The organism is Actinoallomurus purpureus (genome assembly GCF_024055795.1).
Classification (GTDB): Bacteria; Actinomycetota; Actinomycetes; order Streptosporangiales; family Streptosporangiaceae; genus Actinoallomurus; species Actinoallomurus purpureus.
Genome location: NZ_JAMXMY010000002.1, coordinates 112,292 through 337,474 on the forward strand (window position 1 = coordinate 112,292; position 225,183 = coordinate 337,474).

The following is a 225,183-nucleotide window of genomic DNA, read 5'->3' on the forward strand; positions in this document are numbered from 1 at the left end:
GCGCTGCGCCCGTCCGCGCGGCGGCTCACCCCGGACGCGTCCCGTACGGACCACGTGTACGGGATCTCCGACCTGCACGCTCTCACGACCCCGCACGACCCCGCGCTGCTGAACGAGCGAGCGCTGGAGCTCGCCGGGCTGGCCGTCGCCGCCGGGATCGACCCGGCCCGGTGCGTGTTCTTCCGGCAGAGCGCGGTCCCCGCCCACACGGAGCTGTCGTACCTCTTGGAGAGCACCGCCTACTACGGCGAGATGCACAGGATGATCCAGTTCAAGGAGAAGTCCGCGAGCCAGGAGGCCGTACGCCTGTCGCTGCTCACCTATCCGGCGCTGATGGCCGCCGACATCCTGCTCTACCAGGCGACCGAGGTGCCGGTCGGCGCGGATCAGTCCCAGCACGTCGAGCTGACCCGTGACCTGGCCGAGCGCTTCAACCGGCAGTACGGCCCGGTGTTCACGCTGCCGCGTGCGGTGCACCCGGCGACGGCGGCCCGCGTCATGGACCTGGCCGAGCCGTCGCGCAAGATGAGCAAGTCGGTCGACTCCCCAGGGACGATCTACCTGCTCGACCCCGTCGACGTCGTCCGGCGCAAGGTCATGCGGGCGGTCACCGACTCCGGCTCGGAGGTGGCGTACGACCAGGTGCGCAAGCCGGGCGTGTCGAACCTTCTGGACATCCTGTCCGCGTGCACGGACGTGCCGGTCGAGGCACTGTCGTACACCTCGTACGGCGCACTGAAGAGGGACACCACCGAGGCCGTGATCGCGCTGCTCGAGCCGATGCAGAAGCGGTACGGCGCCATCGCCGCCGACCGCGCCGGACTGGAGACGGTCCTGCGCGCCGGGGCGGAGCAGGCCCGCGCCCTGGCCGAGCCGACGCTCGCGGCGGCCAGGAGTGCGATCGGGCTGACCGCCGCTTGAAGGACGTCCGCCGTCCGGCCGCCGTCCGCGCGGCGGCCGGACGGCGCGTCAGGCGGCCTCCGGGACCGACCCGTGGTCGACCGCGCGGCGGATGAAGCGGGCGGCCTCCCGCATCGCCTCGTCGGCCTCGGGGATCAGCCGGTTGAACATCTGGAAGACGTGCATCTGCCCGGGCCAGACCTGGAGCCGGTAGTCGGCTCCCACCTCGGCCAGCACGTCGGCGAACCTCTCCGCCTCGTCCCGCAGCACCTCGATGCCGCCGACCTGGATGAGGAACGGGGGCAGGTCGGCGCTCGCGCAGGTGAGCAGCGACAGTCTTGGATCGGTCCAATCTCCGGCCCCCACGTACAGCCGGCCGAACCGCGTCGCGACGGCCGGGACGATGAAGGGATCGCGGCGCAGCATCGGCGAGGTCGTCGCCAGTTCGCCGGTCAGGTCGATCCAGGGGGAGAAGAGCACGACCCCGCCGGGCGCCGGCAGGTCCGTGCGGCACGCCTCGCCGGCCAGGGCGGCGGCCAGGTGCCCGCCCGAGGAGTCCCCGACCACGGTGATCCGCTCGGGCGGCAGGCCGCGGGCGAGCAGCAGGCGGTACGCGTCCAGGGCGTCCTCGAACGCCGCCGGGAACGGATGCTCGGGAGCCTGCCGGTAGCGCGGCGCGAGCACCGGCATGCCCGTGTCCATGGCAAGGCGGGTGGTGATCACCCGGTGGGTCCGCGGAGAGCAGATCGCGTACGCCCCGCCGTGCAGATAGAGCACCACACCGTGGCTCGTGTCGCCGCCGGGCGGGCGGAGCCACTCGCCCCGGACCGGGCGCCGTATCTCGGGGATCTCCAGGCACGGATCGTTGAGCGGTTCGACGATGACGCGCGGATCGGCGCGCAGGCAGTGCGAGCCCGCGCCCAGGAGGGTGCGCCACAGGCGGATCCCGTTCGGCCCGCCTTTGACGCGGCCGGAGAAGGGCCGGATCCCCAGCCGGACGGCCGTGGCGAGCGCGCGGCTCTGGGAGCTGGGGATCCGTTGGTATGGGGGAAGTTCGGCCTCTTCGACATTGGTCATCGCAACCGCCTCCTGGGCCAGGAGTCACCTACTTAGTTAGATGCCCCACACGTCCGCTTCGTCACGTCACAAACGTGTAGAGTCGGGGCGGTAGATGTCTGACATCTGGCAGGTAAGAAGGAGTGGGCGTGTCCCTGCAGCCGGTCCCGCGAGGATCCGCCGTCGATGCCGTGCTCGAGCAGATGCACGAGCAGGTCGCCTCCGGCGCGTGGGCGGTCGGCGACCGGATTCCCGGCGAGCATGAGCTCAGCGCCGTGCTGCGCGTCAGCCGACCCGCCATACGAGAGGCGATCCGGGCGCTCAGCCACGTCGGCGTGCTGGAGGTCCGGCGCGGCGACGGGACGTACGTGCGCAGCGCCGCCGACCCCCGGCCGCTGCTGCGGCGGATGGAGCGGGCGTCATTGCGGGACGTGTTCGAGGTGCAGCTCGCCTACGACGTCCAGGCGGCCAAACTCGCGGCGACGCGCCGAACCCCCGACGACCTGCGGCGTCTCGAAGCCCTCCTGCGCGACCGCGACGCCGCCGAGGATCCCGCGGCCTTCGGCGAGGCGGACTCCCGGTTCCACCTGGGCGTCGCGGAGACGGCCCGCAACCCGCTGCTGACCGAGGCGTTCCGGTTCTTCCGGCACCGGCTGCGCGAGTCGCTGAGCGCGCTTCGCGAGGACCGCGACCTGCCCGAGGGCGGTCCCGCCCCGCACCACGCCGTGCTGGAGGCGATCGCCGAGCGCGACGCCGACGCGGCCGGCAGCGCGGCGGCCCGCGTCGTCGAACCGACACTTCGTGCGCTGGAGGAGGTCCTGTGAGGCGGTACGCCGGAATCGCGCTGATCGTCCTTGTCGCGCTCAACCTCCGGCCCGCCATCGTCGCGGTCGGCCCGCTGCTCAGCCAGATCCAGGATGACCTGCACCTGTCGGGCGCGGCGGCCGGCGCGCTGACCACGCTCCCGCTGGTGTTCTTCGGCTCGTTCGGGCTCGTGCTCCCCCTGCTGAAACGTGCCCCGCGCGGGGAGCCCCTGCTGGTCGCCAGCATGCTCCTGCTCGTCGTCGGGATGCTGGTGCGCGTGCTGCCCTCGCAGGTCGCCCTGTTCGGCGGGGCGCTCCTGGCCGGAATCGCGATCAGCGTCGGCAACATCGCCGTCCCGTCGATCATCAAGCGGGACCACCCGCAGGCGATCATGGCGGTCACGTCGGTCTACACGATCGCGGTGACCGTCGGCGCGGCCGTCTCCTCGAGTGTCGCGGTACCGATCGAGCACGCCACCGGGTCCTCCTGGCGGCTTCCCCTCGCACTCCTCGCGATCCCGGCCGCCCTGGCCGCGATCGCCTGGCTGCCCCGCGCCCGGACGGCCGTCGCGGCGGTGCCGCCGGCCGCCGGTTCGCCCCAGGTGTGGCGTTCCGGGCTGGCCTGGCAGATCACCGCGTTCATGGGCATCCAGTCGCTCACGGCGTACGTCGTCTCCGGCTGGCTGCCGACCCTCTGCCAGGACCGGGGGCTGAGCGAGACGGCGGCCGGGTACGCCCTCGGCGTCACCAGCCTCCTGCAGGCCGTCGGCGCCCTGGCCGTCCCGGTGATCGAACGCCGGCTGCGCGACCAGCGGCCCCTGGTCGTGCTGACCGCCGCGCTCGGCCTGGTCGGCTTCGCCGGCACCGCCTGGGCCCCGATCGGCTCGGTCTGGCTGTGGATCATCGTGCTCGGCCTCGGGCAGGGGATCGGCTTCGCCACCGCCCTGTCGTTCATCGGCCTGCGCGCCCCCGACGCGCACGTCGCGGCCCAGCTGTCCGGGATGGCGCAGGGCGTCGGCTACGTGATCGCCGCCCTCGGACCGCTCGCCATCGGCGCGGTGCACGACGCCACCCATGGTTGGAGCGTTCCCTCCATCATGATGCTGGTCGCGATGCTCGCCCTGGTCGTGCCCGGTCTCGGCGCCGGCCGCACCCGCACGATCGGCGCCGAGACCGAGCCCGTCCTCGTCAGCCGCCCGTGACCTTCGGCGCGCTGTCCGCGACCGTCACCTTCAGCTGAGCCGTCGACTCCACGACGGTCCCGACGGGAGCCTGCGCCTTCTTTGCGTCCACGACCACGGTCCGGACGCCGAGGAGCGTGTAGGTCCGGCGGTCGAAGATGTACTCCGCCCGCTCTCCCAGAGCCGGCTCGACCCTGGCGACCGCGATGCCCTTGCGGCCTGCGGCGTCCTCGGCCGACCCGACGGCCTCCGCTCCGGGGATGGTCGCGGCGGCCCGGAACAGCGCCGCGCGCTGGGCGGCCGGCATGTACGCCTCCGTGAGCAGTCCGCCGACGCGCGACCACGCCTCCGTGTCGGCCTCGGCGGTCCTCTCCTTCAGATGCGAGTACAGGTGCGCACGCATGCCCTTCGGGTCGGCCGGGAGCCGGCTCAGGTAGGCGAAGTCGGAGCGCAGGTACTCGGCCCTGTTGTCGAAGTCGGCCGCCTTCATCGGTCCCGACGTTCCGACCGTCTTCCTGGCCTCCGGCGGTATCGGCCAGCTCCCGTACTGTTTGGGCGGCAGGACGACCTCCGACAGGACGCCGCCCGTGGCCAGGCCCTCGACGGGCAGCCAGATCTTCCGGCGGGAGCAGCTCAGGTAGCGGGAGTAACCGTGCTCTTTGGAGTTCGAATCCGTGCTCTCCTCGGCCTGCGACTCGAAGACCAGGAACTGGCCGGGCTTGGGATGCAGCTCACGCTGTCTGGACGCCGCGTCGGCGGCACGGTCGAGGGTCTGCACCACCGCCACCGGCACGGCCTGGGGCGTGTACACCGTCCCGGGGTGACTCGCACCACCGCCGGAGAGCGCGATCCCGGCGACCGCCGCGGCGGCCAGCCCGGTCGCGAGGCCGCTCAGGCCGATCAACCGGGGACGGGATACACCCCCCCTCCGGCGGGCCGGGCGGCCTGAGGCCGGGGTGGCGATCTCGGCCAGCAGGCGCTCTTCCTCGGCGCGCAGGTCCGTCGGGACGGGCCGGGGCACCTCCGAGCGCAGCAGGTTCAGCTGGGCCATCTCATCCATGATCGAATTCCTCGCTGACAGAAGTGGGATCGGCGCCGCCGAGTTCCGCGCGTAGCTTCTTCCGGGCCCGGTTGACGCGGGAGCGCACCGTTCCGATCGGCACCCTGAGGGCCTGTGCGGTCTCCTCGTAGCCGAGGTCGCCCCAGGTCACCAGCAACAGCGCGTCGCGATGACCGGCGGGCAACCTCCTCAGGGCGGCGGCCAGGCTCTGCCGTACGGCCATCGCACTCACCCGCTCGTCGGAGCGGACGAACGGATCGGTGACCGGGTCGATCCCGGTCCGTTCGAGGGCGCGCAGCTGCCGCACCTCCGTGCGCTGGTGGCGTCCGATCCGGTTGGTCGCGATGCCGTACAGCCAGGGACGCGCGCTGGACCGGGACAGGTCGTACCGGTCCCGCTGTCGGAACGCCGCCAGGAAGGTCTCGGCGACGACGTCCTCGGCGGCGTCCGCGCCCAGGCGGCGGGTGGCGTACCGCTTGATGTCGGATGCGTGCCGACGGAACACTTCGGCGAACATCTCGGGCTCTCGCCGGGACCGCTCGATCACGGAGGCGTCGTCGGCCTCCGTGACGGTCCGGCTGGTCTCGCTCATATCCGGCCTCTCGGCTTTTGTGCAGGACGACCGTTGTTGCCCGCCCGAAGGGGGCCGGTTCCCGCGCGAGAGCCGGATTCAGCGAGGAATTAGATACGGGTGGGGCGGCGGGCCAGTTCGCCGGCGCAGCTGGGGCACTTGTGGGCCAGCTGCCGGGTGCAGGGCCCGCAGAACGAGCACTCGAAGCTGCAGATGTAAGCGAGGCCGTTGTGGTCCAGGGGTGCGTCGCAGCGCTCGCACGCGCCGCGCATCTCGAGCGCCATGGCCGGGGAGCCTACCGGTAGCGTGATCGGTGGACGAGTGTGAGTGATCCGCCCATCAGGGTCGGGAGGTATGCCGGTGAGTGCCTCGTTTCGGGTTTTCTGGGATGACCGGCTCGTGTCGTACGACTTCGGGGCCGAGCATCCGATGAACCCGGTCCGCGTCGAGCTGACGATGGCGCTCGCCCGCGAGCTCGGCGTGTTCGACGCGCCGGGCGTGTCCGTCGAGGGGTTCGAGCCGGCCGACGACGCGCTCCTGACGCTCGTCCACGATCCGGCCTACATCGAGGCGGTACGCCGGGAGCGGCTCGACGTCGCACGGGGCCTCGGGCTGCCCGACAACCCCATCTTCCCGGGCATGCACGACGCGTCGGCGCTGGTGGCCGGGGCGTCGGTGGCGGCCGCGCGGGCGGTGTGGACCGGCGAGGCCGAGCACGCGGCCAACATCGCCGGCGGGCTCCACCACGCGATGCGCGGGGCGGCGTCCGGGTTCTGCGTGTACAACGACCCGGCCATCGCGATCGCCTGGCTGCTGGACCAGGGCGCGGAGAAGGTGGCCTACGTGGATGTCGACGTCCACCACGGCGACGGCGTCCAGGCGGCGTTCTACGACGATCCTCGCGTGCTCACGATCAGCCTGCACGAGACGCCGCGCACCCTGTTCCCCGGCACGGGTATGCCGCAGGAGACGGGTGCGAAGGGCACGTCGGTCAATGTCGCCCTGCCGCCGGGCACCGGCGACCGCCACTGGCTGCGCGCGTTCGACGCGGTCGTCCCGCCGCTGCTGCGCGCTTTCGAGCCGGACGTTCTGGTCACCCAGCAGGGTTGCGACAGCCACGAACTCGATCCGCTCGCGCACCTGACGCTGAGCGTCGACGGGCAGCGCGCCGCGTACCAGGCCCTGCACCGGCTGGCGCACGAGACGGCCGGCGGACGCTGGATCCTGACCGGCGGCGGCGGTTACGAGCTCGTCCACGTGGTCCCGCGCGCCTGGACCCACCTGCTGGCCGAGGCGTCGGGGCGGCCGATCCCGCCCGGCACGCCGACCCCGGAGGCCTGGCGCGAGTTCGTCCGCGGACGCACGGGGCAGCGCGCGCCGGAACGCATGACCGATGGAGCCGACACGGAGGTGCGAACGTGGGAGAGCGGGTACGACCCAGCGGATCCGGTGGACCGGGCGGTGCAGGCGACGCGGCAGGCGGTCTTCCCGGAGCACGGCCTGGACCCGATGACGTGAGTCTCGCGGACCAGCCGGTCCCGACGCGCGACGAGCTGCGGGAGCACCTGGTGCGCACGCTGATCGCCGGCGAGGTCGACACGCCCCGCCAGGGCAACCTCCTGCACTACCGGCGGATGGCGGCGCGCAAGCCGTACTACCTGTTCGGGCTCGAACTGGAGAACGCCTGGGGGTTCGAGGAGATCTTCGCGCTCATGGTGAAGAAGTGCGGGATCAATCCCGACCCGGCGCACCTGTACGGCGACGACACGATCGACCCGGACCGTACGATCGACGCCCTGGAGGGCATGGCGGACCGGCTCGCGGAGGCGGCGGAGCGCCGGGAGACGGTGCTGCTGGCCACGGGGCATCCGGGTGGGCTGCTGCCGGTGTACCTCGCGGTGGGCCGGTCGCTGCGGGCGCGGGGATGCCGGGTGCTGACGCCCGCGGCGGGCTGGGCGTATGACGTGGAGACGCCACGCGGGACGGAGTCGCGGCAGATCCGCTACATCGAGGGCGTCGCGACGTTGAGCGCGGGAGCGTCGCTGCACCATACGCATGATCCGCACCCGATGCGCGCGATTTTGCGGGAACTTGCCGAGGCCGGCGGACCTTGGCCGGATCTGGCCATCGCGGACCACGGATGGGCCGGGGCGGCCGGTCAGGCGGGGATCGACACGGTGGGCTTCGCCGACTGCAACGATCCGGCCCTGTTCGCGGGGGAGGCCGAGGGGAAGATCCACACCGTGGTGCCGCTGGACGACAACGTGCTCCCGCATCACTACACGCCGCTCACTGTGTATCTTTTGACACACTCGAGCCCGATTGATTGAACTCCCCTCTTGCGACTCGCGATTCACGATTTACGCTGGAGAAAGTACACGGCCGTGATCAAAGTCACCCAAAGGTCTGACGCGCGGCGTGTGGAAGAGGGCGTCCGATGAGCTCAGGCGAGCGACCTCTGAGCGAGGTCAGGTTCCTGACTGTGGCCGAGGTGGCTGCGGTGATGCGGGTGTCCAAGATGACCGTATACCGCCTCGTTCACTCGGGAGAACTACCGGCGATTCGCGTGGGACGTTCGTTCCGCGTACCGGAGCAGGCTGTCCACGACTATCTGCGAGACGCGTACATCGAAGCGGGCTGACGCTCGGCCTTCGCGGCACGGCGGCGGCCCGCGACCGATCGGCGTCGAGGCGGCGGTACCCTTGGGCACCGGGCCATGTGCCCGCCAAGGGTGCTACCGCCCGTCTCCTGCTGATCACCGAGTGAGGGTTTCGTGGGCTCTGTCATCAAGAAGCGTCGTAAGCGCATGGCCAAGAAGAAGCACCGTAAGCTGCTGAAGAAGACGCGCATCCAGCGTCGCAACAAGAAGTAACGCAGCCGTCCACGGATGGGGGGACACCGGTGCCGTCCACGCGTCCCTCCGCGAGCGCAGCGGGAGTAAGCGGCTCCAGCCGGGTGGTCCTGATCACCGGCGTGTCCCGGTTCCTCGGAGCACGGGTGGCCGAGGCACTGCAGGCTGAGCCGAGCATCGAGCGGGTCATCGGCGTCGACACCGTGCCGCCTGAGGCCTCTCTCGGGCGCACCGAGTTCGTCCGGGTCGACATCCGCACGCCGAGCATCGCGAAGATCATTGAGTCGGCGCGGGTCGACACGGTCGTGCACCTGAACCTGGTGACGATGGCCGCGACGGCGCGGATGACGACGAAGGAAGTCAACGTCATCGGCACGATGCAGCTGCTGGCCGCCTGCCAGCGGTCCGCGGCCATGCGCAAACTCGTGGTGCGCTCGTCCGCGGCGGTGTACGGCTCGTCGGCGCGGGATCCCGCCGTGTTCACCGAGCACGACGAGCCGGTGGTCCCTCCGACGTCCGGCTATGCCAAGGACGCGGTCGAGGTCGAGGGCTATGTCCGCGGCCTGGCCCGGCGCCGGTCCGACCTGACGGTCTCGGTGCTGCGCTTCGCCAACTTCCTCGGCCCGAACATCGACAATCCGCTCAGCCGCTACTTCCACATGCCGGTGGTGGCGACGGTGCTGGGGTTCGACCCGCGCCTGCAGTTCATCCACGAGGACGACGGGGTCGAGATCCTTCGCCGGATGGCCGTGGAGGACCATCCCGGCTGCTTCAACGCGGCCGGTGACGGCGTCGTGCTGCTCTCCCAGGCCCTGCGCCGGGCCGGGCGGCCGATCCTTCCGCTCCCGGCGCCCGCCGTGCAGACGCTCGGCGACGTCGGCCGCCGGTTCGGCGGGCTGAAGGGCTTCTCGCCGGAGCTGCTGCGCTGGCTGACGTACGGACGAGTGATCGACACCACGCGCCTCACGAACGAGCTGTCGTGGCGCCCGAAGTACAGCTCCGAAGAGGCGTTCGCCGACTTCGCCGACTCGCAGGGACTCGGCCACGGCCTGCCGACCGAAATCTTTGACCTGGTCACCGGTGGGGTAAGGGGCCTCAGCAGGAGGTGACCGCAATCTGATGTCCGAGGAAGCGAGAGCGGCGATGGATCACGAGGCCGAGGTGATCCCGCTCCACGGCGACACACCCGAACGGCACACCGGGCCGCCCGGTGAGCTGGAGCAGAAGGTCGCATCGGCGCTGCGGTTCGTGCGCCGCCGACTGAGCGGCGACTACCAGGTCGACGAGTTCGGCTTCGATCCGGAGCTGAACGACCGCCTGCTGATGCCGCTGGCCCGCCAGCTGTACGAGCGGTGGTTCCGCGTCGAGATGCTCGGGCTGGAGAACGTCCCCGACGAGGGTCCCGCCCTGGTCGTCGGCAACCACTCGGGCACGCTGCCGCTGGACGGCGTCATGCTCCAGGTCGGGCTGCACGACCACCACCGGGCCAAGCGCAACCTCCGGCTCCTCGGCGCCGACCTCGTCTACCAGATCCCGGTGCTGGCCCACCTGGCCCGCAAGAGCGGGCACACGCTGGCCTGCCAGGCCGACGCCGCGCGGCTGCTGGGCAAGCGCGAGCTGGTCGGGGTGTTCCCCGAGGGGTTCAAGGGCGTCGGCAAGCCTTACAGCCAGCGCTACAAGCTCCAGCGGTTCGGCCGGGGCGGGTTCGTCGCCACCGCCCTGCGCGCCCAGGTGCCGATCATCCCGGCCGCGATCGTCGGCGCGGAGGAGATCTACCCGAAGATCGCCGATCTGCGGTCGATCGCCCGGCTGTTCGGCCTGCCGTACTTCCCCATCACCCCGACGTGGCCGATGTTCGGGCCGCTCGGCCTGGTGCCGCTGCCCTCGAAGTGGATCGTCGCGTTCGGCGAGCCGATCATGACGGACGAGTACGACCTCGACCAGGCCGACGACCACACGACCGTGCTGAACCTGACCGACCAGGTCCGCGAGACGATCCAGAACATGCTGTACGACCTGCTCCGCCGCCGCGCCTCGATCTTCTTCTGACCGCGGTCCGGCCCTGACGGGCCCGCGTCCAAAATTCTCGGAACAAAGAGCATCTGTTCGGGCAATCAGTATCGTCCGCCCGCCTGAACAGAAGAGCTCCATGAGAAACACGAGTCACCGGTGATCGCCGCGGTGTCCGACGACGCCGAGGTGATCAGCTCCTCCACCACCGATCCCGAGCGGTTCACCGAGCTCTATCACCGGTACGCCGCCGAGATCCACCGCTACATCGCGAGCCGGCTCGGCCCGGACACGGCCGACGACCTGATGGCCGAGACGTTCCTGCAGGCGTTCCGGCACCGTCACCGGTACGACGCGGCCCGCGCCGGAGTACGGCCCTGGCTGTACGGGATCGCCACCAAGCTGATCAGCCGGCAGCGCCGGTCCGAGGTCCGGTTCTACAAGGCCGTCGCGCGCACCGGCGTCGACCCGGCCGTCGAGTCGCCCATGGAACGGGCGACCGACCGGCTGTCCGCCGAGGGCATGCGCGGCGATATCGCGGCGGCGCTGACCCGGCTCAACCAGGGCGAGCGGGACGTGCTCGTCCTGGTCGCCGCAGGCGGCCTCGGCTACGAGGAGATCGCGCAGGCCCTGGGCGTGGCGGTGGGGACCGTCTCCTCTCGTCTCAACCGGGCCAGGGCGAAGATGCGAGCGGCGCTGGAGGCCCACAGTGGATGAGCTGGAGCTTCTCAGGCGCGGGTACGACCGCATCGGCCCGCCCCGGCAGGAGGTCCTGGACGCCGCCGAGGCGCGCCTGCACGACGCCGTACGAGCGGAGCGCGGATCCGTCCGGCGCGGCCGCAGAATGGCGCTGCGGTTCGCCGCCGCGGCGATGGGCACCGCCGCGATCGCGACGGCCCTGACGTGGAGCCAGGACGAGGATCCCGCGCGACGGCCGGTCGCCAACGCGGCGGAGCTGGCCCGGCGGGCCGAGACCCGGTCGCGGAGCGAGCCCGCCGTCGCCGTGCGCCCGAACCAGTGGGCGTACGTGAAGAGGGTGACGCGCGGGCTGGTGGGCGGACCGAAGGCGTCGGAGTTCTGGACCCGCATGGACGGGAGGCGCGCGCCGGGCGTCCATCTACCTCCCCTGCCGAGCGCCATGGTGCTGGCCGAACTACCCGACCGGCCCGACGCGGCCCTCGCGCGGCTCTACACCGAGGTCGACCACCTCCAGAAGCTGCTCCCGGAACGTGACCGCGCGCCCGCGTACGCCGGGATCGCGAACTCGCCGCGCGACCAGGCGGTGTTCCGCCTCGCGACGCTGCTGCTCGAGTACTACTGCGTGCCGCCCCGCGTCCAGGCCACGCTGTACGGGGCACTGTCCCGGGTTCCGGGCGTCGGCGTGCTGCCGGACGAGGCGGACGCCGCGGGTCGTCACGGGGTCGCTCTGTTCGCCATCAAGGGCAGTCTGCGGATCGAACTGGTCCTGGACCGCCGCACCTACCGCTACCTCGGCGCCCGGGACGTCTCCATCGATGACGGCACTGCGCGGCGGACGAGGCCCGAGACCCTTTGGTGGACGGCGCAGCTGTCAGCCGCGCTCGTCGAGCGACCTGGAGAACACCCGTGAAGATCCCCCACCTGGCCGTGGCCGCCGCCCTCGTTCTGGCGGCCGGCTGTTCGAGCAGTGAGGCCGGAACGAACGGCCGGAACGGCACCGGCGCCCCGGACGCCACCGTGCGGATCAGCGCCGCCGACGGCAAGGTCCGCCCGGACCAAGGCGTCACGGTCACCGTGTCCGGCGGCACGCTCACATCCGTCACCGGCGCCTCCGGGCAGTTCACCGCCGACCGCACCTCTTGGAGGACGACCTGGACCTTGAAACCGGGCGCCTCGTACACGGTGACGGCCACGGCCCGGAATCCCAAGGGCAAGGTCACCGCGGTGACGAGGACGTTCCGCACGGTCCGGGCACCGCACACGCTGGGCATTGCGAGCGTCACCCCGGCCGCGGGCGAGAAGGTCGGCGTCGGGATGCCGATCATCGTCGACTTCACCGGCCCGGTGGCGAACCGCGCCAACGTCGAGAAGGCCCTCGAGGTCAGGGCCGCCAAGGGCGATGAGGGCGCCTGGAGCTGGATCTCGGACCGGCGGGTCGTCTACCGCACCCACAAGTACTGGCACCCGCACCAGGCGATCAGCTTCACCGCCCACCTGGCGGGCGTACGCGCGGCCAAGGACACGTACGGCGTGCGCGACGTCACGCGGTCCTTCGCCATCGGAGCCTCGAACGTCACCGTGGCGAACGCGAAAACCCACTACATGACCGTGAACCACGACGGCACGGCGAAGAAGTTCAAGATCAGTGCCGGTAAGGGCGACAGACCGGACACCATCACGACCAACGGAATCCACCTCACCAGGGAGAAGGACCGGGTCACCACCATGACGGCGACCTGCCAGGGGAAGCCGGGTTGCGACAACTACAAGGAAGAGGTCCACCTGGCGGTGCGGATCACGTGGGGCGGCGAGTACGTGCACCAGAGCGTCAACCAGTACTACTACCTCGGCAGGCAGAACGCCAGCCACGGGTGCGTCCGCACCACGCCCGAAGGTGCCCGCTACTTCTTCGACATCTCCCAGCTCGGTGACATCGTCGATGTCACCGGGACCACGCGGAGATTCGCCGACGAACCCTACGCCGATGACTGGAAGTTCTGGACGCGATCGTGGAGGCAGTGGCTGGCGGGCAGCGCGCTGCGCTGACCGGGCGGCTTGACTTAGAGCGCGCTCTAAGGTGCAGCCTGGGCGTCATGGAGAAGAGAAGACTGGGCACACAGGGACTCGAGGTCTCGGCACTCGGCCTGGGCTGCATGGGCATGACCTGGGCGTACGGGGCCGGCGACGAGGCCGAGTCGATCGCCACCATCCACCGGGCGCTGGAGCTCGGCTGTGACTTCCTGGACACGGCCGAGATCTACGGCCCCTTCACCAACGAGGAACTCGTCGGCCGGGCGCTGCACGGCCGACGCGACGAGGCGGTCATCGCCACGAAGTTCGGCTTCGACATCGCCGAGAACCGCGAACGCCGCGGGCTGAACAGCCGTCCCGAGCACATCAAGCAGGTGCTGGAACAGCAGCTGCGGCGCCTCGGCACCGACCACGTCGACCTGCTCTACCAGCACCGCGTCGACCCGGAGGTGCCGATCGAGGACGTCGCCGGCGCCGTCGGCGAGCTCGTCGAGCAGGGCAAGGTCCGTTTCTTCGGCCTGTCCGAGGCCGGCGCGGAGACGATCCGCCGCGCCCACGCCACGTTCCCCGTGTCGGCCCTCCAGTCGGAGTACTCGCTGTGGGAACGGGCCCTGGACGACGAGATCCTGCCGACCGTCCGGGAACTCGGCATCGGCCTGGTGCCGTACTCCCCGCTCGGGCGCGGCTTCCTCACCGGTGACGTCCGCCGGGCCGAGGAATACGGGGAGGACGACTACCGCCGCAACGACCCGCGTTTCCAGGGCGCCAACTACGACGCCAACGTCAAGGCCGCAGAGGTCGTCCGCGAGATGGCCGCGAGCAAGGGCGTGACGGCGGCGCAGCTCGCCCTGGCCTGGCTGCTGCACCAGGGCCGGGACGTCGCGGCGATCCCCGGCACGAAGCGGCGCACGAGGCTGGAGGAGAACCTCGCCGCGACCGAGATCCGGCTGACCGATTCGGAGCTCGCGGAGCTTGAGCTGCCGGTCGCCGGTGCCCGGTACCCGGAGCACATGCTGCGCCTCAGCGGCCGCTGAGCGGTCGCGTGATCGGTCAGGCCCGCCGGGGCGCCATGGCGACCTCGGCGGGCCTGACCGTTGACGCCATGGACCGCTGGGGCGTGGCGGCCGCCGAGCCACGTCGTACGGGCGGGCCCGTACGGGCTCCGGGGAGACGCCCGCTAAGGCGAGGAACGTGAGACGCGCTCAGCGGTCGCGGTAGTGGCGGCGGAGCGCGACCCCGGCGGCGACGCCGCCGGCGAGGGCCCCGGCTCCGGCCGCGGCCGGCAGCGCGACCATGGTCACCCGGCGGCCGGTGCGGAAGTCGTGCACCGGCCAGCCGTGTTCCCGGGCGTGCTCGCGCAGGTCGGCGTCGGGGTTGACGGCGTGGGGATGGCTGACCGCGGTGAGCATCGGCAGGTCGTTGTAGGAGTCGCTGTAGGCCGAGCACCGCGACAGGTCCAGGCCCTCATGCTTGGCGAGCGCCCGGACGGCACCGGCCTTGGCCGGGCCGTGCAGGAGGTGACCGACCAGCCGGCCGGTGTAGACGCCGTTCTCCGTCTCGGCGACGGTGCCGAGGGCTCCGGTCAGGCCGAGCCGGTGAGAGATGATCCGGGCGAGCTCGACCGGCGTGGCGGTGACAAGCCAGACCTGCTGGCCGGCGTCCAGGTGCTTGAGCGCGAGGGCGCGGGTGCCGTGCCAGATCCGGTCGGCCATCTTGTCGTCGTAGATCTCCTCGCAGAGACTGACGAGCTCGCCGACGCTGCGCCCGGCGACGAAGGCCAGGGCGGCCTCGCGGGCGGTGCTGATGTGCTCGGCGTTCTCCTCGCCGCGCACCCGGAAGGACGCCTGACCCAGCGCGAACAGCGCCAGGTCGCGGAGGGTGAACAGCTTGCGGGCGGCCAGGCCGCGCGCGAAGTGGTAGATGGACGCGCCGCGGATCAACGTGTTGTCCACGTCGAAGAAGGCGGCTGCGGCGGGATCGGGAACCGGGGCGGGCATGTCGACCGCCGCCGCCGCTGCGGCCGCCTCACCGGCCAGCTCGGCGTCCTCGTCACCGTCACCGTCACCGTCACTCCATGGCCACAACCGCATGAGACGAGGGTAACCACTTTTGATCAGCCGTAATCGACGGGGACCGCCGGCCGCGGGTGTCTCTTCAATGAACGTCGCGGGGCACGGTCCGGGCGAGGGAGCGCACCGCGCGATGCTGCAGCGCCTTCACCGCACCGCTGTTCTTTCCCATGACGAGGGCGGTCTCCGCGACCGACAGGCCGTGCAGGAACCGCAGCACGACGCACTCCCGCTGCTCCGATCCCAGATCGCGGACCGCGGAGAACAACGCCCGGTGGGTGAAGGAGTCCAGGACGGCGCGTTCGGGCCCTTCCTCCCAGCGGTCGCCCTCGTCGGGTTCCGCGGTGCAGATCTCCATCCGGTACCGGCTGGACTTGAAGTGGTCCAGGACCAGGTTGCGGGCGATGGTGACGAGCCACGCGCCGAAGTCCTTGCCCTGCCAGGTGAACACGCTCATCCGGCGCAGCGCCCGCAGGAAGGTCTCGCTGGTCAGGTCCTCGGCGAGGGGATGGGTGCCGACGCGGTAGTAGACGTAGCGGTAGACGAGGTCGACGTAGCGGTCGTAGAGGGCGGCGAAGGCGTCGGACTCGCCGGCGCGGGCGCGGAGTACCAGCTCACACAGCTCGTCCTGGTCTCCGGCGGGCCAGGGGGCGGCCGTGCCCCCGGGTGACACGGGAGGGGGGTCGAGGGTCGGGCTGCGCATCCAGAACTCCTCGGTGCTGAGCGACCACCGGGTGTGTCGGAACATGCTAGATACCGGCGAGTAACGGTGGCAATGGGGGCTGATGATGAATAAGCCCTGATATACGCTCAGACAGGGCATAGCGATTTCCGGGTGCGGACCGGGCGATCCGTTACCTGTCAGCCCCGGAGATCGGGCACCATGGGGGCGATGGTCAACGTCGCGGTGGCGCTACTGGCGACCCTCGCCGCCTTCGGGTCCGCGGGGCTGCTCGGCATGCGCGCGTTCCCCGAGCGACGGATCTACCTGTTCGCGTGGACGGGCACGCTGGCCGCACTCGGCCTCGCCCTCGGCACGATGACGGCCGGGTTCGCAGGAGGGTTCTCACCCGCCCTGCTGCGGTTGCTGGCGCTCTTCGGCGCCCTGCTGGCACCGTTCAGCCTGGCGCTCGGCGTCGTCGAGCTGGTCGCGCGCACGGTTCAGGCGCGGTTCGCGGCCCGGCTCATCGCCGGCTCGTACGTCGTCGTGGCCGTGGTCATCATCCTGCTCGATCCCATCATCGGCACCTTCGGCAAGAGCCTGCCGAAGGTCGCCGGCCATTACTCGTCGCTGCCCAAGCTGATCGTCGACGGGGGCCACGTCTTCGCGGTCGTGTCGCTCGTCTCCTGCGTCGCGGTCACCGCGACGCGCGGCAACAAACGGGACCGCGAGGCCACCGAGACGATGCTCACGGTGGCCATGGTCGCGCTCGCGGGCGTGCTCGTGGTCACCGCGACGCGCGGTTTCCTGCCCGGCCCGCTGGCGCCGCTCGCGCTCGGCGGCGCGGTCGCGCTGATCTGGTTCGGCACCGTCCGCGTGCTTCCGGGGCGGTCCCATGACGACGAAGACGAAGAAGAAGCGGAGCCGTACGACGAGATGGCCAACTACGCAGGACAGCCTCCCCACGGGCGGCCCTCGGGCCCGCCGCCGCAGGGCCCCCCTCCGCAGGGCCGTCCGGCGGGCGGGCAGTACCCCGCCGCCCAGCCGTCGTTCGCGCCGCCGCAGGGCGTGTCGGGAGCGCTTCCGTTCCCGCTCGGGCAGTACGGCCGCATCACGATGTACACGCTGCACGAGGGCCATCAGGACGCGTTCGACCGGCTGGCCGCCGAGGTCACCCGCGCGGTGATCGAGCGCGATCCGGGCACCGTGGTCTACGCCTGCCACGCCGTCGACAACGCGCCCCTGCAGCGGATCTTCTACCAGCTCTTCCGCGACGCCGCCGCGGTGGAGAACCACACGCGGCAGCCCCATGTGCAGCGGTTCGCGGGGGAGGCGCGCGCCCACGTCGCGGGCACGAACGTCATCGAGCTGACGACCACCGCGGTGAAGGTGGCCCCGCCCCCCGACGCCCAGCGCCCGCCGCACGACGGGCAGCGTCCGCCGCACGACGCCCAGCGACCGCCCCAGGACCCGCAGCGGCCGCCGTACGACCCGCAGCGGCCTCCGTACGACGCCCAGCGACCGCTCCAGGACGTCGCCCGTCCGGCCTACGACGCTCAGCGCCCCTCGCACGCGGCGCAGCGGCCGGCCCAGGACCCGGGTCGGCCGCCCCACGACATGACCGGCCCCCGGCCGGTCCCGGATCCGGCCCGCCTGCCGCACGACATGACGGGCCCGCGCCCGGCGCCTCCACGGCCGAACGGGCACCCGTCGCACCCGTCCGGAGGCTGGCCTCGTGGCTGACACCGCCCGCGTGCTGCTGCTCGGGAAACCAGGCTGCCACCTGTGCGAAGAGGCCCGCGAGGTCGTCTCCCGGGTCTGCGGCGACCTCGGCGTGGGCTGGGAGGAGCGCGACATCACCGCCTCCGAGGAGGACACGCGGCTCTACTGGGACCAGATCCCCGTGACGTTCGTCGACGGCGTGCAGCACGACTTCTGGCGCGTCGACGAGCGACGCCTGCGAACGGCGCTCGGCGCCTGAGCGGCCGCACTCGGTGTCAATGTCTGTTAGGTCACATCACTGTGCGTCCGGAAACGGTACGAGAGGTGACCCGGAGGCCCGGGAGACCCTGCTGAGCTGCGCGTCGAGGACCACCTGAAGATCACTTCCGTGCCGCCGGGCGGCGCAATGGCGCGGGTCTCGACTTTGTGCGTGCGTTCACAAGGGCTTAACCTGAGGAAAGTCCAGGCGACCGGGCCGACGGGCGACTCAGGACCGGCCGCGCCTCGAGTCTCTGAAGAGCAGGCTTGTGACCCGTCGATCCATCCTCGGTGAGCGAAACCGGGGCATCCCAGAGGCGACCGTGGCCAGGCTTCCGGTCTACCTCCGCGCCTTGCACGTGCTCGCCGACCGCGGCATCGTCACCGTCTCCTCGGAGGAGCTCGCGGCCGCCGCGGGCGTCAACTCGGCCAAACTCCGCAAGGACCTGTCCCACCTGGGCTCGTACGGCACCCGGGGTGTCGGCTACGAGGTGCAGTACCTCGTCTACCAGATCTCCCGCGAGCTGGGCCTCACCCAGGACTGGTCGGTCGCCATCATCGGCCTCGGAAACCTGGGCCGCGCCCTCGCCGGGTACGGCGGGTTCGCCTCCCGGGGTTTCCGGATGGCCGCGATGCTCGACGCCGACCCCGCCATCGTCGGGGAGCGCATCAACGGCCTGACCGTCGAGCACATCGACAAGCTGGAGCGGGTCATCACGGACTGCGGGATCTCCATCGCGGTGCTGGCCGTGCCCGCGCCGGCCGCCCAGCCGGTGTGCGATCGTGTGGTGGCGTGCGGAGTGACGAGCATTCTGAACTTCGCCCCAGTCGTCCTGACTGTGCCAGATCGGGTCGATGTGCGTAAGGTCGACCTGTCGATCGAGCTTCAGATCCTCGCGTTCCACGAGCAGCGCAAGGCCGGTGGCCCCGCCGGGGTGGAACAGGAGTATCTCGAGGCGGTGGATGGCCCATGAGCCGAGCGGGTGTGACGACACGACCGCCGCGTGCGCGCTGCTCGGGGCCCATGGGTGAGGGACGCGTATGAGCCGGGAGCATCAGTGAGCATTCTCGTGGTCGGGCTGAGCCACCGCAGCGCCCCCGTCGCGCTGCTGGAACGTACCGCGGTGACCGGCGACCGGCTGGTCAAGCTGCTGCACGACGTGCACGGCGCCGCGAACGTCGGCGGGGCCGTGGTCGTATCCACGTGCAACCGCATCGAGGTGTACGCCGACGTCGACAAGTTCCACGCGGGTGTCTCGTCCATCTCCGAGTTGCTCTCCCGGCACTCGGACGTGCCGCTGGACGAGCTGGCCCGGCACCTGTACGTCCACTACGAGGAACGCGCGATCCAGCACGTGTTCTCGGTGGCCTGCGGCCTGGACTCGATGGTCGTGGGAGAGGGCCAGATCGCCGGTCAGCTCCGTACCGCCCTGAAGCTCGCCCAGAAGTACGGCACCGTCGACCGGGCGCTGAACGAGGCGATCCAGCAGGCGCTGCGCGTCGGCAAGCGGGCGCGGAACGAGACGGGCATCGACCGGGCGGGCGCGTCGCTCGTGAGTGTCGGCCTGAGCCACGCCGGCTCCCTCGAAGGCCGGCGGGCCCTCGTAGTGGGCGCCGGTTCGATGAGCTCCCTCGCGGCCGCCACCCTCGCCCGTGCGGGAATCGGCGAGATCGTCATCGCGAACCGCACCTATGAGCGCGGCGTGCGGCTGGCCGAGGCGACCGAGGCCCCGGCGCGGGCGATCCGGCTCGCCGACCTGCGGGAGGCGCTGGCCGAGGCGGACATCGTCGTCTCGTGCACCGGCGCCACCGGCCTCGTCATCACGCCCGACATGATCCAGGGCCCGGCCTTCCTGCTCGACCTCGCCCTGCCGCACGACGTCGACCGGGCGGTCCGTGACCTGCCCGGCGTCACCCTCGTGGGCCTGGACGACCTCAGCCGGTCCGACGACGCGCCGGCCGAGGCCGACACCGACGCCGTCCGGCGGATCGTGGCCGATGAGGTGAAGGCATTCCAGCTCGGCCTCGCCGCGGCGACGGTCGCCCCCACGGTGGTCGCGCTGCGCAGCAAGGCGGCGGAGGTCGTCGACGCCGAGCTCGGCCGCCTGGGCGGCCGGCTGCCCGAGCTCGACGACCGGGCCAGCGCGGAGATCGCCCAGACCGTACGCCGCGTCGTCGACAAATTGCTGCACGCCCCGACCGTGCGCGTGAAGGAGCTGGCCGCCTCGCCGGGCGGCGACACGTACGCGGACGCGCTGCGCGAGCTCTTCGACCTCGATCCCAAGGCTCCGGAGGCTGTCATCCGAGCGGAGGACGTCCTGTGACTCTCAAACTCGGTACCCGCCGCAGCCTCATGGCCATGACGCAGTCCGGCCTGGTGGCCGACGCGCTGACCGCCCGTACGGGCCGGGCCGTGGAGCTCGTCGGCGTGACCACCGAAGGCGACGTCTCCAAGGCGCTTCTGGCCCAGATCGGCGGGACGGGCGTGTTCGTCAACGGGCTGCGCGAGCGGCTCCTCGACGGTGAGATCGACTTCGCGGTGCACTCGCTGAAGGACCTGCCCACCGGGCCGGCCGACGGCATCACGCTCGCCGCGGTGCCGCCGCGCGACGATCCCCGCGACGCCCTGTGCGGGCCGGCCAAGCTGGCCGACCTCCGGCGTGGCGCGCGGATCGGCACCGGCTCGCCGCGCCGGGTCGCGCAGCTACGGGCGCTGCGCCCGGACCTCGACGTCGTGCCGATCCGCGGCAACGCCGACACGCGGCTGCGGAAGGTCACCGACGGCGAGGTGGACGCGGTCGTGCTGGCGTACGCCGGGCTGAACCGGATCGGCCGTCTGGACGCCGTGTCCGAGATCTTCGAGCCGGACCAGATGCTGCCCGCGCCCGGTCAGGGCGCGCTGGCCATCGAGTGCCGGGCCGACCGTGATGATCTCATCGAGCTCCTCGCCATCCTCGACGACGCCCCGACCAGGGCGGCGGTGACCGCCGAGCGGGCGCTTCTGGCCACGCTGGAGGCGGGTTGCTCGGCTCCCGTCGGCGCATACGCTGCATGGGAAGACCAAATCGTGCATCTGACCGGAGCCGTTGTCGGGTATGACGGTGAACGGCAGATTCGGTTGTCCGAAAGCGGCTCCCCGGACGAGTCCGAGCGTCTGGGACGCGATCTCGCGCTCCGGATGCTCGCGGAGGGGGCCGACCAGTTGATGGGGGAGAGCACATCTTGAGCCCCGCGAGCAAGAATGCCGCACACGACGAGGGCGAGGCCCTCGAGACGTCCGCAGCGACGGCGTCCGGTGAGCGGCAGGGCAGAGTGGCCTTCGTCGGCGTCGGCCCGGGCGATCCGGAACTCCTGACGCTACGAGCGGCCAGAATCCTCGGCACGGCCGACGCCATCGTCGTCCACGAGACGATGGCCCCGCTGTACGACGAGCACTTCAACCCCGCCGCCGAGGTGATCGGTCCGGCGGGCGCCAGCCTCGTGAACCTGGCCCGCTCGGGCAAGGTCGTCGCGCGCGTGCTGGGCGGTGACCCCGGCGTCGCCTGCACCCTGACCGAAGAGGCCAAGGTCTGCGTCAAGGCCAAGGTCCCGTTCGAGATCGTCCCGGGTGTCTCGTCGATCACCGGTGTCCCCGGCTACGCCGGCATCCCGCTGATCGACGGCAAGCACCGCGAGGTCGTGATCGTCGACGCCCAGGAGGGCGGTGTCGACTGGAGCGCCCACGCCGGCGCGGCGACCCTCGTGATCCTCGGCGCGGAGCACACCGTCGGCGAGGTCGCCAAGGGCCTCATGGTCGCCGGGCGCTCGGACACGACGCCGGTGGCGGTCACCTCGATGGGCACGACGACCGAGCAGTACACCATCGACTCCACCCTCGCCAAGGTCACCTCCGACACCAAGCACCTGGAGGCGCCCGCGCTGCTGGTCGTCGGCGACATCGTCCGCTGGCGCGACAGGCTGTCGTGGTTCGAGTCCAAGCCGCTGTTCGGCTGGCGGGTGCTGGTGCCCCGGACCAAGGAGCAGGCGGCGTCGCTGTCGGACCAACTCCGCTCGTACGGCGCCGTGCCCGACGAGGTGCCGACCATCTCGGTGGAGCCGCCGCGCACGCCCCAGCAGATGGAGCGTGCCATCAAGGGCCTCGTGACCGGCCGCTACGAGTGGGTGGTCTTCACCTCCACCAACGCCGTGCGCGCCGTCCGCGAGCGGTTCGAGCAGTACGGCCTGGACGCCCGCGCCTTCGCCGGTCTCAAGGTGGCGGCCGTCGGTGAGCAGACCGCCGCCGCGCTCGTGGAGTTCGGCGTCAAGCCCGATCTCATGCCGAAGGACCAGCAGTCCTCCGAAGGCCTCTTGGAGGTCTGGCCGCCGTACGACAAGGACCTCGACCCGATCAACCGGGTGCTGCTGCCGCGCGCCGACATCGCCACCGAGACACTCGTCGCCGGCCTCACCGAGCTGGGCTGGGAGTGCGACGACGTGACGGCCTACCGCACCGTACGCGCGGCTCCGCCGCCCGCGCCCATCCGCGAGGCGATCAAGGGGGGTGGGTTCGACGCGGTGCTGTTCACCTCGTCCTCCACGGTCCGCAACCTGATCGGCATCGCCGGCAAGCCGCACAACGTCACCGTCATCGCCTGCATCGGGCCGCAGACGGCGCACACCGCCGAGGAGTACGGCCTGCGCGTCGACGTCATGGCGGACGAACCCTCGGCGAGCGCCCTCGCCGAGGCGCTGGCGGAGTACGGTGCCAAGCGGCGGGCCGCGCAGGCCGAGGCCGGCGACCCGCTCCGCAAACCGAGTGAGATGCGCCGCGGCGCGCGCCGGCGCAAGTAATCGCCTGAGAGAGGTTCACCGTGACCGCGCAGTTCCCCGTCGTACGCCCCCGGCGGCTTCGCCGCACCCCGGCCCTGCGGCGCCTGGTCGCCGAGACCCGTCTGCACCCGAGCGACCTGGTGCTGCCGCTCTTCGTGAAGGAGGGCATCGCCGAGCCGCAGCCGATCGCGTCGATGCCGGGCGTCGTCCAGCACACCAGGGACTCCCTGCGCAAGGCGGCGTACGACGCGGCGGAGGCCGGCGTCGGCGGGCTGATCCTGTTCGGCATTCCCGCGGTCAAGGACGGCCGCGGCTCGGCCGCCGACGACCCCGCCGGCATCGTGCAGAAGGCGCTGCGCGACCTGTCCGCCGAGGTCGGCGACTCCACGGTCGTCGTGGCCGACCTGTGCCTGGACGAATACACCGACCATGGGCACTGCGGCATCCTCACGGCCTCCGGCGAGGTCGACAACGACGCCACCCTGGAGCGCTACGCCTCGATCGCCGTGGCCCAGGCCGCGGCGGGCGTCGACGTCGTCGCCCCGAGCGGCATGATGGACGGCCAGGTGGCCGCGATCCGTACCGCCCTCGACGAGGCCGACTACGGCCACGTCGCGATCATGGCCTATGCCGTGAAGTACGCCTCGGCGTTCTACGGCCCGTTCCGCGACGCCGCCGAGTGCGCGCCGCAGTTCGGCGACCGGTCGGCCTACCAGCAGGACCCGCCCAACGCCGAGGATGCGATGCGGGAGGTGCTCCTCGACCTCGACGAGGGCGCCGACATGGTCATGGTGAAGCCGGCGCTGAGCTACCTCGACATCGTCCGCCGGACGCGCGACGCGGTGCACGTCCCCGTCGCCGCGTACCAGGTCAGCGGCGAGTACTCCATGGTCGAGGCGGCCGCCGCCCAGGGCTGGATCGACCGCGACCGGATCATCATGGAGACGCTCACCTCGATCCGCCGCGCGGGCGCCGACATCGTCCTCACCTACTGGGCCACCGAGGTCGCGCGCTCCCTGCGAGCCTGATGAGCGTCCGGTTCTCCCACCAGTTCATGGTCGCTCACTCTCCTCACTCGCTCCGTGGCCGGGCTCCTTCCTCACCCGGCCACTCCGGCCGCTGCGTCGGGCTCCCTCGCGCCCATGCGTCGCTCACCCTCCTCACTCGCTCCGTGACCGGGCTCGTTCCTCACCCGGCCACTCCGGCCGCTGCGTCGGATTCGCTCCGTGCAGCCGTGACCCCGCCCGGTGGGGCGGGTCACGGCTTCGCCGCTTTTCGGGGGTTCCCGTAACCGGCCAAGGAGCGGCGCGCCATCATCGGAAGAGGAGCGGAGGGGGAGCAGGATGCTGGATGTAACAGCGAAGCGAACGAACAGGTCGGCCGGCCGCCGCAAGACGGGCGAGTCGGTCAGACGCGAGCGCATGGCGGCCGCCGTACAGGAGTACGCCGCCCTGGGATGGCCCTGTTATCCGGGCGAGCATCCGGCGACCGACGGCACGCGGGCGTGTTCCTGCGACCGGATCGGCTGCCCGTCGCCCGCGGCGCATCCCCGGTCACAGGTGTGGCAGCGGCAGGCCACGGTCGACGCCGACACCCTGGCGCGCTGGTGGGTGAGGGATCCGGAGGCCAACATCGTCCTGCCGACCGGCAGGGTCTTCGACGTCTTCGACGTGCCGACCGAGCCGGGCCGCGTGGCGCTCGAGATGATGGAGCGGGAGGGCGTTCCGGTGGGCCCGGTCGCCGCCCACGGCGACGAGCGGTACCTCTTCTTCGTCGCCACCCGCGGCGCGCCCGTCGACGAGGACGAGTGGTGGTCCTGCCACCTCGACACCGTCCCGGAGAGCATCGCCGACAGCCCCGGCATGCGCTGGCACTGCCGGGACAGCTACATCCTCGCGCCGCCGTCGGTGCTGCCGTTCGACCGTACGGTGACCTGGGTGAGGGAGCCGCACGGCGCGCCGCTGCCCGACCCGATGCGGCTACTGGAGATCCTGGCCGACGCCTGCGACTGACGTCTGGGAGACTCGTGGGGTGACTTCCACGAATCGTTCCGAAGAACTGTTCGACCGGGCCGGTGCGGTCATACCGGGCGGAGTGAACTCCCCGGTGCGCGCCTTCGGGGCCGTGGGCGGCACCCCGCGGTTCATGGCCTCGGCTCGTGGTCCCTACCTCGTCGACGCCGACGGCAACGAGTACGTCGACCTGATCTGCTCGTGGGGTCCGATGATCCTCGGGCACGGGCACCCGGAGGTCGTCGAGGCCGTGCACCGGGCCACCGAGTACGGCACCTCGTTCGGCGCGCCGACCGAGGGCGAGGTCCTGCTGGCCGAGGAGATGGTCGCCCGCACACCGATCGACAAGGTCCGCCTGGTCAGCTCGGGCACCGAGGCGACGATGTCGGCGATCCGCCTGGCGCGCGGCTTCACCGAGCGCTCGAAGATCGTGAAGTTCGCCGGCTGCTACCACGGCCACTCCGACGCGCTGCTGGCCGCGGCCGGGTCGGGCGTCGCGACGTTCGGCCTGCCCGACTCGCCTGGTGTCACCGGCGCGGCCACCGCCGACACGATCGTGATCCGCTACAACGACATCGCCGCCGTCGAGGAGACGTTCGGCGAGCACGGCCACGAGATCGCGTGTGTCATCACCGAGGCGTGCCCGGCGAACATGGGCATCGTCCCGCCGACCGAGGGCTTCAACGCCGCCCTCAAGCAGATCTGCGAGCGGTACGGCGCCCTGTTGATCGTCGACGAGGTGCTGACCGGTTTCCGCGTCTCCTCCTCCGGCTGGTACGGCCTGGAGGGCGTCGCCGGCGACCTGTACACCTTCGGCAAGGTGATGGGCGGCGGCCTGCCCGCGGCGGCGTTCGGCGGTCGCGCCGAGATCATGGACCGCCTCGCCCCCGCCGGCCCCGTCTACCAGGCGGGCACCCTGTCCGGAAACCCCCTGGCCACCGCCGCCGGCCTGGCCACACTGCGCGCAGCCACCGACGAGGTGTACGCGCGGATCGATCACGCCGCCACCGTGGTCGCCCAGGCGGCCACGGACGCCCTGACCAAGGAGGGCGTCCCGCACCGGCTGCAGACGGCGGGCAACCTCTTCTCGATCTTCTTCGCCGAGGGGGCGGTGCTGGACTTCGAGCAGGCGCAGCGGCAGAGCACCCGGCGCTACGCCGCGTTCTTCCACACCGCGCTCGACCACGGCGTCTACCTGCCGCCGTCGGCGTACGAGGCGTGGTTCCTGAGCGCCGCCCACGACGCCACCGCTTTGGAGCGCATCGCCGACGCGTTGCCGCACGCCGCCCGCGCCGCCGCCGAGGCCGCCTGACCCGCGAGGTCACAACAGCCCGAGGTGCGGCAGCGGTTTCTCGACAGCGGCGATGAGGTGCTCAGTGTCGGCGAGCGCCTCCTTCGCCACGTAGGGGTTGCCGCGTCCTCGGGCATGGCGGGGTGTTCGAGTCTGCCCGGATCGGTGGGCGCGATAGCGGTGGCGGTCGAGTGAATGTGCATCGCCGCGGAGCCTTGTCTCCAGCGGTGCCCCGGCTCCTCACTGCTGATGCCGGTCGGCGCCAGGCTTCATTCATGCGCGCGTTTCCCGGATGTTTCGTCCCGTTTTCCTGATGTTCAATCTCGGTCGAGTCGCTCTGCGCAACCGGTAATCGCGGAAAGTGGCGACCTGTGTTGGTCGGGGTCGTGACCTGCGGCGATGCGGGGATGTTCCGGATTAGTTGTTGAAGCGTGCTGTGTCCAAAAAAATGGTTCGATCGTCCCCCTTGTCGGGTGCGGATCCGTCGTGCCATGATCGCCGCACGCGCCCTCCCGCGAGCGAAAAGACGGTTGAGGGGCATGCCATCCGCATGGTGGCATCGAGGAAGGATCACGGTGAAGCGCAAGAATCTCATTTCTTCGATCGTCATGGCCGGAGCGATCCTGGCTACGAGCGTTGCCCTGGCCCCCGCCGCGAGCGCTGACCCGACCGCATCGATCTGTGGATCGGGTTACCACACGGTCTATGGCCCTAAGTGGGTGTACTCCTACTACAACGTGTACGCCGGTGATGTGTACATCGCCTACAACTCATCGAACGGCTACAACTGCGCTTACCTCAACCTGGGTTCTTCGACCACAAAGGGTTCGCTGGGATGGCAACATTCCATCCAGATCAAGAGCGCGAACGGCCGCTCCAGCAGCCCCGACGGCGGCTACTTTAATTCTTATGCCGGCCCGGTATACGTCTATTCTCCGAGCGACTGCGTCGCGGCGGTCGGATATATTACCGACCCCAAGGCAAACGACAAGCGGTACGACACCCTGTGGCAAGCCTGCTCGTGACCGGGCCGACCGCCTCGCTCCGACTCAAAGATCGACCCACTGGTGACCCTCCACTCGGTCCGTACCAGGACTAGAGGAACAGACGCCGTCTGATGCCCGCTCTCCAGAGCGGGCATCAGTATTTGACGGAGGAGGTAGAACGTGATCGTCGAGGTTGTTCGGGCCTGTGGGCGCGAACGACCTCGACGATCACGGACCAGGGCGGCCGCTGCTACCGGGCGCCGCGGGTCTGGGGAACTGCGGGTACGGGCTCCTGCCACGGTCGATCGGTCGGCTCGAGCTCAGGCGTCTGTTCGGCGGGGGCGGTGTCCTTGGCGGGGGCCGTGACCGGGACGTTGCGGAGAACGGCGAAGGCGATCAGGGCCGCGGGCACCAGGACCATCGCGCCGGCCAGGCCGGTGATGTTCAGTCCGTGGGTGAAGGCGGTCCGGGCGGTCTCCAGGAGAGCCTGGCCGGCCTGGCCGGGGACGTGGGCGGCGCTGCCGAGGGTGTCGCGGGCGGCACGCAGGGTCTCGGCGGGGATGCCGGCCACCTGGACGTCGGCCATCTGGTGGTGGTAGACGGCGGTGCCGATCGAGCCGAGGATCGCGAAGCCGAGCGCCCCGCCCAGCTCGCTTCCGGTCTCGGCGACCGCGGAGGCGGCGCCCGCCTGCTCGGCGGGGGCGGCGGTCAGGATCAGATCGGCGGTGAGCGAGGTGGCCACCAGCATGCCCGCCGCGAGCAGCCCGGCCCCCGTCAGGATGACGGCCAGTGACTGGTGGACGTCGACCTGAGTGGTCACGACCAGGCCGCAGGCAGACACCAGCAGCCCGGTGGCGATGACGAAGGCGGGGCGGACCTTCTTGGCGGCGATCCCGGCGACCGTCATCGCGACCATGATGAACGGCATGACCGCCAGCGACCACAGCGAGGCCTTGAAGGGGCTCATACCGTGGACGACCTGCAGGTACTGCATCGTGTAGAAGCTGAAGCCGAGCATCGCGAAGTTGGTCACCGTGTTGACGCCGACCGACGCGCTGTAGGTCCGGTGCCGGAACAGGCTCAGGTCGATCAGCGGGTGGGCGATCGTCCGCTGGCGGTGCCAGAAGACGACCCCGACGGCGAGACCGACGACGATCGAGATCACCGGGAGGAGCGCGTAGCCGTCAATGGCGAGCTCCTTGATGCCGTAGACGATCGGCAGTACGGCGCCCAGCGACAGCAGCGAGCCGAGCACGTCGAACCGGCCGGCGGCGGGGTTGCGGAACTCCGGCAGCAGCACCGGCCCGAGCGCGAGCAGCAGCACCATCGCGGGCACGTTGATCAGGAACGCCGATCCCCACCAGAAGTGGTTCATCAGCGCGCCACCGACGATCGGCCCGACCGTGACGCCACCGGTCATGGCGCCGGTCCACACGGCGATCGCGGTCTTGCGCTGCCTCTCGTCGTGGAACATGTTCCGGATCAGCGCCAGCGTGGAGGGCATCAACGTCGCGCCCGCCAGCCCCAGCACCGCGCGAGTGCCGATGAGCATTCCGGCGCCGGTGGAGTAGGCGGCGGCGACCGACGCGGCGCTGAAGGCCACAGCGCCGATGAGCAGCAGCCGGCGGCGGCCGATCCGGTCGCCCAGCGCACCCATCGTGATCAGCATGCCGGCCAGCACGAAGCCGTACATGTCCATGATCCACAACAGCTGGGTGCCGGATGGCTTGAGGTCGGCGCTGATGAACGGCATCCCGAACAGCAGCACACTCACGTCCATCGAGACGATCAGGCATGGCAGCACCAGTACCGCCAGCCCGATCCACACTTTCTTGCCCGCCCTGACGTTCACGGCCTGTGTCCTTTTCCTCGGAGGGATCGATGAGGTATGGACACACCCTCGCCGGGTCCGCTGACCGCCCTCGCACCATCGGCTGACCGTCAACGTGCGCGCGGTCAGGCCGTCACAGGGTGCCCGTGATCAGCGGGGATGGTTCTTGCTGTCGAACGTCCGGCACGCGTAGATCAAGCGATGCGACGGGATCCGATCACGGGGCGAGGCCTTCGAGGATCTCCTCGGCGCGGGCGGTGGCGGAATCGGGTTCGGCGTCCGGGGAGCCGATCAGGGGGTCGTAGTTGAGGTCGTAGAAAAGTTCGGTGACGCCCTGCTCGGAGAGCCAGGCCGCGTCCTCGCGGATCTGGTCATGCGACCCGGACAGGCGCAGGCGCGCGCCGGACTCGTCGCGGGCCTCCTCGCCCGCCCGTACGACGCCGCGGACGACGACGCGGACACCGCCGGGGTCCTTGCCCGCCTCCTCGGCGGCGCGCCGGACGATCGCGATCTGCTCGTGGATGCGGGACAGGTCGGTGACGCTGCGGCTGAGCCAGCCGTCCGCGATCCGGCCCGCGCGCTTCAGTGCGGCCTCGGCGACTCCGCCGAGCAGCACCGGCGGGTGCGGCTTCTGCACGGGCTTGAACGCCTGCCGGCTCGGCGGGATCGTGTAGAACTCCCCGTCGAACGAGCTGACCTCGTCCTCCCACAGGGTGCGCAGCGCGGCGACGAACTCCTCGGCCCGCCTGCCGCGCCGCTCCGGTGACACTCCACTGGCGACGAACTCCTCCTGCTGCCAGCCGGCGCCCAGCCCGAGGTCGAGCCGCCCGCCGGACAGCACGTCCAGGGAGGAGGTCTCCTTGGCGAGGTACACGGGCGTGACGAACGGGAAGTTGATCAGAGAGACGCCGAGGCGGATGCGGGAGGTGCGGGCGGCGGCGTAGGCGAGCGTGATCAGCGGATCGAGGACGCTGCGGTAGACCGGGTCCAGCGCCTCCTTGTCGGCGGGCGTGAGCAGGCGATGGAACGTCCACAGCGACGCGTAGCCGAGGTCCTCCGCGCGCTCGGCGAAGTGACCGAGGTTCCGCGGGCTGGCCCATGCCCCCGACATCGGGGCGCCGAATCCAATCCTCATACCGCCAATTTTCGCAGCCCGTCGAGCGCGGAGGTCACCGGGGCGGCGGCGGGCGGCCGCAGCGGCGACCGTACGGCGGCGTCGGCGATCAGGCCCCGCTCGGCGAGCACCGCCTTGATGACGCTGGGGGACGGCTCGGCGAACAGCGCGTTCACCAGGGGCAGCAGCGCGTTGTGCAGGTGGCGGGCGCGGGCCGGATCCCCGTCCCGTACGGCGCCGGCCATCGCGGCGAACGCGGCCGGGGCGACGTTCGCCGAGGCCGTGACGCCGCCCGCCGCGCCGAGCTGCAGGAGCGGGTACAGGAACGCGTCATCCCCGCCGAGCACGCCGTGGCCCTCGGCGAGCAGGGTCAGAGTGTCCGCGTCGATCGCTCCCGCGCAGTGCTTGATGCCGGCGACGTACCCGGTGGCGAGCAGTTCGAGAAGCGTCTCGACGCGCAGCGTCTTTCCCGTGCGGTACGGGACGTTGTAGACGATCAGCGGCACTCCGGCCGCCGCGCCGACCGCCGCGAAGTGGTCGAGGACGCCCTCGTCGGTGGGGCGGACGTAGTACGGCACGACGGCGAGCAGCAGGTCCGCGGAGGTCGCGCGGTCCAGTGCCTGCCGGGCCGACTCGTCGGTGCCGATCGTGCCCGCGCCGACGGTCAGCGGCGTGCCGTACGCGTCGCTGACCTTCCGGCAGGTCGCGATGACCCTGCGCCGCTCGTCGGCGGTGAGCAGGGCGCCCTCACCCGTGGTGGCGAGCGCGACCAGCCCAGCGGCGCCCTCGGTGAGGACGTGGTGGGCCAGGCGTTCGAGGGAGGGGACGTCGAGGGCTCCATCCGGTCCGAACGGCGTGACGAGCGGAACGTGGATGCCATGGAGCATCGAGGTCTCCTTCAGCGGGTCCGGGCGAGGGCGGCGGGCGGGGCGTCGGCCGGTCGCCGGGAGGGCTTGCGGCGGCGGACGCTGCCGAGGGCGACACCGCCGACGATGAGGCCGCCCGCGATCACGTCGGGGGCCGTGATCTGCTCGCCGAGCACGAGCGCGGCCGAGGACATGCCGAACAGCGGCACCAGGAGCGAGTAGATCGCGACCTGCCCGGCGTTGTACCGGCGCATCAGCCGGCCCCAGAGTCCGAATCCGACGAGCGTCGACAGGTAGGCGATGTAGGCGAGCGCGCCCAAGGCGCTCGCCGAGATGTGCGTCAGCGCGTGCAGGTCCGCCCAAGGACCCTCGAAGATCAGTGACAGGGCGAGCAGCGGCAGCGGCGGCACCACGCTGACCCAGACCATGAACCCGAACATGTCCGGCGGTTGCGCCTTCCGCATGCCGATGTTGGCCAGTCCCCACATGCCCGCCGCGCCGACGCACAGTGCGAACGCGAGCACCGGGCCGCCCTGGCCCAGCGACAGAGCGATCACCCCGATGCCGGCGAACGCCACGAGCATCCCCGCCAACTGCGCCCGGCGCATCCGTTCGCCCAGCATCGGCACGGCGAACGCGGCCGTGAACAGTGCCTGGGTCTGCAGGACGAGCGATGCCAAGCCGGCGGGCATCCCCAGGTGCATGGCGATGAACAGCAGGCCGAACTGCCCGACGCCGAGGGGGAGCCCGACGAGCGCCAGGCGCCGCCACGGGATCGCCGGCCGCCGGACGAACAGGATGGCGGGGAACGCCGCCGCGACGAAGCGCACCGCGGCGAACAGCAGGGGCGGCAGGGTGCCGAGCCCGACGTCGATCACGACGAAGTTGAAGCCCCAGATCGCGGCGATCATCACCGCGATGGCGATGTGGCGAGGTCTCATGCCCTCGATGCTCGTGGCATCGAGGTTTTAGGACAAGCGAATGTTCCTTAAGGTGTCCGTGTAGCATGACTACATGCTGGATTTGGAGCGGCTACGCGCCCTCAACGCCGTGGCCACGTACGGTTCCGTCAGCGCCGCCGCCGACGTCCTGCACGTCACGACCTCCGCCGTGTCCCAGCAGGTCGCCAAGCTCGAACGGGAGACCGGCCAGAAGCTCCTGGAGCGGAACGGCCGCGGCGTCCGCCTCACCGACGCCGCCGCGCTCCTCGCCGCGCACGCCGAGCGCATCCTCTCCATGGTCGAGGCGGCGGAGTCCGACCTGGAGGCCCACCGGGGCGCCGTCGTCGGCGAGCTCGCCGTCGCGGCGTTCCCCACGGCAGCGCGCGGCCTGATGCCGCCCGCCCTGAGCCTGATGGCCGTGGAACACCCCCGGCTCACGGTGACCCTGCGCGAGCTGGAGCCGCATTCGTCCGTGCCCCTGGCCGCGCGCGGCGAGATCGACCTGGGCATCGTCCAGGACTGGTTCAACGTGCCGCTCGCGATCCCGGACGGCCTGGTGAAGGCGCCGCTGCTCGACGACGTCGCCGACGTGGCCCTGCCCGCCGGCCACCCCCTCGCCGACCGGGACGTCATCGACCTGGCCGGCATGCGCGGCGAGGCGTGGATCGCCCAGTCGGCCGGCGCGATCTGCCGCGAGTGGCTGGAGCACACGCTCCGTACGGCGAGCCTCGAACCGCGCATCAACCACACCGCCGACGAGTACGCCACGCAGCTCGCCCTCGTGGCCGCCGGCCTGGGGTGCGCGGTCATCCCCCGCCTGGGCCGCTGCGACGTCCCGCCCGGCGTACGCATCGTCGCGGTACGTCCCGCGCTGACCCGGCATGTGTACGGCGTCTGGCGCGCCGAGGCCGCCCGCCGCCCGGCCATCCGCGCCGCCGTCGCCGCCCTCCGCGCGGCCGCCGGCGCGTGAATTTCGGCGGTTTTGAGCTGGCCGAGCGCTTGACCGGACCGTTTGAACGCGCGGTGTACGTGATGTTCCTCGTCGCCGAGGTCCACCCGTTCGACGACGGTAACGGGCGGATCGCGAGGATCATGATGAACGCGGAGCTCGTGGCGGGTGGCGAGGTGCGCATCATCGTCCCGATCGTGTACCGGGCGAACTACCTGTCGGCCCTTAAGGGCGCCACGCACAACGGCGCGTACGGGGCGCTGGTCAAGATGCTCTCCTTCGCCCGCAAGTACACCGCGCGGATCGACTTCTCCGAGCGGGCGCCGGCGGAGGCCGGCCTGGAGCGCACGAACGCCTTCCTCGACGCCCACGAGGCCGACGAGGCGAGGGTCCGGCTCGTCCTGCCCTGATCTTTTTCGGAGGTGACCGGTAAAGGTGGGACGGGGCACCGGAAGTACTGGTGAAAGGTCACCGACCCCCCCCGAAGGGCAGGGATTCCGTGGACGACCCGGAGAACTCCCGAAGACGCTTCACCGAGCTCTACGACGAGAACTACCGGCGCGTGCTGGGCTACGTGATCACCCGCACCGAGCCGCACGCCGCCGAGGACATCGTCAGCGAGACGTTCGTCATCGCCTGGCGGCGCCTGGACCAGATACGGGAGCCGGCGCTGCCCTGGCTCATCGGCGTGGCCCGCAACCTGCTGCTCAAGCAGCGCGACAGCGGGTTCCGGCGGCGTGCGCTGGTCGACCGGGTCACCGCGATGACCACCGACGCCGACCTCGTGGCGTGGGACGTCGCCGATCACGTCGTCGAGCGGGACAGCGCGCTCGGGGCGATCGCCCGGCTGTCCGAGAACGACGTCGAGGTGCTCTCCCTGGTCATGTGGCACGGCCTGGCGCCACGCGACGCCGCGAAGGTCGTCGGCTGCTCGGCGGCGGCGTTCTTCGTCCGCCTGCACCGCGCCCGGCGCCGCCTCGCCAAGGCGATCGACAACGCCCCCGCGCCCGGCGCCCGCCGTCCCGCCTCCCGCGTCGCCGACAGGGCGACCCGATGACTTCTGGAGTCTCGATGAACCGCAACGCCGATGACATGTTCCGTACGCTCAGGCCGTCCGGCCTGGACACCGCGGTCGCCGAGTCCCACGCACGCCGCCGCGAGCAGGACCTGGCCAATGCCCTGAACGACGCCCGGCCCGGCCTTGCCGTCCCCGTGACGACCGCCCGGCGCCGGATGCCGCGCGTGCTGATCGCGGGTCTCGCGGCCGGCGCGGTGGCCGCCACCGCGGCCGGCGTGATCGTCGCGTCCGACGGCTCCGGCCGCTCGGGTGGCGTGCGGCCGACCGCGTCGGGGACCGGCCAGGCGTTGGACGCGCGCACCGTCCTGCTCGCCAGCGCTGAGACCGTCGCCAGGACGCCGGCCACCACCGGCGCCTACTGGTACGTCCGGGAACGCGAGACGGGTCTCGTCCAACCGGACACCGCGATCGACAAGGCGACCGCGAAGAGGCTCGCCGCGAAGGGGCGTGTCCTGAAGTCCGCTCCGATCACCGCGTCCGTGAGCAAGACCGAGGAGAGCTGGGACGGCCGTAATCGTCACGACCGTACGATCACCGGCATCGACCCGAAGATCACCTTCGCCTCGCCGGCCGAGGAGGCCAAGTGGAAGAGGATGAGCCCGGCGGAGCGCCGGCGGTGGGATCTGGACGTGTCGGGGAAGCCGCAGGTCAGCAACTATGACTTCTCGAAAGTCAGGCTCAGCCCGACTCAGCGGGACCAGTCGATCGAGCAACTGACCAAGCTGCCGACGGACGTCGCCGCGCTCGAGAGGGTGATGCGCAAGTGGTACAAGGACGAGAACCAGGAGTCGACCGACCACGACGGCGTGCCGACGGGTGACAGCTTCGCGCTCTCCGTCTTCGGCAACGCCCAGGACCTCTTGGCGGGTCCGCTCACGCCCGGTACGAAGGCCGCGCTGTACCGCGTGCTCGCCAAGCAGCCGGGCATCCGCTACCTCGGCACGGCAACCGACCCGATGGGCCGCAAGGGCGCGGTCCTCGCCATGGGGTCCGGCGATGACGCCCAGCAGGCCAAGTCGGGCGGGGAGATCCGTCTGATCATCGACCCGAAGACGGGACAGCTCCTCGCCCAGGAGTCAGGGGACCGCAAGGCCCCCATGCTGATCATGACGTACGAGGCCATGGGCTGGGTGAAGAGCCTCGGCGCCCGACCCTGAACGAGCCGGGGCCTGGCGGCACTGCGGGCGAGCCGCGCGGCTCGCCCGCAGGTCCTCACCCCGTGACCGGCCGAAGGGCCGCCCGCGCATCGCCGGGCGGCCCTTCACCGTGGCTCAGCCCTTCGCGGCGTGGAGCAGGTCGGTGATCGCCTGAAGCACGGTGTCGGGGCGTTCCTCGTGCATGAAGCCGTGCCCGGCGTCGTCGAGAACGCGCTGCTCGCCGCGGGGGACCGACGCGGCCAGTTCCGCGTGGATGGTGCGTTTGATCTCGTTGATCTCGCGTAGGAGATCTCCGGGCCACAGGTGGGCCTGGGTCGCGTCGTGACCCATGGCGGTGAGCACGATGAGGGGCACGTCGGGCAGGTCCGGTGCGCGCCGGAGCTCGTCGGCGACCTCGGTGTAGAGGTTCTTGTCCTCGTTCCACGCGGTCCGCCACGCGGTGAGGTGGTGCTCGATGAGCGGCCCGCGGACGGAGTCCGGCCAGGCGGCGAAGTGCTCGGCGAGCGCGGGGCGGGAGCGCTGGATCTGCTCCTCGGTCGGCTCCGGCAGTTCCTGACTCTTCATCTTCTCCAGCATCTCCGGGACCTGCGCGGGCGCGCGGACGAGGAAGTCCTCGTGCGTCGGGTCCAGCAGGAGCAGCCCGGCCACCTCGTCGGGGAATCGCTGGGCGAAGTGGCGCGCGTAGCCGCCGCCCAGGGAGTGGCCGACGAGTACGTACGGGGCCGGAATCCCGGCGGCGGGCAGTAGGGCGTGCAGTTCGTCGGTGACCGCGGTGGCCGTACGGGGCAGCTCCACCGGGTCGCTCCACCCGGTGCCCGCCCGGTCGTAGATGACGCTGCTGGTCAGCTCGGCCACGCGGTTCTGGGTGTTCACGTAGTCCAGGCCGACCAGGCCGGCTCCCGGTAGGAAGACCACGGCCGGCTCACCGGTGCCGGACCGGTGCAGCATCAGCCGCCGGCCCCCCACGTCGTACAGACGCCCCAGCGGAGGCCGGTTCTCCAGTGTCGCAGGCGGCACGAGCCACTCCTCAGATCATTGGTCTCAACTTTGAGAACGGTATCACTCGTGAGATCGTAGGGGAATGGACACCGTGGATCTGCTCCTGCATCCGGTGCGGCTCCGCGTCGTGCACGCCATGTCCGGTGAGCGGACGCTCACGACCGCCCAGCTGTGCGACCTCCTGCCCGACGTCTCGAAGGCCACCGTCTACCGGCACGTCGGCCTGCTGGCCGACGGAGGTCTTCTCGAGGTCGACGGCGAGCAGCGGGTGCGCGGCGCCGTCGAACGCCGGTACCGGCTGTGCCGGGCACGAGCCGTCATCGACGCCGAGACGGCCGCGTCCGTGTCACCGGAGGACCATCGCCGCGTGTTCGCCGTCGCCATGGCCACGCTGCTGGCCGAATTCAACGCCTACCTCGACCGCGACCACGCCGACCCGGTCGCCGACGCCGTCGGCTACCGCCAGCACGCGATCTGGCTCAGCCCCGACGAGCGCGCCGAGATGATCGGCGAGCTCCGCGACGTGATCGTCTCCCGGATGGCCCACGAACCCTCCCCGGACCGCGTCCGCCACCTCCTCAGCCCCATCCTCTTCCCCGCCGAGACGACGCCGGACCCCTGACGAAAGTCGGTGGTCCGGGCTGTCGATCGCCCAATGTGGTCCTGGTGGGCCGAGCCGTACGTTCCTGTCGACCTGACACGGAACGGGGCGAGATCGTGATCACTCTTCGGGGCCTGACCAAACGGTACGGCGAGACGACGGCGGTACGGGATCTGTCGCTGGAGGTCCTGCCCGGCAGGGTCACCGGGTTTCTGGGACCCAATGGGGCCGGCAAATCCACCACGATGCGGATGATCCTCGGGCTCGACCGGCCGACCGCCGGCGAGGCCCTCGTGTGCGGGCGGCCGTACGCCGCCCTGCGGAATCCGCTGCGGCGGGTGGGCGCGCTCCTCGACGCCAAGGCGGTTCATGCGGGGCGGAGCGCCCGCGCTCACCTGCTGGCGATGGCGCGGAGCAACGGCATCCCGGCCCGGCGGGTCGGGGAGGTCATCGACGTCGTCGGCCTGACGCCGGTGGCCCGCAAGCGGGCGGGGACGTTCTCGCTCGGCATGAGCCAGCGGCTCGGGATCGCGGGCGCGCTGCTCGGCGACCCGGAGGTGCTGCTGTTCGACGAGCCGGTGAACGGCCTCGACCCCGACGGGGTCCGGTGGGTCCGCGAACTGGCGCGGTCCCTGGCGGACGAGGGCCGTACGGTGCTCGTCTCCAGCCACCTCATGAGCGAGATGCAGCTGACCGCCGACCGGCTCGTCGTGATCGGGAAGGGCCGGTTGCTGGCCGACGCGCCGATCGCCGAGGTGATCGCCGGCAGTTCGCGCAACCGCGTGGTGGTGCGCAGCCCCGACACGGACCGGCTCCGCCTGCTGGCCGACCGGCTGACCGCGGCGGGCATGACGGTGGAGCGGGTCTCCGCACAGGAGATGACCGTGTGGGAGGGCTCCGTGGAGGCCGTGGGGGACCTGGCCCACCGGCTGGCGGTGCCCCTGCACCGCCTGGAGGAACGCGCGGCGTCGCTGGAGCAGGCGTACATGGAACTCACCGCGGAAAGCGTCGAATTCGGCGCACCGGCGGCGGCGGGCGGGGCGGGGCGATGACGGCGACCACCCGTACGGCACGGCGTGGCGGCGGTCTGCCCGGGGCGGTCGCGGCCGAGTGGACGAAGCTGTGGTCGGTGCGTTCCACCTGGTGGTGCCTGCTGGGCGCGGCGGCGGTGATGGCGGCGGTCTGCGCCCAACTGGCCGTCTCCCACGTGTACGACAACACCCATCCCGACCGGCCGCATCCCGGGGTGGAGTCCGCCGGCGAGGTGGCGATCTCGGCGGTCGGCCTGGTGCAGGTGGTGATGCTCGCGGTGGCGATGACGGTGATCACCTCGGAGTACTCCACCGGCCTGATCCGTTCCACGCTGCTGTGGACCCCCGTACGCCGGCGATTGCTGCTGGCCAAGGCGGTGGTGCTCGTTCCGGTGATGTTCGCCGTCGGAACCGTGCTCGGACTGCTCGGCGCCGGGGCGGCCTCCCCGCTGCTCGGCCGCTGGGGCACCTTCCCGGTGCCCGATGTCATCGCCGACGCCATGGCCGTCGGCACGTACGCCGCCGTGGCCGGGGTGTTCACGCTGGGCGTCGGAGCGGTGCTGCGGAGCGCCGTCGGCACCCTGACCACGGTGTTCCTGGTGCTGATGGTGCTGCCGACGCTCCTCGGCGCGGTCGGCGGACCGGGCGAGAAGGCCGGCCGGGTCCTGCCGAGCGTCGCGGGCGACCACTTCATGCGCGGGGACGCCCATCCGTACGGTCCGATGGTGGGCCTGGCCGTCACCGTCGGATGGGCGGCGATCGCCATGCTGGCCGGAGCGTGGGTGCTCCACCGCCGCGACGCCTGAGGGACGATCGATCAGCCGTGGCCGCCGGAGGCCGGAGTAGTGTCGGAGGGTGCGCTTCGCGATCTCCATTCCGCAGTTCTTCGGCGACGGTGAGTTCGATCCCGGTGGGTTCCGGGCCTACCTGACGCGGGCGGAGCAGGTCGGCTTCGACAGCGCGTGGACCCAGGAGCAGGTCCTCGGCTCGATGCCGCATCTCAGCCCGCTCGAGACCATGACGTACGCGGCGGCCTGCACCGAACGGCTCCGACTGGGCTGCGCGGTGTTCGTCAGCACCCTGCACAACCCGCTCCACCTGGCCAAGAGCATCAGCACGCTCGACCAGATGAGCCGGGGCCGTCTGGAGGTCGGCGTCGGCACCGGCGGGCGCGGGAGGGCGTTCGCGGCGTTCGGCATCGACCCGGACGGCTTCGTCACCCGCTTCACCGAGGGCCTCCGGCTGATGAAGGCATGCTGGACCGACCCCGAGATCAACTTCGAGGGCCGGTTCTGGCAGGTCGAGGGCGCCGCGATGGAACCCAAGCCCTTCCAGAAGCCGTACCCGCCGCTGTGGTTCGGCGGCAACCACCCCAACGCGCTGCGCCGCGCGGTCCGGCACGGCGACGGCTTCTTCGGCGCGGGCTCCCAGACGACCGAGCGGTTCGCCGACCAGGTGCGGATCGTACGAGAGGCGCTCGCGGAGGCCGACCGCGACCCACAGGACTTCCGCATCGCCAAGCGCGTCTACATCGCGGTCGACGACGACGCCGCGCGGGCCCGGCGGCGCGTCACCGACGGCCTGAACCGGCTGTACGGCCGCTCCGGAGGCGACGAGTTGACCCCCGTCGCGGTCTTCGGCCCGCCCGACGAGTGCGTCCGCGGCCTCCGCGAGGTCGCGGACGCGGGCGCCGAGATGATCCTCTTCACCCCACTCTTCGACCACGCCGCCCAGCTGGAACGCCTCGCCGCCGAGGTCATGCCCCACCTGCCCTGAAACGCCGTCCGCCGCCCCGAAGGCCCGGCAACCGTCTCCGCTGAGCCGGTCGGCCGTCTCCGGATGCGATCGTCGGCGGTCCTGAGCCCGGTCGCCGGTTCCGCGACGGGGTACGGGTGCATCCTCTGCGGCCTCGGCCAGCGCCCAAGAGTCGGTGATCGAGGCCGAGCCCGTCTGCACACAAACGAGCCGTCCAATGGGAGTTTCGGCAGGACAGAAGAGATCACGGAGCCGATTTGTGTCCGAACGGGTTCGCACCGAGCATTGTGCGGGCCACGGCGAGCACCGGCCCCTCACCTCCGTGCTCGCCGCGGCCCGCGCCGCGCGATCGGCTTCGGGGGAAGACCCGATCGCGCGGAGCCTTTTCATCGGCCGCAGCGGGCCCAGACCGTCTTGCCGTCACCGTCCGCCCGCCAGCCCCACTCCGTGGCGTACGCCTGGACGATGAACAGCCCACGGCCGTCCTCCTCGTCCGGCTCGGCGGCGCGGATCGACGGCTCGCCGTCGGCGCAGTCCCGAACCTCGACGAGTACGGTCCGGTCGCCCGGACGGCTGATCGTCAGCTCGAACACGGCACCGAGCCGGGCGGCGTTGGAGACGAGTTCGGTCGTGATGAGGTGCACGTCGTCCAGCAGGTCCGGCAGCGCCCAGTCCTGGAGCCGCCGCTCGACCGCCAGCCTGGCCACCTTGGCGGCGCCCGGATGCGGCCCCAGCTTGAGAGAGTACGAGTCGGCGGTCATGGCCCTGCCCATCGTGTGCATCGCGGGATTTCCGATTCGAGTCTCACTCTGTTGTCGCGCGACTACTCTCGGCAATGGAAGGAGCTCGACAACCTCCGACAGCTTCAGCCCGGAGGGCGACATGGGATATCGGCGTGAGGTGGACCCGACGGCTTCGGTGGCGGCGCTCTTCGCCCACAAGCTGCGGAGGTATCGCGACGCCAACGGCTGGACGCAGGACGCCCTCGCCGACCGCGTCGGCTGCACCGGCGACCTCATCTCGAAGATCGAAACCGCGAAGCGTTCCGCGACGACGGCGATGTCGGAGGACTTCGACCGGCTCTTCGCCCTCGACGGCTATTTCACCGAGCTGCAGCCCCTCGCCGCTCGCGAACTCGCGCTCGGCTGGTTCCGCCCCTTCCTCGAAGCGGAGGGCACCGCGTCGTCGATGCACATCTTCGAGCCGATGCTGATCACCGGCCTCCTCCAGAACGAGGACTACGCCCGCGCCGTCCTGGCCGCCGGCAACCACCCCGACAGGGTCGAGCAGCTCGTCGCCACCCGCATGGAGCGCCAGCAGATCCTCCGCCGCGACGAGCCCCCGTGGATAGTCCTCCTAGTGTCCGAGTACGCCATCCGCCGCAAGGTAGGCGGCCCCGAAGTAATGCGCGCCCAACTCCAACGCCTCCTCGACGCGATGAAGGAGCCCAACATCACCATCCAGATCGTGCCGGAGGACGCGCCGGTATACCTCTCGATGCCTTTCACAATCATGGGATTCGACAATGGGCCGGACGTGGCCTACGCGGCGACAGGCGAGCTCCCAGGTGGTATCACGAAGGAAAATCGGTACGTCGGGTGGCTAAAAGCCCGCTTCGATCTGGTCAGGTCAGCGGCATTGTCTGCTGCGGCGTCCGAGGAGCTCATCCGTTCGGTTCTGGAGGGCACGTGAACGTTGAAGGACTGTCGTCGGTCCAATGGCGCAGAAGCACGCGGAGTGACGAGCAGGGTGGTCAGTGCGTGGAAATCGCCGTCGTTCAGTGATCGTCGAGGGTGTTCGTAGCGGGAGAGCCTAAAACTCTCGACGATCATGAAGGGCGAGTCGTGGCCGATCCGCAGGATTCGTGTCTCACGTGTGAGCTGCTCTCCGGGACCCGGCCGTTGCCCGGCGGGCGGATTCACGAGGGCTCGGGGTGGGTCGTGGCGCACTGCGTCGGGCCGCTGGGGGTCGGGACCCTCGTGGTGAAACCGGTCCGCCACGTCCTGCACGTGGCGGACCTGGACGAGGCCGAGAGTGCGGCGCTCGGGCCGTTGTTGCGGCGGACGGCGGCGGCGGTCACCGAGGTGGTCCGGCCGGAGCAGGTGTACGTCTGCCTGTGGTCGCACGCGGGCGGCGTGCCCGGCCACATCCACTTCGTCGTCCAGCCGGTCACCGAGGCCGACATGAGGCGTTTCGGTGCGTTCGGGCCGGAACTGCAGCGAGCGATGTTCCGCGCCGGAGAACTGCCGGAGGAGTCCCAGGTCGAGGCCGTCTGCGCACGGCTGCGCGGCGTCCTCGCCGATCCGAACCACGTGGGGTGAGATCAGGCGTCCGGCCAGACGCGGCGTTTGCCGGGGACGGCCATCAGGTCGCCGACGACGAACTCCTGTCGCGGCCCCTGCCAGGCGTACGGCATGAACACCGCGAGCGCGCAGCCCGCCTGGTGCTCGACCTCCATGGCGACGGCGTCGACGGTCCCGGGCGGGGTCGTCGGGGCGCCGTTCTGCCAGTCCGTCGATCGGCGGATCTGGACGTTCACGGGTGCGGTGTCGCCCGGCGACGGCTCCTTCATGCGCACGTAGTAGGCGATCGTGGCGCAGCGCAGCTCGGCCGCCCGGGTGCGGTAGTCGTCGGCGAGGTGGTGCAGCGTGGCGGCGGTGGCCGTCTCGTCGTAGGTGTAGTCCGCCTCGTACTGCGCGGCCCTCCGGAGCACGCCGTCCGCGTCCATGACCAGACCGAACGGGTGGAGCAGCGGGGTGTCCGGGTCCGGGCGCAGAGTGTTCTCGGCGCCCTCCAGAACGGCGGCGAGACAGGCGTCCATATCGCCCCGGGCGCGCCGGGGAACGGAGCCGTCCATGAGCATGAGGCTCAGCGTCTGCATCGGATGGGGGTACGTGGGGGCGGATTCGCCTGCGGCTCGCCAGGAGGACACGGCCCGAGATCTTATCCGTGATCGGTCCACCACGGTGGGCTGTCGGCATCGATCGATGGGCGCTGTTCACCGGTCGCGTCGCCGGACCGTCGTGGTCGCCCGTGGCGGGTCTCCCAGCGGCGAACGGAACGCTCGGCCAAGGTGCCGCAGGGAATGTGATTCGTCCACCGTTGAGGCATTCGCGGGAGCGATTATCGAGACCTGTGCTCGCCGGGGTGCGGCTCCCGGATTCCCGAGGACGAGGCGGTACGGGCGGCGCTCATGGCTCACCGGAGGTCCGACGTCAGCGCTGGAGGTCGCCGTTCTTGAGCCAGGCGTCCCAGGAGTAGTTCCAGAACTTCCAGTCGCCCGCGTTCGTCTCGTCGACGAACCGGCGGGTCGTACCGGTGACCTTGACGATGTCGCCGCGCTGGGCGATGCCGAAGAAGTAGCGGGCTCCGGCGGGTGAGGTGCGGACGCAGCCGTGGCTGGCGTTCCGGACGCCGAGCGCGTCGTACTCGCCCACGCTCTGGTGGACGTACTCGCCGCCGTCCGAGATCCGCACCGCCAGGTGGACGTCCTCCTTGTAGTAGTCGCAGCCCGGCTGGTTCGGCCCGCAGTTCGGGGACTCCATCGGCACCACCTGGGCCTTCTCTTTGGTCAGGTGGATGCCGCTGGTGGTGGTGTACTCCCGGGTGGTGGCCTTGCCCATACTGATCTTGAAGGTCTTCATGACGCCGTCGTGGTCGACCTTCATGTAGTGCGTCTTGGAGCTGGCCACCGTGACGTTGGACGCCCCGATCGAGAAGGCCTTGGTCACGTCGGCCGTGCCATACACGCCCTTGGCCGCGCGCACGCCGGCCAGGTGCGCGGTGAAGACCACCTTCTGGTGCGGCTGCCAGTAGCGGTGGGTGCGGTAGACGACCTGCCGGTCCGACATCCAGTGCCAGGCGCCCTCGTCCGCCTTGCCCGCCCTGACCTCGAGGGCGTGCTGGACCTGGTCGCGGTCGGCCACCGGGCCGTCGAACGTCACCATGATCGGCATTCCGACGCCGACATTCTCCCCGGCCTGCGGGGTGACGTCGGCGATGGCGATCCGCCGCCCCGCCGGGGCCGTACGGAACCGGCTCGTCACCGCGCTGAGCCGGCCCCTGGAGTTCCGGGTCGTGACCTTCACCTGGTACCAGGCACCGGGTTTGAGGGTCCAGGTGGTCTTCCACGACGTGTGGTCCGCGCCGAACACGCCCGGCGCCGTCGTGCCGTCCTGCCGTACGTCCACCTCTTCCAGCCGCCCGCCGGAGACGGCGACCGCGACGCCCTGGTCGGGTCGGGCGGTTCGCGTGGCGTCCGCCGGGGTGATTCTGACCGTCGCGTCCGCCGAGACCGACGTGGCCTTCTGGCCACCGCCGGAGCAGGCCGTCATCGTGGCGACGGTCGCGGCCGCGAGGGCAAGACCGGCGAACAGCCGCCGATTCCTCATGTCGATCTTCACTTTCTATGAGATGCGCGTGCGGCGGATAGGTTCGCCCGGGCGGCGTGCGACTCAAGGATCGCGGAGACCGGCCCGAACGCCGCGATGCCCTGCGGCGTGTCCACGAAGGACCTCAGCACCCCGGTGTGGCAGTGGTCACCTGCATCCGGCGCCACCTGCATCGGCTGCAGGTGGCAGCGCATGCAGGTAAGGGCTCAGACCGGACTTCGTCCCGGTGAGCATCCCTGATGACATCCATCCCGCCGACCGCCGACCGCCGACCGCCGACCGCTGACGGCGGGTCGGCGGTCTGGCGAAGGATGTCGCCGTTCCCGACTCGCTGGTGGGGTCGGCGGAGCTGCGCCCGGGGGCCGGTAGGGTGGGACCGCTATGAAGACGATCGTTCATCTGCTGCGCCACGGCGAGGTGCACAACCCCCAGGGTGTCCTGTACGGGCGGCTGCCGGGCTACCACCTCAGCGACGACGGCCGGCTGATGGCGAAGGCGGCGGCCAAGTGGTTCGACGGGCGTGACATCACCACGCTCGTCTCCTCGCCGATGGAGCGTGCCCAGGAGACCTCCGAGCCGATCGCCGAGACGCTCGGCCTCCCGGTGGGCATCGACGAGCGCCTGATCGAGGCCGGCAACCACTTCGAGGGCCGCACGTTCGGTGTGGGCGACGGGTCGCTGCGCCGGCCCGAGCACTGGCCGTTCCTCTGGAACCCGTTCCGTCCCTCGTGGGGCGAGCCGTACGAGGAGATCGCCCGGCGGATGCTGGCCGCCATGGCCGACGTGCGCGACGCCGCGCGCGGTCACGAGGCGGTGTGCGTGAGCCACCAGCTGCCGATCTGGGTGACGCGGCGCAGGGTCGAGGGCCGCCGGATGTGGCACAACCCGGCGCGTCGGCAGTGTGGCCTGGCCAGCGTGACGAGCTTCACGTACGACGACGACCGCATCGTCAAGGTCGACTACGCGGAGCCGGCGAGCGAGCTGTACCGCCGCCCCAGTGTGCCCGGCGCCTGAGCCCTCCTGCACAATAGAAGCGAGTACTACACGATGTAGTAGTAGGAGTGTGCCCGTGCCCCCCCGTGCCCTGACCTTTCCGGCGGTGATCCTGCTCGGTGCCGGCGTGCTCGCGGGATGTGCGGGCTCCGGTTCGGTGCAGAGCGGCCCCGGCGGCTCGGACTCGCGCTACGTCGCCGGCGACAACTCCAGCCAGATCCTGAAGAACCGCAGGTCGGCGCCCCAGGTGAAGGGCACCACGCTCGATGGCAAGCCCTTCGACCTCGCCGAGCTGAGCGGCAAGGTCGTCGTCGTGAACTTCTGGGCCTCCTGGTGCGCGCCGTGCCGCGCCGAGGCGCCGACGATGGAGAAGATCTACGAGCAGACCAAGGGCTCGGGCGTGCAGTTCCTCGGCGTCGACATCAAGGACGGCAAGGACAACGCGCAGGCGTTCGCCCGTACCTTCAAGATCACTTACCCGAGCCTGTACGACCAGGCGGGGCAGGTCGCGCTCGCCTTCCGTGACATCCCGCCGAACGCCGTCCCCTCCACCCTCATCGTCGACCGGCACGGCAAGGTCGCGGTCCGCGTCATCGGCAGCGTGCCCTACTCCCGGCTCCAGGACCTCGTCACCAAAGTCGCGGCCGAGAAGTGACGTAGATGAGCACCATCACCAGCGGATCGCTCGTCATGGCGTTCCCGGTCGCGGCGGCGGCCGGGCTGGTGTCGTTCCTGTCGCCGTGCGTGCTGCCGCTCGTGCCGGGCTACCTGTCGTACGTCACCGGCATGAGCGGCGCGGACCTCGCGGAGCAGCGGCGGGGGCGGCTGCTCCTCGGGGTCGCGCTGTTCGTCCTCGGGTTCACGATCGTGTTCGTGAGCGCCGGGCTGGCGTTCGGCGGGTTCGGCGCGCTGCTGCAGCGGCACGCCGCCGTCATCACGAAGGTGCTGGGCGGCGTCACCATCGTGCTCGGCCTGGCGTTCATGGGGTTCGTCCCGGGGCTGCAGCGGACGGTGAAGTCGAGCCGGCTGCCCGCCGCCGGGGTGGCGGGCGCTCCGCTCCTCGGCGCGCTGTTCGGCCTGGGCTGGACCCCGTGCATCGGCCCGACCCTCGCGGCGGTGCAGGCGATGGCCTACACCGAGGCGAGCGCGGCGCGCGGCGCGCTGCTGTCCTTCGCCTACTGCCTGGGCTTGGGCGTGCCGTTCCTGCTCACCGCCGTCGCGTACCGTAGGGCGCTGGGCGCGTTCGGCTGGGTCAAGCGCCACTACCAGGCCGTCATGCGGATCGGCGGCGGCCTGCTGGTCGCGATCGGGGTGCTCCTGGTGACCGGGGCATGGGGCCACCTCACGGTCGAACTGCAGGGCTGGGTGTCCGGTTTCAAGACGGTGATCTGATGAGCTTCGACAGGGGGGCACGCCCGTGAGCGTCGACGCTCCCGAGGCACAGGCCGCGCCGCAGGCGCCGAAGGACCGCCCGGCGGGCATCGGCCTGATCGGCTGGCTGCGCTGGGGATGGCGGCAGCTGACCTCGATGCGCACGGCGCTGGTGCTGCTGTTCCTCGTCGCGCTCGGCACCGTGCCCGGGTCGTTCCTGCCGCAGCGCGGGCTCGCGCCGGAGAAGGTCGCGACGTTCTTCGACCGGCACAAGACGCTCGCGCCGTGGCTGGACAGGCTGTCGCTGTTCAACGTGTTCTCCGCGCCCTGGTTCGCGGCGATCTACATCCTGCTGTTCATCTCCCTCGCGGGCTGCGTGCTGCCGCGGACCAAGCACCACTTCTCGCAGCTGCGGTCCCGCCCGCCCAAGGCACCGCGCAATCTCCGCCGGCTGCCGGAGGCGGCGTCGTACGAGACGGCCGCCGCGCCCGACGAGGTGCTCGCCGAGGCGCGGAAGATCCTCAAGGAGCGGCGGTTCCGCCTCGACGCGTACGACGACGCGGTCGCCGCCGAGAAGGGGTACCTCCGCGAGACCGGCAACCTGGTCTTCCACCTCGCCCTGCTCGTGCTGCTGTTCGCGGTCGGCTCCGGCACGGCGCTCGGCTACAAGGGCAACGTCCTGGTGACCGAGGGCGAGGGCTTCTCCAACACCCTCACCTCGTACGACGCGTTCAAGGGCGGGCGCAGCTTCAACGCCTCGAAGCTGCCGCCGTTCACGGTCTGGCTCGACTCCTTCAGCGCGAACTACCTCACCAGCGGTCCCAACCGCGGGCAGCCGACCAAGTTCGCGGCCAAGGTGCGCTACCAGGCGGGCCTGAAGTCCCCGGTCACGTCGTACGACCTGCAGGTCAATCACCCGCTCGTGGTCGACGGCGCCCGCGTCTACCTGCTCGGCCACGGCTACGCGCCCCGGTTCACCGTCCGCGACGGCAAGGGCCAGGTCGCCTTCCAGGGCACGGTCCCGTTCCTGCCGAGCGAGGAGTCGACGTTCACCTCCGAGGGCGTCATCAAGGTGCCCGACGCCCAGCCCGACCAACTCGGCATCGTCGGATACTTCTGGCCCACGGCCGTGCCGAACCAGCAGGGCAAGGTCGTCTCGGCGTTCCCCGCCGCCTGGAATCCGCAGGTCGCCCTGTACGTCTTCAAGGGCGACCTCGGCCTGTCAAACGGCGCCCCGCAGTCGGTGTACAAGCTGGACACCGCCAAGCTGAAGCCGATCGTCATGGGGAACCAGACCAAGCCGCTGGCGATCGGGCAGACCCTGACGCTGCCGGGCGGCGCGGGCTCGGTCACCTTCGACGGCTACAAGCAGTGGATCAGCGTCCAGGTCAACCATGACCCCGGACGGGTCCCCGCCCTCTCCGCCGGCATCATCGCGATCATGGGCATCGTCACCTCCTTCCTCGTGCGCCGCCGCAGGGTGTGGGTCCGTGCGAAGGCCGCCGACGGCGGGCGTACCGTGGTCGAGGTCGGAGGGCTCACGCTCGGCGGCGCTACTCCGGACTTCGACGCGATCGTCGAGCGGCTCAAGAAGGCCGCTCCCGAAGAACCCCCGAACACAGACGAGGAGTGACGACTGTGGTCGACACCCATCTGGCCAACCTGAGCAATCAGCTGATGCTCGGCGCGGTGCTGCTCTATGTCGTCGCCATGGTCGGGTACGCCGCCGACATCGCGTTCGGAGGGCGGCGCGCCGCGGCCGTGCCGAGCGAGGCGAAGGTCCTCATCGGCGCGGGCGGCCCCGAGGCGTCCGAGGCCGCCACGGACGTCGAGGAGGCCGAGGACGACGGCCGCCGGATCGAGTGGGGCCGGTTCGCCGTCCTCATCAACGTGCTCGCCTGGGGCGTGCACGGCGCCGAGATCATCACCCGGGGCATGGCGGCCGACCGCGTGCCCTGGGGCAACATGTACGAGTTCACCTCGGCGATCACGTTCGCCGCCGTGACCGTCTACCTCGTGATGCTGTGGCGCTACAAGGTCAGCTGGCTGGGCCCGTTCCTCATGGTCGCCGTCATCATCGCGCTCGGCATCGCCACCATCTGGCTCTACAACGACCCCGGCCCGCTCCGCCCGGCGCTGCACTCCTACTGGATCGCCATCCACGTGACCGCCGCCGTGACCGCCACGGGAACGTTCACCGTCGCCGGGGTCGCCACGATCCTCTACCTCGTCAAGGCCCGCGACAAGGCCGGCAAGCCGGGCGGGATCATGGATCGGGTCCCGGACGCGGAGACGCTCGACCGCATCTCGCACCGCACCATGATGTTCGGCTTCCCGATCTGGACGTTCGCCATCATCGCCGGCGCCATCTGGGCGGACTCCGCGTGGGGCCGCTACTGGGGCTGGGACCCCAAGGAGACCTGGTCGTTCATCACCTGGGTCGTGTACGCCGGCTACCTGCACGCCCGCGCCACGGCGGGCTGGCGAGGCCGCAAGGCGGCCGTCATCTCCCTGATCGCGTTCGGGTGCCTCTTGTTCAACTTTTTCGGAATCAACTACCTCGTCTCCGGGTTGCACTCCTACGCTGGTTGATTAATTAAGTCCCACTGGCAACTTTTTGCCCGCGACGGGCGTCAGATGGGGCGTGGGTGAATCTGGGAGGACTCGGGTGGCGAACAGGCGGTCGACCGTCGGCGTGATCGTGATGGCGGCCCTGCTCGCCGGTGCATCCGCGTGCAGCGGTAACAGCGAGGCGGGCACGAACGGCGAGGGCGGGACGAAGGCGCCTGATGCCCAGGTGCACATCACTCCGGCCAACGGCACCGGCTCCGTGCGCCCGGACCAGGGCGTCGCGGTCGCCGCCGCGGGCGGCAAGCTGGAGCAGGTGGCGGTCGCTCAGGACGGCAAGCCGGTGCCGGGCGACTTCACGCCCGACCACACGCAGTGGAAGACCAAGTGGACGCTCACGCCCGGCGCGTCCTACACCGTGAACGTCACGGCCAAGAACGCCAAGGGCAAGACCACCACGACTCAGAGCAAGTTCCAGACGCAGAAGGCCACACAGAGCTTCAAGATCACCGACATCACGCCGCAGCCCGGCGAGAAGGTCGGCGTCGGCATGCCGATCCTCGTGACGTTCGACAAGCCGATCGCCAACAGGGCGAACGTCGAGCGGTCCCTTGAGGTCAAGTCGGACAAGGGTGACACCGGCGCCTGGCACTGGATGTCGAGCCAGCAGGTCGTCTTCCGCACCCAGAAGTTCTGGGGGGCGCACCAGAACGTCACCTTCACCGCCCACCTCGCCGGCGTACGCGGCCTCAAGGGCGTGTACGGCAAGGCGGACACGGCGCGCTCCTTCAAGATCGGTGCGTCGAACGTCACGGTGGCCAACTCCAAGACGGACTACATGAAGGTCAACCACGACGGCGTGATCAAGAAGTTCCCGATCAGCACCGGCGTGGGCACGACGACGGAGTACACCACGACGAGCGGTATCCACATCACGCAGGAGAAGTCCGAGAGCGTGACGATGGAGTCGCCGAACCGCAAGAAGGGCGACCCGGGCTATTACAAAGAGGTCGTCAACCTCGCGGTCCGGATCACCAACAAGGGCGAGTACGTCCACCAGAGCGTCGGGGAGTACGACGCGCTCGGCCACCGCAACGCGAGCCACGGCTGCGTCCGCACCTCGCCGACCGGCGCGCGCTACTTCTACAACATCGCGCAGCGCGGCGACATCGTGAACGTCACGGGCACGAGCCGCAAGCTGGCCAACGAGACCGACAGCAACGGCTGGGTCTACTGGGCCCTGTCCTGGGACAAGTGGGTGAAGGGCAGCGCCCTGCACTGACTCCCGCGGTCACCGAGAAACGCTTCTCCGACCCCGGCCGCCGTCACCGGCGCCCGGGGTCGGCGGCTTTCCGGCTAATCCTCGCCGCGGAGGCGGCGATCGAGCCGGCGGAGGAACTCCGGGTCGTCGTCCGGGCCCAGCGGACCGCGCTCGCCCCCGGGCCCCGTCCCGGCCTCGCGGCCGTCCCGCGAGGTGAGGAACTCCGGGGGCCACGCGGCCACGCCGGCCGTGACGAATCTGCGGCGCCTGCCGAACAGGAGCCAGGCGACGGCGCCGAGTTCGAAGCCCACCAGAACGATGAGGAACCACGCGAACTTCGGCAGATGCCGGGTTTCGCTCTCATCGGTCGACAGCACGTCGAACAGGCAGAACAGCCAGACGCCGAGTGCGACTAGGACGAGCACGACGGCAAGGACAAGCATGGTCGCAGAGTAACCCGCCGACCTGAATGTCACGGTAAGGGTGGCCGCAGCGGGCCGCCGAATCACCGGCATGGGGGGATGACGGGCGGCCGGTGCCTGGCCTACGCTTCCGCGTAGCCGAGGCGAGGGGACGTGTCATGCGTTACCGGGTGAACCGTCGCCGGCAGCTCGAGGCACCGGCCGCCGACTCCCGGACGGGCCGCCACCGCCGGGGCAGGGAGTCCATTGGCGAGGCCGATCGGACCGCGCCCCTTGAGCGGACCGCCGCCCGGCCGCGACACCTGCAGCCGAGAGACGCGCTCGGCCGGTTCCGCAAGCTCCGCCCCGACGAGGAGCGGCGCCTCCCGGACCAGGTGGACACCCCGGTCCCCGACCGGCCGGCCGAGCTCCGCTACACCTGGCAGGACTTCGAACTCGACGAGGAACTGCCGCGCACGGCGCCCCATCCGCCGGACGCGCCCGACGTACGGGACGGGCGCCGCCACTGCGGAGCACTGGAGAACATCCTGTACCGCCAGTGGTCCGCCGACGGCGACCCGATCCCACCGGACGCCGTACGGGCCGTGGACAGCCTCGCCGAACTGCCCGAGGTGCTCAAGGACAAGCTGGCCGAGGGTCTCAACGGGATCTACGTCGGCTCCGGTGGCGTCCCGGACCTCGACGACATGGGGTACCTCCGGGGCGAGCCGCTGCCGTCGGGAAAGGCGACGTGGGACATCTGTGCCGGGGCGTACGGCGATCGCACCATCGTGGTCGGTGACCGTCCGTCACCCACTCCAGACGTGATGTTGCACGAGATCGGGCACGCCCTTGACGACATCGACGGCACGATGACCGATGACGGCGGCCGACAATGGCAGTCCGACACACCGGAGTTCCGCGCGCTGTACGCCCAATGCCTTCCACACTTGGAGAGCGACTTTCACCGGCAGGCGGAGGATCTCGGTCGTCACGAGTTCTTCGCGGACGCCTTCGCGGCGATCGCGTCGCGACAACGGCCGGCGCTTGTCGACATGCTCGGCGGCGATACCCGGGCGGCGCTCAATGTGATGCTTTTCTTCAACCGCAAATATGGGATTTAGGTGATCTGCGATGTACGTGATCAGGCTCCCCGGCGGTAACCTGCGGGTGCCCACGAGCGTGCTGGCGCGCGGGCGGCAGGCGCATGGCGGGTCGGGGAGCGTGATCGGGCAGGCCTATGTGGAGATCGGCCCGGAGGACCCTGATTACCAGCGGCTTCTCGCTCAGTCGATCTCGGAAGAGGAGATGGCGGAGAAGCGCCGCCGGTGGCGCGAGGATGATGAGGCGCTGCGCGCCGAATTCGAGGAGTTCAAGGCTCGACAGTCAGAGGAGTGACGGCGAGTCGCGGTCGCCGTCCTTCGGACGTCTAGCGGCTCAGTTCGCTGCGTACGGAGGCCTCGACCGGCTCCTCGCCTCTCAGAAGTGCGTGCACCTCGGATTCCCGGAAACGGCGGTGTCCGCCCGGCGTCCGGATACTGCTGATCCGGCCTGCCGCGGCCCAGCGCGTGACAGTTTTCGGGTCGACCCGGAACAGGGCGGCGACCTCACCCGGGGTCAGCAGGCGCTCGCTCGTACTCTCCACGTTTTCTCTCCCCCTTTGTCCCGCTCTCGTCGCGGGTGGACTGTTTCTCAGTCTGCCGTGTCAAGACCGATTTCTCCCTTGTTTTCGGAAAAGATCACGCTACGTAGTTTTGTGACATGCAGTAATGACTACACGTGACGGGCCAGTTGCGGGGCCGACGTCGCGCCGTCCGTCGCGGCCCGCCGTCACGGCAGGTCGGCGGCGCCGGCACGCTGCGGCGGGGGCGGCCGCACGGCAGGCGCGACCGCCGTCGCGCGTGAGATCCGGACCGACGCACGGGCGAGGTGCTGACCGCCGCACGGCGGTCCACTCCGCCCCCGTAGGCTGCTCGACATGCCCGATCTTGTGACATTGGAGGAGATCGAGGACGCCGCTCGGCGGTTGTCCGGCGTCGCCATCCGCACCCCTTTGGTGCCGCTCCGCGGCACGGCGTCCTCCGCCCCCCTCCTGCTGAAGGCCGAGTCGCTGCAGCCGGTCGGCTCCTTCAAGCTCCGCGGCGCGTACGCCGCGATCAGCGCGCTTCCCGAGGAGGACCGGAAGGGCGGCGTCATCGCCCACTCCAGCGGCAACCACGCCCAGGCCGTGGCGTACGCCGCGAACGTCCTCGGCATCCTCGCCGTCCTCGTCGTCCCGACCACGATCCCCGCCGTGAAGATGGACGCCTGCCGTGCGCTCGGCGCGGAGATCGTCTTCGTCGAGCCGACGATCGAGGCCCGCGTGGAGACGGCCGACCGGTTGGCCGCGGCCCACGGGTACGCGCTCATCCCGCCGTTCGACGACCCGCGGATCATCGCGGGGCAGGGCACGATCGGCCTGGAGATCCTCGACGAGGAACCCGAGGTGGACGCGGTCTTCGTACCGATCAGCGGCGGCGGACTGATCTCCGGCATCGCCACGGCGATCAAGGCGAAGCGGCCCGAGACCAAGGTCATCGGCGTGGAGCCGGAACTGGCCGCCGACGCGCAGGCGTCCTTCCGGGCCGGCCGCCGGATCGGCTGGCCCGCCGCCGAGACCGGGCGCACGATCGCCGACGCCCTGCGCCTCGAACGCGTCGGCGAACTGCCCTTCGAGCACATCCGCGCGCACGTCGACGACATCATCACGGTCGGAGAGGACGAGATCCGGGCGGCGATGCGGCTGCTCGCCCGCGGCGCGGGTCTGGTCGCCGAGCCGGGAGGCGCGGTCGCGACCGCCGGGCATCTCACGGCGACCGGCGCCCGGGGCCGGCACCACGGAGGACGCCCGCAGCGGCACGTCGCCGTCGTCTCCGGCGCCAACGTCGATCCGAAGCTGTACGCGGAGATCCTCGGCGAGCCGCACCGGCCGACCGGGAGCGAGTGACGAACCACGGCCCGGGGGCCGGCGGCCCGGCCCCCGGATCGACTCCTGCCGAGGAGGGATAGTCTCAGAAGGTCATGCGTTCCGTATTCTTTTACACCGTTGCCCGGCTGGCGCTGTTCGGCGCGACCGCCGGAGTGCTGTTCCTCACCGGTGCGCGCGGGTTCCTGCTCCTCGCGCTGGCCATCCTGATCAGCGGCGTCATCAGCTTCGTGCTGCTGTCCCGTCAGCGCGACGCCGTGTCGGCCTCCGTGACCCGCCGTGCCGCCCGGATGCGGGAGAACCTCGCCGCCGGAGCCGCTCGCGAGGACGGCGAGGAGGGGACCTCGGCCTCCTCCGATGCCGCCGCCGGCGAGGCGGAGGCCACCGACCGCACGGACGACGATCCGCAGCCGGCCACCGGCAGCCCGAACCCCGCGTCGAACGGCCGCGACCCGGCGTCGTAGGGGTTGTTTCATAAGCGCCGCGCAGCCGGACAGCGGGCTTATGAAACAGCGCCCTGGTCTTGCCATCCGGGCGTCGCGGCGACGCTCGGTCCGCCGCGGGTGCCGCCTTTGTCGCGACGGTCGGCTCGCGCCGGGCGGGTCAGCGGCGGGCGTGGTGGAGGGCGACGGCGCCGAAGGTGAGGTTGCGCCAGCGCACCGAGGTCCAGCCGGCCTCCTGCATCAGCCGGGCGAACGCCGCCTGGTCGTGCCAGGCCGCCGTCGACTCCGCGAGGTAGTGGTAGGAGTCCGGGTTCGAGCTGACCTTGGCCATCAGCGGCAGGCCGACCTTCAGGTGCAGGCCGTGCAGGGTCCGCACCACCGGGTTCGGCGGCCGGCTGACCTCGCAGACCACCAGGCGCCCGCCCGGCCTCGTCACCCGGCGCAGTTCGGCCAGGGCCTGAACCGTGTCGCTGACGTTGCGGATGCCGAAGGAGATCGTCACCGCGTCGAAGGAGGCGTCTGCGAACGGGAGCCGCAGCGCGTCCCCGGCGACGAAGCGCACGCCCGCCGAGCCGCCCCGGCGCATGCCCTCCTGGAGCATCCCGAGCGAGAAGTCGCAGGCGACGGTGTGCGCGCCCGCCTCGGCGAAGGGCATCGAGGAGGTGCCGGTGCCGGCCGCCAGGTCGAGGACCCGCTCGCCGGGTCGTACGTCCAGGGCCTTGACGACCTCACGCCGCCACAGGCGGTCCAGGCCACCGGTCATCAGGTCGTTGAGCAGGTCGTAGCGCGCGGCGGTGCGGTCGAACATCGCCGCGACCTCGGCCGGTCGCTTGTCCAGGGATGCGCGCGTCATGGGCAGTAAGCGTACGCAAGCCTTCGGTTAACACCGCACGCGGGCAGGCGCGTACGATCGGGCCGCGCGCGTGGTTCCCAAGCTGTGTCACGCAAGGTTTACACTCACGGTGTAAGGCGCTTGTGAAGTGCTTCACAAAAGAACAATGAGCCAGATCGCCCCCCGGGTCGCACCCGGCTTCCCGCAGCCCCGTACGATCCGACGCGGCATCGCCCCCGATCAGGGCGGCACAACCGAAACCGTGCATCCAAAGGATTCTCGTGACCGAGCCAGTGGCCGTACCGCAGCAGGATTCCGTGACCGAGGCCGACGTCATCGTCGTCGGCGCCGGCCCGGCGGGCTCGACTACGGCCTACCACCTGGCCCAGGCGGGGCTGAACGTCCTCCTGCTGGAGAAGACGACGTTCCCGCGCGAGAAGGTGTGCGGTGACGGCCTGACCCCCCGTGCGGTCAAGCAGCTGATCAAGATGGGCGTCGATATCGACGCGCCCGGCTGGATCCGGAACAAGGGCCTGCGGATCATCGGCGGCGGCACCCGCCTCGAGCTGCCCTGGCCCGACCTCGCGAGCTACCCCGACTACGGCCTGGTCCGCACGCGGATGGACTTCGACCAGATCCTCGCCGAGCGCGCCGTCGCCGCCGGGGTGAAGCTCCGCATGAACACCAACGTGACCGGCCCGGTCCTCGACGACCGCACCGGCCGGATCACCGGCGTCGTCGCCAAGACCGCCGACGGAGACATCACCTTCAAGGCGCCGCTCGTCGTCGCCGCCGACGGCAACTCCACACGGCTGTCCCTCGCCATGGGGCTGCGCAAGCGCGACGACCGGCCGATCGGCGTGGCGGTCCGGCGCTACTACACGAGCCCGCGGCACGAGGACGACTACCTCGAGTCCTGGCTGGAGCTGTGGGACGGCGACCGGTTGCTGCCCGGCTACGGCTGGATCTTCGGCGTCGGCGACGGCACCTCCAACGTCGGCCTCGGCCTGCTCAACACCAGTGACTCGTTCAAGAACGTCGACTACCGCGCGCTGCTGCGCAGCTGGCTCGCCGGGATGCCGGAGGAGTGGGGCTACGCCGAGGAGAACGCCACCGGCCCGGTGCGCGGAGCGGCTCTGCCGATGGGATTCAACCGGACGCCGCACTACACGCGGGGCCTCCTCCTGGTCGGCGACGCCGGCGGGATGATCAATCCCTTCAACGGCGAGGGCATCGCGTACGCGATGGAGTCCGGCGAGATGGCGGCCGAGGTAATCGTCCAGGCGCTGGGCCGGCCGACCGCCGCGCAACGCGAGCGTGCCCTGCACGACTACCCGCGCGTGCTGAAGGAGGCCTATGGCGGCTACTACACGGTCGGGCGGATCTTCGTGAAGGCGATCGGCGATCCGCGCGTCATGAAGTTCGCGACACGCCACGGCCTGCCGCACCCCACGCTGATGAGGTTCACGCTGAAGCTGCTCGCCAACCTGACCGACCCGCGGGGCGGCGACGCGATGGACCGGATCATCAACGCGATGTCGAAGCTCGCGCCGGCGGCGTGACACCCCGAGAGAAGAAGTGATGATCGCCCTGCCTAGGATGGGAATCCCGGCCGTGGAGCACGGCCGTGCCGCGCCGGAGGCGCGTTCGAAGGCACTCACCAAGAGGGGGGTGTAGGGATTTGAACCTCTACGTTCCTATTGTCGTACTCGGCGTGCTCGCGCTGCTGTTCTCTGCCGGCTCGGTCGTCATGGGGTCCTTCACGGGTCCCAAGCGCTGGAACCGCGCCCGGCTCGAGGCGTACGAGTGTGGCATCGAACCGACCCCGCAGCCGGTCGGCGGCGGTCGCTTCCCGGTGAAGTACTACCTGACGGCGATGCTGTTCATCGTCTTCGACATTGAGATCATCTTCCTGTACCCCTGGGCGGTCGCCTTCGACCACATGGGGCTGTTCGGTCTCGTCGAGATGGTGCTCTTCATCGTCACCGTCCTCATCGCGTACGCCTACGTGTGGCGGCGCGGTGGACTGGAGTGGGACTGACAATGGGCCTTGAAGAGAAACTCCCCAGCGGTGTTCTGCTGACCACGGTCGAGCAGGTCATCGGAATGGCGCGTAGGAGCTCGGTGTGGCCGGCGACGTTCGGCCTCGCCTGTTGCGCCATCGAGATGATGGCGTCGGGCGACCCGCGCCACGACTTCTCCCGATGGGGCATGGAGCGGGCGTCGGGCTCGCCCCGGCAGGCCGATCTGATGATCGTGGCCGGCCGGGTGAGCCAGAAGATGGCCCCCGTGCTCCGGCAGATCTACGACCAGATGGCCTCGCCGAAGTGGGTCATCGCGATGGGCGTGTGCGCCTCTTCCGGCGGCATGTTCAACAACTACGCGATCGTCCAGGGCGTCGACCACATCGTCCCGGTCGACATCTACCTGCCCGGCTGCCCGCCGCGCCCGGAGATGCTGCTGGACGCCATTCTCAAGCTGCACGACAAGATCCAGAACACCAAGCTGGGCGTGCACCGCAAGAAGGAGATCGAGGAGCTGGAGAAGGCCAAGCTCCGGCAGCTTCCCCTTCTCGACCGGCCCGAGGTGGTCTCGTGAGCTCCCAGCACCCTGAGCAGCAGGCCGACCAGCTGCCCGCCCGCGCCGAGGAAGAAAGGCACGAGCAGCCGGTCGCCCGCCTGGGCATGTTCGGCGCCAAGACGACCGGTGACACCTCCGGGTACGGCGGGCTCGTCGTCCGGCAGTCCCCGAAGATCTCCAGCCCGCGCCCGTACGGCGGCCCCCGCACCACCGGTGCCGAGGGCGAGTTCGACGAGATCGCGAACGAGCTGGAGCGGGCGTACCCGGAGTTCGGCGAGGCGATCGAGCGCGTGGTCGTGGACCGGGGCGAGCTGACCCTCGTCATCCGCCGCGAGCACCTGGCGCAGGTCGCCCAGGTCCTGCGCGACGACCCGAAGCTGCGCTTCGAGCTGTGCACCGGCGTCTCCGGCGTGCACTACCCGGCGGACACCGGCGCGGAGCTGCACGCGGTCTACCCGCTCCTGTCGATGACCCACAACCGGCGCGTCCGGCTCGAGGTCACCTGCCCCGACGCGGACCCGCACGTCCCGTCGCTCGTCGCGGTCTACCCGACCAACGACTGGCACGAGCGCGAGACGTACGACTTCTTCGGGATCGTCTTCGACGGGCACCCGGCGCTGACCCGGATCATGATGCCGGACGACTGGCAGGGCCACCCGCAGCGCAAGGACTACCCCCTCGGCGGCATCCCCGTCGAGTACCGCGGGGCGAAGGTGCCTCCGCCCGACGAGAGGAGGTCCTACGTATGACCGCCACCGACTACGACGCGTACGGCGCCGGTGAGGCCACCGAGGGCACCGTCTACAACGTCAACGGTCAGGACTGGGACCAGGTCGTCGAGGGCGTCGCGACCAGCGACGAGGACCGCATGGTCATCAACATGGGTCCCCAGCACCCGTCGACGCACGGCGTGCTCCGGCTGATCCTCACGCTCGACGGCGAGACGGTCGACGAGACGCGGCTGGGCATCGGCTACCTCCACACCGGCATCGAGAAGAACATGGAGTACCGGACGTGGACCCAGGGGACCACGTTCTGCACCCGCATGGACTACCTCGCGCCGCTGTTCAACGAGGCGGCCTACTGCCTCGCGGTGGAGAAGCTGCTCGGCGTCACCGACGACGTCCCGGAGCGGGCGCAGGTCATCCGGGTGATGATGATGGAGATCAACCGGATCTCCTCGCACCTGGTCGCGATCGCGACCTTCGGCCTGGAGCTCGGCGCCACGACCGTCATGCTCAACGGGTTCATCGAGCGCGAGTACGCCCTGGACATCTTCGAGATGGTCGCGGGCCTGCGGATGAACATGGCCTACATCCGGCCGGGCGGCGTCGCGCAGGACCTCCCGCCGGGTGCGATCGACAAGATCGGTGACTTCGTCAAGCGGGAGAAGCACCGGCTCAAGCAGCTGCGCAAGCTCCTCGACGCGAACCCCGTGTTCGTCGCCCGTACGAAGGACATCGCCTACCTCGACGTGACCGGCTGCATGGCGCTGGGCATCACCGGCCCGGTCCTGCGCTCCGCGGGCCTGCCGTGGGACCTGCGCAAGACGCAGCCGTACTGCGGCTACGAGACGTACGAGTTCGACGTGCCGACGCAGCAGACCTGCGACGTGTACGGCCGCTACCTCGTGCGCATGGCCGAGATGGACGAGTCCCTGAAGATCATCGAGCAGTGCCTCGACCGGCTGAGCTCCGGCTCCGCCAGGTCGGGCCCGGTGATGATCGAGGACAAGAAGATCGGCTGGCCGGCGCAGCTCGCGCTGGGGCCCGACGGCATGGGCAACTCGCCGAACCACATCGCGCACATCATGGGCCAGTCCATGGAGGCCCTCATCCACCACTTCAAGCTGGTGACCGAGGGATTCCGCGTGCCGGCCGGCCAGGTGTACGCCGCGGTGGAGTCGCCGCGCGGCGAGCTCGGCTGTCACGCGGTCAGCGACGGCGGCACCCGCCCGTACCGCGTGCACTTCCGCGACCCGTCGTTCACCAACCTGCAGGCGGCCCCGGCGATGTCCGAGGGCGGCCAGGTCGCCGACATCATCGCCGCGGTGGCCAGCATCGACCCGGTGATGGGGGGAGTCGACCGATGACCGGTCGAGACGAGAACCGAGACGAGCAGCGCACCGAACGTGCCGCCGGCGTCGTGGCGCACGAGGGGGGCGCGACTCTCGACCCCGAGGTGCGCGCGCGGCTCGAGCGCGACGCCAAGGAGATCATCGCGCGCTACCCGAAGCCCCGGTCGGCGCTGCTGCCGATGCTGCACCTGGTTCAGTCCGAGGTCGGGTACGTCAGCGAGGGCGGCATCCAGTTCTGCGCCGACATGCTGGGCATCACGCCCGCGCAGGTGACGGGCGTCGCGACCTTCTACACGCAGTACAAGCGCGAGCCGGTCGGGGACTACCACGTCGGCGTCTGCATCAACACGCTGTGCGCGGTCATGGGCGGCGACCAGATCTGGGAGGAGCTGTCCTCGCACGTCGGCGTCGGTCACGACGAGGCGACCGAGGACGGCAAGGTCAGCCTCGAGCGGATCGAGTGCAACGCGGCCTGCGACTTCGCTCCCGTGGTGATGGTCAACTGGGAGTTCTTCGACGACATGACGCCGGAGAAGGCCAAGCGGCTCGTCGACGACCTGCGCGCCGGAAAGCCGGTGGCGCCGACCCGCGGTCCGGGCTCGGTGTGCAGCTGGAAGCAGGCGTCGCGGGTGCTCGCCGGTTTCAATGACGGACGCGCCGGAGAGGGCGTGCAGGCCGGCCCGGAGTCGTTGCGCGGCCTGGAGCTGGCCAAGCGCAACGGCTGGACCGCTCCTGAGCCCGAGCAGGAGACCAAATGACCACTCTGACCCCCATCCTCACGAAGACGTGGGACCAGGCCGACTCGTTCACGCTGCGCGGGTACGAGAACGCCAGCGGGTACCAGGCCTTCCGCACGGCCCTGGGCATGAACCCAGGCGACATCATCCAGGCGGTGAAGGACTCCGGGCTGCGCGGCCGTGGCGGCGCGGGCTTCCCGACCGGCCTGAAGTGGGGCTTCATCCCCCAGGGCGACGGCAAGCCGCACTACCTGGTGGTCAACGCGGACGAGTCCGAGCCGGGCACGTGCAAGGACATCCCGCTCATGCTGGCCAACCCGCACGTGCTGGTCGAGGGCATCATCATCAGCGCGTTCGCGATCCGCGCCAACCACGCGTTCATCTACGTGCGCGGTGAGGTGGTGCACGTGATCCGGCGGCTGCAGCAGGCCGTCGCCGACGCGTACGAGGCCGGATACCTCGGGGCGAACATCCTCGGCTCCGGGTTCGACCTGGAGCTCGTCGTGCACTCCGGCGCCGGCGCGTACATCTGCGGCGAGGAGACGGCGCTGCTCGACTCCCTCGAGGGGTTCCGCGGCCAACCCCGGCTCAAGCCCCCCTTCCCGGCGGTCGCTGGCCTGTACGGCGGACCCACCGTGATCAACAACGTCGAGTCGATCGCCAGTGTTCCCGGGATCATCGAGAACGGCGCCGACTGGTTCGCCGCGATGGGCACCGAGAAGTCCAAGGGCTTCGGCATCTTCAGCCTGTCCGGGCACGTGACCCGGCCGGGCCAGTACGAGGCGCCGCTGGGCATCACGCTCCGCGAGCTGCTCGACATGGCGGGCGGCATCCGGAACGGCCACCGGCTGAAGTTCTGGACGCCGGGCGGCTCCTCGACGCCGCTGTTCACCGACGAGCACCTCGACGTGCCGCTGGACTTCGAGTCCGTCGGCGCGGCGGGTTCCATGCTCGGCACCCGGGCGCTGCAGCTCTTCGACGAGACGACCTGCGTCGTACGGGCGGTGCTGCGCTGGAGCGAGTTCTACGCGCACGAGTCGTGCGGCAAGTGCACGCCGTGCCGCGAGGGCACCTACTGGTACAAGCAGATGCTGAAGCGACTGGAGAAGGGCGAGGGCAGCGAGAAGGACCTCGACACCCTCCTCGACCTGTCGGACAACATCCTCGGCCGATCGTTCTGCGCCCTCGGCGACGGCGCGACCAGCCCGGTGACCTCGTCCATCCAGTACTTCCGGGACGAGTACATCCAGCACTTCGAACAGGGCGGCTGTCCCTTCGACCGGGCCGCCTCGACCGCGTGGGCAGGTGGAAAGTGACCGTCACCAGCGACAGCACCGGGGTCGAGCAGCGCGAGGACCTGATCTCCGTCACGATCGACGGCTTCGAGATCAGCGTCCCCAAGGGCACGCTGATCATCCGGGCCGCCGAGCTGCTCGGCATCCAGATCCCGCGGTTCTGTGACCATCCGCTGCTCGACCCGATCGGCGCGTGCCGGCAGTGCCTGGTGGAGATCCCCGACGCCGGCAACGGGCGCCCGATGCCCAAGCCGCAGGCGTCGTGCACCACCACCGTGATGCCGAACATGGTCATCAAGACCCAGCTGACCTCGCCGGCGGCGGACAAGGCCCAGCACGGCGTGATGGAGCTGCTGCTCATCAACCACCCGCTGGACTGCCCGGTCTGCGACAAGGGCGGCGAGTGCCCGCTGCAGAACCAGGCGATGTCCAACGGCCGCGGCGAGTCGCGTTTCGTCGAGACGAAGCGGACGTTCCCGAAGCCGGTCGCGCTGTCCACCGAGGTGCTGCTGGACCGCGAGCGGTGCATCCAGTGCGCCCGCTGCACGCGGTTCTCCGACCAGATCGCCGGCGACGCCTTCATCGAACTGTTCGAGCGCGGCGCCAAGGAGCAGGTCGGCGCGGCGACCGACGAGCCGTTCCAGTCCTATTTCTCCGGCAACACGGTGCAGATCTGCCCGGTCGGCGCGCTGACCGGCGCGGCGTACCGCTTCCGCTCCCGGCCGTTCGACCTGGTGTCGACGCCGAGCGTCTGCGAGCACTGCGCCTCCGGCTGCGCCCAGCGCACCGACCACCGGCGCGGCAAGGTGACGCGCCGCCTGGCCGGTGACGACCCGCAGGTCAACGAGGAGTGGAACTGCGACAAGGGCCGGTGGGCGTTCACGTACGCCGGCCAGCCCGACCGCCTCACCCACCCGCTGATCCGTAACGAGGACGGCGTGCTGGAGCCGGCGTCCTGGCCGGAGGCGCTGAACGTCGCGGCCGAGGGCCTGGCCCGCGCCCGGGGCTCAGCCGGGGGCAAGGGCGCTGCCGTGCTGACCGGCGGCCGCCTCACGCTCGAGGACGCCTACGCGTACAGCAAGTTCGCCCGGATCGCGCTCGGCACCAACGACATCGACTTCCGCGCCCGCACGCACTCGGCCGAGGAGGCCGAGTTCATCGCCGCGACCGTCGCCGGGAGGCCGATCACGGTCTCCTACGCCGACCTGGAGAAGGCCCCCGCGGTGCTGCTCGCCGGCTTCGAGCCGGAGGAGGAGTCGCCGATCGTCTTCCTGCGGCTGCGGAAGGCGGCCCGCAAGCGTGGGCTCAAGGTCTACTCCGTCGCGCCGTACGCCACGCGCGGCCTGCGCAAGGTGTCCGGCACGCTGCTCACGACCGCGCCGGGCGGGGAGGCCGAGACCCTCGGCGACCTGATCACCGGGACGAACCTCGACGACGCGGGCGAGGCCGCGGCCGAGCTGCTCAAGGCCGAGGGCGCGATCGTGCTGATCGGCGAGCGGCTCGCGTCGGTGCCCGGCGCGCTGTCGGCCGCCGGCCGGCTGGCCACGGCCACCGGCGCCCGCCTCGCGTGGGTTCCGCGCCGGGCCGGTGAGCGCGGCGCCATCGAGGCCGGTGCGCTGCCGACGCTGCTGCCGATCGGCCGTCCGGTCACCGACGCCTCGGCGCGCGCCGAGGTCGCGCGGGCCTGGACCGTGAGCGGCCTGCCCGAGACGCCCGGCCGCGACACCGAGGGCATCCTCGCCGCCGCGTGGGACGGCGGGATCGACGCGCTGCTCATCGGCGGCGTCGACCCGTACGACCTGCCGGACCCGGCCGGGGCCCTGGCGGCGCTGGAGAACACCCCGTTCATCGTCAGCCTGGAGCAGCGGGTCAGCGCGGTCACCGACCGGGCCGACGTCGTGCTGCCGGTCGCGACGGTGACGCAGAAGGCCGGGACCTTCGTCAACTGGGAGGGCCGCGGCCGCCCGTTCGACGTCGTCCTGGGGACCCCCGGCGTCATGTCGGACCTGAAGGTGCTGGCGGCCATCGCCGACGAGCTCGACGTCCACCTGGGCCTGCCGGACCCGGCCACGGCCCGCCGTGAGCTCGCCGCACTCGGCGCGTTCCGCGGCGACCGGCCGAGCCTGCCGAGCGTGCCCGCCGCCGTGCCCACCGACCCGCGCAAGGGCGAGGCGCTGCTGGCCACCTGGCGGCTGCTGCTCGACGCGGGCCGGATGCAGGACGGCGAGCCGTACCTCGCGGGCACCGCCAAGGCGCCGGTCGCGCGCCTGAGCGCGGCGACGGCCGAGGAGATCGCAGTGGACGGGAAGGTCACCGTGGCCACGGCACACGGCGAGATCACCCTGCCGCTGGAGATCGTCGACATGCCGGATCGCGTGGTCTGGCTCCCCGAGAACTCCCCAGGCTGCGCGGTCCACCGGGACCTGGGCGTTTCGGCCGGGGCGGTCGTGAAGATCCAGAACGGGAGCGTCGCATGAACGCCACCCACGTCCTCGCCGAGGGCGCCACGCTGAACAGCTTCGGCCATGACCCATGGTGGCTGATCGGCGCCAAGGCCCTGGTGATCTTCGTGTTCCTGCTGCTGACGGTGCTCATCACCGTCTGGGCGGAGCGCCGGGTCATCGGCCGGATGCAGCTGAGGCCGGGCCCGAACCGCGCCGGCCCCTTCGGCATCCTGCAGGCGCTGTTCGACGGCATCAAGGGCGCGCTGAAGGAGGACATCGTCCCGCGCGGCGTGGACAAGGTCGTGTTCTTCCTCGCGCCGATCCTCGCCGCCGCGCCCGCGATGGTGTCGTTCTCGATCATCCCGTGGGGCGGGATCGTCTCGATCGGCGGGCACAAGACGCCGCTGCAGTTGGCCGACCTGCCAGTGGCGGTGCTGCTGCCGCTGGCGATGGCCTCGATCGGCGTGTACGGCTTCGTCCTCGCCGGCTGGTCGTCGATGTCGCCCTACGCCCTGCTCGGCGGTCTGCGCTCCAGTGCCCAGGTGATCTCGTACGAGATCGCGATGGGCCTTTCGTTCGTGGCGGTGTTCCTGTTCGCCGGGTCGCTGTCCACCTCGGAGATCGTCGCGGCGCAGGCGCACGGCTCGGCATTCCACGTCGCCGGGATGACGTTCCACACGCCGTCCTGGTACGCGGTGCTGCTGCTCCCGTCGTTCGTGATCTACATCTTCACGATGATGGGGGAGTCGGGCCGTATCCCGTTCGACCTGCCCGAGGGCGAGGGCGAGCTGGTCGCCGGCTACCACACCGAGTACTCGTCGCTGAAGTTCATGATGTTCTACCTCGCCGAGTACGTGAACATGACGACGCTGTCGGCGCTGTGTGTGACGCTGTTCCTCGGCGGCTACCGCGCGCCCTGGCCGATCACCTGGTTCTGGTCCGGGGCCAACGCCGGCTGGTGGCCGGTCCTGTGGTTCCTCATCAAGATCTGGATGTTCACCTTCTTCTTCATCTGGCTGCGCGCCGCCCTGCCGCGGGTCCGCTACGACCAGCTGATGAAGCTCGGCTGGAAGGTCCTCATCCCGGTCTCGCTCGGCTGGATCCTCTTCGTGTCGGCGGTGCGGGCCCTGCGTAACGAGAAGCACGACGTCGGGCCGATCATGCTGGTCGCCGCCCTGATCGCCGTGCTCCTGCTGCTCGGCTCGTTCGTCTGGGAGCGGACGTCGAAGAGCGAGGCGGAGCCGGAGGAGGCGGAGGCCGGAGTGGAGCGCGACCCGATGGCGGGCGGGTTCCCGGTGCCGCCGCTCGACGCGCCGCACTACCACGGCGCCGGCAACGCCAGTGCGTCCAACTCTGCGGAGGCCACCCGTGCTTGATTTCCTGAACCCGATCAAGGGGTTCGGCGTCGCGTTCCACCAGATGCTCAGCAAGACCGAGGTGGTGGAGTACCCCGAGGTCAAGAAGCCGACCGCGCCGCGTTTCCACGGCCGTCACCAGCTGAACCGCTGGCCCGACGGCCTGGAGAAGTGCGTCGGCTGCGAGCTGTGCGCCTGGGCGTGTCCGGCGGACGCGATCTACGTCGAGGGCGCGGACAACACCTCGGAGGAGCGGTTCTCTCCGGGTGAGCGCTACGGCCGCGTCTACCAGATCAACTACCTGCGGTGCATCCTCTGCGGGCTGTGCATCGAGGCGTGCCCGACCCGGGCGCTCACGATGACCAACGAGTACGAGCTCGCCGACGTCAGCCGCGAGAGCCTCATCTACACCAAGGAGATGCTGCTCGCGCCGCTGATCGAGGGCATGGAGGCTCCGCCGCACGAGATGCGTCTCGGCGAGACCGAGGAGGACTACTACCGCCTCGGCGCCAAGAGCGAGTCCAAGGACGGTGCCAAATGACCGGGGTAGTGGCCGCGGGCGCACACCAGACCGGCGAGAGCGCGATCTTCTGGGTCCTCGCCGTCATCTCGGTCGCGGCGGCCCTCGGCATGATCCTTACGCGGAAGGCCGTGCACTCGGCCCTCATGCTGGCCACGGTGATGTTCTCGTTCGCGGTGCTGTACGCCGTGAACGAGGCGCCGTTCCTGGCCTTCGTGCAGGTGATCGTCTACACCGGCGCGGTGCTGATGCTCTTCCTGTTCGTCGTCATGATCATCGGCGTCAGCTCCACCGACTCCCTGGTCGAGACGATCAAGGGCCAGCGCGTCGCCGCCGCGCTCGTGGGCATCGGGTTCGTCGTCCTGCTGCTGGTCGGGTTCGGTCACGCGACGCTGCCGAAGACGACCGGCCTGAAAGACGCCAACGCCAATGGCGGCAACGTCATGGGCCTGGCACGGCTGATCTTCACCAAGTACGTCTTCGCGTTCGAGGTGACCAGCGCCCTGCTGATCACTGCGGCGCTGGGCGCGATGGTGCTGACGCACCGCGAGCGGCTCCGGCCGAAGCCGACGCAGAAGCAGCTGTCCAAGGAGCGGATCAAGAGCGACCGCGTCGCGCCGCTGCCGCCGCCCGGCACATACGCCCGGCACAACGCCGTCGACATGCCGGCGCTGCTGCCGGACGGCACCATCTCGGAGCTGTCGGTCAGCCCGGTCATCTCCCGGCGCCGTACCGGGGAGCACGAGGACCTGCACGGCGCGTCGCCCGAGGTGGTCGCCCGGCAGGACACCAAGACGGTCAAGGCCGTGATCGACAAGCCGGTCGAGGTCGAGGAGGAGGAACAGTGACGGACCACTACCTGGTTCTGTCCGCCATCCTGTTCACGATCGGCGCGGTCGGCGTGCTCATCCGCCGTAACGCCATCGTGGTCTTCATGTGCGTCGAGCTCATGCTCAACGCCACCAACCTGGCGTTCGTGAGCTTCGCCCGCATGCACGGCAGCCTCGACGGGCAGATCATCGCGTTCTTCGTGATGGTGGTGGCCGCGGCCGAGGTCGTCGTCGGACTGGCGATCATCATGACGATCTTCCGGAGCAGGAAGTCCTCGTCGGTCGACGACGCGAACCTGCTGAAGTACTGAGGACATCTCGATGACCACGATGAACGCTGCCCTTGCCGCCGGTGAAGTGGTGCAGCATCCGCACGCCGCCACCGGCGTCCTGTCCGCCACATGGCTGCTGATCGCCCTGCCCCTGGCCGGCGCGGCGATCCTGCTGCTGGGCGGGCGCCGCACCGACAAGTGGGGCCACCTGCTGGGCACCGCGATGTCCCTCGGGGCCTTCCTCGTCGGCGCGCTCGCCTTCGCGGCGATGCTGGGTCAGAAGGGCGACGACCGCACCAACCTGGTGCACCTGTTTCAGTACATCCCGGCAGGGTCGCTCAACGTCGACATGAACCTGTGGATCGACCCGCTGTCGATCAGCTTCGTGCTGCTGATCACCGGCGTCGGGTCGCTGATCCACATCTACTCGATCGGCTACATGGCCCACGACCCGGACCGGCGGCGGTTCTTCGCCTACCTCAACCTGTTCGTGGCGGCGATGCTGCTGCTCGTGCTGGCCGACAACTACATCGGCCTGTACATCGGCTGGGAGGGCGTCGGTCTCGCCTCGTACCTGCTGATCGGGTTCTGGCAGTACAAGCCGAGCGCGGCCACGGCGGCCAAGAAGGCGTTCATCGTCAACCGGGTCGGTGACTTCGGCCTGTCCGTCGCGGTCATGGTGATGTTCGCGACGTTCGGTTCGCTGAGCTTCCAGAACGTCTTCGGCCACGCGTCCGAGGCGTCCCACGGCACGGTCACCGCGATCGGCCTGCTGCTCCTCCTCGGCGCCTGCGGTAAGTCCGCGCAGCTCCCGCTGCAGTCCTGGCTCCTGGACGCCATGGAGGGCCCGACCCCGGTGTCGGCGCTCATCCACGCCGCCACGATGGTGACCGCGGGCGTCTACCTGATCGTCCGCTCCCACGTCATCTTCGAGCTGTCGCCGGACGCGCGGCTGCTCGTCACGATCGTCGGCGCGGCCACGCTGCTCGCCGGTGCGATCATCGGTTGCGCCAAGGACGACATCAAGAAGGCACTCGCCGGATCGACGATGTCGCAGATCGGCTACATGGTCCTGGCGGCCGGCCTCGGCCGCCCCGGCTACGTCTTCGCCATCGCCCACCTCATCGCGCACGGCTTCTTCAAGGCCGGCCTGTTCCTCGGCGCCGGCTCGGTCATGCACGCGATGAACGATGACGTGAACATGCGCAAGTACGGCGGCCTGCGGAAGTACATGCCGATCACGTTCGCGACGTTCGGCCTCGGCTACCTCGCGATCATCGGCTTCCCCGGCCTGTCCGGCTGGTGGACCAAGGACGGCATCATCGACGCCGCCTTCGAGAAGGGCGGCACGTCCGGCCAGATCCTCGGCTGGCTCGCGCTGCTCGGCGCCGGCATCACCGCGTACTACATGTCCCGCGTCATGTTCATGACGTTCTTCGGCGAGCCGCGCTGGGACGAGGACGTGCACCCGCACGAGTCGCCGAGGGTCATGACGATCCCGCTGATCCTGCTGGCGATCGGCTCGATCGCGGGCGGCGCCTTCCTCATCGCCGGCGACCGGTTCGCGAACTTCCTCGCGCCGGTCGTGGGCGAGCCGGAGGCGGGGCACAAGCTGATCACGCCGTACACCGTGATCGTGTTCGCGCTCATGGTGGTCGGTGTCGGCCTCGCGTACGTGCAGTACCTGCGGCGCCCGATCCCGCGCACGGCCCCGGCGGGCAACGTCGCCACCACCTTCGCCCGCAGGGACCTGTACGGCGACGCGCTCAACGAGTCGCTGTTCATGCGGCCCGGCCAGTGGCTGACCCGCCTCACCGTCTACTTCGACAACCGCGGCGTCGACGGCCTCGTCAACGGCCTCGCGGCGTTCATCGGAGGGACGTCCGGGAGGGTGCGGCGCGTGCAGACCGGCTTCGTCCGCTCGTACGCCCTGTCAATGTTCGTCGGCGCCGCGCTCGTCGTGGCCGCCCTGTTCCTGGTGAGGATCTAGTGGTCGCCACGACTTCCCTGCCGCCCTGGAAGGTCGCCTCATGCTGACTGCCCTCATCGCGATTCCCGCCATCGGGGCGCTGCTGGTCGCGCTGCTGCCGAAGGGCAAGGACGCGCTGGCCAAGCGCGCCGCGCTCGTCGTCACGCTGATCGTCGCGGTGCTCACCGTGGTGATGGCGCTCCGGTTCAAGGCGGACGGGCCGCGGTTCCAGTTCACCGAGAAGTACTGGTGGATCAAGCAGTTCGGCGTGCACTACGCGGTCGGCGTCGACGGCGTCGCGCTCGTGCTCATCGTGCTGTCGGCGATCCTGGTGCCGCTGGTCGTGCTGGCCTCCTGGAACGACGCGGAGCGCTCGGGCGGCGTCGACAACCCGCCGAAGCGGTCGGTGAAGACCTACTTCGCGCTGCTGCTCAGCCTCGAGGCGATGATGATCGGCGTCTTCGCGGCGACCGACATCTTCCTGTTCTACGTCTTCTTCGAGGCGATGCTGTTCCCGGTGTACTTCATCATCGGGTCCTACGGCGGTCCGCAGCGGTCGTACGCCGCGGTCAAGTTCCTGCTGTACTCGCTGTTCGGCGGCCTGCTGATGCTCGCCGCCGTCATCGGCCTGTACGTCGTCTCGGCCAACGCGGGCCACGGCACGTTCCTGTTCGACGAGCTGCGGAACCTCCACATCGCGCCGACCACGGCCAAGTGGCTGTTCCTCGGCTTCTTCATCGCGTTCGCGATCAAGGCGCCGCTCGTGCCGTTCCACACCTGGCTGCCCGACGCCGCGGGCCAGGCGCCCACCGGCGCCGCCGTGCTGATCGTCGGCGTGCTCGACAAGGTCGGCACCTTCGGGATGCTGCGGTTCTGCCTTGAACTGTTCCCGGGTGCGGCCAAGTGGTTCACACCGGTCGTGCTGACCCTGTCGGTGGTCGGCATCGTGTACGGCGCGGTCCTCGCGATCGGCCAGGTCGACATCAAGCGTCTGATCGCGTACACGTCGATCTCGCACTTCGGCTTCATCACGCTGGGCATCTTCGCGATGACCACGCAGGGCCAGAGTGGCGCGACGCTGTACATGGTCAACCACGGGTTCTCGACCGGCGCGCTGTTCCTGCTCGCCGGATTCATGATCACCCGTCGCGGCTCGGCTCGGATCGACGCGTACGGCGGCGTGCAGAAGGTCGCCCCGCTGCTGGCCGGCACCTTCCTCGTCGCGGGTCTGTCCGGCCTGTCGCTGCCGGGTCTGTCGAGCTTCGTCTCGGAGTTCCTGGTCCTGGTCGGCACGTTCACCCGCTACAAGGTGCCCGCGGTCATCGCGACGGTCGGCATCATCCTGGCCGCCGTCTACATCCTGTGGATGTACCAGCGGACGATGAACGGCCCGACCGCCGAGGCGGTCAAGGGCATGAGCGACCTGTCGAAGCGCGAGCTGATCGTCATCGCGCCGATCATCGCGATCATCGTCGCGCTCGGCTTCTACCCGAAGCCGGTGCTGGACGTCATCAACCCGTCGGTGAAGCAGACACTGGTCCAGGTCCACCAGCAGGACCCGAAGCCGACGATCGCCGAGAAGGGAAGCCACCAGTGACACCCGTGGTATTGGCGGCGGGGGACATTCCAGCTCCCCACCTCGAATACGGGCGGCTCGCGCCGATCCTGATCGTGCTCGGGGCGGCGTCCGTCGGCGTGCTCGTCGAGGCCCTCGCGCCCCGCGCCCAGCGGTACGGGCTGCAGGTCCTGGTCTCTGCGGTCGGCCTCGTCGCGGCGTTCGCCTGGACGATCGCACTGGGCCTCGGCGACCAGCCGCACCACGTCGCGGCGATGGGCGCGATCGGCGTCGACGGGCCGACCCTGTTCATCCAGGGCACGATCCTCGTCCTCGCCCTGATGTCGATGCTGCTGATCGCCGAGCGGACGCACGAGGCCAGCCCGTTCACGGCCCAGGCGTCGACCGTTCCCGGCAGTCCTGAGGAGCGCGAGGGTCTCGTCGCGGGGCTCGTGCAGACCGAGGTCTTCCCGCTCGTGCTGTTCGCCGTCGGCGGCATGCTGATCTTCCCGGCGTCGAACGACCTGCTGACGATGTTCGTGGCCCTCGAGGTCATGTCGCTGCCGCTGTACCTCCTGTGCGGCCTCGCGCGGCGCCGCCGCCTGCTCTCGCAGGAGGCCGCGGTGAAGTACTTCCTGCTGGGCGCGTTCTCCTCGGCGTTCTTCCTCTACGGCACCGCGCTGCTGTACGGCTACGCGGGCTCGGTGCGCCTGTCGGACATCGCGGCGGCGATCAGCAAGCAGAGCGGCACCGAGCCGCTGCTGCTGGCGGGCGTCGCCCTGCTCTCGGTCGGCCTGCTCTTCAAGGTCGGCGCCGCGCCGTTCCAGGCGTGGAAGCCGGACGTGTACCAGGGCGCTCCCACGGCGATCACCGCGCTGATGGCCTCCTGCACCGTGGTCGCCGCGGTCGGCGCCATCCTGCGGGTGTTCTACGTCGGCCTGGAGACGCTGCGCTGGGACTGGCGCCCGATGATGTGGGCCGTCGCGATCCTCACGATGCTGACCGGCGCGATCGTCGCGATCACCCAGACCGACGTGAAGCGGATGCTGGCGTACTCCTCCATCGCGCACGGCGGCTTCCTGCTGACCGGCGTCATCGCGACCAACAAGGCGGGCCTGTCCGGCACACTGTTCTACCTGGCCGCGTACGGCTTCACGACCGTGGGCGCGTTCGCCGTCATCACGATGGTGCGGGACGCCGGTGGCGAGGCCGGACACCTGTCCCGCTGGGCGGGGCTGGGCAAGCGCCAGCCGCTCGTCGCCGGGACGTTCGCCTTCTTCCTGCTGGCGTTCGCCGGTATCCCGCTGACCAGCGGGTTCACCGGGAAGTTCGCGGTCTTCCAGGCGGCGGTCGCCGGCGGTGCGCTGCCGCTCGTGATCGTCGGTGTGGTGTCCTCCGCGATCGCCGCGTTCTTCTACGCCCGGGTCATCGTGCTGATGTTCTTCAGCGAGCCGGCGGCCGACGGCCCGAGCGTGGTGTTCAGCCCGACGACCGCGACGGCGGTCGCCGTTGGGGCGTTCGTTACCCTGGTCCTCGGCGTGATTCCCGGCCCAGCGCTTCACCTGGCGCAGTCGGCCGCAAACCAGCTGTTCGTTCGCTGACCCCTGGGGAGAGTCTGTGAGTAGTGCCCTTCTGGGCCTTCCGGCCGTCGATGACACACTCGCAGATGACGTCCAGGAGCGACTGGTCGTGGTCGAGGAGGCGCTGCGGGACGCGGTGAAGAGCGACCATCCGCTCATCACCAACGCCTCGCGGCACCTCACCGACGCGGGAGGCAAGCGGTTCCGGCCGATGCTGGTGCTGCTGGCCGCCCAGTTCGGTGACCCGTCCGCATCGGGGGTCGTCCCGGCCGCGGTCGTGGTCGAGCTGACCCACCTGGCGACGCTCTACCACGACGACGTGATGGACGAGGCCGTGATGCGCCGCGGTCAGGTCTCGGCCAACTCCCGGTGGAACAACACCATCGCCATCCTCACCGGCGACTACCTCTTCGCCCGTGCCTCCGACCTGCTGGCCGACCTCGGGCCGGAGGCGGTGCGCATCCAGGCGCGGACGTTCGCCCGGCTGGTGCAGGGACAGATCCAGGAGACCGCGGGCCCGGCCGACGGCGCCGACCCCCTGGAGCACTACATCGAGGTCGTGGCGGGCAAGACCGGGTCGCTGATCGCCGCGTCGGGGCGGCTGGGGTCCCTGCTCGCGGGTGCCGCCCCGGAGGTCGTGGAGACGCTGACGTCGGCGTGCGAGAAGATCGGCGTCGCGTTCCAGCTGTCCGACGACATCCTCGACATCGCCTCGGAGTCGGAGGAGTCGGGCAAGACGCCGGGCACCGACCTGCGCGAGGGCGTCCACACGCTGCCCGTGCTGCACGTCCTGCGCTCGGCGGCGGCCGAAGACGCCCGGCTGCGTGAACTCCTCGCCTCCGACCTCACCGACGACGCGCGGCACGCCGAGGCGCTCGCCCTGCTGCGCGCGCACCCGGCGATGGACCGCGCCCGCGCCGGCCTGCGCCGGTGGGTCGACGAGGCGCGAGCGGAGCTGCTGACCCTCCCCGACGTCCCGGCGCGGGCGGCGTTCCTCGCCCTGTGCGACTTCGTCCTGACCCGTACGAGTTAGCTCTTAGTCGATCAGTCGTTTCGGCGGCGTACGAACAGCAGCAGTCCGGCGCCGCCGACCAGCAGCACGGCCATCGCTCCGACGATCGCCAGGAGCGGCGTGTTCGAGCCCTTCTCGCTCGACGCCGTGGGGGTGGCACTGATCGTCCCGACGGACGAGTCCGGCTGCGGCGACTCGGTGTGCACGCCCGTGCCCGAGGTGGGCTCGTGGCTCGGCTTGGCCTGCGTGCCGGACTTGTCGCCCTTGGCGACCACGACCACCTGGCCGCGGACCGTGCGCCCGTTCCCGCAGGACGCGGTGATGGCGTACGTGCCCGGCCGCAGGTCCTTCTTGATCCGGGGGTCGGCCTCGCCGGTGTCCGCCTTGCCGTAGAGGGCCACGTCGTGGGTGAACGCCTGCGACCTGGCGGTGTGCGCCGTCGGCCCGACGCTGCAGTCGGGAACGGAGATGTGGATCCGCTGCCCGGGACGCGGCGTGTCCGGTGTCACAGAAATGCTCTGTGCGGCGGCGGGCCCGGCGCCCAGACCGGTCGCCACGACGGCCGCAATGGTGGCCGTGACGGCCTTGTGAGCTGGTCGCACTGCTTCCTCCTCGGAGCCCTGGCGGGCTCTCGCACCGATACGTGGTCTGCGTCAGATCACCTACGGGACATGCAAGTTACTGCATAACTTGATCAAGCGCCGAGTTGTTAGGGCTACGCTATTGCTTCGCTTTACTGGTGTTAACAGTTGTCAATAGACGGGGTAGCTGGTGCGGCCGACGAGGATCCTCCCAATTGTCCTGATTCCGGCGACGCTGGTCACGCTTGCCGGACCGGCGGTCGCCAGACCTGTAGGTGATCACGGTACCTCGGTGAGCATCCAGGCGGACGACCCGTACGGTGTCGCGGACGCGGCCACACTCGCGTTCTGGACGACGAAGCGGATGGCGGCGGCCACTCCGCTCGACGGTCGCCCGACGCAGGCGTCGAGCGCCACGATGGGCGTGCAGTCCAGCAGGCCGACCGCGCACACGTGGACGGGCAGCCCGGTCGTCGGGGCGCTGTTCAGCAGTGACGGCAACGGCAGCCACTACTGCACCGCCAGCGTCGTGGACACGCCCAAGAAGAGCCTCATCCTCACTGCCGCCCACTGCGTGTACGGCACGAACGGCACGGCCAAGAACATCGCCTTCGTGCCGCGCTACAGCAAGGGCAGCCGCCCGTACGGCGTCTGGCCCGTGGGGTACATCTACGTCGACAAGCGCTGGAAGAGCAAGCGCGACCCGGACCTCGACTTCGGCTTCGCGACGATCGGCACGCGGAACGGCAAGAAGATCGCGAACGTTGTCGGCTCGAACCGGCTCGTCTGGAATCAGGGCTACACCAACCGGGTCCGCGTCATCGGCTACCCGATGAAGAAGTACGCGTCCGTCGACAAGCCGATCTACTGCACGGTCACCACCCACAAGGCCTTCAAGTACCAGATCCGCTTCGACTGCAACGGCTACTACGGCGGCACCAGCGGCAGTCCTTGGATCAAGAATTACAACACCACCACCCGGCGGGGTGACGTGCTGGGCGTCATCGGCGGATACCAGGAGGGCGGCAAGTACGACTGGCGGTCGTACAGCTCCGTCTTCGACAAGGACATCAAGAACCTCTTCACGGACGCCAAGGGCCGCGGGTAGACGCAGCGTTCCGGGCGACACGGCCGTCAGATCCCGAATACCCGGCGGCGGCGCGGCGATCATGCGATAGTTCGTTATCGTGTACGCGCGCTCACGGAGGGTGAGTCCCCGGTGAAGACCACACGACTGCTCTGCACCGCCCTGACCGTCCTGGCCTCGATCTTCCCGGTGGCGGATGCGAGGGCCGAGGCCCGCCACGGGGCCCACGCGGTCACCTTCGTGGACCGCGCGGACGGAGCCCACGGCGCGGCGTACTGGACCGACCGGCTCATGGCGTCGGCCACGCCCCTCGACGTCCGTGATGTGGTGCGGCAGGCCGGGCCGCCCGCCGCCGTCCCCGCGGCCGGGGCCACGAGCGGTAGTCGCGTCGTCGGGGCGCTCTTCTTCGGAAGCGGCACCGGCCGCCACTACTGCACCGCCAGCGTGGTCGGCTCGCCCAAGCGGAACCTCCTGATCACCGCCGCGCACTGCCTGTACAGCCCGAGCGCCCACACGTGGAACAGCCACATCGTCTTCGTCCCGAAGTACAGCCAGGGCCGCCGCCCGTACGGCACCTGGCCGGTCTGGCTGATGGTCACCGACCAGCGCTGGATCGACCGCGGCGACCCGGACGCCGACGTGGGCTTCGCCGCCGTGCAGGAGATGGACGGCCGGCGCATCGCCGACGTCGTCGGAGCGAACGAGATGCTGATCAACACCGGCTACTCCAACCGTGTCACGCTGATCGGCTACCCGTCGCGGGCCAACTACCCGAGCGACCGGCCCATCCGCTGCACGGGCACCACCTACCGGCAGGCTGATAGCCAGCTCCGCTTCGACTGCGGCGGCTTCACCGGCGGCACGAGCGGAAGCCCGTGGATCGCCGAGTATGACGGCCAGGCGCAGCGCGGCTACGTGGTCGGCGTCATCGGGGGATACCAGAAGGGCGGCGAGTACGACTGGCGGTCCTACAGCCCCCTCTTCGACGACGACATCGGCCGCCTCGCCGTCACGGCGAACGACCAGGCCTGAGCCCGCGCGGCCTGAGGGCGGCCGTCTGGCCGCCTCGGTGATGGGCTCCGGCCGGACCACCGCGCGCCGCTTCGAGTGGGCGGTGTGGGACCCCTCCCGGTCCTCGGCGCTCCTCCGCGCCGAGCGTCCACATTCGGCCACGGTATGTGACGCGGTGTCCATCTGACCTGCGGAGGCAGTCGCACAGGGCGAGCGGAACGATGGTCCGGCCGGCCTGATCACGGAAACCTCGGCATCTCGCCTTAATGATCATGAAATAGTGCGGCGTCGCACTGTTTCCGATCATGAAAGCAGGAGCCTGGTGAAGATCAGACCAATGTTCCATGGGGTGCTGCTGACAGCCTCACTGTTCTCACTCGCGGCGCCGGCCGCCGCAGCCGACGTCGACTCGGCGCGCGCGATGAGCCACGAACAGGACACCGCGCAAGTCGCCGCATACTGGACCATCTCCCGGATGGCGGCCGCCACCCCGGAAGGGCTTCGGTCGTCCGGGAAGTCCCCGGAACTGGCCGGTCCGGCCGCAATACCGAACTTTAAGAGCGGAGGCAGCCGCGTCGTCGGCGCGCTGTTCCACAACAACGGCCACGGTGACCACTACTGCACGGCGAGCGTGATCCACACGCAGGGGAAGAATGCCATCCTCACGGCCGGCCACTGCCTCTACGACGCGACCCACCACAAGTACACCACCAACATCGCCTTCGTGCCGGACTACAACACCTCCCGGCCGACACCGTACGGCGTCTGGCCCGTCCGCCGGACCTGGCTGGACGGGCGCTGGACCAGCCACGGCGACCCCGACCTCGACTTCGGCTTCGCCGCAGTCAGTACGGTGGGCGGACGCCACATCGAGGACAGGGTCGGTTCCAACAAGCTGCGCACGACTCAGGGCTTTCACAGGTGGGTGAGGGTCATCGGGTATCCGCAGAAGAAGTACTACCACGCGAACAAGCCCATCTGGTGCGAAAACTACACGTTCAAGCACTCGACGTACCAGCAGGGCTTCGACTGCAAGGGCTTCTACAACGGCACCAGCGGCAGCCCGTGGATCATCAACTACAACAAGAGCACGCAGAGCGGGTTCGTGATCGGCGCGCTCGGCGGTTACCAGCAGGGTGGCGCCTCCGACTCGCGGTCCTTCAGCGCCGTCTTCGACAGCGACATCGCCACCCTCCTCACCAAGGTGAACTGACTCAGGCCGCCTCGGTGATGGGCTCCGGCCGGACCACCGCGCGCCGCTTCGAGCGGGCGGTGCGGAGCCCGTCCACGCTGAGGATCGCCAGGGACGCCCAGACCAGCAGGAACCCGACCCACCGGCTCGCCGGCATCGCCTCGTGCTGGACGAGGAAGCCGATCAGGAACTGCAGCACCGGTGCGAGGTACTGCAGCATGCCGATGACGGTGAGCGGCACCCGCGTCGCCGCGGAGTTGAACAGCATCAGCGGGATCGCCGTCACCACTCCAGCGCCGACGAGGAGCGAGATGTGCCCGGTCCCGTGCCCGGTGAACGTCTGGTGCGGCGCGAACAGCGTGTAGCCCAGGGCGGGCAGGAACAGCACCGCCGTCTCCACGGTCAGGCTCTCCGCCGATCCCGTGGCCGCGAACTTCTTGACCAGGCCGTACGTGCCGAAGCTGCACGCCAGCACCAGCGCGATCCACGGCAGCCGCCCGTAGTCCGCGGCCAGGACCGCGACGGCGACCACGCTGATCCCGATCGCCGCCCACTGCCAGCGGCGCAGCCGTTCACGGAAGACCAGAACGCCGAGGAGCACGCTGACCAGCGGGTTGATGAAGTAACCGAGGGCCGACTCGATCGTGTGCCCGTTGTTCACCGCGTAGATGTAGGTGCCCCAGTTGACCGTGATGATCAACGCGGCGAGGGCCAGCAACGCGATCCGCCGCGGCTGCAGCGTTCGCAGCCACGCCCAGTGCCGGCGTACGCCAAGGATCACCAGCACGGCGGCCAGCGACCAGATCATGCGGTGGGCGAGGATTTCGAGCGGTCCGGCCGGCTTCAGCAACGGCCAGTAGAGGGGGAACAGCCCCCACATCGTGTACGCCGCGATGCCGGACAGAATGCCACGACGGGTATCAGCCACGGACGAATCCTAGCAAGCCGTAATTAGCGAAGGCGCTTAACGGTACTGTCAAGCACTGCTTCACCGACGGCGGCCTCGTTTGGGCCGGCAGATGGCCTGCAGGGTGTTCGGATTCGCGGTGGGCCGCCGACCGGCACGGCCGGAGGGACCGGCGCCTACGCCGCACGCCCGCAGGCCGTGCCACAGCGGGCGGGGATTACGGCGGTGACATCGCCGAGCTTCTGCTCGCCCGCCGCCCTGGTCGCCACCTGGCGCCCCGTTCGATCACGATCGCTTTCCGCCACCGGCGTACGGAACCCGACGATTCGCACTTGACCTGGAGTGCGCTCGAGGTTGAATCATCGGAAGGATGACGTGGTTCTCACCGGGCGATGCCGCCGACCGTACGGGTTTGAGTCTGGACACGCTGCGCTACTACGAGCGCGAAGGGTTGATCGGCCCGGTACGGCGTGACTCGGGCGGGCGGCGCCTGTACAGCGATGGAGATCTGGCCTGGCTGGACGTGGTGACCTGCCTGCGGCGGTCCGGGATGGGCATCGCGGACCTGCGGCGATTCGTCGGAGTGCTGCGCGGCGGGGCGCCCGCGTCCACGGAGCCGGTCGAGATGCTGCGGCTGCACCGCAGCCGGTTGGTCGAGGACATCGAGCACATCCGCGTCGCGCTCTCGGTGATCGACGGCAAGATCGCCCACTACGAGCGGGTCGGCGCCCAGCCCGCCTGACCTCCGGCCGCGTCGGGCCGGAGGTCGGCGGCGTACGGGCGGTCAGCGCCGGACGAACCGCGACAGCAGCTTGTACGGGTACGGCGGCTCGATGTCGCTCGCCGCGGTGAGCCGGTCCACCTGTTCGGCGGTCAGCGACCACTCGACGGCGGCGAGGTTGTCCTTCACGTGGTCGAGGGTGCGCGCGCCGATGATCGGGGCGGTGACCGGCGTGCGCTGCATCAGCCAGCGCAGCGACACCTGCGCCGCCGTACGGCCGGTCTCCTCGGCGATCGCGGCGACCTCGTCGACCACCCGCCAGGTGCGCTCGGTGGCGTACTCGCTCCAGGGAATCGTTCCGGAGTCCTCGCCCTGCTTGACGCGGCTGCCCTCCGACGGGGCGGTCGTGCCGCGCCGGTACTTGCCGGACAGCCAGCCGGCCCGCAGCGGTGACCAGGGGATCACGCCGAGGCCTTCGGATCGGCAGACGGGGAGCAGTTCCCACTCGGCCTCGCGGTCGAGCAGGTTGTAGAGCGGCTGGAGGCACACGAACGGCTCCCAGCCGTGCATCGCCGACAGGTCGAGGGCCTTCTGCAGCTGCCAGCCGCAGAAGTTGCTGGCGCCGACGTACCGGACGGTTCCGTTCCGTACGAGCGTGTCCAGGGTGGACAGGGTCTCCTCGAGCGGCGTGGCGTCGTCCCAGACGTGCACCTGGTACAGGTCGATGTGGTCGGTGCCGAGCCGGCGGAGGCTGGCGTGCACGGCGTCGAGGATGTGCTTGCGCGACAGGCCGCGGTCGTTCGGGCCCGGGCCCATCTCGCCGAACGCCTTCGTGGCGATGACGAAGTCGTCGCGGTTCTTGTTCTTCAGCCAGCGGCCAAGGATCTCCTCGGACCCGCCCTGCGCGTAGACGTCGGCGGTGTCGAGGAACGTTCCGCCCGCCTCGGCGTAGGCGTCCATGATGTCGTGACTCGTCTGTTCGTCCGTCTCCACGCCGAACATCATCGTGCCCAGGCACAGCTCGCTGACCTGGAGACCGGACCTACCGAGAAATCGATGCTCCATGCCACAGACGCTAGGGCGTGGAGCGCGCTCCAGGTCAAGGGCGGCAGGCGCCGCCGGCGGCACCGGCGTGAGCTGCCCGGTGGGCGTCGTCCGTGCGGACGGCTGAGCCCGCCGAGGCGTGAACAGGCGATACGGATTCTGTAATCGCTCCACTACGGCGTGTTTTCGCCTATAGCATCAACGCTATGGCCTGGGGTACTGTTGAGCTTGAGCCGGAGGTGCGTGCATGGTTGGAGGGCTTGTCAAGCGAGTCGTTCGCCACGGCTGCCTTCTACATCGATTTGCTGGCAGATCAAGGTGTCCTGCTCAGCGAGCCGTACACACGACAACTCGACGGCAAGCTGCGCGAACTGAGGTTCCATCTCAATCAAGATGCCGTCCGGGTGACCTACTGGATCGCTCCTGCCAGGCGGATCGTCTTGCTGACGGTGTTCCGTAAGACGCGTATGCGGGAGACCAGGGAGATCGAACGGGCGCGTTACGCGTTCCGTCGATGTGTTGCCGAGGCCCACACGGCCGATGAGGGTGCTGAGGGGTGAGACGGATGAGTGACCGGGCCGAATGGTCAGAACTCCGCGAACGCCGTATGGCCGAACCCGGGGCCGCTGAAGCATATGAGGCGGCTCGGCTGTCGTACGAGCTTGGGTGTAGCGTCCGTGCCTTGCGAGAGGACAAAGGTTGGAGCCAGACCGAGCTTGCCCGGCGGACCGGAATGACGCAGTCGGCGGTAGCCAGATTCGAAAGCGGGGGCACCGTACCTACCTTGCCCGTTCTTGAACGTCTCGCGCACGCACTCGGCGTCGAGCTCGTTGTCCAGCTACGCACGCCGGCAGCCTGAACCAAATGACCACCTTCGCCGACCGGCATCATCGGCGACCTGCTCTCTCGTCCCGTCATCTGGTTCCTTCGCGATTTGCCGATAGACGTCAGAACATTCACCGGCTACTTCACCGACCAGACGGTTGTTTCGTTGCTGCTCAACCTGGTGCCGATCGCCACGGCGGCGGTCCTCACCGCGCTGAGCGTCTCGAGAACGATGCGAACGCCCGCTACTCCTGCTCAGCCGCAGGGAATCTGGAACCAGCCCCCTCCCTTCGGGCCCGCTCAGCCCTGACCCGGGATGGGGGCCCCGCCGTATGCACCGCCGGGGCCGGCTCCCCAGGGTTGGCAGCCGCCCGCGAGTCCCGGAGGACCACCGCCGCCCCATTCCCCTTCCAGCAGTAGGCCCTGTCGTGAGCAGGTCCGACGCTCGAAGAGCCGGCTGAGCCAGGTCCAGCCGATCCAATCGTCGGTGCCTGCCCGGCTCTCCGGGATCCTTACAAGCACGTCGTCGCGAGGCCAACCGCGTCGTCGAGCGTCTACCCGCCGACTACGCGCATGCCTGGACCGTCTTCGGACGAGGCAACGTCGACCTTCACGGCATCTCCGTAGGGGTCGATCTGCGTACACCTGGCACCGCGCTCCAGGGTTCTGAGGAGATCGACCTCGACACCGTCCCCTCGGTCGAGCGGCGGTCGCGTGTCCTCATCGAACTCGCTCGGGCGCAGCACCAGCGCCATGACCACGCGGGGACTCTGCACTACATGAACCGCGCGCAGGCAGCCTCACCGGAGTGTGTCCGCTACACGCCTCTTGCCCGAGGGATCGTGTCCGACCTCGCGCGAGAGGTGCGGGGACCGCTCACGAGCGATGCCGTCGCGCTCGCCGATGCCGTAGGGGTCCTTGCGGGCTAGGGGTACACGGCGTCCCCATCGCGTGACCTGTGCTCCCTACCGTTCGGACCATGACGGGTAAGGGAGTACGGCCAGAGGTCCCCGAGGACGTCCATACGGTCGCTGACCGCTTGGCGCGGGCGTGCCGGATGGGAGGGGTTAAGCGCCGATGTGCTGAGCCCTACGCGGGTTCGGGCATGCGTGCCGAACACCCACGTGGGGCTGGCGGAGATCATCAAGATCATGCCCGATGAGGGCGAGGTCCTGTCCTTCTACTGGAGCTGGGACGAGCGCATCTGCCCGGCCTCCGACATCGACGGGGCGGTGGCCTCGATAAAGCACGTCGTCACTCCACCGCTTCACTCGGCGTTCTGATGACCTCGCCGGATGAGCTGATGCGCGCGGTGGAGAACTTCCGCGCCACCCTGGATGGATGCGCCGGCAGGGCGTCTCCCAGATCACCGACATCGCCCAGCTCAAGGTTTTGGTCCGGCGGTATCCGGACCATGCTCGGGAGTTCCTTGAGCAGTTGGGCGAACCATCTACCGGCGACGGGTGATCCATCGCGGCTCGGCACGAGACAGAAGAGAGGTGACGCATGATTGCCGTCGCGACGGATCGACCGGGAGCACCTAAGCTCGCTGGCGATCTTGGGCATGCTTGCCCGTCGGCCTCGTGCCGAAGCCGGCCGAAGTGGAAGCCCGCGCAGTGCTCGCTGGGCGGGCTTTCTTACTAGTCGTCCTCGTCCTCGAAACTCCATCGGAGGTCAACTTGTGCGGCGGGAGCGACCGCACGCACGGTGTCGTGATACTCCTGCTCGATCCGGTCTGCCCAGGCGCCGAAGCGGGTCACGATGATCGGGTAATCGCTCCACGCGGAGACATGACCCGCCGACGCGTCCTCGGTCACTGCCAGGTCTCTCTCAAGATCGTTCTTGGTGAGGAACGCGGTCAGTGCCTCGGCGACACGCGCCGTCTCCTCTCCCGTCCGCAAACCGGAGACGTCGAGGCTGAGGCCAACAGATATCGACATGCGCCTAAGGTAGCGCCGACCACTGACGCCCCACGCGGTTGCCGGGCGGCGGGCACCGCCGCCCGGCCGGCCTCCGGAGAGCCGTTCTGTCAGATGTGTTCGGCGGGGTTCGCCGGGAGGATGAAGTTCCAACTGCCCTGGCCGTGATGCTGGTGGTCAGGGGAGCGCGGGGAAGGGCACGCGCCGTTGTCGGGATTGCCGTTCCACCAGAGGGAGTAACAGAAGTCGCAGAATCGCCAGTTGTTTTGGTAGGCGGTGACTTCGTTGGGAATCGGAGCGCCCACGCCATGCCTCGCTTTCTCTGAATGTCGGCCGATTCTCGATCGTGATCGGTGATGAATCCAGCAGAACATGGGGCTCTGGGAGGTCGCATGAGTACCCCCTACCTAATTCAGCGCTGAGGCATGCGGACCGCCCGGTCGGCGTCGCCCCCGCCCAACAGGACGCCCCCCGGCTCTCACCCGCGCGCCGTCCGGTGAGAGCCAGGGGTCGGCCGAGGACCCTGTTCCGGCTGGTCGTCGAGGTTCGTCGTCGGGGTCACCGGGCTTTCGGCGTGGCCGTCGTCGGGTATCCGGTCCGGCGGTTTCGTCGTATCAGGCGCTATAGTTCCCGCGACACGGAAGGCGGCGCGGTGATGCAGCAGCAATATCGAGGCGGCAGCAACGCCGCTCCCCTCTTCCTCATCCTCGGCGGCGTCGTGGGTGTGGTGGCAGAGGCCGCCATGGACGTCGCCATATCCTCCACGGTGAAGTCCTCGCACCTGTCGGTCTACTACGTCCTGGGCGGGCTGCAAGGTCTGGTCATCGGCGTGATGGTCGGTGGTGCCGCGCTCTTGGGCCGCGCCCGGCACTACGGCCTCGCGGCGGTGGCAGGCCCGGTCGCGCTGGTCGCCGCAATCATCGGCGACCTGCTCTCTCGTCCCGTCGTATGGTCCATTCTTCATCTGCCGCTGAACGCCACGATGTTCACCAGCTACTTCACCGGCCAGACGGTTATTTCATTGCTGCTCAACCTCGTGCCGATCGCCACGGCGGCGGGGCTGACCGCGGTGGGCGTCTCGAGAACGATGCGTACTCTGACCGCGGCCATTCCCCCACAGGGGCCTTGGAACCAGCCGCCTCCCTACGGACCGCCTCAGCCCACCCCCGGGATGGGAGCGCCGCCGTACGCGCCGCCGGGGCCGCCTGCCGGCGGCCCGCCTCCCCAGGGCTGGCAGCCGCCCGCGGGTCCCGGCGGACCACCGCCGTCCCATCCGCCCGTTCAGCCGTAGGGCTTGGTCCGGAACCGGCTGATCTTTTGCGGCGTCCCAGTTTTCACACGGGACGGTCGAACGCTCCCAGGTAGGGCACCGCCCCGTGAGAGGGGAGCACGGTGCCCAGTTACCTGCAGACGCTGCCACTGCACACGATCACCGAGGTGTACGGCGAGGCCGGCCTGCGCGATCGGTTCTCCCGTGAGATCGAACGGTTCGCGGAGCCGGACTGGCGTCGGCTGGGCAAGGCGCTCTCGCTGGCGAGCGACCTGCACCGCCAGGATCGCCGGGTGCGCGAACCGGTGGTCAACCATCTCCTGCGTGTGGCACTGCGGGTGATGTGCCACTACGAGGTGGACGACGTCGACATCCTCGTCGCCGCCCTCCTGCACGACTCCGTCGAGGACCATCCCGTCGAACTGGCGGGCGAGGGCCACGATGACCCTGCCGAGGCGGCCCTGGATGTCCTGTCCGCCGAGTTCGGTTCGCGCGTCGCCGGGCTCGTACGTGCCGTGACGAACCCGACGTACGACCGGACCCGCGACGTCCACGCCCAGTATCGAGCGCACGTCGTCGCCAGTCTGGACCGCCACCCCGCGGCCCGGATCATCAAGGTGTCCGACTTCACCGACAATGGTGTCGGGCTGATTCACACCACCGGCCCGAAGCTCCGCAAGCTCGCCATGAAGTACCGCCCGCTTGTCCCGGAGCTCAAGGAACTGGTCAACCGCCCCGACACCCCTCTGACGGCCCAGATCAGGCATCACATCACCGGCCAACTCGACCGCGCCGACCAGCGGTTCACCGCCATTCTCCAAGGGAGCCGGTGACCATGTCCCTGCCGACATCCGCCTGTGTTCCGGCCGGTCCTTCGCCGAGTGATCGGGCCATTCGGAATCTGATCGCGGCGTACGCCGAGTCGGTGGACAGTCGCGGACGCGCGTACCCGACGGAGGGCGGCGCGCAGAACGCTCGGGAACAAACCGGCAGCGGCCCGGTTCACCCGGTTTTGCCCTGGTGAGGCGGGCCGCGCGCAACCTTCGCCGAGCGTTCTGCACGCCCTCGGCTCAGTTCGTCGGCCGCCCGTTCCAGCACGGTGACCGGCAACCCACCCGGCGGAGCCCGACCGCCGCCGCGAGCCCGCCGACCCCTCCGGATGTCGCCCCGGCCTCGCCACGGCCGCCACCGTGCAGAACTCTCGGAGAACACCCCTGCGGCGAGCCGAATTGCCCCACTGCGTCCCCTTAACGGGATGACCCGCGCGGCGTTCGCCGAGCTTTCAGCACACCGAACCGCGCTCTCTCATGGCACCGATCCCCAGGATCACTCTCGCGTCATCGGTTCGAGCATGTCTCGTGCCTCGGCGGGATACCTGTCGATCAGGACACGGAGATGGGCGAGATCCGCGATGCGCAGCACACCGATCGTCCGGCGACCGTAGAGCACCCTACGGAAGTCGTCGAGCGATCGCATCAGACGTTCTTCGGGCGTGAGCTCCGGTGGATTCACGGCATGGCCTCCGGAGCGACCACGTTCTTGATCACGTGGGCCGCCCATTCGAGTTCGTCCGCCGGACAGATCTTCTCGTCCCAGCTCCAATGAAAGAAAAGCCGCCCTTCCTCGTCCGCTTTGAGGGTGATGATCTCTGTCATCTCCGGGTGTGCGGCGTCGGGAGGTGATACGCGGACGCGTGTGGGTGCGAGCTGGAGAGCGTCGAGCCCCCGCTGCCTGCACGCGTCCGCGAGGCGGTACATGAGCCGATGCACCTCCTCTTTCGCCATCGTCGCGCGATCTTCTGGGCGAGTGTGCACGTCGTCGTGTGGCACGGCCGGATTCCTTTCTGGGATGGGCTGTTCGCCCACTAGCCTTACGGCCTTTCGCCGAATCCGGCACCATTGCCGCTGGCAATCCGTAAGCTCTGCGATAGATCCGGACCGTGGATTCCACGAGTTGAACATCGAGTAATTCCGGCATACGGGGGCATGGCATGAGATTTACGCCGATGGCGATATGGGGGCGTGAACTGCGGCACTATCGGCAGGGTGCGGGGCTCACACAACAGGAGTTGGCAGACGAGATCACCTACTCCAAATCGCTGATAAGCCAGGTAGAGACGGGGCAGACCCCGGCGACCGAGGAGTTCGCGGAGGCGTGCGACGAACGCCTACAGACCGGTGGAGCCCTGGCCCGGATCCTGGACTACCGCAAGGCCAACGGGTTCCCGGTCTACTTCCGCGACTGGGTGCCGCTGGAGGCGAGCGCGACCATCCTGCGAGCCTTCGAGCCGAACGTCATCTACGGCCTCCTCCAGACCCCGGAGTACGCAACGGCGATTCTTCACGGTGATGAGGCGGCCGTGGCCGCACGGATGGAGCGCCAGGCCGTCCTCGCTGGTGATACGCCACCGGCGCTTCATGTCGTACTCGACGAGTCCGTGCTCTACCGCGAAGTCGGCTCACCTGCTGTGATGAGGGAACAACTCCTGCACCTGATTGAGGTCGTCTCGCCCCAGATCACTGTTCAGATAGTCCCGCAGGAACTTCACGCAGGGATCCACGGTGCCTGGGTGCTCGCGACAATTCACGACGGAACGGCAGTAGCCTACGTGGAGACGGCGGCGCGGGGATTCGTCAGCGACGGCAGGGAAGATTTGGCGCGGCTCGCTACAGCGTGGGAGTCGCTGCGGTCTCAGGCGCTCTCCGTCAAGGAGTCCATAGAGCTGATCCGGAAGGCGGCGGAACGTTGGACGACGTGACCTGGCGCAAGTCGAGCCGTAGCGGCAGTGATGGTGGTAACTGCGTGGAGCTTTCGGCGGTCCTGGTGACACGCGATGACGAGTGAATAAGCTCCGTACGCTGGCCTGGTGCACGTCGGCGAGTGCGAGGCGGTCGGCCTTCAGCTCGGGGACGTAGTTGCAGATGGTGTTCGGCGAAACGCCGAGCAGTTTGCTCTCGCGGAGGCGGTTCGTGCCGTCCCAGGCCAGGCGGCTCGCCAGCCAGGCGGTCAGCGTCCGGACGGCCTGCCCGGCGACGGCGAGGCCCAGGTAGCCGACGGCGACGAACGCCAGATGCCGGACGCCGGCCCCGCCCATCGCGTCGTCGACGAAGCTCCGGGTGATCTGGGGCGCGGCGAGCGGGAGCACGGTCGCCGATGGCGGCGGCCAGAGCCGCGGTCGCGCGGGGTCCCGGGCGAAGGCAGCCCAGGGCGGTGGTCGGTCGGGTGTTACCGGCGTCTCCCCGCGCCTCCTCGATCGACCGGTGTTCGCGGGGAGTAGAACAGACGGAACCGGCCGTGGGCAACGGATTTTCCGCCGCGTTGGTCCGGTATATCGCCGTCTGGGGCATATGGTGCGACGTGGTCGGCCGCTCAGTGCGGCCAAGGGGATGCCTGGGCGGGCGAAAGGGTGCGTGGTCCGGTGGCCGATGGCGTGTGGAACTGGGCGGGGAATATCGGGTTCCAGGCCGAGGAGGTCTGCTTCCCGGCCTCCCTGGACGAGGTGCGGAGTCTGGCCGCGCGCGGCTCGAAGGTACGGGTTCTGGGCAGCGGGCACTCCTTCAACGACATCGCCGACACACCGGGCAGCCTGATCTCGCTGGCGAAGCTGCCCTCGACGGCCGAGATCGACACCACCGCCTCCACCGTGAAGGTCGATGCGAGCGTGCGGTACGCCGAGCTCAGCCGGTGGCTGCACGACAAGGGGTACGCCCTGCCCAACCTCGCCTCCCTGCCGCACATCTCCGTCGCCGGCTCGATCGCGACGGCGACGCACGGCTCGGGCGACGGGAACGGGAACCTCGCCACGGCGGTTTCCGCCCTGGAACTGGTCACGGCCGGCGGCGACGTCGTCTCGCTGAGCCGGGACCGGGACGGGGACCGGTTCAACGGGGCCGTCGTCGGCCTCGGCGCCCTCGGGATCGTCGTGAGCGTGACGTTGGACGTCATGCCGACCTTCGAGGTGCGCCAGCGGGTCTACGAAGGCCTGCCCCTGGAGGTCCTGGACGACCACTTCTCCGAGGTGGTCTCCGGCGCGTACAGCGTCAGCCTCTTCACGACCTGGCGTGACGCGCGGATCGACCAGGTGTGGGTGAAGCAGCGCGTCGTGGGTGAGGACCCCATGCCGGAGGACTGGTTCGGAGCCCGGCCCGCCGACGGACCGCGGCACCCGGTCCCCGGCATGTCCGCGGTCGCCTGCACCGAACAGCTGGGCGTTCCCGGTCCGTGGTTCGAACGGCTTCCCCACTTCCGGCCCGACTTCGCCCCGAGCAGCAGCGGCGACGAACTGCAGTCGGAGTTCCTCCTGCCCCGGCGGCACGCCGTCGACGCGCTCCACGCCGTCAACGAGATCCGCGACCGGGTCGCCGCCGTCCTGCAGGTCTGCGAGGTACGGACGGTCGCGGCGGACGACCTGTGGATGAGCACCGCCTACGGGCAGGACACCGTCGCCCTCCACTTCACCTGGGTCAAGGACACCGACGCCGTGCGGCCTGTGATCCAACTCCTGGAGGAGCGCCTGGCGCCGTTCGGGGCCCGGCCGCATTGGGGCAAGCTCTTCACCACCCCGGCCGACGTCCTGCGCTCCCTCTATCCGCGCCTACCCGACTTCCACGCCCTCGCCCGGCACTACGACCCGAACGGCACTTTCACCAACGACTTCCTCGCCCGCCATCTCTTCGTCGAACTCGACTGATCGACAGCGCCGGTCAGTCGAACAGCTCGTCGACCGAGTCACTCCGGGTGCGCACCCCTGGACTCGTGCCGGCGCCGTACCGCGTCGAACGCGGCGTGCGCTGTCGCCCGCTCCTCTTTGGTGAGGTCCATCGGCCGATGTGCGAATGAATTGTCCACGGGGGTTTCCACCCGCAGTCCCGATTGTTCGCCCAGTGCCGTCAGCGCCCCGGTCACGCGGAGCAGCAGGGATATGGCCTGTGTGGCCTCGTCCATCTCCTGGTGGGCGTCGAACCTCTCGACGAGGTCACGGAGCCCGCGTAGCGAGTCGGACGTGGACGTGGCGGTCGATCGCCCGAGCCGGCCGTCCTGCGTGCCGGTGTCGCCTTGAAGCGATGATCTCCGCGACTCCCAGAATCGCCGTTGCTCTCCCAGTGCGTCCAGGATATCGCCGAGCCCGCCGTGCGCCCAGTCGATCCGCCAGCCCGGCCAGGTATGCGCCATGACCGCGAGCACGGCTGTCTGGTAGGCGGCATCGTCGTCACAGTCTGACTGCCAGAGCAGACGCTGCTCGTCATGGTCGATAAGGGCGGCTCCTTCGCATTCGAGCTCGGATAGCCACCACTCGACGGGCTGCTGGCCGAGGGCGAACCTGGTCGCCGCCTGTGGGCCCGGAAGTAGATCCAGTTCCATGGCGTATCCACCGAACTGGGAGTACCACTGTGCCCACAAACCGCCCTTCTTCACCACGTAATGCACACGCGATCCCATGAACTCAGAGTAGTGTTCAGGTGACGTAGGGCAATGAAATTTTGACGTATTGGTCAGACGTGCTGAGGGTGGTAGGCCGTCAGCCAGTCGTTCAGGGCGACGATCCGTTCCATGGCGATGCGGTCCTGCTGCAGGCTGGCCCGGCCGAGCGGACGCCGCAGCGTCGTCCGCGCCGCTTCCTCATCGAGGTAGGGCCGTACGGGTGCGTCCGGGTCGGAGAGTACGGCGGACAGGCGGTCGCGGACGACCTGCTCGTAGCTCGGGTTCTGCGTCGCCGGATAGGGGCTCTTGCGTCGCCGCAGCACCGACTCGGGGAGGACGTCGGCGACCGCGCCGCGCAGGAGGCTCTTCTCCCGGCCGTCGTAGGTCTTGTACGCCCACGGCGTGTTGAAGACGTACTCGACCAGCCGGTGGTCGCAGAACGGTACGCGCACCTCCAGGCCGACCGCCATGCTCATCCGGTCCTTGCGGTCAAGGAGGAAGCGGACCATCCGGGTGAGATGCAGATGGCAGATCTCCCGCATCCGGCGCTCGAGCCCACTCTCGCCGGGCAGTCGGGGCACCTCGTCGATGGCCTCGCGGTACCGCGTGGCGAGGTAGGTGTCGGCGCGCCGGTCGAGCTCGCGGTCGAGGAGCTCCTGCCCCATGCTCATGCCCCGCATCCAGGGGAAGGTGTCGGAGGCGACCGCGTCCGGGTCGTGGAACCAGCGGTACCCCCCGAAGACCTCGTCGGCGGACTCGCCGGACAGCGCCACGGTGGAGTGCTGCCGGATCTCGGCGAACAGCAGGTACAGCGAGGTGTCCATGTCGCCGATGCCGGGCAGGTCGCGGGCGCGCATGACCGTCTCGGTGACCTTCGGAGAGGCGAGGTCGTCGCTGCTGAGGACGACGTCGGTGTGGTGTGACCCGACGTGCTTGGCGACCTCGTGGACGTACGGCGCGTCGGCCGTGTCGCGCATCGCGTCGGGCACGAAGCCCCCGCTCTCATCGGTGAAGTCGACCGCGAAGGAGCGTACGGTGCCGGTTCCCAGCGCCCGGTCGGCCAGCGCGGTGAGCGCGCTGGAGTCCAGTCCGCCCGACAGCAGCGCGCACAGCGGCACGTCGGAGATGAGTTGGCGTTCGACGATGTCCTCGAGGAGTTCGCGGACGCGGCGGACGGTCGTGGGAACGTCGTCGGTGTGCTCCCGCGCCGTCAGCGCCCAGTAGCGCCGGTCAGTGACGCCGTCGCGCGAGACGCGGACGACGTGCCCGGGCTCGACCTCGTACATGCCCTCGAAGATGGCGTGACCGGGGGTCTTGGCGTTCGTCAGCAGTTCGAACAGCCCATCGTCCCGGAGGCGGGGCGTGAAGAGGGGATTGGCCAGGATGGCCTTGGGCTCGGAGCCGAACAGCACTCCGTGGCTGGTCGGCGCGTAGTACAGCGGCTTGATGCCCATCCGGTCCCGCACCAGGAGCAGTTCCTCGGTCCGCCGGTCCCAGACCGCGAAGGCGTACATCCCGTTCAGGTGCTCGACGAGGTCCGCGCCCCAGCGGAGGTAGGCCTGGAGGACGACCTCGGTGTCGCTGCGGGTGCGGAACCGGTGCCCGTGGGACTCCAGTTCACGGCGGAGCTCGCGGAAGTTGTACGCCTCGCCGCTGTAGACGATCGTCGCGGGCCCGTCGCTCATGGGCTGGGCGCCGCCCTCGATGTCGATCACGGCGAGGCGCCGGTGCCCGAGCGCGACGTGTGGATCGATCCAAAGCCCTTCGTCGTCGGGGCCTCGGAGCGCCATCGTGCGTGTCATCGCGAGTGCGGTGGCGCGCTCGACGGTGAGGTCACGGTCGTAGTCCACCCAGCCGGCTATGCCGCACATGCGAGCACCTCCTCGAATGGATGCAGAATGCACCTAACAGACGTTAACTCTTCTTGTCAGCAACAGGAAAGTAACAAACCTCACCGTATGCAGGCCTGGACGTACGGCCCCAATCGTGCTCGGTGGAATCAGTCGGCGGCGGGTCCGTTCGTGCCGTTCACGGCCTCAGGGAGCCAGTCGAGCGACCCGGTGCCGAGCGCCTCGTTGGCGAGTTTCTTCGCCGACGGCGTCTGCAGCGCGGCCAGTGAACTGTCGATCCACGGCTGGATGGTGTGATGCCCCTGGTCACGGTACTCGATGGCCTGGAGCAGGCAGTCGAGCTTGTCGGCGTCCCGCGCGCAGCGGGCCTCCAAACTCGTCTTCTGCTCGTACTCCGCGACCGAGCCGGAGATCAGGTCGGCCACCGGGCCGGGCAGGCCCTGAACCTGGTCCGCGGTGACCTTCTCGTTGGGCGCCCGGGTGACGTACCGCTTGGCCAGGTACGGGATGTCGGTCAGCCGGGTCTCCTGGCTGTCGTGGAAGAGGCTGAGGAGCGCGGAGCGTTCGGGGTCGGCGCCCTCCATGGCGGCCAGGACGCCGGCCAGCACCGCGGCGCGGAAGGAGTGGTCCGCGATGCTCTCGGGGGCGGCGACGCCCGCGACGAGCCAGCCGGTCCGTTTGTAGCGCTTGAGCAGCCCGATCTCGTAGACGAACTCCGTCAAGCGCGCCAGTTCGTCCGGCATGCCTGCCTCCTTCGCTCTCGGCCGTCCGGGTATCTCACGGTAGACGACATTTCCCAGATCAAGCGGTAAGCGCAGGGCAGATCTCGCCGTCAACCACTCGGCCCTGAAAGGACCGCCCCATGGCGAGGGTCAGGTCGATCCCGGCGGTGACTCCGGCGGAGGTCAAGACGGGATCAAGTGGGGGTGTCTCATCCATCGGCGGCGAGGCGGTCCAGCCACTCCCTCAGCAGATGCCGCTCCGCGTCGCTGAGGGTCGTCTGTTCGGGTAGTGCGGCGCGCAAGGCCCGGGCGGCGCCGGCCGGGCCCGCCTCCTGCACGGCCGGCTGTCGATCGGTCACCGCGGCGATCATGGTCTCTCGAAGCGTGGTCAACAGGGCCGGGTCGCGCCGGTCCTCCGGCAGGGACAGCCAGGTGAGCACCGCGCCGCGCCCCGTGGCATGGATGATCACGGCCGCGAACTCCTCGTCGACACGGAGCCAGCCGCCGGCGGCGAGGCGCCGGACACGGCCCATCAGGATCTCCATGCCGGCCTTGAAAGCGGCCGACGTGGCCCTCGTGGGCTCGCTGTACATCAGCGTGTACAGCGCGGGATTGGTCAGGCCGAACTCGACCGCCAGGTCCCAGCCGGCCCGCAGGTCCTCGATCGGGTCCTGCGGGTCGGGGTCGACGTGCTTGGCGGCGATGAATGCGGCGAAGCCGTGCTCGGCCACCGCGTCGAGCAGCCCGTCCTTGTCGCCGAACAGCCGGTAGATGGCCGGTGGCTGCAGACCTGCAGCGACAGCGACCGCGCGCGTTGTCACCGCGTCGCGACCTTCGCGCTCCAGCAGGTCGATGGCGGCTTCGATGACCCGCCGGCGGGTCTGCTCGCGGCCGGCCGCGGTGTCGGATTCGGCGGGGGTAGCGCCGTCGCGGTCGCGTGAACGTCGTGGCATGTATCAAGGATACAAGGCATCTGGTTCCATCGTTATTATCGATGTTACGATGATTCTGTTTCCATTGGAACCAGATCGTTGGAGCACATCGTGATCATCGTGACCGGAGCCACCGGACAGCTCGGGCGTCAGATCGTCGAGAGGCTGCTCACGCGCGTGCCGGCGCACCGGGTCGGCGTCAGCGTCCGCGACCCGCAGAAGGCGAAGGCGTTCGCCGACCAAGGGGTACGGGTGCGGCAAGGCGACTTCACCGACGCCGCCGGCCTCGCCCGCGCCTTCGAGGGCGTCTCCCAAGTGCTCATCGTCTCTGTCGACAAGATGGGCGAAGAGTGCGTCCAGCAGCACCGTGCCGCGATCGATGCGGCCGTCGCAGCGGGTGCCCGCCGCATCCTCTACACCAGCCAAATCGGCGCCGCCGCCTCGTCGCACTTCCAGGCGTGCCGCGACCACGCCGCCACCGAGGAGGCACTGCGCGCCTCCGGCGTGCCGTTCACCTCGCTGCGCAACGGTTTCTATGCCGCCAGTGCGGTGCATCTCCTCGGCCACGCCCTGGAGTCCGGCCAGGTCGCGCTCCCCGCAGACGGGCCGGTCAGCTGGACCGCGCACGCCGACCTCGCCGACGCGGCCGCCGCCATCCTGGCCGACGAAGGCCGCTTCGACGGCCCCACACCGCCGCTCACCGGAGCAGAGGCGCTCACCTTCGACGACATCGCCCGCATCGCCTCCGATGTCACGGGCCGCATCATCACCAGGACCACCGCACTCGACGACCGGTTCCGGGAGCAGCTGGTCGGCGGCGGCGCCCCCGCCGAGTCGGCGAACCAGCTGCTGGGCATTTTCGCTGCCAGTCGCGCCGGCGAATTCGCCGCCGTCGACCCGACACTGGCCACCCTGATCGGCCGCGAACCCATCGCCCTGGGCACCGTGCTGCGCGAGCAACTGTCCAGCGACTGAACTTCGGACGGCGCCGGACGTCGACGCCTCCAGGGAGCCGCTCTGTCTGCCGTGGCCGACATGCACACCGAAGGGGCCGGGATTCCCCGGCCCCTTCGGTGCGTCACTTCTCGGTCAGCGCTGGGACTCGTAGGTGTCCATCGTGCGGCCGAGTATCGCGAACTTCTCGGTCCGGTTGACCGACGGCTGGATGTCCTGGCGGTTCGCGTCGATGTACCGGTAGCCGAGGTTGCTGAACGCGGCGATGATGTAGCGCCGGTTCGGCTTGCCGGGAAGCGAGGTGACGATGCCCGCGTCGCTCACCGCGTTCTCCGATATGCCTGTCTTGTGGGCGAACGTGACCTGCGCGGCGTCCTGGCAGGGCTGCACCGGGTAGAGGTACTTCCCGTCGGTCGGGTCCTCGTTGACCGTCACGGTCCCGTCGGCGCCGATCCACCGCTGCGAGATGCGCTGGGGCATCCCGGCCGTCGGGTAGGTGTAGCCGCAGTAGTTCGTCGTCGAGAGGACGTTGTTCCAGCCCTGGTCGCCGAGTTCCTTCATGAAGAACTCGCGGGAGGACGCGCTCAGGACGTCGCTGGTGACCGGCTTGCCGTTCGGAGCGGTCCACGCCGTGCCCGAGACGCCGTTGACGAGCGCCAGCAGCTTGGCGGTGTCCAGCGACGACATGTTGATGCCGGAGGTCCAGGTTCCGCCGTTGGCGGGGTTGGTGCCCTTCAGCTGCAGTGCCTCCAGGCCGATGTCCTGGAAGGTCTGGTTGAGACCGTCGATCGCGCCCTTGTCGTTCAACAGCTTGATCAGCGAGCACGCCGAGCCGTTGTCGGAGACGGTGATCATGCGGTCGAAGTAGTTACGGACGGTGTCGGTGGTGGCGGTGCCGCACAGATCGGATGCCTGCGTCGGCTGGTAGGCGTACGTGTCGTCCAGCTTGATGGTGCCGTTGTCCACGAGCTGAAGGATGCCGAAACCGACCATCAGCTTGAGGGTCGACGCCGGGTAGGGCGACATGAAGTCGATGGGCGCGTTCTCGCGGCCCGGGACGACGTCGGTGTCACCCTGTCCGTTGCCCGTGTTCCAGAGGTTGGTGTCCCAGTGCCGGTATCGCACCGCGGTGGTGTGGAAGTTCCTGTCCACCGGGACGATGACGCCGTCCTTGTACGTCGGGCTCGTCACGACGGTGCCGGAGGAGACGGGCCGGCCCTTGCCGTCGAGCTCGAGGACGGTCACGTCGACGTTCGGCTGCTGGTGGATCTGCGTGGCGGCCGCGAGGGCCGCCGCCGTCAGCTTGGGTGCGCGATCCCGTCCCGCGAGCTTCCTCTCCGGGTCGACGTCGACGGAGGCGGACTTGGCGGCCTGTGTCGACGTGGGAGGCTCCGTGTCCAGGACCTCGCCGAACTTCAACGCGGCGAGGGTCTTCTGGAGTTGCCGCGCGACACCGCTGGTCTCCGGCTCGGCCGCCTGCGCCGGCTGTGCGACGGTGGCCAGCAACATGGCGGCACCGCCCATCGCGATCCAACCAAGGCCACGCTTGCGATTACGGTTCAAGATCATCCTGACAAAATAGCCTTACCGTCGCAAGGCGGCAGCCTCTTTCAAGAGAGGCTGAAAAGGCTGGGTCGCCGGCGGTTCGTGTCCGAACCTGTCCGGGTCAGGACGTGAACAGGACGCTGATGCTCTCGCGGCGGTGGATGCGGGCGATCGCCTCGGCGAACAGCGGTGCGACGGAGACCTTCTCCACTTTCGGCGACAGCCGTATGGGCTGGTTCTCGACGGTGTCGGTGACGTAGAGCCGGGAGATCGGGCTGGAGTCGAGCCGCTCCATCGACTTACCGGTGAACACCCCGTGCGTCACGGCCGCCCGCACGCTTCGGGCGCCGCGCTCCATGAGGCACTCGGCGACCTCGGTCAGCGTGCCGGCGGTGATGGTGAAGTCGTCGACGATCACGGCGTCGCGGCCGCGTACGTCCCCGATCAGGTCGACGACTCGCGCGGTCTCGGTGTGGTCGACGCGCTCCTTGTCGGCGATGGCCATCGGCGCGCCGAGCCGTTTGGCGTACTTACGGGCCTGCTTGGCGAAACCGGCGTCGGGGGAGACGACGACGAGATCATCCGCGTCGCCGATGGCCTCGGCGAGGACAGGCAGGGCGTACAGGTCGTCGACGGGCCGCGTGAAGAACCCCTGGATCTGCGGGGCGTGCAGGTCCATCGTCACGACCCGGTCCGCGCCGGCCGCCTCGATCGACTGCGCGCAGACGCGAGCCCGGATCGACACCCGTGGCTCGTCCTTCTTGTCCGCCTTGGCGTAGCTGAAGTACGGCATCAGCACCGTCACCGACGCGGCGCTGGCGCGCTTGAACGCGTCGATCCAGAACAGCAGCTCCATGAAGTTGTCGTTGGCGGGGAACACCGTCGACTGCACGAGGTGCACGTGCCGGCCCCGGACGTTCTGGTCGACCTTCACGAACAGGTTGCCGTCGGAGAAGCGGATCACCTCCCCGCGGCCCGCCGGGACACCCAGGTGCTCGCAGATCGCGGCGGTCAGCCGCGGACTGCCCGATCCGCCGAACACCAGCAGCTCTTCGAGGTCCGAACCGGTCACCAGCATCGCCTCCCGCGCAGCACGCCACGATCATCCCCGGAAGAACGGCGTTCGTCACCATCAGGAGGGATGTACGAGACCGTTCTCCCAGGCCCAGGCGGCGACCTCAACCCGGTTACGGACGCCGAGCTTCATCTGGACGCTGGTCAGGTGGCTCTTGACGGTGCTGACCGAGATGAACAGCTCCGCCGCGATCTCCTGGTTCTTACGGCCACGGGCGATGGCCTGGACGACCTCGATCTCTCGCTCGGACAGCGGCACCGCCGAAGGCGCGGCCGGGGTCCTCGCGGATGCGAGGCGCTTGAGGAGCCGTACGGTGATCGACGGGGAGATCAGCGCCTCCCCGGTGTCGGCGGCCCGTACGGCCTCGACGAGCAGCGTGGGGCCGGCGTCCTTGAGGACGAAGCCGACGGCGCCGGCGCGCAAGGCCCCGTAGACGTACTCGTCGAGGTCGAAGGTGGTCACGATGACGACGCGGAGCGGATCCGGTACGCCGGGACCGGCCAGGACACGGGTGACCTCGATCCCGTCGAGGCCGGGCATCCGGATGTCGACGAGGCAGACGTCGGGCCGCAGCCGTCGTGCGAGGGCGACGGCCTCGGCGCCGTCGGCGGCCTCGGCGACGACGGTGACGTCCGGCTGATCCTCCAGGATGAGCCGCAGCCCGCCGCGGACCATCGCCTGGTCGTCGGCGATCAGCACCCGGATGGTCATGAGGGTCTCGGGGCGGGCAGGGTGGCGCGCACCGACCAGCCGGCCCACGGGCGGGGACCGGCGGTGAGGCTCCCGCCGAGGGCCTCGACGCGTTCGCGCATCCCGACGAGGCCGTACCCGCCGGAGTGGGGGAAGCGCGGCGAACCCGCCGGCGGTGCGTCGTCGGTGATCTCGACGGTGATGTCGTGCCGGCCGTGGACGACGGCCACGGTGACCTCCCGGGCGCCGGAGGCGTACCGCATGATGTTGGTGAGCGCCTCCTGGACGACCCGGTAGACCGTCGCGGTCACCTGCGGCGGCCACGCCGGGTCCGGTGGCCCGTCGGGCAGGTGAAGCCGCACGGCGGGGCCACGCCGGGCGAAACGGTCGACCAGCTCGGTCAACCCCTCAGGGCCGGGGGCGAGCCCGCCCGCGTCGTCGGCGTCGCGGAGCAGGCCGATGACCTGGCGCATGGACGCGAGCGCCTCGGCGGCGGCGGTCTCGATCCCCGCCAGGGCGTCGTCGAGCGTCCCGGCGTTCCGGCGGGCGGCGATGCGGGCCGCTTGAGCCTGGAGCACCACGCCGGTGATGTGGTGGGCCGCCGAATCGTGCAGCTCCCTGGCCAGTTCCATGCGCTCACCCCGCCGTACGGCCTCGGTGGCGGCCCGGCGGCGGGCGTCGAGGCGGCGCAGCACCAGCCCGGCCCCCACCGCGGCGACCCATCCCTGCCCCGTGATCCAGGTCGCCGAGTAGGAGACCGGGGCGCCGGTGGCGAGGTAGTGGGAATACCGTTCCAGGCTTCCGGCCACCACGACCAGCCCACCGGCCGCGATGGCCGCCGCCGTACGGACCGGCAGCACCCTGACCGCGGAGGCGAGGAGCACGAGCAGGGCGAGGATCGCCGCACCGGCCGGCTGACCGGACAGGCCCCAGCGCCAGGCGACGGCTTCGGCCGCCCCGGCGACGGCGAGACCGGTCGCCGCAGCCCACGTACGGGAACGCTCCCGCAGGAGGGCGGCCGCGGACACGACCGCCCCGACGGCGAGGGTGAGCGCCCAGTCGCGGTGATGGTCCACGATGGCGCGGACCTCGAAGACCAGCGCCGCCGTGCACACGACGCCGAGCCCGGCGTTCACGGCCGCCCGGGGCCAATCCACCAGGCGATCCAGCAGGTTCATGCCGCTCAGGCTACGGATTCGCCACCGTCGGCGGATCAGCCGAAAGTACGACCGGTTCGGCCGGAACCGTACTTCCGGCCGGTGCACGCGCCGGACCGGGACCCGCACAGTGAACCGCATGCCTTTCACGGAGAAGAACGTATGAGCGGCGCGGTCCTGCGGGCACAGGGGCTGGGCAAGAGATACCGGGGGCGCTGGGCGCTCTCGGACTGCACGCTCGAGGTCCCGGAGGGGCGGGTCGTCGGCCTGGTCGGCCCGAACGGTGCCGGGAAGACCACCCTGCTGAGCCTGGCCGCCGGCCTGCTGACGCCGACGTCCGGCACGATCGAGGTGTGCGGCGGACGCCCCGGTGCGGACCGGGCGCAGCTGGCCAAGGTCGGCTTCGTGGCCCAGGACACGCCGACCTACGCCCGGCTGACCGTCGCCGAGCACCTCACGCTCGGCGCCCGGCTGATCCCGAGCTGGGACATGCGGCTGGCACGGGAGCGGGTGCGGCGGCTCGGCCTGCCCCCTGACCAGCGGGCCGGGAACCTGTCCGGGGGCCAGCGTGCCCAGCTCGCCCTCACCCTCGCGGTCGCCAAACGACCGCGGCTGTTGATCCTGGATGAGCCGGTCGCCGCCCTGGACCCGCTCGCCCGGCGCGAGTTCCTCCAAGAACTGAGCGACGCGACCGCCGGCCGGGAGATCAGCGTCGTGCACTCCTCCCACCTGGTGTCCGACGTGGAACGGGTCTGCGACCACGTCATCGTGCTCGTCGGCTCCCGCGTGCGGGTCGCCGGGGACGTCCGCGGGCTGTTGGCCGCACACCACCTGGTCCGCGCGCCGCACCTCGACCCCGCCGCTCTTCCCCCGGGTGTGCACGCCGTCTCGGCCGACCGCACCGACCGGCAGACCACCCTGCTCGTCCGCGCCGACGCTCCGATCGACGGCCACGGCTGGGCGGTCGCCCCGGTCGGCCTCGAAGACCTTGTCCTGGCCTACATGAGCCGGTCCACCCCGGCCCTGGAGGGGCACCGATGATCTGGCTCGCCTGGCGGCAGTTCCGTACGCAGGCGGCGGTGGTGTTCGGCGCCACGGCCGTCCTCGCCGCCCTCCTCGCGGCCACCGGCCCGCGGCTCGTCCACCTGTACCACGCCCACGGGAGAGCATTCCTCGACGAGCTGGGCGGCACCGAGAGCAGTTTGTACCTCATCGGCACCTTCGCCGTGCTCTTCACACCCGCCCTCGTCGGTACGTTCTGGGGCGCCCCGCTCGTCACCCGGGAGCTGGACGCCGGAACGCACCGGCTGGCCTGGACCCTGACCACTCGCACCCGCTGGCTGGTCACCAGGCTCGGGGTCGTCGGCCTGGCCGCGATGGCCGCCACCGGGCTGCTCAGCCTCGCGGTGACGTGGTGGAGCGACCCGATCGACGCGGCCATCGCCGAGAACAGCGGCGGCCCCGGCCCCGGGGTCTTCCTGCTCCCGCGCATGCATTTCCTGATCTTCGACACGCGCGGGGTCGTCGCCATCGGCTACGCCGCGTTCGCCTTCGTCCTAGGCGTCACCATCGGCGTCATCGTCCGGCGGACCATTCCCGCGATGGCCGTCCTCCTCGTCCTGTTCACGGTCACGCAGGCCACGATGGCCCTGGGAGTCCGGTCGCACCTGCTGCCTCCGGAACACGTCACCACCAGGATCAGTTCGGCGAACCTCACCCTCATCGACATCACCGGGAACCTCACGGTGACGATCGACAAGCCCGGCGCCTGGATCGTCTCCCAGCACACCGTCAACGCCGCCGGTCAGGTGGTCTCCCCGCCCTCCTGGGTGGAGAAGTGCCCGCTGCAGACACGGCAGGGGTCTCACGCCTGCTTCGACCGGCTCACCGCCCTCGGCTACCGGCAGTTGATCAGCTACCACCCCGCCGGCCGTTTCTGGACCTTCCAGTGGGAGGAGACGGCGATCTACCTCGCCCTCGCGCTCCTGCTCGGCGGGTTCTGCACCTGGTGGCTCCGCCGCCTGTCCTGACCACGGCCTCGCCTCGGCGGCGCACTTCGCCTCCGCCATCCAGAAAGGACTCCCTGAATGCGGACCGACCGCACGTCGACCGAGAGGCGACGTCTCTTCAGACCCGGCACGGCCCCTGCCAGACTTCTCCGGCCCGCCACCGCCGTGTGGGCGGCGGGACTGCTCGCCGCCGTCTCCCTACCCGTGGCGATCGCGCGGTCGGACGATGGTGCGGCGGCGACGACCGCCGCGTCGGAATCGGCTCCCATGCTGACGTGGCAGGCCTGCGACGGGGACTTCCAGTGCGCGACCGCGCGGATACCCCTGGACCACCGGAATCCGCGCGGCAGGACCATCAGCGTCGCCGTGATGCGGCACCGCGCGACCGATGGCGCGCACCGCATCGGCTCGCTGTTCGTCAACGGCGGCGGCCCCGGCGCGCAGCTCGCGGGTTTCACCGCCGCTTACCGGCACGTGCCGTCGGCCTGGCGGGCCCGGTACGACATCGTCGCCTTCGACCCCCGGGGCTTCGGCCAGAGCACGGCGGTGCGCTGCTTCCCGACCGCCGAGGCGGAGAGCGCGTTCCTGTCCGGCGCGCCGATCGGCTTCCCCGTCGGCGCCCGGGAGACATCGGCCTGGGTCCGTACGTGGTCGCGCTTCACCGCGCGATGCACCACGCGCGATCGCGACCTGCTCGAACACGTCAGCACGGCCGACGTGGCCCGCGACATGGACCTGCTGCGCCAAGCCCTCGGCGACCCCACGCTCAATTATGTGGGCCTGTCGTACGGCACTCTTCTCGGCACCACGTACGCCAACCTGTTCCCCGCCACGGTCGGGCGGATGGCCCTGGACGGGAACGTCGACCCGGTCGCCTGGACCGACGGGAAGAGCGAGTTGCCGAGCTTCGTTCGCGAGGGTAACGACCAGGCGTCCGCCGCGGTCCTGAAGGACTTCCTCGACCTGTGCGGCAAGGCGTCCCAGGCCAAATGCGCCTTCTCCGCGGGCACGGCGACGGCGACGCGTGCCAAGTACGCCACGCTGCTGGGGCGCCTGCGACGGCATCCCGTGACCATGGGTACACCGCCGGACACGCAGACCTGCGGCTACGCCTGCGGGATCCTCAGCATTCCCCTGGGCAGTGTCTCCATGTGGCCGGAAGCAGCCGAACTGCTCCAGCAGATGTGGGAGAAGTCCTCCGGGCGGACCACCTCGTCCACCGCGGTCGAGCGGCAGCCCGGCTCCGGTGAGTCCGCCGCCCCCTCGTCGGAGGCCTACACCGGCCGGGAGCAGTACCTCGCCACGGTCTGCTCCGACAGCCCCAATCCGCGTGACCCGCGCGCCTACGAGGCCGCCGCGCGGCTGGCCTCTGCCAGGTCCGGCCCCTCGGGCCTCGAACCGGCGTGGGTCACGGAACCGTGCGCGGGATGGCCACTGGGCAAGACCCGCTACACCGGACCGTGGAACCGGCGTACGGCCAACCCCATCCTTCTCCTCAACAACACCGAGGACCCGGCCACCTCCTACCGGCAGGCGGTCACGGTCTCCCGGACCCTGGCCCGTGCCCGCCTCCTGACGGTCGAGGGCTACGGCCACACCGTGTTCTCGAACCCCAGCGCGTGCGCCATGGAGCACGAGACCCGCTACCTGCTGACCGGTGCCCTCCCGCCGACCGGCACCGTCTGCAAGCAGGACACCGCCCCGTTCTCCTGATCCGAGGTCGGCCCGCCCGAGCGGGGCTTCCAGGGACGGCCGATGCGCCCACTTGCCCATGCGCGGCATGGGCAAGTGGGCGCATCCGTCCTCGCATCGGCACGGTCTGCTCCACCGAGGACGTCCTCGCCTGCCTGCCCTGAACACGCCGCGCGTCGGCGTACGTAAAGCTCGGTGAAGCTGATCGACGAGTTGCGATATGACGCTTTTAGGGCCGGTTCGCTCGCAGTCGGTAAGCGCGTTCACCGAGCGTTCCGCTCGCTGCTTTCGGCGGCCTGCGTCCACGTGCCCAGGCCGAGTTCGGCGAGGAAGCGCTGGGCCTCGTCCGGAAACCTGGAATCCAGGTTGTCAAGCGGTCCTTTACGATGGACCTTGATCGACAGGGAGCTTTAGCTGCGGAGGCCGGCGAATGCCGGGAGAAAACCTGCTCTACCTCCAAGTCGCTGACGCTTTGCGCCGTCAGATCGTCGAGGGCGAACTGGCCGCCGGCGCGAGGCTTCCCTCCAGAGCCCAACTCGCCGAGCAGTTTCACGTGAGCGAGAACGTCGTCCGCCGGGCCATCGACGTGCTCATGGCCGAAGGCCTCATCGAAACGCGGACCGGTGCGCGGCCGACCGTCCGGCCTCGGCCGCAGCTGCGCCGCCTCACCCGTTCCTGGTATCGCGAGCAACGCGGCGGATCGCCGTTCCGCGCCGACATGCGGGCCCAAGGTCACGAGGCCGACTGGACGTGCAGGTCGACGACGACGACCGCTCCGGCGGGCATCGCCGAACGCTTGCGGGTCGAGCCCGGCGCTCCGGTGATGCGCAGCGACTACGTGTTCACGTCGGACGGCGAGCCGGTCATGATCAGCACGTCCTATGAGCCGCTGGAGCTGACCCGAGATACGCCGGTCATGCTGCCCGAGCGCGGTCCGCATGCCGGCCGTGGCGTACGGGACCGGATGGCGGTGATCGGGCAGCGCATCGTGACCGCGGCCGAGGTGGTGACGGCCCGCCCCGTCACGCAGGACGAGACGACGGCGCTGAACGCCAGCGCGGGCACCATCGTGATGGTGATCCAGCGGACGTACTGGACGGAGGAGCGGCCCGTGGAGACGGCGGACATCGTCGTGCCGGTCGACCGCTATGAGCTGCTGTACCTCATTCCGGTCGAGGGCGAGTGACCGGAGACCACGCCGTAGCCCAATGCCACGGAGTCGACGTACGAAACGCTCGGTGAAGCTGATCCACCAGCCGTGAAACGTCCCTGAAATCCCGGTTCACCCGCAGCCGGTGAGTGCGTTCACCGAGCGTTCTGTTCGGTCAGGGGACGTCGCCGCCCTGGGTACGGTGCCGCTCGTCGTCACCGAGCCGCGCCCGTCGGCGGAAGAGCGCTCAGCTGACGACGTCCTTGTTCCGGAAGCGGCGGACGGCCAGGGCGATGAAGACCGTCGCGTACGACGCGGACAGGGACGCGCCCTTCAACATGCCGGTCCACTCCAGGTGCGGCTGGAGGGCGTCGGTCCAGGCGAACATCCAGTGCGTCGGCAGGAACTCCCGCCAGTGGCCGAGCGCGGTGACCGCGTCGATGATGTTGCTGAGAATGACGAGGCCGACCGCGCCGCCGACCGCGCCGAGCGGCGAGTCGGTGGCGACCGACAGCAGGAACGCCAGGGCGGCGACCAGGAGTTCCGACGCCAGGATGTAGCCGACGATGATCAGCATCCGGGTCAGGGCGGTGCCGTTCGGCAGGGCGGCGTCCCCGCCGGGGACCCGCAGGCGGGCCCAGCCGAAGACGTAGATCCCCGTGATCATCGCCATCGTGGGGAGGCTGACGACGGCCAGTGCCGCGTACGCGAGGGCGACGATCAGTTTCTGGCGCAGCAGCCGCGTGCGCGGGACGGGGGCGGCGAGCAGGTAGCGCAGGGACGCCCAGCCCGCCTCGCTCGCCACGGTGTCGCCGCAGAACAGCGCCACCGCGACGACGAGCAGGAAGCCCGCCGACGCGAACAGCGTGAACGCCGTGAAGTTCAGCGCGCCGGCCGTCGCGACGGAGACCAGGCCGGGGGTGTTCGCGTCGGCCGACGGCGACCCGCCGATCTTGAAGGCGGCCGCGAGCACCCAGGGCAGGGCGAGCAGGACCGCGAACGTGATCCACGTACGGCGCCGGCGCAGCTGGCGGACGGCCTCCACGCGCAGCGGCAGCGTCCGGCGCGCCCGGTAGGCGCGGTCGCCCGACCGCTGATCTCCGACGAAACCGTTCACGACCCCTCCCCGATGAGGGTGAGGAAGGCGTCCTCCAGGCGGCGGTGCGGCGTGACGCGGTCGACGGGCACACCGGCGGTGACGAGCGCCGCGACGACGACCGACGGCGCGGAGCCGTCCAGCCGGACGAGGACGCCCGGTGCGTACGGCTCCACGGCGTGGACCCCCTCCAGCGTGGTCAGCACGCTCATGGCGCGGTCCACCTCCGATGTGCCGATGAGGATCGAGCCGTCGTGCCCGGCGATCTCGGACACGGGGCCGGCGGCGACGAGCGTGCCCCGGTGCATCACGACGACGTCGGTGCAGGTCTGCTCGACCTCGGCGAGCAGGTGGCTGGAGATGATGACGGTCCGGCCCTCGGCGGCGTACCGCACGAGCACCTCGCGCATCTCGGCGATCTGCGGCGGGTCGAGGCCGTTGGTCGGCTCGTCGAGCACGAGCAGGTCGGGCAGGCCGAGCATGGCCTGGGCGATGGCGAGCCGCTGCCGCATGCCCTGCGAGTAGGTGCGCACGGGACGGCGGATCGCGTCGCCCAGCCCGGCGATCCGCAGCGCCTCGTCCATGTGCGCCTCGCCGCGCCCGGCGGCCTTCCAGTACAGCTCCAGGTTGTCGCGACCGGACAGGTGCGGCAGGAAGCCGGGGCCCTCGACGAACGAGCCGAGCCGGGCCAGCACCGGTGCTCCGGGCCGTACGGGCTCGCCGAAGATGCGGATCTGACCGGCGTCGGGATGGATCAGGCCCATGAGCATGCGCAGGGTGGTGGTCTTGCCCGCGCCGTTCGGCCCGAGCAGGCCGCAGACCTGCCCGGGTTCGACGCGGAACGACAGGTCGTCCACTGCGAGGTGGCCGTTCTTGTACCGCTTGGTCAGACCGCTGATCTCCAGCGGCACGGCGGCGTCGCCGCGTTCGCCACCGCGCCGGCGCCGCCCGCGCCCGGTGGCCACCAGCGCCACGGCCGCGGTCCCGGCGATCGCCGGGAACCCCCACACCCACCAGGGAAGGGGCGTCGCAGGGGTGCGCAGCGCCGGGTCGACGGGGACGGTCAGCGGGCCGTCCACCGACACCCGGTAGGAGGCGGGCCGCGCCGGTGAGGCGAATCCCATGTCCGTGGTGCTGAAGACGACCCGGATGCGGTGTCCCGTGTCGAAGCGGTGGTCCATTGCGGGCAGGGCGACGTCCGCGGCACCGGCGACGTTCAGGGGGGCGACGAGCCTGCGGGCCGGTTCGGCCTGGCCGTCCGGGCCCACGTCGTACACCTTGGCGAAGAGCGTCGCGAGGCCGCCGGCGACCCGGACGCGTACGCGCGCCGACCCGGTGAGCTGCACGGGGGCGCCCAGCGGCTCGGTGTCGAACGCCGCCGACTGGCCGGGCATGTCGAGCTGGGCGCCGCCGGTGCCGAAGCCGCTCACGCCGCCGAGCGCGCCGAGGCCGGGCAGGGTGGAGATGGACGCGGGGGAACCGCCGGCCGGATTCTGGATCGTCTGTTCCTGCCCGTCCAGCGGGAGCGCGCGGCGGGCGGTACCGGACAGGCCGGAGTAGCGGCGCGCGGTCGCGGCGGTGACGACGACGCGCTGGGTCGAGGAGTCGATGCCGCCGGTACGGGTGACGGTGAAGCCGTTCGACGCCTGCGCGGACGCACCGGACGCCTGTGTCGAGCCGCCCGGCGCCTGCGCGGATGCACCGGACGCCTGTGTCGAGCCGCCCGGTGCCTGCGCGGACCCGCCGGCCCCCTGCGTCGGGCCGCTGGACGCCCGCGCCGGTCCGTCCTTGAGGTAGTGGTCGAACCAGCCCGTGACCAGGCCGTGGATCCGTGACGTCTCCGGGTCGCCGCCGTCGTGGCCGCCCTGGAACCAGACGACCTTCACCGGCGCGCCGGTGACCGCGCGGGCGTTGCCGTCGGCCTGGTCGAGGGGGAAGAGGGAGTCCGACTGGCCCTGGACCAGGAGGGTCGGCACGTGGATCCGGCCCGCGACCGACGACGGGCTGGATCGGCGCAGCGTCGCGATCGCCTCGGGCGTGGGCCGTCCCGTCTCCGCGACCTTCTGGTACATCGCGCACAGCGACGGCAGGAACCGTCCACAGGCTGTGGACGACGCGCCGCCGGTGAAGAAGACGCCGGCCCAGACCTTCTTGAACACGCCGTTCGCGGCGCCCCTGCCGGTGGCGTCGGGGAACAGCGAACCGGCCAGGTCGTACCAGGTGATCTGCGGGGCGATGGCGTCGACGCGCCGGTCGTACGCGGCGGCCAGCAGGGAGATCCCGCCGCCGTACGACTGCCCGGCGACGCCGACACGCGGATCGCCGGGTCCGTCGAGGCGCACCTCGGGGCGGCGGGCCAGCCAGTCGATCAGCTGCCGGACGTCCTTCACGTCGTAGTCGGGGGAGTCGAGGGTGATCTCGCCTTCCGAGCGGCCGAAGCCGCGCGCGGACCAGGTGAGCACCGCGTACCCGTGCCGGGCCAGCCGTTCGGCCTCGGCCCGCGTGTCGTCCTTGCTGCCGCCGAAACCGTGAGCCAGCAGAACCGCCGGGGCACGTCCGCCGCCGGCGGGCGCGAAGAAGGTGGTGTCGAGGCCGACGTGCCGGTCGTCGCGTGGCCCGTCGACGACCGCGATGCGCTGCTCCGACGCCCGTACGCGCGGCTCTCCGGGCAGCAGGGCCCAGGTGATCCCCACGGCCGGCACGGCCATCGCACCGACGATCGCCGCCCACCGTCCCCGCATCATGAGGCACGACCCTACGCGGCATGTAACAGAATGCGGACATCGCGCGGACGGTGTCATGACACTGCATGGCGATCTTGGTCCACATGTCGTATCCGAGGACTCTGGACATCCGGACCCCGGCGCTGCCGCGCCGCCATCGGTCGGCCGCCTGCAGCTACACGACGTGCCCCTGATCGGCCTCAGAGCGAGTGCGGCGCGGGCGGCAGCTCGCGTTCGGCCCAGGACGGGACCAGCGAAAACATCGGGGCGCTGGCGCGTCGGGCCGTCCGCATGATGCGATTGACCCGATCACGGCCTGACCCATGGCCAGATGCTTCCGCCCGCCCCCCCCCCACGCGGAGGAGACGACACCTTGAGGTTCGCGGTTCACCGGTCCGCCCGCCGACCGGCCTCTCCGCACGGACACCCCCCGGAGCCCGTCGGCGACGCCGAACCCGGCACGACGCGTCCGATTCCTCCCGCGCAGGCGCCGCCCTCTCCGCACGGACCCGAGCCCGCCGAGGACGCCGAGCCGGGCACGACGCGTCCGATTCCTCCCGCGCAGGCGCCGGCCTCCCCGCACGGACCCGAGCCCGCCGGCGACGCCGAGCCCGGCACCACGCGTCCGATTCCTGCGCAGTCCCCACCCGTCGCGCTCCCGCCGGGTGTCCCTGACACGACAACCTCCGGCGGCGGGAAACCGTCCTCCACGGGGAGACCCGAGGATCGGAGATCGGTGATGCGGATCGTGCGGCGTGGGGGTGCGCGGCCCGCCGGCAGGTCGGTGGTGGGCACCGCGCGACGCGCCGGCGCCCGACCGGGACTCATCGCGATCGTCGTCATCCTGTGGCTCGTCATCGCGGTCATCGCCCTGACCGGGACGCTCATCGTCGCGTTCTCCCAGGAGCATCCGACGCGCTTCCCCGCCCCGCTGAAGATCTATCCGGTCGCGCAGCAGCTGCCGGGGCAGCAGTGCCCGGCCGGCGTGCAGGGCATCGTGGGCCAGAGCGGTATCGGCCCCGTCTGCTACGAGCTGGCGAACGGCATCAGCATCAAACGGGTGAACGATATCCACGTCGAGCAGGCAAAGAACGGTGGGTACGCCGTCTCGATCAGCCTCATCCCCGCGGACGGCCGGGCGCTCAAACGCCTCACCCGCAACGCCGCCGGCCGCGCCTTCGCCCTGACCGTGCGCGACCAGGTGGTGGCCGCGCCCCGGGTGAACGCCCCCATCACCAAGGGCCGGGTGCTCATCACCGGGAACCTCAGCCGCAGCGCCGCCGAGGACATGGTGAACCGGTTCAAGACCGGAAAGGGCGTCCCCGTACCGACCCCGGCGCCCGTCTGGACGCCACCTGCGCCGACCCCCAACCAGACGCCCACCCCCACGCCGTCCCCGACTCCGACAACGACGACGTCGCCGAGCTCGACACCGACCTCGACGACCACGTCGACTCCGACGCCGGGCGCCACGTCGTCGTCGGCCTCGCACGAGCCCCAGTCGGTCTGATCAGCGGTCGAAGGAGCCGTGGCGGCCCGCGCCGTCCTGGAATCGCCGTACGCCGGTCAGGCCGGTCTCGTCCAGGACGGCCCGGCCGTGGCGGAACTCGCCTGCGATCGCGACGTCCTCCTCCAGGCCCCGCTGTTCGAGCAGGGACATGCGGTCGTGCCGCAGGCAGTCCTGCGGGAACCCGGCGATCTGCGCGGCCAGTTCCTCCGCCGCCTCGCGCGCCCGTCCCGGCGGAACGACGCGGTTCACCAGACCCATCTCCCGCGCTTCGGGCGCCGACACGGCACGGCCGGTCAGGATGAGGTCCGCCGCCCGCGACTCACCGATCAGGCGCGGCAGGCGTACGGTGCCGCCGTCGATCAAGGGGACGCCCCAGCGGCGGCTGAAGACTCCGAGCACGGCGTCCTCCTCGGCGACGCGCAGGTCGCACCAGATCGCCAGCTCGAGCCCGCCCGCGACGGCGTGACCGCTGATCGCCGCGATCACCGGCTTGGACAGCCGCATCCGGGTCGGGCCCATCGGGCCCTCCGCGCTGTGGGACACGTCATGGGCGGAGGCGCCCGCGCTGGGCGGATCGACCCGGTTGCTGCGATCGGTGCCCAGCGCCTTCAGGTCCGCGCCCGCGCAGAAGGTGCCGCCCTCGCCCCACAGGACGGCCACGTTCGCCTCCGCGTCGCCGTCGATCTCCCGGAACGCCTCGGCCAAAGCCCGCGCGGTCGGCCCGTCCACCGCGTTGCGCACCTCGGGGCGGCTCAGCACCACCGTCGTCACCGGGCCCCGCTTCTCCACCCGTACGCTCATGACACCGCACCATCCCACGATCGGCGTGCGGGCGGAAACGCGGCGGTGCTCACCACCGCGCGCGTCTCCTCGCTCGCTTCGCGGCCGGCTCGTCCCTTACCGGCCAGTCCGCTCGCTCGCCGCGGTCAGTCGATGCGCCAGGTGTCGCCGCTGCCGAGCAGGGCGGTCAGGTCGCCGGCGCCATGCTGGGCGATGGCCTCGTCGATCTGGGCCCGCATCAGCTCGTCGTACGACGGGCGCTCCACCTGCCGGAAGATCCCGATCGGCGTGTGCTCGAACGTCGGCGAGTCGAGCCGGGACAGCGCGAACGCGAGCGACGGGTCCGGATTCCGGGCGTCGTGCACGAGGATGTCCGGGGAGTCCGCGGGTACGACCTCCAGCGGCCCGGAGGCCGACCGCCGCAGCGCCTTGTCGCGGTCGGCGCCGAACACGATGGGCTCGCCGTGTTCGAGCCGGACCGTCACGTCGTCACGGGTCTGCGGGTCCTTCAGCGGCGCGAACGCGTCGTCGTTGAAGATGTTGCAGTTCTGGTAGATCTCCACCAGCGCCGTGCCGTTGTGGGTGGCGGCCTCCCGCAGCACCGACTGCAGGTGCTTGCGGTCCGAGTCGATCGTGCGTGCCACGAACGACGCCTCCGCGCCGATCGCCAGCGAGATCGGGTTGAACGGGGAGTCCAGCGATCCCAGCGGCGTCGACTTGGTGATCTTCCCAACCTCCGACGTCGGGGAGTACTGGCCTTTGGTCAGCCCGTAGATCCGGTTGTTGAACAGCAGGATCTTGAGGTTCACGTTGCGGCGCAGCGAGTGGATCAGATGGTTGCCGCCGATCGACAGCGCGTCGCCGTCACCGGTCACCACCCACACCGACAGGTCCGGGCGCGAGGACGCCAGCCCGGTCGCGATCGCCGGGGCGCGCCCGTGGATCGAGTGGAACCCGTAGGTGTTCATGTAGTACGGGAACCGCGACGAGCAACCGATGCCCGAGACGAAGACGACGTTCTCCCGCTTCAGGCCCAGCTCCGGAAGGAAGCCCTGCACCGCCGCGAGGATCGCGTAGTCACCGCACCCGGGGCACCAGCGGACCTCCTGGTCGGTCTTGAAGTCCTTCGCGGTCTGCCGCTCGGGGTCCTTCGGAACGAGGGCAAGGGGGTCGCTCATGAGTTGATCACATCCCGGATGACGTCCGCGAGCTCTTCGGCCTTGAAGGGCAGGCCACGGACGCGGTTGTAGCCGATCACGTCGACGAGGAAGCGGCCGCGCAGGATCAGCGCGAGCTGACCGAGGTTGATCTCCGGCACGACCACCTTGTCGTACGAGTGCAGCACCTCTTCGAGGTTGGCCGGGAACGGGTTCAGGTGGCGCAGGTGTGCCTGCGCGACGGTGCCCCCGGCGGCGCGGATGCGGCGCACGGCCGCGGTGATCGCGCCGTACGTGCCACCCCAGCCGAGCACGAGCACGCGTGCCTCGCCGGAGGGGTCGTCCACGGTCAGCGGCGCGATGTCGCGGGCGATGCCGTCGATCTTCGCCTGGCGGAGCCGCACCATCAGGTCGTGGTTGTTCGGGTCGTAGGAGATGTTGCCGCTGCCGTCGGCCTTCTCGATCCCGCCGATGCGGTGCTCCAGCCCCGGGGTGCCCGGCACGGCCCACGGCCGGGCCAGGGTCTCCGGGTCGCGCTTGAACGGCTGGAAGTCCTCCTCGCCCGCCTCCGCGAACGCCGGCTCGATCTCCGGCAGCGAGTCGACCTCGGGCACCTGCCACGGCTCGGAGCCGTTCGCGAGGTACCCGTCGGACAGCAGCATGACGGGGGTGCGGTACTTCACCGCGATCCGCGCGGCCTCGATCGCGACCGCGAAGCAGTCCGACGGCGTGCTCGGCGCGACCACCGGCACCGGCGACTCGCCGTTGCGGCCGTACAGCGCCTGCAGCAGGTCCGCCTGCTCGGTCTTGGTCGGCATGCCCGTCGACGGGCCCGCCCGCTGCACGTCGATGACGACCAGCGGCAGTTCCGTCGCCATGGCCAGGCCCACCGTCTCGCTCTTCAGCGAGACGCCCGGACCGGACGTGGTCGTCACGCCGAGCGCACCGCCGAACGACGCGCCGAGCGCGGCGCCAACCGCCGCGATCTCGTCCTCGGCCTGGAACGTCCGCACACCGAACCGCTTGTGCTTGGACAGCTCGTGCAGGATGTCGGAGGCCGGCGTGATGGGGTACGACCCGAGGAACAGCGGCAGCCCGGACCGCACGCTCGCCGCGATCAGCCCGAACGCCAGGGCCATGTTGCCCGAGATGTTGCGGTACAGCCCCGGCGGCAGCGTCGCCGGCTTCACCTCGTACGACACCGAGAACGACTCGGTGGTCTCGCCGTAGTTCCAGCCCGCCTGGAAGGCCGCGATGTTGGCCTTCATGATCTCGGGCTTCTTGGCGAACTTCACCTCGAGGAAGCGGACCGTCGCGTCGGTCGGCCGGTGGTACAGCCAGGACAGCAGACCGAGCGCGAACATGTTCTTCGCCCGTTCGGCGTCCTTCTTGGAGATGTCGAAGTCCTCGAGCGCCTTCACCGTCATCGACGTCAGCGGCAACGAGTGCACGCGGTATTCGCCGAGCGAGCCGTCCTCGAGCGGGTTCGCCGCGTAGCCGACCTTGGCCAGGGCACGCTTGGTGAACTCGTCGGTGTTCAGGATCAGGTCCGCGCCGCGCGGCAGGTCGCCGACGTTGGCCTTGAGCGCGGCCGGGTTCATCGCGACCAGGACGTTCGGCGCGTCGCCCGGCGTGAGGATGTCGTGGTCGGCGAAGTGCAGCTGGAAGCTGGACACGCCGGGCAGCGTGCCGGCCGGCGCGCGGATCTCGGCGGGGAAGTTGGGCAGTGTTGACAGGTCATTGCCGAAGGCGGCCGTCTCCTGAGTGAAGCGGTCGCCGGTCAGCTGCATGCCGTCACCGGAGTCACCGGCGAAACGGATGATGACGCGGTCGAGTTGCCGGACCTGTTTGGTCACAGAGCAGGACCTCCTCGACGAGCGGCACTCGGGCGGAGGGAGGCGTCCGCGTCCGACGTGCCACTTAGGCTTACCTTCATGCTACGTCCCGGATCACATGGTTATTTCAACATCGGGCATTAGAACGTGGCTTGTGAGATGTGTCGCAGCGCCCAGTGAACCGCCCCGCCGGCATCCCCGCCCCGTACTGACTTCCCAGGTCACGGCATGGGTATACATCCCGGCGGCGGCGTGGCGCGCCGCGGCGGGCGGCCGGATCAGGCCGCCGGATCCGGACACAGCGCGCTCGCCGACCGGCAGAGGTCGACGTGCAGGCGCGTGAAGAACAGGGGTCCGGACACCCGCCGAACTATAGGGCCTCGGCCTCGCCCCACCGTGAAGCGGGGAGGGCGCGGCATGTCCCCGGCAGCCTCCCGGGCCCTCAGCCGGTCCGCTGCTCCTGTGCCAACTTGCCGAGCAGCACGTTGACGTCAGCGGAGGAGTTGACGGTCGCGTCGAACGACGCCTTCGCGTGGATGGTGAACCGTCCGCTGTGCGAGCGGTACCAGGACGACCACGATCCGCTGCTGGTCCGGCAGGACATCCCCACCTGATGATCCGCGCTCGTCGACGCCGTGTCGGTGCAGGTGGACACGGTGCCGCCGGACCCGCTGAAGGCCACCTTCATGGTGACGTGGACGGCCCCTGAGGACTCGCTCACCGTCGTCGCCCGGATGTCGGCGCGCACCGTACAGCCCGGCTCGCCGCAGCTGCCGAACTTCACCTTGCTCATCGGCTCCACGGTCAGGTCGGGGTCGTAGGCGTTCGTCAAGCCCTGCACGTCGGTGTGAAGTGCCGTGAACACCGCGCCGACACTGGAGGCCGGCAGAGGCGTGACGTCGAAGGTGTACCGCTCCGGCCCGAAGTTGCCGTCGAACCGGACGAGGCGGTGCGCCTTCTCGGCGATGTAGTACGTCCGTGTGCCGACCCTCATCTTGAGGGTCGCAACCCCGTTGACCTTGGTCCGTTCCGCCAGCGGATCGTTGACGGCCTGCCGCAGGGCCGCCGCGAGCCGCGCCGGGGACAGGTCGGCCAGGTTCAGCGTCGAGAGATCCTCAGGAGCCTTCGTCCACGTGCCGTCCGCCTTGCCGGCCCGCTCGGCGGACAGTCCCTGGGCGGTCCAGAAACTCGTGCCCGCCTTGAGATAGGTCGTCCCGCCGACGTCCACCCGGGTGATCCGCGAACCGCTCACCGTGTAGGTGCCGCGTGCGGTTCCCGCCTTCGTGACACTGAAGCTCGCCTGCCCTCCGGCGTAGACGCCCATCAGATTGACACCGGCCGTCTGGCCGAGGGCCTGGCCCGCCTTGTTCGCGACCTTCCCCGAGATCTTCTTCGGATCGTTGTCGGGGCCGCTGAGCGCCACCACGCCGATGACGGCCAGGATGACGAGGAAAACACCGCCGCCGACCAGCGTCGCGACCAGAGGCCCTTTGGACTTCTTCGCCGGCTGCGGCCCGAACCCGTACGGCTGCGGGGGCATGCCCCACGGCTGCCCGCCGCCCCAGCCCGGCGGCCCACCAGGGCTCCCAGGATACGGCCCGGCGCCCGGATACGGTCCGGGCCCGACGGGACTCTCGCCGTACGGCCCGGGCCCGACCGGAGTCTCCCCGTACGGCCCGTACCCGACCGGAGCGCCCGGGTACGGCCCAGGCCCTCCGGGGCCGCCTGGCAGAGGCCCGCCTGGCATGGGAACCCCGTGCACGGGCCCGCCTGGCACGCCAGGCCACCCGGTTTCACCACCGGCAGGCCCGCCTGGCACGGGGCCGCCCGGCCACCCGGCCTCACCACCCGCAGGGCCGCCGGGCATTGCGAAACCACCCGACCCATCGGGCGGACCGGACTGCACCGAAGGTGTCGACGATGGCGGCCCCGACGGGTCCGACCACGCACCGGTCTCGGCGGGCGGTACGGAAGTTCCCGGCCATACGCCGGTCGCGGCAGCAGGCCCGGTCGGGCCGGCCTGGTCGTCCGGCCGAGGCGGTTCGGCAGAAGAGAGCGGGTCGGACGAAGAGAGCGCGTCGGACGAGGAGGGGTCGGAGGAGTCATCCACCGGTGCCTCGGCCCACGCCTGCGGTCGCGGTGGGACCGGCTGCTGGTCCTCCTCCGATCCCGCTGCTCGCGGGGGCGATTCGAGTGGGCCGGACGGCGTGCTCGGCGCCGAACCTTCGGGCTGCGCGGACGGATCCGTCTCCGGCGGCGGCGATTCGGCGTGCTCGACCTGGTCCGGGTTCTCCGGCTGTTCCGGCTGTGCCGGCGACGGCCCCTGAGCGCCGTCTCGATCCCTGCTCAAATGAAGTCCCCTGTATTAACGATCGTCGCCGTGACCCTATGTTTGCGCTGATCGTCGGACAAGACGGGGAACCGGTTCTGTTACCCGGTCGATGCCCGTACGCCCGCCCTCCCCTTCCGCCGCATCCACCTGCAACGCCCGCGCGGGGTCTGCGGCCGCCGACACTTATCCACAGGTTGTGGAGAAGGTCTGGCCGTGGTCGCTCACCTCACTCGCCCGTACGGTCGTGGACTGCGCCCGCACGCTCTCCCTGAGCGAGGCGGTCGTGGTCGGCGACTCCGCATCGTCGGGTCGGCGGAGGGCGGCTCACCGTGCGGTTCGCTCACCGCCGCGCGGTCCGCCGGGGCCTGTCGGCGGCGGGAACGGTCGTGCGCCGGCGGCCGACCGGATTACGCTGATCCCCGTGCACGGCTATTACGGGAACTACCTCATGATCGTCGTGCTGTTCGTGATCGGTGGTGCGATCGTGGGCGGCGCGCTCCTGGTTAACCGGGCTCTGCGCCCGCACCGGCCGACCCGGGAGAAGCTCACGACGTACGAGTGCGGCGTGGACCCCGTCGGCGAGGGATGGGCACAGTCGTACGTCCGCTACTACGTCTTCGCCTACCTGTACGTCGTGTTCGCGGTGGACGCGGTGTTCCTCTTCCCCTGGGCGACGGTCTTCTCCGCCAAGGGATACGGCTACGTCACCCTCGGCGAGATGTTCGTCTTCCTCGCCTTCATCGCCGCCGGTCTCGCGTACGCGTGGAAGAAGGGTGTCCTGGGCTGGGTATGAGCCCGCCTTCCGGTGCTCGAGAGGGTTCGGAACCCCGGTCCGGCGTGTGCTCCACGACCGCCGCCCTCACCACCTTGTCGCCAGCGCGGCGCGGGGACGCGTAAGAATGGGGGCATGGGTTCCGTCGATCTCCCCGAACCGCGTATCGGGCCCGCCTCCCGGCTCGCGCCGAAGCCGATCAAGTTCGTCCTCAACTGGGGGCGGCGGTACTCCCTGTGGGTGTTCAACTTCGGGCTGGCCTGTTGCGCCATCGAGTTCATCGCGACGTCGATGTCGCGCCACGACTTCATCCGGCTGGGCGTCATCCCCTTCGCCCCGGGGCCGCGGCAGGCCGACCTGATGGTGGTCTCCGGCACGGTCAGCGACAAGATGGCGCCCGCCGTGAAACGGCTCTACGAGCAGATGCCCGAGCCGAAGTACGTCATCTCGTTCGGCGCCTGCTCGAACTGCGGCGGGCCCTACTGGGACTCGTACTGCGTGACCAAGGGCGTCGACCAGATCATCCCGGTCGACGTGTACGTTCCGGGCTGCCCGCCGCGGCCCGAGGCGCTCCTGCACGGGATTCTCAAGCTGCAGGAGAAGATCGCCGCGGAGTCGCTGGGCGAGCGGTACACCGGGGCCGGCGAGGCGGTCGCGCCGCCCCCGCCGGCCATGCGGAGGCCTCCGACGCCGGCGGTGCTGCGCCGCCCGCTCGTACTGCCGCCCGTGCCCGAGCCGGAGGAGATCGCGGCCGCCGAGCAGCCCACGCAGAAGCTGACTCCGCTGCGAGACGGCGTCGGGCCGGCCGGAACGCAGGAGCTTCCGCCGCCCGCCGTCCCCACCGGTGAGGCTCCGGCCGGGAGCCAGGACACCGCCGGGACGCAGGAGTTCCCCCTCCCGGACGCCGCCACGTCGGGGGAGCCGATCTCTCCGGCCGCCGAGACGCAGGAGATCCCGGTGGTGGATTCGGCGACGACCCAGGATCTGCCTCCGGTCGATCAGGCGGGCACGCCCACCGAGGAGCTCCCTTCGGTGGAGGAGGTCCGCAAGGCCGCGGAGGACAAGGTCGCTGAGCAGCCGACCGAGGTGCTGCCGGCGGTAGGAGACGCGGAGACGATTCAGGAGCCTCCGCCACCGGTCGAGGAGGCCGGTAAGCCCACCGAACAGCCGAAGGAGGTCCTGCCTTCGGAGGAGGTCCGCAAGGCCGCCGAGGCGTCCCCCTCCGTGGGCGAGACCGCGGATGAGGAGAAGTCCTCCGGCCGCCTGGCGGGCGGTGGAGCGGCGGATAAGGGGGCGCGGTGGTTGAGCGGCCGGTTGCGGCGTTTCGCCGAGCCGCCGCCCGTTCACGGCGACACGGACCACACGATCATCCCGGGGCTGAGCGATGACGATTGAGCTGGCGGTGGCGTGGGCGCGCCGGTTCGGCGACGACGTGCGTACCGAGGACGCGTTCGGCATGCTGACCGTCGATGTGCCGCCGGAGCTGTGGGAGGAGGCGCTGACCTTCGCGCGGGACGACCTCGAATGCGGCTTCTTCGACTGGCTGACCGCCGTCGACGAGCTGGAGCGCGGGTTCGCGATCGTCGCGCACGTCCACTCGCTGGAGCACGGGCACCATCTGCTGGTCCGTACGGCCGTTCCGCGTGAGGACCCGCGGCTGGTCAGCGCGACCGCCATCTACCGGGGCGCGAACTGGCACGAGCGGGAGACGCATGAGATGTTCGGCGTGATCTTCGACGGGCATCCGGACCTGAAGCCGCTGTTGCTTCCGGACGGGTTCGAAGGGCATCCGCTGCGCAAGGAGTTCGTGCTGGCCGCGCGGGTGGCCAAGCCGTGGCCGGGGGCGAAGGAGCCCGGGGAGTCCGGGCACGGGGCGCCGAGCCGTCGCCGCATGCTGCCGCCCGGGGTGCCGCAGGACTGGGGGCCCGCCGCCCAGAAGGGCGCCGGCGGGGACGCGGGCCCGGGTTCGCGTCGCGGTGACGCGTCGGCGGGCGAGGCTTCCGCGGACCGGCCGGTACGCCGGCGGGCACGCGGAATCGACCCGGAGGGCGGCGATGTCTGACGTTCTGGTCGTCGTCGTCAAGCTGCTGCTGGTGGTCGGCGCCTTCGCCGTGCTGCCGCTACTGGTCGGGCAGGCCGAGCACAAGGTCATGGCCCACATGCAGGGCCGCCTCGGCCCGATGTACGCGGGGGCGTTCCACGGCTGGGCCCAGCTGGTCGCGGACGGGGTGAAGTTCGCCCAGAAGGAGGACGTGATCCCGGCCGCCGCCGACCGGCGGATCTTCTCGCTCGCCCCGGCGGTCGCCCTGATCCCCTACCTCGTCGTGCTGGTCGTGGTGCCGGTCGGGCCGCACGGTCAGGTGGCCGTCTCGATGGACGCCGGGCTGTTCTTCGCGCTGGCCATGATCGGGGTCGGCGTGCTGGGCGCGATCATGGCGGGCTGGGCGAGCGCGAACAAGTACAGCCTGCTCGGCGGCATGCGGGTCGCTGCGCAGCTGCTGTCGTACGAGCTGCCGATGGTGCTGGCGGCGTCGTCGGTGGCGATGGCGGCCGGCAGCGTGAACCTCACCACGATCGTCGACCAGTGGCGGTGGTGGTGGCTGCCCTGGCAGGTGATCGGCGGGGTGGTCTTCTTCATCGCGGGCCTGGCCGAGCTGCGCCGCCCGCCTTTCGACATGCCGGTCGCCGACTCCGAGATCATCTTCGGCCCGTACACCGAGTACGCCGGACTGCGCTTCGCCCTCTTCCTGCTCGCCGAGTACGCCGGGATCGTGGTGCTGTCCGCGCTGACCACCGTGCTGTTCCTCGGCGGCTGGAGGGGGCCGGTGCTCGATGAGCAGCTCGGCTGGCTCTGGACGCTGATCAAGGTGTTCGCGCTGTCGTTCGTCGTGATCTGGCTCCGGGTGAGCTATCCGCGACTGCGTGAGGACCAGCTGCAGAAGCTCGCCTGGGCCGGTCTGGTGCCGCTCGCCCTGATCCAGCTGGCCCTCACCGGCGTCATCAAGATCGCCATCGGCTGAGCCGCGGCGGGCGGCTTCGGTCGCCCGCCCCTCCGCCTACTGAAATCTCACGCTTTGTCCGTCGAGAGCTGCTTGACGCCGGTTGGTTAATCGCATTAGCTTTATGGCTATCAGCATTAACCAAGGGAGATGGCGATGACGGAGTTCCTGGGTGTCGACGGCGGACGGATCGCCTACGACGTGACCGGTGAGGGCCCGCTGGTCGTGCTGGCGCACGGCATGGGGGATATGCGGAGCGCCTACCGCTTCCTCGCCCCCCGCCTCGTCGCGGCCGGGTTCCGGGTGGCGACCGCGGACCTGCGCGGGCACGGCGAGTCCAGCACCGGCTGGGCGTCCTACACCCGCACGGACACGGCCGAGGATCTGCTGGCGCTGATCCGCCACCTGGGCGGGCCGGCAGTCGTCGTGGGGCACTCCTTCTCCGGCGGGTCCGCCACCATCGTGGCGGCCCGCGAGCCGGAGCTCGTCAGCGCCATCGTCGAGATCGACCCCTTCACCCGGGCACAGAAGCTCGACTTCGGCGGCTTCCTGACGAACGGTCGGTACCGCAAGGGCCTGAGCCTGCTCATGAGGACGGCGATGTTCGGCAGCGTGGGGCTGTGGGCCCGCTACCTCGACCACGCCTTCCCCGGCACGAAGCCCGCCGACTTCGCCGAGCGGGTCGACGCGATCCGCGCCAACCTGAGCGAGGACGGCCGCATGGCCGCCATGCGGAAGATGGGCATGTCCAAGCCGGTCGACGCCGGCGCGCAGCTGGGCAACGTCCGGTGCCCGGCGCTGGTCGTCATGGGCACGCACGACCCCGACTGGGCCGACCCGAAGGCCGAGGCGGACGGCATCGTCGCCGAGATGCCCGCCGGGCGCGGCACCGTCGCGATGATCGACGGCGCCGGGCACTACCCCCACACGCAGTTCCCCGAGGAGGTCGCCGCGGTGATGGTGCCGTTCCTCAAGGAACACGCGGGCGCCTGACCGGAGGAGAACCCATGCCACGGGGAAGACTGACCGCAGCCGACGTCGTCCGGGCCGGGGCCGAGCTGGCCGACGAGATCGGATACCAGGACCTGACGATGGGCGTGCTCGCCCAGCGGCTCGGCGTCCGCACCCCGTCCCTGTACAAGCACGTCGACGGCCTGGACGACCTGCGGCACCGGATCGCCACCCTGGCGACGACAGAGCTCGGCGAGGCCGTCCGGGCCGCCCTCCAGGGCAAGGCCGGCTCCGACGCGCTGGCCGCCTTCGCGCGGGCGTTCGGCGCGTACGTCACCGCGCACCCCGGCCGCTACACCGCGACGACCGGCGCCGAGGTCTCCGGACCCGGCGACGAGCTCTACGACGCGAGCGCCCGGGTCCTCGACTCGATGGCCGCGGTCCTGCGTGGCTACGGCGTCGAGGAGGGCGAGATGGTCCACGCGATCCGCACGCTGCGGTGCCTCTTCCACGGTTTCGCCGCGCTCCAGTCCGCGAACGGCTTCCAGTGGAGCGGGGACGCCGACGAGAGCTTCGAGTGGCTGATCGGCTTCGTCGACCGCGGCCTCCCGGGGGCCGACGACCGGCTCACGTGAGGAACAGGCCGTACTCCGCGATGTCGGGGACGATGCGGGGCGGCAGGTCGGCCTGCATCGCCAGCTCCTCGGCGGAGATGAAGGCCCCGTGCTCGGCGCGGCAGCGGACGATCCGGTCGACGAGCTCCGGGGTCACGCCGGGCAGCATGCTCAGGGCCTGCGGCGGGGCGTGGTTCACGTCGATCAGCCCGCCGTCGTCGTACGCGCGGGGGCCCAGGTCGGGTCGGCCGATGCTCAGCTCGTGCGCCAGGCCGCGGTCGTCCAGCGCGATGCGACGGGCCTCCTCACGGAGCGTCCGGCGGTACCGCGCCGCCTCGACGACCCGGCGGTTCCGCTGGTCGCTCGGGTCGGCCGGCGGGTAGAGGCGCGGGCGGGCGCCGATGGCGTGCATCGCGCTGAAGATCCACGTGCCGAGCAGCAGGAGCAGGCCCAGCGTGTGCGGCTCGTCGCCGTTCGCGATCAGTGCTTCGTACGATGCCACGAGCGCCGTCGTGTACCCCGCCGCGGCCACCGCCAGCCCCGCCGAACGCCGCCGGACCGCGGCGTACAGGAACGAGATCGGTGAGCCGAGGCCCACCGTGATGAGCGGCACCACCGCCCAGCCCATCCCGTCGGAGGGGGGCTTCGGCGGAAGCTGCGACGACCGTCGTCCAGGCGGGGGCATCGGCGACCGCGTCATGGGCCGATGGTAAGCCGGGCGACCCTCGAAGTGCCTCACCCCGCTTTGACGCAATGGGTATAGCGTCGGTTTCGAAACCCGCTCTCTATACGTAATCATGGTGACCCGTGGCACGGCTTCCCGGAACTGGCCTGGCAAAGGGGCTCGCGGTGACGCTGCGGACGATGACGCGGCGTTCGATCACGCGGCAGTACCCCGAGGTGCAGCCTGACCTGCCCCCGCGCAGTCGTGGCGTCATCGCGCTGTTCGAGGAGAACTGCACGGTCTGCATGCTCTGCGCCCGCGAGTGTCCCGACTGGTGCATCTACATCGACTCGCACAAGGAGACGCTGCCCGCGCCGGAGGGCGGCCGGGCGCGCACCCGTAACGTCCTCGACCGGTTCGCCATCGACTTCGCGCTGTGCATGTACTGCGGGATCTGCATCGAGGCGTGCCCGTTCGACGCGTTGTTCTGGTCGCCGGAGTTCGAGTACGCCGAGTACGACATCAACGAGCTGACCCACGAGCGCGACCGGCTCCGCGAGTGGATGTGGACCGTCCCGCCGCCACCCGCCCACGACGCCGGCGCCGAGCCGCCCAAGGAGCTGAAGACGAGGTGACCGCGGCGGACGTCGTCATCGTGCTGCTCGGAGTGGTCGCCGTGGGCGGCGGCGTGCTCGTCGTCGGCACGCGGCAGCTCGTGCACGCCGCGCTGTGGCTCGTCGTGTCGTTCGGCGCGCTCGCCGCCTCGTACGTCGTGCTGGCGGCGGAGTTCATCGCCTGGGTGCAGGTGCTCATCTACGTCGGCGCGGTCGTCGTGCTCCTGCTGTTCGGGATCATGCTGACCCGTGCGCCGATCGGCCGTTCGGAGGACCTCGACTCCGGCAACCGGATCGTCGCGCTCGTCGTCGCGGCGGCGACCGCGGGCGTCCTGGTCACGACGCTCGTCCGCGGGTTCCGCTCGGCGTACGTGCCGATCAAGGATCGCGTGGGCAGCGGGTCGACGCACACGCTGGGCGCGAGCCTGTTCCAGACGTGGGTGCTGCCCTTCGAGGCGCTGTCGGTGCTGTTGCTGGCCGCGCTGATCGGCGCGATCGTGCTGTCCCGCACCGACATCCGTGGCGCGGGGCCGGAACCCGAAGAGAAGCCCGAGCCCCGGCGCCGGCCCACCCCGCCGCGCGGGCCGGTCGCGCGGCGACTCGGCGTCGCGAAGCGGCGGACCGATCCCGATGACGAGGACACGATCGTGCTGTCGCGCGTGGACGAGGAGATCTGATGCATCTCGTCTACCCGGTGGTGATCGCGGCGCTGCTGTTCGCCGTGGGCATGTACGGCGTGCTCGCCCGCCGCAACGCGATCCTCGTGCTGATGTCCGTCGAGCTGATGCTCAACGCGGTCAACCTCAACCTCGTCGTCTTCGACATGCGGTGGGCCGACCGGCTGCACGGCGGCCAGGTGCTCACGCTGTTCGTCATCGTGCTGGCGGCCGCCGAGGTGGGCATCGGCCTGGCGCTGGTGCTGCTGATCTACCGCAACCGCCGTACGGTCGACGTCGACCGGCTCCGCGCCCTCGCCGAGGGGGACCCGGACCCCGACCTCGACGTCGGCGCCATGACCGACGACGAAGGGACTCGCCGGTGATCGTTGTGGCGGCCGTCGCGGTCGTGCTCCCGTTCGCCGCCGCGTTCGTCGGCATGCTGTTCGGGCACACCGCCTCACATCTGCTGTCCCCGCTGGCCCGCCGGTTGCGGGCGCCGAAGCCGGGCACCGCGCGGCGCGGCGCGCTCGTGCTGGCCCGGCGGATGCCCGCGAACGGCCCGGCCCTGATCGCCGTGCTGCCCGTCGCCGCGTCCACCGTCCTCACCGCCGTGCTGGCCGCGGACCAGCTGCGGAGCCCGGGAACGCACGTCGGCACGCTGACGCGCATCCCGACGGGGACGGTGCCGATCGCGCTCTCCCTCCACGTCGACGGGCTGGCCTCGGTCGTGGCGTTCCTCGTCTGCTGCGTGGCGCTCGCGGTGCAGGTCTACTCCGTCGCCTACATGCGGGACGACCCCCGCTACTCCTCCTACGCCGCGTTCGTGTCGCTGTTCACGGCGGCGATGCTGCTCGTCGTCCTGTCCGGCGACCTGCTCGTGCTGTACGCCGGGTGGGAGGTCATGGGCATCTGCTCGTACTTCCTGATCGGCCACTACTGGCACGACCGGGCCACGTCACGCGCCGCCGTGAAGGCGTTCCTCGTGACCCGGCTCGGCGACGTCGGCTTCCTGTTCGGCATCTTCGTGCTGGGCATGGCGGCGCACTCCTTCGAGCTGCGCGTCGTCCTCGGGCGGCTTCCGCTGATGTCGCACACCGCGCTGCTGGCGGGCACGCTCCTGCTGCTGTGCGGCGTCGCGGGCAAGAGCGCGCAGTTCCCGCTGCATACCTGGCTGCCGGACGCGATGGCCGGTCCGACCCCGATCAGCGCGCTGATCCACGCGGCGACGATGGTCGCGGCCGGTGTGTACGTCGTCGCCCGCCTCTACCCGGCGTTCTGGTTCGCGCCCACGTCGCTGGCGGTCCTCGGCGTCATCGCCGCGATCTCCATGCTCGGGGCCGCCCTCGCCGCGCTGGCCCAGGACGATCTCAAGCGCGTCCTCGCGTACTCCACGATCAGCCAGCTGGCGTACATGGCGGCCGGCCTGGCGGTCGGCACGCGCGACGGCGCGGTGTTCCACCTGCTGGCGCACGGGGCGTTCAAGGCGCTGCTGTTCCTCGGCGCGGGCTGCGTGATCGTCACGGTCGGATCCAACATGATGAGCGCGATGGGCGGCCTGCGCCTCGCGATGCCGGTGACGTTCTGGTCGATGACGGTCGGCTTCGCGGCCCTGGCCGGGATCCCGCCCGCCAGCGGCTTCTTCAGCAAGGACACGATCCTGTCCCAGGCATGGCAGGCCACGCACCGGACGAGGTCGCCCGCCTTCCACTCGTACGCCTACACGCCCGTACGGCGCCTGGGCCCGGTCCACCCCCCGCGCGGAAACGGCGTCGTCGACAGCGAGGGGTACTCCTTCGCCCTGAGGCACATCGTCCACGGGGCGCCGCCGGCCATCCCGTCCTGGGTGGCGTGGCTGGTGCTGGTGACCGGACTGGCCACCGCCGTGGTGACCGCGGCGTACGCCACGCGGACCTGGCTGGTGACGTTCTTCGGGGAGAAGCGGTCGGACTTCCGGCCGAGGGAGGCGGCGCCGCTGATGAGCTGGCCGGTCGCGGTCCTGGCCGTGCCGTCCCTGCTCCTCGGGTTCGTCGGGCCGTTCAGCGAACGCCTGCGGCCCGAGTGGGGCATGGCGGTGGTCTCGCTGCTGTGCGCCGCGGCCGGGGCGGGCGGCGTGTACCTCGTGTGGAACAACGACCCGGCCCTGGACCCCGTCCGACTGCTCGGCCCGCTGCGGCCGGTCCTGCGCGCGGCCTTCTACGTCGACACCGCCTACGACGTCGCGATCGTACGGCCGGTGCGGGCCCTGGCCCGACTGGTCGTCCGCGCCGACGCGCGGATCGTCGACGCCGGCGTCGAGGGTTCCGGGCGGGGCGCGCGGCGGCTCGGCGGCCTCCTGCGGGCCACCGAGAACGGCAACGCGCAGGCGTACGTCTCCGGGCTCTTCGCGGGAATGGTGCTCATCGTGATCGCGGTGGTGGTGCTGACATGATCGTCGCGATGATGCCGGTGGTGCTGACATGATCCTTGTGGCGATGCTCGCCGTGCCCCTCCTCGGCGCGCTGGGGATGCTCGTGCCGCTGCCCGGGAGCCCGCGCCGGGTGACCCGCCTGGCCCGGCTGTACGGCCTGGCCGTGTCCGGCCTGACGCTCGTCCTGTCGGTCGCGGCGGCGGTCGCCTTCCACTACGGCCGGCGCGGCCCGCAGCTCGGCGTGAACGTCACCTGGGCCGGTTCGATCGGGCTCCGCTTCCACCTCGGCGTCGACGGGATCTCCCTGCCGCTCGTCGTGCTGACGGCGGCGCTGACGTTCCTGTGCATGGTCTACACCGCGCGCGTCCTCCCGGCCCCCGCCGGATCGCGCGGCGGGTCGCCGCAGTCGCTGATCGGGCTGGTCCTGCTGCTCGAGGTCGGCATGCTCGGCACGTTCGTCGCCCTCGACCTCCTGCTGTTCTTCGTGTTCTTCGAGGTCGTCCTCATCCCGATGTACTTCGTGATCGCCGACTGGGGCGGCTCGGGCGGCAAGGACGCCGGCACCCGCGCGCGGGCGGCGGCGAACAAGTTCATCCTCTACACCCTGCTCGGCTCGGGCTTCCTGCTCGTCGGCATCCTCATCGTCGCGGTGAACGCCGGCACGCTCGACATGACCGCCCTCGCCGCCCGGCACGGCGCCGGCCTGTCCCACGGCCTGCAGGTCGCCGCGTTCGGGCTGCTGGCCCTGGGCTTCGCGGTCAAGACGCCGATGTGGCCGCTGCACACCTGGCTGCCGGACGCCCACACCGAGGCGCCGACCGTCGGCTCGGTGCTGCTCGCCGGGGTGCTGCTGAAGATGGGCACGTACGGCTTCGTCCGCATCGCCGTGCCGATGGCACCGGACGGCGCGAAGTTCTGGGCGCCCTGGCTCGGCTTCCTCGCCGTCATCGGGATCGTGTACGGCGCGCTGGCCTGCCTCGCGCAGCGCGACCTCAAGCGGATGATCGCCTACTCGTCGATCGGGCACATGGGGTTCGTGCTGCTGGGCATCGCGACGCTCACCCCGGTCGGGCTGAACGCCGCGCTGTTCGGCAACATCGCGCACGGCCTCATCACCGGCCTGCTGTTCTTCATCGCCGGGGCGGTCAAGGAGCGGTACGCCACCGGGGACCTGGACGCCCTCGGCGGCGGCATGCTCGCCAAGGCCCCGTACCTCGCGTCGATCCTCACGTTCGCCTCGGTGGCCAGCCTAGGGCTGCCGGGCCTGGCCGGGTTCTGGGGCGAGATGCTCGCGCTGCTCGGCGCGTACCAGCCGCACGCCGGGCTCCCGAGGGAGACGTTCGTGACCTTCATGGCCGCCGGCGGGATCGGCGCGGTGCTCACCGCCGCGTACTTCCTGCGGATGCTGTCCAAGGTGACCCACGGCCCGGTGGCCGAACGCTGGCGCGACACCCGGTTCGCCGACGTCATGCCGCACGAGCTGCTGGCCTGGACGCCGCTGATCACCGCCACGCTGTTCATCGGGCTGTGGCCGAAGACGCTCCTCGCCCTCACCGACGGCGCCGTACGCCTGCTCCTGGGGGGCCGATGATCGAGTCGATCGACTACCTGGCGATCCTCCCGACGCTGATCGTCGCGGTGGCGGCGGTGGCCGTGCTGCTGGCCGACGCCTTCGGCGCGCCCGCCAAGCCCGTCGGCCTGCTCACGGCCGTGTCCCTGGTGGCGGCCGCGGCCACGCTCCCGCTCGGCCACGGGCGGTCGACGTTCTGCGCGGCCGCGACCCGGCCCGGCGAGCACGCCTCCTGCTCGTACGTCGCCGACGACTTCACCGTGCTGTTCCAGGCGGTCGTGCTGCTCGCGGCCATCGTCGTCGTGCTGCTGTCGCACGGCGAGATGCGGCGGTCGGCGCTGCCGGTGGGGGAGTACCACTTCCTGCTGCTCGCCGCGATCCTCGGCGCGCTGCTGCTGGCGGCGGGCCGGGACCTGATCACGCTCGTGGTCGCGCTGGAGACGCTGTCGCTGCCGGTGTTCGCGCTGGTGGCGCTGCGACGGTACGACGGGGTGGCGTCCGAGGCGGCGCTGAAGCTGTTCCTCGTGTCGGTCGTGTCGTCGGCGGTGACGCTGTTCGGGATCAGCCTCGTGTACGGCGTCACCGGCGCGATGCACCTCGACCGGGTGGCCGCCGGCCTGGCGCACGTGCCCGGCGACCTGCGTCCCGTGGCGGCGGCGGGCATCGTCCTGACCATCGCGGGCTTCGGATTCAAGATCGCGGCGGTGCCGTTCCACTTCTGGGCGCCGGACGTCTACCAGGGCTCCCCGCTGCCGGTCGCGGCGTTCCTGTCGGTCGTGTCGAAGGCGGGCGGCTTCGCCGGGCTGACCCTCATCTTGACCGCCGGGTTCTGGCCGTTCGGCCACACGTGGGGCCCGCTGATGGGCGTGCTGGCCGCGGCGACGATGACGCTCGGCAACCTCCTCGCGCTCCGCCAGACCGACGCCGTGCGCCTGCTCGCGTGGTCGTCGGTCGCCCAGAGCGGATACATCCTCGCGCCGATGGCCGGGGGAGCGCGCGTACGCCCGCACGAGTGGATGACGGCCACGGCGGCGTACGTCGCCATGTACGCGATCATGAACATCGGGGCGTTCGCCGTCGTGACGGTCGTCGCCCGGCGCGGCGACCGCGACCTGGACTCCTACCGCGGCCTGGCGCGCGTCAACCCGGGCACCGGCCTCGCCCTGGCGTTCTTCCTCATCTGCCTGGCCGGTCTGCCGCCGGGCGTCATGGGCCTGCTCGCCAAGGTCGTGGTGTTCCGCGCGGCGGTCGGCGGCGCCGCCACCTGGCTCGCGGTGATCATGGCGGTCAACACCGTCATCGGCCTGTACTACTACCTGACGTGGGCCGCCCGGCTCTTCGCCCCGGGCAAGGCCAAGCGCGTCCGGGTCGGCCGCGCGGGCGGCATCGCGATCGCGGTCGCGCTGGCCGGGGCGGTCCTGGTCTCCGTGGCCCCTGAGCTGGTGCTGCACGCGGCCGCGCTGGCGGTGCCCTAACGGGGAACATTTCTCCAGGTCAGCCCGTTGATTCTACGGGGACAAGGGGAGGTGTCGCGGTGCGGTTCAACGGCGTGAAGACGGCCGCCCTGCTGGGGGTGATGTCGGCGCTGATCCTCCTCATCGGAGGCGCGCTGGGCGGTCGCACCGGGCTGACGATCGCCCTGGTGATCGCCCTGGTCACCAACGGCGTCGCCTACTTCCTCAGCGACCGCATCGCCCTGTCGGCCATGCGCGCCCGGCCGGTCAGCGAGGTCGAACAGCCCGTGATGTACCGCATCGTCCGGGAGCTGTCGACGGGTGCTCGCCAGCCCATGCCGCGTCTGTACATCTCGCCCACGATCGCGCCCAACGCCTTCGCCACCGGGCGCAACCCGCGCAAGGCCGCCGTCTGCTGCACGACCGGCATCCTGCAGATCCTCGACGAGCGCGAGCTGCGGGCGGTCCTCGCGCACGAGCTGTCGCACGTCTACAACCGCGACATCCTGATCTCCTCGGTGGCGGGCGCCCTGGCCGCCGTCGTCACCTGGGCGGCGACCCTCGCCTGGCTCATCCCGTTCGGCAACTCCGATGACGAGGACGGCCCCGGTGTGCTCGGCGCGCTGCTCATGATGGTCCTCGGCCCCGTCGCGGCCACGATCGTGCAGCTGGCCATCAGCCGCACCCGGGAGTTCCAGGCCGACGCCTCCGGTGCCCAGCTCAGCGGCGACCCGCTCGCCCTCGCCTCCGCCCTGCGCAAGATCGAGAGCGGCACGCGCCAACTGCCCCTGCCCGAGGACGGCCGCCTGACCGCCGTGAGCCATCTGATGATCGCCAACCCGTTCCGCGGCGATGGGCTCGTCCGCCTGTTCTCGACGCACCCCCCGACCGCCCAGCGGATCGCCCGCCTCGAGGAGATGGCCGGCTACCGCCGATAGACCGGAAAATGCCGCTCCCCGGAGCCCACAGGCGCCGGGGAGCGTTCGTCATGCCGGGGGCCTCGACGTTGGGTCGGAGCCTCAGTGCATGCAGTCGGTGGAGACGTAGCCCCACTTCGTCTTGTAATTGACCTTGGTCCAGAAGGGGGTGCTGCGGAAGCAGCCACTGTGGAACTTCTTCGCCCGCACCGGCTTCTCGTTGCAGAGGGCCTTCTTGCCCTTGGGGATCACGCCGATGGCCGTGGAGGACTGCGAGGCCTTGGAGCGGATCTTGACCGCGTACCAGGCCTTGCACGGCTCGTACTTCACCGGAGCCGTCTGCACGGACGCGGTGGAGGCGTACGCGGGGACGGCCGTGGCACCCGTGATCGCGGTGCCGGCGATGACCGCTGCCAGCAGCAGGTTCTTCATCCAATTCCTTCCGTCCTGATCATGGATTTCGGTCACCCTAGCGATCACCAGGCGACATTGCCATTCCTTGACCATGTGTCGGCCGCGCAGCGGCAGGGGCCTGGGCGTAGGGGGCAACATGCCCGGCATGGACGACGATCACGATCGCCCGGCCTGGCGCCCATGGGGTCGGCCGGTCGTCTAGTAGGGCTCGACGCAGGCGTAGGGGACCCAGCCCCTGATGTTCCGGTAGTTGACCTCTCGCCAGGTCGGCCAGTTCTTCCTGCCGCAGAGGGAGTAACTGCCACCGTCATACGTCAGACCCAGACACGGCGTGGTCTTTCCCTTCGGGAACAAGCCAAGGGCTGTGGCATGGATGCTTCGCGTTTTGCGGATCTTGACGCTCTCCAGCGCCCGGAGCCGGCAGTCGACGGCAGGGCCGACCACCGCGACGGCCGGGCGGGGATTCTCCGAGGCGACAGGGCCGTTCGTGGCATCGGAGGACGCAGCCGGACCAGCCACCACGATCCCTGTGGCCACCGTGAGCGCCGCGAGCGCGACGCGGGGAGGTAGACGCTTCATGATGCGGGACCGTGGACAGCGAACCGCATTTCGCCGCCGTCGCGACAGGGACCGCAGACCTAATCCGGCGGGCGCCAACTGATGGGCGAGCCCGTGCCGATGTCAGGCGGTGGGGGTCACCGACCGTGACACGCGATCTTTCGATCCGAGTATTAGGTGCGGCACGTGTTCGGGGAGCGCAGCGGCCGCCGTCCTTCGTCAGGCCCGATTTCACGACTGTTCAGGGGCAAATCCCTCAAGTGCGGCGTGTGGGGCGTGACTTGATCGTTACGATCGGCTGCCATGAGCCGATCTTTGAAAGGGACGCTCGCCGTTGTGGCGGGCGGAGCCGTCGTCGCGACGGCGGCCGTCGCCCTCGCGCAGACGGATACGAGCACCGCGACGCCGACGGCGTCCACCAGCGGTGACCTGAAGACCGACATCGACAACATCCTCACGGACAGCCGCCTGAACGGCGCGAGCATCGGTGTCATCGTCCGCAACGCCAAGACCGGCGCGGTCCTCTACGACCGCGGTTCCGGCACCCAGGAGATCCCAGGCTCGAACAACAAGATCGAGACCTCCACCGCGGCGTTCGGGCTCCTCGGCGCCGGCTACCGGTTCCGGACGACCGTCTCCACCCGGGGCGGGAACCTGTACCTCAAGGGCACCGGCGACCCCACCACGCGTGGAGCCGATTACGACAAACTCGCCGCCGCGGTCAGGGCCAAGGGCATCAAGAAGATCAAGGGCAACCTGGTCGCCGACGACACCTGGTTCGACCAGCAGTTCACCCCGCCGGGCTGGGACCCCTCGGACCTGTCCTATTCCTACGCGGCCGGGATCTCGGCGCTGAACGTCTCTCCGGACGACGTCTTCGACGCCGGATCGATCGGCGTGACCATCACCCCGGGCGCGGAGGGCAAGCCCGTCAAGGTCACCCTGAACCCTCCGACGAGCGTCGTGAAGATCGTTGACCGGGCGACGACGGGCAAGGCGGGTACGGGCTCTACCGTGTCGGTCGACCGTACCGGCGGCACCAACACGATCGTCGTCACCGGGTCCTACCCGGCGAACGGCGGCAAGGAGGACCACCTCTCGACCGTCCCGAACCCGACGCAGTACGCGGCCGACGTCTTCCGCCGCGCGCTGAAGGCGCACGGAGTCACCGTCGTCGGGGCGACCAAGCGGGCCGCGACGCCCAAGGGGGCCAAGACGGTCACCACCCGGCGGTCGATGCCGCTGTCCCAGCTGGCGACGCCCTTCCTCAAGCTCAGCAACAACCAGATCGCCGAGATCCTGACCAAGGCGATCGGGCGTCAGGCCTACAACAAGGGCACCCGGGCGGCGGGCATCGCCGGGATCTCCCGGTACCTGAAGACGCTCGGCGTCGACACCACCCAGGTAAAGCAGACCGACGGCTCCGGGCTCTCGCGTACGAACAAGACCACGCCCCGGCAGGCGAGCGTCATCCTCAAGGCGGTGCAGACGAAGCCCTGGTTCTCGGCCTGGTACAACGCGCTGCCCATCGCCGGTCAGCCCGACAAGCTCGTCGGCGGCACCCTGGCCGCGCGGATGAAGGGAACGCCCGCCGCCGGGAACGTCCACGCGAAGTCCGGCACGCTGACGGGCGTCACCGCGCTGAGCGGCTACGTGAAGGACGACACCGGGCAGCCGCTGATCTTCTCGATCATGTTCAACGGCTACCAGGGCGGTGCGCCGAAGGACATCGAGGACAAGATCGCGGTACGGCTCGCGGCGGGCACGTCCGCTGCCGCGCAGAACACCGTCCGGAAGACGACCGCGGGCAACGGCGGCAACCTCGAATGCTCCTGGACCAAGGGCAAGGCCAAGAGCTGCTGATCACGGCCATCCGTTCCTGAACGGCCCTCTCGGAGCGGTGCCCCGTACGCACGAACCCGTGCGTACGGGGCACCGCACTGTCTGAAGAGAACTCCCTACCCGTCGAGCGGCCCGTCCGGGCGGAGGTCCTTCCCGTAGCAGATCTCGACGTACGGGCCCGTGCAGTACGCCGGGATCTCGGCGTAGCCGTGCCGGACGTACAGCGATCGTGCCTCGACCAGATCGAGCCGGGTGTTGAGGACCATCCGCCGGGCGCCCAGCAGACGCGCCTCTTCCTCCAGGAACTCCAGCAGGAGGCCGGCGCCCTTCCTGCCGCGGAAGGCCGGGCGCAGATAGACCCGGGTCAACTCGGCGGTGCCGGCGTCCAGCATCAGGATCCCGCCGCAGGCCGCGGCCTCCCCACCGTGGCGGCCGACGACGAACTGTCCCGTGGGCGGGGTGAGCAGCTCGGCGCCGTCCCCGGCCAGCCCCTTGTCGACCTCCGCAGAGGTCACCGGCCGCTTCCAGTAGCGGCCCGCGACATCGGCGTAGTACTCCCGGCGCAGACGGATCGCGCCCAGGGATTCAACGGGCTCTGGAGCGAGCGTCCACGAGGTCACGACATGTGTCCTACCGGAAGCACCGGTGGCCTGGCCAACGATTTCCGGTGACGCGGACGGCGGCTCACGCGGTGAGGATCACCGGACCGTCACCCGTGATCGCGATGGTGTGCTCGAAGTGGGCGGCCCGGCTGCCGTCGACCGTGACGAGTTGGTGAGCGGATCGGGCTGAGTGCGGCGCCGACCTTCGCGGCGGTGTTCTGAGGCTGTGCGGAAGGCTCGGTAATGACACCGGCCGATGGGCGGGTTCCTCCCGGCGTGGCCCCGACGCGCGTCCTCTTTGCCGAGCATTCTGCTCATCCCCGGGCCAGCCGAGCCGGGGCGCGTCCGCCCGTCGCCGGCTTTGCCGCCGCTGTTGACGCACGAAGCCGGACTAACCGGGCGCCGCACCGTCCACGGCGACGGCAGGAAGGCGACGCCGCCCAGGCATGCTCGAAAAGGCCCGGGCCATCGCCGAGTCGGTACTGCCGCGAAACACCCCGAGGGCCCCATCACCCGTCGACCCGACCGATCCTGGCGTCGAGCGACCTCCTCGTACCGGCTTCAAACCGGTCACGATCACGCATCACCCGTCCTGGCCGGGCAGATCGGGTGGTTGAGTGCGTCTTAGACGTCTCGGGTAAGTCAGCGGTCAGGCGCCTACCGGTGGCCGCCGGAGCGAGAGGCCTATCCGTGTCCAGTGTCATCCGAGTGAGCGCCGAGAACCGGGAAGAAGATCTCCGCTCGTTCTACGAATGGCTCGGAGAGGAGCCCGACGTCCGGCGGCATGCGACGATCTCGCTGGAGCCAGGGAAGCCCACCGAGGGCGAGATGGGAAGCGCCCTGGAGATCGTGAAGCTGGTGATCGACACTAACTTCCAGATCCTGAACTTCGGACTCGCCTACGTCGCCTGGCGCACCACCCGCAAGAAGCCGGCCGCGCTGACGGTCGAACGCGACGGAACCAAGATCACCCTTGACGACGCCGACCCTGAGACGGTGGCCAGGATCCTCCAGGCGCTCGAGGAGTGATCGATGCTCCCCGACCCATCGGCGTCTCGCGCGGTGCTCATCGGGACGAGCCGATACACCGGCTTCCTCGACGACCTTCCCGCCGTGGCCGCCAACCTCGACGGCCTCGCCCGCGCGCTGTGCTCTCCCGATCTGTGGGGCCTGCCCGCTCGTAACTGCCGGTCCGTCCTCAACCCGGCCACGCCCGCAGAGATGATCGACCCGATCGTCCAAGCCGCGGAGGAGGCAACCGACACTCTGCTGGTGTACTACGCGGGGCATGGACTGCTCGCCGCGAGACGCTCCGACTTCCACCTCGCCCTGACCGGCTCGGACCCGGCACGTTCTTCCTACACTGCCGTGCCGTACGAGCTGATCCGGGACGAGATGATCGAAACTCGGGCCGAACGCCAGATCGTCGTCCTCGACTGCTGCTACAGCGGACGCGCCTTGGGGCGCATGGGCGCCGCTGATCCGGCGACGATCGTGGTCGACGAAGCGTCCACCGAGGGCACATACGTGATCGCCGCGGCGGCCGAGAACAAGGCTGCGCTCGCCGTGCCCGGCGAGCCTCACACGGCCTTCACGGCGGAACTGCTCCAGGTGCTCCGTGAAGGCGTCACGGACTGCGGCCCCTTCCTCGACCTCGACACCATCTATCGACGGGTGCACCGTTCGATGTCCGCGAAGGGCCGACCGGTCCCTCAACGTAGGATTCGCAACACTGCGGACCGGCTCATCCTCGCCCGCAATCGAGCGCACTCGCGCGTCCGCGCCGAGCAGGAGCCGACCGGGGCGATCGCCCACACGAAGCAGGACGCCGTCACCCGCGATCAGCCGCCCACCCCGGCATACGAGGCGAGGTCGCGCGAAGGGTCTCAGCCGCCGGCAGCCGGCGGGTACCGCCGAGAACCCATCCCGAAGTTCGGCACCGTCCGGAAGGAGCGCGGCTACGATCCCGCTCAGGTCGACCGGTTCATCAGAGAGACAGTGCTCCCGGGCTTGAAGGTTGATAAGGCGGTTGAGTTCCACCTGGTAGAAGGGGGCTACAGCCGCTGGTACGTCGACCGGTACCTGAAGGAGCGTGGGTACGTCGCGACCTGGTGGGTAGATCGATCAAAACGCGCCGGGACATGAATCCTCAGCCTCGTCCGGATACACCGTCCGAGCGGTGCGCATCCGTCCGTCGGCCCGGGCCCTCCGGTCGAGAGCCCGGGCGCATCGCCGACGAGTGCCCTCCATCCGCCATGGACGGCGAGCGGTCAGGCCGACACCTGGCCGTCAGCGGTAGTTGGTGAACTGCAGGGCGACGTCCAGGTCCTTGCCCTTGAGCAGCGTCATCACGGACTGCAGGTCGTCCTTCTTCTTCGAGCTGACCCGAAGCTCCTCACCCTGGATCTGCGCACGCACGCCCTTCGGGCCCTCCTCCCGGATGATCTTGCCGATCTTCTTGGCGTCCTCCTGGGAGATGCCCTCCTTCAGCCCGATGGTGAGCTTGTAGAGCTTCCCGGACGCCTTGGGCTCGTCCGCGTCGATCGCCTTCAGGGAGACGCCACGCTTGACCAGCTTCTCCTGGAAGACGTCGAGGACGGCCTTGGCCCGTTCCTCGCTGTTGGCCTGTACCTCGATGCTCTCGCCCGACCACCGGATCCCCGCGTCGACGTTACGGAAGTCGAACCGGTTGGCGATCTCCTTGGCGGCCTGGTTCAGGGCGTTGTCCACCTCCTGCCGGTCGAGCTTTGACACGATGTCGAAAGAGCTTTCCGAAGCCACGGTTCATGTCCTCACGGATAACGATGATCTCTCTGAAGAGGGTAGTGACGTTGGCCCGCTCCGGAGCCACGACGCCGGAGCGCGGGCCTCCGGAAACCGATGTCACCCTTGGGCCCGGAGTCCGCTATCCTTCTGAGCGTCGCTACGGCGGCTTACCAGGCGGGTTGCCCGAGTGGCCAATGGGAGCGGACTGTAAATCCGTCGGCTTAGCCTACCCAGGTTCGAACCCTGGACCCGCCACAGCAGGGAGAATAGCCCCTGACCAGCAGAGATGCGGTCGGGGGCCTTCTCGTTTCTTGATCGTCCCAGGCAGCCACCGGCCGCCGGATGCAGCCGTTTGTCACTGGTCCCGGAATATACGCGGAATGAATCCGGGCGTGTCTCCGCAGGTAGACCCCGGAAACGGCGAAGGGCTCCGGCGCGAACCGGAGCCCCGACAGGGTAGATCAGATCACTCGCCGAGCGCATCGCTGATCCGCTTGTTCGCGCCGTCCTGCTGGCCCTCGATGCACTTGGCGTAGATCTGGAGCAGGACCTTGACGCTGTGCCCCGCCCGCTCGGCCACCTCGGTCGCCGGAACGCCGGAGTTGAGCCACAGCGACACCCCCGCGTGCCGCAGGTCGTACGGCCGACGAGCCAGGGGAGAGACGACCTGAGCGGGAGTGAGGGCCAGGCTTCGAGTCTGAGCCCACACATCGCCGTAGGCGGTGGAACCGACGATGCCGCCCCGTTCGGTCTGGAAGATCCGCCCATCCTCCGCCGTCCCGAACTCCGCGATGTGCTCACGCAGGATCTTCCCGAGGACCGGGGGAATCGGGACTGTCCGGATCTCATTGACGGGCCGCAGCTTGAGCCCGCGCTTTGCGTGTGACGTCCCGTCGTCCGTAAACCGCGTTCCCGACTCGGGTAGCGATCTTGCGAGCACTAGCTTGCCCCATCCGGTTTCCGGGAGCGTGCAGTCATCCTTGTGCAGGGCCACAGCCTCAGCGGGACGAAGCGCCGCGTAGTACATGCATGCGTACAGCGCTCGGAGGCGTCGGCCTCGCCCGCGCTTGCCGACGTACGTCACGGCGGTCAGGCATTCCCGCATCTGCCGAGGACCGATCACCACCCGCCAATCGACCTCTTCGGCCAGCTTGGGTGGCGTCCACTTCACCTTGCCGATCGGGTTGCGCTCGAACTCCTCCAACTCGACCGCGTACTCGAACGCGTTGTGCAGCACCGCCCGCTTCCGCGCCACCGTGGAGGCCGCCGCCGGTTTGCCGTCCAGACGCCGCGACAGGGCATTCAGCGCCGCCCGCACGTTGGACGGCTTAGCAACCTCCGGCATCTCCAGCGATGCCTTCTCCAGCCACGCGAGCGCCTCCGCGATCTGAGGAGGCCGGGGACGCTCGCGATCCTGGGGAGCCAGGTAGTACGCCCGCAGGGTCTCCCGGAGTGTCCCCGCGTCAGGTGCTTCGGGAGCGTCCTCCCGCACAAGCGCCGGGGAAACCGTCGCGATCGTTTCCGTGAGGCCATCACGGCTGGTGGGCGCGGCATCCGGCCACTTCATGTCGACGTACGCGACGCTGAACTCAAGCCAGGTCCGGACAGGCTTCTCCTCCTCTTCCGTGGGGAGCATCGACAGCGGGAGACCGGAGTCCATGTCGAACTCCTCGCCGACCTTCGCGGCCTGACGCAGGTCTGAGAGGAAGTTCTTCGCCTGTGCCGAACGCTGGAAGGTCTTGGACTTCTCGCGCCCGCCCACGGTCCAGCGCACCGTATAGGAGATGACCTTGCTCGGCTTGCCCGGCTTGGGCTTCGACTTGTTGGGGCGAATCTCCCAGAACTTGACCTTGTACGAGGTGTTCACGCCGCCTCCCGGAGGGTCCCGAGCCAGCGCATCAGCTCACTTCGCCAGACGCGGAGTTCGTTGTTGGGGAGCCGGAGTGATTCGGGAGCCTTCCCGATCTCACGCCACCGGTAGAACGTGCGCTCAGACACTCCGCCAAGTTCTTCGAGGACCTGGGCGACGGTCAGAAGCTCGTCCCGCTTGGTGCTCACGCGGCCTCCTGAGTTGCCGAAAGATCGAGCGTGGTCTTGGCCTGGTCGAGTTGGCGTCGCATGTCGATGCGTTCGGCGATGGCCGCGAGTAGGCGTTGCTCGACCGGTCCCACGTCCGGGTCATCGGGTGGTGCGAGTTCCCAGGCGTAGCGGCCGGGGGTGGCAGGGTGGCCGGTTGCCGAAACACCGGCCTCAGCCAGGCGGGCAAGGACCCAGTTCTTCCGGTCGGCCTTATGGTCGGCCAGGGTCTTGCCCGACCACTTGCGCGAGACGAGCACGCGGCGTCCGGCGTAGCCGAGGTATTCGCGTCGGTGTGCTTTGGCCTTGCAGTAGCCGGGCGTCATCCCCGGCTTGGCCCCCTTGGGCTGCACTCCGTAGCGAAGCCAGTTCGCGCACGTGGGCGAGCACGGCTCATACCGCAGTGCCTCCAGCAGCCGGTCAGCGTGGTCGGCTTGTGCGGGCGTCTGGGAGTCGTGGCATTCGGCGATGTCTTTGACCAGGTACTTGGTCAGGTAGCCGATGCACCGGGCGGAGTCCGGGGAGCCCGCCATGACGCCTTGTGCGTCGATCTGACGGCCGAACCGGCCGACGTGCAGGGGTTCGGCGTCGTCGTCATCGAGCGCTTTGAGAGCGTCCTGCCAGGTGGTGAGGGGCTGTCGGGTGTCGGGGTGGAGGTAGGCGCGTTCGCGTGCGTCCCAGTACGGCAGGCGCTCCCCCGCGTAGACGACGCGGTCGGTCGGTGGCCACCACACTTGGGTGTAGGTCGCGGCGACGACTTGGCGCAGTTCGGCGCGGGAGATGGTCCCGCGGATTGCCATGTGCAGGTGAGGGGCGAGGCGGCGTTGGGGTTCGACGGCGGCGAAGTACTGCACGTCGTAGCCGACGAACCGGCGCAGGTTCTGCACGAACCGATCCACCAGCTTCGAGAAGTGCAACGCGTCCCGCGCCGCACGGGCGTAGTCGTAGGTGCTCGGGTCGACGGGGGTGCCGTCCGCCTTGACCCGCCCGTAGGAGTCCAAGGTGAGGGTCAGGAACAGCGACGGGCGGAACGTGTTGCCGTCGGGGGCGGTGTAGACCTTGCCCACCGTCCGTGCCGCAACCGGACGGCGAGGAAGGTCCGGGACGTCCTGACGGCGCTTGGTGGACCGCTTGGGGCGTTCCGGTGTCTCGGTCGGGATTCGGCCGACGACGCCGGTCCGGGTGAGTTCGGCGTTGATCTCGGTCAGCAGCTCACGCCACTCGCCCGCATCCTCACCGACGGCTTCCGCCTGTTCGGCCCAGGCTTGGACCTCAGCCCGCTTTTCCATCCAGAAGCGTTGTTCGGCGTCCGGGTCGGCTCGCTCGATCACCGGCTCAACATCGAGGTGCCAACCCTCCCGGCATTGGGTCGCCCGAAGCTTCCGCTTCCTCTCGGCGCACGGCGGGCACACCGAGGCCAGGGTGTGCCCGCACGGCATGCTCACGATCTCGGTCTCACCGGTAGCCAGGTCGGTCCGGCGCATCGCCACCGGGCGGATGCACACCCCGTGTTCGACGGCCACGGCCTTGACGACCTCACGCGCCAGCGGCGGACGGACCTTGTGCGGAGCCTCCGGCGTGGTGGTGGTCTGCTCGGTCACTTCGCCTCCTGTCGCATGTCGGTGGCGGGTACCGCCGCCGGCCAACTCACTTCGTTCACCCTTCGGGTCGCCTTCGGCGATTGGACGGCAGCGCTCCCCTCCCGCCGGAAGTGGCCCGGCATCAAGCGGCCTCCGCCGTCAGGTACTCGCCCATCGCCGCGATGTCGTCATCGGAGACGAAGCCCGCGCGGACCCGCACCGGGTCGGGGGAATCCTCCAGCCGGACATACGCGACGCCCGCACCGATCTGGGGGATCGGGGAGATCTGGTCAGCCAGCGCCCCGCGCTCGTAAACGCCATCGCCAAGGACCATGTCGACCTGATCGGCCTCATCCAGCCGGAGAGTAATCCGGGTAGGGAAGAGATTGCGGATGTTGATGACGTCCTTGCGCGGGTCCTGCAACGCCCCGACGACGCAGATCCCGACCGACCGGCCTTGAGAGGTCAGCGTGGCCAGCGCCGCATCCGCCCGCTTCCGCAGATCACGGTCCGGGCAGTACGCGGTCAAGAACGCCAGCTCATCCACCATCACGACGATGAACGGATCCGCGACCGTGGCCAGGAAGGTGCGGGTCACGCCGCCGAACCGGGCCGCCCGCTTGTGCATCTCCGAGACGGCCGCCTCCAGCAGCTCGACCATGCCGCCGGTCGCGTCGTCGCTGTAGCGGTTGAAGATCCCCCGCCCAAAGGCCAGCTCCATCCGCTTGGGGTCGATCCCCCAGATCTCGACGAAACCCGCGCGCATCGCTGGGAGGAGCGCCCGCACCAGGCCCCACAGGATCGAGCCCTTGCCCGCGCCGGTGGCACCGGCGATCAGGACGTGTGTGCCGAGCAGGCGCAGCAGCCACGGCGAGGCGTCCTCACGCCTGCCGACCGGAACGGCGGTCAGGTCCACCTCATCCTTAGCGGCGGGCATGGAGAGGGCAGCGAACGGTGTGGCGAGTGCGTCTCGGCGGACCAGCTCCAGCCACAGGAAGCCCGGTTTGTCGGCCGTGCGGACCCGGCACAGCGCCGCCCCGAACCCGTGCGCGAGGTTCTCGGCATGGTCCCGCCAGATCTGAGGCGCCTGCCCCGACAGCATCTTGACCAGCACCCGATCCGTGTTCGCGGTCACGCGGACACGTTTGATCGCGGGCAGGTATTCGCGGGCGTTGCGGTAGAACGCCAGCCCGGACATCACCATCACCGGCTGCCAATGTCGCCGGTACACCAGCACATGACGCCACCGAGCACGGACCGGGCGGGCGACCAGCCGGACGAAGGAGTCCCACCAGTACGCCGCCCAGCACCCCAACCCCAGGCACGCCATGCCCACCAGGAACAGGGGCAGTTCCCAGCCGACCGCGTACACCAGCCACGCCGTCCCGCCGACCGTGATGGTGGCGATCGGGTGGCGGACGAGGAAGAGGACCAGGCGCACGAGCGTGCGGACGAGGTTGACGACCAGGACCAGGCCCTGGGGCATGTGCCAGACCGGCGGAGCCCAGCGCGGCCCCTCGAACGGGTCAGCCGTCGCCGGAACCATCACATTGTCCGACGGGGCATCCTTGCGCAGACCCATCACCGGCCACCCCCAGCCGCGCCAGAGCGACGGGAGAGGCGTTCGGCGACGCGCTTGGGGAACAGCACCGTCTGGCCCACGCAGGCCGGGCACTTGCCGGTCTTGGTGGCCTTGGGCAACGGGTTGCGGCACACCGTGCAGCGCGGCCGTTTGGTTCGGGTAGACATGAACCGATCTCCATCCAGGAGTAGTGACCAGGAGTGAGGGATCAAAAAGGGGCGGCCGGAAGGGTGAGAGCTTCCAGCCGCCCCACCCAGATCACGCCGCAGCGCGACCGGACTGCTTGGCCTGTTCGGTGTGCAGGCGTTCGACCTCGGCCAGGTACGCCGATGCGGCCTCGGCCAGTTGGCGGGCGAAGGTCACCGTCTCGTCCGTGACCTCGCGCCCGGAATCGCCGGAGGGGTACAGCGAGACGCCGAGCCCGTCGGTCTCGATGCGCAGTTGCACCGAGGAGGCTCCGGTCAGGCACTCAGCCCGCGCATCGCGGCTGTGACCCAGCATGAGCGAGCCGTGCGACGTCCACGCCATCACGCCGCCGCCTTCCTGCTCGCGCCGCCGTTGCGGTACAGCCGCTCGACCTCGATGGCGTAGGCCGCCGCCTGTTCGGCCAAGCCCCGCGCGAACTCCACGTGCGCCGCCGACAGCCGCTCGGGCAGGGTGAGGGAGACCAGCACCCCGCCCGTGGTGAGCGTGAACAGCGGCGTCCGGCACGCGTAGGACTGGAACACCGCCCGCGAACGGGGCTCCACCGGCAGGGACAGCGCCGACGTCCGGGCCGCCATCACGCAGCCGCCTTACCGGCCGAAGGAGCAGCCTTCGCCGCACCCTTGGGATCGCGAATCGCCTTGGCCCGGAACGAGTACGCCAGCCGATCGGTCTTGGAATCCACGTACGGGGTGACCGTCAGGCCATCGAACTCCACCGCCGCGAACGGGAACCCACCCGACGGAGCCGGAGGCACCGGCTGATGCTCCCCGAACAGCTTCACCTTGACCGACCCCTTCGCATTCGGGTCGGCGTCGATCACCTCCACCTGCCAAACCCGCTCGCCGGACTCCTTGTCACGCGCCTGAACCTGGTTGTCCTTCGTGGACTTGTCGAAGTCCCGAACCGGCTCGACCTGACCCCGAACGAACGCCCCGTGCGGAAACACGAACCCGAACTCCACGGGAATCGGACCCTGCATCGCCATGCCTCTACCTCCAGATCGGATGACCGCTTGTCCGGTCAACTGATCTCAAAGCTATGTCCGACGGCTTGACCGGACAAGTGGCTAACTAAGTGGCGTGGATCACAACCCGAACCGTGATTAATCGGTCACGCTGTAGACGTCTTCCAATTCGTGCAGCTCTCCCGGCAACGCCACGTCCGCGACCAGCAACGGCCGATCCCCCGCGTCATAGGCGGTAGCGGTCACCCCGAGCACGGGAGCTGTCTTTTCGACCTTGAGTAGATCGGCCTCCTGGCCGGACGGCAGCCGCGCCGACATCCGCTCCACGATGTGGTCAACGCGGATCTGCTTGAGCTTGCGCAGATGCTGCCGCACCCCGGTAGCCAGCGGCGCACGCGCGCCAAGATCGGTCCCCGCTGCGATGGGTTCGGGCAGCCAAAGCGAGATCAGTTCGACCGGTTGCCCGCCGTGCTCACCGACCCATTGCCGGAGCACACCGGCCGCGTTCTCCTCCAGGCCGAGCAGAGCTGCGACGTGCCGGGGGAGCGTGGCCGGCCGCGCCTCCACCACGGTCACACCAGCGTTGGTTTCCGGTCGGTCGAGCAGGGTCTGCCCTGGCCGTGTGGTCCCCATCTGTTGGGTAGGCCGCCCCTTGGCGTAGGAGCCAAGCCCATGCTCGCGGGAGATCCAGCCGTCATGTTGGAGGATCTGCAAGGCACGGACCACCGTCGTGCGGCCGACCCCGAACTCCCGCACGAGCTGCGCCTCTGACGGCAGCATGTCCCCCGGACGGTAGGTGCCGTTCTCGATACGACGGCGCAGCTCGGTGACCACGCGCGCGTACTTCGGAAGGGGGAACTCCGCGTCTGCCATCTTGACCGCCTGACCGCTCTACCTGTTGACCGCACAAGCACACTAGCGGCCGAACCGGCCCCACGTCACGAAACCCCTCACCGCCTCAACGGTGTTGTCCGACTCCCAGAGTCCAGGATGCGCCCTGTCGCGGCGAGGGCCAGGGCCAGGACTGCGCCTTGATGACCGCCTGGGTCAACTGCTCGGGATCAGCGGCCTCGACCAGCCGCCACCCCGCCGGAGGCGGAACCATCGCCCACCAGGTCCCCGAATGTTCGCCGAACCAGATCACCGCACCGGGGAACCGGTGAGCAAGAACCGCCCGCTGATCGGCGTTCACGGCCGTAGGGCCGACATCCCCGCGTGCTTCCACACCTCAGCGGCGATCGCCGCCCCCGCCCCCGCCGTATCGGTGACGAGATACCGGCGCTCCCGGTGGTGCAACTCGAAGTGCTCGCCCGACTCATCCAAGGCGATGATCCAGGAGACGCCGCCGGACGCGTCGCGGATGAACACGGCCGGGCGTGCGTCACTCATCCCTACCTGGAACCGAAACTTGATCAGCTCCCGGCACAACTCGGTCAGCAGCTCAAGCTCACGATTCCGACCAGACTCGCTCATGCCCCGCTCCCTTCGTTGGTAGCGGGGCCGGTGACGGAACTCGATACGGACATCTCCACTCTCCAAAAGGCAGGGGAAGGGAGAGGTGGCCACGAGTCACCCGATCGGATCGACGTCACCGGCCCCGCAGCTCATCACGCCGCGTCAGCCAGCCCCGAACCCGCACAGCCGGTGCAGTCGGCCACCGCCGAACCCGCATCCGCCGCCCAGGTCCTCGGCACGAACAGATCCACGCGAGAAGACCGAAGCTTCCAGCCTCGACCGCGACATGACAGGCACGCCTCAGCCGCTTGGTCGCTTTCCTGTTCCGGCTTCTCCACGGACACGTTTGGCTCCTCCACCGAGGCCGATTCGGGCGGTTTGCCCAGATGGACTGTCGTGACGTGGGGAAAAGCTATGGCGGTCTGGTAGCGGAAACCCGGAAAGAAATTCCGGGGTCTGGGAGACAATGCAGAACATGACCGAGCGACGGGAGGATCTAAGCCCTGGGCAGCGCGTCGCCTGGCATCGGCTCCGCCGTGGCATGTCACAAGAAGTCCTCGCCGGACTGGTCGGCCGTACTGAGGACTGGCTCAGCAAGATCGAGAACGATCGCGCCCCACTCGATCGACTCTCGGTGATCCGTTCCCTGGCCGACGCGCTCAACGTGACGATCTACGACCTCATCGGAGAACCGAAAGCGGCCACGAGCCACCAGGAGCCACCCGGCGTAGCCGAAGTCCGAGCCGCACTGATGGACTACCGGCAGCTCTCTCCGCTGCTATCGGCGATCGAGAAGGACGACCAAGCGCCTCCGCTCGATTACCTGCAACGGGACCTCAACGAGGTCATGACCGCGTATCAGGCATCCCAGTACGGCCTGATGCTCCGGCGTATCCCCGAACTGTTGACTCAGATCCAGCTCGCCGCCGGAGAGTACTCCGGACACGAGCGCCAGACCGCCGAGCGACTCCTTGCCATGGCGACCCAGTCAGCCGCGATGATCCTGACCAAGCTCGGACAAGGCGATCTTGCCTGGATCGCCTCACAGCGCGGTCTTGCCGCCGCAGAACGGTCCGGCGATCCCGCAGTGACAGGCTCACTCCTACGATCGGTGATCCACTCGCTGCACAGCGACGGCCGCGCCGCAGACGCCCGCGACATGACACGACGGGCCGCCGACTACCTACGCCGGAATCTCGACCCGCACGAGCCCCGCATCATCTCCGTCTACGGAACCATGCTCCTACCCGGAGCCATCGCCGCCGCACGCGCCAACGACCGCGTCACCGCAGGCGAGTACCTGGCAGAAGCAGACGACATGGCGAGGCTGCTCGGGGCGGACACCAACCACCTATGGACAGCTTTCGGGCCGACCAACGTCAGAATTCACCGAGTCGCGACCGCGATGTCTCTCGGCGACGTACAGATAGCCCTGGACCTGATCCCCAGCGTCGACACCCGGAAGCTGCCGATTGAGCGACGTGTCCGTCATGCGCTCGAAGTCGTCAACGCCTACCTCTCCCGCAACCTCATCGGTGATGCCGTCGAGGAACTTCTACGAGCCGAGCGCGTGGCACCCGAGCAGGTACACGAACACGTCATGAGTCGCCAACTCGTGCTCCGCCTACGCGCCACCGCCAGCGGCAAGCGAGACCGCAGGCTTGCCGAGCTCGCGCGACGGATGAAGATCCTTTGAGTCGATCTCCTAGAGTCGGTCCCGTGACGACTGACTCAGCAGACAGCTTCGCCCGCCCCCGTGTCGCCGCCGGAGTTCTGTTCTTCGACGAACAAGACCGCGTCCTCTTGGTAGTGCCCTCCTACAAGGACTACCGCGACATCCCCGGTGGTTACATCGAACACGGTGAGACGCCGACCGAAGCCGCCGCCCGTGAGGTCCGCGAAGAACTCGGCATCAGCCCGCCGATCGGACGGCTACTCGTCACCGACTGGGCACCCAACCAGACCGAGGGCGACAAATTGCTGTTCCTGTTCGACGGCGGCGTACTGGCCCCCGAGTACCGAGACAAGATCCAGCTCGCACCGGACGAACTGACCGCCTATGAGTTTCACGACGTGGCCCAGGCGCACGAGCTGACGATTTCCCGTCTGGCCCGCCGCATCATCCACGGCCACGCCGCCCGGCAAGACGGCAGCACCCGCTACCTCGAACACGGCGAACCCGCCAGCCAGGCGCTCTGACGCGACGCGAGCACGATTCTCTGCCGAATTTCGCTGTATTGGATCAAGGCGGCGGCGCAAGCGCCGCCGCAGGCCGCCCGCTCCCGCACGCCCTACGGGCGTGCGGCGTGGGCGCCGGTCCCTCCGGCCGTGCCGATCGGGCGGCCCACCGGACGAAGAACCCACCGCGGATTCCCTCCAGCGTCACCAGCTCCGGATCGTTCTTGCGGTACGGGCGCAGGGCCGCCGGCAGACTCGCATTCGCTCGCCCTACGGGTGCCTTCGGCATCAGACGGCAGCCCCGCTCACCAGATCACGAGGGGCTGTTCAAACGCCTCCGGCGGGGGCGCTTCCGGCTCCGGGATGGGGACCTCCGGCGGTGCCGGTTGGTCGGTGGTTGAGGTGGAAGCCTGGTCATCCCGCCTGCCATCGCCCCAGGACAAGCCGAGCAGACCAGGGCCCACGGGTCGAGGTCGTTCGTCCGGTAGGGCGCTCCACCCCGACCCGTGGGCCCTGGCCCGCTCCCCGGAGGGTGGGCCGACGGCAGACGGGATGACCAGGCAGGCGGGAGCTGTGAGGATGGCTTGCCTCACAGAACCACCCGGAGGCGACGTGGGCCGTACCCAGCCCTCACCAGAAGAGGCGATCGCACACCTGTTGTGGCTAGCCTGCATTGAAATCCGCCACATAGCCGCGCGTGGGCGGAACGCTGCCACCACCGAACCCGAAGGTCCCGCCAAGAACGGCTATGAGCGCATCCGTGCGATCGCTGACGCGTGCCACAACCTACCGATGTTGCTCGGGCAATCCCGCAAGCGCGTCCGGCGTCGAGCGGCTGTACGCCAACTCGAATACCTCTGGAAGACGGCTACCGATGAGCAGCTAGCTTGGCTGCACGCTGGTCTCGACAAGATCGAGTACGACTACTCGAACCTGGATGCTCTCCGCTTGGAGTGGACGAACAAGCTCCGGGCCGAAGGTCTCCTCCCCTGAGCACTTCGGCGCAACGCACGTCTGTCGCGGAATATACGCGGAATGCGTCGACCGTATCGCGGGCGCTGATTGGGGCTCTGTGCAGGTCAGCGGGGGAGTAGCGCCAAGATCCATGGCGTCCTGTAAATCCGTCGGCTTAGCCTACCCAGGTTCGAACCCTGGACCCGCCACAGCAGGAAGAATAGCCCCTGACCAGCAGAGATGCGGTCAGGGGCTATTTCGTTTCTTGATCGACATGTGCAGCCGGATGCCACCGGGAGCAGTCCTCGGCCGGTGGTCGCGGGATATACGCGGGATGAGAATCCGGGCGTTCTCGCAGGTCACCCCAGACGCGAAGAAGGGGCTACGGGATGATCCCGCAGCCCCTCCAGGGTAATGAACGATCAGCCGCCTAGCGCCTCCTCGATACGGCGGTTGACCATCTCCTCTTGGCCGTCGACGCACTTGGCGTAGACCTTGAGCAGAACATCAACGCTGTGACCGGCCCGCCGCGCGACCTCGGTAGCCGGAACCCCGGAGTTGAGCCACAGCGACACCGCCGCGTGCCGAAGGTCGTACGGCCGACGAGCGACCGGGGATGAGGCTAGTTCCGGGGAGAGTCCGAGGTTCCGCGCGTCGGCCCACACCCGCCCGTACGACGTCGAGCCGACGACCTTGCCCCGCTCGCTCTGGAACAGCTGGCCATCCTCGGCCGTCCCGAACTCCGCGATGTGCGTCCGCAGGATGCCCACCAGGACCGGGGGGATCGGAACCACACGGACGTCCTTCCGCGAACGGTGCTTGAGCTGACGCTGTTCGTGCGTCGAGCCGCTGTCGGTCCACCGGGTGTTGACCTCCGGACGCGAGCCGCTGAGCATGAGCTTGCCCGACCCTTGCTCGGGCAGGTGGCAATCCTGCTTGCGGAGCGCCACGGCCTCCGCCGGCCGAAGCGCCGCGTAGTACATGCAGGCGTAGAACGCCATCAGCCGCCGCCCACCACCACGACTCCCGATGTACGTCACCGCTGCGAGCAGCTCCTTGGCCTGCCCTGGGTTGATCACCACGCGAGGGTCGACCGCTTCGGCGACCTTCATCGGCTTCCAGCGGACGCGGTCGATCGGGTTCGAGTCGAGTTCTTCCAGCTCGACCGCGTACTGAAGCACGTTGTAGAAGATCGCCCGTTTCCGCGCCACGGTGGCCGCCGCAGCCGGCTTTCCGTCCAGCCGCAGCGCGAGCGCATCCAGGCCCGCCCGCACGGTCCGAGCCTCGCGGAGAGCACTCACCGGGAGGGACGCCTGCTCAAGCCAGCGGATCGCTGACGCGATCTCGGTCGGGCGTTCCTTGTCCCTGTCGGTGGGGGAGAGGAGGAAGTGCCGCAGCGCCCGCCACAACGTGGCGTTGTCCGGTCGACCAGGCCGGTCCGTGACAAGCGCCGGGGTCACGGTCGCAAGGGAGTCGGTCAGCCCGTCCCGGGACTTGGCGGCGGCATGGGGCCACTTCGCGTCCAGGTAGGCCAGGACGAACGCCAGCCACGTAGCCGCCTGCTTGGCCTTCATCATCGACTCAGGCAGGCCGGTCTCCGTGTCGAAGGCTTCCCCGCGCTTGGCCGCCTGCCGAAGGTCGGACAGGAAGCTCTCAGCGAGCGCCTTCGTCCGGCGCGTACGGGACTTCTGCCGACCGGCGACCACCCAGCGGACCTCATATGAGGCGGTCTTGCTGGACCTGTTCCGGCGGACGTCCCAGAACTTCACATCGGTCGACTTCACGCCGCCTCCCGCAGGGTCTCAAGCCAGGAAGCGAGCTCGCTGCGCCAAATGCGGATCTCCCCGTTGGGCAGCTTGAGACCGGCGGGAGCGTTGCCCAGTTCGCGCCACCGGTAGAACGTCCGGCGGGAGACCCCACCGAGTTCGGCGAGGATTTCGGGAACGGTCATCAGCTCATCTCGTCTGCTCACATGACCTCCATGAGTTCCGGCAGGCTTCCGCCCGCTCCGCTGGAGTCGAAGGGGGGTAGTGGCTTGCCGCTGAGCGCGGCGGTCAGGAACGCTTCGCCGGGCGTGTGGCCTTGTCCGACGTAGTCCCAGTGGGCGACGACGAGCACCTGGTCTTCGTCGAAGAGGGGCAGTCGGCCGGTCGTGATGTCGTGTTCGCGCTGGTTGAAGGCCATGCGTGCCTCTCGGAGCGCGCCGAGAGTGGTGGAGTACCGGCGGGACTTGGTGGAGAAGTGGCCTCGGAAGCCGAGCATGTGCGCCCAGTCGGCGAGCCGCAGGTCGGCCATCTCGTCGAGAGCGCCGAGGCGTCGACACTCGGCGATCAAGCGGCGTGCGTGGTCGCGGATGTCGAGGCGATCGAGGTCGTCTGTCGGGCGGATGCGCCGGTCGAGGGTGCCGACGCATTCGGCGGCTTTGGTGGCGTATTTGGCGATGTAGCCGGCTACGGCTTGGTCGGTCAGTTCGCCGGTCGTGGTGATGGGCCGGACGTCGACCTGTGAGCCCCATACCAGCGTGCGGGCGGGAACGTCCTCGCTCTCTGGTGTGGTGACCGTGACTGCACGGGCCGCATGGTGGACGGCGTCGTCGAGGAGGTCACCGGTCGCCCAGGCCGGCGGGGACGTAGTCGGGCCGTCGGGTCCGTCGAGGCGGATGACGGCGTGGAAGTGGACGACGCCCCGGCGTTGGTATTCGGCGACCTTGGCGAACGAGGTGGCCAGCACGGCCCGCAGTTCGGCCACGGTCAGGCCCGCCGCCTTGGCGAGTCGCCGACGGAGGGCGAGGGTGAAGCGCCGCCATAGTTCGGGGGCGAGGGCGTTGAACAGGACCGAGCCGGTGTAGTCGTAGCAGTCCGGGCAGAGCGGTTCACCCAACCGCGGATCGTCGGCCCCGTGCCGCTGCATGCAGGATTGCGAGCGTCCGTGGGGGCAGTCCCCCAGGTCCCGGCGAGGGTGGCACGGTCGCAGCTTGCCGGCCTTTTCCTGTCGGGCGTGGACCGGCCCGAAGCCGGGCGCGGTCAAGGTGACGAACGCCGACGGATGCTCGGTGACGGTGTCGGGGACGCCCTTGCCGCCGACCAGGCCCGCGCGGACGAGTTGGTAGGTGTCGGCCCGGTAGACCTCCGCACAGGCGGGGCAGCGAGAGGCACGACGGGTCTTGCACGCCACCCGCAGCACACCGTCCGGCTCATTCGCGGTGGAGTAGCGGTGGAGAAGGGCGCCGGTGAGTGGGTCGCGGTAGTCGACGCGCCCGCGCAGGTGGATCGGCTGGGCGCAGCCGCCGGTCTTGCGGATCTGTGCGGTCCAGCGCTGGTAGTCGGGGGAGGTGGCCCGGCGGGCGATGTCCCGGAGGACCAGCGGCTGGGGCGCACCGCGGACGGGACCGCAGTGGAGGTGACCGCCACGGTCACGCCGGCTCACTACCTGATCATCGAGACTGACTTTCCGCTCGCCTGAACAGCCGAAGGAGAACCAGAGCGTGATCACCGAACCCGTGCGCAAGCACGCGGAACACTTGGCCGGCGCCGGTAACCTGCCGGCCTTCATCTACGACCTGGACGCGCTTGCCTCGCACGCTGCGGACATCCGGCAGGCGCTGACCGTCCCCGGAGCCCCGGAGATCTTCTACGCGGCCAAGGCAAACCCGGACGCGCCCATCTTGCGGACCCTCACCCCGTACGTCGACGGGATCGAGGTGGCCTCGGGTGGGGAGCTTGTACACGTCCGTCAGGTACTGCCCGACGCCCGGCTTGCGTTCGGCGGCCCCGGTAAGACCGTCGATGAACTGAGGCTCGCCCTGGAGTTGGGCGTCGAGCGCATCCACGTGGAGTCCCCGCAGGAGCTATCCCGCCTTGCCGCACTGGCACGCGAGCGCGACCGTCAGGTCGACATCCTGCTCCTGGTGAACCTGGCCGGCGACCGGACCGGCGTCGCGCTGGCGATGTCCGGACCATTCGGCATGGACCCCGACACCATCGAAGACTGCCGCGACATCCTCACCCACAACCCGCACGTCCGTTTGCGCGGGATTCACGCGCACTTGGCGTCCGGGCTGGACGCCGAGGCGATGGTCAACCAGTCTCGGGAGATCTTGGAGTGGGCGCGGCCCTGGCTCGCCAAGGCCGAAGTCACCGATCCGGAGATCAACCTCGGTGGCGGCATGGCCGTCGACTACGCCGACCCCACACGCCGCTTTGACTGGGCCGGCTACGCGCGCGAGGTCGCAGCACTGGCTCAACCAGGGGAGACGCTTCGGATCGAGCCCGGACGCGCTGTCAGCGTCTACGCCGGCTGGTACGTCACCGAGGTCCTGGACGTCAAGAAGGCCCACGGCCAGTGGTACGCGGTGCTGCGCGGCGGGACGATGCACATCCGCACACTGGTCACCAAGCAGCACAACCACCCATTCGTCGTACTCCCACGGGGGAGCAGCGGCCCGGCCGTCCACGACGAGCCCGTCACGCTGGTCGGGCAGCTCTGCACGCCCAAGGACGTGTTCGCCCGCCAGGTCCCGACCGACCGCCTTGCCATCGGTGATGTGGTGGCGTTCTCCATGGCCGGCGCCTACGCCTGGAACATCTCCCACCACGACTTCCTGATGCACCCCAAGCCAGGACACCACTACCTCAGCGACCACTAGACCCAGCCCGCGGCCAACGACCAGAGCCCCCGACCCGCCAACACGCGGCATCGGGGGCTCTTGTATCCAGGACCAGACGGACAGCCCCGTCTAGTCCCATTTCGTTGCCGACAAGCCGGCATTGGCCGATGGGAAAGAAGAACACGGGCCCGGTGGCGTGCCGGGCCCCTGCGGGCGGGTCACTCGTCCCTGCTGGCGAGGATGCCACCGAGGGCGATACAGAAGCCGACGGTGAGTCCCAGCAGACCGCCGATGACAGTGCCGACCAGCACGCTGCTCCCTGCGACGATGTAGTCGAGGAAGCTGTAGCGGTAGCCGAGGACGGCACGGATGATGACGCCGCCCACGGTAGAGATGACGGCGCCGACAAAGACGCCGATGAAGCAGACGGCGACGAGTTTGTCGATGTTGATGGGATCGCCGTTCACGACGATGGAGCAGGCCGTGTTGACGACGAAACCCGCGATGGCGACGCTCCCGACACCGACGGCCCAGATGGCGACGGTCACGGTGTCGATGGGCCTGCGAGCGTAATTCCTCATTGAGGATCTCCCTGTTTGTGGCGGTGCTTGCGCACACTGTTCAGGGACCGACTGTGCCGAGCGGGCATGGTCACGCAACGCGCTGGACCACCCCACAGGGGCCATCCACCGACACCGATGCCCCCCCAGCTAGATCGCCGTACCGTCGAGCACCAGGTGGGACTGACGTGACAAGCATCTACCGGGACACGACAGGTGTACTGACCACGGAGGTGAAGGTCTTCGTGATCCTCACCGCGCAGGCAGGCGGCCCGCACGGCCCGAAAGACGTGGGCAGCGTTCACAGGATCTTCACCGTCAAGAAGCCTGAGACGCCCGAGGGCATCTTCCGCTGGGCGTTCTGGCAGCTTCCCAATCATGTTCAGGGCAGCGATACCTACGTCCTGAACTACCGTGGGGAACTCGACTAGACCAGCGACGCGGCATGAAACAGGGGATTCCCCTGGGCCATGCCGCTGCGCAACAAGGCAAGGGGCCTGGCAACGTGACGCCAGGCCCCTCTCCTACTAAACCGGCTCAACGCGACCACACTCGCGGCGCTTATGGACGAGCGCGCGTCGCCTGGGTCGAGCAGCGGCCAGCAAGTTGGCGCGTCGGCGAGGCATGGATGCGAGGCCAAGATCAGTGGAAGGCCAGAGCTACCGACAGGTTGATTCAACTAACGACACCTGGCCCCGGATACGAGCTTGAGTTGGCCCCACTTAGCGATCTTGGAGGGGAACTCGGCGAGTTGAGAATTGGCCCCACCTCTGTGTAGATGATCACCTAGTGGAGCACGGTCGCCGGTTGCCGCGATCAGGATGTCGGTGGCACCTGACATGGTGGCGCTATGGCTTCAGCATCTAGGCACATCAGCGAGTCGATCGCCCGGCCTGCGGATGAGGTTTACGACTACGCCTCGGATCCGATCAACCTGCCGGTATGGGCCCCTGGCCTCGGAAGCTCCGTCGAGAAGGTCGATGGACGGTGGTTCGTCGAGACCTCGGAGGGCCGAGTCGGTCTGTCCTTCGCTCCGCGCAATGAGTACGGTGTCCTCGATCATGAGGTGACGTGGCCCTCTGGGGAGATCGTCTACAACCCGATGCGGGTGATACCGGACGGAGACGGTTGTGAGGTGGTTTTCACGCTGCGTCGACTTCCGGGTATGAGCGATCAAGAATTCGCGCGCGACGAGGGCCTCGTGGCCGCCGACCTCACAAGGCTCAAGCGAGTTCTCGAGGATCCGCACTAAAACCGCGCACGCCACCAGTGGCTACCTTCACCTCGATCAGGAGATCAGCGCGATCTGCTGGTGGGACACGATCAGCCCTCCGCCCGGCTACACCGTGGGGCCACCGCTAACTCGCGGGTGGGGCCAGGAACCGCTCGTAAGACCAGACAGGTGCCGCGTCGATACGAAGAGCCGGACTTCTGAGTCTCTTTAAGCGTGAGCCCATCACGTCCGAGCGCGCGGCGAAGCGACCAGGGCGTGTCGGCACCCGCGTCTCGGCAGGTCCAGTCGGACGGCGCCACAGTGAGAGGGCTCGGTCATCGTAAACGGATGCAAGCAGAGGTATCCCGTGTGGATGATGTGATCAACTAGATCTAGCCTTAGTCGGCAAGGGCGACGAACAGCGGCGTGGCCAGCGTGGCCGGCGGTTGCCCGCTTGCCGCTGTTGCGGTGACCACCCGCTTCGCAAGGAACTCGAACTCGTGCTTCGAGACGTACCCGTCCAGGTCTCCAGACATCAGCAGTTCGACTGCAGGGGCGAGGTACCCAAGGTAGTGATTGGCACCGCGTCTGCTGTCATCGCCTTTGGCCGCGGCTTCCCTCAACTCGGGATAGTTCTGCAGCAGGAGCATCAGCAGGGTGATGGATGAGCTAAACATATCCCGATCATGTTCTGAGACCTGGGGAAGGTTGTTCGCTAGTACCAGATGGCGTGCAGCTCCCGCGAGGATGAGGTGGGAGCCGGCGTCTGAACGGGCCGCGAACAGGGCTGCTGACTGTCGTCGCTGCTCCGGGGTTGGTGCCTCCCATGCCTGCGTCATTAGGGTGGCGGCCATCGGCATCCGTCCGTAGATCCATTCCCGTGGCTCGTCGATGTTCCCTACGGTCTCATGGGCATAGATCCAGTCCTCGACGGCGGCGAGTTTGGCTGCTTCGTGCCGTCGGTCTTCCGACTGGCTTTGATCACCTTGAGGTCGAAGCCGACTTCGCCTCCAGCCGATCGGGAGGTTTGGTCGATCCGGGGGTACAGCATGTCGACCTTCGCGGTGGACAGGTACTCGTAGTAGCGCATCGCCATAGGGGTTATCGTCACGCAACCCGGCGAGCTGCGTTGATCGCTTGGCCGCAGCGACCAGGATCGGCCGATGCGGGGCGTGATCTGGTGGCGGGCACCGGCTCCGAGGGCCGCCCATGCGGCGCTTGCAGCCCTTCCGGCAGGTGGGTGTAGGTGCGTGCGCCGAACTGGCCAGGGCGGTCGACCTGGGTGTGGTGAACCGCCATGGCGATCGCGGCGAGGTGGCCACGGCGACATGCTGGTGTACAGGCCCGAGCCGCTACAACAGCGACTAAGAGGGTTCCCAGTGATCATGTCGCCTTGGAAAGCGCCCCCAGAGTCTGGTGGCACGCTTGTGGGCGGCACGTCGGTCGGAGACCCCCATGGCCGGAGCGAGACGTTCCCAGGAGATGCCGAGTCGCCTGGCGTAGTCGAGGAGATCAGCTTCTAGATCGTCAACCTGCTCTCGTAGGAGATGCAGAGCGGCAACGCCCGCCACTACTTCCTTGGCCGTCAGTTCATCGTCGTCGTCGCGAGGTTCTCGATCTTCGGCGAGTCTTTGGGCGCGTCCTAGTACGTGACCGGCTGTCCGGAGGAACCGGTCGGCCTCGTCGGCGTGAGGGTAGGTTTCCCGCCAGCGCCGGTCGGACAGAAGATCGACGCTCGCCCATGGTCCGGCGTCGTTCGCGTCATGTTCGCGGGATAGTCGCTTGCTCTGCACGTCGCCAGAATGCCGACAAATATGTCGCCATCGCAACGACAGGAGGGCCTGTCCTTGAGATTTGTTTCACCCGTGTGATCAATTTTCTACCTGAAGCGGAGGTATCCCTACCTAAGGATCAGAAATCGATAGCGGATCTTGAGGTACGAAATGTACATTTCGGTCCGATGCCCGCCGCATCGACATTCGGTCGCGGTACGGTCTTTCCAGTGCATTACCGATGTGAGTCCCTTAACGGCCGTCCCGGCGCCGGTCGACCGATGAGGGATGGTTGGCTGGCCGGTCGCCAGACCGGTGCGACAAACGGCCCTACCTAGGGTGGGGCTGCGCGGAGGTGGTGCCAGGTGGTCGGTAAGCGCCGGATGTCATCAGAGATAGACCCTTGGCGACGCGCTCAGTTCTTCGCCACAGCGGCGAGGGCACTGATCGAACTGCTTCGCTGGCTTCATGATGACGACCCCAGGTCCCTCAGCTAAAAGGAGGGAGCCTGGGGCCACCAGCTGAAGCCCTCGCGGTAAGCCTTGCCGGGCGCGCGGGGGCTTCTTCATGGGGTAAGGCTGTCAATGCCTACTCCCGGCCCGCCTAAAGCGAGCCCTATCGATTACAGCACCGTTGTGCGTGCACCTCAAGGCGGATGCTTGATCGAGACTTGTTCGGTCTGTCTCTGGCTAACTGTGCGAGACGGGGCGGCGATGTCCTAACGCGCGAGGGCGTTATCGAAGTCCCCGGTGACGCCGCTTTGTGTAGCGGCGAGGATGCGCCGCTTGGCCTCCTCCTGCTGTCCCGCAATGCACTTGGCGTAGGCCCGCAACAGGACGTCCACGCTATGGCCGGCCCACTCCGCGATTTGCGGGGGTGCGACGCCCGCATTGAGCCACGTTGAGACGGCGGCATGGCGTAGGTCGTACGGGGGGCGCTGGGCCACGAGAGATGGTGCCTCCTCGTCGGTGAAGGCGACGGCGCGGGCGCCGTGGAAGACCGCGAGGTATGCGCGGTCGGTGAGGATGCCGCCGCGTGGGCCGATGAACACCCGACCGCCGGGCGAGGAACCGAACTCCTTGAGGTGATCGCGGAGGAGCCCTCCGAGTGGGGCGGTCGACATGGTCGAGCCTTGGCCCATCGGCACTCTCCCTGGTCGGGCCGGCGGCGCTGTCCCGGCAGCCCTGCCGGACGGAACCGGACCGGCTGCCGGGACGTGCCTGGGTGGCTAGGTGGTCTGGTATTGCAGCAGCCAGCTTGCTGGGGCGTTGTCCACCGTGTCGTTGGGGCCGGTCTTCACCCGGCCGATGCTGATCTTTTGTGACGAGGCAGGAAGCTGGTCGCCGACGCGGATCCCCCCGGCGGTGATGTTGATGGTCTTGACGGTGGCCCAGGTTTGGCCGTCGTGGATGGCGACCCTGAGCCGCACATCGGCCCAGTCGCTGCCGAAGCTGATATAGCCGTCGCCGGACCAGCCGCTCTGGTTGGCCATGGGGACGGCCAGGACGATGGTGTATTTGTAGTGGATGAGTCCACCGGTTTCGGTGAATGCGAAACCGTGGGGGATCTCGCCGGTCTGGAATGCCTGCATGCTGCTCCTTTCGGTCCGGCGTGGCGCCATGAGGAGACGGCGCCAGGCGCCGGTAGGGGGCGGCCTCTGTGGTCAGCGGGGAACTGGTTCTTAGCCGACCGCTCCCTCAGCGTAGTCAAATAGTTACGCAAAGTCAGATAAGTGGCGGTGAACTGGTCAGACGCGCTAGGTATCTGTCCCGTCGAGGCAACCTGCGTCGGCATGGAGGTTCAGTGGCGGTAACCCAGCGGTCTTCAGCCCGCTATCGCCGCCGGCCGTTCCGTTGTGGAGCAGCGCGGGTCGGCGCCGACTATGGTCCTGCCGAGAATTCGGGACGAAGAGGCATCAGGTGGCCGACCGAGCCGGTTTAGCGAGACCGAAGCGAGGGCCTCGCGACCCCCAGCCCCCGCGAGCCGGAGCACTCACCCACGCGAAACCGTCTGTCACACCGTCTCGCCGTTCGCGCGGACGAGCACTCCGGACCAGTGCGCGACAGAAGGCGGAGAAGTTTGCTATCGCAGCTCTGCCGGGTTGCACAAGATCGGGTTAGCGTGGTCCACGTGACGAGTAGCGGATACTCCGTACGGCTGAGTCCGGACCAGGCGTTGGTTCTGTACGACTTTGCCCATCGCCTAATTCTCGACCAGGACATCGAGCACCACCCCGGACTCTTCGTCGACCGGGGCGAGTGGCATGCCCTCTCGGCACTGCTTGCGAACCTGGAGACTCAGCTACCCGATATGTTCAGGCCCGACTACGTTGAGCGTCTGAGAGCCGCTCGCGACAGGCTGCGCCCTAGCGACTAGGAACGACGCTGCGGAAGCAATCGAGGAACCCGAGCTACGGGGAGAGCAGGGCGCGCGGGATATGTGCGGGATGAGTCCCGATCGCGATGACCGCGAAGCACCACCAGCGACGACAGGCGTAATAGCCCCGCACCCAGCCGGCACGGAGACGCCATGGTGGGTCATTTCCGCGTCGATCAGCCGGAACTTCATCTCAGAGCCGGTTGGACATAGGAAGGCGGCCCCTTGTGGGGGCCGCCTTGGTTGGGAGTCCGCGGCGAATGGCCTCGCCGTCGGTCAGACCCTGTTACTCACACCGTGGGCGGATAGTTCGGCTTGGGCGGAACGGTCGGCCCGGTCGGCGGATAGCTCGGCCTGGGCGGAACGGTCGGCCTGGGCGGCGGATAGTTCGGCCTGGGCGGAACGTTGTGCGTCGTCTTCTGGGTCATTTTCTTTGTACCTGGCAGCCAGGTCTGCGTTCTGCAGACCAGAGATAGGCGCCAGGGCTCCTTGCCCACCTACTGTCGGCACGCCCAGGCGAAGCGCCACTCGGACAGTTCGCTGTAGGCCATGCCCACGAGGCGTAGCGTGGGGTTCGTGCGAGATCGCCTGCGGGGGAGCCCAGCGGAGGTCGGCCGCAGCATGACCACACTCAACGCCGAGACCATCCACACCGGGCGCCTGGCGCTCGTGCCGCTGCGCATCGAGCACGCCGACGAGATGGCCACCGTCCTGGCCGATCCGGCTCTGCACGCCTTCATCGGCGGTACCCCTGCCACCCTGGAGGCTCTGCGCACGCGGTACACGCGCCTGGTCGCGGGCTCGCCGGATCCGGTCGTCTCCTGGTGTAACTGGGTGATTCAGCTCCGCGACGAGGCCTGCCTGGCGGGCACGGTCCAGGCCACCATCAGCCCGTCCCCGCCCGGGCCCATCGCGGAGGTCGCCTGGGTGGTGGGAACCCCCTGGCAAGGGCAGGGCATCGCCACCGAAGCCGCCACCGGACTCGTTGCCTGGCTCGGAGACCGCCACGTGCACACCGTCATCGCTCACATCCATCCCGACAACCGGGCATCGGCCGCCGTCGCCACCGCTGCAGGGCTCAGCCCGACCGCCGAACGGCACGAAGGAGAAATCCGATGGCGCCGTAGGACGACGCGGTAACTCGGCCCACCTGGATCGCGCCGGGCCGGTCCGCGGAGCTCGGCTGACCCGTGCGGCGGGGAGGAGCGGCGGGTACCTCAGGGGTACGGGGTGAGTGGCTCCCGAGCGTGACGCGGGTGTGCGGGTCCGGCGCGCATAGTCGGTGCCATGCGAAAGACGATCTCGGTGGCGGCCGCCCTCGCATTCGCGTCGGCCGCTCTGACGAACACCGCCCACGCCGCGTCGACAGGCGGCACCGCGTCGAGTACGCGGCCGGCGAAGGTCCGGCTTCCCCCGCCCACGGGGCCGTACGCGGTCGGCGCGACGTCCCTGCATCTGATCGATCGGTCGCGGCCTGATCCGTGGCGGCCGGCCGAACGCCGGGAGCTCATGGTCAGCGTGTTCTATCCCGCCTCGCGGGTCACCGGCCGGAGGGTCGCGCCGCAGATGGCCGCCGGGGACGCGGCGGGGTTCGACACGTTCGCCGGGGCCGCCAACTACGGCGTCGATCCAGGCACGGTGGACTGGGCGGCGACGCGCACGCACGCGTACGTGGGCGCCCCGGCCGTACCGGGCCCGCGCCCGGTCGTGCTGTACTCACCGGGCGTCGCCGATCCGCGTACGTGGAACACCGCGCTGGTCGAGCAGCTCGCCTCGGCCGGGTACGTCGTCGTGGCCGTCGACCACACCTATGAGGCCTCGGCGGTGGAGTTCCCCGGTCACCGGATCGCCCGTACGGTGCTGCCGGAACGGCTCGCGGAGGCTCAGCGCGACGGCACGCTGGTGCCCTTGCAGAAGCAGGTCGTCGCCGCGCGGGTCGCGGACACCCGTTTCGTACTCGACGCGTTGCGGGCCCTCCACGCCGGGCGCCTGCCGGACGCCGAGCACCGCCGGCCTCCGCGGAACCTGGCGAGGGCGCTGGACCTCGAGCGGGTCGGAATGCTGGGCGCCTCGGGCGGGGGTTTCACCGCCGCGCAGGCGATGTACGAGGACTCCCGGATCAGGGCGGGCGTCGATATGGACGGCACGCTCGGGTTCGGCGATGATCCGGCCCACCTCGAGCCGTCACCGGTCGCGGCGCACGGTCTCGACCGGCCGTTCCTGCTCATGGGCAGCGCCGGTACGGACGGAAGCGATCACCGGACCGAGTCCTCGTGGAGGTCGTTCTGGGCGCACGGCCGCGGGTGGCGGGCGGATCTGACGCTGGCCGGTTCCCGGCACGGCTCGTACACCGACGCTGAGGCGCTCCTTCCGCAGCTGCGCGGTCGCGTCTCCGAGAAGACGATCAGCGATGACATCGGCACGGTCGACCCGGCGCGCGCCATCGTCGCCGAACGTGCCTATGTCTCGTCCTTCTTCGACCGCTGGCTCCGCCGGAAGGACGACGGGCTGCTCGACGGTCCCTCACCTCGGTATCCCGAGATCACTTTCGTCCGCTGACACCCCACGAGGCGACGGTGCTCTCCGAAGCCGACCGGCCGTCCACGGTTCAGCGGGCGAACAGGCGGGCGGCGTTGTCGTGGCAGACGGCGCGCAGCCAGTCGTCCCCGAGGCCGAGCCGTGCGAGCGCGGCGAGCTGGTGGGCATAGGAGTGCGGGATGTTCGGGAAGTCGGTGCCGAGCAGGATGCGGTCCTCCAGGTCGGCCAGGCGGGCGGTGAGCTCGGCGGGCCACGGGTGCAGGGCCTCAGTGAAGTCGGTGAACGCCATCGTCGTGTCGAGGCGCAGGTCCGGATGGCGTTCGGCGAGCGCCAGGAACTCCGCGTACTCGGGCATGCCCATGTGCGCGATGACGGCGATCAGCCGGGGATGGCGGGCGAGGACCTCGGCGAAGACGGCGGGGCCGGTGTGCCGGCCGGGCTCCGGTCCGGAGCCGCAGTGCACGACGACCGGGGTACGCGACTCCGCGAGCAGCCCCCAGACGGGGTCCAGGAGCGGATCGCGGGGGTCGTACCCGCCGACTTGGACGTGTGCCTTGAACACCCGTGCTCCGGCGTCGATCGCCTCGGCGATGTACGCGCCCGCCGCCGGTTCGGGGAAGAACGTCGCGGTGTGCAGGCAGTCGGGGGTGCGCGCGGCGAAGTCGGCCGCCCAGCCGTTGAGCCAGACGGCCATCGCGGGACGGTGGGGATAGAGCATCGCGGTGAACCGCCGCACGCCGAGCTCCCGCAGCAGGCGCAGCCGCCGCTCCTCGTCGTGGCGGTACCGCACCTCCCACGGCGTCCCCGTCTCGGCGAACCGGTCGAAGTACGCCCAGACCTTGGCCAGCACGTTGCCCGGCATGAAGTGCGTATGGACGTCGATGAGTCCTGGCAGTCCGAGTGAACGCCAGAACTCTGGGATGTCCGCGTCGTCCCGCGGCGCCCGTGCGCTCGTCCGGTCGCTGAGCGAGGTCATGCCCCGGATCATCCCAGGACGCCACTCCTCACCCAGGGGTCAGCGCGTCACCGTCTCCTGGAGCAACGGCTGATGGATCGGATGGTGTCCGATTACAGTGTCACCGGCCAAGAATCCGATTCGGTTATCGGAGGACGCGTGGACGCCCAGGACTTCGCAGACGTGCTCGACGCCGTACGGACCTTCGTGCGGGAGCGGGTGATCCCGCGCGAGGACGAGATCGAGACGACGGACCGCATCCCGGACGACCTCCGGCAGGCCGCCGCCGACATGGGGCTGTTCGGCTACGCGCTGCCGGAGGCGTACGGCGGACTCGGGCTGTCGATGAGCGAGGAGGTGCGGCTGGCGTTCGAACTCGGCTACGCCAGTCCGGCGTTCCGCTCGATGTTCGGCACCAGCAACGGCATCGCCGGTCAGGTCCTCGTCAAGGCGGGAACCGGCGAGCAGCGGGACCGCTGGCTGCCCCGTCTGGCCGCCGGCGGGGCCGTCGCGGCGTTCGCGCTGACCGAGGCCGAGGCCGGCTCCGATCCCAGCGTGCTGACGACGAAGGCGGTGCGTGACCGAGATCACTATGTGATCGACGGGACGAAGCGCTTCATCACCAACGCGCCCGAGGCCGACGTGTTCATGGTCTTCGCCCGGACCGGCGGCGAGGGATCGCGGGGGATCTCCACGTTCATCGTCGAGGCGGGCACGTCCGGGCTCACGGTCGGTCCGTCCGACGAGAAGATGGGCCAGCGCGGCGCCCACACCGCCGAGGTGTCCTTCGACGGCGTACGGGTCCCGGCGACGGCGATGGTCGGCGAGGAGGGCACCGGGTTCCGCACCGCGATGGCCTCGCTGGCACACGGCCGGGTGCACATCGCCGCCGTCTGCGTGGGCGTGGCGCAGCGCCTTCTCGACGAGACGGTCGCGTACGCCAGGGATCGGCGCCAGGGCGGGCGGCGGATCGGGGACCACCAGCTGATCCAGGGACTGATCGCCGACTCCCAGGCCGAGCTGTACGCGGGCCGCTCGATGGTGCTCCGGGCCGCGGAGGCCTACGACTCGGGGGAGGACCGCAAGCTCGGCCCCTCCTGTGCCAAGTACTTCTGCTCGGAGATGGCCGGCCGTGTCGCGGACCGCGCCGTCCAGGTCTTCGGCGGCATGGGCTACATGCGGGGCGTCGTCGTCGAGCGGCTGTACCGCGATGTGCGCCTGTTCCGGATCTACGAGGGGACGAGCCAGATCCAGCAGATCGTCATCGCTCGCGAACTGCTCCGCTGACGCCGGGCGAACACGGGCCAGAACGAGCGCGTCGGACGGCCCCCCGGCCACGCGTCCGAGTGAACCGGCGGCCCGCCGGGTCAGGACCCCACAGCCGGGCTGCGGGTGCCGCGCGCCCCCGCGCACCGGCTCGGGCGCGTGGGCGCGTGAGAGGACGCCACCGGGCCGGCCCCGAGCTCTCGTCGTCTCGGGCGGGTCAGGGCGTCGCACGGCCAGGCCGGAAGTCCGCGTATGCGGGCGGGATGGCCACCCATGGAGCGGGGCGGCGACGGGCCGGGAGCCGGGACGGCGACGGGTCCTGGAGGGGTGCGACGGGCCGTGGAGCTGGGCGGGGAATCGATTTCGTGTCCGGGCCGCGCAGCGTGTATGGTTACGGAGCGCGGAAGGGCGCACGCCCCCTTAGCTCAGTCGGCAGAGCGTCTCCATGGTAAGGAGAAGGTCTACGGTTCGATTCCGTAAGGGGGCTCCAACAGCCGATATCCCGGTCCGCCAGAGTGGGCCGGGTTTCGTCTGTTCGGGTGCGTCCGGAGAGTCCGGTATCCTTTTCTCCGGTCGTCCCGACCGCTCGCGGCGGAGTAGCTCAGTCAGGCAGAGCAAGCGGCTCATAATCGCTGTGTCGCCGGTTCAAGTCCGGCCTCCGCTACCACCTCGCCGGTCACCTCTCGTAGGTGATCGGTGCAGGTCGCTGTCCAGTGTCCCTCACCAGAAAGGCACTCCATCGTGGCTGCCACCGACGTACGGCCAAAGATCACGCTGGCCTGCCAGGAGTGCAAGCACCGCAACTACATCACGCGGAAGAACCGGCGCAACGACCCGGACCGCTTGGAGCTCAAGAAGTACTGCCCGAACTGCCGTAAGCACCAGGCGCACCGCGAGACCCGCTGAGGCGGGAGCGGGCTCACCGGCCGGCGTTCCCTGACGTTCGCAGCCCGTCCCGGCATCATCGCCGGGGCGGGCTGAACCACGTCTGTTAACGTCGCAGCCATCGGTCTTCTGGCGTGCACGTGGGTATTCCCGGGGAAGGAACGGATTGAATGGCGCTCAACCGCGATTTCATCGGGCGGGCCTTCCCGCCGTCGGAGCCGTACGAGGTCACCCGGTTGAAGATCAGGGAGTTCGCGGACGCCATCGGTGACCTGAACCCGATCTACCGTGACCCAGAGGCGGCCAAGGCCGCCGGGCATCCGGACGTGATCGCGCCACCGACCTTCCCGATCGTCATCTCGATCAGCGGCGCGTCGCTGACCGACCCCGAGCTCGGCCTCAACTACGCGATGGTCGTCCACGGCGAGCAGCGGTTCGAATACCGCCGTCCGCTGCACGCGGGCGATCTCGTCACCGCCGAGTCGACGATCGCCGGCATCCGCTCCATCGGGCGCAACGAGCGCCTCGACCTCCAGACGGTGATCACGACGGTCGACGGCGAGCACGTCTGCACCGCCCACAACGTCATCATCGAGCGAGGTGCCTGACATGACCGCCACGGTGAAGTACGACGAGGTCGAGGTCGGCCAGGAGCTTCCAGCCAAGACCTACCCGGTCGAGCGCATCGACCTGGTGAAGTACGCCGGCGCGTCCGGCGACTTCAACCCGATCCACTGGAACGAGGCCTTCGCCACGTCCGTGGGCCTGCCCGACGTCATCGCGCACGGCATGTTCACGATGGCCCAGGGCGGCCGGTTCGTCACCGACTGGGTCGGCGACCCCGGCGCGGTCCTGGACTACGGCGTCCGGTTCTCCTCGATGGTCGTGGTGCCCAACGACGGCGGCACCGAGATCGAGATCAGCGGTGTGATCGAGGACAAGCTCGACGACAACGCGGTCGTGGTGGCGCTGACCGCCCGCTCGGGCGGCCAGAAGGTCCTCACCCGCGCCAAGGCCACGGTCCGTCTCGCCTGATGGCGGTCCGCTGCGAGCAGGTCGACCTCGCGGGCTACACCACGCTGCGGCTGGGCGGCCCCGCGCGGTGCTTCGTCGAGGCCACGACCGACGACGAGCTCGTCGACACCGTCCGCCGTGCCGACCGGGAGGGCGATCCGACGCTCGTCCTCGGCGGCGGCAGCAACCTCGTCGTCGCCGACGCGGGCTTTCCCGGTACGGCGGTGCACATCGCCACGCGCGGAATCACCGTGGCTCCGGGCGGATCCGGCGACGGCCGCGTGCTCGTACGAGCCCGGGCGGGGGAGGAGTGGGACCCGTTCGTCGCCCGGTGCGTCGAGGAGGGGCTATCCGGGGTCGAGTGCCTGTCGGGCATCCCCGGCCTGCTCGGAGCCACCCCGATCCAGAACGTCGGGGCGTACGGCCAGGACGTCAGCGAGACGATCGTCGAGGTCCGTGCCTACGACCGGGAACGCGGCGAGGTCGTCGTCCTCGACCGGGACGCCTGCCGGTTCGGCTACCGCAGCAGCGCCTTCAAGGGCGCCGACCGGCACGTGGTGCTCGAGGTGACGTTCGCGCTCGAGCGGGCCGACCTGTCCGCGCCGGTCCGGTACGCCGAACTGGCACGGACGCTCGGGGTGGAACCGGGCGAGCGGGTGCCGCTGCGCGCGGCCCGCGAGGCCGTCCTCGGCCTTCGCCGGGGCAAGGGCATGGTCCTCGACCCCGCCGACCCGGACACGCGGAGCGCGGGGTCGTTCTTCACCAACCCGATTCTGGATCCGGACCAGGTCACCGACCTGGAGAAGCACGTCGCCGACCGGCTCGGCGCCGGCGCCGCCTTCCCGCGCTACCCGGAGCCGGACGGGCGTACGAAGACCTCGGCCGCCTGGCTGATCGACAAGGCAGGTTTCACCAAGGGGCACGGCCGGGGCCCGGTCCGCATCTCGACCAAGCACACCCTGGCGCTGACCAACGCCGACGGCGGGCGCACCGAGGACCTCCTCGCCCTGGCCCGTGAGGTCCGTGACGGCGTCCGCGTCGCCTTCGGCGTCACGCTCGTCAACGAACCCGTCTTCGTCGGCGTCCGTCTCTGACGGCACCGTTCCTGGCGCGTACGGAAAGCTCGGGGATCGCCTTCCCAGAGCCGGAGGAAGGCCGCGCTCCGTGCCTGAGAGACCTCGTTCGCCGAGCCCTACGCTCGAACGCTCACGGGAGCAGGACGTACACCACGTCGTCGACGCGGGTGCCGTCCGGGCCGTCCATGCGTGACCACTGCACCCCCTCGCGGATGAATCCGGCCTTCTCCAGCACCCGCTGCGACGCCGTGTTGTCCGGCGCGGTCCCCGCGGCGAGCCGCTGGACGCCGATCTCGAACGCCCAGGCGCTGACCAGGCGTACGGCGCGGGTCACGACGCCCTGGCGGCGGAACGCCGGCAGCATGCTGTAGCCGAGCATCGCCGACCGGCTCCAGACCTCGTTGTACAGGCCGATGTCGCCGGCGAACTCACCGTTCACCCGGATCGTGAAGTCGGCGCGGTTGCCCGCCAGCCACTCGCTCGCGGCGTGCTCGCAGCGCCGCGCCACCTCCGCCCGCGACCGCTCGTGCGAGGAGGCCGCCCGGGCACGGACGTCCGGCAGGTTCATGAGCGCGAGCAGGTCGTCGACGTCGGCCGGGCCCTGGGGCCGCACGCTCACCTCGCCGTCGCGCAACTCGCCGCCCGCCAGGTCGGGGAACAGCCGTGCGGCCGGGCCGGGCGGGTCGCCCGGCAGCCACGCCCAGACGATCTCGTCCGGCCGCCCGCCCGCCGCCGGCCCGCTGCCCCGGCGGACGGCCTCGCGGGTGAACCCGGCGTTCAGCGCGACGCGTTGAGACACGACGTCGGCCACGTCGGTGACCATCTCCAGCCGCCCATCTGCCTGCTCGGTCAGCGTCCGTACGGCCTTGCTCGCGACGCCGCGCCGGCGTTCCTCGGGTATCACCCAGATGCTCAGATCCCGGACCCCGGGCCGGGTCTCGATGAGGCTCAGTCCGCCGGTCAGCCGGTCACCGTCGAGGACGGCGTGGGTGACGGGAAGGTACGGTGCCAGCCGTGCGGCCTCTTCGGCCCTGGCGGTACGGATGATCACGGTGTCCGATCATTCCATTTCGTCCGTCGCCGTGCGGTCGGTTCCGGGAGGTGTCCTCAGCCAGGCGTCCACGCCGTCGAGGAGCCGTTTCTGCGTCTCGGGGGGTGCGGCCGAGCCCCGGACCGAGCAGCGCGCCAGCTCGGCGAGCTCCTCATCGGTGAAGCCGTGCTCCCGTCGCGCCAGCTCGTACTGACGGGTCAGCCGCGACCCGAACAGCAGCGGGTCGTCGGCGCCCAGCGCGATCGGCACGCCCGCCTCGAAGAGACGGCGTACGGGGACCTTGCCGGGCGCCGTGTAGACGCCGAGGCTGACGTTGGACGACGGGCACACCTCCAGGGTCACGCCGCGTGCCGCGAGGGTGTCGGTGAGGGCCGGATCCTCGACGACGCGCACACCGTGCCCGATGCGGTCGGCCCGTAGCGCGTCGAGGCAGGCCCGTACGCTCGCCGGGCCGAGCAGTTCACCGCCGTGCGGGACGGACAGCAGACCGGCCCGCTTGGCGATCGCGAACGCCCGCTCGAAGTCGTAGGCCCGGCCGCGCCGTTCGTCGTTGGACAGCCCGAACCCGACGACCCCACGCCCGGCGTACTGGGCGGCGAGCCGCGCCAGCGTCCGTGCGTCGAGGGGATGCCGGGTGCGGTTGGCGGCGATGATGACGCCGATGCCGACCCCGGTCGCGTCGGCGGCCTCCGAGGTCGCGTCCATCACCAGGTCGGTGAAGGTCGTCACCCCGCCGAACCGGCCGCCGTACCCGCTCGGGTCCACCTGGATCTCCAACCAGCCGGAGCCCTCCGCCGCCTCGTCCTCGGCCGCCTCGCGCACCAGCCGCCGTACGTCGTCCTCGTCGCGCAGCACCGAACGGGCGATGTCGTACAGCCGCTGGAACCGGAACCAGCCGCGTTCGTCCGTGGCGCGCAGCCGGGGAGGCCATTCCTCGACGAGGGCGTCGGGCAGGTGCACGCGGTGCTTGCGGGCGAGGTCGACGAGCGTGTCATGGCGCATCGAGCCGGTGAAGTGCACGTGCAGATGGGCCTTGGGCAGAGCGGTGATGGGACGGGCCTCCATGCACCGATCTTGCCGTATCCCCTGGTCGAGCATGCGGCGACCTCCCCCGAACGGCATCCGCGCGCACTCCGGAGAAAAAACTTTGAGAAGCCGTGCAACCCCCCGTGGGGCCCACGCGTATATGAGGGGCGCGAGAGTCAAACCGCGCTGAAAGGGATTAACGTGATCAACCTCAAGCTGGCGCTTCTGGCCACCGGTGCCGTGGGCGCCATCACCGCCGGCGGCGTCGCGTACGCGACGGTCAGCAGCAACTCCCCGGCGCCGTCCGCCAAGCCGGTCGCGGACAGCGCGAAGAAGGTCGTCGGGCAGGCCGCCGGTTCGGTCCCCACCGCCGCGCCGACCTGCGTGAGCCTGCCGAAGGACAAGCTTCCCAAGGCCGGGCTTCCCAAGGACAAGCTGCCGAAGGGCGAGGTGCCCAAGGCCGGGCTGCCGAAGGACAAGCTCCCCAAGGCCGGGCTGCCGAACACCGGTGAGAAGCCGAGCCTGCCCACCGACAAGGCCAAGGTCCCGGCGAACCTGCCGACGGACAAGGCCAAGCTCCCGGCGAGCCTGCCCACCGACAAGGCCAAGGTCCCGGCGAACCTGCCGACGGACAAGGCGAAGGTCCCGGCGACCCTCCCCACCGACAAGGCCAAGCTCCCGGCGAACCTGCCGACCTGCGCCCCCGGCGTGGCCCAGGCCGGCCAGGGCACCACGGAGTCCACCGCCCCGGCGGCGAAGCCGGGTCTGCCGAAGGTCAAGGTGCCCGAGGCGAAGCTCCCGGACTGCTCCTCGGTGCCGGCCGTCATCAAGACCGAGCACTCCAAGGCGAAGGACGTCACGCTGCCCACGGGCCTGCACCTCGCCGCCACCCACAGCCACTCGATCACCATTCAGAGCGGCACGATCTGCACGGTCGTCCAGAAGTTCGCGGCCACGGGTGGCAAGTCCCTCACGGTCGAGCGTCTGAACACCTCGCCGCAGGTCACGGCCAAGGAGCTGGCCACCGAGCTGAAGCTGCCCGAGGGCGGCCTGGTCTCCACCGGGGCCACCCAGACGTGGCAGAGTCCGCTCAACACGGGCATGCTGTGGATCTCGGACAAGGGCTACGCGATCTACCTGACCGGTAGCCCCGAGTACGCGGGTCAGCTCCCGGCGATCGCCACGCAGCTGCGGCAGCTTCCCTGAGGCTCGGCGCGGGTGGCCCTGCGCGGTGGGCCACCCGCGGCCGATCGACATAAATCGGGCGTATGACGGACGGAGTGCCTTGGCGCGTCGAGACGACGAGTCATTCGTCGAGTTCGTGGCGGAGCGCGGTACCGCGCTGCTTCGAACCGCCCAGCTGCTGTGCGGGGCGCGGACGGATGCGGAGGATCTGCTGCAGACGGCTCTGGAGAAGGCCTATCGGCACTGGGGCCGGATGAAGCCCGACGCCAACCCGGAGCCGTACGTCCGGAAGATCCTGGTCAACCTGTCCGTCAGCCGGGCCCGACGTTGGCGGGTCCTGCGCGAGGTCCAGATGGCGACCCCGCCGGAGACGCCGACGGCCTCCGAGACGGGCACGGTAGAGCTGCGCGGCGTGCTCATCGAGGAACTCAAGCGGCTCGGCCCGCGCCAGCGGGCGGTGCTGGTCCTCCGGTACTGGGAGGACATGTCCGAGGCGGAGACGGCCACCATGCTCGGCTGCTCGGTGGGCACCGTCAAGAGTCAGGCCGCGCGGGGCCTCGCCCGCCTCCGCGAACGAATGGGAAAGTCCGCACAGGCGGCGGCGTCAAGGGGGTGAACCATGGATGATCTGGAGAATGAACTCCGGCAGGCCATGGCGGAGCATGTCACGGGGGTGTCGGCGCCCGGCACGTTGGCGGGTGAGGCACGGCATCGCCACCAGCGGACGGTGCGGCGGCGAGCGACGATCGCCGTGGCGGCGGCGGGGGTCGTGGTCGCCATCGCGGTGATCCCCACCTATCAGGCCATCCGCACGCAGCCCGTCAGCGCTCCGGGACCGGCGGGCCGGCACACCGGAGGCGGCGGAGCGACGACGGCCACGCCCGCCCTGCCCTCGCAGTCCGCGTCGCCGGGCATCAGGTCGGCATCGCCGTCGACGAGCCCGTCGGCTCCGGTCCACTCGGGGACGAAGCCGTCGCGGCACCCCAGCACCGGAACGCACGTCGCGGTTCCCGGGTCCGTCAAGGCACTCCTGGGCTACCTGCCCGCGGGCATCGACCCCGGTGAGAGCTGCCAGGGCGGGCACACCGGTGCGCGCCGCACGACGACCTGCCGCTGGACCGGCCCGGCGGGCTGGATCGAGGTACGGCTCGTGCGCGACGACGCGCTGAAGGGACCGGCCGACCTGGGCTTCGCCCCGCCCGTGACCGAACACGCCAAGGTGCACGGCCACGCCGCACTGCGCGCCGCCGGAGGCCCGGCAGTCGGCCAGGTCATGTGGATCGAGCGCAGTGGGCTCGGCGTCTGGGTAGGGGTCGCACCCACACTCGGCACCCAGCTGATGCGCGTCGCCGAAGGCGTTCGAATCGATTGAGCCATCGGCGTCGGCTGAGCCCGACGGGGTCGACTGAGGCCGACGGGGCCGAACAGGCCGGCCGAAGTCACCCCTCCCCACATCGCGGCCCAGGACGCCGAACCGGAGACGCCCCGCGAGCACCGTGGTGCTCGCGGGGCGTCGTCATGTCCGCCGTCGGTCAGCGGACCTCTGCCGGCGTGACCCGGGTCAGTGCGCCTCGGTGAGCAGCTTGGCCACGCGGCCGACGCCTTCGGCCAGGTCCTCGTCGCCGAGGGCGTAGGACAGGCGGAAGTAGCCCGGTGTGCCGAACGCCTCGCCGGGGACCAGGGCGACCTCTGCCTCCTCGAGGATCAGCGCGGCCAGCTCGACGGAGGTCTGCGGGCGCTTGCCGCGGATCTCCTTGCCCAGCAGCTCCTTGACCGACGGGTAGACGTAGAACGCGCCCTTCGGCTCGGGGCAGAAGACGCCAGGGATGTCGCCCAGCATCCGCACGATCGTCTGGCGGCGCCGGTCGAACGCCGTGCGCATCTTCGCCACGGCCGACAGGTCGCCGGTCACCGCCGCGAGCGCCGCGGCCTGTGAGACGTTCGCCACATTCGAGGTCGCGTGGGACTGCATGTTGGTCGCGGCCTTCACGACGTCCTGCGGGCCGATCAGCCATCCCACGCGCCAGCCCGTCATCGCGTACGTCTTGGCCACGCCGTTGAGGACCAGGGTGCGGTCGGCCAGCTCCGGCACGACCACCGGCATCGAGGAGAACTCGGCGTCGCCGTAGACGAGGTGCTCGTAGATCTCGTCCGTGATGACCCACAGGTCGTGCTCGACGGCCCAGCGGCCGATCTCGGCGACCTGCTCACGGGTGTAGACCGCGCCGGTGGGGTTCGACGGGGAGACGAAGAGCAGCACCTTCGTGCGGTCGGTGCGGGCACGCTCCAGCTGGTCGACGCTCACCAGGTAGTCGGTGGTCTCGTCGGCGACAACGTCGACCGGAACGCCGCCGGCCAGCTTGATCGACTCCGGGTAGGTCGTCCAGTACGGCGTGGGCACGATGACCTCGTCGCCCGGGTCGAGCAGCGCGGCGAACGCCTCGTACACCGCCTGCTTGCCGCCGTTGGTGATGAGCACCTGCGACGCCTCGACCTCGAAGCCGGAGTCGCGCCTGGTCTTCTCCGCGACCGCGGCCTTCAGCTCGGGCAGCCCCCCGGCGGGCGTGTACTTGTGGAACCGGGGGTTGTGGCACGCCTCTGCGGCGGCCTCGACGATGTAGTCCGGAGTCGGGAAGTCGGGCTCGCCGGCGCCGAATCCGATCACCGGACGCCCCGCGGCCTTCAGCGCCTTGGCCTTGGCGTCGACGGCGAGCGTCGCGGACTCGGAGATCGCGGCGATCCGAGCGGAGATTCGAGTGCTCATGACACCTATCGTCGCAGACGTCGAGGCAGGCCTCAGCTCGATATCCGGGGTACGGGGACGGGGGTGCGGGGCGGCGCGGAGCGCCCGATCGGCGTTTGGTTCGACGCGGGGGCGGTTTGAGACGTAGACTGCGTGACCTAGTGGCGTCCGGCATGGTTCTCGCGTGCCATGGCCGCGACGACACTGCGAAGGGCAGTAGCTCAATTGGCCAGAGTCCCGGTCTCCAAAACCGGTGGTTGGGGGTTCGAGTCCCTCCTGCCCTGCGGAATACGGTTCGTGCACGGCGCACGTGCGCGGGCGTACTGAACGCACGCCCACACCGGAAGTTCGCGACACAACCGACGAGGGGATGCGTCGACACCAATGGCGACCGAAACACGCGGCGAGGCCGCAGCCAAGGACACGGAGAAGTCCGTCAAGAAGCGGACTTCGCCTCTCCTGTTCTACCGCCAGGTGGTCGCCGAGCTGCGCAAGGTCATCTGGCCTACGCGCAACGAGCTCGTCACCTACACGACCGTGTCGCTGGTCTTCGTGATCATCGTCGTCGCGATCGTGTTCGGTCTCGACAACGCCTTCTCCTGGGTTGTGCTGAAGCTCTTCGGCTGATCGCGTGCCGGATTCCATCAGCAACCCACAGACGAGAGAAAGAGTGACCGTGTCCGAGTCCCCAGAGCTTCACGACGAGGCCATCGAAGAGGCCGAGTCGGTGGAAGCGCCGGCTTCGGCCGAGGCTGAGGAAGTCGCCACGGAGTCCGACGAAACGTCCGCCCAAGCGTCCGAAGAGGCGTCCGCCCAAGCGTCAGAAGAGGCGTCGGGCGAAGCGTCCGAGGAGACGCCGGACGAGGCGTCCGACGAGGCGTCGGACCCGGTCGAAGAGTTCATGACCCAGCTGCGGCTCCTGCCGGGCGAGTGGTACGTCGTTCACTCGTACGCCGGCTATGAGAACCGCGTGAAGACCAACATCGAGCAGCGCACCCAGTCGCTCAACATGGAGGACTTCATCTTCCAGGTCGAGGTGCCGCAGCACGAGGTCACCGAGGTCAAGGGCGGCAAGCGTCAGAAGGTCAACGAGAAGGTCCTGCCGGGCTACATCCTGGTCCGCATGGAGCTCACCGACGAGTCCTGGGCCGCCGTCCGCAACACGCCGGGCGTGACCGGGTTCGTCGGGCTGTCGAACACGCCGTCGCCGCTGCACCTCAAGGAGGTCGCGTCGCTGCTCGCGCCCGAGCCGGAGGAGCAGGCGAAGAGCAAGGAGACGGCGAAGTTGGCGGCCACCGTCGACTTCGAGGTGGGCGAGTCGGTCACCGTCATGGACGGTCCCTTCGCCACCCTCCCCGCGACCGTCAACGAGATCAACGCCGAGGCGCAGAAGCTCAAGGTGCTGGTGTCGATCTTCGGTCGTGAGACTCCGGTCGAGTTGTCCTTCAACCAGGTCTCCAAGATCTGACGTCGGAGCACGACGCTCCGGCACATACCCTCAGGTAGACGTCCCCGCGTACCCGCGGGGGAAGCGGTCCCAACGCGGCGGTCGACGTTCCAACCGCCGCGTCGCCCCACCGTGGGAGTAGGGGCCGGCGAACCAATCGGAACGAAGGGGTGAGGCATGCCTCCCAAGAAGAAGAAGATCTCCGCGGTCGTCAAGGTCCAGCTGCAGGCCGGCCAGGCGACGCCCGCACCGCCGGTGGGTACCGCCCTCGGCCCGCACGGCGTCAACATCATGGACTTCTGCAAGCAGTACAACGCTGCGACCGAGTCCCAGCGCGGCAACGTCATCCCCGTAGAGATCACCATCTACGAGGACCGCTCGTTCACGTTCGTCACCAAGACCCCGCCAGCCGCGCAGCTGATCAAGAAGGCCGCCGGCGTCGACAAGGGCAGCGGCGAGCCGCACAAGAGCAAGGTCGGCTCGATCACCCGCGACCAGCTCCGGGACATCGCCGCCACCAAGATGCCGGACCTCAACGCGAACTCGCCCGAGCAGGCACAGAAGATCATCGCCGGCACCGCCCGTTCCATGGGCATCACCGTCGCCGACTGATCCCGCGGCGAACCAGTAAATCGGTGGGAGGGCCGAGCGCCGGCCCGTACCACGAGCTCCACGACAGGAGAGAGAAATGAAGCGCAGCAAGGCGTACCGCAACGCCGACACCAAGATCGACAAGTCGGCGCTGTACAGCCCGGCCGAGGCCGTGAAGCTGGCCAAGGAGACCACGTCGAGCAAGTTCGACGCCACCGTCGAGGTCGCGTTCCGGCTCGGGGTGGACCCCCGTAAGGCCGACCAGATGGTCCGCGGCACCGTCAACCTGCCGCACGGCACCGGTAAGACCGCCCGCGTGCTGGTCATCGCCGGTGGCGCCAAGGCCGACGAGGCCCGCGAGGCCGGCGCCGACCACGTCGGTTCCGACGACATGATCGAGCGGATCCAGGGCGGCTGGCTCGACTTCGACGCCGTCGTGGCGACGCCGGACATGATGGGCAAGGTCGGCCGGCTCGGCCGCGTGCTCGGCCCCCGTGGCCTCATGCCGAACCCGAAGACCGGCACCGTCACCCCCGACGTGGCCAAGGCCGTCTCCGAGATCAAGGGCGGCAAGATCGAGTTCCGCGTGGACCGCCACGGGAACCTGCACTTCATCGCCGGCAAGACGTCCTTCAGCGAGCAGCAGCTCGTGGAGAACTACGCCGCCGCGCTGGAGGAGATCCTGCGGCTCAAGCCGTCGGCGGCCAAGGGGCGCTACATCAAGAAGGCGACCCTGAGCACGACGATGGGCCCGGGCATCCCGGTCGACCCGAACATCACGCGCAACCTCACCGCGGATTTCGAAGACGCCGCGGCGAGCTGACGCATCAGCGGTCACGAAGGGGCGCTCCCGTACGGGGCGCCCCTTCGTGCGTTCCCGTGTACGACTTACGTCTGACGCGAAATGAGGAGATCTGGTCCCCCCGGGGGATGTTTACAAGATCTCTGGAGGTAACACTCGATAGTGCTGGAACCAGGCGTTCGCGCTCTCACGAGCCGGGGGCCGTACGCGACTCGCAGGAGGGTTCACACATGGTTCGTCGATATGCCGTGGGCACGGCCGCTGGTGCCGCCCTGATGGTCTCTCTCGCCGGGTGCGGGGGCGCCGCCAGGGGAGGCGGCGCCGACGCCGTGAACGTATCCGCCGCCCAGGCGATCGGCCTGGCGGCTCAGAAGACCAGTACCGTCAAGTCCTACAAGGTCGACATCACCGAGAGCGGCAGCGGGCAGGCGGCCTCCAAGGCGCACGGCGTCGTCCAGGTCCGGCTGCGCCCGGACCTCGCCGCCGTCGGCACCCTCGACCAGGCCGGCTTCGGCGGCCACTCGGTGGAGTCCGGGCTGCGCGCCATCCTTCTCGGCGACAACATCTACGGGAAGGTCCCCTCGCAGCTCACACAGTTCACCGGCGGCAAGCCGTGGGTGAAGTTCTCGGTCTCGAAGGCTGCGCAGCAGGCCGGCGTGGACCTGAACGCGATCCTCAAGCAGGCCGACCCCGCCCAGCAGACGAAGATCTTCACCAGCTCGAAGGACGTGCGCAAGGCCGGCACCCAGACGATCGATGGGGTGAAGACCACCCACTACACCGGGACGATCACCGCGAAGGACGCCGCGGCGCAGCTCAACGGCAAGGCCAAGCAGTCGTTCCAGGACCTCTACCAGAAGAGCGGCGCGAAGAGCGTCGCGTTCGACCTGTGGGTCGGCGCGGACAACCTGCCGCGCAAGCTCACGGCGAAGAGCGCCGCGTCCGATGGCGCGGCCACCGCCACCATGATCTACAGCGACTACAACAAGTCCTTCAGCGTCTCCGCGCCGCCGGCGAACCAGGTCGCCGACGGCAACAGCCTGACGCAGTCCTGGGGAGGCGGCCACTCCCCGCGCCTGCCTGGCTAGAAGCCGGAAGCGACCCGCGGCGGCCTCGCCGCGGGTCGCGCCGACCGGGCGGACGGGTGACTAGTCCCCCCGGCGATCTGGCTCCGTCGCGGTCGTGCCGGACTCCTTCACCAGACCGAGGCGGTCCGCGACGATATAGAGGACGAAGGCCAGGATCAGGGCGTTGACGCTGCTGATCCCCACGGGGGCGTACTTGGCGGTGAGCGCGGAGACCGCCCAGATCACGAGCGTCGCCGGCACCCAGGTGGGCATGGCGTCGGGTGCCTGTTCGGCGTCGCGGCTCCTGGCGAGGTCAGGTCTCCACCGGCGCACGACGAAGTACTCGGCGACCATGATGCCGGGGATCGGCGGGAAGGCCACGCCGAGCAGGTCCAGGAATTCGGTGAATCGCTGCAGGATGCCGCCTGCCGCCAGCACGGAGCCGAGGACACCGACGACCAGTGTGGCCAGGGCACGCGGAATGCGCCTGCCGAAGACCGTGGCGACGAAGTTCACCAGGCCGAGCCCGGAGGAGTACAGGTTCCAGTCATTGATCTTGAGCGTGCCCAGCGTGATGACGAGGACACCCGCCCATCCCACGGACGAGGTCACGATCGCGATGACGTCGTTGGTGTTGAAGGCGTGCGCGAGCAGGACCCCGGACAGGCTGAAGATGTACTCGCCGAGGCCGATGCCGACGATGGTCTGCTTCACGACGTCGGCCATGCCACGGTTGTAGCGGGTCATGTCCGGGGTCATGACGGCACCGACGATGAAACCGCCGGCGACGAGCGTCGTTCCCTCGAGCAACGTCATGGGCGGCCCTGAGGGCGCGGCCGCCACCAGGGCCTTGAGCGGGTGCCCGATCAGCGCCGCGCCGATCGCCCAGGTCACCAAGATCATGAACGCGGGCACGGCCACGTAGGCGGTCCACGCCATGCTGTGGAAGCCGAACACCGCGATGACCGTCACGACAAGGCCCATGCACAGGGAGAGCACCGGAACGGCCGTGGAGGAGGCATGCAACAGGTGCGCCAGGCCCTCGGCCGACACCGCCGTCTGGACGCCGAACCAGCCGATGAGACTGATGCCGATGGCCAGGCCGATCAGGGCGGAGCCGCTGCGGCCGAACCCGGTCCAGCGGGCGAGCATGGACGTGGACATCCCTTCGCGGACGCCGATGATCCCCACGAAGATCGAGACGAGTTCGAGGACGACGGCGCCCAGGGTGATCGCCCAGAAGGCGGCCCAGAAGCGCATGCCGAAGCCGAGAGTGGCGCCGAGCAGGAACTGGCTGAGCGCGGACAACTGCCCGAAGCGCTGCAGTGCGACGGACCACCATGAATAACGGGCTTGGGCGGGTACGCGCGTGAGGGCGTAATCCTCGACCGCGGCGGTCTTGTTCATCGGGCCCTCAACTCGAGGTACGTGTGGCGCGGGAACCGGCGGAACGCGCGCTGCGACTGTCACCACATGTGAGCCGGGTTACTCTCAGTGTCCACCATGGCCGGCGCGGCTGAATGTCGCCCGCCCATTCCGCGGGGGATTCGCCAGAGAGGGCGTTCGACCTGCGTATTAGGCTGTACGGCATGGGTCCAGCCTGTGGGCTTGGCCACCCGAACGTGCCCAGATTCCTGACCACCTTCGTCGGACGCCAGCGCGAGGTGGCGGACATCAAAGGCATGTTCGCGGGCAGCCGGCTGGTCACGCTGACGGGCGTCGGCGGGGTCGGTAAGACGCGCCTCGCGCTACAGGTCGCCGGAAGACTCGACCATGCCTTTCCGGACGGCGTCCGGTTCGTCGGCCTGGCCAAGCTGACCGATCCCGGCGTGCTCGTCCATGTTCTCGCTGCGGCACTCGGGCTGCGTGACGAGATCGGCCAGTGGGACCCGTCGGCACTCGCCGACCGGTTGAGCGACCGGCAGCTGCTGATCGTGCTGGACAACTGCGAGCACCTGATCGACGCGTGTGCGCTGCTGGTCGGTGCGATATTGCGTGGAGCCGCTGGGGTCCGGGTCCTCGCCACGAGCCGTGAGCCCCTGTCGATTCCGGGTGAGCAACTGGTGCAGGTGCCGCCACTGGCGCTGCCGGACGCCGAGACCCCACCTCCGCTGGAATGTCTGACGCGGTGCGACAGCGTACGCCTCTTCGCGGAGCGGGCGGCTCAGGTGCTCTCTGGTTTCACCGTGGGCAAGGACAACCGGGCGACGGTGACCGATATCTGCCGGCAGCTGGACGGGATTCCACTCGCCATCGAGCTGGCGGCGGCGCAGCTGCGGTCGCTCTCGCTCGAACAACTGCGCGACGGGCTACGGGACCGCTTCCGACTGCTGCGGGCCGAAGGGCAGGACCTGCCGGACCGGCAACGGACACTGCAGGCACTCATCGCGTGGAGCTACCAGCTGTGCTCGGCCAAGGAGCGGACGGTATGGATCCGGTCGTCGGTGTTCCGGGGGGGATTCGATCTGGAGGCCGCGGAGGCGGTCTGCTCCGATGACGGCCTGTCAGCCGACGAGAAGTGCGACCAGGTCGGGGGGCTGACGGCCGATGAGGTGTTCGAGCAGGTCGGTGGGCTGATCGATAAGTCGGTCCTGTTGTGCCAGGAGCACAACGGACGGACCAGGTACCGGATGTTGGAGACGCTGAGCGAGTACGGCGCCGCCCGCTTGGGCGAATCCGGTGAGGCCGGAGCGGTGATGCGACGGCACCGGGATTGGTACCGGCAACTGGCGGGGCGTGTGGCCGGCGAGATCTTCGGTCCCGACCAGCTCGAATGGTTCACGCGCCTGCGCGTCGATCATGCGAACCTGCGCGTGGCGCTGGAGTGCGACTCGACCGATCCCGGCCAGGCCGAAGCCGTTCAGCGGGTGGCCGCGGATCTGCGGTCCTACTGGCTGGTGACGGGGTTCCTCGGTGAGGGACGCCGGGTGCTGGACCGCGCACTCGCGTTGGACACCCGGCCGACCCGGGCGCGCGCCGCGGCGCTGTGGGTCGATGCCTGGCTCGCGCTCATGCAGGGAGATCTGGACGCCGCGCGGCCGCTTCTGAAGGAGAGCGGTGATCTGGCCGAGAAGGTGGGCGACGAGGTGGCCGGGGCCTGGGCGACGCAGCTCAGCGGATACGCCGCGATGGGCGCCGGTGAACTGACGCAGGCCGAGTCGATGTACCGGGCCGCGCTTCCCCACCACCGGGCCACCGACGACGAACTGGGCATCGTCTGCGCGCTGGACCGGATGGCGGTACTGGCCGCTCTCAACGAGGACTTCGCCACCGGGATCGTGTTCTGCGAGGAGGCTCTCGCCCTCTGCGAAGCCCGCGGTGAGCGATTCAACCGGGCCGTCATGCTGTGGGTGCTCAGCCTGCTGCACTGGAGGCGGGGGGACACCGCGGATGCGCGCGCCGCGGCCACGGAGAGCATCCGCCTCGCGTCGCCGTTCGACGATCCGATCGCCCTCGCCCGGGCGATGGAGGTGCTCGCCTGGATCATCGCCGCGGAAGGACCGCCTGAACGGGCCGCCACGCTGTTCGGTGCGCTGGACGGGCTGTGGCGGTCGTTCGGCGGAGCTCCGTTCCCCTACCTGCGGTGCTACCACGACGAGTGCGTGGCCAAGACACGCGAGGTTCTCGGAGCCGTCGCTTACGGCGCCGCCTTCCAACGGGGCGGGCTCATTCCCCGCGCGAGGCTGCTCGCCTACGCGCTCGGCGAGTCGGCGCCCGATGCCCCGATGACCTCGGACACCTTGGTGACGACGGACGGCCGGCGCGGGACCTACCTGACCCACCGGGAACGCCAGATCGCCGAGCTCATCGCCCAGGGATTGAGCAACAAGCAGATCGCCGCGCGGCTACTGATCGCCCAGCGCACCGCCGAGAGCCACGTCGAGCACGTGCTCGGCAAGCTCGGCTTCACCTCCCGCGCGCAGATCGCCGCGTGGGTCGTACAGGACCGCCCGACTTCGTCGTCCGCCGCGGAGCCGGAACCGCCCGGCGGGTCGAGGACCTGGGCGTCCTGACGGATCCACGGATCGGCGCGTCATCGGCGGCAAGGACGATTTGAGTGCCGGATCACAAGATCGAACCAGTCGTGCCGCTGCAGCGTCCAACTCCCGTCCGACCGCGTACGACTGCCGTTCAGCGTGCGCACATCGACTTCGAAGGAAACGCTGATGATTCGCCGAAACGCCGTCTTCGCCGTCACCGGGTCCGTCCTGGCCCTGTCCCTTGCCGCATGTGGCGGCGAAGGCGGCGGCAAGCAGGCGCACGGAAGCGGGCCGTCGTCCGCCAACGCGGCCCTCGCGGCCGAGCAGGCCGTGAGCACGGTGTCGCAGAAGGCCAGCGAGATCAAGACGTTCCAGGCCGCAATCTCCTCGCAGACCTCGATGTCCGGGCAGCAGACGCGGATGACCGGCCGGATCTCCTACCGGCTGAGGCCCAGCCTGGCGATGAAGATGACCATCCCCAGCATGTCGGTCGGCGGGCGGGAGACCGGTGGCCTCCAGGAGATCCTGCTGGGCGACAACCTGTACATGAAGATGGCGGCGCTCTCGAACCAGAGCGGCGGCAAGGCGTGGGTCAAGATGTCGCTGAGCAAGCTGGGCGCGCGGAGCGGCATCGACGTCAAGTCGCTGATGAACCAGTCGCAGCAGGCCGACCCCTCGGCCAACGTTCGGATGCTGACCGCCTCCAAGGACGTGCGCAAGGTCGGAGCCGAGACCGTCGATGGCACGCCGACCACCCACTACCAGGGCACGTACTCCGTCCAGGCGGCGCTGGCCAAGCTCGGCAGCGACCAGCGCGAGAAGATGCAGCAGCTGATCGCCAAGACCGGGCTGGACAAGATGGAGTTCGACCTGTGGGTCGACGACCAGCAGCTCCCGCGCAAGATGACGGTCAAGAGCCCGGCCGGCGCCCAGGTACAGACGAGCAGCACGACGACGTACAGCGGCTTCAATAAGCCGGTCTCCATCTCGGCCCCGCCCGCGAGCCAGGTGAAGTCCGCCGGCTGACCCAGGGGTTTCATGATCACTGGCCGTTGCCGCGCGACCCCCCGGGCTGCGGCAACCGCCGGTGATAGCGTCTCGGCCGCCGGCCGGGACGCCGATTTGGTGGTGCGTGCGACATCGCGTACGCTGTCAACGCCGAAGACCGCCGGTCGTCACCCACGGGGTGACTGAAGGTCCCGCACAGCGGGCGGCCCGCGTAGGTGAGATCGAGAGCTGAGACATGACCCGGTGCTGGTCGTGTCCTCCGCCCCGGTGCACCTGCGCCGGGGCGCATCGCATTTTCTGGGCCTTCTCCACCGGCGTACATCTGGAAGGAGGCCCATGGCGAGGGCGGACAAGGCGGCGGCGGTCGCCGAGCTCAGGACCGAGTTCGAGAGCTCGAGCGGTGCCGTGCTGACCGAGTACCGCGGGCTCACCGTGGCGCAGATCAGTGAGCTGCGCCGATCGCTCGGTGAGAATGCACGTTTCGCCGTGGTGAAGAACACGCTGACCAAGATCGCTGCACGCGAGGCCGGGATCACCGAGGAGCTCGAGCAGCTGCTCCAGGGCCCGTCGGCGATCGCGTTCGTCAAGGGCGATGTGGTCGAGGCCGCCAAGGGCCTGCGTGACTTTGCCAAGGCCAACCCGAACTTGGTGATCAAGGGCGGCGTCGTCGACGGTAAGTCGATGACGTCCGAGGACATCACCACGCTCGCCTCCCTCGAGTCCCGCGAGGTCCTCCTCGCGAAGCTCGCGGGCGCGATGAAGGCGTCGATGGGCAATGCCGCCGCCGTCTTCAACGCGCTGCCGGTCAAGGCCGCTCAGCTGGCCGAGGCCCTGCGCGTCAAGCGTGAAGAGGAAGGCGGGGCCACCGAGGCCGCCGCCGAGGCGCCGGCCGAGACGCCGGACGAGGGTTGATCCCGCGGTCGTAACAGACCTGAAGTACCCCACCCGCTCGAGCGACGCGGGTTTTCAACAGGAGGAAGCAACACCATGGCGAAGCTCAGCACGGACGAGCTGCTCGACACTTTCAAGGAGATGACCCTTCTCGAGCTCTCCGAGTTCGTGAAGCAGTTCGAGGAGACCTTCGACGTCAAGGCCGCCGCCCCGGTCGCGGTTGCCGCCGCCGCCGCCCCGGGTGCCGCTGCCGAGGCCCCCGAGGAGCAGGACGAGTTCGACGTCATCCTCGAGGCCGCCGGTGACAAGAAGATCCAGGTCATCAAGGAGGTTCGCGCCCTCACGAGCCTCGGCCTGAAGGAGGCCAAGGACCTGGTCGACGGCGCGCCGAAGGCGCTGCTGGAGAAGGTCAACAAGGAAGCGGCCGGCAAGGCCAAGGAGGCCCTGGAGAAGGCCGGCGCGACGGTCTCCGTCAAGTAAGGCGTCTTCTCCCGCGCTTTCTCAGCGCTCTCGGAGGGCGGTCACCCATGCGGGTGGCCGCCCTTCGGCGTTCCCGCGGCGACGTCTCGCGAAGCGCAACGGTGAACCAGGTTACCGATCAAGCGCTTGGTTGATACCCTGTGGGTCATGCAAGTGATCGTTTCCGAACGCTCCGTGCGTGTTTCGGGGTCCCGCCCGCCGGGCGACCTCTTCCCAAGGGCGCTGTTGGACCACTAGTCTCATAACTCTGACGCGAGTAACGATCCGCTTACAAGGCAGTCTCCGTGCCGATGACTACGGCTTTACCTCTTCCATTCGAGCGAGGGATGACTACGGTAGGTTGACGCGGCACGCACGATGGCCCCCCGCCACTGTTCTGTGGCTCTGTGTGATCCGGTAACGCGCGGCAACGTAACCCATCGGTAACTCGCTCGTTGTACCGGACACCCCTGGGCCGGCTGGACGAAAGGTGACGAGTGGGCGTCGAAATCAGAGTCGAAGGGCTGACCAAGTCCTTCGGGCGTCAGGTCATCTGGGAGGACGTCACGCTGACACTGCCCGCCGGTGAGATCTCCGTCCTCCTCGGACCCTCCGGCACCGGCAAGTCGGTGTTCCTCAAGACGATGGTCGGCCTGCTCAAGCCCGACCGCGGGCACTGCTGGATCGGCGACAAGGACATGCCGAACCTCCGCGAGCACGACATGTACGAGGTGCGGAAGCTGTTCGGGGTGCTGTTCCAGGACGGCGCGCTGTTCGGCTCGATGAACCTCTACGACAACGTCGCCTTCCCACTGCGCGAGCACACGCGCAAGTCCGAGTCCGAGGTCCGGCGCATCGTCATGGAGAAGATGGAGATGGTCGGCCTGGTGGGGGCCGAGAACAAGCTCCCCGGCGAGATCTCCGGCGGCATGAAGAAGCGGGCCGGCCTGGCCCGCGCCCTGGTCCTCGACCCGGAGATCATTCTCTGCGACGAGCCCGACTCCGGCCTCGACCCGGTCCGCACGGCGTACCTCAACCAGCTCATCGTCGACCTCAACGCCGAGATCGATGCGACGTTCCTCATCGTCACGCACGACATCAACACCGCCCGTACCGTCCCGGACAACATCGGCCTGCTGTTCCTCCGCCAGCTGGTGATGTTCGGTCCGCGCGAGATGCTGCTGTCCAGTGAGGAGCCGGTCGTCCGGCAGTTCCTCAACGCCCGCAGGGTCGGCCCGATCGGCATGTCGGAGGAGAAGGACATCTCCGAGCTGGAGGCCGAGGCCCGCCTGGGACGCGACCCGGGTGAGCTGCCTCCCATCCCGCCGCAGCTCATGACCAGCGACGGGCGCATCCGCCGCACCCAGCGACCGCCCGGCGAGTGGCTGCGGACGCACGGCGTCACCGCACCGCCCGGGTCCTTCATCGACGAGATGGGCCGCGACTGGCTCCAGGAGTGGCCGCGGTACATCGCCGCCATGTCGGCCGGTGCCGGGCAGCACCCCGAAGGCGCCCGCTGATGGCGCGCGCCGGCAAGGTGGCCGACGGTGTGGCCAATGTCACACTGCGCGAGCCGGGCCGCTTCTTCGCCCTGTCGCTGGACACCTTCCGGGCGATGTTCAAGTGGCCGTTCCAGTGGCAGGAGTTCCTGCAGCAGGCATGGTTCATCGTCAGCGTCACGGTCGCGCCCACGATCATGGTGGCCATCCCCTTCGGTGCGGTCCTGTCGCTGCAGGTCGGCAACCTGATCCGGCAGCTCGGCGCGCAGTCGCAGACCGGATCCACCGCGGTGCTGGCGATCGTCCGCGAGGCCAGCCCGATCGTGACGGCGCTGCTCATCGCCGCCGCCGCGGGCTCGGCCATCTGCGCCGACCTGGGCGCCCGGAAGATCCGCGAGGAGATCGACGCGATGGAGGTGCTCGGCATCAACCCGCTGCACCGCCTCGTGGTGCCGCGGGTGCTGGCCTGCGCCTTCGTCGGGCTCTTCCTCAACGGGATCGTCTCCGTCGTCGGCATCGCCGGCGGCTACGTCTTCAACGTCATGCTGCAGGGCGGCACGCCTGGCGCCTACATCGCCTCGTTCAACGGCCTCGCCCAGCTGTCCGACCTCTACCAGGCCGAGGTGAAGGCGGTCGTGTTCGGCGTCACCGCCGCGCTCGTCGCCTCCTACAAGGGCCTGACCGCCTCCGGCGGCCCCAAGGGCGTGGGTGACGCGGTGAACCAGACCGTCGTCATCGCGGCCATGGCCCTGTTCGTGGAGAACTTCGTGCTCAGCGCGCTGTACTTCCAGCTCGTCCCGCAGAAGGGCATGTGATGGCGGCCGGTGCCTGGGGCGGGTTCCGCACCGCCAAGCGCGTCATCGACGCTCCGATGGAGCGACTGGAGGGCTTCGGCCACCAGATGGCGTTCTACGTGCGGGCGTTCGCGTGGGTCTGGCGGGTGATCTTCCGCTACAAGAAGGAGGTCATCCGCCTGCTGGCCGAGGTCAGCCTGGGCACCGGTGGCCTGGCCGTCATGGGCGGCAGCGTGGCGATCGTCGGCTTCATGACGTTCTTCACCGGCACCGAGGTCGGCCTGCAGGGCTACAACGCTCTCAACCAGATCGGCAGCGCCGCCTTCAGCGGGTTCGTCTCCGCGTACTTCAACACGCGCGAGCTGGCGCCCACGGTGTCGGCGCTGGCGCTGTCGGCCACGGTCGGCTGCGGCTTCACCGCCCAGCTCGGCGCGATGCGGATCAGCGACGAGATCGACGCCCTGGAGGTCATGGGCGTGCCGTCGCTGCCGTTCCTGGTGACGACGCGGCTGGTGGCGGGCATGCTCGCGGTCATCCCGCTGTACGTCATCGGCCTGCTGGCGTCGTTCGTCGCCACCCGGCTGATCGTGACCGTGTCGTTCGGCCAGTCCAGCGGCACGTACGACCACTACTTCTACCTGTTCCTCCCACCCCACGACGTGCTGTGGTCGTTCGGGAAGGTCCTGGTCTTCGCGATCCTCGTCATGCTCATCCACTGCTACTACGGCTACAACGCCAGTGGCGGACCGGCCGGCGTGGGCCTGGCGGTCGGCCGCGCGGTCCGTACGAGCCTGGTGGTCGTCAACATCGTGGACCTGCTCATGGGGATGGCGATCTGGGGCGCGACCACCACGGTACGGATCGCCGGCTGAGACGAGAGGTGTGAGTGCGCGATGTCGATTGCTGAGCCGGGGGAGGACTCGTGAGTTACACCCCGCCCTTCGGCTCATGGTCCGAGCGGTTGCGCTACCGCCTGTACGGGCTGGCGTTCGTGATCGTCGTGACACTGCTGGTCGTCCTGATGATCGCGCAGTACAACAAGGCGTTCACGCCCGTCTACCACGTCACCGTCGACAGCGACCGTGCCGGCCTGCAGCTCGTCCCGCACTCCGACGTGAAGGTCCGCGGCCTGATCGTCGGAGAGGTCAGGAAGATCCGCCAGACGCCGAAGGGCGCGGCGATCGACCTGGCGCTCGACCCGGGCAAGGCGCAGCTCATCCCGCAGAACTCCTCGGCCCGGATGCTGCCCAAGACGGTGTTCGGTGAGAAGTTCGTGGACATCGTCCCCCCGGCGGGCACGGTCGGCGGCCCTCACCTGAAGAACGGCGACGTCATCCCGCAGGACCGCTCGACCACCGCGGTGGAGGTCACCCAGGTCCTCGACGACGTCATGCCGCTGCTGGACGAGGTCGAGCCGGCCAAGCTCAACGCCACACTGAACGCCCTGGCCACCGCGTTGCAGGGCCGGGGCGACGAGATCGGGCAGATGCTCGTCGGCGCCGACGACTACCTCAAGCGGCTCAACCCGCACCTGCCCACCATCGTGCACGACCTGCGGCAGCTCGCCGTCGTCAGCGACAACCTCAACGGGGCGGCGCCCGACCTGATCTCGATCATGCAGAACCTCCAGACGACGAACCGCACGATCGTCGACAAGGAGCCCCAGCTCGTGGCGGCTCTCGACAAGGGCATCAACCTGACCGGACAGGCGACGGAGTTCGCCTCCGACAACGAGCCACGCCTGGTCGGCGCGATGATCGCCAACAGGCAGTCGCTCGCGCTGCTGGCCAAGTACTCCCCGGGCGTGCCGTGCGTCCTGCAGGGCATGGCCAAGCTGACGCCCCGCCTGGTCGACGCGATGGGCGGCCGGCAGCCGGGCGTGCACGTCACCCTCGAGCTCGTCAAGCCACGGCCCGGGTACAAGCCCGTCCTGGACCGTCCGGAGTTCAAGGACCACCGCAATCCGCGGTGCTACGGGCTGCCGAACCCCAAGGTGCCGTTCCCGCAGTACCAGCTCCTCGACGGAACCGAGGACGACCAGTGGTGGGCCGGCGGCGCGGGCCGGTCCCTGTCCAGCGTCCTGGTCAAGCCGGGCGGATCGACGGACGATGACACGCTGCTCAAGGGCCTGCTCGGGCCCGCCATGGGCACCAGGGCCGACCAGGTCTCCGACCTCGCCTCACTGTTGTACAAGCCGGCCGCCAACGGAATGGTGGTGACCGTCAGGTGAAGACGACCTCGGCAGTGGTCAAGCTGCTGATCTTCGCGGTCATCGCGACGCTCGCCACGGCGGTGCTCGCGATCACCATCTCCAACACGCAGTTCGTGGCGAGCCGGAAGTACCACCTGGTCTTCACCGACGCGGCCGGCCTCAACTCCGGCGACGAGGTCCGGATCGCGGGCGTGCGCGTCGGGCAGGTCGACGGCATCAAGCTCTACCAGGGGCACCTGGCCAAGGTCACGATCTCGGTCCTCAAGGGCCAGACCCTGCCCCGCAGCACCCAGGCCCAGCTGCGGTATCGCAACCTGATGGGCCAGCGCTACGTCTCCCTCACCGAGGGCTCCGGGCAGGGCGGCGAGCTACCGACGGGCGGCACGATCCCCAAGGAGCAGACCCAGCCGGCGTTGGATCTGACCGCGCTGTTCAACGGCTTCCGGCCGCTGCTGCGGGCGATCAAGCCGCAGGACGTCAACCAGCTCACGTACCAGATCATCCAGGTGCTGCAGGGTGAGGGCGGCACGGTGAACGGGCTCCTCGCGCACGTCGCCTCCCTGACCGAGACCCTCGGCAACCGCGACGAGGTCATCGGCCGGGTCATCGAGAACCTCGACAAGGTCGTCGCCACCATCGACTCGCGCGACCAGGAGGTCTCCGCGCTCATCACCAACCTCAAGAGCCTCGTGTCCGGGCTGTCCGCCGACCGCCACGCGATCGGCGAGTCGCTCGTGAGCGTCAACCAGCTGATCTACACCACGAACGGCCTGCTCACCGACGTACGCCCGTCGGTCAAGGCCGACATCGCCTCGCTCGGCCACCTGTCGAAGGTGCTGGCGAACAACGGCGGCCAGCTGGACAAGGCGTTCGCCACGATGCCGACCAACTTCATGTTGCTGGACCGGGCGGCGTCGTACGGCTCCTGGTTCAACTTCTACCTGTGCAGCCTGGACGCGCGCATCAGGCTGCCCGGCCAGGTCTCCTTCAACACTCCGCAGATCCTGAACGAGAACGCCCGGTGCAAGAGGTGATCAGGTGATCGAGGCAGCGACGAGGGGAGCGCGGCGGTGAGAGTCTCCTTCCGTGACCGTGACCCCCTGATGATGGGCATCGTCGGCATGTCGTCGGTGGCCCTGCTCGTGTTCGGCGCGTTCAATCTGACGATCTTCCAGGGCGGCACGGTCTATCACGCGGCGTTCACCGAGGCCAGCGGGCTCAAGCCCAACGAAGAGGTGCGCATCGCCGGCGTCAAGGTCGGCAAGGTCAGGAGCGTCAAGCTGGAGGGCGACCACGTCAGGGTCGCCTTCAGCGCCGGCTCCCACGTCCGCTTCGGCACGCAGTCCCAGGTCCGGATCAAGATCTCGACGCTCCTGGGCGCGCACTACCTCGAGGTCCAGCCGAGGGGCGACCGCCGCCAGTCGCCGCACACGGAGATCCCCACGTCGCGCACCGCCCCGTCGTACGAGGTCGTGCCCGCCCTGCAGGACCTCTCGGGACAGCTGCAGAAGATCGACGTCCCGCAGCTGGCGAAGGCGCTCGACACCCTGGACCAGACACTGAAGTACTCCCCGGACAACGTACGCCGGACGCTGAGCGGGCTGCGGAAGATCTCCCACGCGATCTCCTCCCGCGACGACGAGCTGAGCAGCCTGCTCGGCCACACCCGCAGCCTCACGGGCCTGCTCGCCGACCGCAGCGGCGACCTCGCCCAGCTCGTCTCCGGAGGCGGGCTGCTGCTGCAGGAGCTCAACGACCGGCGCCAGGTGATCACCTCGCTGCTGTCCGGCACGGTCAGCCTCTCGAACCAGATCACCGGGGCGATCGAGGAGAACCGCGCCACGCTGAACCCCGCGATGCGCCAGCTGCACCGCGTCCTGGACATCCTGCGGCGCAACCAGGGCAACATCGACAAGTCGCTCAAAACGCTGGGGCCCTTCGTCACCGTCTCGGCGGACGCGACCGCCCAGGGCCGGTGGTTCGACGGCTACCTGCAGAACCTCATCCCGCTCCCGGTCGCGATCGGGCCGGCCCAGCCGCCGATCGACGACCACCGGAGCGGGTCCGGGAAGCGCGCGCCCAGCGGTACGACCACGCCCGGCACGGGTCGTGGGTGAGATGAGAGGTACGTACGAGGTGTCTCGATCGGAGCGGCCCGTGCGCCGCGGAGCGGCCAGGGGCACGCGGATTCTCGTGGCGGCGCTCACGCTCACCGCGGCGGTCTCGGGCTGTTCGTTCCGAGGCGTGTCGAACATGCCGCTCCCCGGCGGCATCGACACCGGCTCCGACGCGTACGACGTGAAGATCGTCTTCTCGAACGTCCTCGACCTGGTGCCGCAGTCGCAGTGCCGTGTCAACGACGTCCCGGTCGGCAAGGTCACCAGGATCCGCCTGGTGAACTGGCGGGCCGAGGTCACCTGCCGGCTCCGCGGCACGGTCGACCTGCCGGCCAACGCGGCCGCCACGGTCTCTCAGACCAGCCTCCTCGGCGAGAAGTTCGTGGCGCTGTCCGCGCCGCAGGGGCAGGCGCCGCAGGGGAAACTGGCGCAGGGCGCGGAGATCCCACTCGAGCGCACCTCCCGCAACACCGAGGTGGAGGAGGTGCTGTCGGCGATGTCCATGCTCATCACCGGCGGCGGCCTCGAGCAGGTCTCCACGATCAACCATGAGCTCAACGCCGCCATGCAGGGCCGCACCACGCAGATGCGCGACCTGCTCGACCGCGTCAACACGTTCGTCGGCACCCTCGACCGGCAGAAGGCCCAGATCGTCACGACGATCGACAAGGTCGACCGGCTGGCCGCCACGCTCGCCCGGCACAACCAGACGATCGCCGACACGATCGACAGCACCGGCCCGGCCGTGAAGATCCTCGCCGAGCAGCGGCAGGATCTGACCAAGCTCCTCGTCAACATGGACAAGCTCGGGACCGTGGCCACCCGGGTGATCAACCGGTCGCACGACGACACGGTGGCGAACCTGAAGTCCCTGCAGGTCGTGCTGGCCAACACCGACAAGGCCAGCAGCGTCATCCCGAAGGTCCTGGGCGGCCTGTTCACGTTCCCCTTCCCGCAGACGGTCTCCCAGGCCCTCAAGGGCGACTACGGCAACCTGTTCGCCACCCTGGACCTCGACGTGGGCAACATCTCGCACAACTTCCTGGCGGGCACGGCGCTCGACACGGCGGCCAAGACCGCGGACAAGCTGCAGGCGTCCCTGCCGGCACCCCGGACGAGCGTGCCCGACAACCCGCTGGGCGTGCTCCCGCAGGGCGGCACGGGCGGCTCGCAGCAGGGCGGCTCCGGCGGCTCCCAGCAGGGCGACGGCGGCGGCATCCTGCCGCCCCTGGGAATGCGGGGCGGCGCGCCGGGTGACGACCTGGGCGCCCTGCTGAGCGGAGGCACCGCATGATCATCAAACGCGGCGTCAAGATCCAGCTGACGATCTTCGCGATCATCACGGTCCTGACCATGGCCTACACCCTCGTGAACATCATCGGCCTCGGCCAGACCGTCCTCGACCTGCGGTACCGCGTGTACGTCGACATGGCCGACTCCGGCGGCATCTTCACCAACGCCGAGGTCACCTATCGCGGGGTCACGGTCGGCCGCGTCGGGCCGCTGCACCTGACGAAGGACGGCGTCCGCGTCGAGCTGCGCATCAACCGCGACCGCAAGGTGCCCGACAACGACGTGCAGGCCTACGTCCTCAACCGGTCCGGCGTCGGCGAGCAGTACGTCGACCTGCGCCCGGCCGGGAACGGCCCGTCGCTGAAGAGCGGCGACGTCATCCCGCGCGACCACACCCACCTGCCCGTCCAGACGTACGAGCTGCTGCACAACATCGACGCGCTCGTGCGCACCGTGGACCCCAAGGACCTCGGAACCGTCATCGACGAGCTCGACAAGGGCCTGTCGGGCACCGGGCCGGACCTGCAGTCGCTCATCGACTCGAACCAGAAGATCCTGGCCGCGCTGAACGACACCTACCCCGAGACGATCGCGCTGCTCAACAACGGGCGTACGGTCCTCGACACCCAGGTCGACGAGGGGTCGGTCTTCCGTGAGTTCTCCCACAATCTCGCGTCGCTGACCGCCGAACTCAAGCGCGACGACCCCGACGTCCGCAAGTTCCTGAACGTCACGCCGGGCGCCCTCGACCAGGGCACCGACCTGCTGGACCGCCTCCAGCCGACCCTGCCGACCCTGCTCGCCAACGGCTCGGTGATCGGGCAGGTCCTGACCTCGCGCACGACGCAGCTGCGGACGTTGCTGGCCACCTACCCGCTCATCGTCGGGGGCGCCTTCAGCGTCACCCCCGGCGACGGCACGGTGCACTTCGGCCTGGAGCTCAACTTCAACCAGCCGCCCGTCTGCACCAAGGGGTACGGGGGCACCCGGGTGCGCTACCCCCAGGACACCCGGCCCGCGACCATCAACCCGAACGCCTCCTGCAAGGCGCCCTCGGGCGCCACGACGGCCGTACGCGGCTCCCGGAACGCGCCTCCGGCGGGGCCCTATCCGAAGCTGCCCGCCGGCGCGACCTCCGGGGCCGGATTCCCGTACGAGACGTCCGGCGGCACCGGCTCCGGCGACGGCGGGGACAAGGCGAAGCAGGCCTCGGCGACGGGGCGGTCGGCGGGGAGCGGCGGTTCCTCGACGGGGGACTCCGGCACCGGGCAGACGGCCTCTTCCGGGCTGCAGACGCTGTTCGTCAGCGGTTACGATCCCCGGACCCGCGTGTACGTGGGACCCGACGGCAAGCGATACCGCCTGGGCAAGGTGAGTCAACTGACGGGAGACGCTTCATGGCAGACGCTTCTGCTCAGCCCGATCGTGGGCTGAGCGGCCGCCGCCTGGGGGTGACGCTCGCGCTGCTGGGGGTCCTTCTCGTCGCCCTCCTGGTGCCGGTGGGCTACCTCGCCGACAAGACGTACGCCGCCGACACCCGCAGAGCCGACATCGACACGGTGCAGACCGTCGCCCGCCGGGTCGTCACCAACTTCTACTCGATCAGTTACCAGAGCTTCGACCAGGACGCCCAGCGGGTGTACGCCGACCTCGCCGACAAGTTCAAGACGCAGGCCGTCCAGCAGCTGGGCACGAGCTGGAAGCAGACCGTCGTGAACAACAAGCTGGTCTCCAGCGCGGCGGTGTCCGCCTCCGGCGTCATCGACATCCGGGCCACGTCGGCCGAGGTCATCGTCACCGTCCGTCGGACCGCGCAGTCGACGCAGGTCAAGGCGGCGACCTCGTCGTGGCAGAGCGCCCAGGTGCAGCTCACCAAGGTCGGTGGCCACTGGCGGGTCTCCGGGATGGGAGGGCTGCAATGACCGCGCTCACCAGACGCAAGGGCACGTCGGCCGAGACCCCCGCCGAGGAGACGGCGGCGGACGCAGCGGCGCGGCGGTCGCCGGCCACGGTCCCGCTGGCCGTCCTCGCCTGCGCGGTGCTCGTCGTCGCCGTCGGCTGCCTGTTCCTCTGGCACCAGAAGGCCGAGGACGACGCGGTCCAGCACGCCCGTGAGGACGGGCTGGCCGCCGCGCAGTCCGCCGCCAAGGACCTGCTGTCGTACAACTACCGGACGCTGGACTACGACCTGGGCAAGGCGAAGTCCGAGATGACCCCCGCGATGGCGAAGTCCTACACCGAGTACTGGAAGATCTTCCGGCCGTCGGTGGAGAAGAGCCAGACCCAGGCGCTGACCCAGATCCAGGTGGCGGGGGTGACGCAGGCGGCGGCCGACCACGTCGAGGTGCTCCTCTTCGTGAAGATGATCTCGGTGAACGCCGCGCACAAGGAGCCACAGGTCGACACCTCGTGGCCGCGCCTGCAGATGAAGAAGATCGGTAAGAGGTGGCTGATCGACGGGCCGCGGATGACGACGCCGCCTCCGGCCTCTTCCGGCGCGACCCCGACGCCGACCCCGTCCGCCTCCAAGTGACGATGATCGGCACGCGAGCTGCGACGTCGCCGCGCGCGGGTGCGGCGGCCGGCCGGCGCGCGGACGGAGAGGTGCCCGCTTCCCCGTAAACTATGGGCTTCCTCACCCTCGCTCAGGGGGCGGAATGTCCATGTCTAGTCTTGACGTGGGGCCGCTGACGAGCGATGCTGCGGAGCAACTGTGATGCATACCGTGGCAGCGCGCTCGACAGCGGTGTAGCAATCGGCTACACTGCCCCTTTGCGCTGCCCTCTGACTATCCACACATCGGCACCCCCGTTTTGGCGGGGTTCATTCGACGTGGATCGTCTGGCGTGCGCGTCGTCAGTCCCGCCGCGAGCCCTCGGAAGGACCACTCTTGGCAGCCTCGCGCAACGCCTCGACTACCGCAACCGGTCCGAACCGCGTTTCTTTCGCGCGTATCAAGGAGCCTCTGGAAGTTCCGGACCTCCTCGCGCTGCAGACCGAGTCCTTTGACTGGTTGCTCGGTAACGAGAGGTGGAAGGCCCGGGTCACTGCGGCCCAGCAGGCCGGTCGTAAGGATGTCCCGACTCAGTCGGGACTCGAGGAGATCTTCGAAGAGATCAGTCCGATCGAAGACTTCTCCGGCACCATGTCCCTCTCGTTCCGCGATCACCGGTTCGAGCCGCCGAAGTACTCCGTCGAGGAGTGCAAAGACAAGGACATGACCTTCTCCGCCCCGATGTTCGTCACGGCGGAGTTCATCAACAACTCCACGGGGGAGATCAAGAGCCAGACGGTGTTCATGGGCGACTTCCCGCTCATGACCCCGCGAGGCACTTTCATCATCAACGGCACCGAGCGTGTCGTCGTCTCACAGCTCGTCCGTTCGTCCGGCGTCTACTTCGACCGGGCCCTGGACAAGACGTCCGACAAGGACATCTTCGGCTGCAAGGTGATCCCGTCGCGCGGTGCGTGGCTCGAGTTCGAGGTCGACAAGCGTGACAACGTCGGCGTTCGTATCGACCGCAAGCGCAAGCAGAGCGTGACCGTGCTGCTCAAGGCACTCGGGTGGAACGACGCCCGCATCCTCGAGCGCTGGGGCGACTACGAGTCGATGCGGATCACCCTCGAGAAGGACCACACGACCGGGCAGGACGACGCCCTGCTCGACATCTACCGCAAGCTGCGTCCGGGCGAGCCTCCGACGAAGGAGTCCGCGCAGACGCTGCTGGAGAATCTCTACTTCAACCCGAAGCGCTACGACCTCGCCAAGGTCGGCCGCTACAAGGTCAACAAGAAGCTCGGCCTTGACCTGGGGCTCAGCCAGGGCACGCTGACCGAGGACGACATCGTCACCACCATCGACTACCTCGTGCGGCTGCACGCCGGCGAGGAGCAGATGGCGCCGGCCGGCCGTGAGGTCCCCGTCGAGGTCGACGACATCGACCACTTCGGCAACCGTCGTATCCGCTCAGTCGGCGAGCTCATCCAGAACCAGGTCCGCCTGGGCCTGGCCCGCATGGAGCGCGTCGTCCGCGAGCGCATGACCACGCAGGACGTCGAGGCGATCACCCCGCAGACCCTGATCAACATCCGCCCGGTCGTGGCGTCGATCAAGGAGTTCTTCGGCACCTCGCAGCTGTCGCAGTTCATGGACCAGACCAACCCGCTCGCGGGTCTGACGCACAAGCGTCGCCTGAACGCGCTGGGCCCCGGCGGTCTGTCCCGTGAGCGCGCCGGCATGGAGGTCCGTGACGTCCACCCGTCGCACTACGGCCGCATGTGCCCGATCGAGACGCCGGAAGGCCCGAACATCGGTCTGATCGGCTCGCTGAGCTCCTACGGGCGGGTCAACTCCTTCGGCTTCATCGAGACGCCGTACCGCAAGGTCGTCGACGGTCGGGTCATCGACCAGATCGACTACCTGACGGCGGACGAGGAGGACCGGCACGTCGTCGCGCAGGCGAACACGCCGCTCGAGGACGACGGCAACTTCACGGAGAACCGCGTCCTGGTCCGCCGGAAGGGCGGCGAGGTCGAGTTCATCCCGCCGTCCGAGGTCGACTACATGGACGTCTCGCCGCGCCAGATGGTGTCCGTCGCGACGGCCATGATCCCGTTCCTCGAGCACGACGACGCGAACCGCGCGCTCATGGGCTCCAACATGCAGCGCCAGTCCGTCCCGCTGCTGCGCAGCGAGGCGCCGCTGGTCGGCACCGGCATGGAGTACCGCGCGGCAACCGACGCCGGCGACGTCATCACCGCCGAGAAGGCGGGTGTCGTCGAGGAGGTCTCGGCCGACTACATCACCGTGATGAACGACGACGGCACGCGCACGACCTACCGTGTCGCCAAGTTCAAGCGGTCGAACCAGGGCACCTGCTTCAACCAGAAGCCCATCGTGTACGAGGGGCAGCGGGTCGAGGTCGGCACCGTCGTCGCCGACGGTCCCTGCACCGACAACGGCGAGATGGCGCTCGGCAAGAACCTCCTCGTGGCGTTCATGCCGTGGGAGGGCCACAACTACGAAGACGCGATCATCCTCTCCCAGCGTCTGGTGCAGGACGACGTCCTGTCCTCGATCCACATCGAGGAGCACGAGGTCGACGCCCGTGACACCAAGCTGGGTCCGGAGGAGATCACCCGGGACATCCCGAACGTCTCCGAAGAGGTCCTGTCCGACCTGGACGAGCGCGGCATCATCCGCATCGGCGCCGAGGTCACCACGGGCGACATCCTGGTCGGCAAGGTCACGCCCAAGGGCGAGACCGAGCTGACTCCGGAGGAGCGCCTGCTGCGCGCGATCTTCGGCGAGAAGGCCCGCGAGGTCCGCGACACCTCCCTGAAGGTGCCGCACGGCGAAGAGGGCAAGGTCATCGGGGTCCGCGTGTTCAGCCGGGAAGAGGGCGACGAGCTCCCGCCGGGCGTGAACGAGCTGGTCCGGGTGTACGTCGCCCAGAAGCGCAAGATCACCGATGGTGACAAGCTCGCCGGCCGTCACGGCAACAAGGGCGTCATCTCCAAGGTGCTGCCGATCGAGGACATGCCGTTCCTGGAGGACGGCACCCCGGTCGACATCGTCCTCAACCCGCTCGGCGTGCCGGGCCGGATGAACGTCGGCCAGGTGCTGGAGACCCACCTCGGGTGGGTGGCCAGCCGAGGCTGGAAGGTCGACGGGGACGACGCCGAGTGGAAGCGCCAGTTGAAGGCGATCGGCGCGGACGCCGCCGACCCGGGCACCAACGTCGCGACGCCGGTGTTCGACGGTGCTCGCGAGGAAGAGATCACCGAGCTGCTCGACAGCACCATGCCGAACCGCGACGGCCAGCGCATGGTGCAGAAGACCGGCAAGGCGCGGATGTTCGACGGCCGCACCGGTGAGCCCTTCAAGGACCCGATCGCGGTCGGTTACATCTACATTCTGAAGCTGCTCCACCTGGTCGACGACAAGATCCACGCGCGTTCGACCGGCCCGTACTCCATGATCACCCAGCAGCCGCTCGGCGGTAAGGCCCAGTTCGGTGGCCAGCGCTTCGGTGAGATGGAGGTCTGGGCGCTGGAGGCGTACGGCGCCGCCTATGCCCTCCAGGAGCTGCTCACGATCAAGTCCGACGACGTCCTCGGCCGCGTCAAGGTGTACGAGGCCATCGTCAAGGGCGAGAACATCCCTGAGCCGGGCATCCCTGAGTCCTTCAAGGTGCTGATCAAGGAGATGCAGTCGCTGTGCCTCAACGTCGAGGTGCTCTCCAGCGACGGCATGTCCATCGAGATGCGTGACACCGACGAGGACGTCTTCCGTGCTGCGGAAGAGCTCGGCATCGACCTGTCCCGGCGCGAGCCGAGCAGTGTCGAAGAGGTCTGAGGATCGGTGAGCCGAGGCGTGCACGACGTGAGCGGCCGTCAGGGCGGACATCGCCCTGCCGGTCGCTCCCGAAGTGAGCGCCACGGCGGATCCGACCTCGGAATCGGCATACGACAACAGGGGACTGGTTAACAAAGTGCTCGACGTCAACTTCTTCGACGAGCTCCGGATCGGCCTGGCCACGGCTGACGACATCCGGCAGTGGTCGCACGGTGAGGTCAAGAAGCCGGAGACGATCAACTACCGGACTCTCAAGCCGGAGAAGGACGGGCTCTTCTGCGAGAAGATCTTCGGTCCGACCCGCGACTGGGAATGCTACTGCGGTAAGTACAAGCGCGTCCGCTTCAAGGGCATCATCTGTGAGCGCTGCGGCGTCGAGGTGACCCGCGCCAAGGTTCGGCGCGAGCGGATGGGCCACATCGAGCTGGCCGCGCCCGTGACGCACATCTGGTACTTCAAGGGTGTGCCGAGCCGGCTGGGCTACCTGCTCGACCTGGCGCCCAAGGACCTCGAGAAGATTATTTACTTCGCGGCGTACATGATCACACATGTCGACGCCGAGATGCGTGAGCGCGACCTGCCGTCGCTGGAAGCCAAGATCTCCGTGGAGCGGCAGCAGATCGAGCAGCGCCGCGACGCCGACATCGAGGCCCGGCAGAAGAAGCTCGAGGGCGACCTCGCGGAGCTCGAGGCCGCCGGGGCCAAGGGCGACCAGCGTCGCAAGGTGCGTGAGGGCGCCGAGCGGGAGATGAAGCAGCTTCGCGACCGGGCGCAGCGTGAGCTCGACCGGCTCGACGAGGTCTGGAACCGCTTCCGCAACCTCAAGGTCCAGGACCTTGAGGGCGACGAGCTGCTCTACCGCGAGATGCGCGACCGCTTCGGCCGCTACTTCCAGGGCGGCATGGGCGCCGCGGCGATCCAGAAGCGCCTGGAGAGCTTCGACCTCGACGCGGAGTCCGAGCGGCTGCGGGAGACCATCCGCAGCGGCAAGGGCCAGAAGAAGGCCCGTGCTCTCAAGCGCCTCAAGGTCGTCTCGGCGTTCCTCAACACCCGCAACAGCCCGCGGGGCATGGTGCTCGACTGCATCCCGGTCATCCCGCCGGACCTGCGCCCGATGGTGCAGCTCGACGGTGGCCGGTTCGCCACGAGCGACCTCAACGACCTGTACCGCCGCGTCATCAACCGGAACAACCGGCTGAAGAGGCTGCTCGACCTCGGCGCGCCCGAGATCATCGTCAACAACGAGAAGCGGATGCTGCAGGAGGCCGTCGACGCGCTGTTCGACAACGGCCGCCGCGGCCGGCCCGTCACCGGGCCGGGCAACCGTCCGCTCAAGTCGCTGTCCGACATGCTCAAGGGCAAGCAGGGCCGGTTCCGTCAGAACCTGCTCGGCAAGCGCGTCGACTACTCCGGCCGTTCCGTGATCGTCGTCGGCCCGCAGCTGCGGCTGCACCAGTGCGGTCTGCCCAAGCAGATGGCGCTGGAGCTGTTCAAGCCGTTCGTGATGAAGCGGCTGGTCGACCTCAACCACGCGCAGAACATCAAGAGCGCCAAGCGCATGGTCGAGCGGGCCCGCCCGGCCGTGTGGGACGTGCTGGAAGAGGTCATCACCGAGCACCCGGTGCTGCTGAACCGAGCGCCGACGCTGCACCGCCTGGGCATCCAGGCCTTCGAGCCGCAGCTGGTCGAGGGCAAGGCCATCCAGATCCACCCGCTCGTCTGCACCGCGTTCAACGCGGACTTCGACGGTGACCAGATGGCCGTGCACCTGCCGCTGTCGGCCGAGGCCCAGGCCGAGGCGCGCATCCTGATGCTCTCGACCAACAACATCCTCAAGCCGTCGGACGGCAAGCCGGTCACCATGCCGACGCAGGACATGGTCATCGGCCTGTTCTGGCTGACCACGGAGAAGGAGGGCGCCGAGGGCGAAGGCCGCGCGTTCTCCAGCCTCTCTGAGGCGATCATGGCCTACGACCGGGGCGACCTGAACATCCAGTCCAAGATCCAGGTCCGGCTCAAGGACGTCCCGCCGCCGCGCGGCTGGACGGCTCCCGAGGGCTGGGAGGCCGGTCAGCCGATCCGCCTCGAGACGACGCTCGGCCGGGCGCTGTTCAACGAGGCGCTGCCGCCGGACTTCCCGTTCGTCAACTACGAGGTCGGCAAGAAGCAGCTGTCGGTGATCGTCAACGAGCTGGCCGAGACCTACCCGAAGGTCGATGTCGCGAACGCGCTGGACGCGCTGAAGGACACCGGCTTCCGGTGGGCCACCCGGTCCGGCGTGACCATCGCGATCGACGACGTCATCGCCCCGCCGAACAAGGCGGAGATCATGGCGTCGTACGAGCAGCGGGCCGACAAGGTCCAGCGTGAGTACGACCGCGGTCTGATCACTGACGACGAGCGCCGTCAGGAGCTCATCGAGATCTGGACCCACGCCACGGCCGACGTCGCCAAGGACATGGAGGCGGCCTTCCCCGCCACCAACCCGATCTGGATGATGATCAACTCCGGTGCGCGCGGTAACCCGCTGCAGCTCCGGCAGATCGCCGGTATGCGTGGTCTGGTCTCCAACCCCAAGGGTGAGACCATCCCGCGGCCGATCAAGTCGTCCTTCCGCGAGGGCCTGTCCGTGGTCGAGTACTTCATCGCCACGCACGGCGCCCGTAAGGGTCTGGCCGACACCGCCCTGCGTACCGCCGACTCGGGTTACCTGACCCGTCGTCTGGTGGACGTCGCGCAGGACGTGATCGTCCGCGAGGACGACTGCGGCACCGACCGTACGATCAAGTTCGCGATCGCGACCCGGGGTGCCGACGGCACCCTGATCAAGATCGCGAACTCCGAGAACAGCCTCGTCGGGCGGAACCTCGCCGACGACATCGAGGTCGACGGCACCGTCCTGTTCAGGGCCGGCACCGACGTCAACGACGTCATTCTCACCCGCCTCATCGAGGCCGGGGTCGAGATCGTCCGCTTCCGGAGCGCGCTGGTCTGCGAGTCCAAGATCGGTGTCTGTGCGAGGTGCTACGGTCGCTCGCTGGCCACCGGCAAGCTCGTGGACGTCGGCGAGGCGGTCGGCATCATCGCCGCCCAGTCGATCGGCGAGCCCGGCACCCAGCTGACCATGCGGACCTTCCACACCGGTGGTGTGGCCGGTCTGGACATCACGCACGGTCTGCCGCGTGTCCAGGAGCTGTTCGAGGCGCGCGTCCCCAAGGGCGTCGCCCCGATCAGCGAGGTCGCCGGGCGGGTCCGCATCGACGAGACCGAGAAGACCCGCAAGATCGTGGTCATCCCGGACGACGGTAGCGAGGAGATCGCCTACCCGGTGCCGATGCGGTCGCGGCTGCAGGTCAAGGACGGCGACCGCGTCGACGTCGGCCAGCAGCTCATCCAGGGTGCGATCAACCCGCACGAGGTGCTGCGCATCCTCGGCCCGCGCGCGGTCCAGCTGCACCTGGTCGACCAGGTGCAGGAGGTCTACCGGTCGCAGGGTGTGTCGATCCACGACAAGCACATCGAGATCATCGTTCGGCAGATGCTGAAGCGGGTCCAGGTGCTGGAGTCCGGCGACACCGACATGCTGCCGGGCGTCGAGCTCGTCGAGCGGCCGCGGTTCGAGGAGCTCAACCGCTCCGTCGTCGCCGAGGGCGGTCAGCCCGCGGTCGGCCGTCCGCAGCTGATGGGCATCACCAAGGCGTCGCTGGCCACCGAGTCCTGGCTGTCGGCGGCCTCCTTCCAGGAGACGACGCGGGTCCTCACGGACGCGGCGATCCACGCCAAGTCCGACCCGCTGGTCGGCCTGAAGGAGAACGTCATCATCGGAAAGCTCATCCCGGCCGGTACCGGCATGCCGCAGTACCGCAACATCCGGGTCGAGCCGACCGAGGAGGCCAAGGCCGCGGTGTACTCCGTCGGGTCCTACGACGAGGGCGCCGAGTACGCCTTCGGCCAGGGCTCCGGCGAGGCCGTGCCGCTGGAGGAGTACGACTTCGGTCAGTACAACCGATAGCCGATCGTTGTAGGGCGGAACGCAGGCCAGGGGCCGTCTCCGGGTGTTCCGGAGGCGGCCCCTCGCCGTTTCACCACGACCGTGGGCGAGGACGGTGATTTGCGGTCATGCCGGTGACCAGGGCAGTCTGGTCCGGTGAACCAGCGGAGGACACACCGACTGGGGGCCGACGCCCGGACCGGGAGGGCCGTGATTCGACACAGGCCTTCCAGTGATGTCATGCGGCCGGCCCGCCGGAGGCGAGTCGCCCGCGGAGCCGGCGCTGAAGGAGTCCGACGATGACCGAGCAGAACGGCGGCCAGGGATCTCACTGGCCACCGCCTGACCAGCAAGGATCATCCGAGTCGCCCGACAGCGACAAGGGTGCCGCACCGGGCGGCCCGGAGGAGCCGAAGGAGCCGGCGCCGCCGGTGCCCGAGGGGCTGTCCGAGGACGTCCTCGAGTCGGGCCGCACCGTCATGTTCGGTGCCCCGCGCCGCCCCATCACTCCGCCCGCGCCCGCCGAGGGCGACGCGGCCGGGTCCGGTGCGGCCGGGACGGAATCCGCCGCCGGCGAGCAGGCGCCGCCGCCCTACGGCGCGCCCGGGCAGCCGTACGGCCCGCCGGGCTCGCCACCCCCGTACGGAACGCCCGGAGCACCGCCGCCTCCACCGCCGTACGGTCAGCCGGGCACGCCGCCGGCCTACGGTCAGCCCTCCTATGGTCAGCCTCCGTACGGCACGCCGGGGGAGCAGCCTCCTCCGCCCCCGTACGGCCAGCAGCCGCCCGCCGGCGGGCCGCCGTACGGCGGACGCCCGGAGGACCAGCCGCCGTACGGCCAGCCGGGCACGCCCCCGCCCTACGGCCAGGCTTCCTACGGTCAGCCGCCGTACGGCCAGCCGGGCACGCCGCCGCCGTACGGTCAGCAGCCCTACGGCCGGCCGGGTGAGCAGCCCGGTTCGCCGTACGGTCAGCCGGGCTCTCCGTACGGCCAGGGGAGCGAGCAGTCCGCGCCGTCGTACGGTCAGCAGGGTCAGCAGGGTCAGCAGCCGGGCTCTCCGTACGGTCAGCCGGGCGAGCAGCCCGGTTCGCCGTACGGTCAGCCCCCCGCATCGCCCTACGGTCAGCAGCCTTACGGGCAGCCGCCCACGGGGCCGTCCTCGTACGGCCGGCCGGGCGAGCAGAATGACCCGCAGCAGCCCTCCTACGGCGACCAGGGGCCGTACGGCCAGCCTGGGTACTCCCAGCCCCACGGTCAGCCCTTGGGCGGCCCTGCGACGCCTCCGGCGTTCGGCGAGCCGGGCGGGAGCGTCGGCTCGGAGGGTGCGCCGTCGGCCCCCTCGCCGGGCACGGACGAGGACGAGGGCGAGCGCACCTCGGTCGTTCCCCCGTCGGAGCCGACCGGTGAACGCCCGGCACCGTCAGCCGAGGGCGGTTTCGGCGCGCCGGCGACCACGGCCTTCCGGGCCTCTGAGGGAGAAGGAGCGACGGGCGAGCACCTGCCTCCGTCGTCTTTCGGGGCGCCGTCGCCGGCGTCCGGCGGCACCGACCAGCCCCAGCCGCCCTCCACGATGCTGGACCGGCCACTGGAGACGGGGCCGTCCGGGGGCGAGCAGTCGTCGCGGACGGGCGACATCCCGGCCTTCGGCGCACCGCCGGGTGACGTTCCAGCGTTCGGCGCGCCCTTTTCCGGCGAGCCCGCGTCGAGCGAGCCGCTGCCGGGGGACGACCGGGGCGATGGCGAGAACGGCGGCGCGGAGCGAACGATGCTCGTGCCGCCTCCGGAGGCCGGCTTCGCGGAGCGGAGCCGCGTCGACGAGGAACCCCCTCCTTACGGCGCCGACAAGCCCGCCGGGGCGGCGCCCGACGTGGACGGCGTCAGCACCACCGCCTTCGGCCGGCCGTCGTCTCCGTCCTCGACCGGGGAGCACGCGCCGTACGGCGGGCAGCCGGTGGGCGAGTCGGGTCCGCAGCCCTGGGCCGCGCCGTCCGGGGAGCCGGGCGGTGGCCCGCAGCAGACCGGCCCGCAGGGGTCCGGTGAGCGGCAGGGGCCGCCGCAGGGCTACCCGCAGCAGGGGTACGGCCAGCCCGCCTACGGACAGCAGCAGGGTTACGGCCAGCAGCAGCCGTTCGGCGAGCAGGGCCAGGGTCAGCAGGGCCAGCAGGGCCAGCAGGGCCAGGGTCAGCAGCCGTACGGCCAGCAGGGCCAGGGTCAGCAGGGCTACGGGCAGCACGGCCAGGGTCAGCAGCCGTACGGCCAGCAGGGCTACGGTCAGCAGCAGGGTTACGGTCAGCAGCAGTCCGGTCAGCAGGGCTTCGGTCAGCAGCAGGGTTATGGCCAGCAGCAGCCGTCGCCGTACGGCGGCCAGCAGTCCTTCGGCCAGGAGGGCGGTTTCCCCGGCTACGGCCAGGCGCAGTCCTCCTCCGGCGACGACTCGAAGCGCAAGCTCTTCATCGCGCTGGGCGTGGGCGCGGTAGTGCTGGTCATCCTGATCATCGTGCTGTTCATGTCCCTGTGAGGTCGGGCGTTCGAGGCCGCCTCTTTCCCCGCGCGGACGGGTAGGACAGAATGCCGACGGGAACATCCGTCGGCATTCTGGCGTTTCTCACAGCGAACGTCCCCCCCGATTTTCGGCGTGGCGGGGCTTGTTTTGACCTCGCACGCGGGTGTTAGGTAGTCTCTCCCTTCGTGCCCGCGGGTTCGCGGGTTCAGCGTGCGCGCGCAGCCGGTCTCGGCGGCCACCCTTGCGGTGGCGAGTCTGGTCGGTGTGCGGTACGGGTTCGACTCCCCCGAGTTCGTCCGGCCCATTGCGGGCCGGCGACGATGTGGCAGGCGCGACACGCCCGACCACGGGGGTGGGGGACGAGAAGAAAAGTGCAGGTCCTGGCCGCGTAAGTGGTTCGAGATCTGTGGCCGCGCGCAAGCGCGGCAACCAACCAGGACTTACCGGTTCGGTACGAGGAAGACGGAGACGCGGTGCCCACGATCCAGCAGCTGGTCCGCAAGGGCCGCCAGGACAAGGTGACCAAGAACAAGACCCCGGCGCTCAAGGGGAGCCCGCAGCGCCGTGGTGTCTGCACGCGCGTCTACACGACGACGCCCAAGAAGCCCAACTCGGCGCTTCGTAAGGTCGCCCGTGTCCGGCTGACCAGCGGGATCGAGGTCACGGCCTATATCCCCGGTGTCGGACACAACCTGCAGGAGCACTCGATCGTGCTCGTGCGCGGTGGCCGTGTGAAGGACCTCCCCGGTGTTCGGTACAAGATCATCCGGGGGTCGCTCGACACCCAGGGTGTCCGGAACCGGAAGCAGGCGCGCAGCCGCTACGGCGCGAAGAAGGAGAAGAGCTGACATGCCTCGCAAGGGTCCCGCAGGCAAGCGCCAGTTGATCGCTGACCCGGTGTTCAACTCACCGCTGGTCACCTCGCTGGTCAACAAGGTCCTGCTCGACGGTAAGCGGTCGATCGCGCAGAGCATCGTGTACGACGCACTCGAGGGTTGCCGCGAGAAGACGGGCAACGACCCGGTCGTCACGCTGAAGCGCGCACTGGACAACGTGAAGCCGACCCTCGAGGTCCGCAGCCGGCGTGTCGGTGGCGCCACCTACCAGGTGCCGGTCGAGGTACGCCCGTCCCGCAGCACCACGCTGGCGCTGCGCTGGCTCGTGCTGTACGCCCGGCAGCGCCGCGAGAAGACGATGACCGAGCGGCTGATGAACGAGCTGCTCGACGCGAGCAACGGCCTCGGCGCAAGCGTGAAGAAGCGCGAGGACACCCACAAGATGGCGGAGTCCAACAAGGCCTTCGCGCATTACCGCTGGTAACGCCCAGCACCTAGTCGTACGAGACAAACGAGGACGCGAGAAGTGGCTACTCAGACCGGCGTAGACCTGGCCAGGGTCCGGAACATCGGGATCATGGCCCATATCGACGCGGGCAAGACCACCACCACTGAGCGGATCCTGTACTACACCGGTGTCAACTACAAGATCGGTGAAGTCCATGAGGGCGCGGCCACCATGGACTGGATGGAGCAGGAGCAGGAGCGCGGCATCACGATCACGTCTGCCGCGACGACCGTTCACTGGTCGGTCGACGACGTCGACCACACCATCAACATCATCGACACGCCCGGTCACGTGGACTTCACCGTCGAGGTGGAGCGCAACCTGCGGGTGCTCGACGGTGCGGTGGCGGTCTTCGACGGCGTCGCCGGGGTCGAGCCGCAGTCCGAGACGGTGTGGCGTCAGGCCGACCGTTATAACGTGCCGCGGATGTGCTTCGTCAACAAGCTCGACCGCGTCGGCGCGGAGTTCCACCGCTGCGTCGACATGATCGTCGATCGCCTGCACGCCACTCCGCTGGTGCTGCAGATCCCGATCGGCGCCGAGGCCGACTTCAAGGGCGTCGTCGACCTGGTCCGCATGAAGGCCCTGGTGTGGAGCGCCGAGGCGGCCAAGGGCGAGATGTACGACGTTCTCGACATCCCTGACACGCACGTCGATGCCGCCCGCGAGTGGCACGACAAGCTGGTCGAGACGCTCGCCGAGGCCGACGACGAGATCATGGAGCTGTACCTCGAGGGTGACGAGCCCACGACGGAGCAGCTGATCCCGGCCATCCGCCGGGCCACGATCGCCGGCAAGCTCACCCCGGTCACCTGTGGCACCGCGTTCAAGAACAAGGGCGTTCAGCCGCTGCTCGACGCGATCGTCAACTACCTTCCCTCGCCGCTCGACGTCGAGTCCATCAAGGGCCACGACTACCGCGACGAAGAGAAGGTCATCGAGCGCAAGCCGAGCGAGGACGAGCCGTTCTCGGCGCTGGCGTTCAAGATCATGAGCGACCCGCACCTCGGCAAGCTGACCTTCATCCGCGTCTACTCGGGCGTGCTGGAGGCCGGTTCCTCGGTCCTGAACAGCGTGAAGGACCGCAAGGAGCGCATCGGCAAGATCTACCGCATGCACGCGAACAAGCGTGAGGAGATCGACCGCGTGGGCGCGGGCGACATCGTCGCGGTGATGGGTCTGAAGCAGACCACCACCGGCGAGACGCTCTGCGACGACAAGAAGCCGGTGATCCTGGAGTCGATGACCTTCCCGGCGCCGGTGATCAACGTGGCGATCGAGCCGAAGACAAAGGCCGACCAGCAGAAGCTGGGCACCGCGATCCAGCGGCTCGCCGAGGAGGACCCGTCCTTCCAGGTGCGGACCGACGAGGAGACCGGCCAGACGATCATCGCGGGCATGGGCGAGCTGCACCTCGAGGTGCTGGTCGACCGCATGAAGCGCGAGTTCAAGGTCGAGGCCAACGTCGGCCGGCCGCAGGTCGCCTACCGCGAGACCATCCGCCGCAAGGTGGAGAAGGTCGAGTACACCCACAAGAAGCAGACGGGTGGCTCGGGCCAGTTCGGTCGCGTGATCATCGACCTGGAGCCCCTCGGCGGCGGTAGCGACGGCTACGAGTTCGAGAACAAGGTCACCGGTGGCCGCATCCCCCGGGAGTACATCCCGTCGGTGGACGCGGGTTGCCAGGAGGCGGCCGAGTTCGGCGTGCTCGCCGGCTACCCGCTCGTCGGCGTCAAGGTGACGCTGCAGGACGGTGCCTACCATGACGTCGACTCCTCGGAGCTGGCGTTCAAGATCGCCGGTTCCATGGCGTTCAAGGAGGCGGCCCGCAAGGCCGACCCGGCGCTGCTGGAGCCGATGATGGCCGTCGAGGTGACCACGCCCGACGACTACATGGGCGACGTCATCGGCGACCTGAACGGCCGGCGCGGCCAGATCCAGGAGATGGGCGAGCGTCACGGCGTCCGCGTCATCAAGGCGATCGTTCCCCTGTCGGAGATGTTCGGCTACGTGGGTGACCTGCGCAGCAAGACCCAGGGCCGGGCTGTGTTCACCATGCAGTTCGACTCCTACGCCGAGGTTCCGGGGAACGTCGCGCAGGAGATCATCGCCAAGGCGCGGGGCGAATAACCGCACCGCGGCACCAGACCAACCACTGAAGCAACGCGGTCGTCAAGGCGGCCGAGGATCGCAGCAAGGAGACACCGGTGGCCAAGGCCAAGTTCGAGCGGACGAAGCCGCACGTAAACATCGGCACCATTGGACACATCGACCACGGTAAGACCACGCTTACCGCGGCGATTACCAAGGTGCTCCATGACAAGCACCCCGACCTCAACCCCTTCACGCCGTTCGAGGACATCGACAAGGCGCCGGAGGAGCGCGAGCGGGGCATCACGATCTCGATCGCTCACGTCGAGTACCAGACGGAGAAGCGTCACTACGCCCACGTCGACTGCCCGGGTCACGCCGACTACATCAAGAACATGATCACCGGCGCTGCCCAGATGGACGGTGCGATCCTGGTCGTGGCGGCGACCGACGGTCCGATGCCGCAGACCAAGGAGCACGTGCTCCTGGCGCGTCAGGTCGGCGTTCCGTACATCGTCGTGGCGCTCAACAAGGCCGACATGGTCGACGACGAGGAGATCCTCGAGCTCGTCGAGCTGGAGGTCCGTGAGCTGCTCTCCGAGTACGAGTTCCCGGGCGACGACGTTCCGGTCGTCCGCGTCTCGGCGCTCAAGGCCCTCGAGGGCGACGCCGAGTGGGGCGCGAAGATCGCCGAGCTCATGGACGCCTGCGACGAGAACGTCCCGGAGCCGGTCCGTGAGACCGACAAGCCGTTCCTGATGCCGATCGAGGACGTCTTCTCGATCACCGGTCGCGGCACCGTCGTCACCGGCCGCATCGAGCGTGGCGTCGTCAACGTCAACGAGACCGTCGACATCATCGGCATCAAGGAGACGGCGACCACCACCACGGTCACCGGCGTCGAGATGTTCCGCAAGCTGCTCGACCAGGGCCAGGCGGGCGACAACGTCGGCCTGCTCCTGCGCGGCATCAAGCGGGAGGACGTCGAGCGCGGCCAGTGTGTCATCAAGCCGGGCACCAACACCCCGCACACCGAGTTCGAGGCGCAGGTCTACATCCTGTCCAAGGACGAGGGCGGCCGGCACACGCCGTTCTTCAACAACTACCGTCCGCAGTTCTACTTCCGGACGACGGACGTGACCGGCGTCGTGCACCTCCCCGAGGGCACCGAGATGGTCATGCCGGGCGACAACACCGAGATGCGGGTCGAGCTCATTCAGCCGATCGCGATGGAGGAAGGCCTCCGCTTCGCGATCCGCGAGGGCGGCCGCACCGTCGGCGCCGGCCGAGTGACCAAGATCCTCAAGTAACACCACCGCGAGGCGGGGGGCCGGTATCTCGCCAGAGATCCCGGCCGCCGCCCCACGACGAGAACCCAGCGGCACTAGGAAGCAAAGGACACCGAGGCCACCATGGCGGGACAGAAGATCCGCATCCGGCTCAAGGCCTACGACCACGAGGTCATCGACACTTCGGCGCGCAAGATCGTCGAGACGGTGACGCGCACGGGCGCGAAGGTCGCCGGCCCGGTGCCGCTGCCGACCGAGAAGAACGTGTACTGCGTCATCCGCTCGCCGCACAAGTACAAGGACAGCCGCGAGCACTTTGAGATGCGCACGCACAAGCGCCTGATCGACATCATCGATCCGACGCCCAAGACGGTCGACTCGCTCATGCGGCTCGACCTGCCGGCCGGCGTCGACATCGAGATCAAGCTCTAAGGACGCTTCGAGAAATGAGTAAGCAGAGAAAGGGCGTCCTGGGCGAGAAGCTCGGCATGACCCAGGTCTTCGACGATGAGGGCCGCATCGTGCCGGTAACCGTCGTCCAGGCCGGGCCGTGCGTCGTCACCCGGGTCCGCACGCCGGAGGCCGACGGTTACACCGCCGTCCAGCTCGGCTACGGTCAGATCGACCCGCGCAAGGTGAACAAGCCCCTCACCGGGCACTTCGAGAAGGCCGGCGTCACGCCGCGCCGTCATCTCGTCGAGCTGCGCACCGACGACGCCACCGAGTACGAACTCGGCCAGGAGATCACCGTAGAGGTGTTCGAGGCGGGTCAACGCATCGACGTCACCGGCCGCAGCAAGGGCAAGGGCACCGCGGGTGTCATGAAGCGCCACGGCTTCAAGGGCCTGAGCGCCTCGCACGGCACCCAGCGCAAGCACCGTTCCCCGGGTTCGATCGGCGGATGCGCCACCCCGGGCCGCGTGTTCAAGGGCCTGCGCATGGCCGGTCGGCACGGCAACGCCCGCATCACCGTCCAGAACCTCACCGTGCACGCCATCGACGCCGAGAAGGGACTGCTGCTGATCAAGGGCGCGGTTCCCGGCCCGAACGGCGGACTCGTCCTGGTTCGCACCGCCGCGAAGGGGGCGAAGTAAGTGACCGGCAAGGTCGAGATCGAGCTGGCCCCGGAGATCTTCGAGGCCAAGGTCAACGTGCCGCTGATCCACCAGGTGGTCGTGGCGCAGCTGGCCGCGGCTCGCCAGGGCACCCACAAGACCAAGACCCGCGGTGAGGTCTCCGGTGGCGGCAAGAAGCCGTACCGGCAGAAGGGCACCGGCCGGGCTCGTCAGGGCTCCACCCGTGCGCCGCAGTTCGCCGGCGGTGGCATCGTCCACGGCCCGCAGCCGCGCTCGTACGAGCAGAAGACGCCGAAGAAGATGAAGGTGGCGGCGCTGCGCGGCGCGCTCTCGGACCGTGCTCGGCACGGCCGCGTGCACGTGGTGTCGAGCCTGTTCGAGGGCGAGACGCCGAAGACCAAGGCCGCGCTCGGCGGGCTGCGCGAGATCACCGAGGCGGAGAAGATCCTCCTGGTGCTCGACCGCGAGGACGAGCTCACCTGGAAGAGCCTGCGCAACGTGCCCGAGGTGCACGTGATCGTCGAGGACCAGCTCAACACCTACGACGTTCTCTGCAGCGATGAGGTCGTGTTCACCGAGGCCGCGTACCAGGCCTTCGTGAGCCGTGTGAGCGGGAAGGAGAGCGCGAAGTGAAGATCGCCGACCCGCGCGACGTCCTCATCGCGCCCGTGATCTCTGAGAAGAGCTACGGGCTGCTCGATGAGAACAAGTACACGTTCGAGGTCCGCACCGACGCCAACAAGACCCAGATCCGGCAGGCAGTCGAGGCCGTCTTCGGGGTCAAGGTGACGGGCGTGAACACCATCAACCGGCAGGGCAAGCGCAAGCGCACCAAGTTCGGTTATGGCAAGCGCAAGGACACCAAGCGGGCCATCGTCAGCCTGGCCGACGGTGAGCGGATCGACATCTTCGGCGGGCCGGTCTCCTGACCGGGCTGACTGAAGAGACGAAATAAGGGATGAACGAAAAAGATGGGCATCCGTAAATACAAGCCGACGACCCCGGGCCGTCGCGGTTCGAGTGTGGCCGACTTTGTCGAGGTCACCCGGACCGAGCCCGAGAAGTCGCTGGTGCGTCCGCTCCCGAAGAAGGGCGGCCGTAACGCGCACGGCCGCATCACCACCCGACACCAGGGTGGCGGCCACAAGCGGGCCTACCGCGTCATCGACTTCCGGCGCGCCGACAAGGACGGCATTCCGGCGAAGGTCGCGCACATCGAGTACGACCCGAACCGCACCGCGCGGATCGCGCTGCTGCACTACGCCGACGGGGAGAAGCGCTACATCCTCTGCCCGACCGGCGTGAAGCAGGGCGACCGGATCGAGAACGGTCAGGGCGCCGACATCAAGCCGGGCAACTGCCTGCCGCTGCGCAACATCCCGACCGGTACGGTCGTGCACGCCATCGAGCTGCGGCCGGGCGGCGGCGCCAAGCTGGCCCGGTCGGCCGGCTCCGGCGCGCAGCTGCTCGCCAAGGAGGGCAAGTACGCCACGCTGCGTATGCCCTCCGGCGAAATGCGCATGGTCGACGTCCGCTGCCGCGCCACCGTCGGTGAGGTCGGCAACTCGGAGCAGTCAAACATCAACTGGGGTAAGGCCGGCCGTATGCGGTGGAAGGGCAAGCGCCCAACCGTCCGCGGTGTCGCGATGAACCCGATCGACCACCCGCACGGTGGTGGTGAGGGCAAGACGTCCGGTGGCCGTCACCCGTCGAGCCCCTGGGGCAAGCCCGAGGGCCGTACCCGCAAGGCGAACAAGCCGTCTGATCGGCTCATCGTTCGTCGTCGTAGCAAGAAGAAGCGGTAGGAGCCCACGATGCCACGTAGCCTTAAGAAGGGCCCTTTCGTGGACGACCACCTCATCAAGAAGGTGGACGTGCAGAACGAGAAGGGCACCAAGAACGTCATCAAGACGTGGTCGCGGCGCTCCATGATCGTGCCCGACATGCTCGGTCACACGATCGCCGTGCACGACGGCCGCAAGCACGTTCCGGTGTTCGTCACCGAGGCCATGATCGGTCACAAGCTCGGGGAGTTCGCCCCGACGCGGACCTTCAAGGGCCACATCAAGGAAGACCGCCGCAGCCGCCGAGGCTGAGCAGAACCGTAGAAGTACGAGAGCGAGGAAACAGCGATGGAAGCCAGGGCCCAGGCGCGGTACGCCCGCGTCACGCCCAGAAAGGCCCGCCGCGTGGTGGACCTCATCCGGGGCCTGCCGGCCGCGGAGGCTCAGGCGGTGCTGCGGTTCGCCCCTCAGTCTGCGAGCGAGCCGGTGTACAAGGTGCTCTCGAGCGCCATCGCCAACGCCGAGCACAACAACAAGCTCGACGCCGACACGCTCTGGGTGAGCCGTGCCTGGGTCGACGAGGGACCGACGCTGAAGCGCTTCCGCCCGCGGTCGATGGGGCGTGCGTACCGCATTAACAAACGCACGAGCCACATAACGGTCGTGGTCGAGTCGCGGTCCGAGGGCGAGAAGTCCAATGGCCGCAAGAAGACGAGGAGGACCCGCTAGTGGGGCAGAAGATCAACCCGCACGGGTTCCGGTTGGGCATCACCACCGACTTCAAGAGCCGGTGGTACGCCGACAAGCTGTACAAGGACTACGTCAAGGAAGACGTGGCGATCCGCCGGATGCTGACCCGCGGCATGGACCGCGCGGGCATCTCCAAGGTCGAGATCGAGCGCACCCGTGACCGCGTCCGCGTCGACATCCACACCGCCCGGCCCGGCATCGTCATCGGCCGCCGCGGCGCGGAGGCCGACCGTATCCGCGGCGACCTCGAGAAGCTGACCGGCAAGCAGGTCCAGCTGAACATCCTCGAGGTCAAGAACCCGGAGGTCGACGCTCAGCTCGTCGCCCAGGGCGTTGCCGAGCAGCTGTCCAGCCGGGTCGCGTTCCGCCGTGCGATGCGCAAGGCCATCCAGAGCGCCATGAAGAGCGGCGCGAAGGGCATCAAGGTTCAGTGCGGCGGCCGCCTCGGCGGCGCCGAGATGTCGCGCTCGGAGTTCTACCGCGAGGGCCAGGTGCCCCTGCACACGCTCCGCGCCGACATCGACTACGGGTTCTACGAGGCCCGTACCACCTTCGGCCGGATCGGCGTGAAGGTCTGGATCTACAAGGGCGAGGCTCCGACGAGCCGCGCCGAGCGCGAGGCGCAGCAGGCCAAGGAGCGGGCCGCCGGCGGCGGCGGTCGCCGCGAGCGGCCACAGCGCCGTGGCGGCGGCGGCGGCGGTGGCGGCGGTGGCGGCGGCGGCCGTCGTGGCGAGCGCGGCGGCGACCGCGGTGGCCGGCAGCAGCAGCCGACGAGCGCGCCCACTGGTTCCGAGCAGCAGTCCACCGAGGCGGCCACTCCGTCCAGCACGGGTGAGGGGAGCTGAATAACCAATGCTGATCCCTCGCAGGGTCAAGCACCGCAAGCAGCACCACCCGAAGCGGCGTGGGATGGCCAAGGGCGGCACGAAGGTCACCTTCGGTGAGTACGGCATCCAGGCCGTCGAGGGCGCCTACGTGACCAACCGGCAGATCGAGGCCGCTCGTATCGCCATGACCCGGCACATCAAGCGTGGCGGAAAGGTGTGGATCAACATCTACCCCGACCGCCCGCTGACCAAGAAGCCGGCCGAGACCCGCATGGGTTCCGGTAAGGGCTCGCCGGAGTGGTGGATCGCCAACGTCAAGCCCGGACGCGTGATGTTCGAGCTGGCCGGTGTGCCCGAGCCCCTGGCTCGCGAGGCGCTCCGCCGCGCGATGCACAAACTCCCTATGAAGTGCAAGTTCGTGAAGCGTGAAGTGGGTGAGGCGTGATGGCCAAGGGCCTTACCGCTGACGATCTGCGGACCCAGCCCGAGGCTGAGCTCGTCACCAAGCTCAAGGAGGCGAAGGAGGAGCTGTTCAACCTCCGCTTCCAGGGAGCGACGGGCCAGCTCGAGACTCACGGACGGCTTCGGGAAGTGAAGCGGGAGATCGCCCGCATCTACACCGTGATGCGGGAGCGGGAGCTCGGCATCGTCGAGTTCGCCGAGGAGCCCGTGGAGGAGTCCACCGATGAGTGAGCAGAACACCGAGACGCGTAACTACCGCAAGATCCGTGAGGGTCTCGTGGTCAGCGACAAGATGGACAAGACCGTCGTTGTCGCCGTCGAGGATCGCGTCAAGCACCCGCTGTACGGCAAGATCATCCGCCGTACCACGAAGTACAAGGCGCACGACGAGGCCAACGCCTGTGGCGTCGGCGACCGGGTCCGTCTCATGGAGACGCGTCCGATGTCCGCCACGAAGCGGTGGCGCGTCGTGGAGATCCTTGAGAAGGCCAAGTAACTGGCAGTCGCCGCCAAGCGACTGAGGATCGAATCCGCCAGGCTCGTAACGAGAACCGGCGTGAAATACAGGAGTTGACGTGATCCAGCAGGAGTCGCGACTCAAGGTCGCCGACAACACGGGTGCCAAGGAGATTCTGTGCATCCGCGTTCTCGGCGGCTCGGGTCGGCGCTATGCGGGCATCGGTGACATCATCGTCGCCACCGTGAAGGACGCCCTTCCCGGTGCCGGCGTCAAGAAGGGTGATGTCGTTAAGGCCGTCGTCGTACGCACCCGCAAGGAGCGGGGCCGTCCCGACGGCTCCTACATCCGCTTTGACGAGAACGCGGCCGTCCTGATCAAGGACGGCGGCGACCCGCGCGGCACGCGTATCTTCGGCCCGGTCGGCCGGGAGCTGCGCGAGAAGCGGTTCATGCGCATCATCTCGCTGGCGCCGGAGGTGCTCTGATGAAGATCAAGAAGGGCGACGAGGTCGTCGTCATCACCGGCAAGGACAAGGGCGTGACCGGGAAGGTCATCCTGGCCGACCCCAAGCACGACCGCGTGGTCGTCGAGGGCGTGAACATGGTGAAGCGCCACACCAAGGAGACGAGCACGGGTCCGCGTGGCGCCAAGGAAGGCGGGGTCGTCACCAAGGAGGGGCCGATCCACGTCAGCAACGTGATGCTGCTGGAGAACGGCAAGCGCACTCGCGTCGGCTACCGCATCAACGACGACGGCACGAAGGCTCGCATCTCGCGCCGTACCGGTAAGGAAATCTGATGACCGCCGACACGACTACGCAAGAGACCCCACAGCCGAGGCTCAAGCTGCGCTACCGCGAGGAGATCGCGAAGGCGCTGCAGGAGGAGTTCGGCTACGCCAACGTCATGCAGATCCCGGGCGTGACCAAGGTCAAGGTCAACATGGGCGTCGGTGACGCGGCCCGCGACTCGAAGCTCATCGAGGGCGCGGTCCGCGACCTGACGATCATCACCGGCCAGAAGCCCGCGGTCGCCCACGCCAAGAAGTCCATCGCGCAGTTCAAGCTGCGCGAGGGCATGCCGATCGGCGCCCACGTGACGCTGCGCGGCGACCGGATGTGGGAGTTCCTCGACCGGCTGCTCTCGCTGGCGCTGCCCCGGATCCGTGACTTCCGCGGTCTGTCGCCGAAGCACTTCGACGGCAACGGCAACTACACGTTCGGCCTCACCGAGCAGGTGATGTTCCACGAGATCGACCCCGACAAGGTCGACCGCCAGCGCGGCATGGACATCACCATCGTGACCACCGCGAAGACCGACGACGAGGGCCGGGCGCTCCTGCGGCGCCTGGGCTTCCCGTTCAAGGAGAACTGAGATGGCGAAGAAGGCTCTGATCGCCAAGGCGAACCGGAAGCCCAAGCACGCCGTGCGCGCCTACACTCGGTGCTCGCGGTGCGGGCGTCCGCGTGCCGTCTTCCGCAAGTTCGGCCTGTGCCGGATCTGCTTCCGGGAGATGGCGCACCGCGGCGAACTGCCCGGCATCACCAAGTCCAGCTGGTAAGACACCGGCTTTCTCGATAATGACCGACCGGGCGCCTGGAGAAGGCGCCCACGACCACGTCGTAGGTCCAGGGGACGGCAACACAGCGTTGTACGGAAACCGCGGCGAGGAGGGCCAGTAGGCCATGACGATGACCGACCCGATCGCAGACATGCTGACGCGTCTGCGGAACGCGAATTCGGCATACCACGACACGGTGGCGATGCCGTACTCGAAGATCAAGGCGCACATCGCCGAGATCCTCCAGCAGGAGGGCTACATCTCGGGGTGGAGCGTCGAGGACGCCGAGGTCGGCAAGAAGCTCGTAGTCGACCTCAAGTTCGGCCCGAGCCGTGAGCGCTCGATCGCCGGACTCAAGCGGGTGTCCAAGCCGGGCCTGCGGGTCTACGCGAAGAAGGACAACCTGCCGAAGGTCCTCGGTGGTCTCGGCGTCGCGATCATCTCGACGTCCTCCGGCCTGATGACCGACAAGCAGGCCGGCAAGCACGGTGTGGGCGGGGAAGTCCTCGCCTACGTCTGGTGAGGGGAGGGACACAAGCATGTCGCGTATTGGACGTCTGCCCATTCCCGTCCCCAGCGGCGTCGACGTCAAGGTCGATGGCCAGGAGGTCACGGTCAAGGGCCCCAAGGGCGAGCTGAAGCACACGGTGGCCCGGCCGATCGAGGTCGCCCAGGAGGGCACCGAGATCAAGGTCGGCCGCCAGAGCGACGAGGGTCCGGTCCGTGCACTGCACGGCCTCACCCGGTCGCTGATCAACAACATGGTCATCGGTGTGACGCAGGGCTACAGCAAGACGATGGAGATCGTCGGCGTCGGCTACCGCGTCCAGGCCAAGGGCAGCAACCTCGAGTTCTCGCTCGGGTTCAGCCACTCGATCACGGTCGAGCCCCCAGCGGGCATCACCTTCCGTGTCGAGCGGCCGACCCAGTTCGTGGTCGAGGGCATCGACAAGCAGAAGGTCGGCGAGGTCGCCGCGAACATCCGCAAGCTGCGCAAGCCCGACCCGTACAAGGGCAAGGGTGTGCGGTACCAGGGTGAGCAGATCCGCCGCAAGGTCGGAAAGGCTGGTAAGTAGACATGGCTGCGAGCAAGACTCAGGTCCGCACGCGGACCGCGTCGCGCGCCGCGTCGCGGACCCGTCGGCACCTGCGCGTCCGCAAGAAGGTCCAGGGCACGCCGCAGCGGCCGCGCCTGGTGGTGACGCGTTCGACCAAGCACATGTTCGCGCAGATCATCGACGACCTGGCCGGTCGCACGCTGGTGTCGGCCTCCACGCTGGACGCCACGCTCCGTACGGCCGAGGGCGACAAGACCGCCAAGGCGCGCAAGGTCGGCGAGCTCCTCGCCGAGCGGGCGCGCGAGGCGGGCATCGGCGCGGTGGTCTTCGACCGCGCCGGCCACCGCTACCACGGCCGCATCGCGGCTCTGGCGGACAGCGCCCGAGAGGGCGGGCTGGAGTTCTGATGGCCCGCGTATCGCACCTGATGACGCACGAGAAGAGGAACCACTAATGGCAGCACCACGTCGTGGCGGCGGCGAGCGGCGCGACCGGCGTGATGACCGCCGCGGTGGCGCCGACAAGGGACAGTCGTACATCGAGCGCGTCGTAGCGATCAACCGGGTCGCCAAGGTCGTCAAGGGCGGCCGGCGCTTCAGCTTCACGGCGCTGGTCGTCGTGGGCGACGGCAACGGCACCGTGGGGGTCGGTTACGGCAAGGCCAAGGAGGTGCCCGCGGCGATCGCCAAGGGCGTCGAGGAGGCCAAGAAGCACTTCTTCAAGGTGCCGCGGATCCAGGGCACCATCCCGCACACCAGCCAGGGTGAGGAGGCCGCGGGCGTCGTCATGCTCAAGCCGGCCAGCCCCGGTACCGGTGTGATCGCGGGTGGCCCGGTGCGCGCGGTCCTGGAGTGCGCGGGCATCCACGACGTCCTGTCGAAGTCGCTGGGCTCGTCCAACGCGATCAACATCGTGCACGCGACGGTCGCGGCCCTCAAGCAGCTCAACCGGCCCGAGGAGATCGCGGCCAAGCGAGGCCTGCCGATCGAGGACGTCGCCCCCGCCGCCATGCTTCGCGCTCGTGCGGCCGGCAACGAGCCCCGGCAGGAGGTGGCATCTTGACCAGCCTGAAGATCACTCAGGTGAAGTCTCAGATCGGTGGCAAGCAGAACCAGCGTGACACCCTGCGTACGCTCGGGCTCAAGCGGATCGGCCACAGCGTCGTCCGTGAGGACCGGCCCGAGGTGCTCGGGATGATCCAGACCGTTCGCCACCTCGTTACCGTCGAGGAGGTCGACTGACCATGGGTGCAGACACTCCGCTGCGGCCGCATCACCTGCGGCCGGCGCCGGGCGCCCACAAGTCCAAGGTCCGTAAGGGCCGTGGCGAGGCGTCCAAGGGCAAGACCGCCGGACGCGGTACGAAGGGCACCAAGGCCCGGAACACCGTGCCCGTCGGCTTCGAGGGCGGCCAGATGCCGCTGATCCGCCGGGTTCCGAAGCTCAAGGGCTTCAAGAACCCGTTCCGGGTCGAGTACCAGGTCGTCAACGTGGCCAAGCTCGCCGAGCTCTACCCTGAGGGCGGCGAGGTCACTCCCGAGGACCTGGCGGCGAAGGGCGCGGTTCGCGCCGGCCGTCTCGTCAAGGTGCTCGGCACCGGTGACATCTCCGTAACGGTTCAGGTCAAGGCGCACGCCTTCTCCGGCTCCGCCAAGGAGAAGATCACAGGTGCCGGAGGCACCGCCGAAGAGCTGTGAGTCAAAGCCCTTGTGGGATTCGCCCCCGCCGTATGGTGGCGGGGGCGGCAATCCCCGCAAGGGCTGTTAGAGTTCGATCGGCGACTCTCGCCGTCATCTGAGGATCGACCGAGGCCCCATTGAGTGGCCGATGGCCGGAAACCGCGCAGGAGGAATGGTGCTGACCGCGTTCACTCGGGCGTTCCGAACACCCGACCTGCGCAAGAAGCTTCTCTTCACGCTGTTCATCGTCGCGGTGTTCCGGTTGGGCTCTCAGCTCCCGGCACCCGGTGTGAACACGGGAGCAGTGCATCGCTGTATCGACACCGTGAGCAAGGGTGCCAACGCCAACGTCTACGGCTTGGTCAACCTGTTCAGTGGTGGCGCGCTGCTGAAGCTGTCGATCTTTGCCCTGGGCATCATGCCCTACATCACGGCGAGCATCATTCTTCAGCTGCTCACCGTGGTGATCCCGCGCCTGGAGGTGCTCCGCAAGGAGGGCCAGGCCGGTACCACGAAGATCACGCAGTACACCCGTTACCTGACGATCGGGCTCGCGATCCTGCAGGGCACCGGCATCGTCGCCATGGCGAGCACCGGCAACCTGCTGCAGGGTTGCACCGAGGAGCTGCTCTGGAACAAGGGCTGGTTCACCATCGTCACGATGGTCGTCACGATCACGGCCGGCACGTCGGTGATCATGTGGCTGGGCGAGCTGGTGACCGACCGGGGCATCGGCAACGGTATGTCGATCCTGATTTTCACCCAGGTGGTGGCGGTCTTCCCGTCCGAGTTCTGGAACATCTACAAGACCAAGGGCGGCTTCGTCTTCGGGATCGTGCTCCTGGTGGGCATCGCGATCGTCGCCGGTGTGGTCTTCGTCGAGCAGGCGCAGCGCCGCATCCCGGTGCAGTACGCAAAGCGGATGGTCGGCCGCCGGATGTACGGCGGCACCTCGACCTACATCCCGCTCAAGGTGAACCAGGCCGGTGTCATCCCGGTCATCTTCGCCTCGTCGCTGCTGTACCTCCCGCAGCTGATCGTGCAGATGTGGCACAGCTCGAACCCGATCGCCACGTTCATCTCCAAATACCTGGTCAAGGGCGATCACCCGATCTACATGGCCCTGTACTTCCTGCTGATCATCTTCTTCACCTACTTCTACGTCGCGATCACGTTCAACCCGACCGAGGTCGCGGACAACATGAAGAAGTACGGTGGATTCATCCCGGGTATCCGCCCGGGGCGGCCGACCGCCGAGTATCTCGACTACGTGCTCACGCGGATCACCGCTCCCGGCGCGCTCTACCTCGGGTTGATCGCGCTGGTGCCGATGGTGGCGTTCGGGATCATCGGAGCGAGCCAGAACTTCCCCTTCGGCGGCACCAGCATCCTGATCATGGTCGGCGTCGGGCTGGACACGGTGAAGCAGATCGAGAGCCAACTCCAGCAGCGTAACTACGAGGGCTTCCTGCGGTAGTGCGTATCGTGCTTGTGGGCCCCCCGGGAGCGGGCAAGGGGACTCAGGCCCAGTTCATCTCATCGCATCTGTCGGTCCCGAAGATTTCGACAGGTGACATCTTCCGCGCCAACGTGAGCGGCAACACGCCCCTCGGCCGCAAGGCCAAGGAGTTCATGGACCGCGGTGATCTCGTCCCCGACGAGGTCACCATCGCGATGGTGCGCGACCGGCTGGCCGAAGACGACGCGCGGGAGGGCTTCCTCCTCGACGGCTTCCCGCGCAACGTCCCTCAGGCGGAGACCCTCAAGAAGATCCTCGCCGAGATGGACCTGCGGCTCGACCTCGTCCTTGAGCTCGTGGTCGACGACGACGAGGTCGTACGCCGGCTCTCCGGCCGCCGGACCTGCCGCAAGTGCGGGCGGATCTGGCACGTCGCCTTCGACCCGCCTTCCAAGGAGGGCGTCTGCGACGTCTGCGGCGGAGAGCTGTTCCAGCGCGACGACGACCGCGAGGAGACCATCAGGCACCGCCTGGAGGTCTACCAGGAACAGACGGCGCCCCTCGCGTCGTTCTACGCCGATGAGGGCATTCTGGTCGGCCTGGACGCCACCGGGCCCGTCGAAGAGGTCACCGAACGGGCGCTCGCCGCGCTCCGTCCATTCACCGAATAACCGCAGCGAGCCGACGAGCGAGCGGGAGGTTGGGGGTGGGCCCCCGATAGGGGGCTGGCTTCCAATAGGTGGCCGGTGCGGAACGAACCGGCCGCGGAGCGAGTGAGAAGGCAAGCGCGGCAGTGAGCCCGCGGTGGCGGGGAGGCGCGGCCGGATGTCGCCGGGCGCGCCCCGGATCTACCTGCGGAGTGAAGAGTGTGGAAGAAGCGTAAGCCGGCCATTCAGATCAAGTCGCCCGGCGAACTGGACGTGATGCGCGAGGCGGGCCTCGTCGTGGCCCGTACGCTCCAGCGGCTCACGGAGGCCGTCAAACCCGGCCTCACGACGGCCGACCTGGACGCCATCGCGGAGGAGTCGATCCGCGCTGAGGGCGCGACACCGTCGTTCAAGGGCTACCAGGGGTTCCCGGCCTGCATCTGCACCTCGGTCAACGAGGAGATCGTGCACGGCATCCCGAGCGCGTCGAAGGTTCTCGCCGAGGGCGACGTCATCTCCATCGACTGTGGCGCGATCGTCGAGGGCTGGCACGGCGACTCGGCCGTGACGGTGCCCGTCGGTGAGATCACGCCCGAGGAGCGCAGACTCCTCGATGTCTGCGAGGAGTCGCTGTGGCGCGGCCTGGCGGCCGGGCTGTCCGGCGGTCGGCTGAGCGACATCGGCAACGCCGTCGAGACGTACGTCCGCGGGCAGGGCGACTACGGCATCGTCGAGGAGTACGTCGGCCACGGCATCGGGACCGAGATGCACATGGACCCGGCGGTGCCCAACTACGGGCTGCCGGGCCGCGGACCGCTGCTGGTCCCCGGCATGTGCTTCGCGGTCGAGCCGATGATCAATCTGGGTACGGCCGAGACCCTGCTGCTCGAGGACGAGTGGACCGTCATCACGGGCGACGGTCGCCGCTCGGCGCACTTCGAGCACACCTTCGCCGTCACCGAGGACGGCCCCTGGGTGCTGACCGCCCTGGACGGCGGAGAACGCCTGAAGTCCTCCTGACCGTCGCTCCGATCCGCGTGGACCGGCGAGGTCGTCGTCTGGGCGTCTCAGGGCTACGCGCATCCGACTGCGACGGAGAAGGCGATCCCCGCGAGTCAGCGTCCCCGGTCCTACGTCATCGACGACGCCCACGGCGGCCGCGCTGCTGCGGGTGGGGGTCTGGTTCCGGATCCTCGATGACGGGCCGGGTGGACAGGTACCACTCACTGCGGTCTCTACATCGCAGAATCAGGTAGCCGCGTCGTGGCAGCCGGAGGGTTTGCATGCCGTCGTGTGTGCCGGAGACGGAGTGGTCGTAGTTCGATCCGGGAGTCCCGGCGTGCCAGCGGGGCGGTCGGCAGGTGCAGTCACGGTCCCGAAGGCATCCGCACACGAACGTTACGTTCCAGAACTCCTTCGTTTTGATCTGGACGGTGAGCAGCGCTGGACCGCCGTCATAGAACAAGACTTCGTCGCATTCGCCGCGCCACTCCGAACCCAGGGGCGGCGCCGACGTGATCGGCCGCACGCGCGCTGACCACCGCTGGCCACGTTCGGTGGTCTCGACCCGCAGATGCGTCACCCACGGCCGCAGTGGGCGGCGTCCGCGGTACGGGCTGTGGTCCAGGACAGAGTGCCCGTTGACCCTGGTCTCGTCCTCGGTGCGGACCACCGGAGACACGAAGAGGTTTCCGTCACCTTCGGCGACCAGTTCGACCAGGGCGAGACGGCCAGGCTCGGGGCGGTCGATCAGGAATTCGGTGGTCCCGGGTCCGCGTCCGGTGGTCAAGAAGCGCTCGCCGGTCTCTTCCTCCGGCTTGCCGGGCAATGTCGCGGTGTTCTCGACCGCTTCGGGGCCCGGAAGCGCGTCGATAGGGACGGGACGACCATCGATCCGGGCCTGCAGCCGGATCAGCGCGCTGCGCCCTTCCCACAGCGCCGCCACGGTCGCCGCCCGCGTACGGGCTGACGCGGCGCGGTCATAGGAGTCCAAGGCGAGCCGGTATTCCTTCAGCGTCACGGGATTCGAAGTCGGCCCGAGCGGATCGAACGTCAACGCCTGCAACTCTTCCCCGAAGGCGGTGACCGACTCCTGCACAGCGGGAAGGATCTGCCGGCGGACCCGCACCACCAGCGACCAGCAAGCGCATCCAGCGGCGAAGGCGACCACCGCCACCATCACATACCCGATCACGCCGATGATGATCGCATGCCCGGCGACCTCAGGCACCAGGCGATTCCCGGGCGTTGGAACACGGGGCGTCGGACCGGCGGAAGCCGACTCTGCCCGATCACCTGACGCCGCCGGGCGCCCGGCTCGGATAGGCAGACGGCCGTGGCGACGATGGAAAGTGGCGCGTCGCGGCGTAGCCTCTGGATTGAGAGAATTGGGGGCTCCTGAGGGAGAGGATCAACAATGGCGTTCAATCCTGAGATACGGGCCTCCGACACCGACCGTGACCGGGTCGCGGCGGCACTGCGGGAGCACTGTGCTCAGGGACGCATCGGCGTCGACGAGCTCAACGAGCGCCTCGACCTCGCCTACGGTGCGCGGACGCTCGGTGACCTGCAGAAGGTCACGAGCGACCTTCCCGAAGAGGACATGTACGAGCTGCCGGTGCCGGCATCCCGGAGCTCGATGCCGGCACGTCGTCCGTCGGGCGAGATGTACCGGAAGGGCATGCGCGTGGGCTGGGCGGGCTACGCCTCGGTCAACCTGGTCTGCATCGTCATCTGGCTGCTGGGCGCCGTGTCCTCAGGCTCCTGGTATCCCTGGTGGATCTGGGTGGCGGGTCCCTGGGGCGCCCTACTGCTGGCGGGCCAGCTCTTCGGCTCGCACGACGAACGCCGCTGAGCGGCCCTCACCCTCATCGCGCTCGTCCCGCGGCGTAGCGGGCGAGCAGGGGGACGAGTACGCGGGCGTTCGGGCTGCCCCAGCCGGTGACCGGGTCGTAGCCCGGTATTGCCTGGTAGCCGGTGATGGTCTTGTCGGAGACGGTCACGGTGTTGTTCCCCGTGGTGACGTCGTGGAAGGCCGTCCGGCGGGCGGAACTGTGGCCGATGCGGTAGATCGCGGGGTTGACGAAGCCCACGTCGTGTCCGGCGGCCTGGTCGGCCAGGGCGATCAGCCCGGCCCAGAGCGGGGTGCTGGCGCTGGTGCCGCTGGCTCCGTGGATGGTGTACTCCTGGTCGTTCTCGCTGATGACCATCGCCATACCGGTGCTGGGGGCGGCGTCGGCGGCGACGTCGGGCACCGCGCGGGCCGTGCTGGTAACGCCTTTCTGATAGCCGGGCCGGGAGAACAGGTGGCTGAACCCGCCGCCGGTTCCCTGGGAGTGCGACGGGACGCTCCACGTGGTCTCGCCGGTGTACGCGCCGGTCTTGTGGTCGGCCGTGAAGGTCGTGCCGCCTGCGGCGAGGACGAGCGGGTCGGAGGCCGGCGCGCTGACCTCCTTGACCGGGGCCCAGGGGTCCTGAGGCGTGGAGCCGGGGCAGGGCCTGCTCACGGCGCCGGTGTCGCCGGAGCCGGCGACCACCGTGACGTCGCGATCCCGGGCGGCCTGCAGCACCGCGTGCTGCCGGGCGACCTGGGCACGGGTGAGGCAGTGTTCGCCCCAGCCGGCGCTGATCGAGATCACGTCGGCGCTGGAGAGGCCACGCCGCAGTGCTCCGGTCAGCGCGGCCATGGCGCTGGCCGGGCTACTGAGGGCCGTCGGCTTGACCAGGACCACGCGGATCGTCGCGGCGGGGGCGACCGCGTGCAGGATCTGGACGTCTTGCACTTCCTCCCCGGTGGCCAGCCAGGGCGAGACCTTTCCGGCGAGCGTGGCGTCGACCTTGAGCCGCACGGCGGGCAGGCCGAACAGGTCGTCGAACCGCCTCATGTCCTGGCGGATGTCGCTGACTTTCGGCGGGGCCGGCTGCTCGGCGGCGAGTGCGGGGACCACGATGGTCTTGCCGCGGCCGTCGATCCCTCGGTCCAGCAGGGGCTGGATGCCGTAGGCCACCCGGAGCTGGTAGGGCGTATAGCAGGTGGTCAGGGAATCGCAGGCCGTCGCCACACTGTCGGGTGGACTGGCCGATACGGCTCGGGCGGTGCTTTCGCCTGCGTGCGCGCACCCGGCCGCGGCGATGAGCATCACCGCAACGGATAGGCCCGTCGCGACCCGCAGCCGCGGATGCGGCGAGACGTCCGGACGGGCGCCGATTCGGACGATCACATTTTCTCCTCAGGGCATGCCGATGGAACTCGTGGTGTTCAGAAGGTGCGTTTCGGGCGTCAGGCGCTGCGGCGGTGCAGCAGCCGGACCGAGACGCCGAGAAGTACGGCGGCGAGGCCGAGGAACAGTGCGGCCTCGACGATCTGGAAGGTCCAGAACCGGTTCGCGGGCTGGTAGACGACTTTGAGGTGCAGTCCGAGTCCGCGCAGATAGGAGTCGGCGGCCGGGCCGCCGAGTGCCTGGGTTCGCCGGGAGATCTGGTCCTGGACGGCGGCGGAGATCGGGTGGCCGGTCTTGTCGACCAGGTTTTCGCTGAGGGTCCAGCCCGGCGTGCCCGGCGTGATGGGCACGGCCATCGGACCGACGCTGCCCCAGTGGCCGGTCGGAGGGAGCAAGCGGGTCGCCGGCGTCTGGTACCGCTGCCGCAGCCAGAACTCCACCGGAAGCCGTACCGCCATGAAGGCGGCGAATGCCGTGGCGATCGCCGGAACGGTGTGGCGGAACAGCAGCCCGGCCAGGACGCCCGCCGCGAAGGCGAAGAGGGTGTATCCGGTGAGGGAGAGGCCTTCAAGGTCGAACGCCCCTGGCGAGAATCTGCCGGACACGTCGTCTATCGGGCTGCGGAACCAGCCGAAGACGGCGCTGAGGCTCGCGGTGATCACTACGATCCCGAGACCGACCAGCAGGATCTTGTCGGTCAGCCATCGGGTTCGGGGGACGGCCTGGGTCCAGGCCAGGCGCCAGGTGCCGTGCTCGTATTCGCGGCCGAGCAGGCTCGCGCCGACGATCGCGCCGATCAGGCCGGGTACCGGTGTGAACCAGGTCAGCAGGTGGTTGGCGATGCCGTTGAACCGGCTCATGAACGTGGACATGGCCGATTGGCAGCCGTCGCCACCGGTGCCCCGGACCAGGCACGGTCCGACGCCGTGCTGGGCGTAGGCGTCACGGATCGCGTGACCGTAGGGCAGGAAGACCAAGGCCGTGAGGCCGATGAGCGCCAGGCCGGCGAGCGCCTGGGCGCGGTGCTGACGCCAGGTGAGCCAGATCATCGGGCGATCTCCGTCGGTTGTTCGAGGTAGGCGAGGATGAGCTCTTCCAGCCCGACCGGGTGAGATCGCCAGGTCGGATGCAACTCGGGCCGGTCCGTCGCGGCGCGGACCAGCAGATCGGTGTGGCGATCGCTGTGCGTCGCGCGTACGAGCCCGGGGACCGCCGGTTCGTCATCGGTGCGCGGGCCGGTGAGCATCCGGTGGTCGGCCAGTACGTCCTCGATCTCCCCGGCGAGCTGGAGCCGGCCGTCCTTCAGGAGCACCAGCCAGTCACAGACCGCCTCCAGGTCGGCGATCACGTGGGAGGACAGCAGGACGGTGATCTCGTCTTCGGCGACGGCGGCCATCACCGTGCGCATGAAGTCGCGGCGAGCGATCGGATCCAGGCTGGCCAGCGGTTCATCCAGCACCAGCAGTGCGGGACGCTTGGCCAGGGCCAGCGCCAACGCGACCTGCGCCTGCTGACCGCCGGACAGATCTCCTGCGCGCTTGGCCAGGGGGATGCCGAGCTCCTCGAGCCGCCGCTCGGCCAGCGGCCGGTCCCAGCGCAGGTTGAGCGAGCGTCCCATCCGCAGCAGGTCGGCGACCGTGAATCCCGGGTAGAGCGGGTGTTCCTGGGCGACGAAACCGACGCGGGCCAGCGCCTCGGCCGAGCCGGCGCGGGCGTCCTGGCCGAAGACCTCGACGGTGCCCTCCGTCGGGCGCAGCAGTCCGGTGACCAGCTGCAGGAAGGTGGTCTTCCCGGCACCGTTCGGGCCGACCAGGGCGATCACCGACCCGGCGGGCAGCCGCACGGAGCAGTCCCGCAACGCCCACGCCCTGCCGTACCGCATGCCCAGCCCTTTGGTCTCCAGCGCCGGGCTCACGCCACTCCCTCCGCCCGTAGCTCGTTGCGGATGGTGGCGAACATGGCCGTGACCGTCTCGTCGTCCAGCCCGGCGGCATAGGCGTCGCGGACCCACTGCTCGAGCGAGCGCCGCAATCGGGCGTACGGTCCTGGGGCCACCGGCTCGATGGAGGCGGTGATGAAGGTGCCCTGCCCCGGCCGGGCGGTCACCATCCCCTCGTTCTCCAGCTGACGGTAGGCCTTCACCACCGTATTCGGATTGATCGCCAAGGAGGCGACCACCTCCTTCACGGTGGGCAGCTGGTCCCCGGTCCGCAGGTATCCCAGCAACAGGGCCTGGCGCACCTGGTGGACGATCTGCAGATAGGGCGGGACGCCGCTGGATCCGTCCAATCGGAACTGGAACACTCCTCGTTCCCTTCTTCTATGATGTTAGTAGAACGATAGTGATCGTCTCGGTGCGGCGTCAAGGCGAGGTCTCGGGTGCGGTCGCAAGGTGATCGACGCGGGGCGAAATGAAGCGCCCCCTCGACGGGTTGAGGGGGAGGGTGACGTCCTCGACACGGAGTCCGGATCCGGATTTCGTATTCCGTGGCGTGTGACGTAGACTCCTTTGTCGGTCCCGTGTTGGCTCATGCCCGCATGCCTCGAGGTGTGTCGGTGCCCACGGAGGCCGTTCTCCAGACGAACCGATCAGTGAAGCGCGGAGGACATGCCCAAAAAAGAAGGGGCCATCGAGATCGAAGGCACCGTCGTCGAGTCACTACCGAACGCCATGTTCCGGGTAGAGCTCGACAACGGGCACAAGGTGCTCGCCCACATCAGCGGGAAGATGCGGATGCACTACATCCGGATTCTGCCCGATGACCGCGTCGTCGTGGAGCTGAGCCCCTACGACCTCACGCGCGGTCGGATCGTCTACCGGTACAAATAACCACCCACTGGGGTTGCCTTCCCCGCGTATAGTCGGTTGGTGAGCGGCTTCGGCAGTGATGCCGTCGTTGTCTCACAACGGCTCGGCAGCGCGGGGGTGACCCTGCAAGAGGAGACCCAGTGAAGGTCAAGCCGAGCGTCAAGAAGATCTGCAGCAAGTGCCGCATCATCCGTCGGCACGGCCGGGTCATGGTCATCTGCGATGACCCGCGCCACAAGCAGCGTCAGGGCTGACGACGACGCCGCGTCGAACTCGTTCGGCGCGGTCGCACATTCCGACGTTCCGCGGCTCCGATGAGGAGCAACCCCCGGTCGGAGGCCGGGGCCTCGCCCGGGCAGGGGCGAGGATGCGGAGCGCAGACCTCCGTGAAACAGAAGGGAACTGCCCGAGATGGCACGCCTCCTCGGCGTCGACCTCCCGCGCGAAAAGCGCCTCGAGGTCGCTCTCACCTACATCTTCGGCATCGGCCGCACCCGTGCCCTCGAGACCCTGAAGGAAACCGGCATCAGCGGTGACCGTCGGGTCCACGAGCTCGGTGACGACGAGCTGATCCAGCTCCGTGACTGGATCGAGGCCAACTACCGGATCGAGGGCGACCTCCGCCGCGAGATCCAGGCCGACATCCGTCGCAAGATCGAGATCGGCTGTTACCAGGGCATCCGGCACCGTCGTGGCCTGCCGGTGCACGGTCAGCGGACGCAGACCAACGCGCGTACGCGCAAGGGCAAGAAGAAGACCGTGGCCGGCAAGAAGAAGACCGGCAAGAAGTAGTCCCCGGTCCCTCGGGCCCTCCCTTCCGGCGAACACCGGTGACCGGGCCCGGGGCCGACGGATCGACGACCTCCAGGAGATTTGAGAGCAGATGCCGCCAAAGAGCCGCACCGGCGCCAAGAAGGTGCGCCGGAAGGAAAAGAAGAACGTCGCTCACGGGCATGCCCACATCAAGAGCACGTTCAACAACACGATCGTCACGATCACGGACCCCGTGGGCGCCGTGATCGCGTGGGCCAGCGCCGGTCACGTGGGCTTCAAGGGCTCGCGTAAGTCGACGCCGTTCGCCGCTCAGATGGCGGCCGAGGCCGCCGCGCGTCGCGCCATGGAGCACGGCATGCGCAAGGTCGACGTCTTCGTGAAGGGCCCGGGCTCCGGTCGCGAGACCGCGATCCGGTCGCTGCAGGCGACCGGCCTCGAGGTCGGTTCCATCCAGGACGTCACCCCGGTGCCGCACAACGGCTGCCGCCCGCCCAAGCGCCGCCGCGTCTGAGTTAGGGAAGAAGAGAGATGGCTCGATACACCGGCGCCGACTGCAAGCTGTGCCGCCGCGAGAAGATGAAACTGTTCCTCAAGGGGAGCAAGTGCGAGGGCCCGAAGTGCCCGATCGAGATCCGGCCGTACCCGCCGGGTGAGCACGGTCGTGGCCGTCCCAAGGAGAGCGAGCACATGCTCCAGCTCCGGGAGAAGCAGAAGGCCCGTCGCATCTACGGCGTCCTCGAGGCCCAGTTCGTCAACTACTACAAGGAGGCGAACCGCCGGACGGGCAAGACGGGTGACAACCTGCTGACCCTGCTCGAGCGCCGCCTCGACAACGTGGTCTACCGCGCGGGCTTCGCCAAGAGCCGCGACATGGCCCGTCAGCTGGT

General features: G+C 69.4%; 237 protein-coding genes, 4 tRNA genes and 1 pseudogene (2 of these 242 only partly in view). 170 read left to right on the plus strand and 72 right to left on the minus strand.

What is annotated here, in order from left to right:
* Window positions 1-921, plus strand: partial view of a tryptophan--tRNA ligase gene (gene trpS, locus NE236_RS05100; RefSeq protein ID WP_252840629.1) — the 3' portion only. It extends 63 nt beyond the left edge of the window; 921 of the gene's 984 nt are visible here — the last part of the coding sequence; the start codon falls outside the window, past its left edge; the stop codon is at window positions 919-921.
* Window positions 922-969: 48 nt separating this feature from the next.
* Here trpS and NE236_RS05105 read toward each other — a convergent pair whose 3' ends face one another.
* Window positions 970-1,977 (minus strand): alpha/beta hydrolase, encoded by a 1,008-nt coding sequence (locus tag NE236_RS05105; protein ID WP_252840630.1) that lies wholly within the window; start codon window positions 1,975-1,977, stop codon window positions 970-972.
* Window positions 1,978-2,105: 128 nt separating this feature from the next.
* On the opposite strand from NE236_RS05105, the gene NE236_RS05110 reads away from it, so the two are divergent.
* Both NE236_RS05110 and NE236_RS05115 read left to right on the plus strand, forming a co-directional pair.
* Window positions 2,106-2,780, plus strand: coding sequence for a FadR/GntR family transcriptional regulator (locus NE236_RS05110; protein ID WP_252840631.1), 675 nt, complete (start codon window positions 2,106-2,108; stop codon window positions 2,778-2,780).
* Entirely contained in the window at window positions 2,777-3,961 is a 1,185-nt protein-coding gene (locus NE236_RS05115; protein WP_252840632.1) for a CynX/NimT family MFS transporter, read from the plus strand. The genes NE236_RS05110 and NE236_RS05115 overlap by 4 nt, the downstream gene beginning before the upstream one ends.
* Here the strand turns inward: NE236_RS05115 and NE236_RS05120 are convergent.
* From NE236_RS05120 to NE236_RS44965, 3 genes are all read right to left on the minus strand, one after another.
* Entirely contained in the window at window positions 3,948-5,000 is a 1,053-nt protein-coding gene (locus tag NE236_RS05120) for a CU044_5270 family protein (RefSeq protein WP_252840633.1), read from the minus strand. The genes NE236_RS05115 and NE236_RS05120 overlap by 14 nt on opposite strands.
* Window positions 4,993-5,592, minus strand: a complete 600-nt coding sequence (locus NE236_RS05125; RefSeq protein WP_252840634.1) for an RNA polymerase sigma factor — start codon at window positions 5,590-5,592, stop codon at window positions 4,993-4,995. The genes NE236_RS05120 and NE236_RS05125 overlap by 8 nt, the downstream gene beginning before the upstream one ends.
* 89 nt (window positions 5,593-5,681) lie before the next feature.
* A complete protein-coding gene (locus tag NE236_RS44965; RefSeq protein WP_372494245.1) occupies window positions 5,682-5,855 on the minus strand; it encodes a DUF1272 domain-containing protein in 174 nt (57 codons plus the stop codon).
* A 70-nt stretch (window positions 5,856-5,925) separates the two neighbouring features.
* On the opposite strand from NE236_RS44965, the gene NE236_RS05130 reads away from it, so the two are divergent.
* The 10 genes from NE236_RS05130 (at window position 5,926) to NE236_RS05175 (ending at window position 14,196) form a co-directional block, all read left to right on the plus strand.
* Window positions 5,926-7,089: an acetoin utilization protein AcuC gene (locus NE236_RS05130; RefSeq protein ID WP_372494246.1), complete on the plus strand. Its 1,164-nt coding sequence runs from the start codon at window positions 5,926-5,928 to the stop codon at window positions 7,087-7,089.
* Window positions 7,086-7,901 carry a phosphatase gene (locus NE236_RS05135; protein ID WP_252840635.1) on the plus strand — a complete coding sequence of 272 codons (816 nt, stop codon included), beginning with the start codon at window positions 7,086-7,088 and terminating at the stop codon, window positions 7,899-7,901. Before NE236_RS05130 ends, NE236_RS05135 begins: the two co-directional genes overlap by 4 nt.
* A gap of 107 nt (window positions 7,902-8,008) precedes the next feature.
* Entirely contained in the window at window positions 8,009-8,212 is a 204-nt protein-coding gene (locus tag NE236_RS05140; RefSeq protein ID WP_187233448.1) for a helix-turn-helix domain-containing protein, read from the plus strand.
* 132 nt (window positions 8,213-8,344) lie between these two features.
* Window positions 8,345-8,443: a 30S ribosomal protein bS22 gene (locus tag NE236_RS05145; protein ID WP_018654693.1), complete on the plus strand. Its 99-nt coding sequence runs from the start codon at window positions 8,345-8,347 to the stop codon at window positions 8,441-8,443.
* Window positions 8,444-8,526: 83 nt separating this feature from the next.
* Window positions 8,527-9,531 (plus strand): NAD-dependent epimerase/dehydratase family protein, encoded by a 1,005-nt coding sequence (locus NE236_RS05150; protein WP_308209061.1) that lies wholly within the window; start codon window positions 8,527-8,529, stop codon window positions 9,529-9,531.
* Window positions 9,532-9,541: 10 nt separating this feature from the next.
* Window positions 9,542-10,471: a lysophospholipid acyltransferase family protein gene (locus NE236_RS05155; protein ID WP_252840637.1), complete on the plus strand. Its 930-nt coding sequence runs from the start codon at window positions 9,542-9,544 to the stop codon at window positions 10,469-10,471.
* Window positions 10,472-10,591: 120 nt separating this feature from the next.
* The gene (locus tag NE236_RS05160; protein WP_252840638.1) at window positions 10,592-11,149 is read left to right on the plus strand and encodes an RNA polymerase sigma factor; all 558 of its coding nucleotides are present in this window, start codon (window positions 10,592-10,594) and stop codon (window positions 11,147-11,149) included.
* Window positions 11,142-12,041 carry a CU044_5270 family protein gene (locus tag NE236_RS05165; RefSeq protein ID WP_252840639.1) on the plus strand — a complete coding sequence of 300 codons (900 nt, stop codon included), beginning with the start codon at window positions 11,142-11,144 and terminating at the stop codon, window positions 12,039-12,041. The genes NE236_RS05160 and NE236_RS05165 overlap by 8 nt, the downstream gene beginning before the upstream one ends.
* Window positions 12,038-13,177 carry a L,D-transpeptidase gene (locus NE236_RS05170; RefSeq protein ID WP_252840640.1) on the plus strand — a complete coding sequence of 380 codons (1,140 nt, stop codon included), beginning with the start codon at window positions 12,038-12,040 and terminating at the stop codon, window positions 13,175-13,177. Before NE236_RS05165 ends, NE236_RS05170 begins: the two co-directional genes overlap by 4 nt.
* 47 nt (window positions 13,178-13,224) lie before the next feature.
* On the plus strand, window positions 13,225-14,196 hold the full coding sequence (locus NE236_RS05175; protein WP_252840641.1) for an aldo/keto reductase: 972 nt from the start codon (window positions 13,225-13,227) through the stop codon (window positions 14,194-14,196).
* A 168-nt stretch (window positions 14,197-14,364) separates the two neighbouring features.
* On the opposite strand, the gene NE236_RS05180 is transcribed toward NE236_RS05175, so the two are convergent.
* Together NE236_RS05180 and NE236_RS05185 are read right to left on the minus strand one after the other, a co-directional pair.
* On the minus strand, window positions 14,365-15,159 hold the full coding sequence (locus NE236_RS05180; protein WP_252841140.1) for an HAD family hydrolase: 795 nt from the start codon (window positions 15,157-15,159) through the stop codon (window positions 14,365-14,367).
* Between the two features lie 157 nt (window positions 15,160-15,316).
* Window positions 15,317-15,979 (minus strand): sigma-70 family RNA polymerase sigma factor, encoded by a 663-nt coding sequence (locus NE236_RS05185; RefSeq protein WP_252840642.1) that lies wholly within the window; start codon window positions 15,977-15,979, stop codon window positions 15,317-15,319.
* A 144-nt stretch (window positions 15,980-16,123) separates the two neighbouring features.
* Here NE236_RS05185 and NE236_RS05190 point away from each other — a divergent pair, with 144 nt between their 5' ends.
* From NE236_RS05190 to NE236_RS05235, 10 genes are all read left to right on the plus strand, one after another.
* Entirely contained in the window at window positions 16,124-17,635 is a 1,512-nt protein-coding gene (locus NE236_RS05190; protein WP_252840643.1) for a putative quinol monooxygenase, read from the plus strand.
* Entirely contained in the window at window positions 17,628-17,873 is a 246-nt protein-coding gene (locus NE236_RS05195; RefSeq protein WP_252840644.1) for a glutaredoxin family protein, read from the plus strand. Before NE236_RS05190 ends, NE236_RS05195 begins: the two co-directional genes overlap by 8 nt.
* Window positions 17,874-18,141: 268 nt before the next feature.
* Window positions 18,142-18,846 carry a redox-sensing transcriptional repressor Rex gene (locus NE236_RS05200; RefSeq protein ID WP_372494247.1) on the plus strand — a complete coding sequence of 235 codons (705 nt, stop codon included), beginning with the start codon at window positions 18,142-18,144 and terminating at the stop codon, window positions 18,844-18,846.
* Window positions 18,847-18,930: 84 nt separating this feature from the next.
* Entirely contained in the window at window positions 18,931-20,196 is a 1,266-nt protein-coding gene (locus NE236_RS05205) for a glutamyl-tRNA reductase (RefSeq protein WP_252840646.1), read from the plus strand.
* Window positions 20,197-20,225: 29 nt separating this feature from the next.
* A complete protein-coding gene (gene hemC / locus NE236_RS05210; protein WP_252841141.1) occupies window positions 20,226-21,098 on the plus strand; it encodes a hydroxymethylbilane synthase in 873 nt (290 codons plus the stop codon).
* An 86-nt stretch (window positions 21,099-21,184) separates the two neighbouring features.
* Complete coding sequence (locus NE236_RS05215; protein ID WP_252841142.1) at window positions 21,185-22,702, plus strand: bifunctional uroporphyrinogen-III C-methyltransferase/uroporphyrinogen-III synthase; 1,518 nt, start codon at window positions 21,185-21,187, stop codon at window positions 22,700-22,702.
* Window positions 22,703-22,722: 20 nt separating this feature from the next.
* Window positions 22,723-23,709: a porphobilinogen synthase gene (gene hemB, locus NE236_RS05220; protein ID WP_252840647.1), complete on the plus strand. Its 987-nt coding sequence runs from the start codon at window positions 22,723-22,725 to the stop codon at window positions 23,707-23,709.
* Between the two features lie 315 nt (window positions 23,710-24,024).
* A complete protein-coding gene (locus tag NE236_RS05225; protein WP_252840648.1) occupies window positions 24,025-24,693 on the plus strand; it encodes a bifunctional DNA primase/polymerase in 669 nt (222 codons plus the stop codon).
* A gap of 19 nt (window positions 24,694-24,712) precedes the next feature.
* Window positions 24,713-26,005, plus strand: coding sequence for a glutamate-1-semialdehyde 2,1-aminomutase (gene hemL, locus NE236_RS05230; protein ID WP_252840649.1), 1,293 nt, complete (start codon window positions 24,713-24,715; stop codon window positions 26,003-26,005).
* Between the two features lie 554 nt (window positions 26,006-26,559).
* Window positions 26,560-27,009: a hypothetical protein gene (locus NE236_RS05235; protein WP_252840650.1), complete on the plus strand. Its 450-nt coding sequence runs from the start codon at window positions 26,560-26,562 to the stop codon at window positions 27,007-27,009.
* A gap of 211 nt (window positions 27,010-27,220) precedes the next feature.
* Here NE236_RS05235 and NE236_RS05240 read toward each other — a convergent pair whose 3' ends face one another.
* From NE236_RS05240 to NE236_RS05255, 4 genes are all read right to left on the minus strand, one after another.
* A complete protein-coding gene (locus NE236_RS05240; RefSeq protein WP_252840651.1) occupies window positions 27,221-28,822 on the minus strand; it encodes an MFS transporter in 1,602 nt (533 codons plus the stop codon).
* Window positions 28,823-29,018: 196 nt separating this feature from the next.
* A complete protein-coding gene (locus NE236_RS05245; RefSeq protein ID WP_252840652.1) occupies window positions 29,019-29,936 on the minus strand; it encodes a TIGR03619 family F420-dependent LLM class oxidoreductase in 918 nt (305 codons plus the stop codon).
* Window positions 29,933-30,802: a dihydrodipicolinate synthase family protein gene (locus NE236_RS05250; protein ID WP_252840653.1), complete on the minus strand. Its 870-nt coding sequence runs from the start codon at window positions 30,800-30,802 to the stop codon at window positions 29,933-29,935. The genes NE236_RS05245 and NE236_RS05250 overlap by 4 nt, the downstream gene beginning before the upstream one ends.
* Window positions 30,803-30,813: 11 nt before the next feature.
* Window positions 30,814-31,722, minus strand: a complete 909-nt coding sequence (locus NE236_RS05255) for an EamA family transporter (protein WP_252840654.1) — start codon at window positions 31,720-31,722, stop codon at window positions 30,814-30,816.
* A 73-nt stretch (window positions 31,723-31,795) separates the two neighbouring features.
* Here NE236_RS05255 and NE236_RS05260 point away from each other — a divergent pair, with 73 nt between their 5' ends.
* The 4 genes from NE236_RS05260 (at window position 31,796) to NE236_RS05275 (ending at window position 34,906) form a co-directional block, all read left to right on the plus strand.
* Entirely contained in the window at window positions 31,796-32,692 is an 897-nt protein-coding gene (locus tag NE236_RS05260; protein ID WP_252840655.1) for a LysR family transcriptional regulator, read from the plus strand.
* Window positions 32,693-32,721: 29 nt separating this feature from the next.
* Window positions 32,722-33,081 (plus strand): Fic family protein, encoded by a 360-nt coding sequence (locus tag NE236_RS05265; protein WP_252840656.1) that lies wholly within the window; start codon window positions 32,722-32,724, stop codon window positions 33,079-33,081.
* A gap of 89 nt (window positions 33,082-33,170) precedes the next feature.
* Window positions 33,171-33,728 (plus strand): RNA polymerase sigma factor, encoded by a 558-nt coding sequence (locus NE236_RS05270; RefSeq protein WP_252840657.1) that lies wholly within the window; start codon window positions 33,171-33,173, stop codon window positions 33,726-33,728.
* Window positions 33,729-33,742: 14 nt separating this feature from the next.
* Window positions 33,743-34,906 (plus strand): CU044_5270 family protein, encoded by a 1,164-nt coding sequence (locus tag NE236_RS05275; RefSeq protein WP_252840658.1) that lies wholly within the window; start codon window positions 33,743-33,745, stop codon window positions 34,904-34,906.
* Between the two features lie 114 nt (window positions 34,907-35,020).
* Here NE236_RS05275 and NE236_RS05280 read toward each other — a convergent pair whose 3' ends face one another.
* Complete coding sequence (locus tag NE236_RS05280; protein WP_308209049.1) at window positions 35,021-35,923, minus strand: alpha/beta fold hydrolase; 903 nt, start codon at window positions 35,921-35,923, stop codon at window positions 35,021-35,023.
* A 64-nt stretch (window positions 35,924-35,987) separates the two neighbouring features.
* Between NE236_RS05280 and NE236_RS05285 the strand changes: the two genes are divergently transcribed.
* The 4 genes from NE236_RS05285 to NE236_RS05300 all read left to right on the plus strand — a co-directional run bounded on the left by NE236_RS05285 (window position 35,988) and on the right by NE236_RS05300 (window position 39,313).
* Complete coding sequence (locus tag NE236_RS05285; protein ID WP_252840659.1) at window positions 35,988-36,527, plus strand: helix-turn-helix domain-containing protein; 540 nt, start codon at window positions 35,988-35,990, stop codon at window positions 36,525-36,527.
* A gap of 95 nt (window positions 36,528-36,622) precedes the next feature.
* Entirely contained in the window at window positions 36,623-37,558 is a 936-nt protein-coding gene (locus tag NE236_RS05290; RefSeq protein WP_252840660.1) for an ABC transporter ATP-binding protein, read from the plus strand.
* Window positions 37,555-38,343 carry an ABC transporter permease gene (locus NE236_RS05295; RefSeq protein ID WP_252840661.1) on the plus strand — a complete coding sequence of 263 codons (789 nt, stop codon included), beginning with the start codon at window positions 37,555-37,557 and terminating at the stop codon, window positions 38,341-38,343. Before NE236_RS05290 ends, NE236_RS05295 begins: the two co-directional genes overlap by 4 nt.
* A gap of 49 nt (window positions 38,344-38,392) precedes the next feature.
* A complete protein-coding gene (locus tag NE236_RS05300; RefSeq protein WP_252840662.1) occupies window positions 38,393-39,313 on the plus strand; it encodes an LLM class flavin-dependent oxidoreductase in 921 nt (306 codons plus the stop codon).
* Window positions 39,314-39,678: 365 nt separating this feature from the next.
* On the opposite strand, the gene NE236_RS05305 is transcribed toward NE236_RS05300, so the two are convergent.
* On the minus strand, window positions 39,679-40,053 hold the full coding sequence (locus tag NE236_RS05305) for an ATP-binding protein (RefSeq protein ID WP_252840663.1): 375 nt from the start codon (window positions 40,051-40,053) through the stop codon (window positions 39,679-39,681).
* Here NE236_RS05305 and NE236_RS05310 point away from each other — a divergent pair.
* Window positions 40,052-40,984, plus strand: a complete 933-nt coding sequence (locus NE236_RS05310) for a helix-turn-helix domain-containing protein (protein WP_252840664.1) — start codon at window positions 40,052-40,054, stop codon at window positions 40,982-40,984. The two genes, NE236_RS05305 and NE236_RS05310, sit on opposite strands and share 2 nt — an antisense overlap.
* A 152-nt stretch (window positions 40,985-41,136) precedes the next feature.
* The gene (locus tag NE236_RS05315) at window positions 41,137-41,613 is read left to right on the plus strand and encodes an HIT family protein (protein ID WP_252840665.1); all 477 of its coding nucleotides are present in this window, start codon (window positions 41,137-41,139) and stop codon (window positions 41,611-41,613) included.
* Window positions 41,614-41,615: 2 nt separating this feature from the next.
* On the opposite strand, the gene NE236_RS05320 is transcribed toward NE236_RS05315, so the two are convergent.
* The gene (locus NE236_RS05320) at window positions 41,616-42,173 is read right to left on the minus strand and encodes a hypothetical protein (RefSeq protein ID WP_252840666.1); all 558 of its coding nucleotides are present in this window, start codon (window positions 42,171-42,173) and stop codon (window positions 41,616-41,618) included.
* A 334-nt stretch (window positions 42,174-42,507) separates the two neighbouring features.
* A complete protein-coding gene (locus tag NE236_RS05325) occupies window positions 42,508-43,683 on the minus strand; it encodes a L,D-transpeptidase (protein ID WP_252840667.1) in 1,176 nt (391 codons plus the stop codon).
* A 381-nt stretch (window positions 43,684-44,064) separates the two neighbouring features.
* Here NE236_RS05325 and NE236_RS05330 point away from each other — a divergent pair, with 381 nt between their 5' ends.
* From NE236_RS05330 to NE236_RS05355, 6 genes are all read left to right on the plus strand, one after another.
* Complete coding sequence (locus NE236_RS05330; RefSeq protein ID WP_252840668.1) at window positions 44,065-44,697, plus strand: histidine phosphatase family protein; 633 nt, start codon at window positions 44,065-44,067, stop codon at window positions 44,695-44,697.
* Window positions 44,698-44,752: 55 nt separating this feature from the next.
* On the plus strand, window positions 44,753-45,331 hold the full coding sequence (locus tag NE236_RS05335; RefSeq protein WP_252840669.1) for a TlpA family protein disulfide reductase: 579 nt from the start codon (window positions 44,753-44,755) through the stop codon (window positions 45,329-45,331).
* Between the two features lie 5 nt (window positions 45,332-45,336).
* Entirely contained in the window at window positions 45,337-46,068 is a 732-nt protein-coding gene (locus NE236_RS05340; protein ID WP_252840670.1) for a cytochrome c biogenesis CcdA family protein, read from the plus strand.
* 25 nt (window positions 46,069-46,093) lie between these two features.
* On the plus strand, window positions 46,094-47,680 hold the full coding sequence (resB, locus tag NE236_RS05345; RefSeq protein WP_252840671.1) for a cytochrome c biogenesis protein ResB: 1,587 nt from the start codon (window positions 46,094-46,096) through the stop codon (window positions 47,678-47,680).
* Window positions 47,681-47,685: 5 nt separating this feature from the next.
* The gene (gene ccsB / locus NE236_RS05350) at window positions 47,686-48,639 is read left to right on the plus strand and encodes a c-type cytochrome biogenesis protein CcsB (protein WP_252840672.1); all 954 of its coding nucleotides are present in this window, start codon (window positions 47,686-47,688) and stop codon (window positions 48,637-48,639) included.
* Window positions 48,640-48,715: 76 nt separating this feature from the next.
* Window positions 48,716-49,897: a L,D-transpeptidase gene (locus tag NE236_RS05355; RefSeq protein ID WP_252840673.1), complete on the plus strand. Its 1,182-nt coding sequence runs from the start codon at window positions 48,716-48,718 to the stop codon at window positions 49,895-49,897.
* Between the two features lie 74 nt (window positions 49,898-49,971).
* Here NE236_RS05355 and NE236_RS05360 read toward each other — a convergent pair whose 3' ends face one another.
* Window positions 49,972-50,319 (minus strand): PLD nuclease N-terminal domain-containing protein, encoded by a 348-nt coding sequence (locus NE236_RS05360; RefSeq protein ID WP_252840674.1) that lies wholly within the window; start codon window positions 50,317-50,319, stop codon window positions 49,972-49,974.
* A gap of 137 nt (window positions 50,320-50,456) precedes the next feature.
* Between NE236_RS05360 and NE236_RS05365 the strand changes: the two genes are divergently transcribed.
* Both NE236_RS05365 and NE236_RS05370 read left to right on the plus strand, forming a co-directional pair.
* Window positions 50,457-51,401 (plus strand): hypothetical protein, encoded by a 945-nt coding sequence (locus NE236_RS05365; protein ID WP_252840675.1) that lies wholly within the window; start codon window positions 50,457-50,459, stop codon window positions 51,399-51,401.
* 10 nt (window positions 51,402-51,411) lie between these two features.
* Entirely contained in the window at window positions 51,412-51,675 is a 264-nt protein-coding gene (locus NE236_RS05370) for a hypothetical protein (RefSeq protein ID WP_252840676.1), read from the plus strand.
* A 31-nt stretch (window positions 51,676-51,706) separates the two neighbouring features.
* Here the strand turns inward: NE236_RS05370 and NE236_RS05375 are convergent, their stop codons facing one another.
* On the minus strand, window positions 51,707-51,922 hold the full coding sequence (locus NE236_RS05375; RefSeq protein WP_252840677.1) for a BldC family transcriptional regulator: 216 nt from the start codon (window positions 51,920-51,922) through the stop codon (window positions 51,707-51,709).
* Between the two features lie 333 nt (window positions 51,923-52,255).
* On the opposite strand from NE236_RS05375, the gene NE236_RS05380 reads away from it, so the two are divergent.
* Window positions 52,256-53,263 carry a threonine ammonia-lyase gene (locus NE236_RS05380; RefSeq protein WP_252840678.1) on the plus strand — a complete coding sequence of 336 codons (1,008 nt, stop codon included), beginning with the start codon at window positions 52,256-52,258 and terminating at the stop codon, window positions 53,261-53,263.
* A 74-nt stretch (window positions 53,264-53,337) separates the two neighbouring features.
* A complete protein-coding gene (locus NE236_RS05385; RefSeq protein WP_252840679.1) occupies window positions 53,338-53,706 on the plus strand; it encodes a DUF4229 domain-containing protein in 369 nt (122 codons plus the stop codon).
* A gap of 139 nt (window positions 53,707-53,845) precedes the next feature.
* Here NE236_RS05385 and NE236_RS05390 read toward each other — a convergent pair whose 3' ends face one another.
* The gene (locus NE236_RS05390; protein ID WP_252840680.1) at window positions 53,846-54,538 is read right to left on the minus strand and encodes a demethylmenaquinone methyltransferase; all 693 of its coding nucleotides are present in this window, start codon (window positions 54,536-54,538) and stop codon (window positions 53,846-53,848) included.
* A 260-nt stretch (window positions 54,539-54,798) separates the two neighbouring features.
* Here NE236_RS05390 and NE236_RS05395 point away from each other — a divergent pair, with 260 nt between their 5' ends.
* From NE236_RS05395 to NE236_RS05470, 16 genes are all read left to right on the plus strand, one after another.
* The gene (locus NE236_RS05395) at window positions 54,799-56,079 is read left to right on the plus strand and encodes a geranylgeranyl reductase family protein (protein ID WP_252840681.1); all 1,281 of its coding nucleotides are present in this window, start codon (window positions 54,799-54,801) and stop codon (window positions 56,077-56,079) included.
* A 119-nt stretch (window positions 56,080-56,198) separates the two neighbouring features.
* Window positions 56,199-56,558: an NADH-quinone oxidoreductase subunit A gene (locus tag NE236_RS05400; protein ID WP_252840682.1), complete on the plus strand. Its 360-nt coding sequence runs from the start codon at window positions 56,199-56,201 to the stop codon at window positions 56,556-56,558.
* Window positions 56,559-56,560: 2 nt separating this feature from the next.
* Window positions 56,561-57,115 carry a NuoB/complex I 20 kDa subunit family protein gene (locus NE236_RS05405; RefSeq protein ID WP_252840683.1) on the plus strand — a complete coding sequence of 185 codons (555 nt, stop codon included), beginning with the start codon at window positions 56,561-56,563 and terminating at the stop codon, window positions 57,113-57,115.
* Window positions 57,112-57,846 (plus strand): NADH-quinone oxidoreductase subunit C, encoded by a 735-nt coding sequence (locus NE236_RS05410; RefSeq protein ID WP_252840684.1) that lies wholly within the window; start codon window positions 57,112-57,114, stop codon window positions 57,844-57,846. Before NE236_RS05405 ends, NE236_RS05410 begins: the two co-directional genes overlap by 4 nt.
* Window positions 57,843-59,189, plus strand: coding sequence for an NADH-quinone oxidoreductase subunit D (locus tag NE236_RS05415; RefSeq protein WP_252840685.1), 1,347 nt, complete (start codon window positions 57,843-57,845; stop codon window positions 59,187-59,189). Before NE236_RS05410 ends, NE236_RS05415 begins: the two co-directional genes overlap by 4 nt.
* Window positions 59,186-59,932 carry an NADH-quinone oxidoreductase subunit NuoE gene (nuoE, locus tag NE236_RS05420; protein ID WP_252840686.1) on the plus strand — a complete coding sequence of 249 codons (747 nt, stop codon included), beginning with the start codon at window positions 59,186-59,188 and terminating at the stop codon, window positions 59,930-59,932. The genes NE236_RS05415 and nuoE overlap by 4 nt, the downstream gene beginning before the upstream one ends.
* Window positions 59,929-61,227, plus strand: coding sequence for an NADH-quinone oxidoreductase subunit NuoF (nuoF, locus tag NE236_RS05425; RefSeq protein ID WP_252840687.1), 1,299 nt, complete (start codon window positions 59,929-59,931; stop codon window positions 61,225-61,227). Before nuoE ends, nuoF begins: the two co-directional genes overlap by 4 nt.
* A complete protein-coding gene (locus NE236_RS05430; protein WP_252840688.1) occupies window positions 61,224-63,683 on the plus strand; it encodes an NADH-quinone oxidoreductase subunit G in 2,460 nt (819 codons plus the stop codon). Before nuoF ends, NE236_RS05430 begins: the two co-directional genes overlap by 4 nt.
* A complete protein-coding gene (gene nuoH, locus NE236_RS05435; protein ID WP_252840689.1) occupies window positions 63,680-65,026 on the plus strand; it encodes an NADH-quinone oxidoreductase subunit NuoH in 1,347 nt (448 codons plus the stop codon). The genes NE236_RS05430 and nuoH (NE236_RS05435) overlap by 4 nt, the downstream gene beginning before the upstream one ends.
* Window positions 65,019-65,546 (plus strand): NADH-quinone oxidoreductase subunit NuoI, encoded by a 528-nt coding sequence (nuoI, locus tag NE236_RS05440; RefSeq protein WP_252840690.1) that lies wholly within the window; start codon window positions 65,019-65,021, stop codon window positions 65,544-65,546. Before nuoH (NE236_RS05435) ends, nuoI begins: the two co-directional genes overlap by 8 nt.
* The gene (locus tag NE236_RS05445) at window positions 65,543-66,373 is read left to right on the plus strand and encodes an NADH-quinone oxidoreductase subunit J (protein WP_252840691.1); all 831 of its coding nucleotides are present in this window, start codon (window positions 65,543-65,545) and stop codon (window positions 66,371-66,373) included. Before nuoI ends, NE236_RS05445 begins: the two co-directional genes overlap by 4 nt.
* Window positions 66,370-66,666 (plus strand): NADH-quinone oxidoreductase subunit NuoK, encoded by a 297-nt coding sequence (gene nuoK / locus NE236_RS05450; RefSeq protein WP_252840692.1) that lies wholly within the window; start codon window positions 66,370-66,372, stop codon window positions 66,664-66,666. Before NE236_RS05445 ends, nuoK (NE236_RS05450) begins: the two co-directional genes overlap by 4 nt.
* Window positions 66,667-66,685: 19 nt before the next feature.
* Window positions 66,686-68,617 (plus strand): NADH-quinone oxidoreductase subunit L, encoded by a 1,932-nt coding sequence (gene nuoL, locus NE236_RS05455; protein ID WP_252841144.1) that lies wholly within the window; start codon window positions 66,686-66,688, stop codon window positions 68,615-68,617.
* A 40-nt stretch (window positions 68,618-68,657) separates the two neighbouring features.
* Window positions 68,658-70,193: an NADH-quinone oxidoreductase subunit M gene (locus NE236_RS05460; protein WP_252840693.1), complete on the plus strand. Its 1,536-nt coding sequence runs from the start codon at window positions 68,658-68,660 to the stop codon at window positions 70,191-70,193.
* On the plus strand, window positions 70,190-71,752 hold the full coding sequence (gene nuoN / locus NE236_RS05465; protein ID WP_252840694.1) for an NADH-quinone oxidoreductase subunit NuoN: 1,563 nt from the start codon (window positions 70,190-70,192) through the stop codon (window positions 71,750-71,752). The genes NE236_RS05460 and nuoN overlap by 4 nt, the downstream gene beginning before the upstream one ends.
* Before the next feature lie 16 nt (window positions 71,753-71,768).
* A complete protein-coding gene (locus NE236_RS05470) occupies window positions 71,769-72,764 on the plus strand; it encodes a polyprenyl synthetase family protein (protein WP_252840695.1) in 996 nt (331 codons plus the stop codon).
* 11 nt (window positions 72,765-72,775) lie between these two features.
* Here NE236_RS05470 and NE236_RS44340 read toward each other — a convergent pair whose 3' ends face one another.
* Window positions 72,776-73,345, minus strand: a complete 570-nt coding sequence (locus NE236_RS44340; RefSeq protein WP_252840696.1) for an LPXTG cell wall anchor domain-containing protein — start codon at window positions 73,343-73,345, stop codon at window positions 72,776-72,778.
* A 271-nt stretch (window positions 73,346-73,616) separates the two neighbouring features.
* Here NE236_RS44340 and NE236_RS05480 point away from each other — a divergent pair, with 271 nt between their 5' ends.
* The 3 genes from NE236_RS05480 (at window position 73,617) to NE236_RS05490 (ending at window position 76,635) form a co-directional block, all read left to right on the plus strand.
* A complete protein-coding gene (locus NE236_RS05480) occupies window positions 73,617-74,432 on the plus strand; it encodes a trypsin-like serine peptidase (RefSeq protein ID WP_252840697.1) in 816 nt (271 codons plus the stop codon).
* Window positions 74,433-74,543: 111 nt separating this feature from the next.
* A complete protein-coding gene (locus NE236_RS05485; protein ID WP_252840698.1) occupies window positions 74,544-75,443 on the plus strand; it encodes a trypsin-like serine peptidase in 900 nt (299 codons plus the stop codon).
* 301 nt (window positions 75,444-75,744) lie between these two features.
* Window positions 75,745-76,635 carry a trypsin-like serine peptidase gene (locus tag NE236_RS05490; protein ID WP_252840699.1) on the plus strand — a complete coding sequence of 297 codons (891 nt, stop codon included), beginning with the start codon at window positions 75,745-75,747 and terminating at the stop codon, window positions 76,633-76,635.
* A gap of 1 nt (window position 76,636) precedes the next feature.
* On the opposite strand, the gene rarD is transcribed toward NE236_RS05490, so the two are convergent.
* Complete coding sequence (gene rarD, locus NE236_RS05495; RefSeq protein ID WP_252840700.1) at window positions 76,637-77,542, minus strand: EamA family transporter RarD; 906 nt, start codon at window positions 77,540-77,542, stop codon at window positions 76,637-76,639.
* Between the two features lie 349 nt (window positions 77,543-77,891).
* Between rarD and NE236_RS05500 the strand changes: the two genes are divergently transcribed.
* Window positions 77,892-78,263 (plus strand): MerR family transcriptional regulator, encoded by a 372-nt coding sequence (locus tag NE236_RS05500; protein ID WP_252840701.1) that lies wholly within the window; start codon window positions 77,892-77,894, stop codon window positions 78,261-78,263.
* 42 nt (window positions 78,264-78,305) lie between these two features.
* On the opposite strand, the gene NE236_RS05505 is transcribed toward NE236_RS05500, so the two are convergent.
* The gene (locus NE236_RS05505) at window positions 78,306-79,307 is read right to left on the minus strand and encodes an aldo/keto reductase (RefSeq protein WP_252840702.1); all 1,002 of its coding nucleotides are present in this window, start codon (window positions 79,305-79,307) and stop codon (window positions 78,306-78,308) included.
* 185 nt (window positions 79,308-79,492) lie between these two features.
* On the opposite strand from NE236_RS05505, the gene NE236_RS05510 reads away from it, so the two are divergent.
* Window positions 79,493-79,846 carry a type II toxin-antitoxin system RelE/ParE family toxin gene (locus NE236_RS05510; protein ID WP_252840703.1) on the plus strand — a complete coding sequence of 118 codons (354 nt, stop codon included), beginning with the start codon at window positions 79,493-79,495 and terminating at the stop codon, window positions 79,844-79,846.
* Between the two features lie 47 nt (window positions 79,847-79,893).
* The gene (locus NE236_RS05515) at window positions 79,894-80,145 is read left to right on the plus strand and encodes a helix-turn-helix domain-containing protein (protein WP_308209063.1); all 252 of its coding nucleotides are present in this window, start codon (window positions 79,894-79,896) and stop codon (window positions 80,143-80,145) included.
* Between the two features lie 520 nt (window positions 80,146-80,665).
* Here the strand turns inward: NE236_RS05515 and NE236_RS05520 are convergent.
* Window positions 80,666-80,872 (minus strand): hypothetical protein, encoded by a 207-nt coding sequence (locus NE236_RS05520; RefSeq protein ID WP_252840705.1) that lies wholly within the window; start codon window positions 80,870-80,872, stop codon window positions 80,666-80,668.
* A gap of 348 nt (window positions 80,873-81,220) precedes the next feature.
* Between NE236_RS05520 and NE236_RS05525 the strand changes: the two genes are divergently transcribed.
* Both NE236_RS05525 and NE236_RS43310 read left to right on the plus strand, forming a co-directional pair.
* Window positions 81,221-81,394: a hypothetical protein gene (locus NE236_RS05525; RefSeq protein ID WP_252840706.1), complete on the plus strand. Its 174-nt coding sequence runs from the start codon at window positions 81,221-81,223 to the stop codon at window positions 81,392-81,394.
* 58 nt (window positions 81,395-81,452) lie between these two features.
* Complete coding sequence (locus tag NE236_RS43310; RefSeq protein ID WP_289849957.1) at window positions 81,453-81,578, plus strand: hypothetical protein; 126 nt, start codon at window positions 81,453-81,455, stop codon at window positions 81,576-81,578.
* 173 nt (window positions 81,579-81,751) lie between these two features.
* On the opposite strand, the gene NE236_RS05530 is transcribed toward NE236_RS43310, so the two are convergent.
* Window positions 81,752-82,051, minus strand: a complete 300-nt coding sequence (locus NE236_RS05530) for a hypothetical protein (protein WP_252840707.1) — start codon at window positions 82,049-82,051, stop codon at window positions 81,752-81,754.
* Between the two features lie 631 nt (window positions 82,052-82,682).
* Between NE236_RS05530 and NE236_RS05535 the strand changes: the two genes are divergently transcribed.
* Entirely contained in the window at window positions 82,683-83,321 is a 639-nt protein-coding gene (locus NE236_RS05535) for a hypothetical protein (RefSeq protein WP_252840708.1), read from the plus strand.
* Window positions 83,322-83,422: 101 nt separating this feature from the next.
* The gene (locus tag NE236_RS05540; RefSeq protein WP_252840709.1) at window positions 83,423-84,133 is read left to right on the plus strand and encodes an HD domain-containing protein; all 711 of its coding nucleotides are present in this window, start codon (window positions 83,423-83,425) and stop codon (window positions 84,131-84,133) included.
* A 493-nt stretch (window positions 84,134-84,626) separates the two neighbouring features.
* On the opposite strand, the gene NE236_RS05545 is transcribed toward NE236_RS05540, so the two are convergent.
* Both NE236_RS05545 and NE236_RS05550 read right to left on the minus strand, forming a co-directional pair.
* A complete protein-coding gene (locus NE236_RS05545) occupies window positions 84,627-84,776 on the minus strand; it encodes a hypothetical protein (protein WP_252840710.1) in 150 nt (49 codons plus the stop codon).
* Window positions 84,777-84,808: 32 nt separating this feature from the next.
* On the minus strand, window positions 84,809-85,129 hold the full coding sequence (locus NE236_RS05550) for a hypothetical protein (protein WP_252840711.1): 321 nt from the start codon (window positions 85,127-85,129) through the stop codon (window positions 84,809-84,811).
* A gap of 176 nt (window positions 85,130-85,305) precedes the next feature.
* On the opposite strand from NE236_RS05550, the gene NE236_RS05555 reads away from it, so the two are divergent.
* The 3 genes from NE236_RS05555 (at window position 85,306) to NE236_RS05560 (ending at window position 87,990) form a co-directional block, all read left to right on the plus strand.
* Window positions 85,306-86,058 (plus strand): helix-turn-helix domain-containing protein, encoded by a 753-nt coding sequence (locus NE236_RS05555; protein ID WP_289849958.1) that lies wholly within the window; start codon window positions 85,306-85,308, stop codon window positions 86,056-86,058.
* Window positions 86,055-86,144 (plus strand): DUF397 domain-containing protein, encoded by a 90-nt coding sequence (locus tag NE236_RS44970; RefSeq protein WP_372494261.1) that lies wholly within the window; start codon window positions 86,055-86,057, stop codon window positions 86,142-86,144. The genes NE236_RS05555 and NE236_RS44970 overlap by 4 nt, the downstream gene beginning before the upstream one ends.
* Before the next feature lie 574 nt (window positions 86,145-86,718).
* Window positions 86,719-87,990 carry a D-arabinono-1,4-lactone oxidase gene (locus tag NE236_RS05560; protein WP_252840713.1) on the plus strand — a complete coding sequence of 424 codons (1,272 nt, stop codon included), beginning with the start codon at window positions 86,719-86,721 and terminating at the stop codon, window positions 87,988-87,990.
* 38 nt (window positions 87,991-88,028) lie between these two features.
* Here NE236_RS05560 and NE236_RS05565 read toward each other — a convergent pair whose 3' ends face one another.
* The 4 genes from NE236_RS05565 to NE236_RS05580 form a co-directional block, all read right to left on the minus strand.
* Entirely contained in the window at window positions 88,029-88,739 is a 711-nt protein-coding gene (locus tag NE236_RS05565) for a hypothetical protein (RefSeq protein WP_252840714.1), read from the minus strand.
* Between the two features lie 53 nt (window positions 88,740-88,792).
* Complete coding sequence (asnB, locus tag NE236_RS05570) at window positions 88,793-90,592, minus strand: asparagine synthase (glutamine-hydrolyzing) (RefSeq protein WP_252840715.1); 1,800 nt, start codon at window positions 90,590-90,592, stop codon at window positions 88,793-88,795.
* A gap of 128 nt (window positions 90,593-90,720) precedes the next feature.
* Complete coding sequence (locus NE236_RS05575) at window positions 90,721-91,314, minus strand: HD domain-containing protein (RefSeq protein ID WP_252840716.1); 594 nt, start codon at window positions 91,312-91,314, stop codon at window positions 90,721-90,723.
* A gap of 188 nt (window positions 91,315-91,502) precedes the next feature.
* On the minus strand, window positions 91,503-92,246 hold the full coding sequence (locus NE236_RS05580; RefSeq protein WP_252840717.1) for a TetR/AcrR family transcriptional regulator: 744 nt from the start codon (window positions 92,244-92,246) through the stop codon (window positions 91,503-91,505).
* A gap of 90 nt (window positions 92,247-92,336) precedes the next feature.
* Between NE236_RS05580 and NE236_RS05585 the strand changes: the two genes are divergently transcribed.
* Window positions 92,337-93,200, plus strand: coding sequence for an NmrA family NAD(P)-binding protein (locus NE236_RS05585; protein WP_252840718.1), 864 nt, complete (start codon window positions 92,337-92,339; stop codon window positions 93,198-93,200).
* Between the two features lie 114 nt (window positions 93,201-93,314).
* On the opposite strand, the gene NE236_RS05590 is transcribed toward NE236_RS05585, so the two are convergent.
* The 4 genes from NE236_RS05590 to NE236_RS05605 form a co-directional block, all read right to left on the minus strand.
* Window positions 93,315-94,748: a serine hydrolase gene (locus tag NE236_RS05590; RefSeq protein WP_252840719.1), complete on the minus strand. Its 1,434-nt coding sequence runs from the start codon at window positions 94,746-94,748 to the stop codon at window positions 93,315-93,317.
* A 97-nt stretch (window positions 94,749-94,845) separates the two neighbouring features.
* Entirely contained in the window at window positions 94,846-95,796 is a 951-nt protein-coding gene (locus tag NE236_RS05595) for a ribose-phosphate diphosphokinase (RefSeq protein ID WP_252840720.1), read from the minus strand.
* Between the two features lie 60 nt (window positions 95,797-95,856).
* Window positions 95,857-96,510 carry a response regulator gene (locus NE236_RS05600; protein WP_252840721.1) on the minus strand — a complete coding sequence of 218 codons (654 nt, stop codon included), beginning with the start codon at window positions 96,508-96,510 and terminating at the stop codon, window positions 95,857-95,859.
* On the minus strand, window positions 96,507-97,667 hold the full coding sequence (locus NE236_RS05605; RefSeq protein WP_252840722.1) for a sensor histidine kinase: 1,161 nt from the start codon (window positions 97,665-97,667) through the stop codon (window positions 96,507-96,509). Before NE236_RS05605 ends, NE236_RS05600 begins: the two co-directional genes overlap by 4 nt.
* 141 nt (window positions 97,668-97,808) lie before the next feature.
* Here NE236_RS05605 and NE236_RS05610 point away from each other — a divergent pair, with 141 nt between their 5' ends.
* From NE236_RS05610 to NE236_RS05625, 4 genes are all read left to right on the plus strand, one after another.
* A complete protein-coding gene (locus NE236_RS05610; RefSeq protein WP_252840723.1) occupies window positions 97,809-98,687 on the plus strand; it encodes an ABC transporter ATP-binding protein in 879 nt (292 codons plus the stop codon).
* Window positions 98,684-99,676: an ABC-2 membrane transporter-related protein gene (locus NE236_RS05615; protein ID WP_252840724.1), complete on the plus strand. Its 993-nt coding sequence runs from the start codon at window positions 98,684-98,686 to the stop codon at window positions 99,674-99,676. The genes NE236_RS05610 and NE236_RS05615 overlap by 4 nt, the downstream gene beginning before the upstream one ends.
* A gap of 57 nt (window positions 99,677-99,733) precedes the next feature.
* Window positions 99,734-101,368 (plus strand): alpha/beta hydrolase, encoded by a 1,635-nt coding sequence (locus tag NE236_RS05620; protein WP_252840725.1) that lies wholly within the window; start codon window positions 99,734-99,736, stop codon window positions 101,366-101,368.
* A 409-nt stretch (window positions 101,369-101,777) separates the two neighbouring features.
* Entirely contained in the window at window positions 101,778-102,533 is a 756-nt protein-coding gene (locus NE236_RS05625) for a GntR family transcriptional regulator (protein ID WP_252840726.1), read from the plus strand.
* 211 nt (window positions 102,534-102,744) lie between these two features.
* Here the strand turns inward: NE236_RS05625 and NE236_RS05630 are convergent, their stop codons facing one another.
* On the minus strand, window positions 102,745-103,614 hold the full coding sequence (locus NE236_RS05630) for a DUF2705 family protein (RefSeq protein WP_252840727.1): 870 nt from the start codon (window positions 103,612-103,614) through the stop codon (window positions 102,745-102,747).
* Window positions 103,611-106,337 carry an alpha/beta fold hydrolase gene (locus NE236_RS05635; protein WP_252840728.1) on the minus strand — a complete coding sequence of 909 codons (2,727 nt, stop codon included), beginning with the start codon at window positions 106,335-106,337 and terminating at the stop codon, window positions 103,611-103,613. The genes NE236_RS05630 and NE236_RS05635 overlap by 4 nt, the downstream gene beginning before the upstream one ends.
* Before the next feature lie 718 nt (window positions 106,338-107,055).
* On the opposite strand from NE236_RS05635, the gene NE236_RS05640 reads away from it, so the two are divergent.
* A complete protein-coding gene (locus NE236_RS05640) occupies window positions 107,056-107,826 on the plus strand; it encodes a SecDF P1 head subdomain-containing protein (RefSeq protein ID WP_252840729.1) in 771 nt (256 codons plus the stop codon).
* Here NE236_RS05640 and NE236_RS05645 read toward each other — a convergent pair whose 3' ends face one another.
* The 5 genes from NE236_RS05645 to NE236_RS05660 all read right to left on the minus strand — a co-directional run bounded on the left by NE236_RS05645 (window position 107,827) and on the right by NE236_RS05660 (window position 113,138).
* Window positions 107,827-108,627, minus strand: coding sequence for a crotonase/enoyl-CoA hydratase family protein (locus NE236_RS05645; protein ID WP_252840730.1), 801 nt, complete (start codon window positions 108,625-108,627; stop codon window positions 107,827-107,829).
* A 125-nt stretch (window positions 108,628-108,752) separates the two neighbouring features.
* Window positions 108,753-109,784 (minus strand): 2-oxoacid:ferredoxin oxidoreductase subunit beta, encoded by a 1,032-nt coding sequence (locus NE236_RS05650; protein WP_252840731.1) that lies wholly within the window; start codon window positions 109,782-109,784, stop codon window positions 108,753-108,755.
* On the minus strand, window positions 109,781-111,619 hold the full coding sequence (locus tag NE236_RS05655) for a 2-oxoacid:acceptor oxidoreductase subunit alpha (RefSeq protein WP_252840732.1): 1,839 nt from the start codon (window positions 111,617-111,619) through the stop codon (window positions 109,781-109,783). The genes NE236_RS05650 and NE236_RS05655 overlap by 4 nt, the downstream gene beginning before the upstream one ends.
* Window positions 111,620-111,876: 257 nt before the next feature.
* Window positions 111,877-112,017 carry a putative leader peptide gene (locus NE236_RS44975; protein ID WP_372494249.1) on the minus strand — a complete coding sequence of 47 codons (141 nt, stop codon included), beginning with the start codon at window positions 112,015-112,017 and terminating at the stop codon, window positions 111,877-111,879.
* 23 nt (window positions 112,018-112,040) lie between these two features.
* A complete protein-coding gene (locus NE236_RS05660; protein ID WP_252841164.1) occupies window positions 112,041-113,138 on the minus strand; it encodes a hypothetical protein in 1,098 nt (365 codons plus the stop codon).
* Window positions 113,139-114,126: 988 nt separating this feature from the next.
* Here NE236_RS05660 and NE236_RS44345 point away from each other — a divergent pair.
* From NE236_RS44345 to NE236_RS05690, 6 genes are all read left to right on the plus strand, one after another.
* Window positions 114,127-114,723 carry an NADH-quinone oxidoreductase subunit A gene (locus NE236_RS44345; RefSeq protein ID WP_252840733.1) on the plus strand — a complete coding sequence of 199 codons (597 nt, stop codon included), beginning with the start codon at window positions 114,127-114,129 and terminating at the stop codon, window positions 114,721-114,723.
* Window positions 114,724-114,837: 114 nt separating this feature from the next.
* Window positions 114,838-116,097 (plus strand): NADH-quinone oxidoreductase subunit B, encoded by a 1,260-nt coding sequence (locus tag NE236_RS43320; protein WP_289849960.1) that lies wholly within the window; start codon window positions 114,838-114,840, stop codon window positions 116,095-116,097.
* Window positions 116,087-116,764: an NADH-quinone oxidoreductase subunit C gene (locus NE236_RS05675; protein ID WP_252840734.1), complete on the plus strand. Its 678-nt coding sequence runs from the start codon at window positions 116,087-116,089 to the stop codon at window positions 116,762-116,764. Before NE236_RS43320 ends, NE236_RS05675 begins: the two co-directional genes overlap by 11 nt.
* Window positions 116,757-117,722, plus strand: coding sequence for an NADH-quinone oxidoreductase subunit NuoH (gene nuoH, locus NE236_RS05680; RefSeq protein WP_252840735.1), 966 nt, complete (start codon window positions 116,757-116,759; stop codon window positions 117,720-117,722). Before NE236_RS05675 ends, nuoH (NE236_RS05680) begins: the two co-directional genes overlap by 8 nt.
* Window positions 117,723-117,857: 135 nt before the next feature.
* Window positions 117,858-118,694 carry an alpha/beta fold hydrolase gene (locus NE236_RS05685; protein ID WP_252840736.1) on the plus strand — a complete coding sequence of 279 codons (837 nt, stop codon included), beginning with the start codon at window positions 117,858-117,860 and terminating at the stop codon, window positions 118,692-118,694.
* A gap of 14 nt (window positions 118,695-118,708) precedes the next feature.
* The gene (locus NE236_RS05690; protein WP_252840737.1) at window positions 118,709-119,287 is read left to right on the plus strand and encodes a TetR/AcrR family transcriptional regulator; all 579 of its coding nucleotides are present in this window, start codon (window positions 118,709-118,711) and stop codon (window positions 119,285-119,287) included.
* Here NE236_RS05690 and NE236_RS05695 read toward each other — a convergent pair.
* A complete protein-coding gene (locus tag NE236_RS05695; RefSeq protein WP_252840738.1) occupies window positions 119,280-119,966 on the minus strand; it encodes a ComEA family DNA-binding protein in 687 nt (228 codons plus the stop codon). The two genes, NE236_RS05690 and NE236_RS05695, sit on opposite strands and share 8 nt — an antisense overlap.
* A 149-nt stretch (window positions 119,967-120,115) precedes the next feature.
* Here NE236_RS05695 and NE236_RS05700 point away from each other — a divergent pair, with 149 nt between their 5' ends.
* From NE236_RS05700 to htpX, 7 genes are read left to right on the plus strand one after another with little or no spacing between them, the layout of a single operon-like run.
* Complete coding sequence (locus NE236_RS05700) at window positions 120,116-120,565, plus strand: NuoI/complex I 23 kDa subunit family protein (RefSeq protein WP_252840739.1); 450 nt, start codon at window positions 120,116-120,118, stop codon at window positions 120,563-120,565.
* Complete coding sequence (locus NE236_RS05705; RefSeq protein ID WP_252840740.1) at window positions 120,562-121,221, plus strand: NADH-quinone oxidoreductase subunit J family protein; 660 nt, start codon at window positions 120,562-120,564, stop codon at window positions 121,219-121,221. Before NE236_RS05700 ends, NE236_RS05705 begins: the two co-directional genes overlap by 4 nt.
* The gene (nuoK, locus tag NE236_RS05710; protein ID WP_252840741.1) at window positions 121,221-121,586 is read left to right on the plus strand and encodes an NADH-quinone oxidoreductase subunit NuoK; all 366 of its coding nucleotides are present in this window, start codon (window positions 121,221-121,223) and stop codon (window positions 121,584-121,586) included. The genes NE236_RS05705 and nuoK (NE236_RS05710) overlap by 1 nt, the downstream gene beginning before the upstream one ends.
* A complete protein-coding gene (locus NE236_RS05715; RefSeq protein WP_252840742.1) occupies window positions 121,583-123,631 on the plus strand; it encodes an NADH-quinone oxidoreductase subunit 5 family protein in 2,049 nt (682 codons plus the stop codon). Before nuoK (NE236_RS05710) ends, NE236_RS05715 begins: the two co-directional genes overlap by 4 nt.
* A gap of 28 nt (window positions 123,632-123,659) precedes the next feature.
* A complete protein-coding gene (locus NE236_RS05720) occupies window positions 123,660-125,201 on the plus strand; it encodes a complex I subunit 4 family protein (RefSeq protein ID WP_252840743.1) in 1,542 nt (513 codons plus the stop codon).
* Complete coding sequence (locus NE236_RS05725) at window positions 125,198-126,655, plus strand: NADH-quinone oxidoreductase subunit N (RefSeq protein ID WP_252840744.1); 1,458 nt, start codon at window positions 125,198-125,200, stop codon at window positions 126,653-126,655. Before NE236_RS05720 ends, NE236_RS05725 begins: the two co-directional genes overlap by 4 nt.
* A gap of 59 nt (window positions 126,656-126,714) precedes the next feature.
* Window positions 126,715-127,572 (plus strand): zinc metalloprotease HtpX, encoded by an 858-nt coding sequence (gene htpX, locus NE236_RS05730; RefSeq protein WP_252840745.1) that lies wholly within the window; start codon window positions 126,715-126,717, stop codon window positions 127,570-127,572.
* Between the two features lie 81 nt (window positions 127,573-127,653).
* Here the strand turns inward: htpX and NE236_RS05735 are convergent, their stop codons facing one another.
* Window positions 127,654-127,983 (minus strand): SH3 domain-containing protein, encoded by a 330-nt coding sequence (locus NE236_RS05735; RefSeq protein WP_252840746.1) that lies wholly within the window; start codon window positions 127,981-127,983, stop codon window positions 127,654-127,656.
* 180 nt (window positions 127,984-128,163) lie between these two features.
* Window positions 128,164-128,544, minus strand: coding sequence for a hypothetical protein (locus NE236_RS05740; RefSeq protein ID WP_252840747.1), 381 nt, complete (start codon window positions 128,542-128,544; stop codon window positions 128,164-128,166).
* Window positions 128,545-128,826: 282 nt separating this feature from the next.
* On the opposite strand from NE236_RS05740, the gene dacB reads away from it, so the two are divergent.
* Window positions 128,827-130,386, plus strand: coding sequence for a D-alanyl-D-alanine carboxypeptidase/D-alanyl-D-alanine endopeptidase (dacB, locus tag NE236_RS05745; RefSeq protein ID WP_252840748.1), 1,560 nt, complete (start codon window positions 128,827-128,829; stop codon window positions 130,384-130,386).
* 95 nt (window positions 130,387-130,481) lie between these two features.
* On the opposite strand, the gene NE236_RS05750 is transcribed toward dacB, so the two are convergent.
* Window positions 130,482-130,985 (minus strand): GNAT family N-acetyltransferase, encoded by a 504-nt coding sequence (locus tag NE236_RS05750; RefSeq protein ID WP_252840749.1) that lies wholly within the window; start codon window positions 130,983-130,985, stop codon window positions 130,482-130,484.
* A gap of 64 nt (window positions 130,986-131,049) precedes the next feature.
* A pseudogene (locus tag NE236_RS05755) lies at window positions 131,050-131,136 on the minus strand (type I methionyl aminopeptidase); the annotation flags it as partial.
* A gap of 539 nt (window positions 131,137-131,675) precedes the next feature.
* Between NE236_RS05755 and NE236_RS44350 the strand changes: the two are divergent.
* Together NE236_RS44350 and NE236_RS05765 are read left to right on the plus strand one after the other, a co-directional pair.
* Window positions 131,676-131,996: an effector-associated constant component EACC1 gene (locus NE236_RS44350; protein WP_252840750.1), complete on the plus strand. Its 321-nt coding sequence runs from the start codon at window positions 131,676-131,678 to the stop codon at window positions 131,994-131,996.
* A 3-nt stretch (window positions 131,997-131,999) separates the two neighbouring features.
* Window positions 132,000-133,112, plus strand: coding sequence for a caspase family protein (locus tag NE236_RS05765; RefSeq protein ID WP_252840751.1), 1,113 nt, complete (start codon window positions 132,000-132,002; stop codon window positions 133,110-133,112).
* 144 nt (window positions 133,113-133,256) lie between these two features.
* Here NE236_RS05765 and NE236_RS05770 read toward each other — a convergent pair whose 3' ends face one another.
* Complete coding sequence (locus NE236_RS05770) at window positions 133,257-133,748, minus strand: YajQ family cyclic di-GMP-binding protein (protein ID WP_252840752.1); 492 nt, start codon at window positions 133,746-133,748, stop codon at window positions 133,257-133,259.
* Window positions 133,749-133,906: 158 nt separating this feature from the next.
* Between NE236_RS05770 and NE236_RS05775 the strand changes: the two genes are divergently transcribed.
* A tRNA-Tyr gene (locus tag NE236_RS05775) sits at window positions 133,907-133,988 on the plus strand.
* A gap of 211 nt (window positions 133,989-134,199) precedes the next feature.
* Here NE236_RS05775 and NE236_RS05780 read toward each other — a convergent pair.
* From NE236_RS05780 to NE236_RS05825, 10 genes are all read right to left on the minus strand, one after another.
* Entirely contained in the window at window positions 134,200-135,600 is a 1,401-nt protein-coding gene (locus NE236_RS05780; RefSeq protein ID WP_252840753.1) for a tyrosine-type recombinase/integrase, read from the minus strand.
* Window positions 135,597-135,791 carry a helix-turn-helix transcriptional regulator gene (locus NE236_RS05785; protein ID WP_252840754.1) on the minus strand — a complete coding sequence of 65 codons (195 nt, stop codon included), beginning with the start codon at window positions 135,789-135,791 and terminating at the stop codon, window positions 135,597-135,599. Before NE236_RS05785 ends, NE236_RS05780 begins: the two co-directional genes overlap by 4 nt.
* Entirely contained in the window at window positions 135,788-137,410 is a 1,623-nt protein-coding gene (locus NE236_RS05790) for a replication initiator (protein ID WP_308209050.1), read from the minus strand. Before NE236_RS05790 ends, NE236_RS05785 begins: the two co-directional genes overlap by 4 nt.
* Before the next feature lie 121 nt (window positions 137,411-137,531).
* Window positions 137,532-138,971: an FtsK/SpoIIIE domain-containing protein gene (locus NE236_RS05795; RefSeq protein ID WP_252840755.1), complete on the minus strand. Its 1,440-nt coding sequence runs from the start codon at window positions 138,969-138,971 to the stop codon at window positions 137,532-137,534.
* A complete protein-coding gene (locus NE236_RS05800) occupies window positions 138,971-139,138 on the minus strand; it encodes a hypothetical protein (RefSeq protein WP_252840756.1) in 168 nt (55 codons plus the stop codon). The genes NE236_RS05795 and NE236_RS05800 overlap by 1 nt, the downstream gene beginning before the upstream one ends.
* A 91-nt stretch (window positions 139,139-139,229) precedes the next feature.
* The gene (locus NE236_RS05805; RefSeq protein ID WP_252840757.1) at window positions 139,230-139,499 is read right to left on the minus strand and encodes a hypothetical protein; all 270 of its coding nucleotides are present in this window, start codon (window positions 139,497-139,499) and stop codon (window positions 139,230-139,232) included.
* The gene (locus tag NE236_RS05810; RefSeq protein WP_252840758.1) at window positions 139,499-139,753 is read right to left on the minus strand and encodes a hypothetical protein; all 255 of its coding nucleotides are present in this window, start codon (window positions 139,751-139,753) and stop codon (window positions 139,499-139,501) included. Before NE236_RS05810 ends, NE236_RS05805 begins: the two co-directional genes overlap by 1 nt.
* Entirely contained in the window at window positions 139,753-140,139 is a 387-nt protein-coding gene (locus tag NE236_RS05815; protein ID WP_308209051.1) for a plasmid replication, integration and excision activator, read from the minus strand. The genes NE236_RS05810 and NE236_RS05815 overlap by 1 nt, the downstream gene beginning before the upstream one ends.
* Window positions 140,140-140,280: 141 nt before the next feature.
* On the minus strand, window positions 140,281-141,015 hold the full coding sequence (locus NE236_RS05820) for a GntR family transcriptional regulator (RefSeq protein WP_252840760.1): 735 nt from the start codon (window positions 141,013-141,015) through the stop codon (window positions 140,281-140,283).
* Window positions 141,016-141,330: 315 nt separating this feature from the next.
* On the minus strand, window positions 141,331-141,615 hold the full coding sequence (locus NE236_RS05825) for a hypothetical protein (RefSeq protein ID WP_252840761.1): 285 nt from the start codon (window positions 141,613-141,615) through the stop codon (window positions 141,331-141,333).
* Window positions 141,616-142,072: 457 nt separating this feature from the next.
* Here NE236_RS05825 and NE236_RS05830 point away from each other — a divergent pair, with 457 nt between their 5' ends.
* The 3 genes from NE236_RS05830 (at window position 142,073) to NE236_RS05840 (ending at window position 144,768) form a co-directional block, all read left to right on the plus strand.
* The gene (locus NE236_RS05830) at window positions 142,073-143,293 is read left to right on the plus strand and encodes a helix-turn-helix domain-containing protein (RefSeq protein ID WP_252840762.1); all 1,221 of its coding nucleotides are present in this window, start codon (window positions 142,073-142,075) and stop codon (window positions 143,291-143,293) included.
* Window positions 143,294-143,316: 23 nt separating this feature from the next.
* Window positions 143,317-143,796 (plus strand): NUDIX domain-containing protein, encoded by a 480-nt coding sequence (locus NE236_RS05835; protein ID WP_252840763.1) that lies wholly within the window; start codon window positions 143,317-143,319, stop codon window positions 143,794-143,796.
* Between the two features lie 591 nt (window positions 143,797-144,387).
* Complete coding sequence (locus NE236_RS05840; protein WP_252840764.1) at window positions 144,388-144,768, plus strand: hypothetical protein; 381 nt, start codon at window positions 144,388-144,390, stop codon at window positions 144,766-144,768.
* Window positions 144,769-145,151: 383 nt separating this feature from the next.
* Here the strand turns inward: NE236_RS05840 and NE236_RS05845 are convergent, their stop codons facing one another.
* From NE236_RS05845 to NE236_RS05855, 3 genes are read right to left on the minus strand one after another with little or no spacing between them, the layout of a single operon-like run.
* On the minus strand, window positions 145,152-146,513 hold the full coding sequence (locus NE236_RS05845) for a tyrosine-type recombinase/integrase (protein WP_252840765.1): 1,362 nt from the start codon (window positions 146,511-146,513) through the stop codon (window positions 145,152-145,154).
* Window positions 146,510-146,701, minus strand: a complete 192-nt coding sequence (locus tag NE236_RS05850; RefSeq protein ID WP_252840766.1) for a helix-turn-helix transcriptional regulator — start codon at window positions 146,699-146,701, stop codon at window positions 146,510-146,512. The genes NE236_RS05845 and NE236_RS05850 overlap by 4 nt, the downstream gene beginning before the upstream one ends.
* Entirely contained in the window at window positions 146,698-148,155 is a 1,458-nt protein-coding gene (locus tag NE236_RS05855; protein ID WP_308209052.1) for a replication initiator, read from the minus strand. Before NE236_RS05855 ends, NE236_RS05850 begins: the two co-directional genes overlap by 4 nt.
* 58 nt (window positions 148,156-148,213) lie before the next feature.
* On the opposite strand from NE236_RS05855, the gene NE236_RS05860 reads away from it, so the two are divergent.
* Window positions 148,214-149,374, plus strand: coding sequence for a type III PLP-dependent enzyme (locus tag NE236_RS05860; RefSeq protein WP_252840767.1), 1,161 nt, complete (start codon window positions 148,214-148,216; stop codon window positions 149,372-149,374).
* A 179-nt stretch (window positions 149,375-149,553) separates the two neighbouring features.
* Here NE236_RS05860 and NE236_RS05865 read toward each other — a convergent pair whose 3' ends face one another.
* Window positions 149,554-149,916, minus strand: coding sequence for a hypothetical protein (locus NE236_RS05865; protein ID WP_252840768.1), 363 nt, complete (start codon window positions 149,914-149,916; stop codon window positions 149,554-149,556).
* 167 nt (window positions 149,917-150,083) lie between these two features.
* On the opposite strand from NE236_RS05865, the gene NE236_RS05870 reads away from it, so the two are divergent.
* Window positions 150,084-150,326, plus strand: coding sequence for a hypothetical protein (locus NE236_RS05870; RefSeq protein WP_252840769.1), 243 nt, complete (start codon window positions 150,084-150,086; stop codon window positions 150,324-150,326).
* 419 nt (window positions 150,327-150,745) lie between these two features.
* Entirely contained in the window at window positions 150,746-151,147 is a 402-nt protein-coding gene (locus NE236_RS44980; protein WP_372494251.1) for an SRPBCC family protein, read from the plus strand.
* A 359-nt stretch (window positions 151,148-151,506) separates the two neighbouring features.
* On the opposite strand, the gene NE236_RS05875 is transcribed toward NE236_RS44980, so the two are convergent.
* From NE236_RS05875 to NE236_RS05885, 3 genes are all read right to left on the minus strand, one after another.
* Window positions 151,507-152,319: a DUF7019 family protein gene (locus NE236_RS05875; RefSeq protein WP_252840770.1), complete on the minus strand. Its 813-nt coding sequence runs from the start codon at window positions 152,317-152,319 to the stop codon at window positions 151,507-151,509.
* A 1,279-nt stretch (window positions 152,320-153,598) separates the two neighbouring features.
* Window positions 153,599-154,003: a site-specific integrase gene (locus tag NE236_RS05880; RefSeq protein WP_252840771.1), complete on the minus strand. Its 405-nt coding sequence runs from the start codon at window positions 154,001-154,003 to the stop codon at window positions 153,599-153,601.
* A 105-nt stretch (window positions 154,004-154,108) separates the two neighbouring features.
* On the minus strand, window positions 154,109-154,471 hold the full coding sequence (locus tag NE236_RS05885) for a hypothetical protein (RefSeq protein ID WP_252840772.1): 363 nt from the start codon (window positions 154,469-154,471) through the stop codon (window positions 154,109-154,111).
* Between the two features lie 1,406 nt (window positions 154,472-155,877).
* Here NE236_RS05885 and NE236_RS05890 point away from each other — a divergent pair.
* Window positions 155,878-156,396, plus strand: a complete 519-nt coding sequence (locus NE236_RS05890) for a GNAT family N-acetyltransferase (protein WP_252840773.1) — start codon at window positions 155,878-155,880, stop codon at window positions 156,394-156,396.
* A 147-nt stretch (window positions 156,397-156,543) separates the two neighbouring features.
* Window positions 156,544-157,815 carry an alpha/beta hydrolase family protein gene (locus tag NE236_RS05895; protein ID WP_252840774.1) on the plus strand — a complete coding sequence of 424 codons (1,272 nt, stop codon included), beginning with the start codon at window positions 156,544-156,546 and terminating at the stop codon, window positions 157,813-157,815.
* Between the two features lie 49 nt (window positions 157,816-157,864).
* Here the strand turns inward: NE236_RS05895 and NE236_RS05900 are convergent, their stop codons facing one another.
* Window positions 157,865-158,770, minus strand: coding sequence for an amidohydrolase family protein (locus NE236_RS05900; protein WP_252840775.1), 906 nt, complete (start codon window positions 158,768-158,770; stop codon window positions 157,865-157,867).
* Between the two features lie 138 nt (window positions 158,771-158,908).
* Here NE236_RS05900 and NE236_RS05905 point away from each other — a divergent pair, with 138 nt between their 5' ends.
* From NE236_RS05905 to NE236_RS05935, 7 genes are all read left to right on the plus strand, one after another.
* Window positions 158,909-160,036, plus strand: a complete 1,128-nt coding sequence (locus NE236_RS05905; RefSeq protein ID WP_252840776.1) for an acyl-CoA dehydrogenase family protein — start codon at window positions 158,909-158,911, stop codon at window positions 160,034-160,036.
* A 393-nt stretch (window positions 160,037-160,429) separates the two neighbouring features.
* A tRNA-Thr gene (locus NE236_RS05910) sits at window positions 160,430-160,505 on the plus strand.
* Between the two features lie 100 nt (window positions 160,506-160,605).
* A tRNA-Met gene (locus NE236_RS05915) sits at window positions 160,606-160,682 on the plus strand.
* 74 nt (window positions 160,683-160,756) lie between these two features.
* On the plus strand, window positions 160,757-160,921 hold the full coding sequence (gene rpmG, locus NE236_RS05920; protein WP_252780260.1) for a 50S ribosomal protein L33: 165 nt from the start codon (window positions 160,757-160,759) through the stop codon (window positions 160,919-160,921).
* Between the two features lie 149 nt (window positions 160,922-161,070).
* Window positions 161,071-161,508 carry a MaoC family dehydratase N-terminal domain-containing protein gene (locus NE236_RS05925; protein WP_252840777.1) on the plus strand — a complete coding sequence of 146 codons (438 nt, stop codon included), beginning with the start codon at window positions 161,071-161,073 and terminating at the stop codon, window positions 161,506-161,508.
* A 1-nt stretch (window position 161,509) separates the two neighbouring features.
* Window positions 161,510-161,935, plus strand: coding sequence for a MaoC family dehydratase (locus NE236_RS05930; RefSeq protein ID WP_252840778.1), 426 nt, complete (start codon window positions 161,510-161,512; stop codon window positions 161,933-161,935).
* Window positions 161,935-163,008: a UDP-N-acetylmuramate dehydrogenase gene (locus NE236_RS05935; RefSeq protein WP_252840780.1), complete on the plus strand. Its 1,074-nt coding sequence runs from the start codon at window positions 161,935-161,937 to the stop codon at window positions 163,006-163,008. Before NE236_RS05930 ends, NE236_RS05935 begins: the two co-directional genes overlap by 1 nt.
* A 112-nt stretch (window positions 163,009-163,120) precedes the next feature.
* Here NE236_RS05935 and NE236_RS05940 read toward each other — a convergent pair whose 3' ends face one another.
* On the minus strand, window positions 163,121-164,041 hold the full coding sequence (locus NE236_RS05940) for a GNAT family N-acetyltransferase (RefSeq protein ID WP_252840781.1): 921 nt from the start codon (window positions 164,039-164,041) through the stop codon (window positions 163,121-163,123).
* A gap of 9 nt (window positions 164,042-164,050) precedes the next feature.
* Window positions 164,051-165,106, minus strand: a complete 1,056-nt coding sequence (locus NE236_RS05945) for an adenosine deaminase (RefSeq protein ID WP_252840782.1) — start codon at window positions 165,104-165,106, stop codon at window positions 164,051-164,053.
* A gap of 162 nt (window positions 165,107-165,268) precedes the next feature.
* On the opposite strand from NE236_RS05945, the gene NE236_RS05950 reads away from it, so the two are divergent.
* The 3 genes from NE236_RS05950 to NE236_RS05960 all read left to right on the plus strand — a co-directional run bounded on the left by NE236_RS05950 (window position 165,269) and on the right by NE236_RS05960 (window position 167,624).
* The gene (locus NE236_RS05950) at window positions 165,269-166,273 is read left to right on the plus strand and encodes a hypothetical protein (RefSeq protein ID WP_252840783.1); all 1,005 of its coding nucleotides are present in this window, start codon (window positions 165,269-165,271) and stop codon (window positions 166,271-166,273) included.
* Between the two features lie 79 nt (window positions 166,274-166,352).
* Window positions 166,353-166,868, plus strand: a complete 516-nt coding sequence (locus NE236_RS05955) for a SigE family RNA polymerase sigma factor (RefSeq protein WP_252840785.1) — start codon at window positions 166,353-166,355, stop codon at window positions 166,866-166,868.
* A 3-nt stretch (window positions 166,869-166,871) separates the two neighbouring features.
* Entirely contained in the window at window positions 166,872-167,624 is a 753-nt protein-coding gene (locus NE236_RS05960) for a hypothetical protein (protein WP_252840787.1), read from the plus strand.
* Between the two features lie 189 nt (window positions 167,625-167,813).
* Here NE236_RS05960 and NE236_RS05965 read toward each other — a convergent pair whose 3' ends face one another.
* Window positions 167,814-169,016 (minus strand): pyridoxal phosphate-dependent aminotransferase, encoded by a 1,203-nt coding sequence (locus NE236_RS05965; protein ID WP_252840788.1) that lies wholly within the window; start codon window positions 169,014-169,016, stop codon window positions 167,814-167,816.
* Between the two features lie 189 nt (window positions 169,017-169,205).
* Between NE236_RS05965 and NE236_RS05970 the strand changes: the two genes are divergently transcribed.
* From NE236_RS05970 to NE236_RS05995, 6 genes are all read left to right on the plus strand, one after another.
* Window positions 169,206-169,279 (plus strand) — tRNA-Trp (locus NE236_RS05970).
* Window positions 169,280-169,379: 100 nt separating this feature from the next.
* Window positions 169,380-169,622 carry a preprotein translocase subunit SecE gene (gene secE, locus NE236_RS05975; protein WP_252840790.1) on the plus strand — a complete coding sequence of 81 codons (243 nt, stop codon included), beginning with the start codon at window positions 169,380-169,382 and terminating at the stop codon, window positions 169,620-169,622.
* Window positions 169,623-169,671: 49 nt separating this feature from the next.
* Window positions 169,672-170,463 carry a transcription termination/antitermination protein NusG gene (nusG, locus tag NE236_RS05980; protein ID WP_252840791.1) on the plus strand — a complete coding sequence of 264 codons (792 nt, stop codon included), beginning with the start codon at window positions 169,672-169,674 and terminating at the stop codon, window positions 170,461-170,463.
* 156 nt (window positions 170,464-170,619) lie between these two features.
* Window positions 170,620-171,054: a 50S ribosomal protein L11 gene (gene rplK / locus NE236_RS05985; protein ID WP_252840792.1), complete on the plus strand. Its 435-nt coding sequence runs from the start codon at window positions 170,620-170,622 to the stop codon at window positions 171,052-171,054.
* A 76-nt stretch (window positions 171,055-171,130) separates the two neighbouring features.
* Complete coding sequence (rplA, locus tag NE236_RS05990; RefSeq protein WP_252840793.1) at window positions 171,131-171,856, plus strand: 50S ribosomal protein L1; 726 nt, start codon at window positions 171,131-171,133, stop codon at window positions 171,854-171,856.
* Window positions 171,857-172,065: 209 nt separating this feature from the next.
* Window positions 172,066-172,923, plus strand: coding sequence for an SCO4651 family lipoprotein (locus NE236_RS05995; RefSeq protein ID WP_252840794.1), 858 nt, complete (start codon window positions 172,066-172,068; stop codon window positions 172,921-172,923).
* A gap of 60 nt (window positions 172,924-172,983) precedes the next feature.
* Here the strand turns inward: NE236_RS05995 and NE236_RS06000 are convergent, their stop codons facing one another.
* Window positions 172,984-174,309, minus strand: coding sequence for a purine-cytosine permease family protein (locus NE236_RS06000; protein WP_252840795.1), 1,326 nt, complete (start codon window positions 174,307-174,309; stop codon window positions 172,984-172,986).
* A 182-nt stretch (window positions 174,310-174,491) separates the two neighbouring features.
* Here NE236_RS06000 and NE236_RS06005 point away from each other — a divergent pair, with 182 nt between their 5' ends.
* The 45 genes from NE236_RS06005 to map all read left to right on the plus strand — a co-directional run bounded on the left by NE236_RS06005 (window position 174,492) and on the right by map (window position 217,513).
* Entirely contained in the window at window positions 174,492-176,915 is a 2,424-nt protein-coding gene (locus tag NE236_RS06005) for an ATP-binding protein (protein ID WP_252840796.1), read from the plus strand.
* Window positions 176,916-177,068: 153 nt separating this feature from the next.
* Window positions 177,069-177,908 (plus strand): SCO4651 family lipoprotein, encoded by an 840-nt coding sequence (locus NE236_RS06010; RefSeq protein WP_252840797.1) that lies wholly within the window; start codon window positions 177,069-177,071, stop codon window positions 177,906-177,908.
* Between the two features lie 318 nt (window positions 177,909-178,226).
* Window positions 178,227-178,802: a 50S ribosomal protein L10 gene (gene rplJ / locus NE236_RS06015; RefSeq protein WP_252840798.1), complete on the plus strand. Its 576-nt coding sequence runs from the start codon at window positions 178,227-178,229 to the stop codon at window positions 178,800-178,802.
* Window positions 178,803-178,877: 75 nt separating this feature from the next.
* On the plus strand, window positions 178,878-179,261 hold the full coding sequence (rplL, locus tag NE236_RS06020; RefSeq protein WP_252840799.1) for a 50S ribosomal protein L7/L12: 384 nt from the start codon (window positions 178,878-178,880) through the stop codon (window positions 179,259-179,261).
* A gap of 476 nt (window positions 179,262-179,737) precedes the next feature.
* Window positions 179,738-180,760: an ABC transporter ATP-binding protein gene (locus tag NE236_RS06025; protein WP_252840800.1), complete on the plus strand. Its 1,023-nt coding sequence runs from the start codon at window positions 179,738-179,740 to the stop codon at window positions 180,758-180,760.
* The gene (locus NE236_RS06030) at window positions 180,760-181,554 is read left to right on the plus strand and encodes an MlaE family ABC transporter permease (protein ID WP_252840801.1); all 795 of its coding nucleotides are present in this window, start codon (window positions 180,760-180,762) and stop codon (window positions 181,552-181,554) included. The genes NE236_RS06025 and NE236_RS06030 overlap by 1 nt, the downstream gene beginning before the upstream one ends.
* Window positions 181,554-182,405 (plus strand): MlaE family ABC transporter permease, encoded by an 852-nt coding sequence (locus tag NE236_RS06035; RefSeq protein WP_252840802.1) that lies wholly within the window; start codon window positions 181,554-181,556, stop codon window positions 182,403-182,405. The genes NE236_RS06030 and NE236_RS06035 overlap by 1 nt, the downstream gene beginning before the upstream one ends.
* Window positions 182,406-182,455: 50 nt before the next feature.
* On the plus strand, window positions 182,456-183,763 hold the full coding sequence (locus tag NE236_RS06040) for an MCE family protein (RefSeq protein WP_252840803.1): 1,308 nt from the start codon (window positions 182,456-182,458) through the stop codon (window positions 183,761-183,763).
* Window positions 183,760-184,779, plus strand: coding sequence for an MCE family protein (locus NE236_RS06045; protein ID WP_252840805.1), 1,020 nt, complete (start codon window positions 183,760-183,762; stop codon window positions 184,777-184,779). Before NE236_RS06040 ends, NE236_RS06045 begins: the two co-directional genes overlap by 4 nt.
* Before the next feature lie 36 nt (window positions 184,780-184,815).
* The gene (locus NE236_RS06050) at window positions 184,816-185,862 is read left to right on the plus strand and encodes an MCE family protein (RefSeq protein WP_252840806.1); all 1,047 of its coding nucleotides are present in this window, start codon (window positions 184,816-184,818) and stop codon (window positions 185,860-185,862) included.
* Window positions 185,863-185,902: 40 nt separating this feature from the next.
* Window positions 185,903-187,156 (plus strand): MCE family protein, encoded by a 1,254-nt coding sequence (locus tag NE236_RS06055; RefSeq protein WP_252840807.1) that lies wholly within the window; start codon window positions 185,903-185,905, stop codon window positions 187,154-187,156.
* Window positions 187,153-188,589, plus strand: a complete 1,437-nt coding sequence (locus NE236_RS06060) for an MCE family protein (RefSeq protein ID WP_252840809.1) — start codon at window positions 187,153-187,155, stop codon at window positions 188,587-188,589. Before NE236_RS06055 ends, NE236_RS06060 begins: the two co-directional genes overlap by 4 nt.
* Window positions 188,553-189,077, plus strand: a complete 525-nt coding sequence (locus NE236_RS06065) for an Rv1363c family protein (protein ID WP_252840810.1) — start codon at window positions 188,553-188,555, stop codon at window positions 189,075-189,077. The genes NE236_RS06060 and NE236_RS06065 overlap by 37 nt, the downstream gene beginning before the upstream one ends.
* Window positions 189,074-189,688, plus strand: a complete 615-nt coding sequence (locus tag NE236_RS06070; RefSeq protein WP_252840811.1) for a hypothetical protein — start codon at window positions 189,074-189,076, stop codon at window positions 189,686-189,688. Before NE236_RS06065 ends, NE236_RS06070 begins: the two co-directional genes overlap by 4 nt.
* Window positions 189,689-190,045: 357 nt before the next feature.
* Complete coding sequence (rpoB, locus tag NE236_RS06075; RefSeq protein ID WP_252840812.1) at window positions 190,046-193,513, plus strand: DNA-directed RNA polymerase subunit beta; 3,468 nt, start codon at window positions 190,046-190,048, stop codon at window positions 193,511-193,513.
* Window positions 193,514-193,649: 136 nt separating this feature from the next.
* Window positions 193,650-197,525, plus strand: coding sequence for a DNA-directed RNA polymerase subunit beta' (locus NE236_RS06080; protein WP_252840814.1), 3,876 nt, complete (start codon window positions 193,650-193,652; stop codon window positions 197,523-197,525).
* A 278-nt stretch (window positions 197,526-197,803) separates the two neighbouring features.
* Window positions 197,804-200,023, plus strand: a complete 2,220-nt coding sequence (locus NE236_RS06085) for a hypothetical protein (RefSeq protein WP_252841165.1) — start codon at window positions 197,804-197,806, stop codon at window positions 200,021-200,023.
* A gap of 458 nt (window positions 200,024-200,481) precedes the next feature.
* A complete protein-coding gene (gene rpsL, locus NE236_RS06090) occupies window positions 200,482-200,856 on the plus strand; it encodes a 30S ribosomal protein S12 (RefSeq protein WP_019632621.1) in 375 nt (124 codons plus the stop codon).
* Window position 200,857: 1 nt separating this feature from the next.
* Window positions 200,858-201,328 (plus strand): 30S ribosomal protein S7, encoded by a 471-nt coding sequence (gene rpsG, locus NE236_RS06095; RefSeq protein WP_252840816.1) that lies wholly within the window; start codon window positions 200,858-200,860, stop codon window positions 201,326-201,328.
* A 93-nt stretch (window positions 201,329-201,421) separates the two neighbouring features.
* Window positions 201,422-203,482 carry an elongation factor G gene (gene fusA, locus NE236_RS06100; protein WP_372494262.1) on the plus strand — a complete coding sequence of 687 codons (2,061 nt, stop codon included), beginning with the start codon at window positions 201,422-201,424 and terminating at the stop codon, window positions 203,480-203,482.
* A gap of 77 nt (window positions 203,483-203,559) precedes the next feature.
* Window positions 203,560-204,753 carry an elongation factor Tu gene (tuf, locus tag NE236_RS06105; protein ID WP_252840819.1) on the plus strand — a complete coding sequence of 398 codons (1,194 nt, stop codon included), beginning with the start codon at window positions 203,560-203,562 and terminating at the stop codon, window positions 204,751-204,753.
* Between the two features lie 102 nt (window positions 204,754-204,855).
* Window positions 204,856-205,164 carry a 30S ribosomal protein S10 gene (gene rpsJ / locus NE236_RS06110; protein WP_141956729.1) on the plus strand — a complete coding sequence of 103 codons (309 nt, stop codon included), beginning with the start codon at window positions 204,856-204,858 and terminating at the stop codon, window positions 205,162-205,164.
* Between the two features lie 14 nt (window positions 205,165-205,178).
* On the plus strand, window positions 205,179-205,826 hold the full coding sequence (gene rplC, locus NE236_RS06115; RefSeq protein ID WP_252840820.1) for a 50S ribosomal protein L3: 648 nt from the start codon (window positions 205,179-205,181) through the stop codon (window positions 205,824-205,826).
* Complete coding sequence (gene rplD / locus NE236_RS06120) at window positions 205,827-206,441, plus strand: 50S ribosomal protein L4 (protein ID WP_252840821.1); 615 nt, start codon at window positions 205,827-205,829, stop codon at window positions 206,439-206,441.
* Window positions 206,438-206,737: a 50S ribosomal protein L23 gene (gene rplW / locus NE236_RS06125; protein ID WP_252840822.1), complete on the plus strand. Its 300-nt coding sequence runs from the start codon at window positions 206,438-206,440 to the stop codon at window positions 206,735-206,737. The genes rplD and rplW overlap by 4 nt, the downstream gene beginning before the upstream one ends.
* A gap of 42 nt (window positions 206,738-206,779) precedes the next feature.
* Entirely contained in the window at window positions 206,780-207,613 is an 834-nt protein-coding gene (gene rplB, locus NE236_RS06130) for a 50S ribosomal protein L2 (RefSeq protein WP_252840823.1), read from the plus strand.
* Window positions 207,614-207,622: 9 nt separating this feature from the next.
* Window positions 207,623-207,904 (plus strand): 30S ribosomal protein S19, encoded by a 282-nt coding sequence (gene rpsS, locus NE236_RS06135; RefSeq protein ID WP_252840824.1) that lies wholly within the window; start codon window positions 207,623-207,625, stop codon window positions 207,902-207,904.
* Between the two features lie 36 nt (window positions 207,905-207,940).
* A complete protein-coding gene (gene rplV / locus NE236_RS06140; RefSeq protein WP_252840825.1) occupies window positions 207,941-208,321 on the plus strand; it encodes a 50S ribosomal protein L22 in 381 nt (126 codons plus the stop codon).
* Window positions 208,321-209,187 (plus strand): 30S ribosomal protein S3, encoded by an 867-nt coding sequence (gene rpsC / locus NE236_RS06145; protein WP_252840826.1) that lies wholly within the window; start codon window positions 208,321-208,323, stop codon window positions 209,185-209,187. The genes rplV and rpsC overlap by 1 nt, the downstream gene beginning before the upstream one ends.
* A gap of 7 nt (window positions 209,188-209,194) precedes the next feature.
* Window positions 209,195-209,614 carry a 50S ribosomal protein L16 gene (gene rplP / locus NE236_RS06150; protein ID WP_252780460.1) on the plus strand — a complete coding sequence of 140 codons (420 nt, stop codon included), beginning with the start codon at window positions 209,195-209,197 and terminating at the stop codon, window positions 209,612-209,614.
* Window positions 209,614-209,862 (plus strand): 50S ribosomal protein L29, encoded by a 249-nt coding sequence (gene rpmC, locus NE236_RS06155; protein WP_252840827.1) that lies wholly within the window; start codon window positions 209,614-209,616, stop codon window positions 209,860-209,862. Before rplP ends, rpmC begins: the two co-directional genes overlap by 1 nt.
* A complete protein-coding gene (rpsQ, locus tag NE236_RS06160) occupies window positions 209,855-210,127 on the plus strand; it encodes a 30S ribosomal protein S17 (RefSeq protein WP_252780482.1) in 273 nt (90 codons plus the stop codon). The genes rpmC and rpsQ overlap by 8 nt, the downstream gene beginning before the upstream one ends.
* Window positions 210,128-210,206: 79 nt before the next feature.
* Window positions 210,207-210,575: a 50S ribosomal protein L14 gene (gene rplN / locus NE236_RS06165; protein ID WP_252780494.1), complete on the plus strand. Its 369-nt coding sequence runs from the start codon at window positions 210,207-210,209 to the stop codon at window positions 210,573-210,575.
* A complete protein-coding gene (gene rplX / locus NE236_RS06170; RefSeq protein WP_252840828.1) occupies window positions 210,575-210,889 on the plus strand; it encodes a 50S ribosomal protein L24 in 315 nt (104 codons plus the stop codon). The genes rplN and rplX overlap by 1 nt, the downstream gene beginning before the upstream one ends.
* On the plus strand, window positions 210,889-211,464 hold the full coding sequence (rplE, locus tag NE236_RS06175) for a 50S ribosomal protein L5 (RefSeq protein ID WP_252840829.1): 576 nt from the start codon (window positions 210,889-210,891) through the stop codon (window positions 211,462-211,464). The genes rplX and rplE overlap by 1 nt, the downstream gene beginning before the upstream one ends.
* A 1-nt stretch (window position 211,465) precedes the next feature.
* Entirely contained in the window at window positions 211,466-211,651 is a 186-nt protein-coding gene (locus NE236_RS06180) for a type Z 30S ribosomal protein S14 (protein ID WP_252780511.1), read from the plus strand.
* 124 nt (window positions 211,652-211,775) lie between these two features.
* A complete protein-coding gene (rpsH, locus tag NE236_RS06185; protein ID WP_252840830.1) occupies window positions 211,776-212,174 on the plus strand; it encodes a 30S ribosomal protein S8 in 399 nt (132 codons plus the stop codon).
* A 16-nt stretch (window positions 212,175-212,190) separates the two neighbouring features.
* Window positions 212,191-212,727 (plus strand): 50S ribosomal protein L6, encoded by a 537-nt coding sequence (gene rplF, locus NE236_RS06190; RefSeq protein ID WP_252840831.1) that lies wholly within the window; start codon window positions 212,191-212,193, stop codon window positions 212,725-212,727.
* Between the two features lie 2 nt (window positions 212,728-212,729).
* Window positions 212,730-213,116: a 50S ribosomal protein L18 gene (gene rplR, locus NE236_RS06195; RefSeq protein ID WP_252840832.1), complete on the plus strand. Its 387-nt coding sequence runs from the start codon at window positions 212,730-212,732 to the stop codon at window positions 213,114-213,116.
* Between the two features lie 46 nt (window positions 213,117-213,162).
* On the plus strand, window positions 213,163-213,771 hold the full coding sequence (rpsE, locus tag NE236_RS06200; protein ID WP_252840833.1) for a 30S ribosomal protein S5: 609 nt from the start codon (window positions 213,163-213,165) through the stop codon (window positions 213,769-213,771).
* Window positions 213,768-213,950, plus strand: coding sequence for a 50S ribosomal protein L30 (gene rpmD, locus NE236_RS06205; RefSeq protein WP_252840834.1), 183 nt, complete (start codon window positions 213,768-213,770; stop codon window positions 213,948-213,950). Before rpsE ends, rpmD begins: the two co-directional genes overlap by 4 nt.
* Window positions 213,951-213,952: 2 nt before the next feature.
* Entirely contained in the window at window positions 213,953-214,405 is a 453-nt protein-coding gene (rplO, locus tag NE236_RS06210; RefSeq protein WP_252840835.1) for a 50S ribosomal protein L15, read from the plus strand.
* Window positions 214,406-214,562: 157 nt separating this feature from the next.
* Window positions 214,563-215,864, plus strand: coding sequence for a preprotein translocase subunit SecY (gene secY, locus NE236_RS06215; RefSeq protein WP_252841147.1), 1,302 nt, complete (start codon window positions 214,563-214,565; stop codon window positions 215,862-215,864).
* Complete coding sequence (locus tag NE236_RS06220) at window positions 215,864-216,517, plus strand: adenylate kinase (RefSeq protein WP_252840836.1); 654 nt, start codon at window positions 215,864-215,866, stop codon at window positions 216,515-216,517. The genes secY and NE236_RS06220 overlap by 1 nt, the downstream gene beginning before the upstream one ends.
* Before the next feature lie 195 nt (window positions 216,518-216,712).
* The gene (map, locus tag NE236_RS06225) at window positions 216,713-217,513 is read left to right on the plus strand and encodes a type I methionyl aminopeptidase (protein ID WP_252840837.1); all 801 of its coding nucleotides are present in this window, start codon (window positions 216,713-216,715) and stop codon (window positions 217,511-217,513) included.
* A 115-nt stretch (window positions 217,514-217,628) separates the two neighbouring features.
* On the opposite strand, the gene NE236_RS06230 is transcribed toward map, so the two are convergent.
* Window positions 217,629-218,723, minus strand: coding sequence for a hypothetical protein (locus tag NE236_RS06230; RefSeq protein ID WP_252840838.1), 1,095 nt, complete (start codon window positions 218,721-218,723; stop codon window positions 217,629-217,631).
* 186 nt (window positions 218,724-218,909) lie between these two features.
* On the opposite strand from NE236_RS06230, the gene NE236_RS06235 reads away from it, so the two are divergent.
* Window positions 218,910-219,347: a DUF1707 domain-containing protein gene (locus tag NE236_RS06235; RefSeq protein ID WP_252840839.1), complete on the plus strand. Its 438-nt coding sequence runs from the start codon at window positions 218,910-218,912 to the stop codon at window positions 219,345-219,347.
* A 13-nt stretch (window positions 219,348-219,360) separates the two neighbouring features.
* On the opposite strand, the gene NE236_RS06240 is transcribed toward NE236_RS06235, so the two are convergent.
* The 4 genes from NE236_RS06240 to NE236_RS06255 are packed head-to-tail and all read right to left on the minus strand — an operon-like array spanning window position 219,361 to window position 223,017.
* A complete protein-coding gene (locus tag NE236_RS06240; protein ID WP_252840840.1) occupies window positions 219,361-220,713 on the minus strand; it encodes a S53 family peptidase in 1,353 nt (450 codons plus the stop codon).
* Window positions 220,714-220,772: 59 nt separating this feature from the next.
* Entirely contained in the window at window positions 220,773-221,762 is a 990-nt protein-coding gene (locus NE236_RS06245) for an ABC-2 membrane transporter-related protein (RefSeq protein WP_252840841.1), read from the minus strand.
* On the minus strand, window positions 221,759-222,628 hold the full coding sequence (locus NE236_RS06250) for an ABC transporter ATP-binding protein (RefSeq protein WP_252840842.1): 870 nt from the start codon (window positions 222,626-222,628) through the stop codon (window positions 221,759-221,761). The genes NE236_RS06245 and NE236_RS06250 overlap by 4 nt, the downstream gene beginning before the upstream one ends.
* On the minus strand, window positions 222,625-223,017 hold the full coding sequence (locus NE236_RS06255; protein ID WP_252840843.1) for a GntR family transcriptional regulator: 393 nt from the start codon (window positions 223,015-223,017) through the stop codon (window positions 222,625-222,627). The genes NE236_RS06250 and NE236_RS06255 overlap by 4 nt, the downstream gene beginning before the upstream one ends.
* A gap of 304 nt (window positions 223,018-223,321) precedes the next feature.
* Here NE236_RS06255 and infA point away from each other — a divergent pair, with 304 nt between their 5' ends.
* The 5 genes from infA to rpsD all read left to right on the plus strand — a co-directional run.
* Window positions 223,322-223,543 (plus strand): translation initiation factor IF-1, encoded by a 222-nt coding sequence (infA, locus tag NE236_RS06260; protein WP_067912209.1) that lies wholly within the window; start codon window positions 223,322-223,324, stop codon window positions 223,541-223,543.
* A gap of 119 nt (window positions 223,544-223,662) precedes the next feature.
* Complete coding sequence (gene rpmJ, locus NE236_RS06265; RefSeq protein WP_252780562.1) at window positions 223,663-223,776, plus strand: 50S ribosomal protein L36; 114 nt, start codon at window positions 223,663-223,665, stop codon at window positions 223,774-223,776.
* A gap of 157 nt (window positions 223,777-223,933) precedes the next feature.
* Entirely contained in the window at window positions 223,934-224,314 is a 381-nt protein-coding gene (gene rpsM, locus NE236_RS06270) for a 30S ribosomal protein S13 (protein ID WP_252840844.1), read from the plus strand.
* A 91-nt stretch (window positions 224,315-224,405) separates the two neighbouring features.
* Window positions 224,406-224,807 (plus strand): 30S ribosomal protein S11, encoded by a 402-nt coding sequence (gene rpsK, locus NE236_RS06275; protein WP_141956756.1) that lies wholly within the window; start codon window positions 224,406-224,408, stop codon window positions 224,805-224,807.
* Between the two features lie 17 nt (window positions 224,808-224,824).
* A protein-coding gene (rpsD, locus tag NE236_RS06280; protein WP_252840845.1) for a 30S ribosomal protein S4 crosses the window boundary here: on the plus strand, window positions 224,825-225,183 show its 5' portion. Its footprint extends 271 nt past the window's final position; 359 of the gene's 630 nt are visible here — the first part of the coding sequence; the start codon lies at window positions 224,825-224,827; the stop codon falls past the right edge of the window.

Excerpts from the sequence above, each read along its gene's own strand:
- NE236_RS05105 (WP_252840630.1), bottom strand. The coding sequence starts at position 1,977 with ATGACCAATGTCGAAGAGGCCGAACTTCCCCCATACCAACGGATCCCC.
- NE236_RS05120 (WP_252840633.1), bottom strand. The coding sequence starts at position 5,000 with ATGGATGAGATGGCCCAGCTGAACCTGCTGCGCTCGGAGGTGCCCCGG.
- NE236_RS05125 (WP_252840634.1), bottom strand. The coding sequence starts at position 5,592 with ATGAGCGAGACCAGCCGGACCGTCACGGAGGCCGACGACGCCTCCGTG.
- NE236_RS44965 (WP_372494245.1), bottom strand. The coding sequence starts at position 5,855 with ATGGCGCTCGAGATGCGCGGCGCGTGCGAGCGCTGCGACGCACCCCTG.
- NE236_RS05130 (WP_372494246.1), top strand. The coding sequence starts at position 5,926 with ATGCCGGTGAGTGCCTCGTTTCGGGTTTTCTGGGATGACCGGCTCGTG.
- NE236_RS05140 (WP_187233448.1), top strand. The coding sequence starts at position 8,009 with ATGAGCTCAGGCGAGCGACCTCTGAGCGAGGTCAGGTTCCTGACTGTG.
- NE236_RS05155 (WP_252840637.1), top strand. The coding sequence starts at position 9,542 with ATGTCCGAGGAAGCGAGAGCGGCGATGGATCACGAGGCCGAGGTGATC.
- NE236_RS05175 (WP_252840641.1), top strand. The coding sequence starts at position 13,225 with ATGGAGAAGAGAAGACTGGGCACACAGGGACTCGAGGTCTCGGCACTC.
- NE236_RS05180 (WP_252841140.1), bottom strand. The coding sequence starts at position 15,159 with ATGCCCGCCCCGGTTCCCGATCCCGCCGCAGCCGCCTTCTTCGACGTG.
- NE236_RS05185 (WP_252840642.1), bottom strand. The coding sequence starts at position 15,979 with ATGTTCCGACACACCCGGTGGTCGCTCAGCACCGAGGAGTTCTGGATG.
- NE236_RS05190 (WP_252840643.1), top strand. The coding sequence starts at position 16,124 with ATGGTCAACGTCGCGGTGGCGCTACTGGCGACCCTCGCCGCCTTCGGG.
- hemC (WP_252841141.1), top strand. The coding sequence starts at position 20,226 with ATGGCCATGACGCAGTCCGGCCTGGTGGCCGACGCGCTGACCGCCCGT.
- NE236_RS05225 (WP_252840648.1), top strand. The coding sequence starts at position 24,025 with ATGCTGGATGTAACAGCGAAGCGAACGAACAGGTCGGCCGGCCGCCGC.
- NE236_RS05245 (WP_252840652.1), bottom strand. The coding sequence starts at position 29,936 with ATGAGGATTGGATTCGGCGCCCCGATGTCGGGGGCATGGGCCAGCCCG.
- NE236_RS05250 (WP_252840653.1), bottom strand. The coding sequence starts at position 30,802 with ATGCTCCATGGCATCCACGTTCCGCTCGTCACGCCGTTCGGACCGGAT.
- NE236_RS05255 (WP_252840654.1), bottom strand. The coding sequence starts at position 31,722 with ATGAGACCTCGCCACATCGCCATCGCGGTGATGATCGCCGCGATCTGG.
- NE236_RS05260 (WP_252840655.1), top strand. The coding sequence starts at position 31,796 with ATGCTGGATTTGGAGCGGCTACGCGCCCTCAACGCCGTGGCCACGTAC.
- NE236_RS05275 (WP_252840658.1), top strand. The coding sequence starts at position 33,743 with ATGAACCGCAACGCCGATGACATGTTCCGTACGCTCAGGCCGTCCGGC.
- NE236_RS05285 (WP_252840659.1), top strand. The coding sequence starts at position 35,988 with ATGGACACCGTGGATCTGCTCCTGCATCCGGTGCGGCTCCGCGTCGTG.
- NE236_RS05295 (WP_252840661.1), top strand. The coding sequence starts at position 37,555 with ATGACGGCGACCACCCGTACGGCACGGCGTGGCGGCGGTCTGCCCGGG.
- NE236_RS05310 (WP_252840664.1), top strand. The coding sequence starts at position 40,052 with ATGGCCCTGCCCATCGTGTGCATCGCGGGATTTCCGATTCGAGTCTCA.
- NE236_RS05305 (WP_252840663.1), bottom strand. The coding sequence starts at position 40,053 with ATGACCGCCGACTCGTACTCTCTCAAGCTGGGGCCGCATCCGGGCGCC.
- NE236_RS05320 (WP_252840666.1), bottom strand. The coding sequence starts at position 42,173 with ATGCAGACGCTGAGCCTCATGCTCATGGACGGCTCCGTTCCCCGGCGC.
- NE236_RS05325 (WP_252840667.1), bottom strand. The coding sequence starts at position 43,683 with ATGAGGAATCGGCGGCTGTTCGCCGGTCTTGCCCTCGCGGCCGCGACC.
- NE236_RS05330 (WP_252840668.1), top strand. The coding sequence starts at position 44,065 with ATGAAGACGATCGTTCATCTGCTGCGCCACGGCGAGGTGCACAACCCC.
- NE236_RS05340 (WP_252840670.1), top strand. The coding sequence starts at position 45,337 with ATGAGCACCATCACCAGCGGATCGCTCGTCATGGCGTTCCCGGTCGCG.
- NE236_RS05360 (WP_252840674.1), bottom strand. The coding sequence starts at position 50,319 with ATGCTTGTCCTTGCCGTCGTGCTCGTCCTAGTCGCACTCGGCGTCTGG.
- NE236_RS05365 (WP_252840675.1), top strand. The coding sequence starts at position 50,457 with ATGCGTTACCGGGTGAACCGTCGCCGGCAGCTCGAGGCACCGGCCGCC.
- NE236_RS05370 (WP_252840676.1), top strand. The coding sequence starts at position 51,412 with ATGTACGTGATCAGGCTCCCCGGCGGTAACCTGCGGGTGCCCACGAGC.
- NE236_RS05380 (WP_252840678.1), top strand. The coding sequence starts at position 52,256 with ATGCCCGATCTTGTGACATTGGAGGAGATCGAGGACGCCGCTCGGCGG.
- NE236_RS05385 (WP_252840679.1), top strand. The coding sequence starts at position 53,338 with ATGCGTTCCGTATTCTTTTACACCGTTGCCCGGCTGGCGCTGTTCGGC.
- NE236_RS05390 (WP_252840680.1), bottom strand. The coding sequence starts at position 54,538 with ATGACGCGCGCATCCCTGGACAAGCGACCGGCCGAGGTCGCGGCGATG.
- NE236_RS05405 (WP_252840683.1), top strand. The coding sequence starts at position 56,561 with ATGGGCCTTGAAGAGAAACTCCCCAGCGGTGTTCTGCTGACCACGGTC.
- NE236_RS05415 (WP_252840685.1), top strand. The coding sequence starts at position 57,843 with ATGACCGCCACCGACTACGACGCGTACGGCGCCGGTGAGGCCACCGAG.
- nuoE (WP_252840686.1), top strand. The coding sequence starts at position 59,186 with ATGACCGGTCGAGACGAGAACCGAGACGAGCAGCGCACCGAACGTGCC.
- nuoF (WP_252840687.1), top strand. The coding sequence starts at position 59,929 with ATGACCACTCTGACCCCCATCCTCACGAAGACGTGGGACCAGGCCGAC.
- nuoH (WP_252840689.1), top strand. The coding sequence starts at position 63,680 with ATGAACGCCACCCACGTCCTCGCCGAGGGCGCCACGCTGAACAGCTTC.
- NE236_RS05445 (WP_252840691.1), top strand. The coding sequence starts at position 65,543 with ATGACCGGGGTAGTGGCCGCGGGCGCACACCAGACCGGCGAGAGCGCG.
- nuoL (WP_252841144.1), top strand. The coding sequence starts at position 66,686 with ATGAACGCTGCCCTTGCCGCCGGTGAAGTGGTGCAGCATCCGCACGCC.
- NE236_RS05460 (WP_252840693.1), top strand. The coding sequence starts at position 68,658 with ATGCTGACTGCCCTCATCGCGATTCCCGCCATCGGGGCGCTGCTGGTC.
- NE236_RS05500 (WP_252840701.1), top strand. The coding sequence starts at position 77,892 with ATGACGTGGTTCTCACCGGGCGATGCCGCCGACCGTACGGGTTTGAGT.
- NE236_RS05505 (WP_252840702.1), bottom strand. The coding sequence starts at position 79,307 with ATGGAGCATCGATTTCTCGGTAGGTCCGGTCTCCAGGTCAGCGAGCTG.
- NE236_RS05510 (WP_252840703.1), top strand. The coding sequence starts at position 79,493 with ATGGCCTGGGGTACTGTTGAGCTTGAGCCGGAGGTGCGTGCATGGTTG.
- NE236_RS05515 (WP_308209063.1), top strand. The coding sequence starts at position 79,894 with ATGGCCGAACCCGGGGCCGCTGAAGCATATGAGGCGGCTCGGCTGTCG.
- NE236_RS43310 (WP_289849957.1), top strand. The coding sequence starts at position 81,453 with ATGCGCCGGCAGGGCGTCTCCCAGATCACCGACATCGCCCAGCTCAAG.
- NE236_RS05530 (WP_252840707.1), bottom strand. The coding sequence starts at position 82,051 with ATGTCGATATCTGTTGGCCTCAGCCTCGACGTCTCCGGTTTGCGGACG.
- NE236_RS05545 (WP_252840710.1), bottom strand. The coding sequence starts at position 84,776 with ATGCGATCGCTCGACGACTTCCGTAGGGTGCTCTACGGTCGCCGGACG.
- NE236_RS05555 (WP_289849958.1), top strand. The coding sequence starts at position 85,306 with ATGGCGATATGGGGGCGTGAACTGCGGCACTATCGGCAGGGTGCGGGG.
- NE236_RS05565 (WP_252840714.1), bottom strand. The coding sequence starts at position 88,739 with ATGGGATCGCGTGTGCATTACGTGGTGAAGAAGGGCGGTTTGTGGGCA.
- asnB (WP_252840715.1), bottom strand. The coding sequence starts at position 90,592 with ATGTGCGGCATAGCCGGCTGGGTGGACTACGACCGTGACCTCACCGTC.
- NE236_RS05575 (WP_252840716.1), bottom strand. The coding sequence starts at position 91,314 with ATGCCGGACGAACTGGCGCGCTTGACGGAGTTCGTCTACGAGATCGGG.
- NE236_RS05580 (WP_252840717.1), bottom strand. The coding sequence starts at position 92,246 with ATGCCACGACGTTCACGCGACCGCGACGGCGCTACCCCCGCCGAATCC.
- NE236_RS05590 (WP_252840719.1), bottom strand. The coding sequence starts at position 94,748 with ATGATCTTGAACCGTAATCGCAAGCGTGGCCTTGGTTGGATCGCGATG.
- NE236_RS05600 (WP_252840721.1), bottom strand. The coding sequence starts at position 96,510 with ATGACCATCCGGGTGCTGATCGCCGACGACCAGGCGATGGTCCGCGGC.
- NE236_RS05605 (WP_252840722.1), bottom strand. The coding sequence starts at position 97,667 with ATGAACCTGCTGGATCGCCTGGTGGATTGGCCCCGGGCGGCCGTGAAC.
- NE236_RS05610 (WP_252840723.1), top strand. The coding sequence starts at position 97,809 with ATGAGCGGCGCGGTCCTGCGGGCACAGGGGCTGGGCAAGAGATACCGG.
- NE236_RS05615 (WP_252840724.1), top strand. The coding sequence starts at position 98,684 with ATGATCTGGCTCGCCTGGCGGCAGTTCCGTACGCAGGCGGCGGTGGTG.
- NE236_RS05620 (WP_252840725.1), top strand. The coding sequence starts at position 99,734 with ATGCGGACCGACCGCACGTCGACCGAGAGGCGACGTCTCTTCAGACCC.
- NE236_RS05625 (WP_252840726.1), top strand. The coding sequence starts at position 101,778 with ATGCCGGGAGAAAACCTGCTCTACCTCCAAGTCGCTGACGCTTTGCGC.
- NE236_RS05635 (WP_252840728.1), bottom strand. The coding sequence starts at position 106,337 with ATGATGCGGGGACGGTGGGCGGCGATCGTCGGTGCGATGGCCGTGCCG.
- NE236_RS05640 (WP_252840729.1), top strand. The coding sequence starts at position 107,056 with ATGCGGATCGTGCGGCGTGGGGGTGCGCGGCCCGCCGGCAGGTCGGTG.
- NE236_RS05645 (WP_252840730.1), bottom strand. The coding sequence starts at position 108,627 with ATGAGCGTACGGGTGGAGAAGCGGGGCCCGGTGACGACGGTGGTGCTG.
- NE236_RS05650 (WP_252840731.1), bottom strand. The coding sequence starts at position 109,784 with ATGAGCGACCCCCTTGCCCTCGTTCCGAAGGACCCCGAGCGGCAGACC.
- NE236_RS44975 (WP_372494249.1), bottom strand. The coding sequence starts at position 112,017 with ATGCCGCGCCCTCCCCGCTTCACGGTGGGGCGAGGCCGAGGCCCTATA.
- NE236_RS05660 (WP_252841164.1), bottom strand. The coding sequence starts at position 113,138 with ATGCCCCCGCAGCCGTACGGGTTCGGGCCGCAGCCGGCGAAGAAGTCC.
- NE236_RS43320 (WP_289849960.1), top strand. The coding sequence starts at position 114,838 with ATGGGTTCCGTCGATCTCCCCGAACCGCGTATCGGGCCCGCCTCCCGG.
- NE236_RS05675 (WP_252840734.1), top strand. The coding sequence starts at position 116,087 with ATGACGATTGAGCTGGCGGTGGCGTGGGCGCGCCGGTTCGGCGACGAC.
- nuoH (WP_252840735.1), top strand. The coding sequence starts at position 116,757 with ATGTCTGACGTTCTGGTCGTCGTCGTCAAGCTGCTGCTGGTGGTCGGC.
- NE236_RS05685 (WP_252840736.1), top strand. The coding sequence starts at position 117,858 with ATGACGGAGTTCCTGGGTGTCGACGGCGGACGGATCGCCTACGACGTG.
- NE236_RS05690 (WP_252840737.1), top strand. The coding sequence starts at position 118,709 with ATGCCACGGGGAAGACTGACCGCAGCCGACGTCGTCCGGGCCGGGGCC.
- NE236_RS05695 (WP_252840738.1), bottom strand. The coding sequence starts at position 119,966 with ATGACGCGGTCGCCGATGCCCCCGCCTGGACGACGGTCGTCGCAGCTT.
- nuoK (WP_252840741.1), top strand. The coding sequence starts at position 121,221 with ATGCATCTCGTCTACCCGGTGGTGATCGCGGCGCTGCTGTTCGCCGTG.
- NE236_RS05720 (WP_252840743.1), top strand. The coding sequence starts at position 123,660 with ATGATCCTTGTGGCGATGCTCGCCGTGCCCCTCCTCGGCGCGCTGGGG.
- NE236_RS05725 (WP_252840744.1), top strand. The coding sequence starts at position 125,198 with ATGATCGAGTCGATCGACTACCTGGCGATCCTCCCGACGCTGATCGTC.
- NE236_RS05735 (WP_252840746.1), bottom strand. The coding sequence starts at position 127,983 with ATGAAGAACCTGCTGCTGGCAGCGGTCATCGCCGGCACCGCGATCACG.
- NE236_RS05740 (WP_252840747.1), bottom strand. The coding sequence starts at position 128,544 with ATGAAGCGTCTACCTCCCCGCGTCGCGCTCGCGGCGCTCACGGTGGCC.
- dacB (WP_252840748.1), top strand. The coding sequence starts at position 128,827 with ATGAGCCGATCTTTGAAAGGGACGCTCGCCGTTGTGGCGGGCGGAGCC.
- NE236_RS05765 (WP_252840751.1), top strand. The coding sequence starts at position 132,000 with ATGCTCCCCGACCCATCGGCGTCTCGCGCGGTGCTCATCGGGACGAGC.
- NE236_RS05795 (WP_252840755.1), bottom strand. The coding sequence starts at position 138,971 with ATGGGTCTGCGCAAGGATGCCCCGTCGGACAATGTGATGGTTCCGGCG.
- NE236_RS05800 (WP_252840756.1), bottom strand. The coding sequence starts at position 139,138 with ATGTCTACCCGAACCAAACGGCCGCGCTGCACGGTGTGCCGCAACCCG.
- NE236_RS05805 (WP_252840757.1), bottom strand. The coding sequence starts at position 139,499 with ATGGCGTGGACGTCGCACGGCTCGCTCATGCTGGGTCACAGCCGCGAT.
- NE236_RS05810 (WP_252840758.1), bottom strand. The coding sequence starts at position 139,753 with ATGGCGGCCCGGACGTCGGCGCTGTCCCTGCCGGTGGAGCCCCGTTCG.
- NE236_RS05820 (WP_252840760.1), bottom strand. The coding sequence starts at position 141,015 with ATGGCAGACGCGGAGTTCCCCCTTCCGAAGTACGCGCGCGTGGTCACC.
- NE236_RS05825 (WP_252840761.1), bottom strand. The coding sequence starts at position 141,615 with ATGAGCGAGTCTGGTCGGAATCGTGAGCTTGAGCTGCTGACCGAGTTG.
- NE236_RS05830 (WP_252840762.1), top strand. The coding sequence starts at position 142,073 with ATGACCGAGCGACGGGAGGATCTAAGCCCTGGGCAGCGCGTCGCCTGG.
- NE236_RS05865 (WP_252840768.1), bottom strand. The coding sequence starts at position 149,916 with ATGAGGAATTACGCTCGCAGGCCCATCGACACCGTGACCGTCGCCATC.
- NE236_RS44980 (WP_372494251.1), top strand. The coding sequence starts at position 150,746 with ATGGCTTCAGCATCTAGGCACATCAGCGAGTCGATCGCCCGGCCTGCG.
- NE236_RS05875 (WP_252840770.1), bottom strand. The coding sequence starts at position 152,319 with ATGGGCGGCCCTCGGAGCCGGTGCCCGCCACCAGATCACGCCCCGCAT.
- NE236_RS05880 (WP_252840771.1), bottom strand. The coding sequence starts at position 154,003 with ATGTCGACCGCCCCACTCGGAGGGCTCCTCCGCGATCACCTCAAGGAG.
- NE236_RS05885 (WP_252840772.1), bottom strand. The coding sequence starts at position 154,471 with ATGCAGGCATTCCAGACCGGCGAGATCCCCCACGGTTTCGCATTCACC.
- NE236_RS05890 (WP_252840773.1), top strand. The coding sequence starts at position 155,878 with ATGACCACACTCAACGCCGAGACCATCCACACCGGGCGCCTGGCGCTC.
- NE236_RS05895 (WP_252840774.1), top strand. The coding sequence starts at position 156,544 with ATGCGAAAGACGATCTCGGTGGCGGCCGCCCTCGCATTCGCGTCGGCC.
- NE236_RS05900 (WP_252840775.1), bottom strand. The coding sequence starts at position 158,770 with ATGACCTCGCTCAGCGACCGGACGAGCGCACGGGCGCCGCGGGACGAC.
- NE236_RS05925 (WP_252840777.1), top strand. The coding sequence starts at position 161,071 with ATGGCGCTCAACCGCGATTTCATCGGGCGGGCCTTCCCGCCGTCGGAG.
- NE236_RS05930 (WP_252840778.1), top strand. The coding sequence starts at position 161,510 with ATGACCGCCACGGTGAAGTACGACGAGGTCGAGGTCGGCCAGGAGCTT.
- NE236_RS05935 (WP_252840780.1), top strand. The coding sequence starts at position 161,935 with ATGGCGGTCCGCTGCGAGCAGGTCGACCTCGCGGGCTACACCACGCTG.
- NE236_RS05945 (WP_252840782.1), bottom strand. The coding sequence starts at position 165,106 with ATGGAGGCCCGTCCCATCACCGCTCTGCCCAAGGCCCATCTGCACGTG.
- NE236_RS05960 (WP_252840787.1), top strand. The coding sequence starts at position 166,872 with ATGGATGATCTGGAGAATGAACTCCGGCAGGCCATGGCGGAGCATGTC.
- NE236_RS05965 (WP_252840788.1), bottom strand. The coding sequence starts at position 169,016 with ATGAGCACTCGAATCTCCGCTCGGATCGCCGCGATCTCCGAGTCCGCG.
- secE (WP_252840790.1), top strand. The coding sequence starts at position 169,380 with ATGGCGACCGAAACACGCGGCGAGGCCGCAGCCAAGGACACGGAGAAG.
- rplK (WP_252840792.1), top strand. The coding sequence starts at position 170,620 with ATGCCTCCCAAGAAGAAGAAGATCTCCGCGGTCGTCAAGGTCCAGCTG.
- rplA (WP_252840793.1), top strand. The coding sequence starts at position 171,131 with ATGAAGCGCAGCAAGGCGTACCGCAACGCCGACACCAAGATCGACAAG.
- NE236_RS05995 (WP_252840794.1), top strand. The coding sequence starts at position 172,066 with ATGGTTCGTCGATATGCCGTGGGCACGGCCGCTGGTGCCGCCCTGATG.
- NE236_RS06000 (WP_252840795.1), bottom strand. The coding sequence starts at position 174,309 with ATGAACAAGACCGCCGCGGTCGAGGATTACGCCCTCACGCGCGTACCC.
- NE236_RS06005 (WP_252840796.1), top strand. The coding sequence starts at position 174,492 with ATGGGTCCAGCCTGTGGGCTTGGCCACCCGAACGTGCCCAGATTCCTG.
- NE236_RS06010 (WP_252840797.1), top strand. The coding sequence starts at position 177,069 with ATGATTCGCCGAAACGCCGTCTTCGCCGTCACCGGGTCCGTCCTGGCC.
- rplJ (WP_252840798.1), top strand. The coding sequence starts at position 178,227 with ATGGCGAGGGCGGACAAGGCGGCGGCGGTCGCCGAGCTCAGGACCGAG.
- rplL (WP_252840799.1), top strand. The coding sequence starts at position 178,878 with ATGGCGAAGCTCAGCACGGACGAGCTGCTCGACACTTTCAAGGAGATG.
- NE236_RS06030 (WP_252840801.1), top strand. The coding sequence starts at position 180,760 with ATGGCGCGCGCCGGCAAGGTGGCCGACGGTGTGGCCAATGTCACACTG.
- NE236_RS06035 (WP_252840802.1), top strand. The coding sequence starts at position 181,554 with ATGGCGGCCGGTGCCTGGGGCGGGTTCCGCACCGCCAAGCGCGTCATC.
- NE236_RS06060 (WP_252840809.1), top strand. The coding sequence starts at position 187,153 with ATGATCATCAAACGCGGCGTCAAGATCCAGCTGACGATCTTCGCGATC.
- NE236_RS06065 (WP_252840810.1), top strand. The coding sequence starts at position 188,553 with ATGGCAGACGCTTCTGCTCAGCCCGATCGTGGGCTGAGCGGCCGCCGC.
- NE236_RS06070 (WP_252840811.1), top strand. The coding sequence starts at position 189,074 with ATGACCGCGCTCACCAGACGCAAGGGCACGTCGGCCGAGACCCCCGCC.
- NE236_RS06085 (WP_252841165.1), top strand. The coding sequence starts at position 197,804 with ATGACCGAGCAGAACGGCGGCCAGGGATCTCACTGGCCACCGCCTGAC.
- rpsG (WP_252840816.1), top strand. The coding sequence starts at position 200,858 with ATGCCTCGCAAGGGTCCCGCAGGCAAGCGCCAGTTGATCGCTGACCCG.
- fusA (WP_372494262.1), top strand. The coding sequence starts at position 201,422 with ATGGCCCATATCGACGCGGGCAAGACCACCACCACTGAGCGGATCCTG.
- rpsJ (WP_141956729.1), top strand. The coding sequence starts at position 204,856 with ATGGCGGGACAGAAGATCCGCATCCGGCTCAAGGCCTACGACCACGAG.
- rplC (WP_252840820.1), top strand. The coding sequence starts at position 205,179 with ATGAGTAAGCAGAGAAAGGGCGTCCTGGGCGAGAAGCTCGGCATGACC.
- rplB (WP_252840823.1), top strand. The coding sequence starts at position 206,780 with ATGGGCATCCGTAAATACAAGCCGACGACCCCGGGCCGTCGCGGTTCG.
- rpsS (WP_252840824.1), top strand. The coding sequence starts at position 207,623 with ATGCCACGTAGCCTTAAGAAGGGCCCTTTCGTGGACGACCACCTCATC.
- rplV (WP_252840825.1), top strand. The coding sequence starts at position 207,941 with ATGGAAGCCAGGGCCCAGGCGCGGTACGCCCGCGTCACGCCCAGAAAG.
- rplP (WP_252780460.1), top strand. The coding sequence starts at position 209,195 with ATGCTGATCCCTCGCAGGGTCAAGCACCGCAAGCAGCACCACCCGAAG.
- rpmC (WP_252840827.1), top strand. The coding sequence starts at position 209,614 with ATGGCCAAGGGCCTTACCGCTGACGATCTGCGGACCCAGCCCGAGGCT.
- rpsQ (WP_252780482.1), top strand. The coding sequence starts at position 209,855 with ATGAGTGAGCAGAACACCGAGACGCGTAACTACCGCAAGATCCGTGAG.
- rplX (WP_252840828.1), top strand. The coding sequence starts at position 210,575 with ATGAAGATCAAGAAGGGCGACGAGGTCGTCGTCATCACCGGCAAGGAC.
- rplE (WP_252840829.1), top strand. The coding sequence starts at position 210,889 with ATGACCGCCGACACGACTACGCAAGAGACCCCACAGCCGAGGCTCAAG.
- NE236_RS06180 (WP_252780511.1), top strand. The coding sequence starts at position 211,466 with ATGGCGAAGAAGGCTCTGATCGCCAAGGCGAACCGGAAGCCCAAGCAC.
- rpsH (WP_252840830.1), top strand. The coding sequence starts at position 211,776 with ATGACGATGACCGACCCGATCGCAGACATGCTGACGCGTCTGCGGAAC.
- rplF (WP_252840831.1), top strand. The coding sequence starts at position 212,191 with ATGTCGCGTATTGGACGTCTGCCCATTCCCGTCCCCAGCGGCGTCGAC.
- rplR (WP_252840832.1), top strand. The coding sequence starts at position 212,730 with ATGGCTGCGAGCAAGACTCAGGTCCGCACGCGGACCGCGTCGCGCGCC.
- rpsE (WP_252840833.1), top strand. The coding sequence starts at position 213,163 with ATGGCAGCACCACGTCGTGGCGGCGGCGAGCGGCGCGACCGGCGTGAT.
- rplO (WP_252840835.1), top strand. The coding sequence starts at position 213,953 with ATGGGTGCAGACACTCCGCTGCGGCCGCATCACCTGCGGCCGGCGCCG.
- NE236_RS06235 (WP_252840839.1), top strand. The coding sequence starts at position 218,910 with ATGGCGTTCAATCCTGAGATACGGGCCTCCGACACCGACCGTGACCGG.
- NE236_RS06245 (WP_252840841.1), bottom strand. The coding sequence starts at position 221,762 with ATGATCTGGCTCACCTGGCGTCAGCACCGCGCCCAGGCGCTCGCCGGC.
- infA (WP_067912209.1), top strand. The coding sequence starts at position 223,322 with ATGCCCAAAAAAGAAGGGGCCATCGAGATCGAAGGCACCGTCGTCGAG.
- rpsM (WP_252840844.1), top strand. The coding sequence starts at position 223,934 with ATGGCACGCCTCCTCGGCGTCGACCTCCCGCGCGAAAAGCGCCTCGAG.
- rpsK (WP_141956756.1), top strand. The coding sequence starts at position 224,406 with ATGCCGCCAAAGAGCCGCACCGGCGCCAAGAAGGTGCGCCGGAAGGAA.